The organism is Campylobacter hyointestinalis subsp. lawsonii, assembly GCF_013372165.1.
GTDB classification, from domain to species: Bacteria; Campylobacterota; Campylobacteria; order Campylobacterales; family Campylobacteraceae; genus Campylobacter; species Campylobacter lawsonii.
Map to the genome: position 1 here is coordinate 920,799 of NZ_CP053828.1, position 230,686 is coordinate 1,151,484.

Consider the following 230,686-nt stretch of genomic DNA (forward strand, 5'->3'; position numbering starts at 1 on the left):
TAGATAACTATCGATATTGTGTATATTTTCTTCACGTTTGTTTGCATAGGCGGAAAGCCCGTCGATATTTCCTATGTTATTCGTAGGGAGATTTCCACCATAATAAAGCAAATTTGAGTCAGTGTTTGCGCGTCTAAACGAATATGAATAATTAAAAACGGCATCGTTTATAAAAAAATATTTATAATCGGCGTAAAAATCAAGAGTTTTTATATCCCATCTAGTCCAAGGCTGAGAAAAAATTTGGTTTTTACTAAAATTTGTTCTGCTTTTATTTGTATAAAATGCTGGCATACCGCCCCAACGAACTCCGTTTCTTTGCAAATCTTGATAAAATCCGGCTAAAGAAACCAAAGAGTTATCGCCTACATCGGCATCTATAACGGTATAAATCACGTCATTTTTACGTTTATAATAATCCATAAAAGATCTAGATTTATCATGTGAAAACGAAAGTCTTCCTCTTATGCTGCCATCTTTGTTTAAAGGGGATAAAACATCACCTGAGATACCGTATTTATCATATGATCCTCCGCTTGTTTTTAATACCGCTTTAAAATCTCTACTATCTGCTCTTTTTCTTATAAAATTGATACTAGCCGCAGGATTTCCGGCGCCCGCTAGAAGTCCGTTTGCTCCTTTGACTACTTCAACTCTCTCATATGGTATCAAGCTCATATCGTTTGCTCCAAGTGAAAAACCGCCGAAACTCGGCATAGAATCAAGCAGATAATAATCAACACTAAAACCCCTAATAGTCGGATAAACGCGCTCATCCCATTTGTTAAGAGTAACTCCTGGTATATGACGAAGCAGCTCTTGATAGTCATTTACGTCAAGATCTCTTAGCTTTGCTTCTGTTATGATACTTAAAGACTGCGGTATTTCTCGAACATTCAAATCAAGCCTTGTAGTGCTTTTAACGATCTCTTGAGTATTATAGTTTTTATCGTCATTTCTTATAGGAGCTACTATATCTACAGCCTCTAAAGATACCTGTTTTGTTTCGTTTGCTAAAATTTTAGTATTTTCTTGAAGTACAAATATAGCAACTACTGCCGAAAGCAAAATTCTACTTAACTTCATATCGTCTCCTTAGTTTCATTATTTTCTTATTTTTTTCTTTTTAACCAAAGATAAATACCAGTAATGCTTAGCATAAATGGCGTCAAACCCACTAAAAACCAGATAAATTTAGTCACCTCATTGTAATAACCAAAATGCGCTTTTCTAAATGTAGATAAAAATCGATCGCTTATTTTTGCATTTTCTATATTTTTTATTTCTATCAATTTTCCGCTTTGTTTATCGTAACTTACCTGATTTGAGTATTGATGATGAAGGAAATTTTGATTCTTATTCATTCCGTAAAACGTGATGTTTCTATCGATGTAAAACGGATAACTTATATAATAAGGTATAAATCCGTCAAAATCAATTTTGGACTTTTCAAAAAGCTCATCAATCGATAAATTTTTGTTATAAATTTTTTCATTTATTCTAAAATTTTCATCTATTTGACCAGCTTGTTTAAATAAAAAATTTAATGCCCACCAAGATCCAGTAAGACCGATTATAAATAAAAGCGCAGACGCCCAAACTCCTATAAATTTATGTATATCCGTCATAGCGACTGCTATATTTTTAAATCTTAACTTAAATAAATTTATCCAAAACCGGTTATAAATAACAAATCCGCTAACTCCTATAAAAAACATTATTAAACCCAAAATTCCAACCATTATCCTGCCATTTTGCTCCAAAAGTAAATTGTCGTGAATCTCAAGTATAATATCGCTAAGATAACTATCGTGCGGCTTTAGTTTATCCATAATTTTGCCTGTGTATTGATCAATATATATTGACTTCCATTGTGTATCATTGTGTTCAATGAGATAAACTCTATCTGATTTTGTATTATCTGTATTTATAAGCCAACCTACTATTTCATGGTTGATATAAGTATTATTGATATTTCTAGTCATATCATCAAATTTAACTCTTTGTCCGCCAGGTGTTACGCTCACTACGTTTGGCATTATGAGATTATCAAACTCTGTTTTATATACCAACAAAGATCCGCTAAATCCTATAACGATAAGCGGAATAAAAAATATAATTGCCAGGTATTTATGAATTCTATAAAATATTTTTCTCAAATTTATCCTTAAATATAATGTAATTTAATTTTATATATTAGAAAATATTAAAATTAAGATAACAATGGTGGAATTATATATAACTAAAACTTGTATATTACTTAATAATAATGATTATTAAAATAATCCGTTATAAAATTTATAAAATTAACTGTTTTTATGAGCTATTTCAAGAATTTTAATAATATATTTTATTATTTTTAAATGAAAATGTATCTAGATAAATACTAATTATAGATGCTAAAATTACTTTATAAAACACTAGTATTATAATATTTTATAATAGATCAATCGTATTATTTATAACAAATTTAACACGCCAATCGTGACTAATATCGCGGTACTTAAATTTAATAAATATTTAAAGCTCTCTAAGTTTTGCTATCTCGTCTCTTAAGGCTGCAGCTTTTTCAAATTCCAAATTTTTAGCCGCTTCAAGCATCTGTTTTCTTAGCTCTTTTATGATCTTTGCTCGCTCGCTTGCTGGTATTTTTTCTAGTTTTTTGGCTTTGTTATATAAATTTGATAGATCTTCTTCTTTTAGACTATCTTCTAAATTTCTACTAGCTGAGTGCGGAGTTATGCCGTGCTTTTTGTTGTATTCATTTTGATATTCACGCCTTGCATTAGTTATATCTATGGCTTCTTTCATCGAATTTGTTATTTTATTTGCAAATAATATAACCGTTCCATTCACGTTTCTAGCCGCTCTTCCCATAGTTTGTATGAGACTCGTGCGACTTCTTAAAAAACCCTCTTTATCGGCGTCTAAAACTGCTACTAAAGATACTTCTGGTAGATCTAGTCCTTCACGAAGTAAATTTATGCCAATAAGCATATCAAACTCACCTTTTCTAAGACCTCTTATAAGCTCATTTCTCTCTACTGCGTCGATATCTGAGTGCATATATTTAACCTTGATACCAAGCTCAAGGTAATACCTAGTTAGCTCTTCACTCATCTTTTTAGTTAGAGTAGTTACTAGTACTCGCTCATTTCTTGCTATGACAACTTTAGCTCTATCAAACAAAACTTCTACTTGATTATCGCTACTTATGACTTCTATACGTGGATCAAGAAGTCCAGTAGGTCTAAGTATTTGCTCATAAATATGACCTTTTGCTAGATCCATCTCATACTCGTTTGGTGTAGCTGAAACAAACAAAAAATTTGCTTTTTTAGCGATAAACTCATCAAATTTCAAAGGTCTATTATCAAGTGCTGATGGAAGTCTAAAACCATACTCAACCAAAACTTCTTTTCTACTTCTATCACCTGCGTACATTCCGCGAAATTGTGGCAAACTCACGTGACTTTCATCTACTATAACAAGATAGTCCTTGCCACTTATTTCAAAGTAATCAAACAAAGAGTATGGCGTCTCTCCTGGCTTTTGTCCTGTTAGGTAACGTGCGTAGTTTTCTACGCCTTTGGTGCTTCCGGTGCTTGAGAGCATCTCAAGGTCAAACTCCACTCTTTGCTTAAGCCTTTGATACTCGACTAATCTATTTTCTTTTTCATAAAATGCAAGTCTATCTTCAAGCTCAAGTTCGATATCTTTTATCGCTTGTTTTAGTCTATTTTCTCCGACTACAAACTGGCTTGTCGCATATAGTATAAATTTACTAACGTCTTTTGTGCGTCTATTTTCTAGAGCGTCAAAGTGATACATCGCATCAAGCTCGTCTCCAAAAAACTCAAGCCTTATAGCCTCGTCATTAAAATAAGCCGGATAGATATCTACCACGTCGCCATTTACTCGAAAATCCCCGCGATCAAAGTATGAATTATTTCTTTTATATCCCATATCTACTAGTTTTAAAAGTAGTTCTTTTTGATTTAAGCTCATACCTATGTTTAGCATTAAAACCATACCTTTATACTCAGCAGGATTTCCTAAACCATAGTTTGCAGATACAGAAGCCACTACTATCACATCATCAAATTCAAGCAAATTTGCAGTCGCACTAAGTCTTAAACGCTCAAGTTCATCATTTATAGAGCTATCTTTTTCTATAAAAAGATCTTGACGCGGTATATAGGCTTCAGGCTGGTAATAATCATAGTAGCTTATAAAATACTCAACATGATTTTTAGGAAAAAAGCCTTTAAATTCGCTATAAAGTTGTGCTGCTAAGCTTTTGTTATGTGTCATAATGAGAGTTGGCATATTTAGGCGTTTTATCACGTTTGCCATCGTAAAAGTCTTGCCACTTCCGGTTACTCCTAAGAGAACGTTAAATTTATTTCCGGATCTTATGCTACCAACTATGTTTGTTATGGCTTTTTCTTGATCATCGCTTGGCTTAAATTTACTAGATATTTCAAATTTATCCATATATTCTCTTTTTTATTTTTGCGAAATTATAGCTAAGTTATGCTGATAAATTTAAAACTTAGCTAAATAAAAGTATCTATTTTTAGATAATTCTGAACAAAAGTATGGTAAAATTAGATCATATTTTTAAAAAATAAAGGAATGATTATGTTTGAAAATGAAAAAGTTTTAAATACACTAGCTTCAAAAGTAACAGAGTTGATGCTAAAGTACGAAGAAGCTTGTGAAACAGCTGAAGCCTTAAGAAACGAGCTAGTTAGTGTAAAAGCTCAAAACGAAGCTAAAACAAACCAGATAATGCGTCTTGAAGAAGAGCTAAAAACACAAAATTTAGCTAGCGATGATCTTCTTAAGCAAGTAGAAGCAGTTCTTGGCAGATGAAACAAATCGTCCTAACAATCGCCTCTAAAGACTATACTATAAGTCTAGAAGATGATTTTGCAGATGCCTTTTCTAAAGATATAGAGAAGCTTTTGCAAAACAAATATCAATTTGGCGTAAAAGATCTACTAACGGCATTTGTCCATAAATGCCACGAAAGCTACACTCAAGGCTCTCAAATGGATCAAATTTTAGGTAGTTTAGACAAAACATTAAAATAAGGTCAGATCGTGAAAAAAGCATTTACTATGATAGAGTTGGTCTTTGTGATAATCATACTAGGGGTTTTGGCTAGTCTTGCAGCCCCAAAGCTCATGACTGGCAAAGATGATGCGATAATTGCTAAAATCATAGAGCAGATATCAGCTATAAGAACTGGCATAAAAAACTACAATGATAGCAATAAACTAAACGAAAAAGACTCATATCCAAGTAGTTTAGAAGATGGCAATACTCAGCTTTTTTCGAAAGTTTTATCCGGTGCTGCTCTTAAAGAGTGGAGCAAAATCTCAAACGATACTTACACTATAAATTTAAGTGGCAAAACTGCTACTTTTAAATATAATAGCTTAAATGGTAAATTTACATGTGAAAGCGGTTGCAAAGAGCTATTTGGCGGTAAATTTGAATAAGGAAAAATAACTTTGAAAAAAGCATTTACACTTATTGAGCTTGTTTTTGTTATCGTAATACTTGGTGTGATCGCAAGTATGGTAGCGCCTAAGTTTGTTACTGATAAAAATGAAGCTTATGCCCAGATTGTAAAAAACCAAATAGCACAAGCAAGGGCTGGTTTGACTGCATACGCAAATAAGCAAATTTTAGCTGGTAAAAGCGATATCTACCCAGAATCTCTAGAAAAAAATGGCGATACAAATGGAAAAAATAGAAGCATATTGTTTAACGAAATACTTCCAAATAGCACATTAAAATCAAATTTACAAGGCTGGAGCGATAGTCAAAATGGTTGGTCTACAAATACTAAATTTAAAACTAGATATCTTATATTTATAGGCAGAAATATCATAACTATGGATTATTGCTCTTCTAAATCAGGTGAAGCAAAATGTAAGTCATACCAAGGTCAGCTTATTTGCACATCTGATGAAAATAAATGTAAAATCATAGGCGAAAAATCTTACTAAAAAGGAAAAATATGAAAAAAGCTTTTACGCTTATAGAGTTAGTTTTTGTTATAGTGATACTAGGAGTTTTAGCTAGTCTTGCGGTACCAAAAATAGTTGGAAGTAGCAGTGATGCAGAGATAGTAAAAGCTAAAACACAAATCGCGACTATCAGAACTAAAATTCAGCTTTATGCAAATGAAAAAAAACTTAGCGGAAGCCAAGAGTATCCAAATTTAGAAGAAGAAGGCAAAGAAGGTCTGTTTTCAGCTATATTAGATAACCCTATAAAAGCAAAAACAGATCAAAAATATGGCTGGAGCAAAAATGGTGATAAATACACTTTTTCTACGCCAAACAAAAGTGTTACTTTTACTTATGACAAAGAGAATGGAAAATTTGAATGCAATATTGATGATGATTTGTGTAGGCTTTTAGACAAATAACTTAAATGAATTATTATGAAATCGCCATAAGCGGTTTGGATTTAAAGCCGCTGACATATCAAAGTGATGAGTTTATCGCTCCTTTTACCCAAGTCAAAGTCCGAGTTAAAAATCGTATCCAAAGCGGTTTTGTTTTGCAAAACGTTTGCAAACCTGAGTTTAAAACTCTAGATGTAATTCAAATTTTAAAAACAAAACTCACAGATACGCAAATAAGCTTAGCAAAGTTCATATCGCATTACTATCTCTGCGAGATAGGCGTGAGCTTAGCTCTGTTTGAGCCTATTAGCGAGTATAAAAACAAATATATATCTTTTATAAAAGCTCCAAATTTAAGTAATACTCAAAAAGATGCTTTGAATTTCATCAATGCAAACGATATATCATTGCTTTTTGGAGACACTGGAAGCGGAAAAAGTGAAGTCTATATAACAAGCATTAAAGATGTTTTAAATAGCGGAAAACAAGCTTTACTTTTGATGCCTGAGATCTCGCTCACACCTCAAATGCAAAAACGTTTAGAGGATTACTTTGGAGAATCGGTTGGAGTTTGGCACTCTAAAATTTCGCCTAAAAACAAGCAAATTTTACTTGAGAGATTTTTTAATGGCGAGATAAAACTCATCGCAGGAGCAAGGTCGGCTCTATTTTTGCCATTTTGGAATTTAGGTCTTATCATCGTAGATGAAGAGCATGACGATAGCTATAAAAACGGCTCAAAACCATACTATAATGCTAGAGATCTCAGTGTTTATCTAGGAAAAAAACACGGCATAAAAGTCATTTTAGGAAGCGCTACTCCAAGTATCACGAGCGTATATAAATTTCCATATTTTCGTCTCAAAGGCACATTTTTCTCATCGAAAAAGGAGTTTATTTACGACGTTAATCAAATTTGTATTTCTAATACCATCATAAATGAGTTAAAGCGTACTTTGGAGCTAAAAAAACAAGCAGTCGTGTTTTTGCCTACTCGTGCAAACTTTAAATTTATAGTATGCAAAGAGTGTTTTTCTACTATAAAATGCCCATATTGCAGTGTTTCTATGAGTATGCATAAAAAAGCAAATGCTTTGAAATGTCACTACTGCGGCTTTGTATTGCCTCTGCCAAAAACTTGCCCAAACTGCGGGAATGAAATGCTCGAAGCAAAAAAAATGGGCACTAGCGAGCTAGCAAGTGAGCTAGAAAAGATATTTCCTAGCGCTACTATCGCCAAATTTGATAAAGACGAGATAACTACGCATTCAAAATTAATAAATTTGCTTAAAAAATTTAACGATGGAAAAATAGATATATTAGTCGGTACGCAAATGCTAAGCAAAGGACACGACTATCACAACGTAGAATTAGCCGTTATAATGGGACTTGATGAGCATTTAGAATACTGCGATTTTAGGGCTAGAGAAAAAACTCTGGCTCTAGCTATGCAAGTATCAGGAAGAGCTGGAAGAGCTGGAAATGCTAGGGTAGTTTTGCAAAGTTTGCAAAGTGAATTTTTTAGTGAGTATATAGAGAATTACGACAAATTTATACAAGATGAGTTAGGGTACAGAAATCCACTCTATCCGCCATTTAGTCGTTTGCTTAGGATAATAATACAAGACAAAAATGAAGAAAATGCAGTATGTCTTGAAAAAAATATACTAAATTCAATAAAAAACATAGAAAATTTGGAAATAATAGGACACGGAAAAGCTCTCATCGAGCAGATATCATCTAAATACAGACGTGAGATAATGCTACGCTCTTACTCACACATACCGCTCCTAAAAGCCGGTGAGATAGCTAGGCAGTACTTTGCAAATGTGGATATAGATCCGGTAAATTTCAACTAAATTTACTGATTTATTACCACATTTGGTAGTTTTAGACTTTTTGCAGTTTTACTAAAAACTATAAGATCCTCAACACTTTGAACACTCCAAGGCACCCTTTTTATACACTCTTTAAAGATCTCAGACGCAGCTATAGCGTCATTTAAAGCCCTATGATGAGCATTGTTTATGCCTAAAAGTTCTTTTAGAGTACCAAGTCCGTATTTTTGCGAAGGTATGGTTCTGCGAGCTAGATCTATAGTGCAAATTCGTCTATTTAAAAGCATACCAAAGCCCTGTTTTTCTAGGCTAACGCTTATAAAATCATAGTCAAATTTAACATTATGTGCTACAAATACACTATCTCCTAAAAATAGCTTGAACTTTTCAAGTACGCTAGCAAGACTGGGTGCATCTATAAGATCTGTAGGATAAATCCCCGTAAGCTCACTGATATTTTCTGGAATATCAGGAGCATAAATAAAGCTCTCAAAACGGCCTATTTCTTTACCATCAAGTAATTTTAGCGCCCCTATTTCGATGATCTGACCTGTTTTGATACCACCATTTGTTTCTATATCAACTACACAAAAAATTTGATCCTTAAAGTCTGTATATCTAGTTTTTAGGGTGACTTTTTTGGTTTCAGTTTTTATAAGGTCTAATCCCAAAATACGCCAATCATCAAAGTTTTTTATATCGATGAGCTCTTTGATACTATCTATATCGTTGGCTTTTTGTAAGAAATCATAATGATTTAAGCTACTTTTGCCGAGTAAATTTATAAAATTTTCTAGCTTTTGTTCCAAATTTATAACTTTTTATAATTTTAACGCTTTGATAGCTTCTGCGTAATTGCTTGAGCTAAATACGAAATTTCCAGCTACTACTATATCTACGCCCGCTTCATCAAGTTCGCTAACGTTTAGTCCATTTACGCCTCCATCGACTTCTATAAGACAAGCTGCGTTTTTGGATTCTATGAGTTCTCTTAGTTGTTTTGCTTTATCTAAGACTGATGGGATAAACTTTTGTCCGCCAAAGCCGGGATTTACACTCATCAAAAGCACCATATCTACATCGTTTATTATGTATTCTAAGCTAGAAACAGGGGTGTGTGGATTTAACACTATGGCAGGATTTACGCCATTTTTTCTTATGTGATCACAGAGTCTTAAAGGATGTTTTTCTTCTTCTATATGAAAGCTTATAAATTTAGGTTTAAGTGGCAAAAATAGATCTACGAAAAATGGCACATTTTCTACCATTAAATGAATATCCAAAGGCTTTATAGATGATTTTGCGACTGCATTTACTACAAGCGGCCCTATGGTTAAATTTGGCACAAAATGCCCATCCATAACATCTACATGAACTAAGTCTGCTCCTGCCTCGCAGATAGCCTTTACTTCGTCATCTAGCCTTCCAAAATCTGCCGATAATATACTTGGTGCTACATACATTTTTTACCTTTCAAGCCGTAATTTTACAATTTAATTGCATAAATTCACCTAAAACAATATACCTCTTGAAAGCTTCTTTACAATTTTATGTTATACTAAAAATAAAAAAGGATAAATTTGAAGAGTATATTTTTAGTTTTGACCCTATTAATAGCTAGTTTTTGGTATTGGGGTGTGCATTTTGGAGTGACTATTTTAGCCATATCTTTTCTTATATTTTTCCACGAACTCGGTCATTTTTTAGTTGCTAGATTTTTTGGCGTTAAAGTCAATACTTTTAGCATCGGATTTGGTGAGAAAATCTACACAAAAAGAGTTGGAAATACAGACTACTGCTTAAGTGCTATTCCGCTTGGTGGCTACGTACAGCTTAAAGGACAGGACGATTTAGACCCAAAGCTAAAAAATTATGATAGCGATAGCTACAATGTTTTAAGCCCTATAAAACGTATAGCCATACTTTTTGCAGGTCCGTTTTTTAATCTTTTGTTAGCATTTTTCTTATATATCGCATTAGGATTTATCGGCGTAGATAAGTTGGCTCCTGTCGTAGGAGCTATCCAGCAAGACTCTGCTGCTAAGAGTGCAGGAATTTTAAAAGACGACAAAATAATAAGCATAAATGGCGTATCGATAAAGCAGTGGGATGACATCAAAAAGCAAGTTAAACTTGAACCGATAAATATCATCATCGATAGAAATGGCAAGCGTTTATCTATAAATTTAACGCCTAAAATCGGCGAAAGTATTAGTATGTTTGGAGAAAAAATTCAAACTCCACTCATAGGCATCAGCCCAAGCGGTGAGATAACAAAAGTGTATAACTCTGGTTTAAGCAGTATTTCTTACGCATTTAACGAAACCTTAGAAAGCTCAAAGCTCATTTATAAAGGGCTTGAAAAGCTGATAACTGGTGTAGTTCCTATCAAAGAGATGGGTGGCATAGTCGCTATGGCTGATATCACGACAAAAGCTTCAACTATAAGCATTTCGGTGTTATTTTTGATAGTGGCGTTGATATCTGTAAATTTGGGCGTTTTAAATTTACTTCCACTTCCCGTACTTGATGGCGGACATATAGTTTTTAACCTTTATGAGATGGTGTTTAAAAGACCGGTAAATGAAAAGGTTTTTACAGCATTAAGCTACGGTTCTATGGCGTTTTTATTTGCGTTGATGGCATTTACTATATTAAATGACATATTAAGACTTGCAGGAGTTTATGAATGAGATTAGATGAAATTTTAAACAAAATAGGAAGTACAAAACTTATCGCCGTTTCAAAAAACGTTACTGAAAATGAAGTTTTGGAGCTATATAATCAAGGTCAAATGGACTTTGGGGAAAACAGAGTTCAAGAGCTAAAGCGTAAAAAAGATGTATTGCATAATCTAAATTTAAACTGGCATTTCATAGGTCGTTTACAAGCAAATAAAATCAATCATCTTCTAGCTTTGCACCCTACTTTGTGGCAAAGCTGCGAGAGTTTTTCTATGGCTCTAGCTGTGGATAAAAGGCTTGATTATACTTTGGATTGCTTGCTTCAGATAAACTCAGCTCACGAAGAGAGCAAACAAGGCGTAGATCCAAATGTAGCTATAGACGAATTTTTACGTATCAAACAGAGTTGCAAAAATCTAAATTTAGCAGGAGTGATGAGCATCGGTGCTCATAGTGATGAGATAAAAGAGATACAAAAAAGCTTTGAGAGCACATATAAAATTTATGAGAATTTGCAAAAATATGGAGCAAAGATCTGCTCTATGGGGATGAGCAGTGACTACGAACTAGCTATAAAATGTGGCTCAAATATGATTCGTCTTGGAACGATTTTGTATAAATAAAATTTATAAATAAAAGAGATATCAAGTGTGACATTTTATAAAAATGTATCCATTTTGTTTCTTTGGTTTGTTAAATTTCTCCTACAAAACTTACAAGGAGACAAAATGCAAAGACGAAGTGTGTTAAAACTAGGTAGCTTAGGGCTGATGAGTGGATTTTTTACTAATTCATTGATCGGTGCAAATACTAAAAACTTGATAGGGTTTGAGCAGATCGCCATTAGTACAGATGATGATTTTAAGGTAGCTAAAGGCTATAGTGCAAAGGTTCTTGTAAAATGGAGCGATCCGATCTTTAGCCATGCAAAAAAGTTTGATGAGAGTAAAAATATAGACGATGATTATGTAAAAAATGCGAATTTTGTATTTGGCGATGATGCCGATGGGCAAAAATACTTTGCAATAAATGGCTCAAAAGAAGGACTTTTAGTTACAAATAATGAATACGTCAATCCAGAACTTATGTTTAATCACAATGGTAAAAATATGAGTGCAAATGATATAAAATATCAACAAAATAGCCTTGGCGTAACCATACTAAACATCAAAAGAGACGGCTCAAATTTTTATAAATACAAGATAGATAGCAAATATAATCGCCGTATAAATGCAAATACGCCTATTTTGATAACAGGCGAAGCAAAAGGCGATGACGCTCTTAAAACTGCCACAGATCCAAAAGGAGAGCTTGTTTTTGGCACGTTAAATAATTGCGGATGCGGAAAAACTCCTTGGGGTACTTATCTGACTTGTGAAGAGAATTTCGACGATTTTTTTGGATCAAAAGATAGTAAATTTATGCCTAGCAAAAGCTTTGAAAGATATGGCATAAAAGCAAAAGGCGGTGTATATGGGTGGCACCTTTTTGATGATAGATTTGACATAAAAGCCACTCCAAATGAGGCAAATCGTTTTGGTTGGGTAGTGGAGATAGATCCATTTGATCCAAAAAGTATGCCAAAAAAACGTACTTCGTTAGGACGTTTTAAACATGAAAATTGCGAAGTAGTAGTGGATAAATTTGATAACGTAGTAGCTTATAGTGGCGATGATGAAAACAACGAATTCGTTTATAAATTTGTCGCAAAAAATAAATTTGATAGAACAAATTTAAAAGCAAATTTAGATATTCTTGAGTTTGGTACGCTTTATGTGGCTAAATTTGAAGGCGAGTTTGGAGAGTTTAAAGGTAAATTAAAATGGATAGAGCTAACATTTGGCAAAAATGGACTTACTAAAGAAAACGGCTTCATCTCACAAGCAGATATCTTAATAAGAGCTAGAGAGGCGGCCAGTTTTGTAGGGGCTACTCCTATGGATAGGTGTGAGTGGATAAGCAAGGATCCAAATTCTGAGTTTTTATATTCCACTTTTACAAACAATAAAGTAAGACAAGAAGTAGATGCTGCAAATCCTAGAGCAAAAAACAAATATGGTCAAATTCTAAAATGGGCGCCAAAAAACGGCGATCATGCAAATGGCGACTTTGCGTGGGAAATATTTATTTTGGCTGGAAATCCAAAGATCAAAGATGGACTTTATAAAGGTAGTAATAACATAAATTTAAACAATATGTTTAACTCTCCTGATGGTCTTGCTTTTGATAAAGATGGTCGTTTGTGGATAGCTACTGATGGTAGTTATTCAAACACAGGAGATTACGAAGACATGGGAAATAACCAACTACTTTGCGCTGATCCTTATAGCGGAGAGGTCAAGAGATTTGCCACTGGCCCAAGGGCTTGTGAGCTTACTGGAATAGCATTTAGCGATGATTATAAGACTATGTTTATCAGCGTCCAGCACCCAGGCGAAGAGTTAAAAGGCTCACACTGGCCAGAGGGTGGCTCTCACACTCCAAAATCAGCAGTCGTAATGATAACTAAAGATGATGGCGGTATTATAGGAGCGTAAGTTTAGATAAGTAAAACGCAGTGGCTTTGACTACTTGCGTTTTGCAAATTTAGCCTAAACATTTATAAACTACATTTTATATAGATCATAGCAGTAAGAAACAGATAAATAGCTGATAAAAATTAGACTAAATTTGATATTTTAATTATATAAAGTTTAAAATCAATTGTTTTGATCGTAGAATTTAGCTTAGCAAATAGCTAAGCCTTAGCGAGTTTAAAACTCACCTTTTATAGAAGCGACCCATTTATCAGCTCTTGTTTTCCACTCTGGATCATTTTTGAAGTCTATCGCAGCACCAACAAATTTACCATTTATAAGTGCTAATGAGTGTGTAAATTTATATCCATCTATATCGCTAGCGCCCACAAGTTTGCTCCACGAATCAGTGGTAAAAACTCTACTAAACCATCTATAAATGTATTTGGATGTTTTACTTGACCACCTACTCCTACAAGTGCAACTGTTTTATTTATAAAACTTGCTTCAGCAACTAAATTTAATTTAGCTTTGAAATCTTTTTGAAGCTCACCGTGTCCGTGAGTAGAAGTTGCAAATATAAATTTATCAAATTTATCGAAAAAATCAATGCTTAAATCTTTTACATCGATAACTTCGCTATCAAATTTACTTGCTATATACTCTGCAACTTCTTTTGTATCACCACCATTTGAACCATAAATAACGCCTATTTTTGACATATTCCATCCTTAAAAATAAAATTTAGCGGAATTATATCTAAATGAGACAAAAATTGTGCTTAAATAATATTAAAATATTAAGGAAAAATATCATAGAAGCTCAAAGCCCATTATAGGACTTTGAGTAATTTTATAAGCATTTAGAAGCGTATGCAAGCCCAAGATCATAAGCTTTATTGTTGGCCTCTTTTACTTTATCAGGAACTGAACTAAGCATTTTGGCACGAACTATCTCTGCATCCATTACGCCTGTAAATTTGATAGCCACACCAAGAGCTACTACGCTTTGAGTGATGACATTTCCAACTTCATCTTTAGCTATAGAAATGATAGGAATCTCATATATTTTCCAGCGTTTTTTATCTTCTTCGCTAGGTTTTACTAAATTTGGCTCTACTACTATTATGCCACCTTCTTTTACACCATCTTTAAAGGCATCATAGCTATTTTGTGCAGTAGCTAACATAAACTCTATCTCGCCTTCATTTGCATAAGGATATTTTATCTCTTCATCGCTTAATATGATATCAACTTTTGTTGGACCGCCACGCACTTGTGAGGTATATGTTGAAGCCTTTACACCATATCCCCCTGCTTCTATTTTAGCGGCTGAGAGTATCTCTCCAGCCAAAATAACGCCTTGTCCGCCTACTCCGACAAATCTTAACTCTGCCAAACTCATTTGATCTCCTCAAAGTTGATTTTTGTTTTGTTTTGAGCGGCCTCAATAACTTTTTGATAGGCTTTGCAATACTCTATATGACTTTCATCTTTATGAAGTATGCCAGTTGGGAATTTGCCTTTTTTCTCTTCGTCACTAAGAGCGTCAAATTTAACTTTTGAAACCGTTCTTTGATCGATCCAGTCTATCATCTGTGTAGCTTCACCCATTTTATTTTTTCTACCTAAATTTATATGGCAGTTTGAAAAAATATCAAAAAAGCTATAACCTTCGTGTTTAAATCCCTCCACTAAAAGTTTTTCTAATTTAGAAGGATTTATTATGCTTTCTCGACCTACAAATGTAGCTCCAGCAGCAGTTGCAAGCTTAGCTGCATCGAAGTTTGGATCTATATTTCCCCATTGAGCCGTAACTGTCCAAAAGCCTTGTGGAGTCGTAGGGCTTGTTTGAGAGTTTGTAAGACCATAAATGAAGTTATTTATCAAAATATGATTTATGTCTATATTTCTTCTACACCCATGTATTGTGTGATTTCCGCCGATCGCTAAGCCATCACCATCACCGGTTATAACAATGACATGCTTGTCTGGATTTGCTAATTTAATACCTGTTGCATAAGCTATAGTACGACCGTGAGTTGTATGCACTGTATTACAATTTACATAGCTTGAAAATCTACCAGAACAACCTATACCACTTACTACACAGACATCATCCATATTCCAACCCATGGCATCAATAGCTCTTATAACGCTTTTTAAGATGACACCATCACCGCAACCCCAACACCAAAGTGTAGGCATTTTACTTGTTCTTAGATAATTATCATAATTAAAAGCCATCTTAAAACTCCTTAACTTTACTTATGATTTCGCTTGGACTAAGCGGACGACCATTTGCTTTAAGTAATGTTTTAAAATCATTTCTTAAAGTACATCTTTGTATTTCTCCTAAATATTGACCTAAATTTAGCTCTGTCACCAAAATCTTTTTAAATTTAGAACCTATCTCTTTTAGTTTGGCTTCTGGGCTTGGCCACAAAGTAATAGGTCTAAAAATACCTACTTTTATGCCTTCATTTCTTAGTTTATCAACCGCTTCTTTTGCCGCTAAGCTTACGCTACCGTAGCAGATTATACAAATTTCAGCGTCATCTAGTTTATACTCTTCATAGTTTGATACTTCATCTATATGACCTTTTATTTTATTAAATAGTCTTTTGATATTGTAATCTACTAGTTTTCCATCTTCAGTTGGGAAGCCTGTCTCACCATGATGAAGACCTGTTATGTGATAGCGATAACCTTTAAAAAACGGATTTAAAGTAGCTGGTTCGTCTTCTTTTGCTTCGTAAGGCTTATAATCTTTTGGATCTCCTTTAAACTCACGACGTGGTTCTATCTTCAGATCTGCAACATCTGGAATTACGGCTTTTCCTTGCATATGTCCGATAGTCTCGTCAAGAAGTAAGAAAACCGGAGTACTAAAACGATTTGCAAGGTTAAATGCTCTTACTGTTTCAGTATAAATTTCATCTAAACTACCTGGAGCTACTGCGATAGAACAATAATCACCGTGGCTAGGAGTTTTTGCTTGAAGAATATCTCCTTGAGCAACACGAGTAGGAAGACCTGTAGATGGACCACCACGCATAACATTTACTATAACCAAAGGAATCTCAGCTATAAATCCAAGACCTATCTGCTCTGATTTTAGCGAAATACCAGGGCCAGAACTAGCAGTCATAGCCTTAGCACCACTCATACTAGCACCAAGAGCAACAGAAACACCAGCTATCTCATCTTCCATTTGTATAAATTTACCACCGTTTTTAGGCAATAAAACGCTTAATTCGTGTGCTATCTCACTTGATGGTGTTATAGGGTAACCACCAAAAAAATTGCAACCACAATCCACAGCTGCACGTGATACAAGTGCATTTCCTGTTGTTATTATACTTCTCATTTGCTATCCTTATTTAAGTTTCCTAAAATGATTTGCTTTTACAGCAGCAGCTCTCTCTTTTGCTTCTGGGGTAATTTTCGCAAATTTAAAGCCTTTGTCGGCAACATAGATAGCAAAATCTGGACAATGAAGCTCACAATCCCTACATCCTATACAGGATTCAGGATGACTTACTTCTATCATCATACCTTGAATAGCATGAATATCTTCTTTCATGCTTAAAACCCCTGCTGGGCAGTAGCTAACACAGATATCGCAAGCTTTGCATCTGGTCTCATCTACCCAAACAGCCATACCTACTGGTTGTTCTTTCATATCATTCTCCTATTAATTCTTTGATCTTATTATCAAGGACTTTATAACTATCTAAAAATATCAAGTCTGAAATATCCCAAAATTCTTTAAGGAAATTTAGTCTAAAAACTATGGATATTTTATAGATCCCACCAAGCTTTGTGCTTATGTAAATTTAACTTAAAAAAGTTGATAAAAAAGCATTAGTTAAGAACTAGATTATCTATTTTATAAATTATTAATATTAAACCGGTTATATATTTATATAGCTTATAATTTTAATAATTTTTTCGATACTATCTTTAAAGTTTTCAATCTCTTTTTGTGTTAAATTTAACTCTAAAATCTCTTTGATACCATTATTGTCAAGTTTTACTAAGTGTCCAATAGCCACTTCATATTCACCAAATTTACTAAATACAGAGCAACTAAGAGGTTTTTCATCGCCGTTTTTTATGCTTTCGCACATCTTTAAAACACCTGCGCTAGGTGCGTAAAACGCCGAAGTTCCCATTAATTTTACTATATCTGCACCACCATTTTTAGTTCTTTGTTTTATCTCTTCTATCTCATCTATATCAAAGATATCTTTTATACTTTTATCTTCAAATTTCATAGACGATTCTAAGCATATCATATCATTATTGTGTGTTCCAATGCACTTTGCAAAGCATTTTGCGGACGACGTTCCTAGTTTTGAAGCTATCTCATACTTAAGCCTTGCACTATCTAGTTCTCCTGCCATACCTATGACTTTTAAAGGACTAAATTTACTAGCTTTTAAGGCTACATATACCATTATATCAAGTGGATTTGTTACTACTATTATAATAGAATTTGGCGCCCATTTAGCAATGTTAATTGCACTAGAAGCTACTATTTTGGCGTTTGTGGTTATTAGATCTTCTCTTTTTTGATCTTCTCTTCTAGCAAAACCTGCTGTTATGACAACTATATCATAATCTTTGATCAAAGAGTAGTCGTCACCGCCGACTACATCTATATCAAGATCTAAAGCAGCGACCATTTGAGCTAGATCGATAGCTTTAACAGTCGCAAGTTTTTTATTTATATCTATAAGTGCTACTTTTTTACACACTTGCCTAGAAATAAGCAAACTTGCTGTGCAAGCTCCAACATTTCCAGCACCTATAATTGCAATTTTCAAATCATTTTCCTAAAATTTCATTGAAAAGTTTGCTAGGTCTCATTATATTTGACACTAATTTATCATCAAATTTATAATATCCGCCTATTTCGACTCTTTTACCTTGAGCTTTATTTAGCTCATTTACTATACTTTCTTTATTTTCGCTAAGTTCTTTTGCCATAGCACTAAATTTGTCTTTTAGCTCACTATTTGCTAGCTCATTTGCCCAATAAAGAGTAAGATAAAAATGGCTTCCGCGGTTATCATTTTCACCTATATTTTTACGTGGAGAATTGTCGTTTTTTAAATAACTTTGGATTGCTTTATCAAGAGTATCTGCTAAGATTTTTGCCTCTTTTTTGCCACTGATATTTGCAAGATGTTCTAAGCTTGCTCCAAGAGCTAAAAATTCACCCAAGCTATCCCATCTAAGGTGATTTTCTTCTATAAGTTGCATTGCGATTTTTGGCGCACTTCCGCCAGCTCCAGTCTCAAAAAGCCCACCTCCGTTTAATAAAGGTACAATAGATAGCATTTTCGCACTAGTTCCTAGCTCAAGTATAGGAAATAGATCGGTTAAATAATCCCTTAGCACATTTCCTGTCACGCTTATAGCATCTTTTCCGCTTCTAATGATAGATATACTTCGTTTTATGGCTTTTGTCGGCTCAGCTATACTTATATCTAAATTTGAAAGATCATATTTTTTTAGTTCATCTGTTACGATTTGTATCATATTTGCATCATGGGCACGATTTTCATCTAACCAAAATATAGCAGGCGATTTTGTAGCTTTAGCTCTATTTATTGCTAACTTTATCCAGTCTTTGATCGCTTCATCTTTAGCCTCTATAGCACGAAATATATCTCCTTCTTCTACTTTAAACTCCATATTATCGCCATTATCGCTACTTACTATAAATTTACCATTGCTTTTTGCTATAAAAGTTTTATCGTGGCTTCCATACTCTTCAGCCTTTTTTGCCATAAGCCCAACGTTTGAAACGCTTCCTATGGTTGCTGGATTTAAAGCTCCATTCGCTTTTAAATCTTCGATAGTTGCTTCATATATGGTAGCATAAGTCTTATCAGGAATAACAGCCAAAGTGTCTCTAGCATCACCTTTTTTATCCCACATTTTACCGCTATTTCTTATCATTGCAGGCATAGAAGCGTCGATTATAACGTCGCTTGGAACGTGCAAGTTTGTGATGCCCTTGTCGCTATCTACCATAGCAAGATCTGCTCTAGTGGCGTAAATTTCATCAAATTTAGCTAGAATTTTTGCTTTGCAAGGTAGATTTTCTATTTTTGTAAATAGGTCTTTTAGCCCGTTATTTTGATTTACTCCAGCTTCTTTTAGTTCATTTGCAAACTCTTTAAATATCTCTTTAAAAAATATCTTTACAAAATGTCCGAAAATCACAGGATCGCTGACTTTCATCATAGTAGCTTTTAGATGAACTGAGTAAAGCAAACCGCTGTCTTTAGCATCTTTTATGCTTTCTTCTATAAATTTATCAAGTTTATTAACACTTAAAAATGTAGCACTAATAATGTCCCCACGCCCAGCTTTTATGCCGTCTTTTAATAGCTCTTTTTTGCCATTTGCATCTTCAAATTCTATCTTAAATTTAGTATCTTTGCTAACTATGACCGATTTTTCATTTGAGTAAAAATCACCACCATTCATATATGATACGCGTGTTTTTATATCTTTGCTCCAAGCTCCGTTTTTATGTGGGAATTCTTTTGCATACGCTTTAACAGCCGCAGCACATCTTCTATCTGAATTTCCCTCTCTAAGCACTGGATTTACAGCACTTCCAAGCACTTTTGCATATCTAGCTTTTATGTCCGCTTCTTTGTCATTACTAGGATTTTCAACATAATTTGGAACTGCGTAACCTTTGCTTTGAAGCTCTGCTATAGCAGCATTTAGTTGCGGAAGTGACGCTGAAATATTTGGGAGCTTGATTATATTTGCAGTTTTTTCCTTTGTCATTTCACCTAAAATTTCTAAGAAATTAGGTACTTTTTGCTCTTCTTTTAGATAGTCTGGAAAGTTTGCAAGTATTCTTGCTGCTAAAGAAATATCCATAGTTTCTATATCAATGCCACCACGTGACAAAAACTCTTTTATGACAGGAAACAAAGAGTAAGTCGCGAGTGCTGGCGCCTCGTCTGTGTAAGTGTAGATTATATCTGCCATTTTTTTCCTTTTTTATTAAATTTTCGTAATTTTATCAAATATTTTGTTAATTTTTATATCATTAGCCTATTTATTTTTTATTTTTATAAAAAATTAAGTTATTTTTCTAGACTCATTACTAAATTTTAATCCAAAGCTTCTATGATCTCTTTTGCAGTTTTATAGTTTTTTATCTCACTTATGATCTCATCTCTACCCCATATAACGTGGATATAACGCATATCGGCATTTTTTGCAGCCAAGTAATCTTTCGTGCTGTCTCCGATAAATACACATTCTACACCAAATTTATCTCTTATGATGTTTAGCATAGCAGGATCTGGTTTTGGTGCAATGGCTTTACTTGCTCCTACTATAGTCTCAAAATACCCCAAAATACCACAATGCCCAAGGATATTTTCTATAGTTGCGTGTGGTGCGTTTGTGGCTACTGCAAGTAGATAATCTTTTGATTTTAAAGCTTCTAAAAGCTCCATAGCCTCTTTATAAACTACGGCGTAAAGCTCATAGTTTTTATTAAATTCTTTTTCAAATTTTAATCTCATATCGGTAGTTATCTCATCAAAACCATAAAATTCTCTGATAGAGTTTTTTTGCGGATCATTTATAATAGACATTATAAAATCATCATCTAATTCACGCATATGCATACAAGCTCTCATATAATTTATCGTCTTGCAGATAGCTTTTTTACTATCTATAAGAGTGCCATCCATATCAAAAATTACACATTTAATACTCATCTAAGCCACCTTTTTTATGTTTTTCTTTTTTATAAGTTTTTGATTTTTTTAGCTTTTCTAGATTATTTGCAGCTCTTAATAGCTCATCTTTGTCTGTAGATCTTGAAGTTAGATTTACAAAGTCACAAAGTGATTTAGTATAAGGTTGATCTAAAAATGCCGGTTCTACCTTTAATAAAATTTCAAGATTTTTCTTAATAAGAGCGGTAAATTTATCCATATCAAAATCTTCTCGCTTTAAATTTCTAATAACAAGCTTACTATATTTCTCTAAAGCTCTTAGATAACGCACTCTTTTAAATTTATCATCATTCATTACAGCTTCCAAAAGTTCAAGTTTTATGAAAAATTATATCAAAATTAAACAAATATATTTCTTTAAAATAATATAAAATTATTGTTTTAAAGTTAAAAAATATGTTAATATTTGCCATTTTATCAATATTATTAAGCAATAATTAATTTGAATTTACATAAAATATAGCATTATAATTGTTAATTAAATATTGATTGATAATTAACAATTTATATAAAATATAAAAATCTAAATTATGGATTATGGGAGGATAAAATGTTTGGTAGCAGTGAAATAAAAAAATACCAAAGTGAAGTTGAAGCTTTAAAAAAAGAGCTTGAAGAAAAAAACAGAGAAAATGAGCTTTTAGTCAAAGAAAATCAAAAGCTCAAAGCAAAGATCGACTCAGATATTGACTGTGAGGCAATATCTGCACTTGCGAGCACTATGGTAGGTGGAGCAAAAAACGGTATCAAAAATATACAAGAAGGCATAGAAAAAAATTTAAAATTATCTCATGATACTATAGATAAGACAAGAGATACAATAAATAGTATAGAGATTTTATCAAATTCGACTAATGAGTTATTGACATCTTTAAATGAGATAACAAACTCATCAAATAAATCACGCACAACAGCTGAAAATCTTCACAAAAGTGTAGATGAGATCACAAATGTAATAAATTTAATAAAAGATATTTCAGATCAAACAAATCTTTTAGCGTTAAACGCAGCTATAGAAGCGGCACGTGCTGGCGAACACGGACGTGGGTTTGCCGTCGTTGCAGATGAAGTAAGAAAACTAGCAGAGCGTACTCAAAAAGCAACCGCAGAAGTAGAAATGAATATAAATTTACTTAAACAAAATGCTAGTGATATGTTTTCTCAAAGCGAAGAAGTGGAAAATATCTCAATAAAATCAAATGAACATATTCAAGAATTTATTGGTAAATTTGGTGATTTGGTTAAGAGCTCAAAATTTATAGAGTGTAGCTCAACTATAATATCAACAGATATATTTGTTAGTCTTGCAAAACTAGACCATGTGATATTCAAAATAATTGGATACGGACATGTTCTTACTAAAGATTATGAGTCTATGAGCGATCATCTTAATTGTCGTCTAGGCAAATGGTATGCTGGTGCAGGAAAAGAAGCATTCGGAACTACACCACAATATGCAAAACTAATAGAACCACATAAACATGTTCATGAATCTATAAATAAAGCTATTGATCTATCTAAAAACCACTCTTCTCACGACAAAGTAATTGAGCAGTTTAATAAGGCTGAAGAAGAAAGCTTAAAACTATTTAATATATTTAATGAAATGGTTGAAGCCAAAACTTGCTCTATGGATTAGTATGATTTACCGCTTTTTTGCGGTAAATTTCTTTTAGTTACAAATTTTAGCTTTTTAAATTTTTCTTAGTAAAACTCCACATTCTATATGTTTTGTATGCACAAACTGATCAAAGATAGCAAATTTAGCTATTCTATGAGTTTTACAAAGAGTTTTTAAATTTTCTTTTAAAGTTAGAGGATTACAAGATATATAAATGATATTTTCATATTTTTTCATAAATGCTAGTACGCTTTCATCGCAGCCTGCACGTGGCGGATCTACTAAAATATGACTAAAATCAAACTCGTCTAAACAGATATCTTTAAGACGGATAAACTCTCTTTTCTTAGCAAACGCTTCCATAAGCTCTTCTGCACTCATTCTTAGGAATTTGATATTTTTCGCACTGTTTGATTCGCAGTTTTTTTGAGCACTTAAAATAGAGTTTTTACTTATCTCAGTAGCTAATACTTTTTTAAATTTAAAACTCATCGGGATAGTAAAATTCCCATGTCCGCAGTAAAGCTCTAGTAAATCTTTTGTATTTGAAGAACACTCCAATGCCCAAGAGATCATTTTTTCATTCATAATCGTATTAGGTTGGATAAAAGCTGCATCGCCAAAAGTATAGCTATAGTCCTTACCTTGTATAGACAAAGTCTCATTTAGATAAGGGCTGCCAAAAACAAGCTTTTTACCCCTACTTCTAGCTATCAAATTTACACTTAGTTCAAAATGAAGGTCTTCAAGCTCTTTTTTTATAGCGTAAATGTCTTTATGATAAAGCAAAATAACCAAAATTTCATTTTTTGTAGAGATAAACTCCACCCCAAAAAGCTTCTGTTTTAAAGCCAAAACAGAGCTTATTTTTTTTAGCAAGATAGGCATTAAATTTGATATCTGAGCGCTTACTATCTCACACGCATTTATCTTGACAAATTTCTTATCTGCTCCTCTCATAGAGTAGCTAATGCCATCATTATCGTGATAAATTCCAAACTCCGCCCTACTTCTAAATTTAGACACAGGCGAACTAAAAAACTCAAATTCACCACTATAAAATTCATCAAACAACTCTCTTACAAAACCTTGCTTAAATCTGATCTGCTCATCATAGCTAGTTTCAAAAATACAGCTTCCGCAGTCCTTAATATACACGCAATCAAGCTTCAAATTTTACTCTTTTTCAAAGAAAAAACCTGCCCAACTCTGAGTAGTAGGCATAACTTCAAGAGTATTTATATTTACGTGTTTAGGTAAATTTATGCAGTCTATGACTATTTGCGCGATATCGTTAGCTTCTAGGTATTTAGTAGAGTTATAAACATTGTCGCTTTTTTGCTTATCGCCTTTAAATCTTACTAGGCTAAACTCAGTTTTAGCGATTCCAGGCTTTATCGTCGTTACTCTAATATTTTTACCTTTTAAGTCATTTCTAAGATTTAGACTAAACTGCTCCACGAAGGCTTTCGTAGCACCATAAACATTTCCGCCAGGATATGGCCAACTCCCAGCAACTGAGCCGAGATTAAATATATATCCGCCATTTTTCATTAGTGGCAAAGTCGCTTTTGTAGCATAGATGAGCCCTTTGATATTTGTATCTATCATAGTTTCAAAATCTTCCATTTTTGCATCCATTACGCTCTCTTGCCCTAGAGCAAGACCTGCGTTATTTATAAGAATTTCTATATCCTTAAACTCTTTTGGAAGCTCATCGATTGCTTTAAAAACAGCATTTTTATCTCTGATATCAGCACATATTATGTGCGTATTTCCAAGCTCTTTAGCAAGACTTTCAAGTCTATCTTTACGCCTTGCTAAAAGTATGAGCTTAAAGCCCTCTTTGCTAAGTCCTCTAGCAAGAGCCTCTCCAAATCCAGAGCTTGCTCCTGTTATAAAAGCTGTATTTTTCACTTTATTTCTCCTAAATTTGATTTTAAACCAGCACTACTTAAAAACTCTATTTTTGCACTATTTTTATCTATCAAAGTATAATCAAATACATTACATCTAAGATTAGCTTGCATATCCGCTCCATTTTTTATCAAAAAATTTAATTTCAAGAGTAAAGCTATGCTATAATGCACATAAATTTAAAAAAATTATATGTTTCATAAAAGGATAGTGTCTATTTCTTTACTCTTTTAAATTTTATCACTTTGAGGTATAAAAAGCTGATAGTTTTTATCAAGTATGTAGTGCAATCTACCCATATCTTTTGAAAAAATACTAAAAAATCCACCTTCTAAAACCTTTGTGCTAAAAGATATAAACTGCAACATATCACTTCGTTTTCTCAGCTTTAAGATAGGATTGTGATTGTCTCTTATGATATTTACTTTTTTATTAAAAATCTTTGAAAGACTATCAAAATGCTCCATTAAATTGTCTGTTTTTTGATCAAATTTAGCATCAAAATGATAAAAATCTATGTCGAAATTTAGCTGCGTACAGCAGTCCATAATAACGCTAGATTGATACTCAGCGTCCTCTTCATTTCCTACTACGACACCTCTTTTTACAAAAGGAAATCCGCTTTTACCTATCTTTAAAACTGGGGTTTTAAGTGACCAAAACATTTTTTTATTTTTCTTAAAAAATTCAGTATTTGTGATCACTAAGCCGATATCAAGCTCACTCATAACCTTTTTTGCGATATTGTAATTCGAAGTAAAATAGTCTATATTAACAAATATATTTTTAGATGGTAATTTTTTGATCTCATCAAATACAGGCGATAAAGTCGGATTTATAACGTTTATGAAAAGTTTTTTATTATTCAGTTTAGAATGAAGCAGTAAAGAGTCGTTTATCAGAGCAAATATCGCACTTTCGCTCATATTTTTCATATCTAAAGATAGATAAATATTATTTCCAAATGGACTTGGAAACTGCCCCGGCTCTTTTTTTACGGCTCTAAAAACACTCTCCAAAACTCTTGGCTCTCCGACTATGAGCAAAACATCGTTTGGTAAAATGATCGTATCTGGCGTAGCTATGATGTAGTTTTGATGACGATATATCATAGCTATTTTCCATTTTTTCTTTCTTATATTTCCTATGTGGCGATAAGCGTAGCTGCTTCCATTTGGTACTTTTACTTCCATAATCTCACCGATGCCTAGCCCAATATTATCGGCGATAACAGGAACATCTGGTAAAAAGTCCATAAATCTCGAGCTTAAGATCTTTCTTACATCTATAAGCCTTAAAAGATAATCATTATTTAGCTTATCTTCTAAACCCCAAAAATCCATTATGTCGATCTCTACTTTTTGATTTATCTTTTTTAAATTTTCATATACACTTCTTGCATCAAGCTCTCTTTCCATAATTATCATTATTTTTTCAAATTCCGATTTTATATGAAGTCTAAGCTTAGAAAAGCTCGTCGGATCAAAATTTAAAAAATTGAAATTTTCAAAATTTACCCTATTTTGCGGAAGAGTTTCATCATTATAAGTTATTATCGTATAATTGTGAAGGCTGTTATTTCTACTATTAAAAAGCCTTTCTAAGAAATGATTTGCTAAAATACCATCTGCAATTATTAAGATATTTTTCATAAAATCTCCAAAAATTAAAAAAAGGAATTGTATCATAAATGAATTTTAAAATAGATAAAACAGACGCTAATGCTAGGGCTTGTACCATAAAAACAGCACACTCGACGATCCAAACTCCCATTTTTATGCCTGTTGGAACACTTGGAGCGGTCAAAAGCCTAGATGCCATAGATCTAAAAGAAATTCTAGACACAAAAATAATACTAGCAAATACTTATCATTTATATTTACGCCCGACAAGCAAGGTCGTAAGGGAGTTTGGCGGGTTACATGGTTTTAGTAAATTTGATAGAAGTTTTTTAACCGATAGTGGTGGATTTCAAGCATTTTCACTATCAAAGATCTCAAAACCAGATGAGAATGGAATTAAATTTAAAAGCCATATAGATGGAAGTACGCACTATTTTACACCTAAAAGCGTACTTGATACGCAATATGATTTAAGAAGCGATATTATGATGATACTTGATGATCTTGTAGCACTTCCGGCTAGTTTTGAGAGAGTTGAGCTAAGCATAAAAAGGACGATAAACTGGGCGAAAATAGCCAGTGAATATCACAAATCAAATAAGCAAAAAGGCGTTGGCATAGATCAAAATATCTTTGGAATCATTCAAGGCGGAACTGACTATAATGCACGAAAATTCTGTGCTGAAGCGCTTTGCGAGATGGAGTTTGACGGACTTGCTATAGGAGGACTAAGCGTTGGAGAGAGTAACGAAGAGATGTATGACACGGTTGAAGCAGTGATGCCTTTCATAGACAAAGATCGCCCACGCTACTTAATGGGCGTTGGAACGCCTGAGGATTTAGTAGAAAATGTAGAGCGCGGCGTGGATATGTTTGATTGCGTTATGCCTACAAGAAACGCACGTAATGGCACGCTTTTTACGAGTTTTGGCAAAGTCAATATAAAAGCTGCGGCATTTATCAAAGATGATAATAAGATCGATCCGCAGTGCGACTGCTATACTTGCTCTAACTTTAGTCGCGGATACTTGAATCATCTTTATAAAGCTAGAGAGCTTACGTTTTTTAGACTAGCAAGTCTTCATAACCTGCATTATTATCTAAATTTAGTAAAACAGATGAGAGAAGCGATAATGCAAGGTAAGTTCAAAGAATTTAAAAAAGAATTTTACGCAAAAAGAGGCGTGTTATGATAAATGACGAACATAGAAAAAAGCTAGAAAAAGTATCTAGTAGAAGTGGATATTTTAGCACTGAAAACTACAAACTACTCATCATAAGCACAGATTTTCATAGTCAAAATGCTGGATTTGTATTTTTAGGAGATGAGATATTTGAAAAGGTGCAAGATAAATTTATAAAAACCGATTTTGCTAAATTTAAAAAAGCAGTTGATGATGCCTTAGCGTATTTTAAAACTACACTAGATAAATACGAAGAAGAAGTCATAAACATAGAAAATGTTATATACAAAAATAAATTTGATAGTGGTTTTTTGAGCGTTTATTTTAAGCTAAAAAGAAATTTTTCACTTCTAGCTATACTTCATGAGTATTTTATGGTAGCGTTAAATGACTTCGTAGATGAGTTTAGCGGTTATAAAAAAGAGTTTAAAAATGATACGCAATCGCTAAAAAGAATAGACAAGGTTATAGATGATACATCATCAAGGCTGTCTATTATATTTAGTTATTACAACTCTATGAAAGATCAAAAACATAGCAAAAACTTATATATACTTACTATGGTATCTGCTTTTTTCTTGCCATTAAATTTGATAACCGGATTTTTTGGAATGAATACCGGAGATATGTTTTTAAGTGGAGCAAACGGCACAGTTGTGGTATTTATAGCTATGATATTTTTTATAGTTATATCTATGTTTTGGCTGTTTAAATTTAAAAAATAATCAAATTTATATTTAAATTTAGCCGTTAAACTCACTACTTTCGACTGGAGATGAATAGCTTTTATCCACAAAGCGAGTAAATTCTTTTTGAAATATCATCTCAGCAGTTCCAGTTGGACCATTACGATTTTTACCGACTATTATTTCGGCATTTTCTTCTATCTTGTTTGGAACGAATTTTTTCTCATACGTTTTACCCTCAAGCTTTGCTTTTTGCTCTCTTTCTTTCTCTTCTTGTTCAAGATAAACTTCGTTTCGATATACAAAAAGTATCGTATCTGCGTCTTGTTCTATGGCTCCTGATTCCCTTAGATCGCTAAGCATCGGACGCTTGTTGGCTCTAGCTTCTAAGCTACGATTTAGCTGAGACAAAGCGATAACTGGCAAACTTAGCTCCCTAGCTAAAAGTTTTAACCCACGCGAAATTTCAGCTATTTGTAGATGCCTGTCGCTGTAAGTAGAAGAGTTTGTCATCAAACCGATATAATCGATCACGCAAAGCTTTATCTCAGGATTAGACGCCTTTAGCTTTCTCATTTGTGTTCTTACTTGGTGGATAGTAGCATTTCCGCTATCATATACAAAAAGTTTTTTTCTAGATATCTCATCGCAAGCATCGCTAAGCCTTGAGAGCTCATCATTATCCATATCTGCTGTCATTAAGTTTTGAAGTGGGATAGAAGTCTTAGCGCTAAGCAGTCTTAGCATAAGCTGAGTGGCTGGCATCTCTAGTGAAAAAAATACTACACCTAAATCTTGATTTAAAACTTTTTGAACTAAATTTAAAACAAAAGCCGTCTTTCCCATACCAGGACGAGCCGCGATGATGACAAGATCGCCGTCTTTAAAGCCCTTTGTCATCTCATTTAATCTTTTAAATCCGGTATCTACACCGACTACGTCTTTATCTATAAGTGTTTTTTGCTTTTCTATCTCTTTTATGACGCCCTCTATTATCTCTTTACTCTCTTTGATAACCCCACCATTTGAATTATCTACAAGAGAGTAAATTTCGCCACTTATCTCATCGACTATATCGCGACTTGCTTTGTCTTCATTTACCTTATTTGGTATCTTGTGCGCCACTTTTACTAATGAGCGCTTTATAGACTTTTCTTTTAGTTCTAATGCGTATTTTTTGATATCTAGTATGGAGTTTGTAGTAACTATCTCAGTAAAGATCTTATCATCAAAATTATTTGCAAGGCGTTTTTTGATAAATGCAGGATCGATTGGCTCATCGTGATTTAAACACTCCACCATCGCATTATAAACATCGCCGTGACCTTTTAGATAAAAGTCGCTTGGAGAAATTAGATCATATATCTCGCCGATATTGTCTTCACTAAATAAGATCGCACTTAAGATCGATCTTTCCATATCTAAATCATATAAATTTTGCCCTACTTCATTGATCATTATTTGCTGGCCCTTTGCTTAATCTCATCATCTATCTCGCTTAAAAATCTATCCACTAGCTCATCTTCTTTTAGTTTTGCCACAACTTCGCCATGACGCATAATTAGCCCATTTCCCTTGCCAAAAGCGATCGCTACGTCTGCACCTTTTGCTTCTCCTATCGCATTTACCACACATCCCATTACGCTTACGTTTAAAGGCTCACTTATATGAGCGGTTTTTTCTTCTACTATTTTCACAGCTTTCATAAGATCACTTTGCAATCTACCACAAGTAGGACATGAGATGATATTTAGCCCAGATCTTTGGCGACCACTATCTTGAAGTATGGCACGAGCTACTTTTATCTCTTCTTCAAGTTCTCCTGTTATGCTCACTCTCATCGTATCGCCGATACCCTCAAGCAACAAACCTCCAAGTGCTATGGCTGACTTTATAGTAGCGTGAAAAGTAGTTCCTGCCTCAGTCACTCCAAGATGAAACGGATACTCTACAAGCGGTCTTAAAGTCCTATAAGCCTCCATAGTTTTAGCAACATCACTTGACTTTAGGCTGATAGCTATGTCAGTAAATTCGAACTCTTCAAGAAGTTTTATATTATATAGCGCGCTTTCTATCATACCTTTAACGCTTCTACCATAAGCCTTTTCAAACTGCTCTTCAAGACTACCTGAATTTACTCCTATACGAATAGGAATTTGGTTTTCTTTGCAGGCCTGAACAACAGCTTTTATGCGTTCTTTTCCGCCGATATTGCCAGGATTTATCCTGATAGCATCTACAAATTTAGCCACTTCCAAAGCATAAGTATAGTTAAAGTGTATATCAGCCACGATCGGTAATGGGCTATCTTTTTTAACCTGCTCAAGCCCCTTTATATCATCTTTATTAAACACAGCGCAACGAACTATATCGCACCCAGCAAAATACAGCCGATTTATCTGCTCTAAAGTCGCTTTTACGTCTCTTGTTTTTGAAAACGTCATCGACTGAACGCTGATAGGAGCGTCACCGCCTATCTTTACACTGCCTACTTGAATTTGTCTTGTTTTGTATCTTTGCATATCTTTTTCCATAAATTTAATACGCAAAGTGTAGCTAAATTTGGATAAAAATATGATAAGTTTAAGCTCCTAAAAAATCGTCAATTATTATTTTATTTTCAAGTATTAATTCATCATCTTTTTGTTTTAACAAAATTTCTAAAAATATATCGTTTATCTTATACTCTCCGCGTCCTATTTTTCTTATAAGTCCCATATCTTCTAAAGAGCTATGAATGCTATATAAGCTTTTAGGATTTAAATTTGGACTATAAGCGTTTGCTATCGCGTGCAAAACTTCATAATGAGATTTCTTTTGTTTAGTTTTGGAAATAAGCTCTTCTAGATAAGGCTTATTTGCGATTATGACAGAAGTTAAAACTTCAACGCACAAACTATAATCTATAAATTTAATACTCTCAACAGTAGTTTTATAGTACAAAGTTTGCAATACTTGGATAGAATAATCTGGATGTCCGTTTAGAAATTTCAGCATATCTGATAGTGAGTGATCCAAACTGATATCTTTTTTATCAAACACTTCTTTAGCATAGTCAAACAACTCTTCTATATCTAGCCCATCTAGCTTTATAATCTTAGCAAAATGAAAAAAAGGCGAAATTTTAGAAGAAAATATCTTTGTCATTACACTTTCTATGCTTCCTAAAAAAATATAAGTAACGTTTTGATGATGCTGGACTACTGAGCGAATTTGCTCCAATATAAAATCATCGCTTATACGCAAAATATCTTGAAACTCGTCAAATACAAATTTAATATTTAAATTCTTTTTTTTAGATATTTTTTCCACCACTTCTAAAGAGTGTAAAAAATACTCTCTTTCATCTTTAACGCCATTTTCTAAATGCTTTAAAGTGATCTCACCTATATCATCTATTTTTACTTTTTGTATTGTTTTTAGAAGCTCGGTGATAGACTTTTTAAATTGCTCAAAAAAGCCGTAGATACCGGCAAATCCATAAGCTTTTTCTAAAATTTGATTAGATAATGAAGCTAAGTCCATCGCTCTTCTTAAATCTATATAAATATAATTAAAAGCTTTTTCATGCTCAAAAACTTGTTTTATCAAAGAAGTTTTACCAAATCTCCTAGGAGCTTTAATCATAATATGTTGATTATTTTCCAAATAAGCTTTAAATATCGGTAAATGCTTTTTTCTATCTATAAAATCATCGCCTTTTACAGGGCTTCCTGTTTTAAACATATCGGCTCCTTATCTATTTATTATTTAGATTATTGTAGCTTTTATTTTATTAGATATAGTTTAAGATAGATAATTATATCTAATTATTTTATAGATGCTTGTATTGCTATTTATAAAAATTTTTAAAGTAAAAAAGCTTCCTGATATTAACAGTTTACATTAAATATCTGATTTTGATATATCCGAATAAAAAGTGTAGCAGTCTCTACCTTTTACTTTTGAAAAGTACAGGGCTTTATCGGCATATTCATAAAGATGATCAAAGCCATTTGCACCTAGCACAAGCGCTTCTAAAGCATACGCGCCAAGCAAAGCCTTATCTATACTATTTTGCATTTGCGATATTTGATTTTTCATCAATAAATTTAGTTCTTTATGATTATTTTTGTGAATAATGTAAGAAATGATCGCAGTAAAAAATATCGCCATAATAAGCAAAAAGGCGACTAAATATTTTGATACTTTTATTTTTTCATTGCTTTATACTTTCTGCGCTAGTCTAAAATAAATTTAACTGCGATAAATTCGTTGCATTATATTATATTTTTTAACAAATAAAACATAAGTTTATATCAAAATAACTATCTTTTGCAAAGTTTTTAAAATATTTTGATTTAGGAATTTAGAAAACTTCACGCATCCTCAATACATAAAATTTGATTTATTCCGTCTTGATTTAGCTAGTGTATTTTCATTTTATATTGCATTTTTATCCTTGATTAAGAAGCTCAAAGTGTAGCAAATTTAAAATCAACGTTAAATAAAACAATAAAATTTACACAATTTTTATTATAATTCAAATAATTTTGACAATTTATCAAACTAAAACTAGAATTTATCTGATGTTTTCTTCTATAAATTTAGCTTTAAGATTTCTAAGATTTTGAGATAAAGACACTTTATAAATATGAGGATTCAACAGTCTTTTATATGACTCATCTAAACTAGCAAGCCCTGTTTGCATAGTCGTGCGGCTCTGGATAAGTACACACTTATCACTAAGTCTTGAAGTCACACGCTTACCATTTGAAAAACACTGTTTTAACAATGGTTCTACTTTTGCAGGTTTGCAAGAAAACTGCCTATAATCCATCATTGGATGATAAAATCTATACTGGATATTTGGCTCTATGATCTCAGAGTCTAAAGTCAAAATATCGGCTATAGCCATATCATTTTCATCATATAGTCTATACACATTTTTTACGCCTGGATTTGTCATTTTAAATGGATTATCACTAAATTTCATAGTAGGTTTTATGCAGTTTGTCTCATCGCTTTTTGCACATAATTTATATACTCCAGCAAATGAAGACTCGCTGCCACCAGTAACCATATGGGTACCAATGCCCCAACTATCAATAGGAACATTACTAGCTACGAGAGTACTGATGATCTCTTCTGTGAGTTCGTTTGATACAGATATCTTAGCACCGAAGAATCCAGCTTTGTCTAATTCTCTGCGTACTTCCTTTGCTAGATATGAGATATCCCCAGAATCCAGCCTTACGCCAAAATTATAACCTTTTTTAACAAGCTCTCCACCTACTATGATAGCGTTTTTGATGCCTGATCTTAGAGTGTCATAAGTATCTATCAAAAAAACAGAGTTTTGAGGATAAATCTTTGCATAAGCTCTAAAAGCTTCAAGTTCGCTAGAAAAAGACATAACCCAAGAATGCGCCATGGTTCCCATAGTAGGAATACCATAAATCTTACTAGCCAAAGTATTTGAAGTGCCTGCTGAGCCACCTATATAAGCGGCTCTTGAAGCACTCATAGCCCCGTCAAATCCCTGAGCTCTTCTAAGCCCAAATTCCATTATAGGTGCACCTTTTGCCGCAAGCCAAATTCTAGCTGTTTTAGTAGCTATAAGACTTTGGAAATTTAGCGTGTTTAAGACTATACCTTCTATGATCTGAGCTTCTATGAGATTTGCATGTATTCTAAGCAACGGCTCATCGGGGAAGACAACACTACCCTCATCTACCATATAGATATCGCCGCCAAATTTAAAATCTCTCAAATAGTCTAAAAAATCATCATCAAATATCATCTGAGATCTTAAAAAATCTATATCTTCACTTTTAAATTTAAACTCGCTGATGATGTCAAGTAAAGTGTGGGCTCCGGCAAAAATAGCAAAACCACTATTAAATGGATTTTTTCTAAAAAACATATCAAATACAACTTTGTGATTGATATTTTCTTTATAGTAACCTTGAGCCATTGTAAGTTCGTAAAAATCAGTAAATAAAGCATTGAAGTATTTAAATTTATCCAAAATACGCCTTTTATAAATATTGGTATTTAAATTTGTTCAAGATTGTATATCAAATATTTTTAAAGTATATTTAAATAATGAAATATAGAAGTAAATCCGCCAAAAAGCGGATTTAAATTTAAGACTTAAATATTTTTAAAAACACTCTAGTTTGAAGTTTGGAACTAGGTTGAAATTTAAATATTTATAAATTTCAGCTTCTTTACCAGCGAGTTTTGCAGGAACTATCTTCATATACTCTTCTACACTTGGAAGTCTTCCTAGCATAGCACACACCGCTGCAAGCTCAGCAGAACCTAGATAAACCTTAGCTCCCATACCCATACGATTATCAAAGTTTCTTGTAGAGGTTGAGAATACTATAGCATTATCAGCGACTCTAGCTTGGTTACCCATACATAGTGAGCATCCTGGCACCTCTGTCCTAGCACCGGCTGCACCAAATAGTGAGTATCTACCCTCGGCTCTTAATTGAGCTTCATCCATTTTTGTAGGTGGGACAACCCATAATCTAGTAGGCACTTGACCTTCGCCTTTTAAGACTTCGCTTAAAGCTCTATAATGGCCGATATTTGTCATACAGCTACCTACGAAAACTTCATCTATATTTTTAGGGCGTTTTGGATCAGCTAAAATTTCACTTAAAGTAGCCACATCATCTGGGTCATTTGGACAAGCTAAGATCGGCTCAGTGATCTCATCCATATTGATCTCAATTATAGTGTGGTATTTCGCATTTTTATCAGCTTGTAATAACTCTGGATTTTCTAGCCATTTTTTCATCTTATCACGGCGACGAGCTAAAGTTTTATCACTGCCATATCCCGCTTCTATCATAGCGTCAATTAGAGTTATATTTGATTTTAGATACTCTATTACAGGCTCTTTATTTAGAGCGATAGCACATGCTGCGGCACTTCTTTCAGCACTTGCGTCGCTTAATTCAAATGCTTGTTCTACTTTAAGATCTGGCAAACCTTCAATCTCAAGTACCTTACCGGCAAATACATTTACTTTGCCTTTTTTCTCTACTGTTAAAAGACCTTTTTTGATAGCGTAATATGGGATAGCATTTACTAGATCTCTTAGAGTTATGCCCGGTTGCATCTTACCACTAAATCTTACCAAAACTGACTCCGGCATATTTAATGGCATTGAGCCTAAAACCGCCGCAAAAGCTACTAGACCACTACCTGCTGGGAAACTTATACCGATAGGGAAACGAGTATGAGAGTCGCCGCCTGTTCCTACTGAATCAGGTAAAACCATTCTATTAAGCCATGAGTGGATAACGCCATCACCTGGTTTTAAGCTCACACCACCACGACTAATCATAAAATCTGGTAAAGTTTTATGCATCAAAGCGTCTGTTGGTTTTGGATAAGCTGCTGTGTGGCAGAAGCTTTGTAATACAAAATCAGCCGAAAATCCAAGGCTTGCAAGCTCTTTTATCTCATCTCTTGTCATTGGGCCTGTTGTATCTTGGCTACCTACTGTTAGAGTGATAGGCTCTACATACATACCTGGGCGAACACCATCTAATCCACAAGCACGGCCGACCATTTTTTGTGCTAGAGTGTAACCTGCACTATCATCACTTGCTGGTTGTGCTGGTTTAGTAAAGATATCTTCACTACCTAAATTTAGCTCAGCCCTAGCCTTAGCACATAGGCTTCTAGCTATGATTAGCGGGATTCTACCACCGGCTTTTACTTCATCTTTTAGGGTATTTGGCTCAAGTTTGAAAGTTTTTATAACTTTACCATCTTTTACTATTTCGCCTTTGTATGGGTAAATTTCAATCTCATCACCGGTTTCTAAGCCATCTACATTTACGATAATTGGTAAAGCACCGCTATCTTCAGCTGTATTAAAGAATATTGGAGCGATGATGCTACCTAGGATTACACCACCTGTTTTTTTGTTTGGGATTCCTGGAATTTCACGACCTATATGCCATTGAATTGAGTTAATACCGCTCTTTCTTGAGCTACCTGTTCCAACTACATCACCTACATAGACAACTTCACGACCACTTTTTTTAAGCTCAGCAATTTTTTCTAAGCTACCTGGTTGGCGTTTCATTAACATAGCATTTGCGTGAAGTGGTATATCTGAGCGACTAAATGCCTCACTAGCTGGACTTAGATCATCAGTATTAGTCTCGCCTGGGACTTTAAATACTATAGCCTCGATCTTTTCAGGGATATCATCTCTAGATTTAAACCACTCAGCATTTGCCCAACTTTTGATAACTTCAGCGGCAAATTTATTTCCCTCTTTAGCAAGGTGTGCTACATCATTAAAGTAATCATGAACAAAAATTGTATTTTTTAATACATCAGCTGCAGCTTTTGCTACGCTCTCATCACTACTTCTAAGAGTAGCCACAAGCACTATAACGCTATATCCGCCAAGCATTGGCTCAAGCATTTTTACAGCATCAACTTTGCTAATTAAACTACAATTTAAGCCGTGATTTATAATCTCATTTAAAAACTCAGCTTTAACCTTTGCTGCCTCATCAACGCCTGGATTAACACGATTTGCTAATAAATCAACAAGTTCAGCACTAGCAGATGATTTAAGTAATTCGCATACCTCTTTTGTCTGCTCTTTAGTAAGTGGAAGTGGTGGAATACCAAGTTTTAAACGCTCTTCTTTAGCCTTATTATAATCATCAAAAAAGCCCATAATTTTTCCTTTAATAAAATTTTTATTATAATTCTATCATAATTAACAAAACTAAAAAAGAAAAAATAAACTTAAATTTGATATTTTATAATTGCTTAAAGAAAAGTGTGAATAATCTTCACAAATAAAGGATAAATTTTGGAAACGGCTTACATAAAATCCCCTATCGGAAACTTAAAAATAACAGATGATGACGGAGAAATAATTCGGTTGGATTTTTGTGATGAGTTTATAGATACAAGCATAACAAATGAGAACTTAAAACTATGTGTAGATGAACTAAATTTATATTTTCAAGGAAAACTTAAGACATTTAAGACGAAAATTAAACTAAGTGGAACGGAATTTGAACAAAAAGTTTATAAAGCCTTACTTAAAATTCCATACGGTAAAACTGCAACTTATAAGGATATAGCTATAAATTTAGGTTTGCCAAAAGCAGCCCGCGCCGTGGGAAATGCTAATGGAAAAAATAAAATTCCTATCATAGTGCCTTGTCATAGAGTGGTCTCAGTGACAAATTTAGGAGGATATAGTGGTGGAAATGGACTTGAAACAAAAAAATCTCTACTAAATTTAGAAAAAGCATATTTATAAAATCCAAATAAAAATAATTTTCAAGTTTTGCCCAAATTGCAAGGGCAAAACTATTATAAACTTCAGTTTTTATATCCTAAAATATTTAGCCCAAAGCCTTTTATAGCAACAAACTCTTTACATTCGCTAGAACTAAGTATTTCTATATCTTTAGCACCAAAATGCTTTAGGATCTGAGCTCCTACGCCGTAATTTTTAAATAAATTTGAATTAGAGTCCTCTCCGTCTAAGAAGATCAAAATCCCACCCTCTTTACTAAGTAGTTCAACATGAGAGATAAACTCGCAGTATTTTGCAGAGCTAAGAAGTTCGATATCTGTTCTAATCTTATGAAATTTGACGTTTGTTTTGTCTTTGATATCTCCAAAGACAAAGGCGACATGTTTGTTGTCTAAATGATCAATAATTTCGCATTTTTTAGCCTTAAAACCAGCCACACTTCCATCTGCAAACTCACTTACGTTTATAAGTTTTTCATGATGCAAACGATACTCTATGATATCAGAAACGCTTACCATATTTAAACCAAATTTTTTACAAAAAATCTCTAAATCATCACGTCTTGCCATAGTCCCATCATCATTTACGACTTCACATATAACTGAAACTGGAGCGAGTCCAGCTAATTTACATAGATCTATGCTTCCTTCAGTATGTCCTGTGCGCTCCAAAACACCGCCTTTTTTAGCAATAAGAGGAAAAATATGACCAGGACGCACAAAATCTTCACTTTTGGTATTATAATCAACAAGCATTTTTATCGTCATATCACGCTCATAGGCGCTTACTCCGGTGGCTGCTTGTTTGGCATCTATACTAACTGTAAATGCAGTTTCATGGTAGCTTGTATTTGAGCTTACCATAGGAACTAGCTCAAATTTATCTGCCAACTCTTTAGTCACAGGCGTACATAACACTCCTTTTGCGTGACTTATCATAAAATTTACTTTTTCTATGTCGCTAAAACACGCAGCATAAACTATATCGCCTTCATTTTCTCTATCTTCATCATCAACCATTACAACCATTTTTCCATTTTTTATATCATCTATCGCCTGCAAAACTTTTTCAAAAGCCATAAAATCACCTTTTTTCTTATTTTTGCCAAATTATAAGCCAACATTTAAAATACTAAATAAATAATTTAGATTTTTTATATCTGAATTATTTATTTTACTAATGCGTTAAATTTTTTATGTTACAATCCATTTAAATTTAAAAAATCGGGAGAAAAATCAGTGAGAGTATTATTGATAAAAGACGTAAAAGGTCTAGGAAAAGCCGGTGAGATAAAAGAAGTAAAAGACGGCTACGGAAATAACTTTTTGATAGGTAAGGGTTACGCAAAAGCAGCAACAAGCGCTGTCTTAAAACAATTTGAAGCCGAAAAACGCAAAGAAGCAGAACTAAAAGAGTATGAAATCGCTCAATCAAACAAACTAAAAGATGAACTAAAAAATATTAAAATCACTATAAAATCAAAACTTGGAGCAAATGGAGCGCTATTTGGAAGCGTAACAAAAGATGAGATAGCAAACGCGATTAAATCCCAAAAAGGTTATGATATAGATAAAAAAGCTATCGAATGCGACCATATAAAAGCTACTGGAATTTATGAAGTCTTGGTTAAATTAGGCAACTCTATCACAGCCAAATTTAGTCTAGAAGTGGTAGGCGAGTAATGTTCCACGCTACTACGATTTTAGCTTATAAAGGAAAAAACGGCTCTATTATCGGCGGTGATGGGCAAGTCAGTTTTGGAAATACTGTTTTAAAAGGCAATGCCGTAAAAATCAGAAAATTATACGGAGGAAAAGTTTTAGCAGGATTTGCAGGTAGCACAGCAGATGCTTTTAACTTATTTGATATGTTTGAGAGGATTTTAGAAGGCGCAAAAGGTGATGTTTTAAAAGCTGTTATAGAATTTAGTAAAGAGTGGAGAAAAGATAAAGTTTTACGAAAACTTGAAGCTATGATGCTTGTTTTAAATAGAGAGCATATATTTTTACTAAGTGGCACCGGGGATGTGGTAGAACCTGAAGATGGTAAGATAGCAGCCATAGGAAGTGGTGGCAACTACGCCTTATCAGCAGCTAGAGCTTTAGATAAATTTGCAGATATGAATGAAGAAGAGCTAGTAAAAGAGAGTTTAAAAATAGCTGGAGAAATCTGTATATATACAAATACAAATATAAAAACTTACGCATTATGGGATGAAAAATAGATGAATTTAACACCAAAAGAGATAGTAAAATTTTTAGACGATTATGTAATCGGTCAAGATGACGCAAAAAAAGTCATAGCCATAGCCCTTAGAAATAGGTATCGCCGTCTTAAACTAAACAAAGAAGAGCAAGAAGATATAATACCCAAAAATATACTTATGATAGGATCAACTGGAGTTGGAAAAACCGAGATCGCAAGAAGACTTTCTAAAATGTTTGGTTTGCCTTTTATAAAAGTCGAAGCTAGTAAATATACTGAAGTCGGCTTCGTCGGACGCGATGTTGAATCTATGGTGCGAGATCTTGCTGTAGCAAGTTTAAATTTAGTTAAAAAAGAAGAGCGAGAGAAAAATAGTTCTAAGATAGATGAATATATAGAAAAGAAGATCTTAGAAAAACTTCTTCCGCCACTTCCAAAAGGTGCTAGTGAAGATAAATTAAAAGATTATGAAACTAGCTATGAAAAAATGAAAGAAAAGCTTAAAAAAGGCGAACTAGACCATCTAAATATAGAACTAGACATAGATCAAGCTACTTTTGAGGCAGGTTCAAATATACCACCTGATATGGCAGCTATGCAAGAAAGTTTTATAAAAGTCATAGGTATAGCAAATAAAAAAGTAAAAAAAGAATTTAAAGTAAAAGATGCTAAAGAAGCACTAAAAACAGAAGCTAGTGAAAAAATCTTAGATATGGATAGTATAAAGATTGAAGCATTAAGAAGAGCCGAAAATGAAGGCATCATTTTTATCGATGAGATAGATAAAGTTGCAGTTTCTAGTAACAATTCAAGTCGTCAAGATCCAAGCAAAGAAGGTGTGCAAAGAGATCTACTTCCTATCGTTGAGGGATCGAGCGTGACTACTAAATTTGGTAGTATAAAAACAGATCATATCCTATTTATCGCAGCAGGAGCATTTCATATAAGCAAACCAAGCGATCTCATACCAGAACTTCAAGGAAGATTTCCACTTAGAGTAAATTTAGATAGCCTTGATGAAAATGCACTTGTGCAAATACTTACAAAACCTAAAAATTCACTTCTTAAACAGTATAAAGCACTATTAAAAACTGAAGATGTGGAGCTTGAATTTGATGATGAGAGCATAAAAGAGATAGCAAAAATCACTCAAAATGCAAATGAAAATGTCGAAGACATCGGAGCTAGAAGACTTCATACGGTGATAGAACGCGTGCTTGAAGATATAAGTTTTAAAGCAGACGAATACAAAGGTCAAAAAATAACCATAACAAAAGAGATGGTGCGTGAAAAATTAGATTTTGTATGTAGCGATCAAGATCTAGCAAAGTATATATTATGAAAAGCGGTTTTATAAGCATCATAGGACGTACTAATGCAGGAAAAAGTAGTCTTTTAAACTATCTTTTAAATGAGAAAATTTCACTTGTATCACACAAGCAAAACGCGACTAGAAGAAAGATAAATGGAGTCGTAATGCACAAAGAAAATCAAGCCATTTTTGTTGATACGCCAGGACTTCATGAAAGTGCTAAAACCATGAACAAACTCATGGTTGAAGCTGCTATAAAATCTATAGGAGATTGTGATCTACTGCTTTTTGTGGCAACCATTTTTGATAATCTAAGCGATTACGAAAAGTTTTTAAGCCTAAAAAGAGACGTTCCACATATCATAGCCCTTACAAAGATCGACGAAGCAAACGATAAGCAGATATTTGAAAAGTTAAACGAATATCAAAAATACGCAGATCATTTCAAAGCAGTTATTCCAACAAGCATAAAAAAACAAGCATACAAAAAGATACTTTTAGATGAAATTTGCAAATACCTACCAGAACACGAATACTTTTATGATCCGCAGTATATCACTACGACAAATCAAAAAGATATATTTAGAGACTTTATACTAGAAGCGATCTATGAATGCGTTAGTGATGAAATTCCATATTCTAGTGATGTCAGTATAAAAAAAGTAGTCGAAAAACAGGATATTACCGAAATTTACGCTACTATCATCACAGATAATCGTCATCATAAAAGCATATTGATAGGGAAAAATGGTCAGACGATAAAAAGGATAGGAATAACTGCTAGAAAAACAATAAATACGCTGCTACAAAATAAAGTATTTTTAAGCTTAAATGTAGAGATAGATAAGAACTGGAATAGCGATGAGCAAAGGGTTAGAGAACAATTTTTGTATTGACTTTTTATAAGCTTTTTGTTACAATGCATAAAATATTTAAGAAATAGAGTTAATTTTGAAATCAAAAAAACAATGCATTATATCTATCGATCAATCAAAGCAAAGTATCTACAGCTTTAGCCAAAATATCGGACTAAGTCTAAAAAGCTTATCAAATATTCATAAAAACGACGGATATTTTATATCATACATAAAACATAAAGATCTCATTATATCGCCTATAGATGTCTCTTTAGCAGGATATACTCCAACATCGCCAGAAGAGATAGAAGGTGTAATAACACAAAAAGCATATGAAGAGCTTGGGCTAGATCAAAACTTTGAATATAAGATAAATTATATAAAACAAGAAGACTCTGCTACCATTTATGACACTTTTATAGCAAATACTCAAGCCATATATGAAAATTACAAAGAGATACTTCAAAATATAAAATACATAGATTGCATCACCGCAGCTCCTTTTCTTATGCAAGTTCTTTATAAAAATAATATTTTAAAAAAAGACGGAGTTGATTGTTTTATATACTTGCAAGAAGACGATGCATTTTTGGTAGTGTATAAATACGGAAAATATTTACAATCAAAATCCCTTTCTAGGTACTCTCTTAGTGCTATAAACACAAAACTTTGCGAGTTAAGCGGAAATAAACTAAGCTATGATGATTTTGCAAAGCAGCTAAGAATAAATGGTTTAAATTTAGAAGACGCAGGATATCTAAGTCAAATTTTAGACGATGTGTTTTATTATGTCTCAGACATCATAAGCAGCATACAAAATTTCTCAAATTTATCTATAAACAATATATATATAAGCAGCGATTTAGGAAATATAGATGGTTTAGATAAGTTCGTCCAAGACAGAATTCTCATAAAAACACAGGCTTTTGATTTTAATATAAATTTAAAAAACAGAGAACTTGATCATAGCTATCTTCATACGTTTATGACGCTGTATGCTATGGATTGTATAAAAGGCGATCTACAAAGTATAAACTTTTCAAATTTCTTAAGACCACCTGCTTTTTATAAAAGAAATGGAGGAATATTTTTAAGCATAGTTTGTGCTAGTTTAGTAGCTAGTTTAGCATATCCTTGTTATCAATTTTTATACGGGTATTTCGTAAATATACAAGCAAATTACGAACAAGAGAAGATAAATGATAGAAAATCCCAAATACAAGTCTTACAAGCAAAGCTAGAACAGATAAATTTAGACATACAAGCCACAAAACAAAACATATACTTAAACGATAAAGATCTAAATTTAAAAAAGAATTTATTAAATCAAATTTACGATAAAAAAGTTAATTATCCTATGAAAGGTGTTGCGATATATGATATAGCTGGATACACAAAAGATATGGATATCAAGATAAAAGAGCTATCTATAAAAGATAGAAATATCTCACTATCCATAAATAGCAGCAGCGATAAACAGATAACTCAGTTTATGCAAGATCTAGAACGCTCAAAAATATACAAGATAAGAACTAAAAAAATCTTTCTTTTAAGCAATCCAAATTTAGGCTATGAGAGCAATATTACCGTGGAGATAAAACAGTGAATATAGAAGAACTCATATTAAAACTCGACGGCTATTTTGCAAATAAAAAACCAAGCGAGATCAAGATGGTCTTTATAGCTACATTTTTTATCATATTTTATGTGGCTTATATGTCGTTGTATGATATTTCTGATGAGTACTGCAGACAAAATATCATAAATAAAGAAAATTTAGAAAAATCATACTTGGAACTACCTACCCCAAAATATCTTGACGAAGTGATATCTAAAAAACAAAAAGAGTTAGAAGATAGCTTAGTTCAACTAAAAGCTTTAAAAGCAAATAATAGTTTTTTAAATACAGAATTAAAAAAGCTATCCACGTCTTTTTTTGATATAAATAACCAAAACTCGTTTTTGAATTACATATCAAAACAAGCCGAACAAAATAGTATCAATATCACAAATATCACGAACAATACAAAACCGCTCTTGCAGTTATTTACTATGGATAAGATATATGATTTTAGGATTACTTTTAGCTCAAGCTTTACAAATCTTCTCAAATATATAAATTCTTTAGAAGAACTAAATTTGGTTATAGATATAAATAATATAGACCTAAATGCTTCTAGTTTAAGCATAATAGGAAGTATGGATATCTCTACTTGGGGGATAAAATATCAATGATAAGATATATATTTTTAGCATTAGCGACTATGAGTTTAGGCTTTTGTGAAGATAACAGCTTAGAAAGATATCAAAATATATTAAAAAATTTAACAGAAGCTAAAACAGGTCTTACTCAAAAAGAGATTGAAAATATAACAAATCCTTTTTTCAAATCCGAACAAGCAAATAGCTCTTTGCAAGCGAGTCAAGACAGCAATCAAACAGCACCTAGATATCGTCTTTATGCCATCTTCAACAATAAAGTAAAAATAAACAACTTATGGTATAAACTAAATGATAAAATAGATCAATACGATATATATAAAATCAAAAAAAGTAGTGTTGTGCTAAAAAATCAAGAAGAGCTTTTGGAGCTCAATATCATCAAAGGTAATCAAAATGTTTCTATTACATATAGATAAAAAAATCAAATTTATTTTATTGTTTTTATCTATTTTTATACTTAAGTCAGCACTTGTAGCTCAAAACTGCCAAAATAGAGTTTTTAATATAAAAATAAGCGATTCTGTAACAACAAATGAAATTCTAAATCAACTATCTGATAGTTGCCATTTTAGCATTATTCAAAGCGATGAACACACTAAATCGGTTCTAAATAGCCAAATATCTGGTATAAACATAAAAGATATGACATTAAATGAAATTTTTGACATTTTGGTCGAACAAAGAGACCTTAGCTATGAATTTAATAATAATCTATTAAAAATTTCAGCATTCCAAACAAAAACTTTTAAGATAGACTATATAACCTCAATTAGAACGGGACACGCAATCACAAAAGCTTCTGTAAATGCTTCTCCTGTAAAAGTAGATGGAGACAATGATAAAAACAGCGACAACGGCGAAGTCACTAAACTAGATAATGCTATAACTACTAAAGAAAAATTTGATTTTTGGGAAAATTTAAGCGATGAATTAACAGCTATATTAAGTAACGATATTCAAAGTATTAATGGGCAACAAAAAACAACTTCGCCTGCTATTATAATAAATAAAAATGCAGGATTAGTTACGATAACTGCTTCAAATTCTCAACTAAATCGTGTTGAAAAATATATTAAAGATTTAGAACAAAGGCTAAAAAAACAAGTTATGTTAGATGTTTCAATCATATCAGTAACGTTAGATAACGAATATAAAAAAGGCGTTGATTGGTCTAAATTTGAGCTTGGATTTAATAGCTATTTAGGCAACGGCTCCCAAAAAGACGCCGATGGCAATAAGCTACCATCAAATATTCAATTTGGAACAGGCACAAATGACAATCCAGCTCAAAGCCTTAGAAATATCACAGGCGGATTTGTTCTTGGCGGCGGAGTAAATTTAAGTATAGACGGTGTCTTAAATTTCTTAGAAACAAACGGCAAAGCTAAAGTTGTTTCAAGCCCAAAGATTATGACGATGAATAACCAACAAGCTTTGATCACAGTTGGAAGTAATATTAATTACCGCACGCAAGAAGATACAACAAACAATGGAACTACCACTACTACAAATACAACTTTTACTAATTATTCTGTTTTTATAGGTATGCTACTAAATATCTTACCAGAAGTTAGCGATGATGATAAAATTATGCTAAGAATAAACCCGAGCCTTAGTGAATTTAAATATTCTCAAGATGATACTTATAAAGCAAATGCAGATATTAGAACAATCGCTCCTGATACAAACCAAAAACAACTATCAACAGTAGTTCAAGTAAATAGCGGCGATACTATAGTATTAGGCGGATTGATAGGCGAAGCAAATAGTAAAAATATCAATAAAGTTCCGCTATTAGGAGATCTGCCTATAATTGGAAATTTATTTAAAAGCGATCAAGATATATTTAAAACAACTGAGCTTATTTTTATTATTAAACCAAAAGTAGTCAATATAGATAATCCAAATACAATAAAAAGCTCTTTAAAAGATTTAGGGTTTTCAGAGTCGATTTATGAATAACAGATATACAAAGATAAAAGATATTTTTTTAGAAGACAATGGCGTATTTGACTATATAAATTTAGATAAATCAACTTTAGCTTATCATAAAATTTTAAACGCACTCAAAAAACCGCTAAAACTAATACTATTTTATGGAAAGCCAGGCTCTGGAAAAACCTTTTTGTTAAACAAAATCTATAATGATCTAAGATCAAAGCAAGATGTTATATTTTTTTCTCAACCATTTTTTAATGAAAAAGATTTTATACAAGCTCTTTGTGCTCAAATTTTCAAACAAGAATTTAAAGATGTAAATACTTACGAAAAATTTATAGATACGTATAAAAATAGCATTGATCAAGAAGAAAATATTTTAAAAAAGCAAATCATTCTTTTATTAGATGAGGCTCAGTTATATCCAGATTTTCTCATAGAAAAAATACGCCTTTTAGCGGACACAAGGCATTTTAAGATACTTTTTACAGTGCATAAAACTAAAAGCGAAGACGTACTTGCAAAGGACTATTTTAGAACAAGAATTTGGGAAAGCATAGAACTTTTAAATTTGGTTAATGATGAAGTAGGATTATATATAGAAAAAAAACTGCTATATCACAACGAACATAGCTTTTTTTCTATGTATAAGCCATCTCATATAAAACTCATACATAAATTAACAAATGGAAACCTTAGAACACTAAATAGACTTTTATACAAAATGTATGAGATATATGAACATTATGAAGAAAACAGACCATCTTTTATCAACTCAAAATATCTAAAAACACAGATCGTAGAGATGGCGGCGATCAGCTCGGAGTTATTAGATGCTTGACGCTTACGAAATTCTAGAATTAGAAAGAAAATGGCAAGATTTTAACAATAAAAGAAATAGAAAAAAACAAGCATTGTATTTTTTGATCTTAATATCTATTTTATCTGTCATATTTGTAAGCTATGAAACATTTAAACATTTTGAACAAAACGATATCAAAAAGCAAGAGATAGTAGATTTAAATTTAAAAAAACAAGTTGATGAATTAAAACAAAAAGCTAAGCAAGCCAAGCTAAAATTTGAAGCCGATAAAAACAAAACAGAAGAGCAAGCGACTTTAGCTACAGATGAGCAGATGACTAAAGAAAATCTCACTCCGATGCTTATCGTCCCAAATAAACCAAATATTCAAAATACAAAACAACTAATAAGCCAAGCACCAGAACCGACGCTCATAGAAGAGTTTGATGCTAACCAAGGCGAAGTAAAAGAAGAAAAACAAAATAAGATTTTTATAGAATCAAAAGAAATGAAGCTATCTATAGCGTCTTTAAAAAAGAAATTTGAATCTACAAATGATATTAAATTTGCTATTTCTATAGCGCAGGAGTATTACAGACAACAAGACTATAAAAATGCTATGAAGTGGGCTTTTACGATAAATAATATGGACAAAGATAGGGTTGAGGGCTGGATCATATTTGCCAAATCAAAATACAAAACAGGCAAAAAAGATGATGCTATAAATGTTTTAAATACTATAAACAAAAAGCAACCGTCAAAAAGTATCGACGCGCTGCTTACACAGATAAAAATGGGTACTTTGTAATGAGCGAAAAAGAAGAATTAATATCCGGACCGGAATTTTATCAAAAACCAAAAAAAGATATGATGAATTCCATAGACAAACAAGTTTTACTTTCACTAGTAAAAGATAAAAAACTAGATAGCTCTTTGGCTCTTGAGCTTGAAGGAGAGATCATAGAAAACGGCGTAAAAAATACGCTTGTAAATAACAACTATATAACAAATGAAGATTTTTTACTAGCTTTATTTGATCTGTATAAAAGAGATAGGATAAATCTTAAAGACGTGTCCGAACATTTTATGCTAGATTCAAATTTATTTTTAACAAACTTAGCCAACCATTTTAAATTTACATACTGCGATCTTGAAAATACAAATTTAGATTACAATCTCTCTTCAAAGTTTCCAGTAGCCCAACTCAAAAAAATGGGCGCCCTACCGATAAAAGAAGATGAAATAAACGTATATGTAGCGTTTAAAAACCCATTTGACATAGAAGCTCAAGATAGAGTCAGTTACCTTTTTAACAGAAAATTGCTAAAAATAGTAGTGTGCGACCCGCTACAAATAGATAAATATATGAGTAAAATCGAGTTAAACGAAAGTGTAAATGGGCTGATATTAGAAATAAGAAAAGAGATTGGAAACAATACGACCTCAGATAACGACAGCAGCGGCATTTTAAAGCTTATTGAAACTATACTAAAATCATCTATAGAAGCAAGAGCAAGCGATATCCATATAGAGCCATCAGAAACCCACTGTATCGTAAGAAGTAGGATAGATGGTATGCTAACTGAGAGTTTTATATTTGATAAAGATATATATCCGCCATTAGTAAGCCGTATAAAATTACTTTCAAATATGGATATAGCAGAGCGTAGAAAACCACAAGACGGACGTTTTTCAGCTCAAATTTCAGGACGCGAGTATGATTTTCGTATCTCAACTCTACCTATCTTAAATGGCGAAAGTATAGTTTTAAGGATACTTGATAAATCAAAAGTTATCATCAGCTTAGAAAATTTAGGAATGCACCCGAAAAACTTTGCTAAATTTAAAAACGCTATGCACTCACCTTATGGCATCATACTAGTCACTGGACCAACTGGAAGTGGTAAAACTACGACACTTTATGGAGCTTTGAACGACATAAAAAGTATAGAAAAAAAGATCATAACAGTAGAAGACCCAGTCGAATATCAACTAAATATGATACAACAAGTTCACGTCAATGAAAAAGCCGGTCTAACATTTGCTATGGCTTTGCGTTCGATTTTAAGGCAAGATCCTGATATCATAATGATAGGCGAGATCAGAGATCAAGAAACACTTAGGATAGCTATCCAAGCAGCTCTTACTGGACACTTAGTCTTTTCTACTTTACACACAAACGACGCTATTTCCGCTATAATCCGCATAATAGACATGGGTATAGAAAGCTATCTAGTAAGCGGTGCGCTTATAAGCATAGAAGCCCAAAGACTAGTTAGAAGACTATGCCCAAATTGCAAACAAAAGATAACTCTTCCAAACAATGTTCTTGAAGATATCAAAGAGTATCTGCCACAAAACTATGAATTTTATAAAAGCGTAGGTTGCAAACAGTGCTCTGGAACTGGATTTTTAGGCAGAGAAATGATTAGCGAAATACTACCTATAAGTGATAAAATTCAATCAATGATAGCATCTGGTTCATCAAAAGAAGATATAAAAAAAGTAGCTTTAGAAGAAGGCTTTATAAATATGTTTCATGATGGTATCATAAGAGCTGCAAACGGTATAACAACGATAGAAGAAGTTTATAGAGTAGCTAGAACATGAAAATTTATGAAATAGAACAGATGATAAACTTTAAGCGGACTAAAGTCATCATAAAAGCAGATAGTCTAAATCAAGCTAGGGCTTTAGCAAAAACACAAAACAATAGCCCAATCTTAAAAATCAATGAGATAAACTCTATCCCGCTTGATGAACAACTAGAACAAGTAAAAGAACAACTAAGCAAATTTTTTTTAAATTCAAAAATAAAAATCCCAAATTTAGTTGCCCTAGTAAGACAGATAAGCGTTATGTCAAATGCAGGAATTTCCATACACGACTGCATAAAAGAAGCCGTTTCTAGTACATCTGATAAAAAACTTAGAGGTATATTTGAAAACGTAAGCATGGACTTAAATGCCGGTATGAGTCTAACTGAGTCGCTCAAAAAATACGAATACGAACTCGGACATATATTTATAGCTATGATTAGGCTTGGAGAAGAAGGCGGAAATCTCTCAGAAGCACTCAAAAAGTTAGCTGATATTTTACAAGAAGTATGGGATAATCAAAAGAAATTTAAAAAAGCTATAAGATATCCTATCACCGTCATAGTAGCTATAATAATAGCTTTTGTTTTACTTATGGTCGTAGTAGTGCCGAAATTTAGAGAAATTTTCGAGCAACTAAATGCTACGCTTCCACTGCCTACCATAATCTTACTAAATATAGAATACGTCCTTAGTAATTTTGGGCTATATATGCTTGGCGGAATCATTGTTTTGATTTTTCTTATCAAGAAATTTTATAAATCAAATAGCGAATTTAAATTTCTATCCGATAAATATCTACTAAAAGTTTATCTGATAGGAGATATAATACATCTTGCGACTATGCATAGATTTAACCTTGTATTTTCCGAGCTAGTTAAGGCTGGTATCCCTGTAGTAAATGCTTTAGACGATGCGTGTTTGACTATACAAAACTCATATATAAAAGATAAGATGTCAAACGTAAAAATAAGCGTCCAGCAAGGAAATTCGCTAAATTCAGCATTTAGAGACACAAAACTTTATGAAAGTATGCTTATACAAATGATAAGCGCAGGGGAGAAAAGTGGTAGTTTAGACTCTATGCTAGAAAAAGTTACGGATTATTATAAAGATAAATTTGATAATATCATAGATAATATATCAAGCTACGTAGAGCCGATACTGCTTGTATTTATAGCGTGTGCGGTCATACTTTTAGGACTTGGTATTTTTATGCCTATGTGGGATATGACAAACGCCGTAAAATAAATTTAATTTATCTTATTTATAAATCGGCTAATCAAATTTATACTATTTTTTTAAAATGTCTTATTTTTCTCAAAGAAAAATAAGCAAAACCTATCATAAATATTCTTTTTTCGCTCTACATGTTCAAGAGAAAATTTGATGAAGTCTTTTTGATAAATTTTTATTTAAAAATCATTTTCTTCCATAGTATTTAGGTGATAACAAAAAGTTATAAGACCCATTCAGCAAGAGATTTGATAATATATTTTTTAATTTATCAAATAAAATCAATATCTCTTATATGTTATTTATAGAAGAACTTAGCGCTAAGATAATTTTAGCTGTTTAAAAGCTTTTTAGCAAATTCACTCATTCTTTTGCCATCGCAGCTTGCGCCAAATTCATCTTTAGCTACTTTCATTAGGGCTCCTAGATCTTTTATAGAGGCAAAACCATTTTTTGATATGATGGCTTTAAGCCCCTCTTCTACTTCGTTATCGCTTAATTGTTTTGGAAGATATACGCTTATAATGGCTATTTCTTCGAGTTCTTTTTGAGCGAGATCGTCTCTATTTCCCGCTTTATACTGGGTTGCCGATTCGTTTCTACGCTTTATCTCAGTTTGAAGAATAGAAAAAATTCGCTCATCACTAAGCTCTACTCTTTCATCAACTTCGATTTGTTTAAATGCTGAATTTATCATTCTTAAAGTATCACGACGAAAATTATCTTTATTTTTCATCGCCTCTTTAATGTCGTTTAAAATTTGCTCTTTTACACTCATTTTTACTCCTTTAAATTTAATAATTTAAGCTTAGCACCAACTCCTATGCCTTCTCTAAGCCCATCATCAATGACGATAAAAGGTACTTTAAATTTAGATATCATAGAAGACATTAGCCAAATTCCAGCTATAACAAGCTCTACTCTATCATCTCCAACTAGCAAATCCGGATCTTTTGCGGCGCATAATATCCGCCTCGCATCATAAAAATCATTCATATCTAAAACCATACCATTTATCAGCCTTGCATCGTAATCATCATATTTTAATCCTAGCTTAAGTGCTGCTACACTTGTAGGAACTCCAGAAGTCAAGATGATATTTTCAAATTTAAAACCATCTATAAACTTTACAGCTTCATTAGTTTTTATTTTTGCAAATTTAGCAAATTTATCACTATCTTTTATATCAAAGTCGCATTCTTGCCAAAATCTAACTATGCCAAACTTAAAACTAGCAAAATTATCTCCAAAACTTATCTCAGTACTAGCTCCACCAAGATCTATAAGCAGAGATTTTTCTATATTTACTCCGAGCTTTTTCGCCCTATTTTCCACGCCTAGCCTAGTAAGTTTTGCCTCAAGAAATCCACTTATAATGTTGAAGTTTATACCCAAATCACTAGATATGAATTCAAAAAAGTCTTTGGCATTTTTAGCTAGTCTAAAAGCCTCTGTTGCGACTGCAATATTTAAATTTGAGTCAAAATCAAACCTACTTTTTAGCTGAACCAAAGCATCATAAATCCTTTTCTTAGCTTGATCGCTAAGCCCTTTATCGCTTAAATTTCTAGCAGATCCTACTATTTTTTCATAAGCCTGGACTACTTCAAGCTCATCATTCATCAAACAAGCTCTAAGAGTATTTGAGCCTAGATCGATACAGATCAATTTTTTATCCTTAAGTATTTTTTTATCGCTAGCTCTTTTTGTTGCTCTATAAATTTACCTAGCTCTTTTGATTTTAGCCCATTAGCCTTGCTTATATCTATAACTGGACTAAATTTTTTATCATAAAAACCAAGTTCTTTTGCTAAACTTATCCTTTTTTTAGTATTTAGCCCAAGCCACTGCGATAAACTCATATTTAGAGATATTTTCATCATATCAAATTTAGTACATCTTTTTAAAAATGGCTCGTTAATTAGCCTACGATAAAACTTTCCCAAACTTAAACTTGATAAAATTTGTTTTGGATCAAGCCTATACTCGCCTATGAGATCATACAAAAAAACTCTACTATCTTGCAATAAAGCAAAATGTTTTTCCACTTTTTTACCAAATTTAGCGCTGAGTTTTACTCCAAAAAGTTTTTTGTCTAAGCCTAAGTCCATAAGCAACCCAACTCCATAAGCTTGATGTTCTGCTTTGAAAAATTTCTCAAGCTCCTGGCGTTTTCGCTCTAAACTCAAGTCGCTTATGTCGATACTTTGCATTATTTTTAAACTATTATTATCTGCCCTTAAGGCAAATCTAGCCGCAAACTGCACAGCTCTTAACACTCTAAGGCTATCATCTTTGAAGCTATTTTCATCTACAACTCTTAAAGTGTTACTCTTTAAGTCTTGTTTGCCACCCCAAAAGTCAAGAATTTCGCCGGTAAAAATATTTAGCATTATGGAATTTATCGTAAAGTCACGCCTTTTACTAGCGATCATTTCATCATTACAGTAAAAAACGTCAAAAGCTTTATGCCCTACACCATTTTTACTCTCGATTCTAGGAAGGCTTAGATCAAAGTTTTTAAATTTATATACAAAGTAGCTTTTACCTACACCACTAGCGCCGATATCTTTCATCAAATCATCAAACTTATCGCTAGAAATATCATATATTTCTATATCAAAGTCGCTATTTGGCAAGCCAAGCAACAGATCTCTGACACATCCGCCTACCAAATAAGCACGTTTTGTATGTTTTTTTAGGAATTTTATAAGAGCGCTTAACTCGTTATTTTGAGATAAGTTTAAGGCGATTTTCGACATTTGCAAGCAAAAACTCTAAAAACTTGATAGTAATATCAAGTCTAAGATCTAAATTTGTACTTTCTGTGCTGTTTAATCCATCAAAAAGTACGCTTATACGCTCTTTTAGATTTTGTAAAAATATAATCTCACTGCTGATCTTGCTATCAAAATCCTGCGTGTTTTGGATAGACTGTTTGCTTAAGGTCATCTGCTCTTTTGGCTCGTCTTCAGATATGAAAAAAGGTTCTTTTCGCACTTGCTCTTCAGCTTTAGCTTTTTGCATATCTTCAAGCTTTTGGATTTTTTCTAGTTCGGCAGCGACCTCATCTATTGTGATCTTTGCGATATCTTCAAGTTTCATATTTTTACTAGCCACCTTTTAAATTCTCGTATTTCTTCTTCAGTTTTTAAATTTAAAAAAAACTCAAGCATTTGCGAATTTGCCTGAGTATTTTTACGTCTTAAACCACTAAGTCTTCTTATAGCAGAACTTGCCTCTTTGTTGGTAGGATCGGCTTTTAAGATATTTTTATAAACCTCAAGAGCGTCATCTCTAAGACCTTGATTTTCATAAATAAGTGCTTCAGTTATCGTATTTTTCATATTTTCTTTACATAATCACTAATTATAGAGCCAATCTCGCTTGTAGTGCATATCTCTTTGGCATCAAATTTGGCTATATCTTTTGTTCTGTATCCATCTTTTAACACTGCGCGAACTGCTTTTTCTATGGCATCAGCCGCATCATTTTCATTAAATGCGTATTTTAGCATCATAGCAGCTGAAAGTATCATAGCTATAGGATTTGCGATTCCTTGCCCTGCGATATCAGGAGCACTTCCATGTATAGGCTCATAAATCCCTACTTTTCCACCAAGCGACGCACTAGGAAGCAACCCGATAGAACCACATATCATACTAGCTTCATCGCTAAGTATATCACCAAATAAATTCTCAGTTAAAATAACGTCAAATTGTGCTGGATTTCTCACTAGCTGCATAGCAGCGTTATCCACATACATAAACTCTAAGCTTACTTCAGGATAGTCTTTTGCGACTTTTGTAGTCACTTCTCTCCAAAGTTGAGATGTTTCTAGTACGTTTGCTTTATCTACCATACAAACTTTTTTATCTCTTTTAAGGGCTACTTCAAAAGCGATCTTAGCTATCCTTTGTATTTCACTTGTGCTATATACCATAGTATTATAAGCTCTATCTTCTTCTTTTTTTCTAGGCTCACCAAAATAAAGACCACCAGTAAGCTCACGAACTACTAGTAAATCGACATCTTGTAAAACTTCAGGCTTTAAAGTAGAAGCATTTATAAGCTCGTCAAATATAAGAGCTGGACGTAAATTTGCATAAGCCCCAAGCGATTTTCTTATCTTTAAAAGTCCGCTTTCAGGGCGAAGATTTCTAGGAAGAGAGTCCCATTTTTCACCACCAATAGCCCCAAAAAGCACAGCATCACTTTTTAAAGCAGCATCCAAAGTCTCATCAGGAAGTGGAACGCCAAAAACATCAATGGCAGCTCCACCCATTAAAAAATATTCGTAGTTTAACTCAAACCCAAATTTCGCACTCACGCTATCGAGAACTTTTATCGCTTCGTCTGCTATTTCTGGCCCTATGCCATCACCTTTTATAACACATACATTATATCTTTTCATAGCTCAACCTCTATTAAATTTACATTATAAACTTTTTTTAGCATAGTTTATAAGTCCGCCAGATCTCACAAGCTCTTGCATAAACTCAGGAATCGGTTCAAATTTATACTCTGTTTTTTGAGTTAAATTTTTGATTATTCCTTCGCTAAAGCCTATTTCTAGCTCATCACCTTCATTTATCTCATCTGTTCTTTGACATTCTAGTATCAAAAGTCCTGTATTAAAGCTATTTCTATAAAAAATTCTCGCAAAAGACTTTGCGATTACCACACTGATACCAGCTGCTTTTAGTGCTATTGGAGCGTGCTCACGACTACTTCCGCAGCCAAAGTTCTCTCCAGCTACGATTATATCGCCTTTTGTAACTTTACTATAAAAATCCTTATCTGCATCTTCCATTATATGTTTTGCTAATATTTCTGGATCGCTTGTATTTAAATATCTTGCGGCGATTATTATATCAGTATCAATATTATCTTTAAATTTCCATACTTTTGACATATTTTTCCTTTAAAAATTTGGTCGATTATATCAAATTTAAACTTAAAATCGCTCAATTATCATCATAACTGCTATGATAGCTATCAAGACCGCACTTACTCTTTCTATCAGATAAGCTTTTGTTTTAAGCAGTTTTTTAAACGCGACTCCGCCAAGAGCATAGATATTAAAGTCGATGATCTCTATAAACATCAAGACAAATATCATCATATACAGCCTGATACCAAAGGGCGAAACGCTATCTATAAAGAGCGGAAATAAAGCAGTAAAAAACGCCCACGCCTTTGGATTTGATACTGAGCTCATAAAGCCTTGCCAAAACAGAGCTTTAGAGCTTATATCTTTTGCTTTTTCATCAAGGTTAAATTTGCTTCCAAGAAACATTTTATAGCTCAGATACAAAAGATAAATAGCACATATAATGGTAAAAATTTGAAAAAATATCGGAAATTTAGCCAACACCGCCCCTACTGAAACAGCGCATACAAAAGCGACTATGCCAAGACTTATCGTCGCTCCTGCCATCATAAAAAGCGTTTTTGTATAGCCGACGCTCATACCAAGGCTAAGAGCCAAAGTCATATTTAGCCCAGGAAGTAGCGAGATCGCCCAAAAAGTAGTTATAAAAAGCAACCAGTCCATAATAACACCTAAAAAGATTTAAACGCGTCAAAAAGCATCCAAACTCCAAGTAGTAAAAACATAGTTGCACTGATCTTATTTATAATCTTAAAGTTTGAACTAAAAAACATCTTTACGCTTGAGCCAAAAGTAGCATAGATATTTGTAGCTACAAACTCTATACAAGCTATAACTATGATAAATGCCGCAAAAGTAGAGTTAAAAGGATTATGAATGTCCATAAATTTAGGTAGCAAACTTATCATAAATCCCCATATAAGAGGATCGCCAAAAGAGCTTACAAATCCTTGAAAAACTATAGCTTTTGTGCTTAAATTTCTAACATCTATCTTTATATCACTATCTATTTTAGTAGCCAAAAACATCTTATAAGCTATAAAAAATAGATAAAACGCACCAAAAATCCTAAGAATAGTAAAGAAAAATGGAAATTTAGTTATCAAAAATCCTATCCCAACTCCGCTTAAAAATACCATAGCAGCCAAACAAAAAGTAGATGATAAGATAAATAAAAACGCTCTTTTATAACCTGCGCTAAGCCCGATAGTAAGCGCCATAAGCATATTTAGCCCGGGGCTTAAAGCAGCCAAAAAGAAGCTTGTAATAAATAAAATCCAGTCCATAAAATCACCTTAATTTTTGCGTAGTATTGTATCAAAAACTTATATAAATTCACAACTTTTTAACACTATTTTACAATAATTCCATCAAATTTATAAAAAAGGAAAAAGATGAAAATTTCAAAACCAGTTGGGACAACATCCACGATAGTCACATTTGTAGTAGTAGGGATCACGGGAATTCTTATGTTTTTTGATATAGAATCTAGCGGTATAAAGGTTTTACACGAATATATAGGTATTGCAATGGTGATAGCATGTGTATTGCATATAATGGCAAATTTAACACCGTTTAAAAAGTACTTTGTAGGAAAAAAATTAGCTATAATGAGCGTTTTATTTGTAGCGTCCGTAGTTTTTATAGCCGTTACACCAAATAATCCAAAACCGCCGTTTAAAGAGGTATATCAAAACTTCACAAATCTAAATTTAAGTACTGCAGAGAAAATTTTCGGCACGAATGAAAACTTATTTAATGAATACCTAAATAAAAATGGACTTAAATTTGAAGATATAAGCATAAAAGAATTTGCAACTAAAAATAATATAAAAGAAAACGACTTAGTAAAAGCACTGCTAAGCAAATAAAACAAAGCCACTTATCAAGGGGCTTTATGGCTTAGTGAGTTAAAAAATACTCTCTAATTTTTTTAGGATCATTTGTCTTTGTTAAAGAGAGCATCAAAAGCACTCTAGCTTTTTGTGCATTTAGATTATCGCTTGTCAAAAAGCCGTATTTTACGTCATCTACTTCGCCTTTGTTTGTAGTCTCTCCACTACCTACTCTGCTATCTCTAACGACAACTACACCGCTTTTTACCGCGTTACCTAAAGCTTCAAGCATACTTGGATATGGATTTCCATTTCCCATTCCAGCGTTGATTATGCCTTTTGCTCCATTTTTCACAGCGATATTTACAAAATCAGGATTATCGTTTGAGTGGTTAAATAGTATATCTACTCTAGGTAAAGACTCGATTTTAGTGATATCGAAATCGCTATTTTTTGTATGTTTTCTAGTTGGTTGCATATAAAATTTAGTATTTCCATAAATAACAGTGCCTATTTTACCAGTATTTGGAGAAGCAAAAGCATTTACAGCAGTAGTATTTGTCTTAGCAACTTCTCTAGCGGCGTGAATTTCATCATTCATAACAACCAAAACGCCCTTACCTACTGCTTCTTTATCCATTGCGACATTTACGGCATTATATAGATTTAAAGGACCATCTGCACTTAAAGAGTCTGAGTTTCTCATAGCTCCTACCATAACTATAGGCTTATTGCTTTTAACGACTAAATTTAGAAAATAAGCAGTCTCTTCCATAGTATCTGTTCCGTGAGTGATCACGATACCATCTATATTTTTGCTAGTTAAAAGCTCATTTACGCGTTTTGCTAGTTTTAGCCAAACTTCGTTATTCATCTCTTGAGAGCCGATATTACTTACTTGTTCGCCTTTTATGGTAGCTATCTCATTGATTTTAGGAACTGCGGCTATAAGTTTATCTACACTAACTGTTCCTGAAGAGTATCTGTTACTAAGAGCGCTTGAAGAACTTCCTGCGATAGTTCCGCCTGTGGCAAGTATATAAATAGTAGGTTTTGCAAAAGTAGCATTTAAAGCTAAAAGCATTAGTATAAAAACCTTTTTTTAAGACATGGATTTTTAATACATTAACAATCCAAAATCCAAAGCCTTGATTTTGTAAGTGTAATTATACAATTTAATAAAATTCAAGTCAAATCATATAACGCTGTCATCTTCAAATTCGTAGTAAGTTTTACCTATATTTTTAGTAGTTTTCGCACCTAGTTTTTTTAAATTTTCAAATCTTCCAAGCAGATTTCCTCTGCCTTCACTAAGAGTAGTTTGACACTCTCCAAAAGTTTTATTTAATGTATTTAGCTGATTTTGGATCTTCTCAAAACTATCTGTAAATATACTAAATTTATCATATATTTTTCCAGCTTCAGTGAGAATTCTCATAGCATTCTCATCGCTTTTTAAATTTCTCCAGCATATATAAACGGTTTTTAAAGCCATAAGCAAAGTAAGCGGAGTCGTTATAAAAATGCCTCTTTCATAAGCATACTCATATATTGTGCTGTCTTGATTTAAAGCCGTGTAAAATATAGCATCATTTGGAACAAACATAAATATATATTCATACGTTTTAGTGTCATAGTCTTGATACTCTTTTGAGCTAAGTAACTCAATGTGTTTTTTAACATCATTTGAAAGCGCCTTTGCAAACTGCGTTTTTTTGGCTTCATCGCTTTCGTTAAAATACGCATTATAATTCACCAAAGAGCATTTTGCGTCGATAATTGCTTTTTTACTATCACCAAAATCAACGACTACATCAAGATATTTTTGTGCTCCATTTTTATCTTTATAAGCGACTTGCTTAAAATAATTTTTATTTAGCTCTAGTCCGCTAGCACTAAGCACGCTATCAAGCTGTATCTCACCCCAGTTGCCAAGAACTTTTTTATTGCCATTTAGCGCCTCGGCGAGATTTTTAGCTTGAGTCATTATATTTTTGGTTTCACTTTTGAGATTTTCAAAATTCGTTTTAAATACAGTGCTTGTATTTATGCTCTCTTTTTGGTATTTTTCTATCTCGTTTTTGAGCGGATTTATAAGATTTTCAAGGATCTTTTGTGAGTTTTCGCTAAGCGTTTTACTATTTAAATTTAAAAGATGTTGGCTCATCTCTTTGGTTTTTAGCTCAAAATACTCTCTCGTTTTTAAATCTAGCTCGTCTTGTCTTGCTTTTAATTCTAAATTTATATGAATTTGTTCATCAAATTTAGTTTTTAGTTTTTCTTTTTCTATCTCACTTTGTGTTTTTTGCTCATTTAGGTTTTGAATTTTGTTTTCCAAACTCAGCAGTTTAGCTCTATTTTCATCAAGTTTGATCTGTAAATTTAAAAATCTCTCATTTTGCAATTTAAGTTCAAATTTAAGCTTATTTGTATGAAAGAATTGATATAAAACCAAAACTAAAAGAGCAGAGATAACAGCAGATAAAAGTATATAAATTTCCATATTTTTCCTATATTTTATTTTTAAGAAAATTATATCTTAGATTTTCTTAAAAACTTTGATTTGAGATATCAAAAGTGCTATAATCACAGCATTTACGATACCTTTTGTAAATATACTTTGCATATTGATTTTTGCCATATACGTCAAAAATGGTAAATTTTCTATACAAAACTACAAAAAATCAGCTGGTTGGATTTATGCAAGTTTTAATTAAATTTATTATTTTATATATTTTGTGTATGTAGATGATCCCCAAAAAAGGGGATCAAAGTGGCTTACATCATACCGCCCATGCCACCCATACCGCCCATATCAGGCATTGCTGGCATAGCAGGTTTGTCTTCTTTTATATCACTAACAGTAGCTTCTGTAGTAAGTAGCAAGCTTGCTACGCTAACTGCATTTTGAAGAGCAACCCTTTCAACTTTAACAGGATCGATGATACCTGCTTCAAACATATTTACGTATTCGCCATTAGCCGCGTTAAATCCATAGTTCGCATCACTGCTTGTTTGAACTGCATTTGCTACGACTCCTGCATCAAAGCCCGCATTTGCAGCTATTTGACGAAGTGGAGCAAAAAGCGCACGTTTAACGATCTCAGCACCGATCAGCTCATCGCCTTTTAGATTTAGACTTACTTTGTTTCCAGCTTTTATAAGTGCTGCACCACCACCTACTACAATGCCTTCTTCTACAGCTGCTTTTGTAGCGTTTAGAGCATCATCTACTCTGTCTTTTTTCTCTTTCATCTCAGTTTCAGTAGCAGCACCGACTTTTATAACAGCAACTCCACCGCTTAGTTTAGCTAGTCTTTCTTGAAGTTTTTCTCTATCGTAGTCGCTTGTTGTCTCAGCGATTTGAGCTTTTATTTGATTGATTCTAGCTTCTATAGAGCTCTTATCGCCTGCACCATTTACGATAGTAGTATTGTCTTTGTCTATCACTACTCTATCAGCACTTCCAAGATCTTGCAAACTAGCGCTCTCTAATGTTCTACCTAACTCTTCGCTTATAACTTCGCCACCAGTTAAAATAGCAATATCTTCAAGCATAGCTTTTCTTCTATCGCCAAATCCAGGAGCTTTCACAGCTGAAATATTTAAAACACCTCTTAGTTTATTTACAACAAGTGTTGCAAGAGCCTCACCTTCTATATCTTCAGCTACGATAAGAAGAGGTTTTCCTGTTTTTTGAATTTGCTCTAAAACAGGAAGTAGATCTTTTAAATTTGTAATCTTTTTATCAAATAAAAGTATATATGGACTGCTTAGCTCAACTTGCATTTTCTCTGCATTTGTGATGAAATATGGGCTTAGATAACCACGATCAAATTGCATACCCTCAACAACAACAAGCTCATCATTTATACTTTTTGCTTCTTCTACTGTTATAACGCCGTCTTTACCTACTTTTTCCATAGCTTCAGCTATAAGATCGCCTACTCTAGTGTCGCTATTTGCAGAGATCGTAGCTACTTGAGCTATCTCTTTTTTACCATCTACTTTTTTAGCAGATACTTTTAGCTCATTTATGACAGCTTCTGCAAATTTATCCATACCGCGTTTTACCTCAATAGGATTTGCCCCAGCAGTTATATTTCTAAGTCCTTCTTTAAATATAGCGTGAGCTAAAACAGTAGCAGTAGTAGTGCCATCTCCTGCTTCATCATTTGTTTTACTAGCAACTTCACGAACTAGACTTGCACCCATATTTTCTATAGTATCTTTAAGCTCGATCTCTTTTGCAACACTTACGCCATCTTTTGTAATAGAAGGAGCGCCAAAACTCTTTTGGATAAGTACGTTGCGTCCGCGTGGTCCCATAGTTACTTTAACGGCGTCATTTAGTTTTTTAACACCTTCATAAAGTCTGTTTCTTGCATCATCTGAAAATATAATCTCTTTTGCCATTTTTATCTCCTTATTTTGTTTTACCTAAAACATCTTCTAAATTTAAAACTAAATACTTTTTATCTTCTAAGCTAACTTCACTACCTGCATATTTTGCAAAATACACGATATCGCCAACACCAACATTCTCAGCTTCTTTGCTGACTGCTACTACTTTACCTTTTGAAGGTTTTTCTTTTGAAGCATTGTCTGGTATGATAATACCGCTAGCAGTAGTTTTAACTTCTTCTTCACGCTCTACTAAAATGCGTTTTCCAAGTGGTTCGAAATTCATCTTTATTCCTTTCAGTATTTTTAGATTTTCTTTTTTAAAATTAGCACTCTAACCTTTTGAGTGACGAAAATATATCATAATTTAAGTTAAAAGTCAAGGGTTATAGTGAAAATTATCATAAAATTTTAGTCTATTACACTCAACTTTTGAAAAAAATCTTAAGTTACTATTTCTTAACTTAGATTTAGTATAATTTAGCCTAATTTCTACAAAGATCAGGAGTTTTTATGAAGATAGTCGGCTGGATTTTTGGTGTCACGATCTTATTGTTTTCATGTGTGTATGGCATACTTTTTACAAATTTCGGGAATTCTTTATTAAAGCCTTATGTCCAAAATTTATTACAACAAAAGACAAATACTCATGTAGTTTTAAACAAATTTAAAGTCGGTCTTACCGCCATAGAAATAGGTGCAGATATAAATCAAGAACTAAATTTAAGCATATCTGGAGATTATAATTTATTTAAAAAAGACTTTAATCTAAAATACGTTTTAAGTGCAAATAGGTTGAAAAGTTTTGGGTTGAATGTAAAAGAAGAGATGGAGCTAAAAGGTATTTTAAGCGGAAATTTAAATAATTTTATAGCAAATGGGGCTGGTAATGCATTTGGCTCAAATATCAAATTTAATACAAAAATCATAGATTTTAAACCATCTTTGATCAAACTAGATGCTAAAAATCTAAATGTAGAAGATATCTTAATAAGCATAAACCAAAAACCATATCTAAACGGAAAACTAAATTTAATCGCTGATATTTCTGATACAAATGGCACTAGCTTGGGATTTGCTAAAGTAACATCTTCTAAATTATATACGAACAATGCTTTAGTAAAAGAAGATTTTAATATAACATTAGGCGATAATTTCTATCTAAATTTAAACTCGGATATAAAAGTACTAGACAAAATAGCAACGGCAAAAACGGTTTTAAGCTCACCTATTGCCATAGCTGCGGCATTAAATTCTATTTACGATATAAATAAAAATGAGCTAAATAGCGACTTTAACCTAAACATTCCAAATTTAAACAAACTAGAAAAAATCATAAATCACAAGCTTAGCGGAGAGATAACGCTCAAAGGCGATATAAAAATATCTGCTTCCAAACTTGAGTATTTTGATGCGCTCATAAAAGGTTTTGGGGGAAATATAAACGCAAAATTAAAAGACGATCAAATAACTGCCGAGCTAAAAGATATAAAGCTTGATGAAGTCCTAAAAGTAGCTATGTTACCAAATGTTGCAAATGGATTAATGCAAGGCGCAATAAACATAAAAGATATCAGCTCGCCTAGCCTAATTAGCGGTATAGCAAGCTTAAGAATTTCAAAAGCAAAAATCCAAAAAGACTCTGTAAATAAACTCTTAAATATAGGCATTAACAAAGATATACCTTTTAATAGCGATATCAAAATAAGCGTAGATAAAGGCTTATTAAATCTTGATTCTATTATAACTTCGCAGATTTTAAATTTAAATAAGTTAAATGGAAAATACAATCTGGCTCAAAAAAGTGGAGATTTTGATTTTATACTTGACATAAATGATCTTAGCAAGCTTACAAATCAAAATTTAAAAGGAACAATCTTACTAAATGGTGCTGCAAATATAAGATCAAACGCCTTAAAAATACTAAATTTAAATGGAAATTTACTTGGCGGAAAAATTGATATAGCACTAAATAATCAAAACTTAAAAGCAAATTTAAATAGTATTTCATTGAACGATTTGTTTGTTATAGCAGGACAAAAGCCACTAGCAAATGGTATTTTAAATGCGGATCTAAATTTTGATAGCATAGATATCAAAAACTTAAACGCAAAAGGTATTTTAAATATAAAAAACGGAAGTTTAAACTCAAAAAATATTAGTCAAATTTTAAAGAAAAATATCCCTGAAGACGTCAAATTTGAATTAAACATAAAACCGACTATAACAAATTCTATTGTGTATTTTTCATCTAATCTAAACTCAAATTTGATGGATATAACTAAATTTAACGGCAGCTTTGACATAAACAAGATGCTCTTAGATGCAGTTTATAACGCAAAAATAGATGACTTATCTAAACTAGAGTTTTTAAGCGGCAAAAAATTAATAGGAGCCACAAATTTAGACGGCAAAATAAAATATGATAAAAATCTCTACGCCACGCTAAAATCAAAACTGCTAAATAGTGAGCTAAGCTCTAAACTAGAAGATAATAAGCTAAATTTAAATATGAATAATTTTGATATAAGCGAGCTTTTAGCAATGCTTGATTATGAAAAATTCTATAGTGGAAAAGGAAACTTAAACGCTAACTATGACATAGAATCAGCAAAAGGAAATTTCAAAATAGACATACTAGAAGGAAGCCTTACAAAAAGCGGACTTACAGAAGCTATAAGCGTAGCTTTAGATAGAGATATAACAAAAGAAGTATATAAAAATGGCTATATAAAAGGCGATATAAACAGAGATTTACTAACCTTAAAAGCAGAGATTAGCTCACCAAAATCAGACATAAACATAACAAAAGGAACACTAAATTTGGCTAATTCAAAGATATTTATACCAGTTGATTTAAATATAGAAAAAACAGACCTTAGAGTAGAAGTCTCAGGAACAACGCAAAAACCAAGATATGCGTTTGATTCAAATTATATAAACCTAAAAATAGAAAAAACCTTAAACAAAGTATTTAAAACAGATGAAAACGCAACTAAACAAAACAACGCAAAAGAGCTGATAAAAGGACTAAAAAATCTTTTTTAACTCTTCAAAATGCCCCAAAAACCAAAGCACCGCAAACTGCAAATTTGGTGCTTTAACCTTACTTTCGTCATATATGAATTTGGTGATTTCTTCTCTTTTTATAAATTCTATTTCTATCCTCTCGTCATCGACTCCGCCACCTGCGGTTTTTTTCATACTTTCATCTATAAAAGTACAAAATAGCGTTTGGCGATTTGCACCAAATCCAAGTGCAGTATAACTGCTAGTTATCTTTTTTACCTTACCAACCTCATATCCAGTCTCTTCAAGTATCTCTTCAAGTATGGTCTGTTCAGGACTTAAGCCCTTATCCATGATACCAGCACAAAGCTCGTAAGTCACTCCTAGCTCATCTGAATTTATAGAATGCCTAGTTTGGTAATACCAAAGCGATGGACGAAACTGCTTGACAAGCAAAAATGCGTCGAACTCCTTGTGATACATTATGCAAGAAACACTATCGTGAGCCTCTACGCAGTCCCAGCGTTTGTTTTTCCCATCTTGAGTATATAAAATACTAAATGGTTTTACGAATTTTGATTTTTCAAGAGGAACGATCTCTAAATTTTTTATAATAGTATCCATTTTGCAAGTCCTAAAAAGCTAAAAAATCCAACCGCATCAGTTACTGTAGTCAGTAAAACAGAGCTTCCAACAGCTGGATCTATGCTAAATTTTTTAAGTATCAAGGGTATGAGCGTCCCAAAAAATCCCGCACAAAATAAATTTATAACCATAGAAATAGCTATCACAACACCAAGTAAGCTAACGCCAAACCATATATAAGCTATGATCCCCATCAAAGTAGCAAAAATCAGCCCATTTATAAAAGCTATACTGACTTCTTTAAAGATTACGCGTTTTGCGTCGCTAAAATCTATCTCATGAGTAGCAAGCTTACGAACGGTAACAGCAAGTGCTTGAGTTCCGGTATTTCCACCCATACTAGCAACAATAGGCATAAGTATAGCAAGAGCTACGTAAGCTTCTATAGTCTTATCAAAAAACCCTATGATAGAAGCGCTGATAAGTGCGGTGATTAAATTTATAAAAAGCCACACTGCTCTAGCACGCCCTGCTTTAAAAAGCGTATCTTCTTCTTCTGCTTCATCATTGACACCGGCTAAGTTATATATCTGCTCAGTAGCGCTCTCTTCTAAGAAGTCGTGTATATCATCAGTAGTGATACGTCCTAATAAAACTCCAGCTTTATTTACGACTGCTATGGCACTTAAGTCAAAATCTTTTACCATAGTTGCAACTTCGCTTATATCATCTGTATCTGTTGCGGCGTGAGGTTTGTATTTTTCTACTCCGCCATCTTTTACTATATTTTCTAAATTTAGATCAAAATCATATACTATTAAATCTTCAAGCGGTATAGCGTAGCAAAGAATTCCATTTTTATCTACTACAAAAAGCTGAAATATATTTTCGATTTCTCCTAGTTTTTTCATAACTCTAAAACGAGATATAACCGAACTTAGTTTTTCATCTAATTTAGCTGAGAAAAGCTCAGTTTGCATATATGCACCGGCTTCATTTTCTGCGTAATTTATAAGCTTGCTGATCTCTTTTTGACTATCTAGTTCAAGAGAACGAAAAAGCTCTTTTGCCTTATCTTCGTCTATATCTTCGATATACTGAAGCAAGTCAGTCGCGTCATCACTCTCAAGCTCTTCGATAGCTTTTGCTATTTTATCATTTGGGACATTTTCTATCAAGTCTTTTAGCATGTGATCAGGCATCTCTATAGCCACTTCACCAAGACTTTGAGAATCTAGTTTTTCTAGATAGTTTGCATACTCATTCTCATCATGTCTTTTTAAGACCTTAAGGTGTTCAGCAAGATCAGCAGGACTTAAATCATTTAGTCCGGTGCCATCTTCAAAATGCTTTTCTAACTGTTCTTTTATCTCGTCTAATTCTTTAGTCATTTGATACCTTAAAATGCGATTACGTTTTCAAAATCCTCTTCTTTAGGAGCATTTACGTGACCATTAGAACTAGAAATAAATTCATTATTAAATTTTTCCACCAAAGCATTGAACTCAATCTTTTGTTTGCCACTTAAAATACTTTTTGCTATTTTGACTATAGACTCGGGATTTATAGCTTGATTATTTTTATATAAACCAAAATGCAAATGCGGTCCAGTACTCATTCCAGTATTTCCTACATAGGCTATGAGTTGTCCTTTTTTAACATTTTTACCATTTCTCATACCTGTAGCAAAGCCGTTTAAATGAGCGTATAATGTCATATAATTATCAGTATGACGTATCGTCAAAACCTTACCATATCCGCCTTTGTTTCCGACAAAACTCACTACGCCATCGCCAGCAGCATATATCTTTGTCCCTTTTGGAGCAGCATAATCCATACCTAAATGCGCTCTATATCTTTTCAAGATAGGATGCCACCTTTTTGGGTTAAATCTTGAACTTATCCTAGCATTTAAAACCGGCTTTACTAAGAAGAAATTTTCTAGCTCTTTTCCGGTTTTATCGTAAAATCTATCATCGTATTGATAAACATACTTAGCTTTTCCGCGAATTTCCACCATAGAAGCTTTGATGTTTGGCATACCAAAAACACGCCCAAGTCTTCTTTTTTGAGAATAAATAATAACTAGCCTATCGCCTTTTCTAAGCCCTTTAAAATCGACACTTCCTTTAAACGCATTCATAAATGAACTTGCTAAGGCGACATTTCCAGTGCTAGATATGATATCTTGATACGGAGATCTGTTTATATCTATGCTTAAGACAAGATCTTCTGTGGAGTATATGATAGGCAAAAACTCCAAAACAAATTTTCCCAAATGATCTTTATATATATGTATTTGAAGCTCTTCACTAATAGGAATCAAAACTTGAGTTATGTTATCAAACTCATCTCTTAAGATCTGAAATCTAGTTCCGCTCATTATCTCACTGGCTAGTTCTTGATCTTCTTTTTCTAAGTTATAATATAAAGCTAAAGGAATTTTATTGTTTTCCAAAAACATCAAAAAACTCTCGCCATTTGGCCATATTAGTTCTTCAACGCTTGGTTTTATAGCATATAAATTTATCACGCAAAATAAAAATAAAATAATCTTTCTAAGCATAAACTACCTCTGTAAAAAAAATCTCATTATTTTAACTTAAACTTACTTACATAATACTTTTTGCTATCTCTAAAAATCTCATATTAAGGTAAATCACTTTGCGAAAATTAAAATAAATTTAGATATAATGATGAAAATTTACACACAGGAGAAATGATTGAAAAGAGTTCTTTTTATGGTTTTTATCTTATGCGGCTTTGCTTTTGGAGCTGAATTTAATATGAAAACAACCTATGCTTTAATACTAAATTTACAAGATAATATAGCTGAGATAACAGATAGTCCAGATATTATAGTCGGTAGTAGTGGCGTTGTTATGCATAAATTTAAAGATGGAAGTAAATCCATCATCGCAAGAGCTGTAGTAACACAGAAGCAAAATGGTTTTGCCAAAGTTAGATTTGAGGTTTTTGGATCACTTAAGCAAACTGCACTTCCAGTGCCAAAAATGTTGCCTATCGTCGGCGATGAGATCATATTAAATTATCTATATGACAGATCTCTTATCATAGTTCCAAATAAAGAAATTTATAAAGAAATAACAGAAAATTTCAAAAACATTACTTTTATCCATCCAGATATCGTAGGAGCTTATCTTCACTACGAATACAAACCAAATCCTAGCAGAGAAGATTTCCGCAAAATGTGTGCTAATAGTGCTGCTGGACTTATATTTATAGCACTTGATGGCGAAGCTGTTTTTGCTGATTGTGGTAGTTTTGAAGTGCTAAAAAGATTTAAAAGCGGATCAGTTGATTACTATCAACTTCCATTTTATACAAGGGTACAAGGCATCGATACCGTATTTTGGAAACTAGATAGCGCTAAGATAAACAACTATGATGAATACTATAAAAGATTGCTTAAGGAAAAATAATGGATAGTAAGCATATTAAATTTTTTGAAAAACTTTTAGGCGAAGAAAATGCTAAATTTGATAAAGCACACAAAATAGCCTACTGCTACGATGCTACAAAAAAGCGTTTTGAGCCTGATGGAGTGCTATTTCCAAGATGCGAAAAAGATGTTAGCGATATACTTAAATACTGCAATGAAAATAAAATAGTTATAGTCCCAAGAGGTGCTGGAAGCGGATTTACCGGTGGAGCTTTAGCAGCTAGTGGCGGAGTTGTCTTGTCATTTGAAAAACATATGAATAAAATATTAGAAATAGATATGCAAAATATGGTAGCAGTCGTAGAACCAGGGCTTATAAATATAAAATTACAAAAAGCAGTAGAAGAAGTGGGGCTTTTTTATCCGCCAGATCCTGCTAGTGAAAACTACAGTACTATAGGTGGAAATGTGAGTGAAAATGCAGGCGGTATGCGTGCTGCAAAATACGGTATAACTAAAGATTACGTTATGGCTTTAAGAGCTGTGTTGCCAAATGGAGACATAATAAGAGCAGGAAAACGCACTATAAAAGACGTAGCAGGATATAATATAGCCGGTATTTTAATAGCTAGTGAGGGAAGCTTGGCTGTTATCACGCAGATCACTTTAAAACTCATCGCAAAACCTAAATTTAAAAAAACCGCAATGGGTGTATTTCCTAGTGTAAATGCTGCTATGAACGCTGTTTATAAAACTATGGTAGCAGGAGTAACACCTGTGGCGATGGAGTTTTTAGACAATCTAAGCATAAATGCCGTTGAAAATAAATTTGCCAAAGGTCTGCCAAGAGACGCTGGGGCTATACTTATAAGCGATGTAGATGGATCAAATTTAGATGTTTTAGAAAGCGAGCTAGAGATCATCAAAAACGTATTTGAACAAAACGGCGCAACAGGATTTAAAGTAGCAAAAAACGAAGAAGAATCCGCCGATATATGGTTTGCAAGGCGTAACTGCTCTCAAGCTATAACTTGCTATGGAAGTTTAAAGCTAAATGAAGACATTACAGTTCCTCGCTCAAAGCTACCTGAACTTCTAGAAAAAATCAAAGAAATATCAGCAAAATTTAAAGTAACAACTCCTTGTTTTGGACATACAGGCGATGGAAATGTTCATACAAACGTTATGGTAGATAGAGATGATCCTGACGCAGTAAAAAGAGGACATGAAGCGATAACTGAAATTTTTAAAGTCGCAGTTGAACTTGGCGGAACACTATCTGGAGAGCACGGCATAGGAATCAGCAAAGCGCCATTTATGAGTCTTGCATTTAGTGATGAAGAGATGAATCTTTTTAGAACAATAAAAAAAGCATTTGATCCAAATGGCATCTTAAATCCAAATAAAATGGGACTTTGATGAGTATAAATAGGCAAAAAATTTGGATAAGCCTTAAAAATATATATAAAATCGCTGAGGATAAGCAGCTTATGCACTTTGCTGCTAGCCTTAGTTTTCATACCATTTTATCTTTGATACCAGTTTTGCTTATATCTCTATCTATATTTACGCAACTGCCTAGTTTTAAGGAGTATTATGCAAAGATAAAAGATTTTATATTTTCAAATTTACTTCCGTCAAATCAAGAAAATATAGTTAGTTATATAGATCAATTTTTATCTAACTCAAACAATCTAGGTATTGTAGGTCTTATAGGAGTAATCATAACTAGCATTATGTTTTTTAGCGATTACGAGTTTGTAATATCTAAACTAACAAATACAAAATCACGTGGTTTTTGGCGTTCTCTTAGCACGTATTGGACGCTTATCACACTTATGCCTCTTGGTCTTGGGCTGTCGTTTTGGTTATCAAATTTAATCCAAAATATCCTTAGCCAAAGCAGTTACACGAGCGGTATAAATTTTCTAGGTGTGTTTCCGTATCTGATTATCTGGGCGATCTTTAGCATAACATATCTTATATCCATAAATAAAGATTTAAATCTAAAAAACGTGATCTTTAGTGCATTTTGTTCGTCTTTTATATGGTCGCTCTCAAAATGGATATTTATAGAATACACTTTTTACAACAAAACATATACAAGCATTTACGGCTCATTTTCAATCCTGCTGTTTTTCTTTGTATGGATCTACTTATCTTGGATAATATTTTTATATGGTATAAAATTATGCAATATTTTAGAACAAAATATAAACGACAAAACAACCTTAGCGCTTTAAGCTGACTTAGGATAAAATCTTTGATAAAAAATTATAATAATTACACATTTTTTGATAAATTTTACTTAGATTTTCTTCCGTGCAAAGATGATGCACTCATAAAAGGAATGTGCGGATTTAACGGGATTGTCTTACCTATTTCCTTAGAAAATAGATTCGAATTTTTGGATAAATTTAAGAATTTTGGCTCACAAATATACAAGGCAATATAAAAATTGTAGTTGCCATATTTGCAGCCTTTATGATTATATTATTCTCTAAATTAAGCTAGAAAATCTAGCTTAATTCTACCATTTTTTCGGCTCTTTTTAAAAGCTCTTTTGCACCACGTGCTATAAACTCATCTGCAAAGTTTTTTCCAGCTATGGTATAAGCAAGCTTTGGATAAGTCTTGCTATCTCTTAGAATTTCACTTCCATCTATAAGGCCGAGTATTGCTTCTACTTCTATTTTATCACCTTTTAATTTTGCATTTATTCCGATGGGAGCTTGACATCCACCATTTAATGTATGCACAAAATCTCTTTCTATAGTAGTCTCAACCACGCTTTTTTCATCATTTAAAAACTCTATGGCTTCTAAAATCTCTTTTTTATTCACAGCTTCGATTCCCAAAGCGCCTTGTCCCATAGCTGGGATAGTATTGATAGGGCTAGTAAATTTAACTTCATTATTCAGTTTCAAACGATTGATTCCTGCCATAGCTAGTATGATAGCATCAAACTCGCCATTTTTTAGTTTAGCAATACGCGAATTTACATTTCCTCTAAGAGAGATAATCTCAAGATCACTTCTACTAGCTAAAATTTGCATCTTTCTACGGAGCGAAGTAGTGCCTACTTTAGCATTTTTAGGAAGTTCTTCAAGGCTTCTATACTTCATACTAAGCATTGCATCTCTTACATCTTCTCTGCTACATACACAAGCTAGTTTTAAACCATCTGGAAATGTCGTAGGTACATCTTTTAGGCTATGTACTGCTATATCTGCACTACCTTCAAGCATAGAGTTTTCAAGCTCTTTTGTAAAAAGTCCCTTGCCACCTATCTTTGCAAGTGGAGTATCAAGGATAACATCGCCTTTTGTCTTCATAGTGATTATCTCTACGCTATGACCTTTAGATATAAGCAAATCTCTTATGTGGTAAGTCTGCCAAAGTGCAAGAGCACTATTTCTACTAGCAATTCGTATATTCATTTTAACCTCTTTTTGTCTCATCAATAATTTCGACATCAATCACGTCATCTTTATAGTCTTTGGTGTAATACTCTTTATGAGTAGGCGTTTGCAAATAGCTAATGAGCTTTAATATCAAAGATATACTTATGATAAAAACTGCAAATATATCACTTAAAATTCCAGGCACCATAAGCAAAACTCCACCAACAACAAGCCCCATAGAGCCAAATACATTTTTTAAGTTCAAATTATCAAATTTACTATAAAAATTTGAAAATCCATAGCCAAGCACTAGGAAAAATCCAAAAATACCGCTTAAAAACACCTCGCCAAAAAAGTTCAGTATTCCGTATTTTGAGATATAAAGAACCACACAAACTAGCTCGATAACAAAATACGGAAATAGAGAAATTTTTATCATATTATCTCTTTTAATTTACCTAGTATCTCATTTGAGCTTACTTTTACTTTTTCTAGCCCATCTCTTATTATAAGCTCAACTTCTGAATTTTGCAAACTATTACCAACTACCACGCCAAAAGGTACGCCGATAAGCTCAAAGTCAGCCATTTTTACGCCAAATCTTTCATTTCTATCATCAAGTAAAACTTCAACTCCGCTACTTTCTAGCTCGGATTCTAAATTTAAAGCAAATTCCATCTGCTTAGCATCTTTGGTATTTGAAACTATTATATGCACTATAAAAGGGGCGCACTCTTTTTTCCAAATGCAGCCTTTTTCATCATGACTAGCTTCTACCATAACAGCTACAAGTCTGCTTACGCCTATGCCATAGCAACCCATAAAAAAAGGTTTTGATTTGCCATTTTCATCTAAAAATGTAGCACCCATAGCCTCAGAGTATCTTATGCCAAGTTGAAATATATGCCCTACTTCTATCCCTTTAGTGACAGACAAAATCCCGCCATCAAGCGCTTTATCTCCAGCTCTTACTTCTGCTAGATCCTTAAATCTATCTTTATTAAAATTTATAATATTTACTCCAATAGCGTGATAATCCTTTTCATTTGCACCGCATATCATCTCTTTTTCATTTTCTAATTCGCTATCTATATAAAAATCTATATTTTCATGAAGTCCGACTGGACCACAGTATCCAGGAACTAACCCAGCAGCTATAACTTCTTCTTCACTAGCATCACTTAGCTCAAGAGCAGAGCAAGCATTACAGGCTTTTACTTCTTGAAGTTCGTCATCTCCACGCACGAAAAATACTACTATTTTTTCACTATCTTCATAGATAGCCTTTTTCATCACAGCTTTTATGGTATAAAACGGATCTACTTTAAAAAACTCGGCGACTTTGGCTATGGTAGAACAACCAGGAGTAAAAAATTTCTGCATAGAACTGCTCTGTGGTCTCTCAGCCGCACAAACTCTTTTAGCTCTTTTTGCAGCTTCTACATTTGCTGCATATTTTGAAGTATCGCTTATTAAGATATCGTCTTCGCCATTTTTTGCTAGCACCATAAATTCCTTACTACCACTTCCACCGATAGCTCCACTATCAGCTTCAACAGCTCGGAAATTTAGTCCTAAACGACTAAATATCTTAGTGTAAGTCTTCTCCATAAGATCAAACTCACGCTTTAAATCAGCTTCGTTTGCATGAAAGCTATAACCATCTTTCATTATAAACTCACGACATCTCAAAAGTCCAAATCTAGGTCTCGCCTCATCTCTAAATTTAAGCCCTATTTGGTATAAATGAAGTGGCAATTGCTTGTAGCTAGTGACTTTATCTCTTACTAAATCTACTATGGATTCTTCGTGAGTTGGCGCTAGTAAGAACTCATTATCTTTTCTATCTTTTAAACGCAAAAGCTCTTTTCCAAATTTAAAATATCTCCTACTTTGCTTCCAAAGTTCGCTTGGAACTACAAAGCTCAAAGATAGCTCATTTGCTCCTGCTTTGTCCATTTCATCTCTTATGATATTTTCAACTTTTCTTAAAACTCTCTTTCCAAGAGGCAAAAAGTTATATAATCCGCTTCCTATCTGAGCTACAAATCCAGCTCTTATAAGAAACTGATGGCTAGGCAAAGTGGCATCTTTTGGAGCTTCTTTTGTCGTAGGTATGTATAATTTTGTAAATTTCACTTCAAATCCCCTTCTAAATTCTCATCTTTTTGTATTTTTATGTCAAATAAATATTCTAAATTTGATAAAACATCATCACTATTCTTTTCTTTTAGCCTAACGCTTGGAGTATGTAAAAACGCCTTAAAAACTTGATGAACTAATTTACTAGCCTCATTTCTATCGCAATTTCTTATATAACCTTTTTTTATCGCTTTGTCTATCTCTTTTATGGCTATATCTTTTGCTTTTTGCCTTAAAGCCTTGATAGCCGGAGTGCTGCTTTTAGAAAGTAGCCATTTAAAAAATGCAGTAGTGGATCTGCCTACAATTGCATAAGCTACACTTGCTTGTTCTTCTCTAAGAGCTAAATTTGTCCTTACAATACTCTCTAAGTCATCTACTGCATAAACGTGAATAAATTCGTTTTCGCTGATATCGATATCTCTAGGAACTGCTATATCAAAAAAGTATCTATGAAAATCTTTAGGCTCTAAAATTTCATCAGTTATGATAGCATTTAAAGCCCCAGTCGCACTAAATATCAATCTATATCGATTTATATATTCACCTAGTTTTTCTATACTATCAAAACTAGCAAGATCCCCTAAACTCTCAGCTAAGCTCTTGGCTTTTGTAAGATCTCTATTTAAAATTATAACATTTACTTCCGCATTTATAAGATGCTGAGCAGCTATTCGACTCATCTCTCCAGCACCTATTACTATAGCAGTCATACCGCCGATATTGCCATAAATTTCTTTGGCTTTAGCTACAGCTACGCTTGAGACAGAAACTGGATTTTTACTTATCTGAGTTGAGGCTCTTACTTCAGCTGCACACTTAAATGCAAAATGCACGGCATTTGAGATATTATCACCACAATCTCCGTTATCATAAGCAAATTTAAATGCCTCTTTGAGTTGTCCTGCTATCTGAGTTTCACCTACTACCAAACTATCAAGTGAGCTTGCAACAGAAAAAAGATGGTGAATGGCTCCATCATTTTCATATATGTCAGCTCTTAACTCTAGTGCGTCATAAGGAACTAATGTAATGATAGATATGGAATTTAGTATATGTTTTGTAGCGATACTAGGATTTATAGCATAAGCAAAGATTTCTACTCTATTACAGGTGCTAAGAACCATAGATTCGATTATATTTTCATTTGCCCCAATTAGCCTTAATATCTCTCTTTTTTTTTCTAGATCGCTAAAAGAGAGCTTCTCACGCACCTCGATACTGGTATTTTTATGAGTAAAACTTACACTTACGTAGTTCATTAAAAATCCCTATCTATCATGCTTGTAACTATGTTTTTAAGCTCACTATTATCTATAGCACTAGTAGCTTTATTTCCAAGATCTTTTGCATAATTTATGCTTAAATTTATTATATCAAACTCATTAAATTTATCTTTTATCCAGGCTATATCATTACTATTTAACTCTTTTTTAAAAAGGCTTGTTAGCTTTTCTTTATCATAAGGTAAAAGTTTATCATATAAAAATATATAAGGAAGAGTTGTTTTGCCCTCTTTATAGTCATTCATAGCCGGTTTGCCTAGTTTTAAGCTATCTTGTGTGATATCTAGTATATCATCGACTATTTGGAATGCTAGACCTAAATTTTTACCATAAATAGCATATTTTTTCTCATCAAGACCAGCTAAAACAGCAGCCGACCTAGCACTTGCTTCTATAAGAACAGCTGTTTTTAGATATATCATTTTTAGATATTTTTCTTTATCTGTATTAAATTTATCTTCTAGCAAAGTATCCATCATCTCTCCGATGCTTAGTTTGCAAACAGCTTCAGAGACGATATCTGCTATTTTTGTATCAAATTTAACTATCTCATTAAAACCTTTTGAATATAAAATATCTCCAAGCATTATTGCGTTTTTTGTTCCAAAAAGAGCATTTATGCTCGGACTTCCTCGCCTAACATCACTACTATCTATAACATCATCGTGAAGTAAGCTTGCAAGATGTATGATCTCTATCACAGCACAAAGCTTTAAACTAGCTTCGCTCTCTCCTGCTATCTTTAGTATAAGCTTACTTCTAAGCTTCTTACCTGGGTTTATCTTGCTAAACATATTTAAGGCATGATCAAATCCGAGCGACGTGACAAATTCGTTCATTATACTATCTATTTTATCCATTATTCATCTCCGACATTAGGCTCAAAGCGCACATTTACGCGTTTTGCATCATCATCAATATAAACCATAAATGTTCCAATGCCATTTTTAAAATCCTTAAATTCAAGATACAACATAACCTCACCTTCTATCTCTTTTCTAAGATGCGGTAAAACAATCTGCTTATAAAGCTCAAGTCCGCGTCTTAAACTAAGCACTATCTGACGCGGATATTTTCTAAATTTAGTATGCAAAACCATATTTGTATTATCAAACAAAGTCCATGAAAACTCAAAAATATCCTCTATGCCTTCTCTTCTATCTGTTATAAAAACATACGCCTTTTCATCCTTTTTTAGCTCAAATTTTTTAGCGTGTTCGAAACTAGGCCCAGCAGCATTTAAGCTAAAATTTAAGCTAAAAAAAGAAAGTAGTAAAAGCCATAACACTCTACTCATTTTGGCTTAGAATATCTCCTGTGACACCGATATAAACATCATTTAGACCAAGCTCTACTTTATCTGCGTTTAAAGCTTGATAAGTATGAATATCATCTATATTTATGCCTTTTTGCTCACATAGATCTCTAAGGCAAACAAGCTCTATAAAAAGCTTTTCTATCTCGTTTTCTACCAAATTTCTATTTGCGTTAAAAACTATATCAAAAAATTTACCTTTTGGCTCACCGCCAAATATATCATCATCAAAATTCAAATTTAAATCCTTAAAATAAAATGAAACTTAATTCTATAATAATTTATTTAAAAAACCCATTAAATAAGGGGTTATTTTATAATTTCTCTTTGTCCTTTTGCATTTATAGGGCTTAGAATTCCTGCTTGTTCAAGCTGTTCTATTATACTTGCAGCTCTGTTGTAGCCTATCTTAAGACGGCGTTGCAAGTAGCTTATAGAAGTCTTTTCTTCACTTAAAATGATATTTTTAGCCTCTTCATATAGTTCATCTGTCTCGCCAAGAGCGACTCCTTGCTCACTTGCTTCGACGCTAGAATCTTTTAAAAATTTCTCTTCATAAACAACTGATTGTTGCTCTTTTAGAAAATCGACTATATCTTCTATCTCTTTTTCACTTGCAAATGGAGCGTGCAAACGAACTATTCCAGGGCTTCCAGGAGGGGTAAAAAGCATATCGCCACGCCCTAGCAAACTCTCAGCACCCATTTGATCAAGTATGACTTTGCTATCTATCTTTTGACCTACTCTATAGCTTATGCGACTTGGCAAATTTGCCTTTATAAGCCCCGTTACAACATCTACACTTGGGCGTTGTGTAGCTACTATAAGGTGAATTCCACTAGCCCTTGCCATTTGAGCCAAGCGACCGATATGAAACTCAACTTCTTTTCCACTTGTCATCATAAGGTCTGCTAGCTCATCTATGATAACGACGATAAAAGGCAAGGTCTCACCGCCCTCTTTTTTTACTTTTTCATTGTAAGTTTCGATATTTTTTGTTTTAGTTTGGCTCATTACTCTATAGCGACGCTCCATCTCAGCAACTAAATTTGCCAAAGCCGTAATCGCCTTTTTAGGCTCTGTTATAACAGGCGTAAGAAGATGAGGTATGTCATTGTAAATGCTAAACTCAAGCATCTTTGGATCTATCATAATAAGGCGTAAAGTCTTTGGAGAATTTCTATAAAGAAGACTTAAAAGCATAGCATTGATCCCTACGCTTTTTCCACTTCCAGTAGTTCCTGCGATGAGAAGATGAGGTAGCTTTTTAAGATCTGTAATAAACGGATCGCCGACTATATCTTTACCAAGTGCTATAGTTAGCTCACTTTTTGCATTTTTATAAATTTCACTCTGCAAAATTTCTTTTAAATAAATAGTTTCAATATTTTTATTTGGTATCTCTATGCCAACGACATCTTTTCCAGGGATCGGCGCTTGAATGCGTATGGTTTGAGCTTTTAAAGCCATAGCAAGGTCATCTTGCAAAGTAAGGATTTTGCTTACTTTTATATGAGCTGCTGGCTTAAACTCAAAAGTAGTAACCACAGGTCCAGAATACGTTCTAACAACATCTCCGTCTATCTTAAAACGGCGAAGTTTATCAAGCAGATCAGCGATCTTTTGATCGATCTCAGACTCATTTATGCTTTTTGACCTTTTTGGCGGATCATTTAAAAAATCCAAACTTGGAAGTTTAAAATCCTTTGGCTTTTCTATCTTACCTTTTTCAATCTGATTTAAAAGCTCTTTATTTTCGGCTACTTCGTTTAAAATTTCTACGCCATTTAGAATTAAAGGCTCATCTTTTATCACATTATTTTGCGAAATCTCATCTTCTATTTTATCTTTTTCTATGTTTTGAATTTCTTCTAATGGCTCTTTGGGTTTTATTCGCCATTTTTGCTCTAAATTTGGTTCATCTTTTAAATTTGTATCTTCATTCAAATTTATACTTTCATTCAAATTTGTGTTTTCATTTAAATTTGAGACGCTGTTTTTTGTGCTAAATTTAGATAAATTTGATTCATTTTGCGTATTTGATGACCTTGTTTGTTCTATGAATGCTTTTTTTATAACGATATCAAGCCTATCATCAAAAGCAAGTCCAAATGCAATAAAAAATATCATAAGTATAAAAACTACGCTTCCAACACTTCCTATAACAGATATAAGTGAGTCTATGATGAACGCTCCTACTAAGCCTCCATAACTTTTAGAAAACATAGATAAAAGAAGTAAAATAGAAAAGAAAAGTAGCACGGCACCTACGATATTTCCTACAAATTTTAAATTTAGTTTTTTAAAATTTCTATAGTTTAAAACCGCTGGATATATGAGTAAAAACGGATATATGTAAGAGATAAAGCCAAAAAGTTTATAGTTTAAATTTCCTATAAGATTGCCAACACTTCCTACAAAAGAAGCATTTGGCAATATAGTAGAAACTCCAAAAAATAGCAAAATACAGATGCTTATAATAAGCCAAATTTCACGTAAAATATCAAATCCTTGATTTAAAAGTTAGCTCATGATTATAACTAAATAATTTTTACATATAGTTTAATAAGCTAACTTGGTTTATCTTAGATGTCGCTTGCAACATAGCTTGATATCCTATTAGTCTTTGTTGAAACATAATGTATGTTTCTCCATAATCAGCATCCATAATCTCTGATTTTACCGTAGAAACATTGACTTTGAGAGTGCTTACTCTATCATTTGTGCTAGAAAGTAAATTTGTATATGAACCGATTTGAGTGTGTTGTTTGTTGATATGATCCATAAGATGATCAATCCTTTTTAAAGCACCTTGAATACCAGTAGTTCTAGCATTATTGCCATCATCAGCATTTGCTCTATAGCTTCCACTTCTTACGGCTTTTATCATATCTTCAAGGTCTTTAAATATATCAACATTGCTCTCATCTATAGTAATAGCATTATTTGCATTAAAGCTCAGCATCGACCCAGACGCCATTCCTTCCATAAACTCTCCGCTATTAAAAGTATTTTCAAATACGCTAATTTCTATCGGAGTAACAGAGTTGGATTTATCTTTTATCTCAAGCTGACCTCTGTAGTTTAAACCTACATCTACGCTAGTAGATGAATCTTGCACCGCCTTTACAAAAAAAGCTTCATATTTTTGCTGGTCTGTAGCATTTGGTTGTAAATTTGGAATATTATTTGAAGCTACGACTGAAATTATATCGCTTAGTTGTCTATATGTGATATCCTCAGGTTTAGTTACAACTGCATTTGTGGTTTTTTTAGCATCATCATAAACTCCGTTATAGATTTTAGAAGTATAAACTGCTGGTTGTTGTGCTTTAAAATTATCATCAGCCTTGCTTATGGTTAATTCTGACTCAATAGGTTTATTATTGTTTTTGTCTGGTAGAAATTTAATACTAACTTTATATTTTTCGCCATTTTTTGCAACGATATTCATATCTAAAGTAGAAAGAGTATTTAAACTAGCCCCTGCTACTTCGCTAAGCTTTGTAGCATCGGTCGCATATTCGTTAGTTGATTTTACTATTTGAGATACATTGCCGGTTAATGTATTGCTATCTTTTGCAAATCTTAGTCTATTATAATCACTAGCTAAATTTTTGCTTCCATTATCTTTTGAAAAATCACTTTTTATAAACTCAGTTACATACGCTAAACCATTTTGCACATTATAATCCACCTCTTCTAAGCTAGTAAATTGATCAGGAAAAACCCAGTTTCCATCTCTATCTCTACTACCGGCGTAAGAATATTTTTCTACATCTTTTTCATTAAATGTTTTAAAATCTTGTTGATCTACGCCGTTTGCTAAGTCTGCTGGGTCTATAACTAAATTTGTTCCGGTTATTTTTTGATTATTTACAGTAATTCCATTAGCATCTGCTTTAATGGTATATTTTGTATTTGCATTTTTTGCATCTGTTAAAACAAGCTCTCCGTTTTCAAATTTAGCTTTAAAATTACCCTTATCACCGCCTGTTATGGTTAAATTTGTATTGCCGATCTTATAAGTTTCAGTTGTCCTTTGGCTAGTAAGTCCAACTATATGAAAATCAAGTAGATTGTTTCCTTTTTTTATATCTTTTACTTCTATTTGACCGCTATTGTTTAGCGTGACATCTACTAGTTTATTTTTACCATTTTTATCATTACCCAAAGCATATCCTATCTCATCTAATAAACTCTGAATACTCGCATCAGGCGTAAGAGTAAATTTTTTAGCAAAGCTATTGCCATTAGCATCTTTGCCTTGCATAAAAAATGTTGTATTATAGCCTTTTACGACTTGGTCTTTATCTGGGTCTTTATTAGGGTCTTGCTTTAGTAAGTCCTCAGAGTAATAATTTCGCCCTATCATATCTTTAATCGTATCTGTAGTTTGTAGATATACAGAATCTAATTTTTCGTTAGCTTCTTTTCTTTGATTGTGTAAGCTTACATTTGTCGTTAGAATTTTGTTATAGTCGTTATCTTTACCTAAAAATAGATCATATCCGTTTAGATTATAAGGAACAGTCTGATTTGCACCGACCACGGCTTCTATTGTTTCGCTATTTCCTTTGTAATTTCCTTCTGAATCGACTGGTTTAGTATCAAGCGCTGTTCCAGAAAATAGATACTGCCCATTAATCGAAGTATTTGCAATAGTTTGCAAATGCGTTTTTATGGAGTCTAAATCGTTTGCTATAGCGTTTCTTGATGTTGCATCGTGCATATCGTTTGCTGATTGAATAAGTTTTGTTTTGAAATTTTCAAGTTGTTTTACGAAATCACTTAACGCTTGATCGGAGTTTTTTGAAAATTCAGAGGCTTTTGTAGTGGTTTCTTTGACTTGATCAAGTAAATTTATCTCATACTCAAGTCTTGTTCCATCTACATAAATTCCACTATCATCATAGGAGTTTTGAATTTTTAATCCGCTAGAAAATCTATTGTTTAAATTGTATATATCAGTTTGACTGGCTCTATAGTTTGAAAGCGTGTTGAAGCTTGTTAGTTGATTTGTAATTCTCATTTTATCTCCTAATTTTTATAAATTTATTAAAGCAATTTAAGTTCCACTTGAGTAAATCGGCAGTTTTAAATTTAGATAAATATGATAAAAATATATTAAAAAACAGAGACTAAATTTAGCCATAAATTTAGCCCCAAATTTAGTTTGAGGCTAAAATCCCATAATATTTTTTATGACAAGATATCCCACAGCAGAACCTATCATAGAAACAGGCAAAGTGATGATCCAAGCAAGTCCGATAGGCTTTAGCATACCCCAATTTGCATTGCGATTATAAACCCCAATACCCAAAACCGCACCGATAAGAACGTGAGTAGAGCTGATAGGAAGTCCCATTTTCGTAGCGATAAGTATGACTATACTAGCAGCAAGTTCAGCACTAAAACCAGTAGTAGGAAGTATCTCAGCAAGTTTTGAGCCAACTGTGGTGATAACTTCTTTACCTAAAAACCAAAGCCCAACCACAAGAGCTATACCAAATGTCGCCATAGCAACACCAGGGATAGGAGAGCTTTCATTTATAGAGTTGTTTTTCAAAACATCAAGAATCGCAGCAAATGGACCTACTGCGTTTGCTATATCGTTTGCTCCATGAGAAAATGCAAATGATGATGCTGTAAATATCTGAAACCAACCAAAAATTCTATTTATACTTTTTTGCGGACTATCTTTTTTAATCAAATTTACTATAGCAAAACTAGCTAGATATGCAGCGATACCTATAACAAAAATGATCCATAAAGTCTGGATAGAGCTTAGGTTGAAATTTAGATGTTTTAAACCTTTAAAAAGCATACTTCCAGCTATAATCATAGCTGCCACGCCAGCTACAATAGGTATATGAGCGCGCATAAAAAATGTCGTATCAATGCTCTTTTCACGCTCTTTCATAGATTTTATCTTGTTTCTAAATTCACACTCGCTACCCTCGCACTCTTCTTCATCAGTAATGGCGATCCGCCTAAGCTCTCTTATCTGCTCGGCCTCACTTTTGCTTGATAGATCTTTTATGTATTGATCTTTGTATAGCTTACGCTCTCTTTTTATAGATTTTAATTTGTCTTGTAAAATAGTAGAAGGAATAATAATCTTTGACTTTATATAGCCAAATATAAGATACGAAACAACCCCGCCCATTATAGGAGACACAACCCAACTAAGAGCTATGCGACCAATCTCGCTCCAACTAACCATTTCAAACGCCCTGTCATTACCATAATACACAAAACCCATAGTAAGTCCAGCTCCAACTATACCGCCTACTATAGAATGTGTCGTAGAGACAGGCAAACCTTTTTTTGTAGCTATAAAAAGCCAAGCTCCAGCACTAAACAAAGACGATATCATAACCACCACAAAACTCATAGGATTTATGATCTCATCTGGGAGGGTGACTATGCCACTTCTAATAGTATTTGTAACTTCTGCTCCAGCAAAAACTGCACCGCTTAGTTCAAAAACAGCCGCAATGATAAGAGCTTGTTTGATAGTAAGAGTCTTAGCACCAACGCTAGTTCCAAATGAGTTTGCAACATCGTTTCCACCGATATTAAAAGCCATAAACAGACCAAACACACTTGCTAAAATGAATAGCAATAGATGATTGCTAGGAATATAACTATAACCCCACATAAAAAAAGCAACGACTGAAATTACGAAAAATGTAAGCGCAAAGAGATTATCTCTTGACAAAGAACACCTCCAAAATTATATATTTTGTATTATAACTCTTTGTTCTTAAAATTAGCTACAGTTTTGCAATTTTATAGCAAATTTGATAGCTTCTAAATAGCTTTTATTATCTGCTATGCCTTTATAAGCTATATCAAACGCCGTTCCGTGATCTACGCTAGTGCGAACTATAGGTAGCCCCAAACTCACATTTATAGATCTATCAAAAAATAGTGCTTTTAAAGGAGCTAGTCCGCCATCATGATACATAGCTACTAGTCTATTGCAGCTTTTAAGCGAATTTTTGTTAAATGCTGCGTCTGGAACAAGAGGCCCTTTAAAAATATCTTTTTTAAGTATTAAATTTGCTTTTTGTATTGCTTTTTTTATAGTAATCTCTTCTTTTTTGCCGATAGTTCCATTATCGCTTGCGTGAGGATTAAAACCCAAAACGCCGACATTTTCAAATTTAGTAGAAGAGTATAAATTTAGTAGAAATTTAGTCAGATCTTTTGCAACTATCTTTTTTGAAACTTTACTAAGCGGGATATGATCTGTAAAAAGCGCGACAAATAGCTCATCGCAACCAAGCATCATAATTGCCTTTTTCTTAAAATGCTTGCTCAAAACATCTGTATGACCTACATAAGGAAGATTTGTTTTTTTCCAACTTTCTTTATTTATAGGAAGCGTTACAAGCGCTTTTGCATGGGCGTTTTTTACATAAAGCAGAGCATTTTCAAAGCTAATAAAAGAAAACTTTCCACTTTTCTTACTGACTTTACCCGGTTTTATCTTAAAACTTTTACCGCATTCTACTATCTCAAAATCATCTGGAATATTAAAATTTAAAAGATTTGCAGCATTTTCTAAAAGCTCTTTATTTATAAAATAAACAGGACTACAAATTTTTGAAATCTCTTCATGAGATTTTAGTGCGATCTCGATACCTACTCCGTTTATGTCACCAACACTTATGGCTATTTTTGGTAATTCACTCATTTTAACAAAAACCAACCTTATATTTTACTTAAATTTATAATAATTTGCCTATATAAGCAACTCTTTCATCTCTTCTATAGCTGTTTTTAATCCTACAAAAACACTTCTTGCTATTATGCTTTGACCTATATTTAACTCAAAGATTTCATCTATACTAGCGATAGCTTTTACATTTTGATAGTTTAGTCCGTGTCCTGCGGCAACTTTCAATCCTAAGTTTTTACCTAATTTTGCCGCTTCTTTTATCCTATTTATCTCTTTGTTTAGTATCTGTTTTAATTCATTTTTTGAAAGATCTAAGCCATTTACGCTATATTTTGTATGTCTTAAATTTGAAAAAAGCATTAAAAATGTATTTGAATAAGCTCCAGTATGAAGCTCTATAAACTGAACTCCAAACTCTTTTGAAGCACGGATATCATCTAAATTTGGATCAATAAAAAGCGAAACTTCTATATCATTATCTTGCAATTTTTTGATAACATTAGCCAAATTTGGCGAGTTTAAATTTAGTCCGCCCTCAGTCGTGAGTTCGGCTCTTTTTTCAGGAACCAAAGTAGCCCTACTAGGCTTTAGGGCACAAACTATATCTATAATCTCGCTATTTATCGAACATTCTAAATTTACTGGGATTTTGCTTAAGTTTATGATATTTTTAACATCAGTTTCATTTATATGACGTCTATCTTCTCTAAGATGGATGGTTATTTGATCTGCTCCTGAGCTAACAGCGATAAAAAGAGCCTGCAAAATATCAGGATCATTTACCGCCCTAGCCTCTCTTAAAACTGCTATGTGATCTATATTTACGCCAAGTTTCATACAAATCCTTATTTTAAATTTGGCGTATTATACATAAATACTCTTTAAGCACTTATAAAGCTATCTTGCTCTCTAAAGTATGGTTTTAAGGCTTCATACGCTAGTCCGATCTTTTGAAATTTATCGGTGTAGCTCTTTTGAATTTCTATCGTTTTTTGCAAATGGCGATCAGGATGATACATCTTAGTTAAATTTAAATATTTCGCACGAACTGTTTCAAAATCATCATTAGCATTGCAACCAAGTGTCTCAAAATGCTCTTCAAGCAAGCTTGCAAGCATAGAAAATCTTCTTACGTAATTTTTTGAATTTTGAATTCTAATTCGCTTTTTAAAGCTCTCATACTCGCCCTCGTCAAAGTTAAAATTCACGGCGTATTTGATATGCTCTTTAAATGAAAATAAGCTATCAAAAGTATCAAGCTTTTCAGCTTTATCCACGCTCACACTTAGCAAATTTTCGTTTTTAAAAAACTCGTATTTCATAGTCTCAACGCATTTTATTAGGTATTTGTTGAAAATATCATCGCTTTTACTTAAATCAAAAATTATATGATTTTTATCAAATTTTATATTTATATTGATCAAAATTTGGACTGAATTTGCTTTTTTATAGACAAGTTTTATATTTTTGTGATGAGTAAATAAAAAATCTATTTTATCGTTTGATATTTTTTCGTATATTTTACCTATAAGCTTTAAGAAATATTTGCGTTGCACTAGTTCGTTTTCGTTGTAAAATAAGATAACCTTATCCCTACTTTTTATCGAATTCGTAAAGTTTTCTTTGATCTTATCTGCTAAATTTAAAAAAAGACTATCGTCATCTGTTGTGATGGTTATTGATTCTAGAGTTTGAGTTATGTTCATTAAAAGCCTCACTTACAAATATTTGACTATTAATAAGCAAAGTTTATTCCAAATTCTCCCAAATAAGATCGCCATTTGTATTATTTAAAATTTGATAAGGCTTATACTCATCTTTGTACTCTAAACTCGGACATCCTTTTACGTAAAATCCAAGATATATCCATCTAAGATTATGCTCGCAAGCTAACTTTATCTGAGTAAGCAAAGAAAACTTACCTAGGCTAAGATGAGCAAAATCAGTATCATAATAACAATAAATAGAACTTATCCCGTCATCTACTAGATCTATAAGATCTACGCAGACTAGCTTATTTTCTACAAAATAATCAACTTCATAGCCAAAACTTCCAGCACCTTCTACATATACGTGATAATATCTGTTGAAATTTAACTCATGAAATTCCCAGCCACGTTTTTCGTGCATAAATTTATGATATTTTTCATATAATTTTATATGTTCATTTGATAAATTTGGCTTTGAAATGCGTATTTTTGTATCTAAATTTTTTCTTATGACACGTCTTAAACTTTTTGTAAATTTAAAGTTCAAAGCATCTATGCGTAAGCTTTTGCACTCATTGCAACCATCACAAATAGGCGTAGAAAAATAATTACCAAATCTCCTAAATCCTTCTTTTACCAACTTTGAGTTGTAAGCAAAATCACAACCATCTACGTATTTATACATAGTTCTAGAGCTCTTGCCACTAAGATATGGGCAAGAAGCATCTAAAGTGCAAAAATCAATCTCGTTCAATCTTCTTTATATCCGAATACTTTATAAATTCCATAAATTCATCTTTTAGCCTGCGTTCTTTAGCATCTAGCTTTTCTATCTCATCAGATTCCATAAAGACATCTTTGAACTCGTCTCTATTTAAATTTGGTTTTTTAGGCGGTTTGTTATCTTTTTGCTCCTTAATAAGCTCGTCTTTAATGCCTTTTAAACTATCGAAAAAATCATTCACCAGATCTACTCCTTGCTTCTGTCGGCTTTTACTTTTTGTATTGCCGCTGCTATGGCTGCGATGACTTCTTCTTTATTGTCTTGATGAGCATCGTGAGTGTGTTCTAGGATATCTTGCAAACGCTCTTCAATATAGCTAGTATCAAAAAATCCACGCCTAAAGTGACGGCGTTTTGAGATAGCTAATAAAAATGGTAAAGTCGTAGTAACGCCTTCTATCTTAAACTCATCTAAGGCACGCTCTAGCTTGCTTACTGCTAGATCATAGCTAGTAGCCTTTACCATAAGTTTTGCTATCATAGAGTCATAAAAAGGCGGTATAGTGTAGTCTTGATATATATGGCTATCTACTCTTACTCCTGGACCTAAAGCAGGAAAATATCCGGTTATCTTTCCAGGGCTTGGGGCAAAGTTTTTCCACACATTTTCAGCTGTGATCCTAGCTTCTATCGATACACCTCTTGGTTTTACCTCGCTTTGTTCTATATCTAAAATCTCACCAGATGCTATGCGGATTTGACGACTTATAAGATCAACTCCTGTGATCTCTTCAGTAACTCCGTGTTCTACTTGGATACGCGTATTCATCTCCATAAAATAAAAGTTATTGTAATCATCTAGTAAAAACTCGATAGTTCCGGCATTTGTATAGCCGACTGCCTTAGCTGCAGCCACAGCTGCGACGCCCATTCTCTTTCTTAGATCTTCACTAATGGTCGGACATGGAGCTATCTCGATGACTTTTTGATGGCGACGCTGTATCGAGCAGTCTCTTTCGCATAAATGTATTAAATTTCCGTAATTATCGCCTAGAATTTGAAACTCTATATGGCGAGGTTTTTCGATGAGTTTTTCCATAAAAACCTCATCGTTGTTAAAAAATGCTTTAGCCTCTCTTTTGCAACTTTCATAGTTATTTTCAAGCTCGTCTTCGCTCCAAACCTCACGGATACCGCGACCGCCACCGCCACCACTTGCTTTAAGTATGACTGGATAGCCTATACGACTAGCATAAGTTTTTATCGTTTCTATCGTTTCATTATTTAGCTTTTCAGTACCTGGAACGACTGGAATTCCATTTTTCTTCATCAAAAATCTAGCGATATTTTTATTTCCCATTTTGCGGATAACTTCAGATTTTGGACCTATAAATATGAGACCCGCATCTTCTACTTCTTTTGCAAAATCATAATTTTCACTCAAAAATCCATATCCTGGATGGATAGCGTCCGCGCCACAAGCTTTTGCTACTTCGACTATTCTTTTTGCATCAAGGTAACCTTTTATAGGATCCTTGCCGATCTGATAAGCTTCATCGGCGACTTTTACGTGCAAACACTCACGATCTGGCTCAGTATAAATGGCAACATTTTTTATATGCAGATCTTTACAAGCTCTAACTATACGAACTGCGATTTCGCCACGATTGGCTATAAGAATTTTATGTATCATTGCTAACCTTTTGTAAAATCTTTGCATAATAATAACTAAATTTGATTATTTTTAGCTAAATTTTGGCTTATTTATCTAGTAAAAATGTAACAGTGTTACTTGATGATACGTAAAAATTTAAAACATCACTGAAAATGCAAAATATATTGAAAATAATGTGTATAATGAACTTTAAAAGGCACAATCAGACAACAATATACTTATGATTAAAACTCTACTTTCAACAACATAAAGCAGAGTGTAATTTTTTACAAATTAAAGAAAATTAGTTATTTATATGATTTAAATAAATTTGAATGAGATCCAATACGAACTAAACATAAAGTATTATTTTCTATTTTATATATCAAAACACAATCAGGCTTTAAATGACAATCAAAATAGCCTTTGAAACTACCAGTTAATGAGTGATTTTTATATTTTTTAGGTAATTCTATTTTATTTATAAGATATTCTATGGCTGTAGATAACAAATCAATATCAAAACCTTGCTTAACAAGCTTTTTATAATCCGCTTTAAACGAATTTTCGTAATAAATATCTAACATTAGCTATTTAAATCTTTAATCAAATCATCTACGGAATTAAACTTTTTAGATAAATTTACACCTTTTTCTATATTATTGATAGATTTTAGAGTATCATCATTTAATTCATATTTGCTATTATCAAAAGTAGATAAATATTCTTTTAAGGCTTCTTTTATATAAAAAGATTTACTTCTATTTGTTGATTTAGAAAGCATATCGACAGAATTAAATAAATCATCATCAAGTCTTACTGATATAGTCATTTTAAATCCTTTGTATTTTTTGTAATACAAGTATAATAAATCAAAGCTTAAAGCAAAATTATTACGTCTAAAAAACTCATAACCCAAAGGTCGGAGGTTTAAGTCCTTCTCTCGCAACCAAATAAGAATTAATTTTATCGCACTTAAATTGATTACTAAAAACAAATTTATGGCTTCTATAATTTTTAACTAAAGGAATTCTTAATAATCTTTTATTATCTCCTAAGACTCATTCATATCTATTTAAATTTATTTTAACCATTATTTAGTTGCGTTAGATTGCTTATGCTTTATATATCTAATGGCTAACAATTTTTAACTGCTCTCCCTATTTTTCATACTCTAACTACATAAGATATTATTTGATAAATTTAAAAAACTTAATACTAAGTTGATAAGCATAGTATCAAGTTTTTTAAATTTATCTTGACAAGATTAGCACTCTTTGATATAATGTGCTAAAAATTTAAGGAGATAAAAAATGGCAAAAAAAGAATTTCAAACCGAAGTAAATGACCTACTAAATTTAATGATTCACTCGTTATACTCAAACAAAGAGATCTTTTTAAGAGAGCTTATATCTAATGCTAGTGATGCTTTAGACAAATTAAATTATCTATGCTTAACAGACGAATCCTATAAGAGTTTAAACTATACTCCAAAGATCGAACTTAAAATAGATAAAAATGCAAAAACTATTACCATAAGCGACAATGGTATAGGTATGAATGAAGAAGACCTTGCAAACAATCTAGGAACGATAGCAAGAAGCGGAACCAAAGGTTTTTTAAGCTCTATGAGCGGTGATGCTAAAAAAGACAGCTCACTTATCGGACAGTTTGGAGTCGGATTTTACTCTGCATTTATGGTAGCAAGTAAGATAGAAGTGATAAGCCGCAAAGCACTGAGCGATAAAGCTTATAAATGGAGTAGCGACGCAAAAAGTTATGAAATAGAACCATCTTCAAAAGATACTCAAGGATCTGATATCGTGCTGTATCTAAACGATGATGAATTTAGCGATTCTTTCCGCATAGAAAGCATAATCAAAAAATACTCAAATCATATCCCATATCCTATTTTTATGGATAAAGAAGAGTGGATAGCTCCAAAAGATGGAGAAAAAGAAGGACACTACGAAAACAAATACTCTCAAATAAATAAAGCTTCAGCTCTTTGGAGATTGCCAAAATCAAATTTAAAACCTGAAGATTACAACGACTTTTATAAACAAATAAGCCATGATAGTAGCGATCCACTTATGCACATACATACAAAAGCCGAAGGAAAAATAGAATACACTACCCTATTTTACATTCCAAGCGTTGCACCATTTGATCTATTTAGAGTAGATTATCAAAGCGGTGTAAAACTATATGTAAAAAGAGTGTTTATCACAGATGACGCAAAAGAGTTGCTTCCACCGTATTTGAGATTTGTCCGTGGTATTATGGATGTCGAAGATCTACCATTAAACGTGAGTCGTGAAATTTTACAAGAAAACAAGATATTAGCTAGTGTAAAAGAACAAAGTGTTAAAAAGATACTATCTGAGCTTGAAAAAACATTAAATAATGATAGAGAAAAATATGTCAAATTTTACTCGCTTTTTGGCAAGGTATTAAAAGAAGGACTTTATGGATTTAATTCAAATAAAGATGAGCTTTTAAATTTGTGTTTGTTTAAATCAAGCAGTAGAGATGGGTTAGTAAGCCTAAAAGAGTATAAATCAGCAATGAAAGAAGATCAAAAATCCATATATTACATAAGCGGTCAAAACGAGAAAATGTTAAGAAACTCACCGCTCCTTGAAAACTTTAAAGCAAAAGGTATAGAAGTGCTTATCTGTGACGAAGAGATAGATACTATCGTAATGCCTATGGTATATGAATTTGACAAAACACCTATAAAACCGGTAAATAACTCAGACATTAACGACGAGATAAAAAGCGATGAAAAAATAGATGATACACTATATGCAAAATTACTAGTAAAAATCAAAGAGGCATTAAAAGATGAGATCAAAGATGTAAAAATTTCAAGCCGCTTAAATGACTCAGCAGCTTGTCTTATATTTGACAAAAACGATCCTGATTATGCTATGCAAATGATGTTTAAACAAATGGGAGAAGTTGCCCCAAAAGTAAAACCTATCTTAGAGATAAACCCTAAACACGAACTATTTGCCAAGCTAGAAAACAATGAGCTTATGGTAGATGACATCTCAAATTTACTTCTAAATATGGCAAAAATCAGCGAAGGAATACCAGTAGATAATCCAAGCGAATTTGCCAAAAAACTCACAAATATAATGGTAAAAGCATTGTAAATGCAAAGGAGAGTCTAACTCTCCTTTTATTAAAGTTCGATCTTTGCTAATATTTATCACGCTTATTTTGATTTTACTTTTTTAAATTTTTAATAAATTCTTTTAAAATTATTATAGATATTTTATATTTATATTATACCTTATTTTAATATTTTTATTTATTGTATTATATGCTATGACAAATATTTTTTATTAAAACCAAATTTAATAGAGCTAAACTATACAGACGTTATTAAATTGATGAATAAGTTATAGAGATTTAAACATTACAAACAAGATTATGATATAAAAAAAGAAGATATCATAAATAAAAATTTACTTTATACATTGCTTTTTATCAAACAAACTAATTATGTTGCTTTACCGCGTCTTGCAGATCTGCTATATGCAAAGCGTACTTAGTCAGTGTCATACAGCTCTTTTGGCAACCGTAGCACCATTAAAGAGCTTGAGCGCTACTGATTTCACGCTACTTATAGCTAAAATATCAGTAAAAATATGACTAGCAGATGACGCAGATAAATTTAGAAGATTAAGTCCGAATTTAGATAAATCCGGACTTGTAAATTTAAATTTTCATAGTTCCTGTTTTAGTGTAGCGATCATGCCAACTAAGAGCTTCGCTTAAAATATGAGGCGTATGACCTGCTTTTGGCTCTTTGCAAGCACGATCAAAATAATCTTGCAACATTTGTCTATAGTCTGGATGAGCGATAGCTATCATTTTTTTAGCACGCTCTTTTGGAGATAAACCGCGTAAATCAGCAAAACCATACTCTGTTACGATCACCATAGAATCGTGTTCTGTATGATCTAAGTGGCTCACAAAAGGAACTATAGCAGAAATCGCTCCGCCTTTTGCTATAGATGGCGTTAAAAATATAGAAAGATATCCATTTCTAGCAAAATCCCCACTACCGCCTATGCCGTTCATTATCTGAGTTCCCATTACGTTTGTTGAATTTACATTTCCATAGATATCAGCTTCAAGCATTCCATTCATTGCGATCACGCCAAGCCTACGGATAATCTCTGGACTATTTGAAATTTCTTGAGGGCGTAAAACTATATGTTTTTTATAAAATTCAACATTATCTCTAAAATCCTTGACTCCATCAGGGCTAAGCGACAAAGCAGAAGCAGAAGCAAAATCGACAACTCCATTTTTTATAAGCTCTAGCATTCCATCTTGTATCACTTCAGAATAACAATCAAGCCCACTATACCCAGCTCTTTGAAGTCCAGCTAAAACAGCATTTGCTACGTTTCCGATACCACTTTACAAAGGCAAAAGCTTACCTTTTGGCAAACGTCCAGCAGTCTCTTCTGTTTTTAAGAAATCAACCACGTGATCTCCTATAGCTATAGAGATATCATCAAGTGGCGTAAATTTATTTAGTCTGTCTTCAGTCGAGCTTAAAACAACGCCAACTACCTTAGAAAAATCCACTTTCATATAAGGACTTCCTATTCTATCTCTAGCAGTTTTTAGCGGTATAGGCTCTCTATGTGGAGGAAGTGGTTGTAAATAGACATCGTGAAAACCATCAAGCTCTTGTGGTTGATGAATGTTTAGCTCTAAAATAATTTTGTCTGCATAGTTTAGCCAAGCTTGATTGTTTCCTACTGAAGTAGTAGGAATGAGTTCTCCATTTTCAGTAATTCCAGAAATTTCAATTACAGCAAAATCCATGTTACCAAAATACCCAGCCTCTACTTGCCAAGCCAAACTTGAAAGATGAACATCAAGATATTTTGTCTCTCCTGAATTGATACAAGCTCTCATACTTGGATCTGTATTAAAAGGCGTTCTAAAGCCCACTGCTTTAGCTTTTGCTAACGCTCCATCAAGATCTACGTCTGTGCTGGCGCCAGAATAGATATTTATTTTATATGGTTTTCCAAGCTCGTGTAAATTCTCGGCTTTCTTAGCTATCGCTAAAGGCACATATAGCGGACTTCCAGCGCCGACAAAACCACTAAAGCCAACTGTAGAGCCATCACCTATCAAAGCCGCTGCTTCATCTGCTTTGATTATTTTGCTTAAGAACCTTGCATCCTTGATACGACTAGTGTCTGTAATGGTGTTATCTATCATTTTTATCCTTTAAACTTAAGTGATTTGATTATAACAATTTTGCCGTAATTTTTATCATTAAATTTGTTAGTAATAAAATATTTTAAGTATATTTTTAGATATAGATTATGTGTAAATATGTAACTTATTGTATTTTCCAAAATGTTTCAAAAGATAACTTTATATAAATTTAGCTATAGCGACAAAAAATGATTAAACGATAAATTATTTAAATTTGCATCATCAAAATCGCTTTACCATCTGTGCTTCTTCTAAAAAACAGCTCGGTTTATAGTCTATTTTTCTGATTTTATCATATTTTGCATAGCTAAGATACAGCTCGTCACGCGCCCTTGTAACTGCTACGTAAAATAGCCTTCTTTCTTCTTCTAAGCTCCCGCCCATTCCCATAAGTTTTAAATTTGGAAAACGATTCTGTGCTAGATCTACAACAAAAACTTGTCCAAACTCAAGCCCCTTACTAGCATGCACGGTTAGTAAATTTACGCCTTCGCCTTCGCTCATCTCAGATCTACCAAGCGTCAAAAAGTTATAAAATATATCACAATTACTATGGCGCTTACTCATTTCTAAAAGCACTTTTGCTTTTGCGTAAATTCTATTTACTGCTTCTTTTTTAAGCTCTTCATTGATATTTCCGTTTTTTAAAGTGGCTCTTTTATGTGCTAAATACTCTACTATGATGCCATAAGCTTTTGAGTTTATGGCAGAATTTACTATTCCATAAGAGTTTGTTTCGTTTTGAATTTGCTTTAAAAGCTCATAAAGACTTGATAAAAAGATCGCCCCATTGTTGTTTAAATTTGAATAATTCAGCACCGGATTACTCATAAATAATGGATCAAGTCCAAGACCAGCAAATCTTGCACTATCCATAAATTCGCTAAAATCGTCAAAAAGCCCGAGCTGGTAATTCTTATTTTTTTTCTCATACACTTTCGCGTTTTTATCCGGATTTAAAAGCCCTTTTACGATATCATTATCTCCTAAAACTAAAAGCGCATCAAATATCTCCTTAGCAGCTGCATTTCCCACACCGCGCACGTATTCAAATATATGGATAAACGCCATAATATCTTTTGGATTAACAAAAATTCCTATCAGATCTATAAGCGCTTTTATCTCTTTAGCTTCAAAAAAACTAACGCCGCCCTTTCTTTTACACGCAATGCCTTGCTCTTTTAAAGCGACCTCAAGTCCGTCCGCGCTTGAATTATTGCGAAAAATTATCGCTATATCATCTTTTTTATATATACTATTTGCCACCATCTCAGAGATATTTTCATATTGATGAAATAGCTCTTCATAAACTAAAAGCTTTGGGGCTTTAAAATTCCCCACGCGACTTACAGTAAGCTCTTTTGGATAAAGACGAGGATTATTTGAAATAACCTTATTTGCAAGAGCAAGTATCTTTGAGCTACTTCTATAATTTATATTTAAAGTATGAATTCTAGCATCCTTATAACGCTCACTAAATCCACCTATGATATCGATATTTGCACCATTAAACGCATATATACTCTGGTCAAAATCACCCACGCAAAACAGACTTTTGGTCTTAAAAGCATCTATCAAAGAGCCTTGAAGAGAATTCGTATCTTGGTACTCATCGACTAGGATTTCATCAAATTCTATCCTTGCTCCCTTTCTTAGCTCACCTCGCATTTTGATTAGCAGGTCATTAAAATCGGCGTAGTTGAACTTTGCTTTTTCATTTTCAAACTCACGCAAGATATCTTCATAAATTTCTGCGTACTGTGCCTGATCTTCATAATTTATGCTAAACCAATCAGCAAAGCTTTCGTTATTTACACAAGAGTTGCAAAAAAGCGAGTAAATGTCATAAAGATAAGCTCCGCTATAAGCTTTTACTTCGCCTATTCTATGAAACTCGCGCCTTTCTACTAAGCTTTTTAAAAGCGTTTTGAGCTCACTTGGCTGCTTTAAAATGACGCCTTTATTTAGCTTTTTTAAAAGCAAATTTGATACTGAGTGAAAAGTTCCAGCAGTGACTAAATTTACTATTTTTTTATCAAAAAATCTTCCAAGACGCTCCAACATCTCGCTTGAAGCCTTGTTTGTAAATGTAAGAAGCAGAATTTTTTCTGGTTTTATACCTAAATTTAAAAGATGAGCTATGCGAGCAACGATCGTACTGGTTTTTCCAGTTCCTGCACTAGCTATGACTAAATTTCGTCCCATTGAAGTCGTAGCTGCGCTGTATTGTTCGCGATTTAGTTTTGAAAGTGGCATAAAACTCCTTTAAAAAGCGATAATTCTAGCCTCTTTTTACTAAATTTATAATAATACAAACCAAAAAAACATAAATTCTCAATTTATAAGTGTAATATTCAAATCCTTATAGCCTACGTATATGCCATAATTACTCTAATCTAAATCAAAAAATATATAAATCAAACAGAGCAGACATCGGAGTCATAACGACCCCGAAATATACAAATTTACTTTTTAGGAGCGGTCATATCTTCAGGTTTTACCCACTCATCAAACTGAGCAGCTGTCAAAAGACCTAAATTTATAGCTTCTTCTTTTAAAGTCGTACCGTGCTTATGAGCAGTTTTTGCTATTTTTGCCGCATTTTCATATCCGATATGCGGATTTAGCGCAGTTACTAGCATAAGGCTTTCATGAAGAAGTTTATCTATTTTGGCTTCATTTGCAGTGATTCCTAAAGCGCAATGATCGTTGAAGCTAACCATAGCGTCGCTTAAAAGACGAATACTCTCAAGCAAGTTATGAGTAAGTACAGGTTTAAATACGTTTAGCTCAAAGTTACCTTGAGACGCAGCCATCGCAACGCTTACGTGATTTCCTGCTACTTGGACGGCTACCATGGTTACGGCTTCGCATTGAGTAGGATTTACTTTACCTGGCATGATAGAGCTTCCGGGTTCGTTTTCAGGGATATTTATCTCACCGATACCGCATCTTGGACCGCTTGCTAACCAACGAACGTCATTTGCTATTTTCATTAAATTTGATGCAAGTCCGTTTAATGCACCGCTTAAGAAAACTTCTGCATCATGACTTGTTAAGCCGTGGAACTTGTTTGGATGAGATTTAAACTTAAACTCTGTTTTTGTTAAATCGTTCAAAACTTTGCTCACCATAGGACTAAAATCAGGATGAGAATTTAGACCCGTACCAACAGCAGTTCCGCCTATTGCAAGTTCTTCTAAAAACGGCAAACTAGCTAACACTTGAGCTTTACTAGCTTTTAGCATATGAGCATATCCGCTAAACTCTTGACCTAAGGTTAAAGGAGTAGCGTCTTGTAAGTGAGTTCTACCGATTTTAACGATATTAGCAAATTCTTTGCTCTTTGCTTCAAGTGTAGCCAAAAGCTTATCAATAGCTGGGAAAAGCTGTTTTTGAAGCTCTAAAACAAAAGCGATTCTCATAGCTGTCGGATAAGTATCATTTGAGCTTTGACCTTTATTTACATCATCATTTGGATGAACTAATTTTTTTGTTCTAAAATCCTCACCTAAAAGCTCAGTAGAGCGGTTAGCGATAACTTCGTTTAAATTCATATTTGATTGAGTTCCGCTACCTGTTTGCCATACTACAAGTGGGAAATTTCCATCTAACTTACCACTTAAAATTTCATCGCAAGCCTCGCCGATAGCTTTTGTTTTAGCATCATCTAAGCGACCAAGTTTGTTATTTACGATAGCGCAAGCCTTTTTAAGATAGGCAAAACCCTCTATAACCTCGCTTGGCATTGTGCCTTTGCCAATTTTGAAATTTTCTAAACTTCTCTCAGTTTGAGCTCCCCAATACTTGTCGTTTGGCACCTTAATCTCACCCATTGTGTCTTTTTCAATGCGAAATTCCATAATGCTTCCTTTTAAAAAAATATATTTTTCGATTATATCATTTAAATTTAAAAATAAAAATTTAATTTCTAATTAAAAATTGACAAAAGTAATTTTTAAGAATATGACGCATTTACGTAAGTATGTTATTAGCTAAATTTAGATAAAATCTAGCATTTTTTAAATTTAAAGGTAAATTTATGGCTGATTTTTATAATCCAAAAGAAGTTGAAGAAAAATTCTATAAAATTTGGGAAGAGCGTGGGTATTTTGAGATAGATGCAAACTTAGATATCTTAGAAGAAGATAAGAAATTTTGCATAATGATGCCACCGCCAAACGTCACAGGAGTCCTACATATAGGGCACGCTCTTACATTTACTTTACAAGATATAATGACAAGATACAAAAGAATGGATGGCTTTAAAACTCTTTGGCAGCCTGGACTTGATCACGCAGGAATCGCTACTCAAAATGTGGTTGAAAAACAGCTTTTAGCTAGTGGGGTTACAAAAGAACAGATCGGACGCGAAGAATTCCTTAAAAAAACCTGGGAATGGAAAGAAAAAAGTGGCGGTACGATAGTGCATCAAATGCGACGTCTTGGCATAACACCTGCTTGGAGTAGAGAGCGATTTACTATGGATGCTGGGCTTAAAAATGCTGTAAGAAAAGCTTTTGTAAATTTATACAATAAAGGCTTGATAGTTCGTGCAAACTATATGGTAAATTGGTGTACGCACGATGGCGCCCTTAGCGATATAGAAGTAGAACACAAAGCAAATAAAGGCAAACTTTATCATATAAAATATCCTATAGTTGATAGCGATAAATTTATAATAGTCGCAACTACTAGACCAGAGACGTACTTTGGCGATACCGCCGTCATGGTAAATCCAAACGATGAGAGATACAAAGAGCTTGTAGGTAAATTTGTCACTCTTCCTATCATTAATCGCCGCATACAAATCATAGCCGATGATCACGTAGATATGGACTTTGGAACAGGTATAGTTAAAGTCACTCCGGCTCACGACACGAATGACTATGAAGTCGGTAACAAACACGGCTTAGAGTTCATCACGGTATTTGATGAGAAAGGTATATTAAATGAGCAGTGCGGTGAGTTTGAAGGACTAGAAAGACTTGAAGCAAGAGATAAAGTAGTAGCCAAACTAGAGTCTTTAGGCTTTGTAGAAAAGATAGAAGACTATGAAAATCAAGTCGGATACTGCTATCGCTGCAAAAATGTAGTAGAACCATACATATCAAAACAGTGGTTTGTCAAATCTACTATCGCCGATGAAGCTATCAAAAGCGTAAATAGTGGCGGAGCTGAGTTTTTCCCATCTCATTGGATAAATAGCTTTAATGCGTGGATGAGAGAGCTAAAAGACTGGTGCATAAGCCGTCAGCTATGGTGGGGACATCAAATTCCTGTATTTTACTGCGAATGCGGACATGAGTGGGCAGATGAAAACGAAAAACCACTCAAATGCCCAAAATGTGGCGGAAATAAATTTACTCAAGACAAAGATGTTCTTGATACGTGGTTTAGCTCAGGACTTTGGCCTATCTCAACACTTGGCTGGGGAAATGGTGATGCGCTGAAAAATGAGAAATGGTTTGATGAAGACTTGAGCGAATTTTATCCAAATTCTATGCTTATAACAGGATTTGACATACTATTTTTCTGGGTTGCTAGGATGATGTTTCAGTGTGACAATGCAACTAACAAACTTCCGTTTAAAGACATCTATCTTCACGCTCTTGTCAAAGATAAAGACGGCAAAAAAATGAGTAAAAGCAGTGGAAATGTGATAGATCCACTTACTAAAATAGACGAATACTCAGCCGATATCTTGCGTTTTACTCTTACTTTACTTTGCGTGCAAGGTCGCGACATTAGACTTAGCGAAGAAAAAATGGTATTAGTAAGAAACTTCACAAATAAGCTTTATAACGCTAGTAAATTCCTACTTCTAAACGCGGATAAATTCCCTGATTTTGATGAAAATAGTATAAAAACAGAACTTGGTAGATATATGCTAAGTCGCTTTAAAAGCTGCGTAAATTCACTAAGATCAAATTTAGACATATACAGATTTAATGACGCAGCAAATGACATATATAAATTCCTTTGGGATGAGTTTTGCGACTGGGGTATTGAGCTATCAAAAGTAGATAAAAGTAGTGTGATCGAGCTAGGAATGATATTTAAAGAAAGTATGAAGCTACTAAGCCCGTTTATGCCTTTTATCAGCGAGTATTTATATCACGAATTAAGCGGTACAAACTTAGAAAATTCTAGATCCATAATGGTGATGAAATACCCTAAGATCAGCACTCCAGATAAAAAAATAGTCGAAACTTGGAGCGCAGTCATAGAAGCTATAGTAAGCTTAAGGCGTGCAAAAGCGACTATAGATCAAGGCAATGCAAAAGTACAAAAAGCTTATATTAAATTTAATAATAAAATAGATATAAACGGAGTTACAAATTACATCAAACTACTTGCAAAATGCGAAGAGATAGAGCTAACAGATGAGATAATCCCAAATTCCGCTAGAGATGTGAGCGAGAATCTTGAGAGTTTCGTACCGCTTGATGGCGTAGATACCGCCCCTATCATCGCTAGACTCATTTCGCAAAAATCAAAGCTTGAAAAAGAGATAGCTAAACTTGAAAATATGCTAAATAATGAAAAATTCGTAGCAAACGCTCCAGAAGCCGTCTTGAGCGCTAACCGCGAAGGCCTAGCCACCGCAAAAGCTAAATTTGAAAAAGTCGTAAGCGAACTCAAAGTTTTAGGTAGATAAAAATAGACTTTTATTAAAGATGGATTATGAATTTAGGTCGTATTATTTTAGCAGGTTTATTATTTGTCGTTACTATGTCGGCTAAAGATATAAATGTAGTTATTTTTCTAGCCGATAAAGCTAAATTTGATAGTGCTTTTATAATCACTAGCGGTTTGCAAAAAACACTTGAAAAAGATGAAAAAGCAGATATCGAGCTTGTTTTAGGTGGAAGTTCTGTTGAAATTTTTGCTAGCAGATCCAAAAAAGATCTAGAAATGCAAGAGAAAATCAAATCACTTATAGCTATGCCAAACGTCAGAGTAGTGGCTTGTGATGGAGCAATAAAAAGAAACGGTATCAATGTAGCTTGGCTAAGCGATGGTATAAAAACAGTCAAAGCAGCACCAAAAGAAGTAGTTTTAAGGCAGCTTGATGGATACGCGGTATTGCAACCATAAAAAAGGAACGTCATTGATAGAAATTAAAAATTTAAAAAAATATTATGGCAAAAATCTCATCATAAATAATGTTAGTTGTGAGATAAATAAGGGTGAAATATTCGCTATCGTCGGTCATAGCGGTGCTGGTAAAAGCACGCTTTTGCGCTGTATAAATGGGCTTGAGAGCTATCAAAGTGGCAGCCTTAGGGTCTTTGATAAAGAGATTTCTAAGCTAAATGAGTGTGAGCTAAGAGAGCTTAGAAAAGATATCGGTATGATATTTCAACACTTTGCTTTGATGAGTAGAAAAACGGTTTTTGAAAATATCGCCACACCGCTAAGACTATGGAAATTTGATAATAATTATATAAATAAAAGAGTAAATGAGCTACTTGATCTAATAGGATTAAAAGATAAATCTAGGAGCTATCCAAGTCAGCTAAGTGGCGGCCAAAAGCAAAGAGTTGCTATAGCTAGGGCTTTAGCTTTGAAGCCAAAAATCTTACTTAGCGATGAAGCTACAAGTGCGCTAGATCCAAACACCACAAATCAAATTCTAGCACTCCTAAGAGAAATAAATGAGAAATTAGGCATAACCATAGTTCTAGTAACTCACGAAATGGAAGTCGTAAAAAGCATAGCAAACAGAGCTATACTACTTGAAGATGGCGTCATAACCAACTCAGGAAGCATAATCGATATATTCTTAAAACCAAACAAAAATATGAAAACGTTCCTTGGCGAAGAAGAAATTTTGCCACAAACTGGCATAAATATACGGCTTTTCTTCCCGCCAAAAGTAGCGTTTAATACCATCATTACTAGTATGGCAAGAAGTCTAGATATTGATTTTAACATAGTTTGGGGCAAACTTGAACGCCTAGATAAAAATGTCCTTGGAAACCTCGTGATAAATATAAATGAAAAAGACAAAACCAAAGTCATAGATTACATAGAAAAAACAGGTGTTTTATATGAGATAGCAGGAGAAGAGCAATGATACCAAAACTACTTTACGAAGCGACTTTAGATACTATTTATATGACTTTTATATCTACTTTTTTGGCTTTTATAATAGGGCTTGTTTTAGCTATCATCTTAGTTCTTACCAAACAAAACGGACTTATGCCAAATAGGATTATATATTCTAGTCTTGATCTGATAGTAAATGTTCTTAGAAGTTTTCCATTTATCATACTTATAATCGTGCTTTTTCCGCTTACAAAAATCATAGTAGGCACTAGCATAGGTACAAGCGCAGCTATCGTTCCTCTTACTATCGGCTCAGCGCCTTTTATAGCACGTCTTATAGAAAATGCGATGAATGAAGTAGATTATGGCATCATAGAAGCTGCACTTAGCTTTGGTGCAAGTAAATCTCAAATTATATTTAGAGTTATGCTTATAGAAGCCCTTCCTAGTATAATCAACGCCATAACACTCACGCTTATAGTGATAGTAGGATTTACCGCTATGGCAGGCACTGTAGGTGGTGGTGGGCTAGGAGATGTAGCGATGAGATATGGCTTCCAAAGATTTCGTCCAGACATTATGGCATACACAGTCATTATTTTGATAGTATTAGTTCAAGCTATACAGATGATAGGAAACTTGCTTTATAAGATAACCAAAAAATAAATTTAAGTCAAAAAAACTTTTAAAGTGGTTTTTAACTTATCTTGAGCCTTAAAAAATATAAATGCGATTACCTAATGGGTGCTAAAAAATCTTATTTAAATTTATTTTTAAAACAAGGCTCTTTAAAATCAGCAAACACTAACTTTTCACGCTCACACCAAAATACCAAAAAGCATTTTATATTTAAATTTACCACCAAATATTCACAAAAAAATGCTAAATTTACCAAAATAATTTAACAAAAGGCAAAAAATGAAAAAAATCCTTACCATAGCAGGATCAGACAGCAGTGGCGGAGCTGGAGTGCAAGCTGATATAAAGACCATCACAGCTCACAAAATGTATGCTATGAGCGCAATCACAGCCCTAACAGCGCAAAATACAATGGGCGTAAGCGGCGTGAGTGCTGTAAGTGGCGAGTTTGTTTTTGCGCAGATAAAGGCTGTTTTTGATGATATTGTCCCAGACGCTCTTAAAATCGGCATGCTTTTTAACGCAGAGATCATAGAAGCGGTGCGAAAGGCTCTGCTAGAAAATAACGCAAAAAATGTAGTTTGCGATACAGTTATGATAGCTACAAGTGGGGCAAAACTACTTGAAGATGACGCTATTGCTGCGCTTTGGGGGCTTTTTGAGCTAAGTAGTGTGATTACGCCAAATATTGCTGAGGCTAGTGTTTTGGCTGGATTTGAGGTGCGAGATATCGCTACGCAAAAACAGGCTGCAAAGGCTATATATGAGCGTTGCGGGACTGCTGTGCTAGTAAAAGGTGGTCATTTAAATGCTACTGATATTTTGTGGGACGGGCAGAGCTTTAGCGAGTTTGAAGGCGAGCTAATTGCTACAAAAAACACTCACGGCACTGGCTGCACATTAAGCTCAGCCATCGCTTGTGGTCTAGCAACTGGACTAGAGCTAAAAGAGGCTATAAAACGCGCAAAAAGCTTTATAAACAAAGCACTTAGCTGGAATGAGCAAATCGGTCATGGAAATGGCGCGATAGATCATTATTTCAATATCAAAGAGCTAATATAAAGCTTTAGCTACAAAGTCACAAGCAAGGAACACTATTTACCCACCCCTCCCACTACGCTTTTTTATCTATCTTTTACTAGTCAAATAAGCAAAAAAGCCTATATCAAATTTACTCAAACGGCATAAATAAATTTCGTGTAAATAATTTTTTAAGTTTAAATTAATAGGGGGGGGTATAATTACAAATAATTTTTTAATAAAAAAGGGGAAATATGAAAAAATATATTGCTTTTGCGCTTTGTGCGTCAGTGTTTTGTGGATGTGCTGGCTCTGTCTTAGGTACTTCAAAATCACAGATGGACTTTAACCAAGAATTTGCAAATCCAAACTGCCAAAGCACAGACTTCTTGCAAAAACAAATGGAGCAAGTAAATAAAAATGATGATCCTATTTTTGTAGCCATTAACGCAGGTAGCATTGCTAGGTCTTGCGGGGATTTTAATAAAAGCAATGAGTTTTTTGACCTTGCTGAGAGTAAATACAAAAATGATGTGGATTTAGAAAGCGTAGGCAAAAAAGGAGCAAAGCTTGTAACAAGCTTAGTATTGAGCGATACTTTTAATGACTATGATGGAAATATGTATGAAAGAATAATGGTAAATACTTATAAAGGATTTAACTTTATGAGTCTTGGAGATTATGAAAATGCTAGGGTTGAATTTAATAGAGTAGCACTTCGCCAAGAGGTGGCAAAAGAATACTTCAAACAAGAAATAGCAAAAGAAAAAGAAGAACAAGAAAAAGCTAAAAAAGACCCTAACTACACAAAAGAAGTCCAAGACGGCATCAAAGAAGTAAAAAGCGAATATGAGCACCTTTTTGATGGGTATAATGTAGCAAAGGAATTTACAAACCCTTATGCTAGCTACGCTCAAGCCGTTTTTAGTTTTATGGATAAAGACTATGCAAAGGCCATAGATAAATTTAAAGAAATCTCAGCGATAAATAAAAAAGCAGTGCCTTTTGAGAAAAACTTTAGCAAAGCAGCAAATAGCGTAAAAGGTGGTAAAAACTACATTTTCTTAGCATTTGAAGATGGGTTAGGCTCTAAAAAAGATGAGTTTAAGCTAACAATTCCATTGCCAATAAATGGCAAGATAACAGCTACTTCCTTAGCCTTTCCAAAAATAGTCAAGCGAGATGCTGACCTAAAAACAATTAGTTTAAATGGAGAACAAAGCTTTGAAATAGCAAATTTTGATGATATTTTTGCTACAGAGTTTAAAATAGAACTTCCTGGGATTATACTAAAAAGCGTAATGTCTAGCGTAGTAAAAGGAGTAGCAGCTGGTGCGGTTGCAAATAATACAAGCGGTATTGGTGGTGGCTTAGCTAGTCTAGGGGCTGGAGCCTTGCTATCAGAAATAAATAAAACCGATACTAGAAGTTGGCTAAGTCTGCCAAAAACAGCAAGTATAGCTATGGTAGAAAATACGGGCTCATATATCATCAAAGATAGTAATGGCAACGAAATTTCAAAAGGCAATATAGAAAAAAATAAAAACGCTCTAATCTGGGTTCGCTCTGTAGCTGGTGCTGAGCCTCAGGTAGTGGTAATGGAAAAATAATGAAAAAATTTGCTGTTTTATTATTTGGCTTGTTATTTGTAAGTTGTGCTAATAATCAAGATGTGGTTTTAGAAGACCGCATCTATGATTCTAGCTTAGTAAGCTTTGAGAGTATCGATATGGATATAGTAAGCGACATTAGAAAAAAGTTTAACGCTCTTGGGCTTTTACAAGCTCAAGTTATCTTAAAAAGTAAATTTGATAAAACCATTTTTTATAAAATTGACTGGCTAGATGATAGTGGATTTGTCCTTAGAAACTCCATAGATGAGCACTATCATAGTATCGAGCTTAAAGCCCATAGAGAATTTGTGCTAAATAAAATCGCACAAGACAAAAGAGCAAAAAGTTTTAAAATTTATTTCACTTCAAAAGGATCAAAATGAAAAAATCATTTTTAGTTTTAGCAGCTGCTTTTGCACTGCTTTTGACAGGTTGTAACCAGCAACCAAGCGTAGGAAACACTAGCGCAGGCAGTAGTGGCGATACAAGCACTATGCAACTAAGTGGCGATGACTTTGAGCTAGCAGCTGAGACTATGATAAATAGTTTGCTTAGTGACCCGGCATTTGCCAATGCACCAGCTGGGGTAAGAAAGGTAGTAGCTATCGGTAGAGTTAAAAACGACACCGCTCTTCGCATAGATACAGAGAAGCTAACAGCCAAAATCACAAGGGCGATGAGACAATCTGGCAAATTTGTGCTAACAACAGCAGTAGCAGCTGGTGGGGCGCTTGATAGCATGAGTGAAGATGTAAGAGAGCTAAGAGATAACGATGAGTTTAATCAAAAAACAATCGCTAAGAAAGGCACTATGGTTGCACCTGATTTTTCTCTTTCTGGTAAAATTCGCCAAGATAATATCCAAGTTGGCGGAAAAACTAGAGTTGAGTACTTCTTTTTACTTCGCTTAACTGACTTAAATAGCGGTCTTGCCTACTGGGAAGATGAAAAAGAGATCAAAAAACTAGGCAGCTCAAAAAGCGTGAGCTGGTAGAAATTTGATTTAAAATTTGGGAATTCTAAAATTCTACCTTTGTTTTAAATTTTTCATTTTAGAATTCCTAATATCTGCATTTAAAAACTTAAATTTACTTTCAAATAAAGGACACTAAATGAAAAAAACATTGTTATCACTAGCAGTTTGTGCAACTCTAGCTTTTGGGATGGGGGATAAAACGGCTGAGGTTATAGAGCCTGGCACATTAGAAAAAGAAATAAATAATGCTAAAAAACCAAAAAAAGAAAATATGGAAGATCTTTTGCAAAAAGCGAAAAGAGAAATGGAAAAGAAAGCAAAAAGTCGTGGATTTAAAATAACAGTGTATACTGCTACTGCTTCGGTTGATGCTAGTCCTGATGATAGTCAATATTTTGATTATCTTACTTCGGCATACAATCAAGCTGTTTTGGAACTAAAAGCACAAATGGTTTTAGCAAAAGCTGGAAAAGTAGCTATTAATGAAGCATATAAATATCATAAAAAGACAATACCAGATGACATGCTTCAAAAAGAATTAGAAAAGCAAGTAAATAGTGAGCTAGATGAATTAGAATCAAATTCTAAAATAGAAGATATTTTCGGTTTGGTTACAAAAGTTATCAATAAAGCACTAGGCGAAAAACCAGAAGAAGAAAAGAAAAAATTTGAAGCAGAAGTTTCTCAAAATATTTTTAATAAGGCTTTTACTGAAGGTTTCACAAAAGAAGGCTTTGATAGCATACAAGGGCTAATTCCATATGAAAACTTCATTATAACATCTAGTGAAAATGGAGAGATTGAAATAGGTGTTTTAGCATATACTACTCAAAAATCTTTACAATTAGCTCGTGATTTAGCCGCTGGTAAGCAAAGTGCTAAAATAGAAGATGCAGCTCAATGTAAAAGTGCTGAGGATATAGTAGATGCATTAGAAGATGAGCAATTAACATCTACTTTTGGTTTGAAATTTTTCTATAATGAAAATTGCCGTCCTGCCTTAATCGCTTATGGTATAGATAGCTTTATCAAAGAAGATGGTATGAATGCTGATTATAGAGGAGAAGCCAAAGAAAGAGCAAGGGGCATGGCTGATAAGTTTATTTCAAATTTCTTAAATTCTAATGTAGATGCTTTTATTAAAGACACCAAAGTACAACAAAAAACAGTAGATGCTATGAAAAAAGCAGCTAGGCAAGATGGCAAAACTACAATGGGGGCATCTAAAAAAGAAAAGAAAAATGCCATAATAAAAGAAATGTCAAAAGATTTTGCTAGCTCGTCATCTATGAACTTAATAGGATTGGAAGATGCTAGAATTTGGAATGTAGATTTTGGGGATAGTGAAGTTGTGGGTGTTATAAGGTATTATTCAATGGATAGTATTAATGTAGCTAATGATAGCTTTACTTTAAAAGAGGAAAAGCCTAAAAAGATAAAAACACAAGCTGGTGTTAAACGCACTACAAATATTGAAGTAGATGATTTTTAGAGGTATGAAATGAAAAAAATTTTATTTTTATTTTTTCTTTTATTTTCTCTATCTAATAGTGAAGTCGTAACTCACACTAGCACGAAAACAGCACAAGGAAAAGGCACAGGCACAACATACGAAGAAGCTGTAAATAAAGCATTGATTGAAGCTATTTCAAAAATGAATGGTGCCAAAATGAACTCAAACATTTTTATGGGAACAAACTCAGTTCAACATAATAAAGATAGAGATTTCACAAAAGTTTATAGCGACCAAATTAGCAAACAAACTGGCGGAAAATTTGACACTTACGATGTCATTAGCGAAAGCCAAAGCGGCGGCAGTTATGTCGTAGTAGTTGAGATAAAAAACTCAAAAACTACCAAAAGCTACAAAGCCCCAGGTCTTGATAATAAACAAAGACGCAGTTTAGCGGTATTTAATGCTAGCTACGGAGAGACTAGAGGTCTTGGTGAAGGCTTAAAAAGTCATATAATCTCAAATTTAACTAAATCAAGAAAATTTAATATCCTTGATAGAGATAATGGCGGATATTATGAGATGGAAAAAGCTCTAATTAGTAGCGGTAATGCCGGTGGTGATGAGATCTATAAGCTTAAAAATGTGCTTGGTAGTGATTATCTTATGATTTTTAATATAAAAGCGGCACAAGCTAGAACAAAACAGAGTAATCTAACTGGCAAAAATATAACAAAAGCAGAAGTTGCGGTGGATTATCAAGTGATTTTATTTGCCACTAGAGAGGTTAAATATAGCAATACCTTAGCTATGAGTGTAAGCGTGAAAGATGATCTAAAATCAAATGAAGAAGCCTATAAAAAAATCGCTGATAAAATCACAAGCGATATACTAAACGCTATTTATCCATTAAAAATCGCCAACATAAATGGGCAAGAAGTGGTATTTACACAAAATTTAAGCGTAGGTGAGCGATTTGAGTGCTTTTCTCAAGGCAAAGCACTAAAAGACAGCTACACAAAGCAAAGCACAGGTGATATGAGAGTAGAAACTAGGGCTGGGCAAGTAGAAATTACTAGAGCTGATCCAAAACTAAGCTATGCTAAAATCATAGAAGGTCAAATGAAAGAAGGCTATATTTGCCGCCCACTAGGTGGTGATTCAGGATATAGCGAAGGTCGTGATGCTAATTATCAAGTCAATGATGGTGGTGGCGTCAAACTTGGCTTTTAGTTAAATTTAAATTCTAGAATTTTTTATTTTAGAAAAAATTCTAGAATTCCTAGCTGTTTTTTAGCGATTTTTAAATAAATTTTGCTAAAAAAATAGCTTTTTAAATGATTTTATAGCATCAAAAAGTATGCAATCCTAAATAAATACATAGCAATTAAGACAAAACACCATTTATACTTTATGCTAACATATGCTAAAAATAGGTAGTTATTTTATATTTAAATTTATAAAGTATATATAAAAAATATATTTTATAAATGGCGTATTTTAACTATATATAGCAATAAATTTATAAAAATATATAAATCATATAAAAATACTTGATTTTTATCTATCTTTTTTGTATAATACCGAAATTTTTAAAACAAATCAAATTAAAAAAGGAGATTAAAATGAAAAAAACAGTTGCTATGGCGCTACTTGCGACCAGCTTCATTAGTGCGGCATTTGCCGAAGTTATAAAAGTAGGAGCTACGCCGATCCCTCACGCAGAGATCTTGGAATTTATAAAGCCTGAGTTAAAAAAAGAGGGATACGAGCTTGAGATAAAAGTATTTAATGACTACGTAGTGCCAAATTTAGCCGTAGAAGACGGTGATTTAGATGCAAACTATTTTCAACATATACCATACTTAAATGAGTTTAATGCAAACAAAGGCACACATCTTGTAAAAACAGCTGGGGTGCATCTTGAGCCTATGGGAATTTATAGCAAAAAGATCAAATCGCTAAAAGATCTAAAAGACGGAGCTACCGTAAGCATTCCAAATGACCCTACAAACGAGAGTCGCGCACTTGATGTTTTGGTAAATGCAAAACTTATAGAAGTAGATAATAGTGTAAAACTTAGAACCCCACTTGATATCACAAAAAACTCAAAAAATCTTAAATTTAAAGAGTTAGAAGCAGCAACTCTTCCTAGGACTTTAGATGACGTAGATATCGCCGTGATAAATACAAATTTTGCTATGAATGCAAATTTAAATCCTACAAAAGACGCTCTTGCTTTAGAGAGTAAAGATAGTCCATACGTAAATATAGTAGTCGTAAAAGAAGGAAATCAAAATAGCAAAAAGATCAAAGCACTTGATGCTACATTAAATACTAAGGCAGTGAAAGATTTCATAGCAGATAAATACAAAGGTGCCATAATTCCAGCGTTTTAATCATAAATTTGGGTGCAAATTCACCCAAATCTACACATAAATTTAAGATATTTAAGCTAGATTTACAATTTTTTAAGATATAATCAGCCCAAATTTTTGTTTATAAGGAAAAAAATATGTCAAAAAGATGTGCGATAACAGGAAAAGGCCCGATGATTGGAAACAATGTGAGCCACGCAAATAATAGAACAAAAAGAAGATTTATGCCAAACCTTCGTACTGTTCGCGTTATGTTAGAAGACGGCACAACTAAAAAAATCAGAGTTGCAGCATCTACACTTAGAACAATGAAAAAACAAAGTGCCAACTAGAATATTATGCTAAGAAGAGGAATTTATGTCTTTGCTTCAAAAGATTAAGAAATTCCTCAACTGGAGTGAAACTCCAAAACCACAATACAGCCTAGATGATGAACTTTATCAACAACTAAAATACTTCAGACTTCCACTTATTTTTGTAGTTTCTATGATGCTTTTTGGGGCATTAGGCTATGTTTTTACAACTAATTTTTCACTGATAGATGCAATCTATCAAGCCGGTATGACATTTACAACCGTAGGATTTACCGAAGTCGGACATATAAATACCGCCGGAAGATTATTTACTATAACTTTTATTCTTATGGGATTTGGTCTTTTTACATTTTCTATGGGTCTTGTTATAGAAGTACTAAAAAAAGGTACTTTAATAAAAATTTTAAAGGAAAGAAATATGCTCTACAAAATAGCTAGGCTTAAAAACCACTTTGTAATCTGTTATCACAATAACTATACTATAGAATTAGCTAGACAATTCAGAGAAAATCACATACCATTTGTAGTAGTAGATAACAGAGAAAATTTAGAAGAGTTTGCCGAAACATATAAATATCCATATTATATAGTAGATGAGCCACACACGCAAAATGCACTGCTAAAAACTCATCTCTCAAGTGCTAAGGGACTCATAACCCTAAGTCCAAATATAGCTGATAACATAGCCATGATAGCCACAGTTAGATTGTATGAAAAAGAGCTTGGCAGAGTAAAGCCATATTTTATCATGACAAACTCAGACAATGAAGACGATACCGAAAAACTACAAAAGCTCGGTGCAAACTCAGTAGTAAGCCCGGCAAAACTTGTCGCTCAAAGGCTCTCAGCAGTAAGCGTTCGCCCTGATATGGAAAATATGTTAGATCAATTTTTATATAAAAAAGACTCACCTATAGATATAGAAGAGATAAAAGTTCCAGAACTATCTTGGCTTAGATTTAAACGCCTTAAAGAAACTCACCTTAGAGACATCACAAACGCAGATGTCGTAGGCATCAGAGATCAAAATAATAAATTTACGCCTATGCCAAAAGGCGACACGCTCATAGGAACAGGCTCAAAACTCCTAGTCATAGGAACAGCAGAAAGCATAAGAGCTACTAAAAAACTTATTTTTAGCAAACACAAACCAGAGGAATTTAAATATGTTTAATAATATCCATTTTTATCATTTTTAGTTTTAAAACTTAATATTTAAGCTATATTTCGATTTGACAATAAGGCAGAAGCAACTATTTTTGACACTATACTATCTTTAAATATAATGTTTTTCTAAATTAAATTTAAATGATACATATAAAACAGAACTAAGCACATTTAAAATAGGCATAACACTTTCAAATATCTGTGGTTTTGATATATTAAGTGATCTAAAATCCTTGTATGTATCACTTAGTGGGCAAAAACAAATCCATCTTAAAAAATATCCTTAAAACAATGCTATGTATCATAAAAACAAATACAATACTATAAAGTTATGCTTAATAAACACAGACTAATAAATACTTAATTAAGTTCCAAAATGATACAATAATCGCATTATTTTTTATACTTTCTAAAGGATTAAGTGCGATATGTTTAACCTAATCAGTCTCAAAAATGGGCTTGAAAATGTGAGTGGATTTTATTTTGGCGGCTTAAATGCTGGATTTAAAACAAACGGAGATAATGATCTAGGCTTCATAAGAAGCGATGAGCCGGTGCAAGTTTGTGCTATTTTTACTAGCAATAAATTTAAAGCTGCACCGATAAGACATTTTTTAAGATACGGAAATGATTTTAAAACAAATTTCATACTTTTAAACTCAAAAAACGCAAATGCGATGACAGGAAAAGAAGGGATAGACGATATAGACGATATATTTAAAGAACTTAGCAAAAAACTAAATTTAATAAATCCCATAATGAGCTCAACTGGAGTCATAGGATATCGCCTTAAAAAAGATAAAATAATAGAAGCAGCAAATAAATTTGACTTTAACTCACGTAACTCAGACGCAACCGCTAGAGCGATAATGACAACTGATAGCTTTAAAAAAGAGATGGCTTTTAGGGTAGAACTTGAAGATGGCAAAAGCTTTAATATAGCTTGCATCTGCAAAGGTGCTGGTATGATAAACCCAGCATTTGCGACAATGCTATGCTTTATCTTGACAGATGCAGATATACCAAAATCAGATATGGACGAGCTTCTTAAAGCTAGCGTAGAAGAAAGCTTTAATGCCATAAGCGTAGATGGAGATACTAGCACAAACGATACATTGATGCTTTTAAGCTCACAAAAAAGCGGAGTCTATGACAAAACTGCTTTTAAATTTGCACTTGAAACTATCACAAAAACTATGGCTCTAAATTTAGTAAAAGACGGCGAAGGAAGTACGAAAGTAGTGGCATTTGAAGTAAATGGGGCATTAAATAATGAACAAGCTATGAAAGCAGCCAAAGCTCTTTCAAATTCTCTCTTAGTCAAAACAGCGATTTTTGGCGAAGATCCAAACTGGGGCAGGATCGCATCTACTATAGGAGCTAGCGGAATAGAGTGTGATGATGAAAAGCTATCGATATATTATGATGATGTTTTGGTATTTGACAAAGATCATCCCGAGCTTGATGAAATCTCTGAAGAAAAAGCACATAAAGTTATGACGAAAGATAGCTACAAGATCCGCTGTGAGATTGGACTTGGGAATGGTAAATTTACCGCTTATGGATGTGATCTGGGTCACACATACGTCAAAATCAACGCTGATTACCGATCATAAATGAGTTTTAAGTAACAAATTGGTAAAATAATAAACCACTTATATCAAGGAGAAAATATGTTACACGAATACAGGGATCTTATCACGGAATTAAAAGGTAAAAATGCTAGATTTGATAGTATTTTTGAAAAACACAACGAACTAGATCAAAGAATCAAAGATATAGAAGAAGGCAGAGAACGCGCTGACTCTTTCGAGCTTGAAACTCTTAAAAAAGAGAAATTAAGACTAAAAGACGAAGCATACGCCATACTTATGAAATATAAAAACTCAAAAGCGAATTAATTCTATGGGTTTAAGCCTCTGCTTAAACTCTCGCACTTTTAAATTTAAATATTTTTATATTATTTAGCAATTTTACAGCCCACAAAGTAAGCACTGTCCCTACGACAATAGATACTTTTATATCTTCTGATAAAAATATAAAACTAAGCAAAATAGCACAAAATGGGACTAAAAATACAAATGAGCTAACTTCTGCGGCTCCTAATTTTTCTACGCCTAAAAAATAAATAGCGTTTGCAAAAACAGTCGCTCCAAATGATATTAATATCATATTTATCCAAAATATTTTATCGAACGAACCAATCTCATCAAATTTAACAAATAACGCGGCATCTATAGAAGATGACATTACATAAAGATAAAAAGTAAAAACTATAGGGGATATTTTGGATTTTGCGCTTATAATAGTGAGAATAGCCCAAAGAAATGCAGCTGATATATAGTATAAATTTTGCACGGCTAGTATGCTTTGCATATCAAATTTCCATACATTTAGCATAGTGCCAACTCCCAAAGCTCCTAAAAATAGAGCAAATATATCTTTAGCACCAGCTTTTCTTTTTCTTAAAAATATCAAAATAACAAACGTGATGATCGGTATCATAGTAGTAACCATAGCACCACCTAGCGAAGCCGTACCATATTTCTCACCATAATAAAAGCAAAACATAAAAAAAATCAAGCAAATTCCTGCCAAAATCGATACGACCAAACTTTTAAAATCTATCTTAAACGAATGTCCTAACAAATAAATGATCGGTATCATAGCTATAGCAGAGATTGCAAACCTTATAAAAATCAGATTAAAAGGATCACCGTAATCCACTAAAATTTTCATATTTACCCAAGAGCCACCCCATGCAACCATAGATAAAAAAAGCAAGAAATAAAAGAGATTTTTATTAGCAGTCATATTTTGTCCTTTGTACTATTTAAGATCTAAATTTAAAAAAATCAAGTATAGTCTTTTGTAGCTAAAACTATACTTTAAGATCTAAATTTATCTATATAAATATAGCATTTGTCACTAAATTTATATGTAGATGGTTGTAAATTTAGCAGATCAAACTCACAAATTCAAGCAGATATATTTTTGCTCCGTGTATTCGTCCATACCATATCTGCTTCCCTCGCGTCCAAGACCACTAAACTTTACGCCACCAAAAGGGGCTACTTCGTTGCTGATGAGTCCGGTATTTATACCGACCATTCCATACTCTAGACTTTCAGACACTTTCCATTGTCTTTTAGGATCATTCGTAAAGATATAACTAGCAAGCCCAAAGTCAGTATCGTTTGCCGCTTCTATCACCTCATCATCACTCTTAAATTTAAAAACCGGACAAAGTGGCCCAAACGTCTCTTCACGCGCTACTAACATATCTTTAGTCGCACCGCTTAGCAAAGTCGGTTCAAAAAAGGTTCCTCCAAGAGAGCTTCTCTTACCGCCACTTAAGCACTTAGCTCCTTTTTTTAAAGCGTCATTTATATGCTCTTCTACTTTTTTAAGAGCATTTTCATCGATAAGTGGGCCTTGATTTACCCCATTTTCTAAGCCGTTTCCTAATTTTAAACCTTTTATAGCGATATTTAGTTTAGCACAAAACTCATCGTAAATACCGCTTTGAGCATATATTCTATTTGCACAAACGCAAGTCTGACCGCTATTTCTAAATTTACTAGCTATTACTCCATCTACTGCTCTGTCTAAGTCTGCATCGTCAAATACTATAAATGGAGCATTTCCACCTAGCTCAAGACTAAGTTTTTTGATAGTTTTCGCGCTTTTTTCATAAATTTTTATACCAACTTCAGTTGAGCCGGTGAAACTTATCTTTCTTATGATTTTTGAGTCTGCAAACGCCGTACTTATCATACTAGCGTCCCCGCTAACGATAACAAATAGATCTTTTGGTATGCCTGCAGCGTAAGCCAAACTTGCCAAAGCGTAAGCACTAAGTGGAGTTTGACTAGCTGGTTTTACTATCATAGCGCACCCTACCCCAAGTGCTGGCGCTGCTTTTCTAGTTATCATAGCAGCAGGAAAATTCCAAGGAGTTATCGCAGCACAAACGCCTATGGGCTGTTTTACAACAAGAAGTTTTTCATCTTTTTTAACACTTGTTAAAATATCGCCGTCATTTCTTAAAGTCTGCGCGGCAAACCATTTTATAAAACTAGCCGCGTATGCTATCTCGCCACTAGCTTCATTAAGACTTTTTCCTTGTTCTAAAGTCATAAGCCTAGCTAAATTTGCCCTATTTTGCATGATTAGTTCATACCATTTCATCAGTATATCGCTGCGAAAACTAGCTAAAGCAGAAGACCAGCTTTTAAAAGCTAAATTTGCATTTTTGATGATATCTGCTAGACTTGTTTCATCACTCTTTTTGACATAAGCTAGGATTTCTTTAGTAGCTGGATTTGTAACTTTTATACTATCGTTGATGGCTGTAAAACTAATGTTTTCGTGATTTAAAAGATACTTGACTTGTTCCATTTTATCTCCTTAAATTTAAAAAGATTTTAACAAAACAAGTCTGATACACGCATAAATTTAAAAATCAATTTTTTAAATTTAATTTTTAAATTTCCATATTAAATTTAACTATTTAAACCATTGATAATAATATATTATATAAATATATTTATTTAAATAATACATACAATATATGATTTATAATGCGATAATTAAGGCTTTTATATATAAAATATACTAATTATACAGATATACTTGACATTTATTTATTTTTTTGATAGTATTTCAAAACAAATAAATTTATAAAAAGGAGAAAACGATGCAAAAAGAAAGTATCGCAACACATTTTGGCTACAACACTAAAGACGCTTTTGGGTCTATGGCTGTTCCTATCTACCAAACCACTGCTTATGATTTTGGTAGTGGTGAAACTGCTGCAAATAGATTTGCTTTAAAAGAGTTAGGGCAAATTTACTCTCGCCTTACAAACCCTACTCTAGATGTTTTTGAAGCTAGGATAGCTGCACTTGAAAATGGTAAAGCTGGCATAAGTACTTCAAGCGGACAAGCGGCTATATTTTTTGCTATAGCAAATTTAGCAGGCGCTGGAGACAATATAATAGTTGGTCAAAAGATATATGGCGGTACTGTTACGCTCCTTACTCATACCTTAAAAAGATTTGGCATAGAAGCTAGAATTTTTGACGCAGATACTGCTGATGATCTAGAAAGCTTGATAGATGAAAATACTAAAGCGGTGTATTTTGAAACATTATCAAACCCGCAAATAGCAGTAGCAAACGTAGAAAAGATCGTAAATATAGCAAACAAATACGGCATTGTGACCGTAGCAGATAACACTGTTGCTACTCCTGCACTATTTAACCCTATCACAAAAGGTGTTGATGTAGTTATCCATAGCGCTAGTAAATATATAAGCGGACAAGGTTTGAGCATAGGTGGAGCAATTGTGAGTAGCTTTGGACTAAACGCCAAACTAGCAAAAAATCCTAGATATAGTCATTTTAACACTCCAGATGAGAGCTACCACGGGCTTGTTTATGCTGATCTCATCGATAATTTTGATATATTTACTCTAAGGATCAGACTAAGTTTATTAAGAGATATAGGTGCTACTCTATCGCCTTTTAATGCTTGGCAGCTAATCGCAGGGCTTGAAACACTAAGCTTAAGGGTAAAAGAATGCTCTAAAACAGCACTAAAAGTAGCTAAATTTTTAGAATCTCATCCAAAAGTGAAAAGTGTAAATTATCCAGGTCTTGAAAGCTCACCACTAAATAAATATATCAAAGAAAACTTTACAGACGGTCTTGCTAGTGGATTACTTAGCTTTGATGTCGGAGATAGAGACACTGCAGTAAAGATATTAAATAAAGTAAAATTATTTAGCATAGTAGTAAATATCGGCGATAGTAAATCAATAATAACTCATCCAGCAAGCACTACTCACCAACAACTAAGCGATAAAGAGTTAGAAGATGCCGGTGTAAAAAGCGGACTTATAAGACTTAGTATCGGTTTAGAAAACGCCAAAGACTTAATAGATGACTTGCAAGAGGCAATGCAATGAGCCTACTAAGCACAAAAGGTGTTTATGGGTTGATGTCGATTTATGAGATATCAAAAGGCGATAGACAAAATCCTGTTTCTTTAAAAGACATATCTACAAATATAGAGGTTTCAAAAAACTATCTAGAGCAAGTCTTAAACGCACTAAGAAACAGCGGTTTCGTAGGTAGTATCAAAGGGCTTAAAGGCGGATACTTCCTACTCAAAACGCTAGACGAGATAACGTTTTATGATGTTTTTAAATGTATCGAAAACGATTTTTGCTTGACGCCTGAGTATTCAAAACATGCGACTTATGATCTGCTATTTAGAGAATACGACGACAAGCTTACAGAATTATTTAAAGAGCCACTAAGTAGTTTTAAAAAGTACCAAGCAGAAGCTAAAAAATACTTAAACTATGTAATATAAGGAAAAATTATGAAAATAGCAAACAACGTAAAAGAGTTGATCGGAAATACACCTCTTGTAAAAATAAATAAATTTGGAAACAATGCAACAATACTTGCAAAATGCGAATTTTTAAATCCTAGCCATTCGGTTAAAGATAGAGTAGCTTTTAATATGATAAAGCGTGCTATGGAAGATGGAAAAATAGATAAAAACAGCGTCATCATAGAGCCTACTAGCGGAAATACCGGAGTTGGATTAGCTATGGTTTGCGCAGAGCTCGGTCTTAATATGATACTTACTATGCCAAGCTCAATGAGTGTAGAACGACAAAAACTACTAAAAGCATTTGGAGCTAAGCTAGTTTTAACAGAACCAAAATACGGTATGCAAGGTGCAGTAGATAAAGCATTAGAGCTTGCAAAAGAAAACCCAAATAGTTTTATACCAAGTCAATTTGACAATCCTGCAAACCCTGAAATGCATAAAATAACAACCGCAGTTGAAATTTTAAACGATACTGATGGCAAAGTAGATATTTTCGTAGCTGGTTTTGGAACAGGAGGAACAGTTAGTGGTGTAGGAGAAGTACTAAAAAAGAGAAATCCAAATATAAAGATCATAGCAGTAGAGCCTGAAAAATCGCCTCTTATAACAAAAGGTGAAGCAGGACCTCACGCCATACAAGGCATAGGAGCTAACTTTATACCTAAAAATCTAAACCAAAGTATCATAGACGAGTTTATCACAGTATCAAATGAAGACGCTATGAATACGACAAAAGCACTAGCAAGAACCGAAGGTCTTTTAGTAGGAATTTCAAGCGGTGCAAATGTTTATGCAGCTAAAACTATAGCAGAGAGAAAAGAAAATCAAGGCAAGACTATAGTAACAGTTCTTTGCGATACTGGAGAGAGATATCTTTCTACAACCGTATTTGATGATTAATTTTCTATAATCACAGCAGCGATGGCAAATCCGCCATCGTGCGTGATGCTAAGACTGCTATTTTTTATCCCAAATTTATGTATTACATTAGGCTCAAATTTAAGCTTTGGAGCACCTTTATTATCTTTATAAATTTCCACATCTAAAAAGCCAAACTCAGCACATATACCACAACCAAGAGCTTTTGAGACCGCCTCTTTTGCAGCCCAAAATCCAGCTAAACTAGCATCGTTTTTAGCTATTTGTATCTCGTTTGAAGATAAAAATTTAGATAAAAATTTATCTTCAAATTTACTTTTAGCTTTAGTTATCCTATCGATTTTTATTATATCTATACCGATCATTGAACTATAAAATCGGTGAAATAAACATTTTTGATATAACCATCTCTTAAGGTCTCATTTATCTTTGTTACAAGCTCATCTTTAAGTCGCTCTTTACCTTTTGCTGTGCTTACATCTTCGTAAGTTTTTGATGATAAAGTTCTTATGATAATATCTCTTATGAGAGGTTTTTTCTTGTCTATCTCTGGAGAAAGAGTCTCTTCGCTAAGTTCTAAATTTAAAGCCGTTTTTAGAAATCTAGAACCACTTTCGCTAAGTAAATTTACTAAAAACTGATCCATAGGATACATAGGACCTATGTTAAAAAAGTCATTTGATCTCTGTTTTGGACTTTGAGCAGGACCTTGAGTAGTAGTAGTAGCTTGATGTTGCATTGCAGCTGTATTTTCATCGCTTGATCCAAGCATTAAAAAAACAACTAAAAAACCTATGATTAGTAAAAACACAAGCACACCTATAACTGCTATAAGTAGTACGTTTCCGCCCTTTTTCTTTACTTCTTCTTTTGCTTCTTCTGCCATAAAATTTCCTTGATTTTTTATATATTTTATCCAAATTTAGCTGAATTTAGATTTTATAATCTATAAAATAATGTTTTTTAGCTCACCTATGCCCTCTATAAAGCAGACTACTTCATCACCGCTATTTAAAAACTTCGGTGGCGTAAATCCCATACCAACTCCACTTGGCGTACCCATAGATATGATAGTTCCCGCTTTTAACGTCATACCTTTGCTAAGATCACTTATAACATAAGCCGCATCAAAAATAAGCTTTGAGGTATTTGAGTTTTGTCTTAGCTCACCATTGACAAATGATTTGATATCCAAACTAGAAACGTCCAGCTCATCGCTAGTAACTATCCAAGGACCAAATGGCAAAGATCTATCTAAACTTTTGCCATAATACCACTGCTTATGCTTGTTTTGTATATCTCTAGAGCTTATATCATTTATGATAGACCAGCCAAATACATACTCAAGCGCTTTGTCTTTAGAAACATTCTTAGCATCTTTTGATATGATAAGAGCTAGTTCTGCTTCATAATCCAAAGATTTCGTGATATCGCTATGAGATAAAATAGTATCGCCATCAGCGACTGCTTCATTTACACGTTTTGAAAAATATACCGGATACTCTCTTTTGCCATCAAATTTAATCTTTTTAAAATTATATGACTCAACAGCATGTTCCATAAAATTTATACCTAAACATATCACATCTTGTAAAGGATAAGGTATAACTGCTCTTTTTGTGATATTTTTTAGGTTCAGGCCTCCACTTTTTTGGCTTAACTCTCTTAGCTTGTTTAGCTCATCTTTAGTGCTAGTTACTATAAGATCGTTCATATCTTTTTTATAAATTCCAGCTAAAGAAATATCTAATACGCTACCATCAAAGCCGATCACTCCAACCTTATCAACACCATTTATACTATATGTCAAAAGCTTCATTATAGATCCGAAATAGCCATTTTTAAGCGTTTAAAACCTTGCTTGATCTCTTTTTTGTTGATATTTAAAGGCGGTAAAAATCTCACTGTATTTTTTCCTGATTTGAGAATCAAAACTCTATGTTCTAAAGCTTTGTTAAAGATCTTGTTTAAATTTTGCGGATCTTTTAAAACAAGACCTTGCATAAGCCCAAGCCCTACTCTTTTTTCAAAAATATCTGGAAAAAGATCAACCATATCATCAAGTTTTTTTGTAAATTTGGCGATAGTGATATCTAATTTTCCTGTTTTTTTCATCTTTTCTAGCTCATTTAAGACAGATATTCCAGCACTACTCGCCAAAAAATTTCCACCAAAAGTACTTCCGTGATCACCTGGCTTAAAGATATCTTGCTTGCTTGCACACGCTCCTATGGCTACGCCACCACCAAGACCTTTTGCAAAGGTTATGATATCTGGCTCAACATCATAAAGCTTACTAGTCACAAACTCTCCCGTTCTATAAATTCCGCATTGAACTTCATCGGTGATAAATAAAAGATTTTTTTCTTTTAAAACTTTGGCTAGCTTTTGAATTTCTTCCTTTTTTAAAGGATTTATTCCACCTTCACCTTGTACTAGTTCTACCATAACTGCTATAGTATTTTCACCTATATTTTCGATAATCTCATCTATAGAGTTAAAAAATTTAAAAGCATCTGGATATGGCGCAAAATCATTTGGATGAAATTTTTCTTGTCCTGTAAGCTTTAAAGTCGCAATCGTCCTACCATGAAATGAATTTCCTAACGTGATAATCTCGTATTTTTTGTTTTCAAAACTATTACCATATTTTCTAGCAAGTTTTATAGCGCACTCATTTGCTTCAGCCCCTGAATTTGCAAAAAATAGATAATACGGACTGCCTAACAGTCTTGAGATTTTATCTGCTAACTCTTCTTGAGGTTTTATTTTATATATATTTGAAGTATGTAAAAGAGTATGAGCTTGTTTTGAGATGGTCTTTGCTAATTTTTTATGCGCGTGCCCTAAAGAACAAACTCCTATACCACTTGCAAAATCTATATAATCTTCTCCATTAAAATCCCATAATACAGAGCCTTTACCGCATTTAAAGCCCAAATCTACTCTAGCATAATTTTGCATTAACATAACAACTACTCCTTATAATGAATTTCTGGCAAATGCCAATTTCTATAGTAAGCACAAAGTCTGACAACAACACCAAATACAAATAAAATCATAATCCAGTATATATTTGTAAGTTCAAACAAACTCATAAAATAATATATAAGACCTATACTCATACTGATAGTTCCATAAAGTCCGGTTTTTAAAAACCAAGGAACTTCATTTAGTAGCACATCTCTTAAAATACCGCCCCCAACTCCGTTGCAAAATGCCACAAGTATCACACCAAATATATTTAGTCCATACTCGATAGCTACGATAGACCCTACTATGGAAAAGCTTATCACATCAACTGCGTCAGTCATAATAAATATAAATTTTTTCTCAAGCCCTTGTCTATTTTCATGATGAAATTTAAATAGTATAGCAAAAATCATCACGCCAATGACGATAATAACTGGCATAAAATGAGTAAATGAATACGCCGGACGCCCAACTATAACATCTCTCATAAGTCCGCCACCAAGTGCAGTTAAAAACGCAGCTAAAAAAACGCCAAGCCAATCACAACCTCGCTTTATCCCGAACAAAAAACCGCTCAGTGCAGCCGAAGCTATACCCACGTACTCAGCTAGTAAAAATGCTTCCATTTGCATACTTTTGGTAAATTTTGTAGTATTTTACAATTTAAATTCAAAAAATAAAATAAAAATTTATTTAATCTCAAGCTTTTTTATAATTGTTTTTAAATTTGACGCTAAACTCGGTTTTTTCATTAGCACTTTGACAATAAACTTCAAACCCAAGATCGTCGCAGTAGCGTTTAACTAGGCTAAGTCCTATGCCAAAACCGCCATTTTGAGTATCAAACCTACTAAATTTATCATATATCTTATTCAAATTCTCTTTTTCTATGACATTTCCATGATTTACCACGCTAAGAGTGGAGTTATCTAAGCTCACTACAACATCTGAGTTTTTAAAGGCGTATTTTATAGCATTTGATAAAAGATTATCAAATATCTTTTTAAATTTAGAACTATCGGTATTTATCTTAACGTCTTCAAATTTAGATATTATGGTTATGCCTTTATTTGCGGCACTTAGTTCAAACATCTGGATGCGTTTTTCTAGAATATCTTTTAAATTTAAAGTTTCTATATGATTTGGTTCATTTTTTAAATTTAGCGACAGATCGCTATATAAATGCGACAATGTTTTAGCTGCTATTTTGATATTTTCAAGATATTTTGTAGGATTTTTATCAAACATTTCAGCACTCATCAAGATCACGCTAAGAGGAGTATTTATCTCGTGAGTCGTATCTGTGATAAAATTATTTAGCGTTTTTATCTGATTTAAAAGCGGTAGATACGAGAGTCTTACTATAAAATAAGCTATGATAAATATCGCTAGTAAAACAACTACAAATATCACGCTAGTACGCAAAAATAGAGCGTCTATGCTTTGCTTTGGACTTGAAGTTCTGATGTCTAAGTTTAGCTCCACCATTCTTTTTCTTGAATGAATATCGTCTGAATAATACATATAGCGATCGTCATTATAAAATTTGTTTTTAAATTTTGGTTTATCAAATTGTTTTATTATATACCTATTAGATTTTATATCAAAAAGATTTATCTCATACTCATTTTGTAAATTTAAAATTTTCTCATAGCTACCGTTTGCACGTAGCATAAACTCTATCTCGCTTGCATATGCTCTTATCTGATGAGCTGTTTTTTTGTATATATCGTCTTTTTCGGTCTTATAGTATGAAAGCGTAAAAAATATTAAAAATAGACTACTAGTTATAGTATAAAGTAAAAATATAGGAAGGAAGTATTTTTTATTAAGCATATTCGTATCCGAGTTTAGAGTGACTTATGATCCTATCTTCTCCTATTATCTTCCTTAAATTTCTTACATAAACCCTTAAACTTAGCTCACTAGGTAGCTCGTCATAATCCCAAATTTGAGAGTAAATCTCCTCTCTTGAAAGAATTCTATTTTTATTTTGTAAAAAAAGAGCTAATAGCTTACTCTCTTTTTTAGAGAGCAAAACAGGCTTGTCGTCTTTTAAGAGTCTTTTTTGAAGTATATCAAATTTTAAATGTTCATTTATAACAATGTCTTGTGAATTTTGACAAAAGTTTCTTTTAAGGATATTTTCTACCCTAAGTAAAAGCTCAGCTAGTTCAAATGGTTTTTTTATGTAGTCATCACATCCTACTTTAAAGCCTTTTGTGACGTCATTTATACCATTTAACGAAGTAGTAAAAATGCAAGGAGTTTTTACGCCTGAGTTTCTTAACTCATCAAGCAAGTCAAAGCCGTTTCCGCCTATGATCTTAACATCAAAGATCAAAAGATCAAAATGATTTTCATAGGCAAAACTCAGTGCTTCATCGTAGTTATCACTTAGCGTAATTTCATAGCCAAAGCTCTGCAAATATGAACTCATCATATCTGCAAGCATCGGCTCATCTTCTAAAACTAGGATTTTATTCATATTTATTTAGTATAAGGGCAGTCATCTTGCATGCAGTTGGCATTGCCCTTCATACCGCCATTTCTGCCATGTCCGCCGTTTGAGTTCATTTTTTTGTTGCTCATAAATTTACCACAAACTTTTGGGTTAAAGTATTCGTCTTTTCCTAAAGTTGCCATATTTTTTCTCATTTGCATTTTAAATTCTTTTGCAAAATCATCTTTTTGAGCTGGAGTCATATTTTTTGTTATATCCAACATTTCATTATGGATTTTCATACAAATATCTCTGATTTGAGAATCTTTTACACTAGCTTCTTTCTTTGCAGCAAATACCTTGTTGCTAAATTGCACCGCCGCACTATCAGCACCAAAAGCCAAACTTCCTAAAATAGATACAGATAAAACAGCTGATAAAACTTTGTTTTTCATTTTATATCCTTTATGTTGAAATATAGCAGAATCATAATCTAAATTTGTTGAGCAATTGTTAATTAAATAAATTATCAGTTTTCTCTATAAAACACAGACGGATTTACTTGCACACCATTTACCACAACGCCAAAATGCAAATGTGGCCAACTAACCATACCAGAAGCACCGCTAAGCCCTAAAACATCACCTTTGGCTAATTTTATACCAGGTTTTACAAACATTTTGCTTAGATGAAAATACTGCGTATAAATTCCACCGCCATGATCTATGACTACGCTATATCCGCTATCATATTTAAAGTTTGCTACGCGAACTATACCAGAATTTGAGCTGATGGCTTTTTGCCCTACTTTGGCTCTAAAATCCATACCATTGTGGTAGTGATTAAAGCTTCCGTTCGCCACTCTAATACTTCCAAATTCGCTTGTTACAAAACCATTTAATGGTTTGATAAAATTACTATCAAAATATATATCTCTGCTAAGTGTATTATAAATTTTTTGCATATTTATTTTTTCTTTTTTTATTAGCTCTGCTGTTTTATCATCTATCCTAAATTTATTTATTATAGAGGTTATATCTTCTGTTTTATAATCTTTTTTAGATATGATAAACTCAGTATGCCCCACGGTATCGTTTATAGTATTTTTTATACTCATAACTCCACTAGCATTATAATCTACTGGTATAAAAGCTATCATAAAACCTTTTTTCGTAGGATGTTTTAGCCAAGGAGTAAATTTATCATTTATAGTAAAATTTTTAGCGAAGTTCGCATCTATGGTAATGATCTCAAGCTCACCGTTACTCACACTAGCACAGAACAAATGGGTAATAAATGTAAAAAATAGTATTAGTTTTTTCATCATAGATCCAAAAAAAGATATTTTCTAAATCTATGATATCATAATTTACGTAAATTTAAAGCTATTAAACCGAGTATAAATTCACAAATCTCTTTCTATTTATAGGGCTATACTGATTAAGATGTTCGTAAGCCTCTTCAGCATCACCATCGGTGAAATTTTTTGTATTTTCTATAAGTTCGTAAAGCTCTTCGTCATCTAAATTTTCGAAGTCGCCAAACTCTTCTAAGACCTCTTGTATCATAGCTTCAAGCTCTAATTCATCATAAGTCAAGTAAATCTCCTATACAAATATATAAAAAATAAATTTTGCGAATAATATCAAAACAATCTTAATCCAAGCTTTATGATAACAAATTTCATTTATAAATTTAGATTATCAAAAAAATATGATAAAAATTGTTATGAATTTTCCATATTTTACCCATTTTATCGGTTAAATTTTATATTTTATTAAGGATATTTTCATTACAATTTTTAAATTATCTTGATATCGCTTATTATAATCTGTAAAAAGTAAGTTTTGATAAAGAATTTTTTAAAATATTTTTATATAATATAACAAATAAAAGCTTTATCATATCGATAAAATCAAGTAGGTAGGAAACAAAACAAATGGACTCAAACATAGAGATATTAAAACAAGTGGCTGATTACTGCTCTTTGATCCATAGCACTCCTGGACGTATTAGAGTTAGAGTTTCTCCAAAAATAAAAGAACTACAAAACGAAGTAAATTTGCATAAATTAGATGAAATTATAGAGAAAATAGAAGGCATACATAGCGTAAAATTTAATAAAATGGTAGGCTCTATAACAATTCTTTACGACAATCACAAATTTCCGCAAGAAATTTGGCACGATCTGCTAAATGGGATAAATTTAGAAAGCATCTCTCAAAAAATAAACCAAATCAAAAAGGAATATCATGCAAACAAATTTAAATAAAAATAGTAAAGAAGAGATCTTCTCTTTGGCTTACAATTATGAAAACAAAGGTTTGCTTATATATTCAAATTTTAAAGATGATAATGACATTTTCGCTCAAATTTTAGCTATCAAAAAAAATGGAATCATACTGCTAGAAAGCTTAGCTAGTATCAAAAACTACAAATTGCAAAACTACGATCACCAAATCATAACTCCTTCAAATTTAGATGACAAACTCATCGTTTGCTTAAATTATGAGCTAGAGCTAAACGAATTTTATAAAAACAGCGTAGAGGATCTAGACGATGATGTAAAAGATCTATTTTTCAGACTTTGGGCTACTTCTAATAACGAATATATCCCAGCTTTAAAACAGCAACTTTTTAACAAAAATAGTGAAAATAAAAACAAAAACGAACACAGCACAAATGGCATACAAGAATTTCTTGATAAAGCAAATTTGATTGCATCAGGCAAGGCTAGTAAAGACGATCTACAAAATCTTTTAAAAAATCCAAATTTCTCATTTTTTGGCGGTATTGCAGCTGGCTCTTTAGTAGGTTTGATGATAAGCGAAATGATAAACAAAGGCAAAAAAGATGAATAACACTTCAGATAAAGGATTTAAAATGGCACTTCCATTTATAGCAGGAGCAGTAGCTGGAGGTTTAGCAATACTAGCTTTTAACAATAGAAAAGTTATAAAAGATAAACTTATGTGCGGACTTGAAAAAGGAAAAGATATAGCTATAAAAGCCAAAGACGAAACTATGTCTAAACTCAAAAAGCAACCAGAAAAAGCGCCCGTAAAAGCAAAAAGAGTAGCTAAAAAAACTACAACCAACAAGGCAAAATCTAATGATGCTATCTCAAAATAGTCTATTTTCTAGCTCACGTTTGCCAGGAGATAACTTTTTAAGCGGAGCTCTTATAGGATTTATCAGTAGCGGTGCTTTTTACTATAAAGAGATAAAAGATGCAAAAATAGACCCTAAAAATGGTGTTAAAAAAACTCTCAAATTTAGCCTAGAAAGTGGTATCGTAGCAGGCTTTGGGATATCGGCTTCAAATAATATAGTAAGAGGTGAGTACTCAAAAGCTGCTTTAAATTTAGCTTTGGGCATAACTCTTGTAGGAATTACAAATAAATTTATAAATACAAAGGAAGATCAGTGACAAATCCATATATAAACAACAACCAAAACTCAGCTTCACAAGGGCTAGATAATGCTATAAATAATTTTGCAAAAGACGTTCCTTTTATACCTGAAAACTTTAATACCGCAGGATTTTTAAAAGGCGTTTTGATAGGTGCTGGACTAACTTATATACTTACAAATGAAAACGCACAACAAGCTATGTTTAAAGCTATAATCAAAGCAACAAATTTACTTCAAGCAGGAGCTGAGGAGCTAAAAGAGAGATTTGAAGATGCTAAGGCCGAAATAAATGCAAAAAATTAGCATTGCTAGTAAAATAGGCAATAGAATTAGATTTATATGCGATGACTTAAACGAACTTAGCGACGAAAGAAGATTAGAAGCAGATATTCTTAAATTTGACGAGATCACAAGTGTAAGAGTAAATAAGGCTGCAAAAAGTATCATTGTAACTCATAATTCTAGTTTAAATACACTGCTTAAGCGTTTGCAAAGTATAGAAATAAAGCAGTTAAAAAATAAAAAAGAAGAGCCAAGCAAAGCTGAAATTTATAAATCGATAGCTATTTTGGCACTTAGTGCTTTAAATAATAATGCTAAATTTAATAAATTAGCTTCATTATACGGTTCGATAAATTTACTAAAAGCCGGATCTTATGAGCTATTTAGCGAAGGTCTTACTAGCAAAACGCTTGAGGCTTTAGCAGTCGGTGTTAGCCTTGCAAGAGGAGACTACGGAGCGGCAAATGGTACAAATTTGCTTTTAAATTTAGGCGAATATATAGAAGAAAGCACCGTCCATAAAAGTGACGATCTCATAAAAGAACTAGCAAAACCTAGCATAAAAGAGGCTTGGATAGAGATAAAAAAAGACGGCAAAAACGAGCTAGTTTTGGTAAATACGAATGATATAAAAAAAGGAGATATTGTAGTAGTATCTACTGGCGAGAGCATAGCTATCGACGGATATATCGTAGAAGGAAGTGCAAGTATAAATCAAGTCAGTATGACAGGAGAGGCTGAGCCTATAAAAAAAGAGCGAGGCGATCTTGTTATGAGTGGCACTATAGTCGAAGAAGGACGTATAAAAATATGGGCTGAGCTCATAGGAGAAGAAACAACGACGAATCGTATCAAAAAATACATTCAGTCAAGCCTAAATGAAAAATCAAACATAGGGCTAAAAGCTACAAAACTAGCAAATAAATTAGTCCCGGTCACCTTAGGGCTTGCAGGACTTAGCTATTTGATAAATAAAAATACTATGTCAATGGCTTCGGTGTTACAAGCAGATTATTCGTGTGCTCTTAAGCTAGCCACTCCAGTTGCTTTTAAAACTAGCATTAGTATATGCGGAAGAGATGGAATACTCATAAAAGGTGCAAAAGCTATAGAAGCGCTAAGCGCGGCTGATACTTTTGTATTTGACAAAACAGGAACGCTCACTTATGGAAACTTAAGCGTAAGCGAAATTTATAGCTTCGATGAAAACATAAGCCCAAATGAGCTTTTAAATTTAAGCGCAAGTGCCGAAGAACACTATTTTCATCCAGTAGCAGAAGCCATAGTAAAAGCAGCGCGCCAAAGAGGCTTTCATCATATTCATCATGAAGAGGTTGAATTTATAGTAGCTCATGGCGTAAAGACGACTGTAAAAGGCAAAGAAGTTATCATAGGTAGTCGTCACTTTTTAGAAGATGATGAAATGGTGGATTTTAGAGCGCACAAAGACAGGCTAGACATTTTAGAAAATAGTGGTTTAGCTCTACTTTATATAGCTTATGATAAAAAACTCATAGGAGTTATAGCTTTAAAAGATGAGATAAGAGCTAATGCAAGAGATTGCATCTCAAAACTAAAAGAATACGGCGTAAAAGAGATAATAATGCTAAGCGGAGATATAAAAAGCAAAGCTGAAGAAGTTGCAAAAAATCTAGGTATAGACAGAGTCTTTGCAAACTGTTTGCCTACTGATAAAGCAAAGATTATCGAAAATTTAAGAAATTCGGGTAAAAAAGTAGCTTTCATAGGAGACGGGATAAATGACGCTCCAAGCTTAGTTAAAGCTAATGTCGGCATAAGTATGAGTAAAGGCGCAGATATCGCAAAAGCGAGTGCAGATATAAGTCTTTTAAAAGACGATATATGCTCAGTAGCAAAAGTAAAGCTCATAGCAAACAAAACAATGGATAAGATAAATACAAATTTCAAAGCTACAGTAGGTATAAACTCAGCCATTTTACTAGGGGCTACTCTTGGTAAGCTAAACCCTATCCAAACCGCAGTTTTACATAATGGAACAACCATAGCACTACTTTTAAATTCACTAAATACGAGGAACACTAATGCAAGATAAATTTGATATAATAAGCGGAAAATTATTAGATATAGAGTTTCAAAGAAGCGCTGCTAAGATAGCGATGAGCACTAGTCTAGCAATACTAGCCATAACGGCTTTAAATTTAAAAAATAGACAAGCCGCGAAGTTGCACACGGTATCTGGAGTGGCTTTAATAGGATTTAGCGTCTGGCATGCTAGTCTTTATGGAACGAAATATGCTAAATTTTTAAACGAACGAAGTAGAAAGAAGGCTAAAAAAGATATATGAAAAAACTTTACATTTTGACTTTTGCACTACTTTTTAGTGCATGTACAAATCAAGCTAGCACGGTTAAAAACACTCAGATATTAGAGCAAGAAACTTCAAATTTGCAGACGCAAAATGACGAAGTTAGCTACGATATAGAAGTTGGTTATATGAGTATAGATGAGCAAAATCAAAAAGATATAGTGCTGATGTATAAAGATATATTGTCTGATGTAAATTTAAAAGCGCAAACAAAAGACACACAAGCAAATTTGATAGGAAAAACGAAAATAAGCCAAAAAGTTTTTGAAAAAACAGCTGCGGACATAGCTAGGTACTTAAGAGATATTAGAAAAACAGACGGAAAAATATACGTACAATACGACTTTGATGAAAAAGTACTTTATAGCGGAAAGTTTTAGAATTTATAAGCATTTAACCAAATTTAGACGCTAAGTTCAAGCAAAAATCAACTAAATTTACTGATATGCAAAAGCAAGTTTTACTTAAATTTGCCCATAAGTCTATTGCAGTCTTTAAGCATCAAACTAATCTCTTAAAGCAGTAAGACTTAGTAACCATGCTTTTGCAAATTTTAGTCTGTCTTAGATAAAAAAGATGAGCTTACCTAAAATACGCCATAAGCTAGTCTCTTAAAATGCTTGATCCTGCCTTAATTGCTGATTTCCTTGATATCTGCGATACGTAAAAACGCTTTATAGATCTGAGCGATGAGAGCCTTGCGGTTTGCTTTGATACTCTCATTTTCGTGGTTTATCATCACGCTATCAAAGAATTTATCAATATATGGTTTTAGCCCAAAAAGACTCTCAAGATAATCTTTTGCATTCTCTTCATCTAAATTTAAACTTTTAAATTTAGAGTTTAGTTCTTTTTCGCTTTCATCTTCAAAGAGCACTTCATTTACAGCGCAAATCTCAGCATCTTTTATGATATTTGCAAGTCTTTTAAATGTAGAAAAACTCTCTTTAAAATCATCTTTTTTACAAATTTCGTTTAAAGCTAAAATGTTTAAATTTAGCTTTTTGATGTCGCTCTCACCGCTATTTATACAAGCTTTGACAACTGAAGGATTAGCATCTTGCATAGAGTAAAGTCTATCGTATATAAAGTTTTCAAGCAAGCTTATATCAAATTCTTTATAATTTGATTTTATAGCATTTAAAACGATTTTAACATCAAAATTTATACCTAAATTTAAAACTATCTTGATAAGACCGCTAGCAGCCCTTCTAAGCGCGTAAGGATCCTTTGTGCCACTAGGTATTTTATTTATACTAAAAAGTCCCATAAGCGTGTCTAGCTTATTTGAGAGCGCAACTATACTAGCAAACAGAGTTCTAGGACATCTGCTTCCTTCTCCACTTGGTAAATACTGCTCCCTAAGCGCTTCTATGACAAATGGATTTTCTCTTCTGTAAGCTGCGTAATAAGCACCCATAATGCCTTGTAAATTTGTAAATTCATAAACCATACTAGTAGCTAGATCTGCTTTAGAAAGCATCACAGCGCGATCAAGCTCGTCTTCATAGTCGCCATCAAACTCGATCTTTAATTCTTTATCATAAAATCCGCTTAAAGTCCTTGCGACAAATCGCTCACGAATTTCTTTATCATACATACTTCCAAGTTCGTTTAGATACGATATTTGTTTTAGTTTTTCACTACTAAACTCAGCAGCTAAATCACTCTCCCAAAAGAATTTAGCATCGCTAAGACGAGCTCTTAGTACTTTTTCATTTCCTTTTACTATGAGTGTTTTATCATCGCTTAAAGCGTTGCTTACCACTATAAAATGATTGCTTAACTTTTCATTTTTGTCTATCAGTGGAAAATAACGTTGATTTTCTTTCATCGAAGTGATGATGACTTCAGAAGGAACTTCTAAAAACTCTTTTTCAAAAGTGCCAAGTAGAGCCGTTGGGAACTCTGTTATGGCTACAACTTCGTCTAAAAGTTCAAAGTCAAGCTCTATCTTAAGACCGCTTGAGGCTTCTATCTCTTTAAATTCTCTAAGTATTTTAGCTTTTCTATCCGTGCTTTTAAGCATAATACCAAATTTAGGTAGAAGTTCAAAGTACTCATCTATGGTATTAAATTTAATAGGTTCATATCCGTATCTTCTATGAGGATAAAACGCCTTATCGCTTTTTACTCCCATTAACTCACACTCAACGCTTTCATTATCAAGCATACAGATGAGTGAGCGGATCGGGCGGATAAACTCATATTCGCCACTTCCCCAACGCATAGACTTTCCAAAATTTAAAGAACTTACAAATTTAGAGATCATTTCTGGTAAAAGTTCGCTTGTAAGCTTTCCTTTTTGAACGCTTTTATAGTATAAAACCTCTTTGCCCTTTATATCTTTAAACTCAAGCTTGGCTTCGCTTATCCCACATTTATTAGCAAAACTTTTTGCAGCCGCACTCCAAACTCCATTTTGAAGTGCTACAGCTTTTGGAGCACCTATAAACTCTACTTCTATATCTTTTGAAAACTCAGGGATCTCGCCACTTATCATCAATCTTCTAGGCGTAAATTCAAACTCAAATTTAGACTCAAGCCCATAAACATCCAGCAAATTTTTCCATTTTGGAACTATATTTTTTAACTCTTTTAAAAAAGGAATCGCCGGCAGTTCTTCTACGCCAATCTCTATCAATAATCTCATCTTTCATCTCCATTTTTCATTATAAATACAAATAGCTTTATAGTGCTAAAAACTTATTTATCTTTTTTATTTTCTTCATTTTGCTTTGCTTCTTTTCTTTTAGCTATTATCTCATCTCTAATGCGGTTTTTTTCCATCATCTGACGATTAAATCCTACCACAAAAACAAACACAAACAAAACTATCAAAATCCACATTAAAAAATTCAAAAAATCACTCAACTATAAGCTCCTTTTGCCCGCGGTAGCTCCAAACTAAAACATTTTTAAAGTCATAGATACCATCTTTTAAACTTCTAAATTTACTATAAATTTTAAATTTTTGCGAGTTTATGTACGCATAACCATCTTTTAATTCTAAACTTACAGAGTGCAAGACATCTCCGCTCCTAGCCATACTTAAATCACTAGAGCTAAGCATAAAATCTTTTAGGTTCTCATAGGCTCCTGTTTGAACGCTATTTATATCAAAATTTGTGATTTCGAGATTTCCTTTATACTCTTTTGTTTCAAAAACGCTCATATCGATTTTTGTGCCAAGAGGAAGTTTTTTATCCGTAAAAACATAAATTCCACGTCTATTTTCATCGCTTATAACAAAACCTTTATCATCGCGGTAAATCAAAACACCGATTATCCTTGAAGGTTCGTTGCTAGGTTTATAAATTTCATTTATATTTTTTAATTGTAAATTTTGCATTTTTTGTTCATCTAAGATAACAACATAAATCGGATAATGATCTGAGGCGCTGCTTTTATCATAAACGCTAAAACTATTTTTTTTATATATCAGATCACCGCCACTAAAAAAATCATTACTAAGCATTATATGATCTATAGCGCTCCCTCTTACATGGGACTTTCTTTGCCAAGAATTTAGAAATTCCCACATATTTTTAAACTCACCATTTAACTCATTTAGCAAAAAGCCATATCCAAAATCGCTATTTAGATCGCCTAAGATTACAGCGTGTTTTTCGCCTTTAGCGGCGTTTATTAGCGTATCTGCAGCTATTTTTCTATATCTTAAGCCATTTTTATAAGCTGGTAAATGAGCGGTAAAAAGCTTTATTTTTTCTTTGGCAAACGCTATTTCTATCATTAAAATCGGTCTTGTTTTTACACCATTTACGTTAAATATTTTACTACTTACAATAGGCTTTTTAGACAAAAAACCAAGCCCAAATGGCGAATTTTTATCACTTATGGCAAATTTAAAATACTTATAGCCTGATTTGATAGCTAAGTCTTTTAAAACTCCCTCATTTTCTATCTCTTGAAGTGCGATAACATCGGCATTTATGGATTTTATAACATTACTGATTTGGTTTAGTTTATGAGAATATTTGGCGTTATTCCATTTACCATCTCTAAAATCTTTATATTCGTTACCATTTTGTGTGCCATCAAATAAATTTTCAGTGTTAAAAGTAGCGATTTTAAGCTCAGCGCAAAATGCAAACACGCAGATAAAAAGTATGATCAAAACTCGCAAATCTCATCCCTAAAATCAAATTCATCTATATTTTGGCGAATAGCTTCATAAGTCACTATACCTACACTTGTTGCTAAATTTAGACTTCTACCATCATTTGTCATAGGTATGGTTATGCAGTTTTTTTTATTTAAACGCATAAGATCAAGTGGCAATCCGCTCGTTTCAGAACCAAAAAATATAAAATCTCCTTTTTGAAATTTAGCATTGAAATAAAGCCGGTTTGTCTTTGTCGTAGCAAAAAAAAATCTATCTTTAAATTTAGTATTTATACTTAAAAACTGCTCCAAACTATCCCAAATTTTTGGATCTAATTTAGCCCAATAGTCAAGCCCAGCACGGCGTAAATGTTTATCATCTATCTCAAACCCCAAAGGCTTAATGATATGTAGTTTGCAGCCTGAATTTACACACATTCTTCCGATACTTCCTGTGTTTGTATGGATCTGCGGATTTACTAAAACTATATTAAACATCTAAAAAATCACCGTTTTATTTCCATATACAAAAACGCGCTCGTCAAAAACAAGATCTAAAGCATTGCCAAGCACTACTTTTTCGACATTTCTTCCGGCTCTTTGCATATCTTTCCAAGTCATTTCGTGATTTACCCTTATAACGTCTTGAGTGATGATAGGTCCCTCATCTAAGTCATCAGTCACGAAATGAGCGGTTGCTCCGATGATCTTTACTCCTCGCTCAAAAGCCTGTTTGTATGGATTTGCACCGATAAAAGCAGGTAAAAACGAATGGTGGATATTTATGATTTTCTTAGGAAAATTCGATACAAAAAAAGGACTTAAAATTCGCATATATTTTGCTAAAACCATATAATCAAATTTATACTTTTTAAGCACTTCTAAAACCGCATTTTCATGCTCTTCTCTACTAAGATTCTCAGCGCTTACTAAGTTAAATGGGATGTCAAATTTTTCTACTAAAGGCTTAAGCGTATCGTGATTTGCTACTACGCAAACTATGTTGGCATTTAGCTCACCACTGCTATGTTTGATGAGTAGATCGCCTAAGCAGTGATTTTCTTTTGTAGCTAAAATCGCAATATCTTTTTTTTTGATCTCTTCACAAAAAATACGCGCATCACGCGGTAAAAATGCACTTAAAGTATTTTTAAATTCATCTAAATTTACATCGCCCACCATTCGTGCTCGCATATAAAAACGCTCATTCTCGTGATCGACGAATTCGCTTGTACTTACATAGTTTAGCCCATTTTTAAATACTATCTCGCTAACTCTTAGTATGAGACCTTTTTCGTCATTGCAATCAATCTTTAAAATATAATCCACAACCGCTCCAAAAATTTAAAAAAATTTGGTGGATTATACAGTTTTTTTGCTTAAAAGTTAAACTATAAAAACAGATATCAAGCATAATATTAGTATAACTTCTATACTATATCGCAGATGAAAATGCTAGTTGATGAGAATACCCAATTTGATAGATTTAATCGTGTTAGGCTTGATATTTGTGGATTTGATATTGAGAAATTTATAAAGTCTCAAAGCTAGATGGATTGTTATAATATTAATTTATTATTAAATATTTTTATTAGCTTTACTTTCTAATTTCATTTTTTTTTTTTTTTTTTTGATAAACTGCCTACTTTTGAAATTGAATTTTAAAAGTTGGTAAAATGAAAAATATCATACTTCTTGGTGGTAGCAACTCTGTGATGGTAAATGGGCTACAAAAAAGTCTTAGAGAGTATGCGAATGTGACAAGTTTGGCTTTAGGTAGTTCTACTTCTTTACAAAATTTATATGAATTAAAACGAGAAAAAAATCAAGAAGCCATTAAAAATGCTGATTTGATAGTAACTGAGAGTAATATAAATGAAATATATAATAATGCGGATGAAAAAGAAGCTCTTAGTCTAGAGATAATATTTAAAAATTTACAATATTTATACGCAACTTTATATGAGCTTAAAAAGCCAGTTTGTATATTGATTTTGCCACTTGGAGTTCATCGTTATGTGGCGATAGATAATATGCATAGATTTTTGGCTAATTATTTTGGGTTAAATATTATAGATATGCAAAGTTATTATGAAAAAAGCGAGATAATCCAGTTTGGTAATAAATTTGGCGCTCATCAGCTTGCGATAGTTAATCGATATGTCGGCAAAGAGATTGCTAAAAATATTGATTGTTTTAAAATTTCAAATAAGAATTTAGATATCAATCTACCTGAATTTAAGATATTAACCCCACAAGATATGAAAAGAGTGGGGAATTTTAAGATTTTTAATCCTAAAAATTCAATGTATGATGAGATTGTTTATAGGCTAGAAGGTGATAATCATTTGAGTTTTGAAGGGTATGAAGGGTATCAAATTATTGGGATGCATGGTTGGATTTTAGAAGTTAATGGAGAAATTACAAAGCTTTCATTTGGTACTGCTTTGACAAACTGCGCCGCAATATACATTGGTGATAAAAATGTAGCTATTGTTAAAAAAATTGCTAAAATTAATCATTATTGCGAAGTTCAAGCTGAGCCGATGATTGCTAGTGAATTTGTAGCTATGTTTAATAAAAATTATTTACCAGATACCGAGTTTTACCACGCCGCATTTCAAGACCGCCCAAATTCAATAAATTTACCATACTTCGATCTAATCGCATTTTTCTTATGTAAGCCAAATTTAAAAATGAAATTATTTGATTTAAGCCTTATCCCAAGTGATAGAGATATAGAGATTGATAGGGATATAGACCGCTCTTATCTGATACCAAATATTGTATTTTTCAAAGATTCTATGGAGTTTATAGATGAGTATATCGGGCATTTGTATCCTAATATCACAAAGCATATTGATAGCGTTCTAAGCCCACAAATCATAAATAGGATTAAAGAGCAGTTAGCCACGCCACCGCAACCACCAAAGCCAACCACGCCACAACCAAATGTATCGCAACCCGCTCAACCAGCGACGCCACCACAACCAACCCCACAAGAGCAGATAAGCTCACTCAAAGAAGAGATAAATAAAAAAGATAAGGCTATAAAAGAATTTAGCGATAAATTGAGTTTGCAAGAGGCTAATCTAAAATCAACAAACGAGAGCTTACTCAAAAAAGATCTAGAGATTAAAAATTTAGAAATAACTAGCCAAAATATCAAAAATCATCTAAGCTACAAGCTAGGAAATTCCATTATAAAAGCACACAAAAGCTGGTATAAAGGCGGATATATTAAATTTATATTTGAAGCTATAAAGATCAAAAACGAGCATAAAAATAGAACAAAATAAAGATAAAAAATAAATAAAAATAAAGCATTATGGCTGAGCTATTAAATAAAGCTCAATATTTTAGCTAGTTAAATTTAAATAACGCCATTTATAATATCGCTAAATTTAGTCTAAAATTTAGGTGCTTTCTTAGAGTAATTTAAAGAAAGCTTAAAGTAATTTATATTTGTGGCGGTAGATTTTCAAGACAATCAAACCAAAAACATCAACTAAAGAATTTTTATCCTTGTTACTATCAATCTTATTTTTTTGTTGTCTGATTTTATAGCGATTTCTTCGTTTTTAGTCTCAATTTTTATTTCTTCTTTAAAATCTGCTTTAATTTCTATTTATTGCTTTAACTTATTATCTTTTTTATTTCTCTTACTTTATCAAGACATTCGCTTGTGTCACAACCATCTGTATCATAATGCCAACTAGTAAAAAATGCGCTAGAAGCTAATCTGCCTAAAATTGCAACAGAAAAGATAGTTTTTTATAATAGCCTGTTGTCATTGTAAAGTATATTTTTATAATGTTGGCTATTTGTATATAAAATTTTACTTAAAATAAAACTATTTTTAGCTAAAAAATATGATAATGTCTTTTTTGAAGATTTAAATTTAAAAACTTTTGTAAAGATATCCATATCGCAAAATACACCATTATCTTTGCTAATATGGATAAATTTATTTATATTTTTATTTATAGCATTACTATGTGTAAAAACAATCCAAATTTAAAAAATATGGGTAAAATACACACTTTTTAAAAGGATAAATTTATGCTAGAAAGTATTATAAATTTTTTAGTCGATCTAGTCGCAGACTGGGGATATATAGGTATATTTTTACTTATGGCGCTTGAGAGTAGTTTTTTTCCATTTCCTAGTGAAGTAGTAATGATACCAGCTGGTTATCTAGTTTTTAAAGGCGATATGAATATGTTTTTAGCATTTTTATCAGGAGCTTTTGGAAGCCTTTTTGGAGCACTGTTTAATTATTATCTATGTTACTTTTTTGGACGTCCTTTTATAGAAAAATATGGTAAATTCGTCGGCATAACCGAAGAAAAAATGAGAAAATTTGAAACATTTTTTGAAAAATACGGCGAGATATCGACTTTTAATTGCCGCTTACTTCCTGGAATTCGTCAGTACATCAGCTTGCCTGCTGGACTTGCTAAAATGAATATATTTAGATTTTCACTGCTTACAACTCTAGGAGCTGGAATTTGGGTTGCTATACTTATGGCTATCGGATATATACTTGGAGATCAAAAAGAGCTTATAAAAGAGTATCTGCATATCATAACCATAGCTCTGATATTTGTAGTATTTTTTATAACAGCAGTCTATCTTTATATCAAAAGAAAGGAAAAATAATTTTTTTCTTAATATAAAAAACAAATGCTTTAAATTGTTTAATATTTCAAATTTTCATGCTTTTGTAGCTTTACTTTTATTGTTCGCTAGACCGCCAAGTCATGCGACTTGTCTTTTGTCTAGCTCATCTGCAAGATAAAAAGTCTATTGCGTTAAATTTGTTTGCTATTCCAAATTTTCGCCGAAAACTCATACGAGTTTTCTATTGCGAAAATTTTCTTTTAACCCCAAATTCTTTTAATATCTTAGCTTGTATTTTAAACCACTCTTTAAGTCGCATTACTGGATATCCGGCGTATTGTTCGCCACCAAGTAAGTCTTTCGTCACTCCTGCACGACCTGCGACTTGTGCAAAGTCGCCTATACTAAGATGTCCTGCAGTCGCACTTTGTCCGCCCATGACTACATTGCGACCTAGTTTGCTACTTCCTGCAAGACCTACTTGAGAGACTATAATACAACCAAATCCAAGCTCACAATTATGACCTATTTGAACTAGATTGTCTATTTTTGAGTAGCGTTTTACGATAGTTGGTTCAAAAACTCCACGATCTATAGTTGTGCAAGCTCCGATCTCTACGTCATCTTCTATCTCTACCCAACCATTATGGTATATTTTGATATGCTCTCCAAGCTTTGTATGTGCAAATCCAAAACCATCACTCCCTATAACACAATTCGCATTTAGATGACAACGACTGCCAACCTTTGAGTTATTATAGATGACTACGTTTGGATGGATTATGCTATCATCTCCTATGATAACATTATCGCCGATATATGCTCCGGCCATAACTACAACATTTTTACCTATCTTAGCATTACTTCCTATATAGACATTTGGCATTATCTTTGCGGTGCTATCTATGGTAGGCTCTACTTTTGGATAAAAAAGCGGTTTAGAAAACGGCTTTGAGAGCAAGGCAAAAGCAAGATGAGGATTTTCTACTATTACGGCTCTACTTTTAACTAAATTTGCCAAATCTTTAGTCACTAAAATAGCTCCAGCTCTACTCTCTTTTATAAATTTAGCGTTTTTTGGACTATCGCAGTAGCTTAGCTCATTTTCATTTGCACGTCCGAGCGAATTTAGAGCCAAAATTTCAATATCAGCTCCACTAAATTCTAACCCTAATATCTTATAAATTTCACTTAATTTCATCAAATTTCCATCATCACAGATCCACTTCTAACTATCTGAACCGGATTATATTTTTTCATAACTTTTATAAAGCAGTCTATCCTACTAGCGTTATCGCATGCCATAACTATGATATAGTTTTCATTTGCATTTGCAACGCTTCCATTATATGATTTTAGTATCGCATCAAGTCCGCTAAAGTCCTCAGACAATGAAATTTTTACCAAAACCATCTCTTTTTCGATAAACTCGCCACTATCTATGACTTTATATGTAGGTATGAGCTTATGAAGCTGTTTAACTATCTGTTCAAAAACCCTCTCATCACCGCTAGTTACGATATTTACTCTTGAAAACTCACTTTCTGGGATAGGAGCAACCGTAAGCGAGTCGATGTTGTATCCACGCCCTGAAAATAGCCCGACGATACGGCTCAAAACACCGTGTTCATTTAAAACTATAGCTGATATAACTCTTCTCATCTCTTACTCCAAAATCATATTATAGATCGCAGCACCTGCTGGAACCATCGGTAAAACGTTTTCAAATCTATCTATCTTTACTTCTATAACGCTAACAGTATCGCTTTTTAAAGCTGTTTGCAAGGCTTTTTTAAATTCATCTTTTGTTTCTACGCTAAATCCTATCCCGCCAAAGCCTTCGCAGACTTTTACAAAATCAGGCTGCAACTCAAGATCTGTATTTGAGTAACGTCCGCCGTAAAAAAATGTTTGCCACTGACGAACCATTCCTAAGAAGTTGTTATTTAAAACTATATTTATAACTCTTTTTTTATTAGCGCTCAAAGTCATAAGCTCTTGAACATTCATAAGAAATCCGCCGTCCCCACTTACTGCGATGACTGGCTTATCACTTCCAAATGCTGCGCCCATAGCAGAAGGTAGGCCAAAGCCCATAGTGCCTAATCCACCGCTTGTAAGAAGCTGTCTTGGATGATTAAACGGATAAAACTGCGCAACCCACATTTGGTGCTGTCCGACATCTGTTGCTATGATAGCATCATCGCCTACTATGTTAGCTATATTTTGTACTACCCACTGCGGTTTTAGCACATCATCGCTATCTTTAAAACAAAGCGGATGAAGATTTTCGTAGATTTTTATCTGATCTCTCCACGAAGCGAAATTCGCAGGATCTAGATCTATTTTATTATTTAGTTCTATCATAACATTTTTTAGATCTCCGACTATAGGAAACTCAGCATTTACTATCTTACCGATACTGCTTGGATCTATATCTACGTGTATGACTTTAGCGTTTTTGCCAAATTCACTAAGTTTGCCAGTTACTCTATCATCAAATCTTGCGCCAAAACAGATGATAAGATCAGCTTCGCTAAGAGCCATATTTGCAGCGTAACTTCCGTGCATTCCTACCATACCTAAATTTAGCTCATCATCACTTCTTAAAACTCCAAGAGCCATAAGCGTCTCTACTGCTGGTATCTTTGTTTTTGATATAAATTTTCTTATCTCATCGCTTGAATTACTACTTACAGCCCCACCGCCTATATATACTATAGGTTTTTTTGATTTTGCTATGGCCTCACAAGCTTTTTTGATCTGATTTGGATGACCTTTTGTATTTGGTTTATACGTTTGCATCTTTATCTCATCAGGGTATTTAAACTCGCCTATTGCAGCAGTAACGTCTTTTGGTATATCTATATGCACAGGTCCTGGTCTGCCAGACCTTGCTATATAAAAAGCTTGTTTTAGCACAAGTGGAAGTTCATCTACTGTCTTAACTAAAAAATTATGTTTTACACAAGGACGCGAAATGCCTACCGCATCTATCTCTTGAAAGGCATCTGTACCTATGAGCGGCAATGCGACTTGACCGCTTATGAGCACCAGTGGAATCGAATCAGCATAAGCAGTAGCAAGTCCTGTGACGGCATTTGTAAAACCAGGACCACTTGTAACAAAAGCAACACCCACTTTTCCTGTAGCTCTAGCATATCCATCAGCTGCATGAACTGCTGCTTGTTCGTGACGAGTAAGTATATGAGTAAAATAATTTTGCTTATAAGTCTCATCATATATATTTAAAGCTGCCCCACCAGGATAGCCAAAAACAACACTAACTCCTTCGTGCTTTAATGCTTCACTAATCATCTGTGAACCATTTAATTTTTTCATAATTCCACCTTTGTATAAAAATGCCAAAATTATAACGTTAGTTTAGTTAAGTAAAATTAAAAGAGTATAAAAATATAAGATAAAAAACCAAATTTATAGTAGTAAATGTGTGTTTTTTACACATTTACTAAATAAATTAGGTCATATACAAGAAATTAAAAAGGCCAGATAGCTTCTAAAAGACTTGTTCCCCAAGGTTTTTTAGTAGCACGCGCTATCTCGCCTTCTGTTTTATAGAGAATTTTGGCATCAGCTATGTATTTTGACTCTATCTCATTTTTTTGGCTGATATCATAAGGTCTTATAACTCCACTTATTTGTATGATCTGCTTTTCATTATTTACAAGAAGTTCTTTACTGCCTTCTATAAAATAATTTCCATTATTTAAAACTTTTATGATTCTAGCTGAAATAGTCGTATTAAATGCCTCGTCTCTGCTATTACTACCGCTTCCGCTGTATTGATTTGAGCCACCACCGCTAAATCCAATTCCTGCTATTTTATTGACATCTCTTAAAGGTCCGCTAAGCGGTGAGCCCTCTGGCGTAGTAAATGCTCCGCCGTTTAAAGATATAGTGCTATCTCTTTCAGTAGCTTTATTTGCCTTTGATGTTTGACTTGTAGTTTCTTCTATGACTACAGTTACTATATCATTGACATTCATAGCTTTTCTATCTGAAAATAGCGGATTATCCCCTCTACCAAACAGACTTCCTAGATTGCTTTGTCCAAGTCCGTTCTCTCTTGATGGTAGCTCTTCTACATAAACAGGGGGTTGCATAGATATCTTTGGATCAGTGCCAGTAGCACAACCTGCAAACGCAAACACAGACAAAATTGAAATAAAAATATATTTTGTTTTCATAATATACCTTAAATATAAATATGCTACAATGCTTAAGCAAATTAAGTTCCAAAACTAGGAGAAGAGTATGCTAAGGGCTATTTATGTTTTAAATTCAGACTTTAGAAATGAAGATTTTAAACAAAAATTGTTGGAAAAATTAAGCAGTACGTATAAGAAAATTGTCACATTTCTACCTATCGGAGAAAATAATGTGAAAAATAGTAACACTATTTTTGAAGAAAATCAAGCAAAATTATATTTACTAAATTCAAAACAAAATGAACTAATCAAAAACGTTATAACAGAATTTGACAAAATAGACGCTGATTTCATTATAGTAGTAGGTGGATTTATAGAAACTCTAGACGATAGCTTAGCTAGAAATTTAAATGCGCCATTCCTACTTTCAAAAGATACCAAATTTAAAAAAGGGACGCTAAATTTCACTGTTTTAAATGATATAGAAGAGATATTTAGCACTAGTAGCAACGCTATGACGCCTCTTAGATTTGAAAATCTACTTTATAAAAAAGCTAGGTCAAATTTAAAAACAGTAGTCCTACCTGAAAGTGACGATGAACGCATACTCAAAGCATCTGCTATCTTGCTTGAAAACAAAGCAGTAAATATAGTCCTTTTAGGTGATAAATACCAAATAAACAAAAAAGCTCGTCAATACGGACTAAATTTAGAAGATATAAAGGTCTATGATCCGCAAAATAGTGATCTTAGCGATGAATTTGCCACTACTTTATACGAACTTAGACGCGAAAAAGGAATGACTAAAGAAAAAGCTAGTGAGCTTATGAAAGATAGAACGTATTTTGGAACTATGCTAGTATATAAGGGCATATGCGATGCTATGGTAAGTGGAGCTAGCACTACTACAGCAGAGACTATAAGACCAGCACTTCAATTTATAAAAATGAAACCGGGCATTAGCACAGTTAGTGGTAGTTTTATAATGTGTTTAGATACCAAAATTCAGCTTTTTGCAGACTGCGCCATCACGCCTAATCCTACAGCCGATCAGCTTGCTAGCATAGCTATAAGTACAGCCAAAACGGCACGTGATTTTGGTTTAGAACCTAAAGTCGCTATGCTCAGCTACTCAACAGGCAGTAGCGGAAGCGGGGAAGACGTAAAATTTGTTGAAACTGCTACACAAAAGGCCAAAGCCCTAGCACCAAATTTAGATATCGAAGGCCCTATCCAGTTTGATGCCGCAGTAGATTTAGGCGTGGCTAAAAAGAAACTTCCAAACTCAAAAGTCGCAGGAGTCGCAAATACATTTATATTTCCAAATTTAAATTGTGGAAATATCACGTATAAAGCCGTCCAAAGAAGTGCAAACGCCGTTGCTATCGGACCTATACTTCAAGGACTAAACAAACCAGTAAATGACCTAAGCCGCGGCTGTTTGGTAGAAGATATAGTAAATACCGTCCTAATTAGTGCAATTCAATCTCAAGGAGAAAACATATGAAAATCTTAGTTATAAACTCAGGTAGTAGCTCTATCAAATTTAAACTTTATGATATGCAAAACAAAATAGCTATTTGTAAAGGCTTGATAGAACAGATAGGCTCTAAAAACTCACACGCAAAACTAATAGTCCTAAAAACCGGTGAAAGCTTCGAAAAATTTGGAGAGATTGAAAATCACGGTATCGGCATAGATATAATGAATGAGCTTTTATTTGTCAGTCACACACTAAAAAGCTTAGATGAGATAGACGGCGTAGGACACAGAGTAGTTCAAGGTGCTGATCTCTTTGATGATGCTGTTTTGATAGACGAAAAAGTTATGAAAACAATTGAAGAGTTAATCCCTCTAGCCCCACTTCACAACCCCGCTCATCTTGCCGGTATGAAAGAGACTTTAAAAGTCAGACCAGACATTCCAAACGTAGCAGTTTTTGATACTGTATTTCATCAAACTATGCCAAAAAGCTCATATATGTATCCGCTTCCTTTAGAGTTTTATGAAAAATACAAAATAAGACGTTATGGCGCACACGGAACTAGCCACAACTTTGTAGCAAGGCAAGGTGCAAAGATACTAGGAATTGATTTTGATAAGTTTAGCTGTATTACGCTGCACCTTGGAAGTGGTGCAAGCATAACAGCCATAAAAGACGGAAAATGTATAGATACAAGTATGGGTCTTACGCCTCTTGAGGGACTTATGATGGGGACAAGGTGTGGCAGTATCGACCCTGCTATAGTTCCGTTTCTGATGAAAAATGCAAATTTAAGTGGCGAAGAGATAGATACCATAATGAACAAAAAAAGCGGACTTTTAGCTATAAGTGGCACAAATGATATGCGTGAGATAGAAGCTAAAATGGACGCAGGCGATGAAAATGCCAAACTCGCTTTTGATATGTTTGTATTGCGTATCAAAAAATATATAGGCGCATATATAGCAATTCTTGGCGAGATAAACGCTATCATATTTACAGCAGGTATCGGCGAAAACGATGCTAGGATCAGAGAAGCCGTTTGTAGCGGTTTAGAGATTTTTGGTATCAGAATGGATAAAAATAAAAATAGCGTCTTGTTAGACGAACCTAGAAGAGTTGGGCTACCTGAGACTAAAGTCCGTATCATCATAGTGCCTACTGATGAAGAGCTAGCTATCGCTGAAGATACTGTTCGTATCATCGAAAATTTAAAATAGCAAATAAATTTAAACTTTAGATGAGCTAGACAAAAGACAGGTCGCTTGACTTGGCGGTCTAGCAAACTATAAAAACAGAGTTTTTAACATATCAAATTTAAATTTTATTCTTTTTTTTGCTTGTATTTTAGCTTACAAGTTCGCTATAATTCAAGCAAAAAAGGATAAATATGGCAATTGATTATGCAAAATATTCAAATATGAATGAAAGACAGCTTTTAAATTCTTTACTAAATGCTGAAAAAAAAGAAGCCAAATTAAAAGCTGAATTACAAGAAAAATTAAAAGATAGCAAAGAGCTAATTAAGTTTTTAAAAGCAAAACTAAATGAAAAACTTAATAAAGAAAAAAACTACACGATTGAAACTTCACCTGCACTTAATACAATCAAAAAAAGCTTTGATAATTTACCAAAATTAGAGCAAGAACAGCTAAAAAATGAACTAGAAGCATTATTAAATAATAATGAACCAAAAGGAATTATAAAATGAAAATAATAATTCCTAAAAATGTAGATAAATATTTATCAAAACAATTCAAAGGAGACCCAAAAATATTCATTTAATTAGACTATTTTTAGACACAAAACTAGCTAAATCGGACAATCCTACAAGGCTACCAAATTGTAAAAAACTTCAAGGATATGAAAAACATTATCGTTGAAAAATTAAAGACTATAGGATTATCGGAATTGTAGAAAATGATATTTTAACAATAGAGATTATAAAAATTACCACACGAGAAAACGCCTATTAATAAGTGCGATTTTAAGCATAAATTTTAAAAAATCTGTATAGTTTCAAGTCTTTCACAGCTCAACAACAAAATTACGCCATAACTCATAGCCAATAGAAATTTAAAAATCAAATTTAGCAAATACAATTTATAAATTTGCCGTGCGAAGTAAAAAAACCTAAATTTAGTCCGCTTTAGCCGGACGGATAACTTTAGTGCGTTTCCAAAACAAGCGAATGCGACGGCTTTAGCCGAGGTTTCTATGAAAGTGCTAAACTTTGGTCGCAAAGGTGAGCTAAGCTCACCTGCGAATTAAAAAATAAAAATAAAAATGCCAAACTGGGAAGGGGTTGGGATTTTTAAGGGATAGGGGAAACTGTTTTGGCTTTCAAATTTTAGTTTCCCCTGTCCCTTAAAGAAAAGAATTTTTATTAGTATTATCAAGAGCAATATTATACGTTTTTACTTTTACAAATTTACCATTTTTTCTTAAGAAAATATAAAAAAGTCATTAAATTTTAAAAAAATCACTTTCTTCCTACCCCCCCCCATATCCAAACACTGCATTATGAAACATTCAAAGTATGCAATATTCGTTATCGAAAATAAATTTTAAACAAAAATTGCTTTTTATGCTATTTATATGCTATACTTTCGCCCTATTCAATAAATTTTTAAGGAGAAATTATGAAAGGATTTAAACTTTCTTTGGTGCTGGCTTCAGCGCTTATGACAATGGGGGGGGGTCGAGCCTTTTAGCAGCAGACATTAATCCCAATAAAGCGCGGGTTCTAGGTGATTACTCTCAAGCTTTAAACAACGCTAATGACGCTAGCAGTTATAAAACACAATTTGCAACAGATATAGCAAATTTTAAAAATTCTGCTAAGCAGATACAAGATTTAGCTGATGAATTCACAAAAGCCACAAAAGATTTATCATTCACTGGTGCTGGAGCAAATGTAGCAACCGCTGTAAATGCAGAACAAGGCGTATTGATAAATGACGGCAAAAATGACATTAAAATAAAAGCAGATAAACAAGCTGATGCAAAAGCTCTCGCTGCAAAAGTTGCTAGTGATATTAAAACACTATTTTCTAATATAGCAGCAAAAGATGCTAAAGGCAACTTTGATATAAAAAATGTAGCCGAAAATGCTTCTAAAATTTACGCAACTCTAAATACTGATCTAGCAAATGATTTACTAGCTACAAACGTAGCAGCAGGCAAAGATCAACCAACTGTATATGATCTAATTAATACCATATACAAAGACGCAACTGGTACTGGTGCCACAAAAGCAGCTGCAGATGCAAATCTAAAAGCATTACAAGCACTTCAACCAAAAATAGTAAAAGTTATTGATGATTTCGTAGCTAAAGCAGATGCGTTAAATAAAACTTTTAGAAATGCAGGAGTTGATCTTGGTTTTATTAGTAATGGTTTAGTTGCTGCAAATAGTGCTGTTTTTACACCAGAACATCAAAAAGAATACGCAAAAGAATATGCAGAATATACTAAACAATTAGCTATAGCTAATGCAAAGATTAAAGTATTAGCAGCAGCTAATGTGGCTAAATTAAACGCTGGAACTAATTTAGAAACAGCAAAAGGCACTACGATAACAAACGCCACAATAACTGGTCTTGCAGGTACAGGTATCACTATAGACACTACAAATTATGATGCAGTAACACTACAAAGTTTATTAGCTGATAATACTATAACAGATGCGCAAATACAAGCTTATAACGAACTTATAGCAGCTTTAAACGAAATGAAAAAGCAGCTAAATAGAGTAGCCGTTGGTAGTTCATTTGCAGATGTAGCAAAAAACAGTAAATCAAATGTAGTAAAATCGCTAGATGAAGCTGGTTTGAAAAACTTGGTAGTTAATAATATAAATTTAGTAACTACAGATGTAAACGGAGCTGTTACAGATGCAACTATAGCTCAAGATATCGCAGAGCAGATAGAAAAACCTATCAGAGAAGCAAGCAACTCTCTAAGCAATGTTATAGGCGGTGGTTTTAACGCTCCAGCTGCTGCTTTATCTATGACAAACCAAACAAATACTATGACTAGACTTGCTAAACTTAGCACTCCATATAGCAAAGATCTTGCTTTAGCTAGTGCTATAAAAAATATGGACGGCTTAGAGGTAGCAAGTGGCGACAACTCTGCACTATCAAGTATCATAAAAGAATACACAGATAGATTTAACTATGATAACTCTGTATATGCAAACGTCATAGGAGCTAAAGGATACACAGATAATGGCGATCCAAAACTTTATGGATTTAGCGTAGGATATGATAGAAGTTTTGATAACTTCTTGGTTGGTTCATACTTCACTTATGCAAAATCAAGTCTAGATACAAGCTATTTAGAGAGTGAAGCAGACAACTTTGAGCTTGGAATTTATAGTCGTGCTTACCTTGGCGATAGCGAGGTTGATACTACACTAAGCTTTGGTATAGGTAAAAACGATATAAACAACTATAAGCTTCTAAATGAGTATCTAAGTGGCGATTATGATTCTAAATTTATAAATTTAGCTGCGACTTACGGTTATGTAGTTAAAGCTCAAAATAGCCTATTTATCAAACCATTTATCGGACTAAATTACGCATACAACAAAAACGATAGCTTTACTCTAAGCAATGCTGTAATGGGTCAAGATTTTGACAAAATAGATGGTTCAACTCTTAGTGCAAACTTAGGTGTAGAGCTTAGAAAATACCTAAGTGACGGAAGCTTTATGTTTGTAACTCCTAGCGTTGAGCAAGAACTTAGCGTAAGCAGAGATGACTTGGTGTCTAAATTTAGAGGCGCTAGCACTTCATTTACTACACAAGCAGATGAGACAAAAGATACTTATGCTAAAGTGATAGCAGGTGGCGAGTATGCAGTGACAAAAGACTTCTCTGCTACTGTAAGTGCTGGTTTTAAAACAAACGGAGACGATAGATACGTCAATGGAAGCCTAGGCTTAAAATATAAATTCTAATATACTAGGTATCTTAGAATGCTAATTAAACTGCCATCTTTTGATGGCGGTCATTTCTCTCCTTTTGATCGCAAGAGTTGCAATTCTCTTGTGATCTATACCAACATATAAAAAATTTATCTTGATTATATAAAGCTTGGAGCGTCGTTACTAAAAAGTATAAGATCGCCACTAGTCGTATTTTGGCTCAAAAACTCTTGTATTTTTGACTTATCTTTTAGGATTATTACTTCAGGATTACTCAAAAATTTAGTAAGAGCCTTCTCATTTATGCCACTTGTTATCACGACTACGTCAAAAATTTCATTTATGCTTTTAGATAGCTCTTCATTTAGCTCATCGTCTGCTTCGACGATACCAGGAGTAAGCAAAATCTTTCTACCACTATAACTTTTTACTAGCTCATAGCTTTGTTTCATACCTTTTAAATTTCCGTTAAAACTATCATCGATGATGATTTTTCCACCAGCATCAAGTCTCTCTAGCCTATGCTCTACATTTTTTAAATTTAAAACGCTCATCTTTAAAGTGTCTTGTTTTACGCCAAGTTTTAACGCTAGTAAAACAGAAGCGGCGATATTTTGCGCGTTAAATGCGCCTAAAAGTTTTGAGCTAAACCAAGTATCATTTAGCTTAAATTTAATACCATCTAGATTTGCACTTATATCACTGACTTTATTGTCATAAATACAAGTTTTTTCATCATCTTTTTTTAAAGTCGTGCTATGCAAAAACGCATATTCTAAGTTTTTACTGACAAGTGCTTCAAGCTTTGTGCTACGGATATTTTCTAAGCTTTTAAAATACTCTATATGCATAGCTCCTATCTCTCCTACGATGACAAAATGCGGGTTTAAAAACTGAGCGATATCTTTTATGTCACCTTTAAGCCTAGCTCCTGCTTCGGCTATGTAAATTTGAGTGTTTGGCGTAAGATTTTCATTTATATCTTTTATGATACCTGCTAGAGTATTTACACTGCGAGGGGTTTTTAGGACATTGAAATCTTTTTCAAGCAAAGACGCGCAAAAGTTTTTCATACTAGTTTTACCAAAACTTGCCGTTATCAAAACTATCTTTAGATCAGGCATAGAAGCAAGCTTGTTTTTGGCACTATTTTTAAATTTGATATATAAAAGTTTTTCGTAAAACTCCATAAGTAAAAATGAGATAGCAAGTGAGAAAACTAAAACCAAAATTTGATTTAGCAAAAAATAACTAAAAATCAAAAAAGCAGAGATCAAAAAGCAAAAAAATCGTTTTATCCTACTTGTAAATACAAGTTTTTTATCAAGTTTTCTTTGCCAAAAAAACAGAACAACAAGATATAAACCTGCAAAAATAGGAGTTAAGCTTGACCAAAAAGTGCTAAAAATCGCAAAAACTCCAAATGGTATAATAGCAAAATACAAATGCCAAAGTGGCTTTGTGTAGTGCAATAAGATACGCTCCCACTTATAGCTAAACCACTGCAAAGCAGTTATAAGGTAGTAGCCAAGCCCTAGCGTAAAAAGAAGAGTAGAGGCAAGTAAGTATATATTTTCTAGCATTTTTAATCTCTGTTTTGAATGGTTTTTGTGATAAACTCTGCGTGAAGTAAAAAGAAAAAATGATCTCCACTTAGTGGATAGAATTCGCTATTTTTGATGATTCTTGCTATTTCTTCGCCACTTTTTAAAGGCGTTGCTCTGTCTTCTTTACCCCAAAACAGATAAGCTTTGCCTTTGTAATTTTTAAAAATATTATAGAAATTCTCATCAACAACATTTTTTAGCGTCTCATACATCTCTTTACTCATTCCAGCTACGTCTTTTGACGCAAAAAATTTATAAAATTTACCAAAACCGATAAGCTTTAAAAATTTAAATATTTTGATCTTAAGTCTTACTAAAAATGGCTTCTTTTGAATGATTCCAGCACTGCTAAGAAGTATTAAATTTGGTGGATTTAGCAAAGTCGCTACTTTGCCACCAAAACTATGGCCTAGGATAAACTCAGGCTTAAGATCAAGCTTGTTTAAAAACTCTCGAACGATATTAGCATAATCTTTCGTATATAAAGGATGATTTAGAGGGCTATTTCCAAAGCCGGGAAGATCGATATAAATTTGTTTTAAATTTGTAAAATATGGTAAAAAAGCCTTTTTCATTATCTCTTTATTTGCACCCCAACCGTGAAGTATGAGTATGCAAGGCTCCAAAGTAGGATTAAATATCTCATAGCTAATAGTGTATTTATGACTTTTGATAGTTACTTCTTTACTTGCCATCTTCTTCCTTTTTTACTTTTTTTGTTGTATAAATAGCTTCTAGCAAAACTACGGCTTCATTTAGTCTTTCATACTCATCCATATTTAAAAGCACAGCTTCAAAGCGATTGTTTTTAACTATAAAAGCTCTTTTCATCTCGGCTTTTGAAACTTTTGTAAGGATAGAGCTGAAATTTCTAACGACCTCTGTGGCAGTATATACTTCGTTTTTACTAAATGTAGCCATATTGCGTCCTTATGTAGAATTTTACACAAAATTCTACATAAATTTGGCTTAAAACATTTTAAAGTATCAGTTTAGTTTGCCTTTATTACTTGTTATGGAGTGTATAAATTTATAATCAATCTGTATATTTTTAGGTAATTTTATAGAGTTAGCTAGTTTTTGCACTGAAGTGCTAAAGTCAGCAAATAGATAGTTTGCCATACTTCCTGGGTTTGGATTTATCTCATTTAGATAAATTTCATTTTCATATACAAAAAAATCACACCTTATTAGAGCGCCATCAAAGTTTCCGCCATCATAAATATCCATAAAAGCTTTTTTTATGCCCTCTTTTAACTCTTCGCTGATACTTGCTTCTACTGAAGTGCGACTTGAAAAACTCATATATTTTTGCTCAAAATCAAGAAATTCTTTTTTTGTCGGCTCTTCTATGAGCGAAAACTCAAACTCATCGCCAACCCTAAATCCAGCTAGATTAAACTCTCTAATGCCACTCATAAAAGGCTCCACTAAGATATCACTATCAAACTCAAAAGCCACGTCCAAAGCATACTCAAGCTCACTAAGATTATGCACTATACTTACTCCTATGCTACTTCCAAGACGAGCAGGTTTTAGGATAAATGGTAATTGCATTTTGATTTTATCATCTCTTTTTATCATCTCATAAGGCAGTGTTTTTACACCACATTTTAAAGCTAAAAGTTTAGTAAGCTCTTTGTTAAAACTAAGCACGCTCGCTTCAAGTCGTGGGCCTATAAACTTAAGACCATAAAACTCAAACATACCAGCGATCTTGCCATCTTCTCCATCACTTCCGTGGATTAAATTTATATAACACTCAATATCAAGTTTTTTCATTCCAAAAAATGAATGAGTGGCAAAACCACCTTGTTGTAAATATAGCTTTTTAGAGTTTTTATACTTGCCACTACTAAAGAAATTTGCTCTCATATCTTTTTTATCTATCAGATAAAAATCTCTAAATTTATCTACAAATATAAAGCTAAGATCGGCTTTTAAAACATTTTTAACTGACACAGCTGAAACTATACTTATCTCGTGCTCAAAACTATTTCCACCAAATACTATACCAAATTTCATCAAATTTCCTTAAGCAAGTTTTTTAAGCGCTTCTTTTATAAGTGAAGTCGTGTCGCCACTCACGCATTCGCTAAGCACTTTTGAAATTCTATCTCTTTTAAAACCTAAACTCTCAAGAGCCATAAACGCTTCATTTTGATAACTCTCCATAGAGCTTATCTCGCTAAATTTAGCATCGCTTAGCTGAGCGATGAGAGTTCTAGCAGTCTTTGGCCCGATACCAGGAACTCTTCTTAAAGTCTCAGAATCTCCATTTATTATCGCTCTACTAAAATCATCTGGGCTTAGAGAAGAACATACCGCCATAGCAGTCGCAGCACCTATACCATTTACCTTTAAAAGCATTTCAAAAATGCGTTGCTCACTCTCTTTGATAAAGCCATAAAGTAAATTTGCATCTTCTCTGATGATCTGAGTAATAAAAAGCTCTACATTGTCGCCTTTATTTAAATTTGAGCTTGTAAAAAGCGATATAAAAACGCCATACGTTACGCCACAAGGCAGTTTTAGCCAAATGCTAGTTGGCTCTTTTTTTGTGATTATTCCTTCTATTGCTTTTATCATAGGTCTATCTCGTTTGATTTTTTTATCTCATACACATCTTCATCTGCTACGACTAGATGCTTAAGCATAATGAGCTTTGCTAGTTCGTTCTCTTTTGTGCTATATACGATCTCTTTTTTAGGTTCTATTAGTTTAAATTTGATCTCATTTAGCTCTTTCCATCTATCTTTATTTATGATCTTAGCATCAAAAACCATACTTTGCATCTGTTTTAACTCATCGTGCAAATTATCTAAAGCTGCTTTTTTTCTTTGAAATTCTTTTAGTGCTGTGTTGTACTCTTGGACTAAAGCTTGAAAATCTTTTAGTTTATTGATAAATGATATCGGCGGAGTTTTAGAATCGTTTCTTAGCTCTTCTATCCTCTGTTTTATCAAATTTACAGACTCTTTGTTTGATTCTATAACGCTTCGTTTTTTCTTTAGTTCTCTTGGTGTAGAGGCTATCTCATTTTGAATATTTGAGATCTTTTGCATATATTCGTTAAATTTATCTTCATAATCCAAAATCTTAGCGGCGTCTATTATAAATTTATTATTGCTACCTTTTAGCTCATCTACTTGCACTATAACTGAAGCTGTTATATTTACGTTAGAAAATAGCTTTCCTATATAGACTTCAGATGCTATTATCTCTCCGCCTATAGCCGAATTTATCGTAGCTTTTTTAGCTTTTACATAACCGCCCTCTAGTCTATCGATAGTAGCTTCATCACAAGTAAGCTTTCCTAAATGCACAGAGATAAAAGCGCTTTGTGCTTCGATAGTGGATTTGGCGTGAGTCTGTCCGCCTATACTCACTTCTTTAGCAACTATACGTGCGTTTTTTGCTACATTTCCTTCTACATTTAGCTTAGTAGTTTCTATGCTCATGCCAGTACCTACTGCATCTTTTAAAACATCGCTTTCTTTTATATTGATTTTTACATCTTTATTTAATCCTGCTTCTATAGAACCTGTAGTTTTAAAGCTTACTTCATTGACATCTAGTTCATCTGCGATATCATAAGTATCTTTTTCTTTGCTTACGTATCCGTTTTTTTTCGCAAAATACTTTATGCTATTTTCATCTTCACGCATTTCGATATTATCAGTATAATTTATCTGAACTTGATTTGCTATTTTAGGTTCATTTACCGGTATAAGCTCACCTTTTACATTTCTTCCTGGAACTCCAAATTTAGGTTTTATATACTCGATGATAAGCTCACCTGGGCTAACGCTTTGGATAAATCCGCGGTTTGCATAATCGACTTTATCTTCTTTATTGTCTTTTTTTGCTTTGTTAATGTAATAGTAAATGATAGCATCATCTACACTTTGCAAAGGATCAAGTCCCAAAGCCACCACAAATGTGACGCTTTTATCTATTATGCCTTTTATACGCAAAACAGAAGTTAGTCTTCTTATCTCTTTTAGCATTACAGAATTTCTTATACCTATCAAAACTCCGATTTTTATGAGTCTTTTATAGATTGTGTTTATGAGCTCTGATTCAAATGTAGGTGTGTATTTTACATCTAAGCTCTCTTTTATAGTTGCGACTATCTTTGTCATACTTTTATTTGCACCAAAAGAAATTTTAGGCATCAAAGAAGCACTTCTAGTACTTTTATCAAAATACTCTACATTATAGCTTTGTGATATAACAAGATTTTTGTTTGAAATAAACTCATCGTCGTTAAATATATTTAGAGATTTTTCATCAACATCTTTAAATTCGCTATCAGCGTCGGTTTTGTATTTTGTATATACGGCTAAAATATTAAAGTCTATATTATTTATATCTACGTTTGCTTTATGCGCTATATCTTCTAAATCTTCATAAACATTTTTTGTAGTTATGACTACAGGAGACATAGCACCTTTTACTTCTGCCATTTATATCCTTAATAATCTCAAAGAGTGAGTTAAAATTATAAACAAATATTTCTAAATTTGATATAAAATAAAAAAATGATATAATTCCACACTATAAACTAAAACGGAGTTTCAAATTTGAAACAAAAACTTGTATTAATAGGAGCCTCTACTGGAGGTCCAGGGCATCTAAGAGAGCTTTTTAGGGATATTATCTTACCACAAAATGTTTCTATAGTCATAGCTCAGCATATGAATAAAGCGTTTTTGCCAAGCTTTGTTAAAGAATTTAATAAAGATATAAAATCTGAAGCAACTATGGTCAAAGAAAAAGAGTTACTAAAAAATCAAATTTATATATGTGAAAAAAATAGTATCATACTAGATACAAAACAGCTTATGATAAGTCCAGACAATAGTGGAATTCCAACTATATTTAATCCAAATGTAAATATGCTATTTTCTTCGGCGGTGAGTGCTTGTAAGTTTAGTGATGTTTTTGCTGTACTTTTAACAGGACTTGGCGATGATGGGGCGATAGGACTTGACAAACTATATAAATCAGGAGCAAAATGTATAGCCGAAAACGAAGAAACAGCAATAGTATATGGAATGCCAAAACGCGCCAAAGAGTTAAATCCAAAGCTAGAAACCGCAAATTTACACAATATAAAAATAGAATTAGAGAAATTTATAAATGAATGATTTATCTTTAGAAAATCTAGATAAGATACTAGATGTAGCAAAGAGATTTAGCGGAAACGACCTTGCAAATAAAAAAGGAATTTTAAAACATAGAATCACGAATTTTATGAATTTAAATTCCATAAAAGACGGCGATGAATTGCTGCAAAAAATTTCATACGATAGCTCTCTAAGACAAAAATTTATAAATCTTATAACCGTAAATGAGACATATTTTTACAGAGAGTTAAAACAGCTAAATGCCATAATAGAATACGCAAATTCTCTAGGCGGATATGTAAATATACTCTGCATACCTTGTAGCAGTGGCGATGAAGTTTATTCACTAGCTATACTTACAAAAGCAGTAGGCATAGCAAACAAAGTAAAGATAACAGGACTTGATATAAACTCAGAAGTCATAGAACAAGCTAAAAAAGGAATTTATGGCGAAAGAGCCGTAAAAAATTTGAATAATAAAGAACTTAATACATATTTTACTAAAATAGAAGACAAATTTAAGATAAAAAAAGAGCTTTTAGGTAAAATTGAGTTTAAACAAGCAAATTTATTTGATCCAGAATTTCTAAAGCTTGGGACATTTGATATAGTCAGCTCAAGAAATATGCTTATATATTTTGATGAAGCCCATAGACTAAATGCCATAGAGAGATTTGCTAAGATCTTAAAACCAAATGGAAGACTATATGTAGGAAATGCCGATCTAGTACCACACACTGATACTTATAAAAAAGTTATAAATAGCAGTACTAGCTACTATGAGAAGTTATAGTTTATACTTCTCATATACAAATTTATAGTAAAACGCACCTATCAAAAACACAGATCCCATACTAAAAGTTATAGCCATAAGACTTATGCCTAGCTCATACGCAAAACCGATAGTGAGCGAAACAAAAGCCGAGATAATAAAATACACCATATCTTTATACGCTATAACTCTACCATAAAATTTCTTGTCGCAGCTATTTTGAAGCATAGTAAATGTAAATGACCAAAGACTAGAAGTACAAAATCCAGCTGCGATAAGCCCGATAAGCCCAAGATAGTAATTAAACTGCAAAATAGCCCAAAGCCCGATACCTAAAAACTCACCGATAAATAGCCAAAACAGAGTTTTTGTATTTATAAATTTACTAAGAATTATAGGACCTACTACAAGAGATAAGGCTCTAGTCATATTCATAAATCCTATTACAAGCGATGCACTTAAGATCTCCTTATATGGATACTTTGCCATAAGAGCGATAAGATTATCATAAGCAGTAATCCCTACAAAAGAGTGAAGTAAGATAAGATGCACTATAAGTGGGTTGTTTTTTATGTATTTTAAACCATCTTTCATCATTAAAAAAGCCTTTTGAGTTTTGGTTTTTACGATATTTGGAATATTTAGCTTAGTTAGAAGAAACATACCAAATATATAAAGAGCAAAATCAAACAAAAATGCCTCTTTAACACCAAAATAGTGTATAAAAACTCCGGCTATACCCATTCCAGCAGTATATGAAGCCGCCCAGATGATAGAGTGAATCTCATTTGCTAGTTTGAGATTTTTCTTGCTTAGCAAATTTGGAAGTAAGCTCATTTCTGTTTGAAAATACGTAACTCCTACTCCCATTCGTATAAATATCAAAACAAATAAAAACCATAAAAGACTAAGATCATCTATAAAAACAAGCATTAAAACGCTCACAGTTTCTATAAGCATCAAAAATATCATCATAGGTTTTGGATTAAATTTATCTATAATGATCCCATTTATCGGAGCTAAAAATACATTTGGTATAAAAGCCATCGCAGCTGCTAAAGTAATAGCCCAAACAGGAGCTTTTAGATCTATAAGAAGAGTAAAAATTCCAGTATGCGAAAACCACATACCAAAATAGCATATCATCTGTATAGAAGCCAAAATTCTAAGATTTCTATTGTATTTTAGAAGTGCTAAATACTTTATCATATATTATTTGCTAAGTTTGTAGTTATAATTATCCCTAAATTCACCTTCAACCAAATTTCCTTCAAAATCTAACCTATTTAAATTTTCCCCATCCTTTTTAAAACGCAATGTCTCATCATCGCTAGGAATGACTATAATATCGCCCTCTACGCTATACACACCATTTTTAGTAAAAGTCTCATTTGTATCTTTTACATAAGTTTCACTTAAAACAAAGCTTCCATTATCATCTAAAACTAAAACAGATACTATCTCATCACAATCAGCACAAGGCAAAGATGTCTTAAATGTCTTTGTTTTATTTTGTGGTGATGAACAACCTATAAGCAATGTAAATGCAACTAATGACAACAATGTATTTTTCATACAATTCTCCTTAAAAAATTTAAAGAGTAATTATATCTAAATTTAAGGTAATTAAGCCGTTATTTTGTAAATTAGTGATAAAATCTCGCCAAAAAAACAGAAGGATTATTTTTGAATAGACTTAGCGTAGATGATGCTTTAAATTTACTTCATAATACAGACTTAAACGAGCTTGGAAGACTTGCCTTTGCCAAAAAACAAGAGCTTCACCCACAAAAGATCACGACTTTTATAGTAGATAGAAATATAAACTACACAAATGCATGTTTTATAGATTGTAAATTTTGTGCGTTTTATCGCCATGTAAATGATGATGATGCCTATGTGCTTACCTACGACCAGATAGATAAAAAAATAGAAGAGCTAATCGCTATAGGCGGAACGCAAATTCTATTTCAAGGCGGAGTTCATCCAAAACTTAAGATAGAATGGTACGAAGACCTTGTAGAACATATAGCAAAAAAGTATCCTATGATAGATATCCATGGATTTTCTGCTGTAGAGATAGACTATATAGCAAAAATTTCTAAGATATCCACGCTTGAGGTATTAAAACGTCTAAAAGCTAAAGGGCTTTATAGTATCCCAGGAGCTGGTGCTGAGGTGCTAAGTGATAGAGTAAGAGATATAGTCGCACCTAAAAAATGCAGTAGCCAAAAATGGCTTGATATCCATAAAGAAGCTCACTCTATAGGTATGAAAACTACGGCTACGATGATGTTTGGGACGGTTGAAACTGACACTGAGATAATAGAACACTTGGATAAAATCAGACGTCTTCAAGATGAAACAGGTGGCTTTAGAGCTTTTATACTTTGGAGTTTTCAGTCACAAAACACTAAATTAAAAGAAGAGTATCCAAATATCAAAAAACAATCGCCAAATAGATACTTAAGACTGCTTGCAGTTTCAAGACTATTTTTAGATAATTTTAAAAATATACAAAGTAGCTGGGTGACTCAAGGCAGTTATGTTGGGGCGCTTGCATTAAAATTTGGAGCAAATGATCTAGGTAGCACTATGATGGAAGAAAACGTCGTCAAAGCAGCCGGAGCAAGCTTTAGAATGAGCCAAAATGAGATGATAGAAATCATCAAAGATATAGGCGAAATTCCTGCTAAACGTAACACAAACTATGATATTTTGGAGATGTTTTAGCCCTGATTATGGCCTATTTTATAAATTTAAGTTTATGATATTTTGATTATTTTTGGTTGTCTTACAAAATTTAAATTTATAACATTTTGCTTGGCTATTTACTTTGTATTTATTATATTTTAAAATTACAAAAACTAAATAGCTCAGCCATAATGCTTTATTTTTATTTATTTTTTATCTTTATTTTGTTCTATTTTTATGCTCGTTTTTGATCTTTATAGCTTCAAATATAAATTTAATATATCCGCCTTTATACCAGCTTTTGTGTGCTTTTATAAAAGCATTTCCTAACTTAGATGATTTTTGATGTTTTGGGCTTTTTGGCTAGTTATTTCTAAATTTTTGATCTCTAGGTCTTTTTTGAGTAAGCTCTCGTTTGTTGATTTTAGATTAGCTTCTTGCAAACTCAATTTATCACTAAATTCTTTTATAGCCTTATCTTTTTTATTTATCTCTTCTTTGAGTGAGCTTATCTGCTCTTGTTGGGTTGGTTGTGGTGGCGTGACGGGTTGAGCGGGTTGCGATACCTTTGGTTGTGGCGTGGCTATTAAAACTGGTTGTTTGCTTCTTTGGATTAAATCTTCAAACTGCATTTTTCTAGGGTTAAATGGCTTTATAGCGTGATTTTGGATTCTTCCTTCTAGCTCATCTAAATAGTAATTTATATCTTTTTTATTATCTATCCCATCAAAATCAGCAAAGTGATACTCCCACCATTTTAACCCCAAAAGTCTCTTGATCGTAGCCTCATCAAAGCGGTATTTGAGTATTCTAGCTGGACTTCCACCGACTATAGCATATGGCGGGACATCTTTTGTAACAATGGCATTTTGAGCTACGACGCAGCCTGTGTGAAGTGTAATCCCTGGCTTTAATAGAGCATTTTTCATACATAGACATCATTTTCAAAAATAGTTGGCCCTGGCGTCGGGACTAGCACGCCATGCGGAGTATGCGTATAGGGCTTTTTGATACGCTCTATACTAGCATCTTTAAAAATGTAAAAATTTGGATCATAGATAAAAGATGAAGTTGAGATAGTATCTAAAGGGTACTTTCCTGCTATGAAATTTAACCCAACAGCAATAGAGCAATACATTCCCATTTTGATATCTAGTCTAGGAATAATCGCATTTGAATAGCTAAAACTCCCCCATTTGACAAGCGTTATTACCATTATTTATAGTAGAGTATTCTTCCATAAAACCACTATCTGGGACATTTATCATTTCATCATCTTTGTAGCGACAAATCTTGCCATTTGAATAAGCCATTAATACGCTAAACTCTTCTAAATACTCTCTAACAAATTTATTAACCTTTATTTGCATAATCTCTCCCGCGAAACTTTGGCGGTAGATTATCAAAAAAAATGAAATGAGAAAAATATACTAGTTTATTTATTTAAGATTAGTTTCAATAATCTTAAATCAAATTTGGTAAATTTGATGATTTCCTTTAAACTACGCGAAATAGAAAATAGATCGCTTTGCATTGGCGTGGGATTTAGCATAATATCTTGTATAGTCTTGCAAAAATTTAAAAATGATTAAAAATAAAATTTAAAGCCCACTTAATTAGACTTTAAATTTTATTTAATGTTTTATAAAACTAAGTTTGTGAGACATTAAATATCAAATTTCCCATAGAATTAACTATGGGAAATTTTATGTTATTTAGCACCTTTTGGTGATGAAAATGCACTCAAGTTTGGAGCTTTATCCTTAAATTTTTCTATATTTACTAAGGCCGTATTAGAGCAGTTGCCATTGGCTAGTTTGCTTGTAGGGATATCTATGGTTAAAACGTTTGCCGAGCCATTTTTGCATAGTCCGCTATCAAAGCCATCATACCACGCACCTTCGCAAAGCTTAAGCACACCAGGTGGCACATCATCATTTACTCTAGCACCAGCTAAAATCTCGCCCCTAGCATTAAAAACACGAACTAAATCGCCATCTTTGATGCCCAAATTTTTAGCATCTTTTAAATTTATTGTGATAGCTTCTCTGTCATTTACGCTGTTTTCGCTTCTAATGTGCGTATTGTTTTGTTGTGAGTGAAGGCGATTGTCTGGATGCGGAGTTAGTAGATGAAAATTTGCTTGTTTATTTTTCATACCTAGCCACTCAGCAGGTTCAAACCATTTTGGATGAGCAGCGCAATCATCATAGCCCATCTTTTCTATCGTTTCAGAGTAAATTTCAATCAAACCAGATGGCGTTCCTAAAGCGTTTAAAATAGGGTCTTCTCTAAAATCTGCGTATCTGACATAATTTTCGCTATCTATATTTGATAAAAACTCAGTTGGCTCATTTTTATTCCACCATTCCTCAAAGCTTGGCATTTGCATACCTAAGGCGATGTTTGAATTTACTTGATTTTTAGCTACATCATAAAACTCTTTTAGCCAGTCCATCTCTGTTTTGCCGTTTTCTGTGAAAGCTTCGGCTAATCCATCTGCGTATGCTTTACAAAGATCAGTAAAAATTTCATAATCATCTTTTGCAAGGTATTGTTTTTCCACTACTTGCTTCATAGGGATTATATGCATATTTGAGTAATCTCCACTCATAGTGACATCGTTTCTTTCATACTCAGTTGTCACAGGAAAGACTATATCTGCCATTTTTGCCGTTGGTGTCCAGTAAATCTCATTTACGACTATGGTGCGTGGTTTTCGCCAAGCTTTGATATTTTTATTTGTATCTTGCTGATGAGTTAGCGGTGCTCCACCAGCCCAGTAAATAAAGTCGATATCAGGATATGTTATCTTAGTCCCATTATGGTCTAAAACCTTGCCTGGATTTAATATAGCATCAGCTATCCTAGCTACTGGAAATGCCGTATCTGTCGTTTTGGCTAGCCAAGCTGGAGTGCCATCATCTTCTTTTATAGCGTTTGCAAGTCCTAGGAATTTATCATCTTTTATCACGCCTATGCTAGCTGCATTTATACCGCCTAAAATACCTCCTACGCAAGTTGGTGCCCCACCATTGCTGTAGTGATAGCTAAGCCCAAATCCACCACCTGCAAGTCCGATCTGTCCTATCATACTAGCTAGAGTTACTAAAGCCCAATGAGGCTGCTCGCCGTGATGAGCCCTTTGCATTCCCCAGCCACTCATCAGCATTGTGCGATTTTTGTAAAATTTAATCGCTAAATCTTTTATGATTTTTTCATCAATTGCGCAAATTTTACTGGCCCATTTTGGTGTTTTTGGTGTTTTATCTTTTTTACCTAGCAAATAAGATAAGAATTTATCAAAGCCAACAGTATATGTTTCAAGGAAGTTTTTATCATAATTTTGAGTTTCATAAAGATGATACATCATACCAAGCATCATTGCTACGTCTGTGTTTGGAATAGGTCTGATATGCTGTGCTTTGCTTCCAAAGAATTTAGTTGTTTGAGTTTTGAGTGGGTCTATGATGATAATCTCTTTATTGCTATCTCTTAGTTTTTCAAAGTATTTAAATCCTTGCTCTTCTGTTACGCTCCAAGCAAGTCTTAGAGTAGATATCGGATTCATTCCCCATAAAACAACTACTTTTGAATTTTCTAAAACAACTGGCCACGCGGTTTGTTGCTCATAAACTTCTATAGTTCCAACTACGTGTGGCATTATGATTTGACTAGCTCCTGTTGAGTAGTCACCCAAACTTCCGGTAAATCCGCCACTTAAATTTAAAAATCTATGTAGCAAAATGCGTGGATTATGTAGTTTTCCAGGACTAAACCAGCCATAACTTCCACCAAAGATGCTTTCATTTCCTTTTTTAGCCCTTGTTTTTTTAAGCTCTCTTGCAACTAGTTTTATCGCATCTTCATAAGGAACTTCGACCCACTCATCTTTTCCTCTTAGCTCAGGTTTTGGGCTATCTGGATTTTGTAGATAGCTTTTTCTTACCATTGGTGCTTTTATGCGGACATTTTCTACTAGATCTTTCATAGTGTTTTGAAGAGTGTTTGGTATGTTTGAGGCGCGTAAAAGAGGTTCTGATTTTGCTATTTTTCCATTTTCTACAGTGGCTTTTAAAATTCCCCAGTGAGCTGCTGTAACTACTGTGCCGTTTTTAACCACTTGAGTATTTAAATTCTCAGCAAAAATACTACTTGGAATAAGCGGAGCTAAAGAGAGTGTCGCACCTGCTTTTAAGAAATTTCTTCTGCTATTATCTGTTTTCATTTGGTCTCCTTTATGCTATCTTTTGCATTTTTTTGTAGGTATTGTATGACTAGCCACTCATCTTTTTTATCTATCGGTGTTCTTGAAAGCATAGATTTAAAAAGCGATGGCCATTGATTTGCGCTGTACCTATCTATCTTATGTAGGGCATGACAAACAGAGCAGTTTGTAGTATATAGCTCACTAGCCTTTTTCATCATAGGCTCTAAGTTATTTTCAAATTCACCACTTGTAGTATAAGCATCTACTTTTACTTCATTCCACTGCCCGTTTTTTCCTTCTTTTATGATTTCAAATTTAGGCACTTTAGTCTTAGCAAAGGCTAGAGATAAAATTCTTTGATTGTCGCTATAATAAACAACATTTGGCACGGCTGGATTTTGGTAGCCTCTTAGACTAAATTTAATAAATCCATCCTTTTGTTCTAAAATCTCTACAGAATTAGTAGGAAGAAGTTTTCCTGCTATGATGCTTGAGTTTTTGTCTAGATATACTGGCTTTACAGCGTTGCTATAGACGACTTCGCCAAAAGCATAACCACAAAAAAGCAAACCCATAAATAAGGCTTTTTTCATATTTGCTCCTTTAAAAAATTATAAAATTATATGGTAAAATATTTTTTAGCAATGTCATATTGATGACATTTTTGATTTAAAAGCTAAAAATTTAAGGTAGTTTTATGAAAAGCAAATCAAGCTCTATAAATACAACTAGACTAAACCTTGGTAGGTATGATAACTACTCATTGCTTAGCGATGATGAGCTTAGTAAATTTAAACAAGTTTGCCATCTAAAATCAAATACAATCTACTGCGATAAACTTCAAATTTTACTCATAAAATCAGGCTCTGCGAAGCTTAGCTTTTTTGAAAATGGAAAGGAATTTATACTAAATTTTCTAAGTCAAGGAAATATCGCCTTACTTGATAAAAATATCTCTATGGAGTTTTTAGAAAATAGCGAAGTTTTAGAAATAAGCCTATATAAAGTGCAAAAGCTCTTAAAAAATGAGAAGTTTTCTATGTCGCTATTTAACTCTCTTATAAGGCAAATAGTTCTTCAAAGAAATATCATAAAAGATATTGTTTTTAAAAATATAGATAGGAGACTTTATAGTTTTTTGATCTCTTTAGCAAACGAACAAAATGAGTTTATAAGGGATAAGCAGGTTATAACCTTACCTTTTTCTATCAAAACTCTATCTGAGCTACTTGGCTTTGAGAGACAAAGCGTATCTACTGCTTTTAATAAGCTATTAAAAACTGGTTTTTTATCAAAATGCGGTAAAAATAGATATATGATAAATTTGATTTAGCTTTAAGCTAAATCAAGATTAAAATCTAAGTCCAGCTGTGATGGCTGTATTTATGCTATGCTCATTTTTTGCTATCTCGCTTGAGATAAGGAATTTAATAAATTTATTGCCTTTTTCGATATTTGTATCGATACCAAAATAAACGCTATCTTTATTTAGCTTATAATTATGCGTCCAAGTGCTATTACTAGCATCAACAAAATACTCTTTACTAGCAAAATTATCACTATTTAAACGCCTTGTATAAAACGCAAAGCCATTTAAGGTGGTAAAAGTATTATTTTGGTTGATGAAGCTATAAGCTAGATTTCCACCTAGGCTTAAATTTAAAGTATCTAAATCTATATCATTATAGCCCTTAGCAAGTATGCCGCCACTCTCTTTAAAGCCATCTTGTTTAGAGTATATGTAATTTAAGATAGAAATCGGCGTCCAAACAAGGTTATCACCGATGATAAAATCTTTTGATATACCAAGCTCAGTTGAGACAAAATAGCTCTTATAATCTGCTTGAAGCTTTGTATCTTGTGTTAAAATTTGACGCTCCATATCGTTAAAGGCTAGTCCAAAATCCACTCCGCCTATTAAGCTAACAACTCCAAAATCTTTTAAGCCGTTTAATCCAACAGAGACTATCTGACTTTTTAAGTCTGAAAATTTATAATCTCCATTTTGGTATGAGTAGTTTAAAAATGCCCCTACTCTCACATCATCACTTATCCATTTTCTAGTGTTTAGATCCACAGAGTAGGCATTAGTTTTATACCCATCGCCTTTGAAGTTCGTGTATGAGACCTTGCTTGAGATTTCGCTTTTGCTTAAAGCATCATTATAATCTTGTAAGATATCATAGACCATATTATCAGCCATATCGCTATTTATAAGGGCTAATTGCGAATTTTTAGCTATTGCAGCGACTTTAGCAGCATTACTTAGTGAGCCTCCAGCTAAAAAAGAGATATTATTTAGCATAGAGCGATTTTGGAAATTTAGCGTATCTTTTGTATTTGAAAGAGTATCATTTGGGTTTGTGCTAGATAAAATTTCTTGTTTTTCATCTTGACTTTTTCCACCTAATTCTCCAAAGAATTGTTTATATTTTTGGCTTAAATTCGCTGAACTGCTAATCTGCATCAATGCCTGAGATACTGCCAAGTTTGTAGCTGGTGAGGCGTTTGTAGGCTTATAGGCATCTTCTTTTACTTCTACTATTATAGTGTTGTTGCCAAAATTATTTGTGTTTTCATTGCTTGGTGGATTTATGTTTTCACTGCTTTGATTGCCATTATTTTTATTTTCTAGATTGTTGTTCTCATTATTTGGCTTGTTGTTCTCACTGCTTGGTGGATTTATGTTTTCATTGCTTTGATTGCTAGAATTGTTGGTGTTTTCACTGCTTTGATTGCCATTATTTTTATTTTCTAGATTGTTGTTCTCATTATTTGGCTTGTTGTTCTCACTGCTTGGTGGATTTATGCTTTCATTGCTTTGATTGCTAGAATTGTTGGTGTTTTCACTTGATATTATTGTGTTATTATCTTTTAGCTTAAAATTTAAAGTGCTTGTATCTAGGACTGAGATATTAGTAAATTTATCTAAATTCCCATTCTCACTAAGCTTATTAAAATTAATTGTAATCTCTTGTCCATTGTGAAAAAACTCCCCACTAAGCGGGATATAAACCAAATTTCCGCCCTTGATATCATAGTTTGTAGCGATGATATCTGAGTTGGTGGTATTATTGAAATTTATATGTAGATTGCCGTTTTGATTTTGGGTATATGTGCCATTTACATTTAAAACGCCGATTTGCCCCGCTCCACCAGGCATCACAATACCGCTTTCATTAGTGAGATTTTTGGCTATGGTTCCAGTTCCGCTTATCATACCACGATTTCTAGCAAAAACATCACCATTTATCAGCTTTCCGACGATTCTAGCCTCACCGCCATTGATAGCGTATAAATTTTGTTTAGCGTTAGTTTCGCCTGATATTAGAATTTGACCGCCATTATCAGCATATAGATCTGAATTCTCCGCCGTTACGCTATCAAACTCTAAAATCCCGCCACGAGCTATCGTAGGTCCGTTGTATCTTAAAGTATTTTGGCTAAATTTAAGCGTTCCATTTCCCGTTTTTATAAATCCAGCTTGTAAAGTGGATAAATTCGATTTTACTCTATCATCGCTTTTAAGAGAGTTTGTAGCGTCGTTTAAATGGTATGTATCATCCCATTTTATCTCATCTATGTCATTTGTGAAAGTGCCATTTAGCCCATTTGTATCGATGGTGTAAAATCCATAATACTTTTTAACTCCATTACCGTCGTCAAACTCTTGGATATCATTAGGATTTAGGCGATTTATATTTAGCGCTGCTAAGCCATTTAAGGCTTTTTGAGCGTCTAAAATACCACTACCAATGAAATCTTCTTTACTTAGTTTCATCACTGCTACCGAATTTGCTTTGAGACTGCTACTAGCATCGGCGTTGCTTTTTAGTAAATGTTCTATTATATATTTTGCTATGCTTTCATCATCTTGGCTTGATTTAAATCCAGCTGCTACTAAATCTTTTTTGACTTGTTCGAAGTCTATAGCTTTATCTTTTGTTGGCACTTCTTTATTGATATAAAAAATGCTATAAAACTCAGACAAGCCATTTTTGCCTACATTTTTAGTTACAACCAAATTTGGAGTCTCTATATTTTTATTCGCCGTAGTTAGCAAGATATCGCCGATTTGTGAGCCATTTAAAAATGGAAATTTCTGCTCTACTAAAGTTGCCACCCCGCTTACAAATGGCGCTGCAAAGCTAGTCCCAGAATCTATGATAGTGGTGGTTTGGTCTGTTTTTATATCCTTGCTATAAATATCATAATATATATAGCCATATCTACCATTTGCCGTTACTATGTTTTGAGCTGGTGCCATAATGCCATAAAGAGACGCTCCACCTTTAAAAAAATTGCTATAAGCATAAATTCCTTGCTTTGTGATGAGATCATTTAGGATTACCTTGCTTTTATCGCCTCTGCCTTGGCTCCATTTATCTGCTACTGCTTTCCAGTCTTCTTCCGCAATGGCGCTGATTTTAAACTTTCCGTCATTTTGGATAGTAATTTTATCAGCATTCAAGCCCCCAACAGCCAAAAGCCCACGATAGCTCTCATCATAGCTTGGCAAAATAGAATTCGCTCTAGGTGAGCTAAAACCATCATTTCCTACGCCTACTACATTTAATATCCCTTGCTCTTTAGATAGCTCAGCTAGGGCTTGAGCCCTTTGCAAACTTATATCGCTTTGAGTGAGCTTTTTAAATTCTTCATAACTTATAGTGTTGCTATTTTGATTGCTTATATCTATAAACTCTAGGCCATTGCCCCATTTGCGATTTATAAGAGCAAATCCATCACTAGCGTAGCTATGATTTATTACTTTTACGCCACTATCTATCATCTTTTGGATATCTGCTTTTATATCGCCTGAGTATAGCGGGCTTGGATTTAGATAGGCTAATCCATAGTATTTAGCACCGTTTGCTACTCCTTTTAGCTCATCACCATTACCGACTATAAGCGATGCCACTTGAGTGCCGTGAAGCATAGTAGCTTTATCGTTGCCAGCAAAGCGATCGCTATCAATTTTATTATTGATCGAACCTATTAATTTATCTTTTAAGATAGGATTATTTGTGTTAAATACGCTATCTACAACGCCGACCACCACGCCAGTGCCGTTTATATTTGGATTTTCTTGTCTTGCCTTATCAAGATTGATTAATTTATCAGCAACTTCATTTGCTTGTGTTGATGCATTTGTATTTGATAATAAAACCGTTGCACATACTAATGAGAATGTGATTTTTGAAATTTTATTCATTTACGCCCCCTTCTACATAGCTTAAATCAACTTTGGAAAGCAATTTAAATATTCAAAATTAAATCTGTAAATTTAATAAATTTAAAATTAAATTTCCATTAAATATATTATATATATTTATAAGTATAATCGAAAAAAATAAATATTTTTTGATAAAAATCAAATTTAAAAAATCAAATTTAATAAAAATAAAATGAGAATTTTAAAAGCCCCGCAAATAGCGAGGCTTTTTGTAAAGTGAAAAAGACTATTCTATTTTGCCGCTTTTGATACGTGCATCATAGATATCTTGTAGTTTTCTGATGTCTTGTTGTACTTCGAATACACCATGCCAGTGAGCATAGTCAGGAGCGCCCATTACAGCACCCATTCTCATACGACGACCTTCGTGATGCCATAAGTGGTAGTAAATTCTTTGGAATTCATCTGCCCACTCATCAGCTTTTAGAAGACCTTTTGCTTTCAAGTCATCAAGCATTTTCTTAGCATCTGCGTGATAGCTATTGTATAGTTCAACATGCATATCAGCACTTACAAAGAATGAATCAGTTGATTTAGTTGAGTGACAAGATTTACATACTTGTTTCATCTCAGCTCTAGCAGCCTCAGGTCCTTTTGGATTACCTGCAAGTACATTACCAGCTGTCATTTTACCAGATTTAGCATATTCAAACGCAGCAGTTTCGAAACCGCCTGTTCTTTGTTTGCTATGTGGAGCCCATAGATTCCATTTTAGACGTAAGCTAACATTGTGAGTAGTGTTTAGATCACCTATTCCGCTCATATGACAAGTAGCGCAAGTCGGAGCTCTATAGTCTGGAACATCCCAAGTATCTGGAGCGCTATCCCATTTCCATTTATTGCCCTCAGCATTGAAGATCTTTCCGTGCATTGAGTTATTATAGATCTCGATGTTTGGATGATCAGGTCCAAGGTGGCAAGATGCACAAGCAGTTGGTTTTCTAGCTTCAGTCATATCAAATGTATGGCTTGAGTGGCAAGATTTACAACTACCTACGCTACCATCAGGATAAGCATTGCCTATACCATAGTTAGGCCAACCTTTACCAGGAACTGGATAACCTTCTTTATCTAGTTTGATCTCCATACCGTGGCATTGTATACAACCAGTTGCAGCCGGAGAATCTTTAAGATCTGGATGATCTCTACCCTCATAGTGGTACATTAGATCTATCATACCTTTTTTAGCAAACATTTGAACTCCACCTCTTGCGTGACCACTTTGTTGGAATTCTTCAACTTCTTTAGAGTGGCATTTAGCACAAGTTTTTGGGCTTACTAAAATACTTACGTGATTACCACTATCTTTTGGGTGCTCTTTTTTGATCGCCATAGGGCTATCAGCTGGAACTGCGTGACAATCCAAGCAGCTTACACCAGCGTGAGCATGGCGTGAACTTTTCCAATCATTTACGATACCAGGAGTTTTATCAGCGTGACACTCCACACATTGCTTAGCCAATGGGCTTAAGCTTCTATCAACCTTCATTGTTTTTGTAAGATTGATATTTCCAACGCTATCAGCATAAGCGATAGCGGCAAAACAGGTTAATGCTAAAACTAATTTTTTAAGCATTTTGCTAATCTCCTTACTTTGTAATATTTAAATCACCAAATTTAGCTTTAAGGTGAAAACCAAGATTTTTGTGCCCGACGTGCTCATGACATTCGACACAAGTTTTGTTTATGTTTTTGGCAAAATAATCACGGTGTGGCAAAAACGACTTCATATTTTGTGAAGAAACATTTTTTATGTCACCATGGCAGTGCATACAACCACTATCATACACATATCTCTTAGACTCTTTTCTTCTAGCTTCCCAGTCGTATTTTTCTGGGTTGCCAAAGAGCGTAATGGCACCTTCAACCATACCATTGACAGCCTTTTGATATGTATATTTAACTATATTGTCATGTGGTAAGTGACAAGCAACGCATTCTGCTTTAAATCCAACTTTGTTATTTCCGCCATGAATGTCGTTTTTATACGAGCCAACCATAGGTTCCATAACATGGCAAGATACGCAAAACTTATCTCCACCGGTCACATACATAAACTGTGCTATACCAAGAGCAAATCCAAGCCCAACTAAGCCACCTATAACAAAGATAACTATAGTAAAAAGCTTTGTCTTTCTCAACTCCACTCCCCTCCCTAGAAAATTTCTTTTCTACAATTTAGAACGGTATTCTAACATATTTTTAATAAAATTGAAACAATAAAATAAATAAATTTATAATTATTTATTTATTGATTAAAAATGCTTATAAGCTTTTCATTATCTTTAAAGATAAGATTAAGGTTATCATCAAATTTAATTAAGTTTTGCTGTTTGAATTGTGCAATAATTCTTGAAAAAGTTTCGGGCGTAATATTCAGTATAGACGCTATTTGAACGTGTTTTAGCGTAGAAAATAGCTCATGATTTTCTACTATAAATTTTGCTACTTTTGCATCACTTTTAAGAGTTAGTTCATTTTGTAACACATTGTTCATAATTCTAAGTTTTGAAGCCATAGATTTTAAAAGTTTAAAGCAAATTTTTGGATTTTGTAAAAATTCTGTTTCAAATTTGTGATAATTTATCCTTAGAACCTCAGAATCGCTTAAAAATATACCACTAGCAGGATAAGGTATATTTTCAAAATTTACTAGTTCGGCCACCAAAGAGATCGGAGTAATCGTATGTAGAAATATCTCTTTGCCTTTTGGAGTTGTTTTATAAATTTTTATAGTTCCTTTTAAGAGTACATTGAACCACTTTGCTTCTTCGCCTTCAATAAATAAAAACTCATCTCTTTTATAGTTTTTTAAAACAGAGATATTTTCAAGCTTTTTTATCTCTTCTTCATTTAGATCTGTAAAAAATGGGATTTGCTTTATCAAAATTTATTCCTTTACTCAAACAAGCTTTCTTCGTTTATTTTTTCATTTAGCATAGCACTTAGCTCTTCAAACTCAGCTTTGACAAGAGCGTATCTAAAATCTTTTAAATTCTTTAGCTCTTTTATATCATTAAAAATAAAATCTGCATCAAAACCTACTTTTTGCGTACTTGGGACGCATATCAAAACATCACTAAATTTAGATTTTAAAAAACTAGCTTCTTTTATAAATAACTCATCATCATTTTCTACTATAAAAGCTCTCTCAGTGCTACCAAATGGTTTCATACAAAAAAATCTATCTATAAACAAAGGCTTAAAATGTGGAAAATCATTTATGTTTTTAAATTTAAAATCTATATTTTTACTTATAAAAAAGTGTGTTATTTTAGATAGTTCATCTGCAAAAATATATGGAAACATAATGTTTTGATAGTAGTTTTTAGCAAGCAAGGCATTTGTAAAAAAGATAGAACTTTTATTTATAAAAACAGCCTTTTCATCTTCTAAATACGAAAAGCTAGGAGTTAATTTTTCTAGCACTTGTAAATGGGGGCAAAAAAATATGCTATTTTGCTCAGCTTCTAGAATTTCTAAAAATATATTTTGCAGATTAGAACCGATTAATTTTACTTTTTTTGGTATCGTCAAATGCTTTAATATACAAAACTCAACAGCTTTTACACAGATAAAACTTATCTCTTTACTAGTAGCAAAAAACCGAATCAAACGAAGCAAACATAGGTTTAAGCTATCTACTTTTATATATGCTATTTCGCTTTCTAAAACCTTTAGTTTCGTATCAAAGATAACGGCGTAAGCACCATTTGCAATAGCTTTTGCCACTTCGTTTTTATCGCCGTCAAAAGTTATAAAAGCAAAACCATTTTTAGCCAAATTCGCATCAATGCAAAATCCACTCACCATACTTATCTTTGGGCTATTTTGTAGCTCTCCATCGACAAGGCGAGTTAGATTTTCTATACGCATTATCCTACTAAACTTCCGTTTTTTACAGGTGCTAAAGTACTAAGAAGAGTTAAGCTGCCATCTTCTGCACTAAGTATCATTCCTTCGCTTAAGTGTTTAAATATCTTAGCCGGTTTTAAGTTTGCTAAAACACAAACTTGCTTTCCTATTAGATCTTTTGGTTCGTAAAATTTAGCAATACCGCTTATGATCTGACGAGGATTAGCTTCGCCAAGATCGATTTTAAACTTCAAAAGTTTATCACTACCCTCGATATTATCACACTCTAAGATAGTTCCTACTTTTATCACGCATTTTTTAAAGTCGTCGATTTTTATCTCTTGTTTATTTTCTATAGGCTCTATTTTTTGAAGTGGAGGCGGTGCCATTAGTTCTGATTCTACTTTGGTAAAAAGAGGTTCTGTATCACTTGATTTTAAATTTAAAAGCTCATTTTTTAAAATAATGTCATTATAAGTCTTAGTATTTATCTCAAAACCCAAAGTTTTAGCTATTTTCTCACTACTTTTTGGCATAGCAGGACTTAGTAGCACGGCAACTTTTGCAAGTAAATTTGCTACTAAAGCAACTAAAGCATTTGCCTCATCACTTTTGCCCTCTTTTATCAAATTCCAAGGCTCATACTTTGCCACGCTTGCATTTGCTAAATTTAAAACTTTCCAAAGCTCCTCCAAATAACGATTTGTAGCTATTTCGTTTATAGCTTCTATAGCACCTTCAAGATGAGTTTTGGCAGTCTCTAACTCTGCTAAATAAAACTTAGCCACGTTTTCTCTGTTTATATCATAGTTTGAGTATTTTGAGCTCATTCCGACTATACGACTTAGTAAATTTCCTAGATCATTGCTAAGCTCACTATTTATACGATCCATAAGAGCTTTTTGAGAAAAATCGCCGTCTTGACCAAATGGCACTTCTCTAAGCAAAAAGTATCTAAAAGCCTCAAGCCCATAAGCATCTGCAACCTGTTTAGGATCTACTACGTTTCCTATGCTTTTACTCATCTTTTTGCCATCTCTTGTCCACCAGCCATGAGCAGCCACGCTAGTAGGAAGAGGAAGTTCTAAACTCATCAAAAATGCAGGCCAATACACGGCGTGGAATCTTAAGATATCTTTTCCGACTAAATGTATCGTGTCATTCCAATAATCCATTCTTTTGTTATCAGTAGTATAACCAAGTGCTGAAAGATAGTTTATAAGAGCGTCTAGCCACACATACATCACATGACGCGGTTCATTTAAACTACTAGGAAGCTTCACTCCCCACTCAAAGCTAGTTCTAGTGATAGATAGATCTTTTAAACCGCCTTTTACAAAGCTTATAATTTCATTTTTTTTGCCTTTTGGAAGTATGCAGCTGTCTTTTTCATACCATTTTAAAAGTTTTTCTTGATAGGTAGATAGTTTAAAAAAGTAGCTTTCTTCTTTTACTATACGGGTTTTTTTGCCACAATCAGGGCAAAACTCTTCATCTATAAGATCTTTTGTAGGAAAAAAACTCTCACAACTAACGCAGTAATTGCCTTCATACTCGCCTTTATAGATATCTCCTTTTTCATACATTTTCATAAATGCATTTTGAGCTGTAAGCTTGTGATCTTCATCAGTAGTGCGGATAAATCTATCATAGCTTATATCAAAACTATCCCAAAGCGATTTAAACTTAGCACTCACTTCATCAGCATACTCTTTTGGTGTTTTATTGTGTGCTTTAGCAGCTTCTTCTATCTTTTGACCATGCTCGTCAGTGCCTGTTAAAAAAAACGTATCATATCCTGCTAATCGGTAATACCTAGCCATAGTATCTGCTATAATGGTTGTATATGCGTGACCGATATGCGGTACGTCATTTACATAATAAATAGGTGTAGTTATGTATTTTTTCATTATTTTTTTTCCTTATTATAGTTAAATTTAAAAGTCAAACTCGCCGCCACGACCCTCATTCATCTTTTCATAAGTGGCATTGACATAATTTTTTCTATTTTGACACTCAAAAAATAGCTCACAACTCATACAACTATTTAAAGAATTGCTTTCTTGACATTGTTTAAGTTTTGAAATAGCTATCTCAAATTGTAGCTTTACAAACTCTTTTATCTTATCACAATAAAATACTTTAGGGCAGTTTGAGCAACTTTTTACCGCATCTTTAACATTTTCGTTTCGACACTCTTGCAAATCTTGTTTTTTACTCTCATAAAAATCTTCATCGATATTTTTAAATTCTTTTAATTCAACCATTATAAAACTCTAAAAGTCTGTTTATCTCATATTTTGAACCAAAAAAACAAGGCGTTGTTTGGTGGATTTTTTCTAAGTTTATATCAAAAAGTGAGCTATTTTTTCCATTTGTAGTAGCACCGCCTGCCCTTTCGTATATGAAAGCAAAAGGCAAGACTTCAAAAGTAACTCTAAGCTTTCCATTTGGTGCGTCAGTCGTAGCCGGATAGCTAAAAAGTCCGCCACCTTTAAGCAAAATTTGATGCAGATCACTAACCATAGCACCACTATATCTAAGGCGATATCCCTCATCAAATAGAGCTTTGATGAAGTTTCTATGAGCCACGCTCCAGCCTTTTTGGGTGCCACCTGTTGCGTTTAGTTTGCCTTTTTCTTTTAGGCTTAGATCTTTTATAAATTTAAAACTTCCATCTCTATCCAAACGATAAAGTTTTGGCGTGTCTTCACACACTACCATCTCAAGTCTAGGCCCATAAATACAATAGATTGCCGCTACTAAATTTGATGGTTTTAGCTCATTTTTATATACACCAAAAATACTTCCAACGGCGAAATTTACATCAACTAAGCTACTTCCATCAAGCGGATCATAAGCGATGATAAACTCGCCATCTTTATGGATGTTAAGCGCATCTTCTTTCTCTTCGCTTACTAGTGATCTTACGCTAGAAACTCCCATAAATTCTTGCGTGATTATGTTGTCGCTTTTGACATCAAGTTTTAACTGAGTGTCGCCTGTAGAGTTTGCGTGATCTGTGTAGCCAAGGTCGGAATATTTTAGCTCTTGGCTTATTTTAACTGCTATTTTTTCTATCGTTTTTATGATCTCTTGCATTTTATACCCTTTTTGCATTATTATCTATCCATTTTATGATATTTTCTATATCTTCAAGTCCAAATTTAGGTTTATTTTCGTCGCTAAAATAGTCTAAATTTGTAGCGTAAGCATCGCTAAATGGCTTATATCTCTCATCGATCTCACCCCTAAAAACCGTAATGCGTGGAAGTGGAATAAACTTAAGCCCCTCAACTATGAGATAGTCAAACTCACCAAAATAGCCTACAAGCTTATTTAAGTCATTCTCACACTCTGTTTTGCTAGGCGAGAATTCCTCTGTTTTATTGTCGTGTGCTTCTGAGCCTACACGCTCACTCCCGCCAAAAAGTCCGCTTTGCAAAAGCATAGTAGTGCGTTTTGGGCTTACTACTGCGACGTCTGCGCCAAGTGAGCTAAAAAGATAACTATCTTTTCCCTCAAAATCAAATTTAGCTTTATCGCCTGGGTCGTGCTTTGTGATAGCTACTTTGTAACCTTTGGATATGAGCTTTTTAGCGATTTTAGCGATAAGTGTTGTTTTACCGCTTCCGCTTTTACCAGAAACTGCCACAGCTAAACGTTTTATAAGATATCCTTGTTAAATTTTGTGATGTATTTTAGCTAAACATTTCTTAAAATATAAATTTTGGCTATTATCAAATTTGATTTATACTATTTAAAACTTCTATTACGTTTTTTGCATCATTTTGCGGATTTTCTACAAAATCAAAACGTTTTATAAGGCTACAATTTTTAAATATCAAAGTTTGACGGTGGTAAAATTTTTTACCATTCAGAGTTTGAAATGTTTTTAAATTTAGCTCACTTTCAATCTTAAAATTTGGATCGCTTATTAGCTTAAAATCAAGTCCTAGCGAATTTTTAAATTCATCTATTTCACTCTGGCTTTGTGAGCTAATGGCGATAAGTTCAAAGCCGATATTTTTTATCAAATTTAAATTTTGCTGATAAGCTTTACACTGATTTGAACATCCTGTAAGCCCAGCTAAATTTTTTAGCTCATCAGGTAAAAACTCTCCATTTTTTCCCATTTTTGGATATGTAAAAACTACACAATTTTTTGGCAAATTTATCAATCTAGTCTCCTATTTCTATAGCCCATATAATGCTCTTTTGTTGTTAATTCAAAAAAATTTTCCACAATATCTCCTTTTTTAATACACTACATTTAATCTATCTTTTAAAACGCTTTGTAAATTTAAAAAATCATCTAATTTGATATCGTTATATCCACTTATATAAACAGGCTTATCTGTGGTTGCTTCTAAGCTTTCTAACACATTTTTATCGTAGCTTACAATATAGTAGCTATCATCAAATTTATAAAGTTTATCTTTGCAAATTTCTTCAGACTTTATATCAATCGTTTTTCCACTTTGAAGAGCTAAATTTAAGGCTTTATCCAAAGGGGTTAAATCTTCGTTTAGATAAAAATCTAGAGTGCCATCGCTTTTTTGTATAAGAGCATCTTTATCGGTTAAATCATAGACGCAAAATCCTGTGTCTAAATTTGGTTTTTCAAGTTTATTTCCTGCTCTTTTAACTCTCTCAATCGTAATATCGCTAATTACAGGCTCCTTGCTTCCTAGCTCATTTTTACAAAAGTCAAAGGCGGTTTTGCTCTTTTTCTCATCGATCTTTTCATCAAGCTGAACTAGGATAAATTTGCGATTTCCATTATCTTGTGCGTTTTGTGCCATTACGGCGTGAGCGGTTGTGCCGCTTCCTGCAAAGAAATCAAGGATGATGTCGTGATTATCATTTGTGGCGTGATTTATAATTTCTTGTATAAATTCTACGCTTTTTGGATAAGAAAAGGCTTCAACCATATTTAACTCTTTTAAGCCTTTTGTGGCACTTTGATTCATAAATTTATTATCTACAAATTTCAAACTATCAAAAGTTGTTAAATCGGTCTTTAAATCTTTTAAATAGCGTTTATAGATAAATCCACGTTCATCATCTTTATGCTCTTTTTTAAAGCAAATTCGCCCTTCATCAATGTGCTTTTGTATTGTATTTTGAGAAAATCGCCAAAACATTCCTTCTGGCGGATAATCCACTTTGCCTGTGTATGGATTTGTAACTCCAAAATATCCATTTTGCGGTGTTCCGCTTTTTGCTGATGGGTCGCTACTTACCCACGCACCATTTGGGTCGTTATCAGGATTTTTGTATTTTGATAAATCTTTTTGTCCGCCTAGTAAATTTACATTTTCTTTATTTTTAGCATAACAATATAAAAATTCATGTTGATAGTTTATGCCAGTTTTAGCATCGTTTGTGGTGCTTTTTGTTTTTCGTATAAAATCAGCTACAAAATTCTCTTCCCCAAAAATCTCATCACAAAGTAGCTTTAAATTCGCTTGTTCGTTATCATCAATGCTGATAAATATCACCCCATCATCTTTTAGCAAGTCTCTTGCTAATTTAAGGCGTGGCAACATAAAGCTAAGCCAACCGCTATGGCTTTTGGTGCTTGTTATGCTAGTGAAAAAATCCATAGCTTCACTTGGCACCTCTGTTTTATTGCCAAATTCATCTACTTCTATTTTGATAAGTCCTATTTCTATACAAATTTGCTTATAATCTTTTCTAAAATCATCAGGATAGATAAAATCATCATTTTTGGTATTATAAGGTGGGTCTATGTAGATCATTTTTATCTTTTCATAATATGCTGATTTAAGTAGTTTTAGTGCGTCAAGATTATCGCCTTTTATTATTATATTTTGGGTTGAGTTTGTGTTTTTGCTTTTGGTTTTATTAAATTTAAGTTCTTTATCGCAAGGCGTGGTATAAAGGGCATTTGCTAGACCTTTGCCTGTCCAGTTTAGCTCATAGCCTTTGATATTTTCTTTTACTTTGATATCTAAAAGCATCTTTATAGTGTCAAAATTTACCGCTCCATCGCTATTTATAGTTTGAGGAAATTTGCTTTTTAAGAGTTCATAAAACTCATTTTTTACAGGCTCTTTTATCTTTGCTTCTTTGATTAGGTTTTTATCTATCATTTTGTAGTACCTCTTGTAAAATTTCTATTAATTTTTGTTTGTTTATGCGTGTTTGAAAACTAACTTTAATATCGTTTAAATCACGCTCTAAACTTTCAAAAAATTTCTTAGCGTAATCTATCTTTTTTACTTCATCTGGTGGAATTTGTTCTTTTGTATCATAGCCTTTTGTCTCACAAATAAAAAATATCTTTTTGCCATTTTTGTCTTTTAACAAATAGGCAAAATCAGGCTCATAATCTTTAAAAGGTGTAGGAATGCTAAATTTAGGAAGTTTAGCAAAAACTCTAATTTCAGAGTTTCCCACTTTTTTGATATCTTCAAAGATAACTTCTTCTTCTAATTTTGAGTCCCACACGGCTGTTTCATACAAATACGCACCGCTTGGGACTTTGTCTTTTGTAATGTATCTGCCTAGTTTGTGTGCTTCTATGCTACTTTTAGGCTTACCAAAGCTGTCATATAAGGCATCTTCTATGCTTAAATTTGAAAACTGGTTTTGGCAAAATTCATAAGAGACTGAAGATATAAGGCTAGTGTGCAGGCTATCTTTTATGATATTGTTTAATAGCTCAAATGCTTTTTTGGGATTGTTTTTAATGATATTTTTGTCTAGTTTATTATAAATTTCTACGCAAAAATTTATCGGTAATTTTTGCGCAGTACAAAAATCTTTTAAAAGCTCTAATATTTTTATATTTTTATGAGTTATTTTATCTATTATTTGAGTGTTTTCGGTGATGATTTTATTTTTTTGCGTGTCATATTTTTTAGTCTCTAAGTAGATGAAATTTGGCTCTATTTTTTGATTGTTAAATTTAGTTACTACGGCGTTTATAAGCTCATCGTTTTTTATATTTTTATAGACGATTTTGGATTTTTTATTTATAGTTTGCCAAAGCTCTTTAAACTCTTTTGCTAAATTTGTTTTTATTTTTATCATTTTTTGGTTTAAATTTTTGTTTATGATTTGACTTGTTTTGTTTGGCGAGTCTTTGAAAACTTCTAAGATAGAATCAAATTTATCTTTTAAAAGCTCTTTTAAGCTTTGATTTTCTTTCATATATTCATAAATCGGTGAAATGATATTGTAGCTGTCGTTTTCTTCATCAAATTCTAAAATATTATTATCTTCTAAATGGATAAAAAATCTCATTATTTGATTTGAATTTAACTCAAATACATTAAGAATATTTTTATACAAAACGCTACCATTAAAGCTAAAACTAGAATTTATTATCTCATTTTGTAAGCCTTCTATATAGCTTCGCTCACTTCCGCTTACTACCATATCAAGTGAGTTAATATCGTAAAACAAGCTATCATTGTAATTCATAAAGTTGTGCGTAACTCTCTTGCCACTTGTATTTACACAAAGTCTTAGCCCACGCCCGACTTGTTGGTGGCGACTGATATCGCTTGAGCTACTTGCAAGTTTTGTGAGTGTAAAAATATTTGGATTGTCCCAGCCTTCTTGCAGTGCCCAAACGCTAAATATAAAACGCAAAGGCGTATCAAAGCTAATGAGCTTTTCTTTTTCTTCTAAGATAAGTCTTATATCTCTTGCTTCTTGGCTCTCTTTGTCTGTGTTTTTTTCGCCTTTACTTGGCTTAGCATCACCGCTAAAATAGCCTTGATGAACGCATAAATTGCCCTCATCATCAAAATCACGCATAAGATAAGCTCTATACTCATCGCTTATATTTTGCTTTAAAATCTCTTCTCTTTTTGCTTTATAAAGCTCTTCAAATTTGGTTTTGATAAAAGGTTTTTCGCCTCTAAAATCATCTATGTTTGGGATAAAAAATAGGCTTAAAGCTTTGATATTTTTAGTAAATAAAAGCTCTTCTTTTTCAAAATGTAAATCTATAGATACTTTTAGCAAATTTGCTATCTCATCTTGGTTTAATCTATAAGATGATTTGGTTTCTATTACATTGCCATCGCTTAAATGAGCTCTGTTTTTGGTAACTTTTTGGAGAGTTATGCCACGAAATTTAGAATCAATTAATCCCAAATCATTGCCGTAATGTAAAGTAATTTTTTTGTCTATTCCTGAAACAAAATAAGAAAATATAGCTTTTTTAGCTTTGGTGTTTGCTTCTAATAAAACAAGATCATCATCTATGCTAGTTATTTGACTTACTTTTATCTGTTTTACAAGATAGTTTTTAAACGCTGATACGCTATCAAGGATATAAGCCACGTTTGATAGCTTAAATCCATCTTCGCTTGGAAAGGTTGCACCAAATCTAAAATAAAGCGTATTTAATCTAGAAAAATTCGCATTAAATTTATCGCCCTTTAAAAGATGAGGCTCATCGATAATAGAAATAGGCTTTAAATTTATAATATTTTCAAATATACTTCCATCATTAAATAAATTTTCGCTTCTACGATTTAAAATATTATCCTTTTTATCTATAGCACTATTTGTAAGGATCAAAACTGAAAGCTCATCTTCGTTTTTTATATAGTGATTTACGATAGAAGATATACTTTTTGTATCGCTGTAAATGTAGGTTTTAAGATGTTTTTTATAGATATTATAAAAGTAATCTTGAGTAAGCTTGATATTTTGTTTTACTGATTCTAAGATCGCCTTTCTAGGGACGAAAATAATAAATTTATTTTGTTTATAGGTTTTATTTAATTCAAATATCAAATTTAAATATGTAAATGTCTTACCAGTACCAGTCTCCATAAGGATATCTAAATTTAGTTTATCACTAGTAGTTTTATAAGGTAATGGATAATTTTTATAAAATTTTTTTAGACACTCTTTAAGGTTATCTTGTTCTTTAAAATTAAAATCTTGAAGAATGCCTATAATATTATTTATACACTCTTGCTGAAAATCTTGTCGCTCAAAAATCATCTTAAAACCTTAAAAATATAATAAAATACAAGCTTATTATTTTATAATATTTTTCTTGTGTTTTAATTGAAAATAGATATTTATTTGACTATGAATTTGCTAAAATAGCTAAATTTAGAACTATTTTAATAATGCGAAATTTTGGTATTTTGCTTTAATTATACTGACAAACAAAATTTATTTTAGAAAAATATTCAAAACATTTTTAAATTTAAGTAAAAAATTTATCATTTTTATAAATTTGACCTTAATTTATAGTAAATTTAAATACCGAATTTAGCAAACCAAAGATATAATAAACAAAGTTTTCATCTGTTATTTAAATAACAATAATTTTTTGGCGGAGTTTATGTTAAAACACTTTTTTACAAATAGTTTTGGGATCTTGGTTTCTCGTGTTTTAGGGCTTGTTCGCGACTTGCTGACTGCTTTTGCTCTTGGGGCAAGCGTGTGGAGCGATATATTTTTTGTGGCGTTTAAACTACCAAATTTATTTAGACGACTTTTTGGAGAGGGAGCTTTTACTCAAAGCTTTTTACCAAATTTCGTAAAAATTAGCCATAAAGGGCTTTTTCTAGCTGAAGTGCTTTTAAAATTTATCTCTTTTATGCTTATTTTAAGTCTTGGCGTGATGATTTTCGCACCATTTGTTACAAAACTTTTAGCTTTTGGATTTGATGATAAAACTATAGAACTAGCCGTTCCATTGGTGCGAATAAACTTTTGGTATCTCATCTGTATATTTAGCGTAACTACTTTCGCTTCTGTTTTGCAGTACAAAAATCATTTTAGCACGACTGCTTTTAGTACTGCTCTACTAAATTTAGCGATGATAGTGGCGCTACTTCTAGCCTATAGGCTACCACCAAATATCGCCGTTTATTACCTTAGCTGGGGCGTTGTAGCTGGTGGAATACTTCAAGTTTTAGCTCACTTAATCGCTCTTAAAAGACTAAATTTGATGAAGCTTTTAACGCTTGGCTTGTATAAATTTATCAAAGGAAAAAGAGCTTCTAGCAAAGGATTTTGGATAAATTTTTCTCAAGGCGTTGTAGGAAGTAGCGCAAACCAACTAAGTGATTTTATCTCTACATTTATAGCTAGTTTTTTAGTAGCTGGAAGTATCAGCTATCTTTACTATGCAAACCGAATTTTTCAGCTACCACTCGCACTTTTTGCTATCGCTTTAAGCACTGCAATATTTCCAAAAATTTCAAAACAGATCAAAGCACAAAATATACAAAACGCGAAATTTTTACTGGACAAAAGCTTTCACGTCCTATTTTTCCTACTACTTTTCTCTACTATAGGCGGTGTAATTTTAGCAAATGAGATTATATGGCTGATATTTGAGCGTGGCGAGTTTGATAAGCAAAATACTCTTGAAGCGGCAAAAGTTTTACAGATGTATATGCTAGGACTGCTTCCATATGGGCTTTACAAACTATTTTCGCTTTGGCTTTATGCAAATATGAAACAACGCATAGCAGCAAAAATTTCAGTATATTCGCTAGTTATAAATACAATCTTAAGCCTTATTTTATTTAAGCCTTTTGGAGCTGTGGGACTAGCTCTTGCTGGATCGATATCAGGGGCGTATCTATTTGGCTATGCTATTTTTATTTTTGGTTTTAGAGAGTTTTTAGATATAATCCTAAGCAAAAAAACGGCAATAACTATTTTAAGCGGGGTTATTTTTGCTGGTTTAATCACCTTTATTAAGGAAATTATTTATGCAAATTTATGATAGCGTTTTAAAACAAAAAGTTGAATTTAAACCTATAAGAGAAAATGAAGCAAATATCTACGTATGCGGACCTACTGTGTATGATGATGCTCACTTAGGTCACGCAAAAAGCAGCATAAGCTTTGATCTACTTCGCCGCACTTTAAAAGCTCTTGGATATAAGGTAAAATTTGTAAAAAACTTCACCGACATAGACGATAAAATTCTTAAAAAAATGAGTGAATCTGGTAAGAGCCTAGAAGATATAACAAGCCACTATATAAACAGATATAAAGCCGATATGTCTGCTTTAAACGTTTTAGAACCTAGCATTACTCCAAAAGCGACTACTAGCTTAGATGATATCATACTTTATATAAGCGAACTCGTAAAAAATGGATCTGCGTATAGACTTGATGATGGAATTTACTTTGATACTAGTAAAGATGAAAATTATCTAAGCCTAAGTGGTAGAAAAGATGAGAATTTAGTAGCTAGAGTAGAAAGTAGTGATGAAAAAAGAGATCCTAAAGATTTTGTTCTTTGGAAATTTGATGAAAAATGGTATGAAAGCCCTTTTGGAAAAGGACGACCTGGTTGGCACAGCGAATGTGTAGCAATGATACAAAAACATTTTGTAGGAAACGACGAATTTGAGATAGATATCCACGCAGGAGGCGCAGATCTGCTTTTTCCACATCACGAAAATGAAGCCGCACAGTGTAGATGTGCAAAACATAAAAATCTTGCAAAATACTGGATGCATAATGGTTTTGTGCAAGTAGATAATGAAAAGATGAGTAAAAGCCTAGGAAACTCATTTTTTATAAAAGACGCTCTTGAGCTAGTTCCTGGTGAAGCTCTTAGATTTTATCTTATGAGCAGTCATTATAGAGCAAATTTTAACTACAATATAGAAGATCTAAAATCAAGCAAAAAACGTCTTGATAAAATTTACCGCCTAAAAAAGAGACTTGGCAAAATACCTACTTCAAACGTAGATGATAAGCTTAAAAACGATCTGCTTAAGTTTATGGGAGATGATCTAAATATCTCAGCAAGTCTTGGTATCATCGACGAGATGATAAACTTAGCAAATCAAACTCTAGACAATGAGCCAAAAAACAAAGCTTTTAAGGCAGTTACTGCTGCAAATTTAGAGTTTATAAAAGAGCTTTTAGGAATAGGCTATGCTGATGAGTCCCAGTGGTTTCAATGGGGAGTAGATGATAAGGAAAAAGAACAAATTTTAAGCTTAATCGAGCAAAGAAACAGAGCTAAAAAAGATAAAAACTTTGCTTTAGCAGATGCAATCAGAGCTGAACTTTCAAATTTAAACGTATCTATCATGGATACCGCTAATGGCGTTGTGTGGGAGAAAATATGAGGGGCGTTATAGATATTTTCAAAAGATTTTCGCCATATTTTAAAGATTATATTTCGCAGTTTGGTTTTGTCTTGCTAGGTATGATAATGGCAAGCGTGGGAACTGCAGTTTCAGCATATCTAGTAAAACCGGTACTTGATAAAATATTTGTAGAAAAAAACGAAGACCTGCTTTATCTTCTGCCTTATGCTATCATAGCGATATACTTTGTAAAAAGCCTTGGGACATACTTGCAAGCATACTTTACGGCTTACATCGGACAGGATATGGTAAAAAAGTTTAGACATAAATTGCTAGATAATCTACTATTTTTAGATATGAGCTTTTTTAACAAATTTAGAACAGGTGAGCTTATCAGTAGAAATACAAACGATATAGAACGCATAAGAAGCATAGTTTCTAATATCATACCAGAACTCGCTCGTGAGCTTATAACTATCATAGGACTTTTGGCTGTCGTCATATACCAAAGTCCGCTTTTAGCGCTTTTTGCCTTAGTTATCTTCCCAGCAGCAGTGTATCCACTTTCACTCTTAGCAAAAAAAATGAAGAAGATCTCAAGAATGTCTCAAGAACAAACAAGCGATATCAGTTCTGTTTTAAGTGAAATTTTCTCAAACATAGAGATCATAAAAGCAAATAATGCCGAAAATAGAGAATTAGATAGATTTGACAAACACAACGAAAACTTCTTCAAACTAAATTTAAAAAGCGTAAAAATAAACGAACTAGTAAGTCCTATGATGGAAACTTTGGGTTCTATAGGCATAGCAACAGTTATCATCATAGGCGGAAAACAAGTCATAGATGGCGGTCTTAGCGTAGGAAGTTTCTTCTCGTTTTTGACTGCGCTTTTTATGCTCTACACTCCTATAAAAAGGATTTCTAGTCTTTATAACAAAATGCAAGACGCAGTAGCTGCTAGTGAGAGAACTTTTGAGCTTCTTGACCTTACTCCTAGCATAGTCGGCGGAAGTACTAAATTCCCTCAAGTAGTAAATTCTCTAACCGTGCAAGACGTGCATTTTGCCTACGAAGAGATTAAAGTCTTAAATGGTATAAGCCTAAAGGCAAGCAAAGGACAGATGATAGCCATAGTCGGAGGAAGTGGCGGTGGAAAAACGTCTTTTATAAATTTACTTATGAGATTTTACGACGCAAATAGCGGAAGTATTCTTATAAACGAAAACGACATCTGCGAGTTTGGCTTAAAAGATCTAAGAGATCATATAGGTCTAGTCACTCAAAGAGTTTATATATTTAATGACACTATCGCAGCAAATGTAGCTTATGGTGGCGAATTCGACGAACAAAAAGTCATAAAAGCTTTAAAACTAGCAAATGCTTATAATTTTGTAAGAAATCTTAGTGAAGGAATTTATACAGTACTTGATGAGTTTGGAGCAAATTTAAGTGGCGGACAACGCCAAAGGATAGCGATCGCAAGAGCTTTATATAAAAATCCACAAATTCTCATATTTGATGAAGCCACAAGCGCACTTGATAACGAAAGCGAAAAAGAGATCACTAAAGCCATAGAAGATTTAAGTAAAGATAAAATAATATTTGTTATAGCTCACCGCCTAAGCACGATAAAAAATGCCGATAAAATAGCCGTTTTAGACAATGGAAAGATAGTTGGATTTGGCAATGATGAAGTGTTAGAAAAAGAGTGTGAAATCTATAAAAATCTTAAATCAACAATCCACTAAAATGAAACAGATAATAGTATATAAAGACAAACCAGCTAGTATCAACAATAAAAATGATAACGCTAAAACAGCATATCAAAATAGCAGAAGTAGCAAATCAGCAAGATGCTTTTATCATGGATGGTGATTTGATCGTAGATATACTATGGAAACAAAGCAACCCAGCAGATATAGATAATATCATCAAATACATCCTAGACGCACTAAAAGGCATCTGCTATAATGATGATAAAAGCATTATTAAACTCACAATATCCAAAGAACACTGCGCAAATAATCAACTCACAATCACTAAAAAAGCAAATTTATATCTAAATTTATCAAAAAAATGGTATTTAAAACCATCATAAAACCGCTATTGCGATATATAAATTCAAATTAAGATATGCTAACAGCTCAAATCCCAAAATAGAATCAATCCTAAAAATCTCCCAACCTAAGCTAGTAAATCAAAATAACGACAATCTCACCCAAGATATAATATCAGCCCTAAATAGTTAAAAAAACAAGATAAATATAGTTAAATTTAGCTTAAAAGGACAAAAATTAATACTATATCCACAAATAGCACAAAATCTATCAGCCAAAGAGAGATCAAACACCATAAAATCCATTCAAGAAAGCTTAATTAACACTTTATCAAATAGAGATTATTTAGCAAATTTCCAAATAGCTTTCGGGTCTAATGCCTCTAAAAACGCCAAAAAATAGCCATAAATAAAATTTAAACCGATCTGTACACAGCAATTGAAGTTGGGTTAAATGGATCAGTCCCACAGCTATACTCTAGCATAGCATCTTCGATGATTATATCACCATTTTGATTAGCTTTTTTAAGTGTTGAAGCGAAATTTAAATTCCAGCCATTTTTGATAAAAAAATTGCGATGCTCCTTGCTTACTTCTCCTAAATCTTTTACTTGAAACCCAAATGGCTCAGCGTGAATACACCTTACAAATGGAGCGATACTAACTAATTTTTTTGCCATCTCCACACCGCTACTAGTAAATTCGCCACCAAAATATCTCAAATTCACCCCACCACCATTATAAAATATCTTAAACAAATTTCTACCATATCCACATCCAAGCTCGATTACATTATCATACTCGACAAAGCATCAATAATAAAATCAACAATTATCAGTATAAAATGGAACAAGAATATTTATACCATTTAAAGAGGTTATTTGCACAATATCAGCAAAGTTAAATTTCTCACTAGGAAAATCAGTTTTACACCAATTTAACACACCTTTTTCATCGGCTTTAAGTTGATTTAAACGCTCTTTTTTTCTAATTCGCCAATCACTTGAAGAGCGTTATACCCCCCCCCGCTTATAAATTTACTCATAAACTCAGCCCTTATAGCCCAGGCATTTTCATAAAAATTTTGCCATTTTTTCTCTTGATATGCCATTTTAACACCTTAAATTTATAATTTTGATTATATCTATACGCAGCCTAAAATATCATTAAATTTATTTAAATTATAACTAAAATATGCCACAGATGGCTAAAATCACCCATGGCATAAATAGATTTAGAATAAAATATATTATAAGATAATATCTATATTTTGATTTTCCTAAGTAAATTTAAAATTTTACTCCTTCACTTCTAAATTTCCCATCATACCTAAATCTTCATGTTCTAAAACATGACAATGATACATTCTATGACCTATAAAATCTTGCTTCATTCTTAGTCTTAATTCCTCATTAGGACGCACATTAATAGTATCTCTTAGGGCTCTAAATTCTGCTTTTTTAACCTCACCATTTAATTTTGATGAGATAAGCTCAAATTGTGTGCCATGTATATGAAAAGGATGATCCATATGCGATTTATTAACCACTATCCACTCTTCTGTCACTCCTACTTTAGAATGTAAATCAACAGCATTTAAATCAAAGCTTTTCCCATTGATTAAAAACATAGAAGCAAGCATAATTTTTAATTCTTCTGTATTTGCTCCCATCATCATACTATGTTGCATACTAGCTTCGCTCATTATGACTTCTTTAAAATCTTTTGGTTCTTCTAAAGGCTTAAAGGTTCTTAATGTTTTTGGTAGTTGTAATTTTTCTTTTTTAAAAGAAATATCAGCTAAGAAAAGAGTATTTGGCTCTTCTTTTACCATCATTTTATCTCTATCGTAATAGCCACTTTCAAGCTTGAATTCTCCATCTTTTGGTGCATCTATTAAAACTTCTACGCGTGAAGCAGGAGTTAAGAAAATTTCATCTTTAAAAATCGGTTTTTCTATAAGCCCTCCATCTGTTCCAACAAGTATAAACTTAGCTCCTTGTATGCGTAAATTTAAGTATCTAGCCGCACTTGTATTATAAATGCGTATGCGTTCATTGCTTGCGAGTTTGATTTTAGGTTGATATTGTCCATTAATAAGCACAAACTCACCTTCTCTACCATTAAGCCAATCAATTAAGGTATTATGTGGAATTTGAGCGTTTTCATCAAGACGCAAATCAGTAATCATAAGATCTTTTTCTTTAAGATGACTAAGAGCGTCTTTTTTAGCTTTGACTACAAAACATCCAGCTAAGCCCATAAAAACTTGTTTTGAAGAGATAAAATGCGGATGAGGATGATACCAGTAAGTACCAGCACTGTTTTGTGGTATTATAAAATGATAAATCCTCTCTTGGCCTGCTAAAATAGCATCGTGTGGATTTCCATCTTGATTAGGCGGTACAAGAAGTCCGTGCCAATGTATGGTTGTTGGCTCTTTGAGTGTATTTTTAACTAAAATTTCAACTTTATCCCCTTCGTAAACCTCTATTTTTGGAGCTGGTATTAAGCCATTATAGGTATAAAATTTTGTTTTTTTGCCCTTAATCACTTCGATTTGACTCTCTTTTACCTCTATTGTCGCGCGAAAAACATTTTTTTCCTTGCTTTCATTTTTGAGTAGAGGCAGAGCTTTTAGAGCTTCTCCTTTAGGAAAATATTTTTGATCTAAAAGTTTTAAATCTTTTTTAGCAAATTGGATAAAAGAGGTATCAATTTCTCTATTCATTGGCATTTTAGCATTATCCATATCATGATCCATCATATCATGTCCCATCATATCATGCCCCATCATGTTATGATCCATCATATCCATGTTATGCCCCATATGAGAATTTGCATAAGCCGCGCCCATACTTGCTAAACTTAAGACATTTAATTTTAAGAAATTTCTTCTATTCATTTAAGATCCTTTTTTGATTTTTAATTGCAAGTTGTATTATGATTATTATAAATGAATATTATATAAATTATTTTTAAATTTTTGCTATTAGAAACATTACAAATAGAACAATTAAAGGCTGATTATATAAATTAAAATTCGCATAAGCTAACAAAAATCATATATAAACAATTCTAAGATTGCCTATAAAGCGTTATACTTTACTACTTACTAAATTTACTCATAAGCTCAGCTTAAATTTATAATTTTGATTATAATAACTCAGCCAAAATATCATTAAATTTAATTAAATTATAAGCAAATTTAAGCAAATTTTAGCTAAAATTGCTGACTTTAAAGGAATATAATGGACTATGGCGATATTAAAAAAATTTTATTCAAACTAAACCCTGAAACCGCTCACAAAATAGCCGAATACGGTATGAGAAGCGTTATAAATTTGCCTTTTGTGGCAGATATTTTAGTAGATAAATTTTGTTATGTAGATACAAGATTATCTCAAAATATACTTGGGACGAATTTTCTAAATCCGATAGGACTTGCAGGGGGATTTGATAAAAATTTAACTATGGCAAAACCACTATCTTGCTTTGGATTTGGTTTTTTGGAGTATGGAACACTCACTCCAAAACCTCAAAACGGAAATCCAAAACCGAGACTTTTTAGACTTGTAGAAGAAAAAAGTTTGCAAAATGCAATGGGATTTAATAACGACGGTAGCCAGAAGATAAAAGCTAGAGCGCAAAAACTATATCCGTTTGCCTTGCCATTATTTGCAAATATAGGTAAAAATAAAATTACGCCAAATGATGAAGCGTTAAAAGATTATGAATTTTTAGTTAGAGAATTTAACGGACTTTGCGATGCTTTTGTGTTAAATATTAGTTCGCCAAATACTCCAAACCTGCGCGCTCTTCAAGAAAATAGCTTTATAAAAGAACTTTTTAGCACGTTAAAACCTCTAACAAATTTACCTATAATACTAAAAATAGCTCCTGATATGGAAGCTAAAAAAGCAATAGAACTATGTCAAAACGCACTTAGCTTTGGTGCTGATGCTATTATCATAAACAATACCAGCGTGGATTATACTCTAAGTCAAAATACAAAAAACTTTGGCGGTATAAGCGGAGCTTTGATCGCTCAAAAAAGCAAAGAGTTGTTTAAAGCAGTCGCAGACGAGCTTTTTGGCAAAATAACTCTTATTAGTTGTGGCGGTATAAGCAGCAGTAAAGATGCGTACGAACGTATAAAAATGGGGGCAAATTTAATCCAAATTTATACAAGTTTTATTTTTGAAGGACCTATGATCTGTAAAAAGATTGGCTCAGAACTCAGCGAACTTCTATCAAAAGATGGATTTACAAATATCACTCAAGCAGTCGGCATAAACGTAGGAAAATAGATGTTACCTAAATTTAAAAAAATTACTTTAGAAAATGAGTTTGAGATATATCACACTCCTCTCAACTTGGGTTCAAATGTTATAAGCATAGACCTATTTTATAAAGTCGGTAGTCGCAATGAAACTATGGGAAAAAGCGGTATAGCTCATATGCTAGAACATTTAAATTTTAAATCCACCAAAACTAGAAAAGCTGGGGAATTTGATGAGATAGTAAAGGGCTTTGGTGGCGTAAATAACGCAAGCACAGGATTTGACTATACACATTATTTTATAAAATGTTCAAATGCAAATTTAGATAAAAGTCTTGAACTTTACGCAGATATTATGGAAAATTTGGCTTTAAAAGATGACGAGTTTCAAACAGAACGAGACGTTGTATTAGAAGAAAGAAGATGGAGAACTGATAATAATCCTATCGGGCTTATGTATTTTAGGCTATTTAATAATGCCTTTATATATCATCCATACCACTGGACTCCAATCGGCTTTTTTAGAGATATAGAAAACTGGAACATTGAAGATATAAAAGCGTTTTGGCAGACTTATTATCAACCAAAAAATGCTTTTTTGATGATAACTGGTGATTGCGATGAAAAAACGGCTTTTGAATACGGTATAAAACATTTTTCTAAGATAAAAAACAGAAAAGATATTCCAAATTTTTACTTTAAAGAACCAGAACAAAATGGCGAAAAAAAAGTGATCTTACATAAAGATAGCGATGTAGAGATGCTAGGTCTTGCTTATAAGATACCACCTTTTAATCATAAAGATCAGATAGCACTTGATGCTCTTAGTAATTATTTAAGCAGTGGAAAAAGCTCTATTTTACAAAAAAAACTTATGGACGAACTAAATTTGGTAAATCAAATTTATGCCTATCGTATAGATTGTAAAGACGAGGGATTATTTGTATTTCTAGCAGTTTGCAACCCTGAAATAGACGCTAGTAAAGTTGAGATTGAACTTTTAAATTTGATAGAGCAGACAAAACAAGAGCTAATAGGCGATGATGAGTTATTTAAGATAAAAAACTCACTTAGATCAGAACTTGTATATTCTCTAACTAGTGCAAGCAAACTAGCAAATTTATACGGTAGCTACATAGCAAGAGGCGACATAGAGCCACTTTACGAGCTTGAAAATGCTTCAGAAATTTTAAGTTCGCAAAGTATCAAAGACATCGCAAATAGATATTTCGTAAGCAAAAATTTAACAACAATAATACTCAAGAAAGGTTTAAAATGAGCAAAGCAGCCATTTTTGGAGCTATGACAGCTCTCATAACGCCATTTAAAAATGGAAAATTAGACGAAGTAGGATATGAAAAGCTTATAAAAAGACAGATAAAATACGGCGTAGATGCAGTGGTTCCTGTAGGAACTACAGGAGAAAGTGCGACTCTTACTCATGATGAACACAGAGTTTGCATCGAAATAGCTGTAAATACTTGCAAAAACACAAATGTAAAAGTTCTAGCAGGGGCTGGTAGCAACGCGACTCATGAGGCGATCGGACTTGCTAAGTTTGCACAAGATCACGGAGCTGATGGCGTACTCTCAGTAGCGCCATATTATAACAAACCTACGCAAGAAGGCTTATATCTACACTATAAAGCTATAGCAAATTCAGTTGATATTCCAGTATTGCTATACAATGTTCCTGGTCGCACAGGGTGCGATATACTTCCAGAGACGATCATAAGGCTATTTAACGACTGCGAAAATATTTATGGAGTTAAAGAAGCGAGCGGAAGTATAGATAGATGCGTTGATCTACTAGCTCACGAGCCTAAACTTTATGTTTTAAGCGGTGAAGATGCGATAAACTATCCGATCTTAAGCAATGGTGGAAAAGGCGTCATATCAGTTACTTCAAACCTACTTCCAGATCAAACTGCAGCACTTACTCACTACGCACTTGATAATGAGTTTTTAAAAGCAAAAGAGATAAACGATAAGCTTTATAATATAAATAAAATAATGTTTTGCGAAAGCAATCCTATACCTATAAAAGCCGCTATGTTTATAGCTGGTCTTATAGATACTTTAGAGTATAGACTTCCGCTTTGCAACCCAAGCGCAGCTAATCTAAAAAAGATCGAAGAAATTATGAAAAGTTATGATATAAAAGGATTTTAATGAGTTGTTATAATGACGAGTTTAAAGGTAAAACACTAGTAATAAGCGGTGGAACAAGGGGAATTGGCAGAGCTATAGTTTTGGAATTTGCTAATGCTGGAGCAAATATAGCATTTACGTATAACTCAAATGAAGAGATGGCTAAAAATCAAGCTTTGGAGCTAGAAAGAGATTTTGGGATAAAGGCTAGAGCTTATGCTCTCAATATCTTAGAGCCTGAAACTTATAAGGAGCTATTTTTAGAGATTGATAAGGATTTTGATAGAGTTGATTTTTTTATATCAAACGCCATAATCTCAGGTCGTGCAGTAGCTGGTGGATATACTAAATTTATGAAATTAAAACCTCGCGGTATCAACAATATCTTTACTGCAACAGTAAATGCTTTTGTCTGCGGAACTCAAGAAGCAGCAAAAAGGATGGAAAAAGTCGGCGGCGGAAGCGTTATAAGCCTTAGCTCAACTGGAAATTTAGTCTATATAGAACACTACAGCGGACATGGAACCGCAAAAGCGGCAGTAGAAGCTATGGCAAGATACGCTGCAACAGAGCTAGGAGATAAAAATATCCGTGTAAATGTAGTAAGCGGTGGGCCTATAGAGACAGACGCTTTAAGAGCTTTTACAAACTATGAAGAAGTTAGGGACGCAACAGCTGCCTTAAGCCCACTTGGTCGTATGGGGCAACCAACAGATTTGGCTGGGGCTTGTCTATTTTTATGTAGTTCAAAAGCTAGCTGGGTAACAGGGCATACCTTTATAATCGATGGCGGTACAACATTTAAATGAGTTTAAATCTTCCAAATTTATTGGCATTTATCCGTATATTACTTGCTCCTTTACTTTTTTTTCTGCTTTTAGAGTTAGAAAATAGAACAAATACGGCAGTTATAAGCTGGCTGAACTATTTTTGTGCTCTTATTTTTGTAGTGGCAAGTATTACTGATTTTTTTGATGGATATATCGCTAGAAATTGGAATCAAAAAACAAAATTAGGTGCCATAATAGATCCATTAGCTGATAAAATGCTAACTTTAGCAGCCTTTTTAGGTCTTATGATGATAGACCGTGCAAATGCATGGGCTGTCTATCTTATACTTATCCGTGAGTTTTTTATAACAGGCTTTAGAGTAGTTATGGCTAGCGAAAATATCGACGTGAGTGCATCTATAGCTGGAAAAGTCAAAACGATATTTCAAATGATATCTATAGGATTTTTGATTATGCAATGGTGGGGAGGAAATATACTGCTGTGGGTAGCAGTAGCACTTACTCTTTACTCAGGTTTAGAATACATACTAGCATACATAAAAAATAAAAGAATATAAAAAAACTTTATTATTAAATAAATAGCTTAGAAATATCGATATATCTTACTTATTAAATATATACTGCTTATGCTTGACATATTCAGTCGTTTTGGATATGATTACGAAAAAATTTAAAGGATAGTTATGAAAAAGATATTAGGTTTGATATTTGCACTTTTTATCTTTGCAGGATGCCAAAGCGCAGATACAAAAGATAACAACAAAACAGTTTTAAGAATAGGAACCGAAGGCACATACGCTCCATTTACATACCACGATACAACTGGAAAGCTAGTAGGCTATGACGTAGATGTCATCACTGAAGCTGCGATAAGGGCTGGTTTTAAACCTGAGTTTTTCGAAACAAACTGGGATGCTATATTTTCTGGGCTAAATAGTGGTCGCTTTGATATGATAGCAAATCAGATCAGCGATAACAATCCAAAAAGAGCTGAACTTTATACGCTTAGCATACCTTATATAGTTACTAGTGCGGCTGTGGCTATCAGAAGTGATAATGAAAACATCAAAGAGCTAAAAGATATAAATGGCACTAAAATAGCTCAAGCCATAGGAAGTGCATATTACGATACTGCAGTCGCAAATGGCGCACAAATCGTTTTGGTAGATAACCTAGCTCCGGCGTTAAAAGCAGTAAGTCAAGGAAGAGCAGATGGAACCATGAACGACAAACTTGCTATTTTAAACTACTTAAAAACTACAAATGATAAAAACGTTAAGATTGCTTTTACAATAGGAGATGGAACTAGAAGCGTGTTTTTATTTAAAAAAGAGCTAACAGATGCTAGAGATAAGATAAACTTAGCTCTTGAAAGTATGAAAAAAGATGGCACACTTAAAAAGATCTCCGAGCGATATTTTGGGGTTGATGTAAGTGAATAACCTTTTAGAGACATTTATTCCTATGCTTAAAGGGGCTATTTTTTATACGATCCCTTTGAGTATTATCTCATTTTTTGTCGGTATATCTATCGCAGTAATTGTAGCTATAATCCGTATAAATACCACAAAAAACTTCATTATCCAAATATCACAGATAGTATGTAGATTTTACATATCTATCATTAGGGGCACTCCTCTTTTAGTTCAGCTATTTATCATATTTTATGGTCTTCCAAACATCGGTGTCACGCTAAATCCTTTTATAAGCTCCATTATCGCCTTTAGTTTAAATATCGGAGCTTATGCAAGCGAGACGATCAGAGCTAGTATTTTAGCTGTACCTAAAAGCCAATGGGAAGCTGGCTGGAGCATAGGAATGACTCATTTAAATACATTTATAAGAATCATCTCTCCTCAAGCGTTTAAAATCGCACTTCCAACACTATCAAATACATTTATCGCTCTTGTAAAAGATAGCTCATTAGCCTCAGTCGTACTAGTAACTGAGCTATTTAGAGAGGCTCAAACCATAGCTAGTCAAAATTACAAATTTTTGCTAACATACTCAGAGGCTGCACTTATATACTGGGTAATATGTATATTTTTAAGCTATTTACAAACAAGGCTTGAGATCAAATTCAGCAAACATTTATAGGTGAAATATGCTAAATATAACAAATTTAAACAAATCAATAAAAGAAAACCAAATTTTAAAAAATATAAATTTTCATGTGGATAAAGGAGACGTCCTAGCCATAATAGGTCCAAGCGGAAGTGGCAAAACTACGCTACTGAGATGTTTAAATTTACTAGAAAATCCAGATAGCGGTATTATCAGCTTTTGCGATAAGTCTTTAGAGCTCGATTTTAGCAAGCATATAAGCAGATCAGATACGCTAAAACTACGCAGAAAAATGGGTATGGTATTTCAATCTTTTAATCTTTTTCCGCATAAAACAGCTCTTGAAAATGTAACCGAAGGTCTTATTCAAGTTCAAAAAATGAATAAATTTGAAGCTACAAATTTAGCTTTAGAACTTCTTAAAAAAGTAGGATTAGAAGATAAGACAAACTTATATCCGAGTTCTTTGAGCGGTGGACAGCAGCAGCGAGTAGCCATCATAAGGGCAGTCGCTTTAAAACCAGATATTTTACTACTTGATGAGCCAACTAGCGCACTAGATAAAGAGCTTGTAGGAGAGGTCTTAAATACACTAAAGCTCCTTGCTAAAGAAAAACAAACTATGATATTAGTAACTCACGAGCTTAGTTTTGCAAAAAATGTCGCTAGTAAAATTATGTTTTTAGAAAGTGGAGAGATACTCGCTATAGAAAACCCAGATGATTTTTTCTCAAATCAAAAAAACAGAAGAATTCTCAAATTTATAGGCAATATAGCAAATCAAGATGGATAAAAACGCAAACCGGACTAATATCTACATTTCATTATTATTTGCATTTTACAGATGCTATTTTTAAGTGGTATAGTGAGTATATTTAGTGCATCAACAAAATATTTAAAGCTACCTGTTTTTACAATATATCAGCACTACTTTAAGCCTTTTGATTGCTGTTTTTTTATATAATGAAACGCTTGAAATTACAAGCTAGTAAGTTTTATACTTATTTGGATCAGTTTGGCATTAGCCGGCTTAAATGAAATATGGAGAAAAAGATGAATCAAAGCGACATCATACTTATGCTTATAGCAGCTCTTATCGTAGGAGCAGTTATAAAACAACAACTAGGAAAAGTGACGCAAAAAATAGACAATGAGGAACTAAATCCTGATTTTTCTTATTACGCTGACTTTTGTAATGCTATAGACCAAAAACTATCGTGGCTTAAAGAATTAGTTCAAAATGGCGAAATAAATGATATTTCAGATAAAGACAAGTTACTAGAAAATATCGCAAATTTTAGTAAAGAACTAGTATTTATACAGACTATGAACACAAATAGAAATAAGCAAATTTGGGAAGAAAAACTATTTGGCTTTTTAAGCAAAGTAGATGACTTTGTAAATTTAAATTTAAAAGATGGAAAAACTATAAGCCAAAAGATAAAAGAAGATCTAAAAGCTGAGTTTGACAAGCTAAACTCATAAGCCTTTTTTTGATCTAAGTATCCTTGTATAAGCATCTTTTATACGCTCTTTGCTTATCTTTCCTTTATTTACCGCATTTAGCAAGGCGTCATTTACTATCTTTATAGAATTTGAATTATTTAAAAAATATTCACTAACCAAGACAATATCTACTCCGGCATTTATCGCTTTTATTACTTTTTGTTCTATACTAAGTTCGCCAAGACCTTTCATAAGAAGATCATCGCTTATAACCGCACCTTTAAATTTAAAACGATCTTTTAAGATATCGCTTACTATATGTTTTGACAAAACCGCTGGATTTTTATCATCTAGCTTTGGCACATATACGTGAGCTACCATCACAAAGTCAGCCTCATCTCGCTTTATCAGTTCAAAATACGGTTTTAATTCCTCGACATCATAGTTATCTACGATGGTTTTTTCTTTATGAGTGTCTTTTATAGCATTTCCGTGACCTGGAAAATGCTTTAATACGGTTTTTACGTTTGCCTTATCAAAAGCTTTTATAAACTCACTACTGTATGCTATAACTTCATCTGGATTTTTACTAAACGCTCTATCTTTTTGCCCTATTATAGATGAGTTTGGATTATAGACATCAACTACTGGGGCGAAGTTCATATTTATACCAAGACTTTTTAGCTGATCTGCCATATCCTTATATATAGCGTTTGCTTCTTTTAAATTCATCTTGCTACCGACTTCATAAGCTGATGGGAAATGTTTAAAACCATCTTTATTTATAAATCTACTAATTTCCCCACCCTCTTCATCGATCGCTATAAGAAGCTTGTGCTTTGCTTTTGACGAAGATAGTTTTTTTGTAAGTTTGATAAGTTCGTTTTTGGTGCTGATATTTCTAGAAAGAAGCATAACCCCGCCTATGCGACCAAGACTTGCGTCAAGTACTAGCTGATCAGTCCAGCTATCATTTGCACTTGAGTGGCTAAATCCCACCATAACCATTTGACCGATCATTTTTTTTAGCTCAGCTTCATCTTTTGAAGCACCAAATAATAAGCAAATACTAGCAAATAATAGTATAATTTTCTTCATTTTTTTCTCAACAAATCACGCAACGACTCTTTTACATTTTTACCCTCAAGCATAGCACAAACCTCATTTGCTATCGGGGTATAGATAGAGTTTTGCTTAGAAATTTTAGTTATAGCCATAGCTGTAGGCACACCCTCTGCGACCTCTCCAAGCTCTTTTAGAATTTCATCAAGAGAAACTCCTTTTGCAAGCCCAAGCCCTACTCTGTAGTTTCTTGAAAGTGCGCTTGAAGCAGTCAAAAACAGATCCCCTGCTCCACTAAGCCCTAAAAACGTCTCATTTTTAGCACCAAAATACGAACCAAATCTAGTTATCTCTACAAGCCCACGTGAGATCAAACTCGCTCTTGCATTATTTCCTAGGCTCAAGCCATCGCAGATCCCGCTCGCGATCGCGATAACATTTTTGTACGCTCCACAAATTTCACTACCTATGACATCGCCACTTATATATGTTTTGATAAAATTTGGAAACACACCCGCCCAAGTTTTTGCCAAATTTTCATTATGACTACTGATCACCAAAGCACACGGCAACTTCTGTTTTACCTCACTAGCAAAACTCGGACCGCTCAAAAACGCTAAATTCAAAGGCGATGCAAATTCGCCAAATATCTCATCTATAAATTTACCACTACTAGTTTCTATCCCTTTTGAAGCGATGAGAAACTTCTGATCTCTATTTTTAAAATGTAAGCTTAAAAACTCTCTAATCTTTTGAGTAGCTAACGCAAATACGATATATTCATACTCAAAAGCATCTTCTATGCTAACAAAATTTGAAATATTCCGCTTAGTTCTTGAGCTTATGACACACTCATTGTTCTCATTTAGAGCGTTAAATAGAGCTTCGCCCCATTTTCCAGCTCCTATTATTGCTATTTTCATATTACAACTTTGATTTTAGCAGATCATTTACCTTGCTCGGGTTAAATGCGCCTTTTCCTTCTTTCATAACTTGACCCACAAAAAATCCAAAAAGCTTATCTTTTCCGCTTTTAAACTCAACAACTTTATCGCTATTTGCAGCTAAAACGCTATCAATGATAGCTAAGATCGCTGAGTCATCGCTAACTTGCTTAAGACCAAGTTTTTCTATGACACTACTAATATCTTCATCGTGTTCCATAACATAATCAAGCACGTCTTTTGCAGCCTTTTGACTGATAGTTCCATCTTCTATAAGACTTATTAAATTTGAAAGTTTTTTGCTATTAACAGGGCTTGTTTCTATAGTAACTCCGTTTTTAAGACGTCCTAAAAGCTCCACGCAAAGCCAAGTAACGGCAAGTTTTGGTGAGTTTTTTGCCTCTATGAGATCTTCAAAATATCTAGCCATTTCATAGCTACTTATGATTACTTCAGCATCGCTCTCTTTTATGCCAAGCTCACGGACATATCTGGCTTTTTTCTCATCAGGAAGTTCAGGAAGCACACTAGCTTCTTCCATCATCTCATCAGGTATTATAACAGGAAGTAAGTCAGGATCTGGGAAATAACGATACTCTGCACTATCTTCTTTACTTCTCATTGACTTTGTAACAAGCTTATTTGTATCAAAAAGCCTTGTTTCTTGATAAACTTCTTCGTCGTATTTGCCATCTTCCCAAGCCTCTATTTGACGCTCTACTTCGTATTCTATAGCCTTTTGAATAAATTTAAATGAATTTAGGTTTTTTATCTCTACTCTTGTATAAAGCTTTTCATCGCCTTTTGGGCGTATGCTGACATTTACATCGCAGCGGAATGAGCCCTCTTGCATATTTGCGTCGCTGATATTTAAAAACCTAAGTATGCTATGAAGTTTTTTAAGATACGCCACTGCTTCATCACTACTTCTAAGATCTGGCTCACTTACTATCTCAAGAAGAGGAGTTCCTGCGCGGTTTAGATCTACTAGGCTTTTATTTGCTTCGTGGTTATTTTTACCTGCGTCTTCTTCAAGGTGTGCTCTTGTTACGCCTATTCTTTTTGTTTCGCCACCTACTTTTATGAAAAGTTCGCCTTTTTCAACGATAGGAATGGTAAATTGTGAAATTTGATATGCCTTTGGAAGATCTGGATAAAAATAGTTTTTTCTATCAAATACGCTTTTTTTATTTACAGTCGCATTTATGGCTTTACCAAAGCTAATAGCTTTTTTTACAGCCTCTTTATTAAGCACTGGAAGTGCTCCAGGAAGTGCTAGACAAGTCGGACATACGTGAGTGTTTGCCTCATCGCCAAAGCTAGTGCTACAACCGCAAAATATCTTTGTTTTCGTGTTTAGTTGGCAATGCACCTCTAAACCTATAACAGTTTCGAACATAAAATTACCTTTTTTATTATCTATATTTGTGTGATTTTATCATAAATTTATTGAATTTTTAATTAGCAAAATATCTGATAGATGCAAATCCAGCAGCTTTTGCAAGCTCCACCATTTTTATATGCTCTTTAGTGACTATACCGCCAAGTCCAAATACTTTAATTGACGAATTTAAAACGATTTTTCTTAGAGTTTCTATACCGACTGGTTCGCCTTTGTTAGGAGTAGAAAATATAGGGCTAAAAGTTATAAAATCAGCGCCGAATTTTATAGCGTCTTCTATCTCTTTTTCATTGTGCGTACTGGCGAATTTAATTAAATTTTGTGGAACATTTTTTAAATTTACTATCAAATTTGAGCTAAAATGGATACCGTCGGCGTTTAAATTTAATGCTAGGTTTATATCATTATGTATTATAAATTTAGCTTTAAAATTTGGTTTTAAACTCATAAAAATTTCAGCTTTTTTCGAATAATCGTTACAAATTTTATCTCTAAAAAGTATAAAATCAGCTGTTTTAAGTCTTTTAAATTTAAAAAAACTATCTTTTAAATTTGGATATAGTTTAGGATCTGTTATTGCGTAACTTAACATTTAACTCAAAAATATAAAGAATGGTATAAAAAAGAAGAAGTAAAAAAAGCCCTATGGAAGCTCCGATCAAAAAAGTGATCCACGAAGCTACAAAATAAAACTTAAAACTCACAAAAACAGCACCAAGGACGGTGATCGCCCAAGATGCGCCTATCATAAAATGAAGCAGATATCTAATAAAAGATATCAAACTCTTAGTGTTCTTCACTGACTACAACAGCACCAGCAAGATAAACATAAGTAAGAATCATAAATATAAACGTTTGTAAAAGAGCCATAAATGTAAGCAAAGCAAATGCAGGAAGCGGAGCTACCCATGGAGCAAGGCTTAGAACAACCATCAAAAACAGATCATCACCCTTGATATTTCCAAAAAGACGAAATGACAATGAAACGATACGTGATAAATGAGAAACTATCTCTATAGGAAACATAAGTGGAGCTAGAATTTTATTTGGTCCCATAAAATGAGCGAAATATTTGATAACTCCTTGAGTTCTGATACCCTCAAAATTATAATATAAAAATACGCAGAGCGCCAAACAAAGAGTTAAATTTAGACTTGAGCTAGGTGCTTCAAATCCAGGAATGATACCTATAACATTACTTGTAAGAACGATAAGACCTATCGTAGCAACAAGTGGAAGATATTTTCTAGCAAGCTCATCATTACCCATAACATCACGTCCCATAGATACTATACCCTCAAGATAAGCTTCTAGTAAATTTTGAGTGCCTCTTGGAACTAGTTGCATAGATCTTGTAGCTAATTTTGCGACGATCAAAACAATGATAGCTACTAAAATAAGATGAAAAAGATATGTAAATGCGTGGCTATCTACAATCATATTTGAAAACAAAAAGAGTTCTTTCATTAAACAACCTTGTTTGAAATTTTCTTGCGATTATACTCTTAATTAGATTAAATCTAAGTAAAATTATCTACTTAAATAACAAATCATAAACAAGCTTTAAAATAGTACAAGCAACAACTATCAAAAATATAGTTTTTATAAATTTAACTTCTTTTTTAATAACCATTTTTGAACCAAAATACGCCCCCAAAATTTGCCCAAAACCCATAACTATACCTAGTATCCAAAGTATCTGTCCACCGGCTATAAAAACGCCTAGAGAAACAACATTTGATATAAAGTTTAAGGCCTTTGTATGAGCGACGGCTTTTTTCATATGTATTCCTAGCAAAGCAACCATAGCAAACATCCAAAAAGACCCAGTTCCTGGTCCAAAAAATCCATCGTAAAATCCAAGTATTAAGCCAAAAGCTATATAAAAGACCTTAGGGCTTAGTTTTACAGCTCTATCTTCTTCGCCGATCTTTGGACTCAAAATAGTATAAACAAAAATCAAAACTAAAAACACCGGTATAAGATAACTAAGTATTTTTGCGTCTATGACTAGCACAAAAGCAGTACCTAAAACAGCGCCTATAAAAGTAAAAATTATACCTGCAAAAAGCTCTTTATAATCTATCAACCCTTTTAAACTAAAATTTACAGTAGCAGTAAAACTTCCAAATGTGCTTTGTAGTTTATTTGTAGCAAGTGCAATATGCTCAGGCAGACCCACAGATAAAAGAGCTGGAACAGTGATAAGTCCGCCTCCTCCTGCGATAGCATCAACAAAACCGCTAAAAAATGCTACAAAAAATAGTAATCCATAATGCCAAAGCTCAAATTCCATAATCAGCCTTTTAAATTTAAATTGCCGATTTTACATCAGATAAACCGACATTATAATAAAAATCAAAATTCATAAACTTCTAGGGTTTTTTGATATTTTCGTTCATCTTCGCAAAGTATCAAAAGCAAGTCGTTTTCCATAAATTCAAACGAACCACTTACTTTTATGTATTCATCGTTTCTTTTAGATAAAAGTATCAAAAAATAATCAGGCAACTCAAGCTCACTCAAATTTTTACCGATAATCTTTGAATCTTGACCGATGCAAAACTGTCTTATACCACTATAACGTATAGGAACGCTTGTCATAGCACCTATAAACTTTTTCTTTTCGTCGATAACACCAAAATATTTCGCAACCTTATTTAAAGTAATACCTTGAACAAGAACAGATATGATAGCTATGAAAAATACTGTATTAAATATGATCTGAGCATTTTGAGCCCCGGCAGAGAGAGGATAAGTAGCAAGTATGATAGGAACTACACCACGAAGCCCAACCCAAGATATAAATAGCTTTTCTTTATTTGTATATTTTGAAAACATAGTAGATATAAATACGCTTATAGGTCTAGCAATAAACATTATAACAACAGCCATCATAAAGCTTAAAAACGCTACTTTTGGTAGTTCGCTTGGAAATACCAAAAGCCCTAAAGTAAGGAATATAAATATCTGCATCATCCAAGCAATACCTTCAAAAAATCCAACTAAATTTTTCTTATACAAAAACTCTCTTTTATTTGCAAATATTCCTGCTACATAAACGGCTATATAACCATTTCCGCCTATTTTTTCAGTTAAACCAAACAAAATTGCTACTATAGAAATCAGCAAAACCGGATACAATCCCCAGTATCCAAGCTTTATTTTATTCATCAAACTAGGAATCATAGAGCCAAAAGCATACCCCATAAGCCCTCCAAAGATAAACTCAAGACTAAAATCTTTTATAAGCGTAAATGTATCTGGAAGTGCGGTTGCAGTTACAAGTCCTAAAATAGTCACCGTCAAAAATATAGCCGCTGGATCATTGCTACCACTTTCAAATTCAAGCAAATATGATAGATTATTTTTTAATTTCGTAGTTTTCATTATAGCAAACACAGCAGCAGCGTCAGTAGAGCTAATAATAGCTCCAAAAAGCAAGGATTCTAATATACTAAAGTTCATAATATAATAAGCAAAAATACCAGTAACGACAGCCGAAATAACTACTCCTAAAGTAGAAAGAATGATGCCTGTTTTAAGTACTGGCTTAAGCTCTTTAAATCCGGTATTAAATCCACCCGCAAAGAGTATATAAACAAGAGCTATAGTTCCCACGTCTCCTGCTATTTTAGCATTATTAAACTCAAGTCCAAATATTCCATCGCTTCCAGCTAGCATTCCTATGGCTAGAAACATTAAAAGAACAGGGACGCCGTACTTATCTGAAATTTTACTAAATATAATGCTAAGTAAAAATAGTATTCCAAAAAGCATGAGCGTTTGATCCATAAAATATCCTTTTAAATTTAAATATTATCGTCGTTATTATCTAGTCTGCATTGAAGAGCTTCATGTATCAAGACTCTAGCTACTGCTCTTTCCTCTCTTATCAAGTGAAAATTCTGCCCGAAATTTGAATACAATTTTTTCTCTTCCACACCGGTAAATCTTATGACAGTATTTACATTATATCCTATATTTTTTATTGCATTTGCTATCATTTCTAGTTTTTGCTCATTGCTTACTGTTATGATGACAGCAGCGCAAGTTTGTATAAAGGCTTGTTCTAATGTAATTTTTTGAGTTGCATTTCCGTAAAAGACATTTTCATTGCGACTTCTACCTAACTGAACCAAACTAAGATCGCTTTCTAAAACAAGATACGGAAGACCTTGCTGTTTTAGCCTATTTACCACTTCTTGTCCAAGTCTTCCATAACCACAAACTATAAAATGCTCACTCAAAGGCTCTATTTTTATCTTCTGTGGCTCTGGAGTATCTTCTGTAGTTTCTAACTGATCGGCTATTTTTCCTATATTTTTTAATATAAACGGAGTAATTACCATAGATAAAACAACGACTGCTGTTAAGACCTGAGTTGTCTCTATGTCTAGCATATTGTTTGAATTTAAAAGAGCAAATACAGCTAAAGCAAACTCACCTATCTGACATACGCTAAGAGCAGTTTTTATGGCGACTCTTTTTTTAAATCGCAAAAGTAAAATACCATAAACAGCTATGATCTTTACTATCATCACGTTTAGTAGTAACATTACTACTACAAATAAATTTTTGAGAATTATCCCAAAGTCTATCTGCATTCCAACAGTAATAAAGAAAAATCCAAGAAGAAGATCTCTAAAAGGTATAAGATCGGCTTCTATTTGATGTTTATATTGTGTTTCTGCTATAAGCATACCGGCTATAAAGGCACCCAAAGAATAACTAAAACCAAAATAATGAGCTAAAAAACTAGCTCCGATAACTGTAAATAATATGGTAGTTATAAAGATCTCTTGTGAGTTTGTCTTTACGACAAAATATAAGACCATATTAAAAATATATTTTCCTATAAAATAAAGTAGCACAAGAAGGATTGCAGCACTAGTCAAAGTAGTGATGACAAGATCATCAACAGAGCTAACTTTTGAGCTAAATATATCTATCATAAGCAAAAGAGGAACAACTGCTATATCTTGAAAAAGAAGTATCCCAAGAGCTTTTCTGCCATAAATTTGAGTTATATCGCCATTGTCATTTAGCGTCTTTAAAACTATAGCTGTGGAGCTAAGAGACAACGCAAAACCTATGATTATGGCGGTCTTTTGTCCTATGTCAAACGTATATTGTAAAAATATAGAAAATATAGTTCCTGTGATAAAAACTTGAAGTAGTCCATTTAAAAAAACATCTCTTTTCATAGTCATAAGATGCTTAAAACTAAACTCAAGCCCTATAGTAAACATCAAAAATACTATACCAAACTCAGCAATATGCGTTATCTTAGTATCATATGTAAGTCCAAATATTTTTGCTATAAGAATTCCGGTGATAATATAGCCTATTATGGTAGGCATCTCATAGCGTTTAAATACGACATTTAAAACAACAGCACACGCCGTAGCTACTAAAAATAACTCTAAAAAACTATCCATATCAGCTACTTTTTGTCATTTAAAAATATCAAATCGTAGCTATTTTTTCTTTTCACTAGAGATCTTTTTGTGTCATTTTTACTCATTTGTTCCATACTTAGTTTTAGTTCGTCTATAGTGCTTTCATACTCTTCTATCTGCTCTTTTAGTCTAAGTATGACATCAACTCCAGCTAAATTTACTCCCAAATCCCTAGTAAGCCTAAGGATCATTTTTATCCTATCAAGATCTTTTTCACTATACAATCTCATTTTACCGCCGGTACGAGAAGGCTCTACAAGACCTTCTCTCTCGTACTGCCTTAATGTTTGAGGATGGATACTTAAAACTTTAGCAACAACACTTATCAAATAAACCGGCTCTTCATAACTTTTCATAATCTACCTTTTATAATCTATCTTGCATCATTTTAGCAAGATCTTTATCTAACATATCGACATTTGGAAGGATTACATTTACGCTTAGATACATATCTCCATAAATTCCACTTTTTCTATTTTGTACGCCATATCCTTTAAGTCTTATCTTTTGACCATTTTTTGTATTAGGGGATATTTTTATACTTACGTCTTTTTTAAAGGTAGAAACTTCTATTTTACCGCCAAAAAGCGCAGTTTTTAGAGGAACATCTATGGTTTTATACAAGTCGTCGCCATCTCTTTTATAAGTATCATCTTCGCTAACTTCTAAATTTAAAATAGCATCTCCCCTCTTGCCATTTAGGCTTTTTCCTTTTGAGCGAATTCTTAGCTTTTCACCACTATTTACTCCAGCAGGAATTTTGATCTTTACGCTTTCTCCTGATATATTTATAGTATATTCTCCGCCATTTACAGCAGCACTAAATGGTATAGTGATCTTTGTATTTATATCTAAATTTGGCTCAAATCCACCGCTAAATCCACCAAAACCGCGACTACTAAAACCACCGCTAAATCCACCAAAACTTCCGCCTCCACCAAAAATATTTCTTAAAATATCATTGATATCTGCTCCGCCTTGAGCATTTGCAAAATCATGGAAGCTTTGCCCACCAAACATATTATCGCCATATGTATCATACTGAGTGCGTTTCTCATCATCGCTTAGTATCTCATAAGCTGCGTTTATCTCTTTAAATTTATCTTCTGCACCCGGATCTTTATTGATATCTGGGTGATATTTTCTAGCTAATTTCCTATATGCTTTTTTTATTTCATCACTGCTTGCGTTTTTATCAACTCCGAGTGTTTCATATAAGCTATTACTCATAATATTACCTCACTTATATTTTTTTATACTGATTATAGCATAATACTTTAGTGTATGTCAATCAACTTTTAGCTATTTTGTTATTTACATTTTGAGAAAAAAATATTAAATTTGCATTTAGAGGCAAATATTATAATTGCAAAAAATTCAAATAAGGATATCTATGAAAAAATTAACCATTATTTCTATCATCGCAGCCTCAAGCCTTATGGCGGCAAATATCAGTTTTAACGATGCTAGCCAAAACTACACAAGGCTAAATCCAAGTAGCGATCAAAACAGCGTTTTATCTTATCATAGCTCCATAGTAAAAGCCAAAAAATCAGTAGTAAATATATCTACTTCAAAAACCATAAAAGTAAAGCATAATATAAATAGCTTGATGGACGACCCTTTTTTTCAAGAGTTTTTTGGATTTCGTTTTAACATACCAAAAGAAAAAAGTCAAAAAGCAAGCTCTTTAGGTTCTGGTGTTATCATATCAAGCGATGGATATATAGTTACAAATTATCACGTTGTAGAAGACGCCGATGAGATCATAGTCACGCTATTGGACAGCTCAAAAGAGTATAAGGCCAAGATCATCGGAGTAGATACAAAAACAGACCTTGCCATAATAAAAGTAGATGCAAAGAATTTCCAAGCTATCAGTTTTGCAGATAGCTCAAAACTTCTTGAAGGAGATCTTGTATTTGCTATAGGAAATCCGTTTGGAGTAGGAGGAAGTATAACAAGCGGTATTATTTCTGGACTAAATAAAGATAATATCGGATTAAACCAGTATGAAGACTTTATCCAAACTGATGCTAGTATAAATCCAGGTAATAGCGGAGGAGCTTTAGTAGATAGTAGAGGAGCACTTGTAGGCATAAACTCTGCCATTCTTAGTAGAAGCGGCGGAAACAACGGCATAGGCTTTGCGATCCCATCAAATATGGTAAAAACAATAGCACAAAAATTAATAACCGATGGAAAGATCACGCGTGGATATATAGGAGTTATGATCTCAAATTTAACAGATGATCAAAAAGAATTATATAAAAACAAAGAAGGTGCTCTTATAACAAATGTCGAAAAAGATAAACCAGCAGAATTAGCAGGACTAAAAAGGGGTGATTTAATCATAAAAGTAGATAATCAAGATATAAAAAATGCAAATGATCTTAAAAATCTAATAGGATCACTATCGCCAAATAAAACTATTTCGATAACTTACGAAAGAGCAAACCAAATCTCAACGATAAATTTAAAACTCATAAATATGGAATTAGGAGATATATCTAAAAAAGATACATACTTTGACAACGGCCTAAGCTTACAAAATATTACTGATGAGGTTAGATATAAAAACAAAATTCCAGGCGATATAAAAGGCGTACTTATAACAGATGTTAAAGAAGACTCAAGTGCTTTTGTCGCTGGTTTTGAGCCAGGAGATATCATCGTTCAGATAAATCAAAAGATCATAAATAGCATTGATGATTATATAAAAGAGATAAAATCAAGCAAAAATCAAAATAGTAAGCTTATGATTTGGATCAACAGAAAAGGTGTTTTGATGGGACTAGTATTGAAATAAAATTTTCGCAAAAGAACAAATAGCCTAAATGGCTATTTTTCAGCGAAAATTTGGAATATTAAACAAATTTAACGCAAAAGAACAAATAGCCTAAATGGCTATTTTTCAGCGAAAATTTGGAATATTAAACAAATTTAACGCAAAAGAACAAATAGCCTAAATGGCTATTTTAATAGTAAATTTAAAATACCGCCTGTTATTTTGAGCTATCCATATACTCTTTTTTGCTATAATCATAAAAAACAAAAAAAGGTTTCAAATGATAAATATCTTGATGATAGAAGATGATCTAGAACTAGCCGAGATACTAACAGAGTACTTAGAGCAATTTGATATAAAAATCACGACAAATGACGATCCTTATCTTGGACTTTCTACGTTAAATACAAATAAATTTGATCTTGTCATACTTGATCTTAGCTTACCTGGAATGGACGGACTAGAAGTATGCAAAGAGATAAGAAAAAAACACAATATCCCTATCATCATCTCAAGTGCAAGACACGATCTAAGCGATAAGGTAAATGCTTTTGAGCTAGGAGCAGACGATTATCTACCAAAGCCATATAATCCAGGTGAGTTATTAGCACGTATAAAAAGCCATCTAAGAAGACAAAATATAACGCAAACTGAGCAAAAATCACAAAAAAAAGATCTAGTCTGTGATGATTTTAAACATACTATAACGCTGAAAGATACCCCTTTAAATTTAACAGTCGCTGAGTACGACATACTAAGATACCTCATCAAAAAAGAAGGCGGAGCCATAAGCAGAGAAGAGCTCATCTACAACTGCAACTCTATAAACGAAGAAAGCACAAACAAAAGCATAGATGTCATCATAGGACGCATTAGGACAAAACTAGGAGAAAACCCCAAAGATCCAAAATACATACATGCTATACGCGGTGTCGGATATAAGCTAGTTCAATGAAATTTTCTTCCATATTTTATACGATAACTCTTATATTTATCATTGCAACTACAAGTATATTTTTAGCTTTTCTTTGGCTTATGGACTATGACAAACAAAACTACGCAAGAGAGCTAAACACAAAGTATTCTGTAGTAGCTAGAGCGACTCTTTTACATATGAATGATCTCATAAATAAAGAAGAATACCTACAGCAAACACAAAATTTAAATATGCCTCGCATAGAGGACAAAGACATAAAAGACGCTATCTTAAACGGTTCAACTACAATAGAGGAAATAACCGCAGATATAGGCTCCAGTGCTATTTTGCTATATCAAAAAAGGCATTATTTAAAGATAGTTCATAAAGGCACTACTTTGCTTTTAGAAGATAAAGATTATCAGCCTTATCGGTATGATATTATTAAATTTATATTTGGTTTGGTATTTTTTATACTTCTTATGACGTACGTATTTATCATACGCAAGATAAAACCACTTAGAAAACTAAAAAGACAGATAGATAAATTTGCAACAGGAAATTTAGATATCAAAAACGTTAGTACCGGAAATGATGAAATTTCAGAAGTAGCAGACGCATTTTACAACGCAGTTTGTCAGATAAAATCACTCAACCATTCACGTCAGCTATTTCTTAGAAACATAATGCACGAACTCAAAACTCCCATCACAAAAGGCAGAATCGCAGCCGAAATGATAGAAAAAAACAGAAATCAAGAAAGGCTGATAAACGTTTTTGAAAGATTAGAAAGTCTGATAAATGAATTTGCAGCAGTCGAAAGAGCGACTTCAAAACTAGAAGTAGAAAACGCAAAACCTTGCAAAGTCATAGATATAATTGACGAAGCCATAGATCTAGCGATGATAGAAAAAGAGCTTGTAACCATAAACGTGATCAATGATCTAAATATAAACGCAGACTTTAAGCTTATGAGTGTAGCTTTTAAAAATATGATAGATAATGGTATAAAATACTCAAACGACAAGCATATCATCATCACAATAAATGAAGACTCAGTCAAATTCATCACAAACGCAGACAAATTAGAGCAAAATCTTGAATACTATACAGAGCCATTTACACAAGGAAGCAATGCTAAAAAAAGCTTTGGATTAGGACTTTATATAGTAGATAACATACTAAAATCTCATGGATTTAAACTAGAATATGAGTATAAAAATAGTCTAAATATTTTTAAATTTACAAATTTCAAAAGCTAGCTAGCGTTAAAGGGATCATAAACAAAGCCATACCGACAAACGCTACTAGCAAAGCAAGTTTTTTAAATTTAATAGAAAAGAGCAAAGAGACGTTAAAACATATAAAAAGCCAAGTTGGCACCTCTATTTTAGTCTGTTCATAAGCTAAATTTAAAAAACTAAGCATATATTCATCTAGTAAGCCTCCATATCCAAAAATATGCAAAATTATACTCATAGGATAAAAAACAACAAAAATATATCCTAAAGGTATAACGCTAAGCTGATAAAAACTAGCAGAACTAAAAAAATAATAAACAGGAATATTCATAGCGCTAAATACAAATATCTCCAAATAAAGAGTGTGCAGAGCCATTTTTGTTTTACTTGTAAGATCTTTTTTATCGCCAAAATGATGAATATATAAAAATATAAAAAATACCCCTAAACAAGAAAAATAAAATCCAATAGAAAAAATCAAAGACGGATTAAAACTAAGAGCGATAACTATAGTAAGAAGTAAATTTGTAAAATTAAAAACTTTAAGTCCAAAGCTAAGTAAAATAAAGCAGATACAAGCCATAATAAGCGAACGTAAAAAACTAGGCGTAAAATCAAGCAACCAAAGATAGCCAAACATCAATACCAAAATAGCAAAAGTGATATCGAAATTTGCATTTCTATATGGAAAATGGTTGTTTTGAGCTATTTTATATATAGGTTTTAATATAAAAAACAAAAATCCAAAAAGCAGTCCTAAATGAAATCCGCTAATAGAGACGATATGAGCCACGCCCCAGTTGGTGATATTTCTCCTAAGCTCTTTACTTATAGCAGTTGCAAAAAATAGAGCAGAATAGAGCTCTTTTAGCTTTGGAATTTCGTGCTGATGCGCTATGAAATCTACTAATTTATCTTTTAAATTTGGCTCTTTATCTATAGGTATGATTTTAAAATTTGGAAGATAAAACGTATGCTTTATGTAATTTACAAAATCCAAATTCTTAGTTATAACGCCGATTTTTAGATACTTTTTATCTGCGATATCTATCTTACTACCTTTTAAAGTAGTATAAAAGCTAAACTCTCCAGCGTTTAATCTCAAAACATTATACGTCTTAGCATTTTTACCCTCTTTTGTATAGCTTTGCTCTACTTTAACATTTAAAAATTGATGTGATTTTTGCGTAAATTGCTTGAATTTAAAAAATTCATAGCCAACACTACATAAAAAAACAAAAACACAAAATATAACAAATACTAAAATCTCTGTTTTGCTTTCACTTATCACCACGCTATAGCTTTGTAGTAACCTATCTCGTCGTTTAATAATCTATATTTTTGATTTAGCAGTGAGTTTTGTGCGCTTATAAGTAAATTTTTAGCTTCTAAAAGATCTTTTAACTGAGCTTTTCCAAGTGCGTATTTTGTCTCATAGATACCCACTATCATCACTCTTTGTTCTACTATAGAAAGCAAATTTTCATAGCTTTGTTTGTCGATATCATAGTATAGTTTGTATTTTATGACTTCATTTGTCGCATTTGATAACGTTTTTTCATACGTCAAAACTCGCTTTTCAAACTCGGCTTCAGAGATTTTTACTTGCTTGCTAAGTCTAGCATAGTCTAAAAATGGTAGCTTTATACTTAAATTTCCGCCTATCATATTAAATCCAAAACTATCGCTAAGCTTAGTATCGCTATCGCTTAAACTAGCTCCTATATTTATGCTAGGATACAAATTTTTTTGAGCAACTTTGTATGAGTAAAAACCGGCGTTTAAAGACGATATAGCTTCATTTATATCCGGACGATTTTTCAAAGTGTCAAATTTAATATCAAGACTTATATCTCTTAACTCTACACCACTCAAACTAAGATCATCTAAGCTTATATCGCTTCTAGTTAAATTCTTTAGGACTTCATAGCTTGTTTGCAAATTTTTTTGCTGAGTTAGAAGGCTATTTTGTAGATCTAAAAGATTTTGTTTGCTCTGTCTAACGCTCAAAATTTCCTCTTTACCAAGTTCGTATTTCATGATGACAAGTCTATCTAGCTCATTTAAATTTACTAAATTTTGCTTAAGATTTCTTATAGCATCGTTTATGTAAAGTATATTAAAATACGTATCGGTGATAGAATTTATGATAGTCAGCTTTAAATTTGATAAATTTAGATTACTACTAGCCACATCCCAGCTTAAACTCTCAAAATTGTCAAAGATCTTGCCGTAGATATCTAGCTCATAACTAAGAGAAAAATCGCTCGAAAAACCATTTTTCCAGTCGTCATCTTTGCTTATATCTCTTGATGAGCTTGCTTTTGCATTTGCGCTAGGAGTTGGAAAAAAATCAGCTTTAGCAACACCTGCTTTTAGCATAGCTTGTCTTAAACTAAGAACTGCGATATTTATATCTTCATTATTTTTTAAAGCAGTATCTATCAGCCTATTTAGCACTGTTTGATTAAAATCCAAATACCAAGTTGGGGTATAAAAACTCACTTCTTTGACCTTATAATCTATGTTTTTTGAAGCACAACCGACAAACAAAAGTCCTATAAAAACGTATATTATATTTTTCAAATTTACTCCCTTGATAATGCATCTATTGGATTGAGTCTAGCTGCATTACGAGCTGGCATATAGCCAAATATTATGCCGATAAGGCTAGAAACCCCCAAAGCTATAAATATTGAAGTTGTGCTAAATATCATCTTGAAACTAGCACCAAACATATTAAAAATATATCCTATAAGATAGGCAAGTCCCACGCCTATAGCACCACCTATAGCACAAAGAAGTACCGCTTCTATAAGAAATTGTATCATTATATCTTTACTTTTTGCGCCTATAGCCATTCTGATGCCTATCTCTTTGGTTCTTTCAAAAACACTAACTAGCATGATATTCATAACACCTATTCCGCCGACCATAAGCGATATAAGAGCTATACCAGATATCAGCAAACTCATCGCATCTGTAGTGCTTTTTATGGTTTGCATTATCGTATCTGAATTTCTTGTGTGAAAATCGCTATCTCCACGTTTTACGCTCATCACTTCTTTTATGGTGCTCTCAGCAAGCTGGGCATTTACATTGCTTTTGAGTTTAACTGTTATGGATCTTAGGTTTCTATCGCCTGTTATTTTATTGACAGCCGTGCTATAAGGCATATAAACTGTCAAATTCTCACTACCAAAAGCCCCTTCATCTTTTTTTGCTACACCGATGATTTTAAAAGGTTTTTTATTAAAAAGTATAGTTTTTCCTATAGGATCATTTTGACCAAAAAACGAAGACTTTACATCGGTATCTATGATGATAACCGACTCTGAGTTTTTTATATCATCACTACTAAAATCTCTACCCAAAACGACCTTTACGCCGGTGATTTTTAGATAATTTTCACTTCCAGCTCTTAAATTTGCGTTTGCATTTTGATTTGAATACACAAGTAGGCCTGATTGCGACACAGTTGGCGTAGCGTAATCCACAAACTCAAGTTTGGAAAGTAACTCCGCATCATCAAGCGTAAATTTTTTTATCTTATTTTTATTTGGATCGCCTGGTGCTTTTCCAGGATTTAGCATAATAGTACTAGTGCCGACTTTATTTATCTCGTTTAGAATCTTTTCTTGAGATCCTTTTGCTAATGCAACCACGCAAACAACAGAAGCTATACCAATAATGATACCAAGCATAGTAAGAAAAGATCTAAGTTTATGTGCTTTTATAGCACCAACAGACATACTAAAACTCTCTAAAAACCTATCTAATGAAGCTTTAAACCCTTTTTTTATACCTTCTGAAGCTTTTTTAAATTCATATATATTGTTTTGTTTTTTGCTATCACTTAAAATATTGCCGTCTTTTATCTCTATGATCCTATCAGCCCAAGACGCTATATCTTTATCGTGAGTTACTACTATGATAGTATGTCCGCTCTTATGCAGATCCTTTAAGATCTCCATAACCATTACGCCACTTGCGCTATCAAGAGCTCCAGTTGGCTCATCACAAAGCAAGATATCTCCGCCATTCATAAGAGCTCTTGCTATACTGACTCTTTGTTGCTGTCCGCCACTTAGCTGATTTGGGTATGTATCAAATTTACTCTCTAAGCCAAGTTTTGAAAGAAGCTCTTTTGCAAAATTTAACCTATCTTTTTTACCCATACCAGCATAAACACCAGGAAGTGCGACATTGTTTTTTACATCGTTCGAGCTTAGAAGATTATAACGCTGAAATATAAAACCAAACGTCTTTAGCCTTAAATTTGATAGCGCGTCCCTATCAAATTTACTTATATCTTGACCCTCAAGCAGATATTTTCCGCTACTTGGAGTATCAAGGCACCCAAGTATATTCATAAGAGTGGATTTTCCGCTACCTGATTGACCTATGATAGCTACGAACTCACCCCTCTCAATAGACAAATTTATCCCTTTTAAAACTTCAGTTTCTACACCACCGGTAATAAATTTCTTTTTTATATTTTGGAGTTTTATCATATTCTCATTTTCTTTTTAGATGATTTTATACGTTTTTGTAGCTCGTCTTGACTTATTTGAGAAGTGATAACCTCATCGCCTTCATTCACACCGCTTAAAATTTGTATATCTATACTACTGCTTATACCAGTTTTAACTCTTGCTTTTCTGATATTTTCACCATCTTTTACTATAACATAGCTCCCTTCTTTATCGCTTTTTATAGCAAATGTAGGAAGCAAAAGCGTGTCTTTTATCTCTTTTACGATGATAGTGCTTTGCGTAGTCATTCCGATACGCAAGATCTCTTCTTTATTATCTACTTGAAGTTTAGCGTAATAATACACTGCTGAACTACTGCTAGTAGAGCTACTACTTGAACTAGTGGTATTGTATTTGCCATCACTTAGCGTAGTAAGTCCTGGATCTATAGAGCTTAAAATTCCATTATATTTCGTATTTATATCAGAAAGTATTGAGTACTCGACTCTATCTCCTACTTTTATTTTTGTTACGTCGCCTTCGCTGATCTGCATTTTAATCTCCATTTTAGATAGATCTGCGATATTTACGATAGTCGGCGTAGTTTGATTTACATTTATAGTTTGACCAACTTCTACTGGCACAGAAACTACGACGCCATCAAGAGGGGATCTAATGTCAGTATAATCTAAATTTGTCCTAGCGGTATCTATTTCTATCTGAGTCTGTTTTATCTGAGCTTCTAATTCTTTTAAATTTGCATTTTTTAGGCTTAAATCGCTTCTAGAGTTTTCCAAACTCTCACTAGAAGTCGCATTTGCTTCAAAAAGCTTTAACTCTCTGTTGTATTGGACTTTGGCTATGTCTGAAGAAATTTTGGCTGAGTTTAGTTTTGCTTTTAGTATCTCAAGGGCGGCTAACTGCTGGTCTAAACTATTTTTTTGGCGAATAGAGTCGATTTGAGCGATCCTATCGCCTACTTTTACCCTATCGCCTACTTTTACATACAATTGCTTGATCTGACCACCAACTTGAGCACCAACATCAACTAAATTTGAAGCAAATACTTCTCCAACAGCCTCTATACTTTGAACCAAATCGCCTTTTCTAACTTGAGTAGTTAGGTATTCATCTTGTGGTTTATTAGAGTTATTATAATAAAATATTGCTCCTACGACCACTAAAACAACTACCAAAATTGTCAATTTTTTCATTGAAACTCTCTTAAATTTATTGTATTTTATGTCGCGATTTTACAAATTTTTTGTGAATATAATGTTAAATAAACCATACATAGACGTTAGAATTATAAATTTAACATAAAACATACAAATTTAATTAATAATTTTGCTAAAAAATATTTGAATTTATATTAAAAAATGGTAAAATACATAAAATTTAAATCAAATAAGGAGTATGTTATGAAATTTACAATCAAAAGTCCGATACTTGGATTTGAGAATATAAAGAGCGTGGAGATAACTCAGATAGATGATTTTTTCGTTAAAATGCAAAGCCTAGATAGCGACATTTCATTTACGATGATAAACCCTTACGCATTAATAGAGTATGAATTCGAAATCCCGACATACTACCAAGAATTAATGCAAATAAACGATAAAAGCGAACTTAAAGTTTATAATATACTAGTCATAAGCAGTCCTATAGAAGAATCTAGCGTAAATTTTATAGCACCTATAGTTTGTAATATGACAAATATGACTCTTTCTCAAGTCATTTTAGACCCTGTTAATTATCCAAAATACAGTCAAGCTGAGAAAATAAGCAACTTTATCAAAAAAGGTAAATAGTGGTGTTTTGCCACTTTTTATTATGAAAAAAGCATTTTCAATATTAGAACTTATACTCGCGATAGTCATCATAGCTATCGCGGTTTCTGTCGTGCCCTCCATCATTTTATCAACATCTCAAAGCAACTCTCAAGCGCTTTTACAAGAAGCTGTTTTGGCGACAAAAACCATTTTAACAAATGAAATGTCAAAAGAATTTCAAACCGATACAGAACAGATAACTAGAAACGGCTTAGATAAAATAGAGGATAAACGAAAAATTTATAAAGCAAAATCTAACAAAGAGACATTAAGTGGTAAAATAAAAATAGAAAATGATGCTTCTACAGATAAAAATATACTAAATTTAAATTACGAAATAACAACAAAAAATGTAAAAGATCCAAACTTTGATGACAAAAATACTATAAGCACTACTTTTACGGACGCCGAAGATACATCAAGCGATACAAAAATGATTAAAGTAGAAACGACTTATAAAGATATAAAAGGCGAAGATCAAAAAATAGTTTTAACTGGCTACAGTTTTAATATAGGCGACCAAAAAGCCGGACAAATAATAATCGAGTAATCCATGAAAAAAGCATTTACGTTAATAGAACTAGTCATAGCCATAACTATCACAGCCATACTTGCTTCTATAGGTACTGAAATAATCAGCACCGTATATCAAAACTATATACAAACTAGGAGCATAACAAAACTAGAAGCCCAAACCGAACTAGCCATAACCCAAATTTCAAAAAGACTACAATACCGCATAAAGCAGACTTTAGTCGGCTATGAAAATGGCGAATATAAAGATATGATTGAGTGCGGAGCCGATTGTGGTATAGCGTGGTATATGCAAAGCTACGAATCTAGACGCCTTGGCGAAGCAAATAAAACCGGCTGGAGTGGCGTAATAAACAGAGCAACGATAGCAGGAGATAAAATAAATTTAAGCCTAGGATATAATGATGACAAGGTACAAAATTTAGAAAAAGTAAAAGAAATCATAAAAAGTATAACATCATCAAAAGAAGAAGTATCAAAAGAAAACCCTATAGCACTGATATTTAAACAAAGCGAAGATAAAGCAAAAGAAAATTACTACAAGGGTAATACAAATAAAGTATATAAAGCTTATTTTAGTGGCAATGATATAATAATAGATAAAAAAAATAAAAATAAAGATGATAAGTTAGAAGATCTATACTATCTCTCACACACGATAAATAGAATTTATATTGATAAAAAATATGATCTTATATTAGAAACAAATTTTCTTCCGTGGGACGACAAAAACAAAATATCAAGTACCATAGCAAAAAACGTCACTACGCTAAGATTTACGAATTTTGCCAGCGAAAATGACATTGCAAACAGCAATGGACTTATACTTAAAATTTGCATAAAAGATCCAAATTTAAAAGTCGGCAAAAAAGACAACGACCCGCATCTTGAAGTATGCAAAGTAAAGGCTATAATATGAAACGTGGCTTTAGTCTTATAATGGCTATAGTTTTTATAGTAGTCATCATAACTATAGGTATGCTATCTTTTACACTTTCAAACACAAGCGTAAAACAGACAACAGAGCAGTATCTAAGCGAACAAGCAGAAGCTTTAGCTATGAGCGCTTCTGAGTATGCTATTTACGCTATTCAAAAACATGATTTTTCTCAAAATTATTTAGACAAAATAAATATTAATAGTAAAAATGGAGTTCTCAAAGCAGAAGTATTTATAAAATACATAAATACAAAAAGCAAACCAGAAAACTCTAAGACAGATTTTACAGACAAAGACAATAAAATCAGAGCCGTAATCTTAACAACCGTAGTAAAAAGCGATCCAAATATTATAAAAGATCAAAATATCAGATACGTTCGTATAACCACGCAAAAACCTTGATTTTGTGATATAATTGCCATACAATAATGCAAAGGAGCATACGATGAATACAAGTATTGTAGGAAAACAATTTGAACTTACAGATGCTATCAAAAACTACGTTGATGCAGCATTTGAAACACTTGCAAAATATAATCTAGACATTATTTCTAGCAGAGTTATAATCTCAGCCGATGAAAGACAAGGCAGAAAAGGCTTTGATGTTGATTTCGCTATAAATTTAGCACACAAAGATACGATTGTCATAAGACAAAAAGATAAAGACTTATACGCAGCAGTAGATCTAGCAGTGGATCGTGCTAGTAAGGTACTTCGTCGTCACCACGACAAACTTACGACTCATAAAAACAAAGATGACGAAAAAGCAAATTTAGCAAATTTAAAAGATGATATAGTAGATGGCGTAGATGAGATAGTAAGAACCGAGCTTGAGCTTTACAAGCCTATGGAGATAGAAGAAGCTATAGAAAAACTAAAAAACTCAGATATGCAGTTTTATGTATTTAACGATATAGATGCAAAAATGAGAGTTTTATATAAAAGAAGTGACGGCAAATTTGGCTTGTATTGATACACAAATCCGGGATTTTCCCGGATCATACTGATTTTAAAATCTCTCTCACCACTTTACTTATTAAATTTACTGATCTTATCTCACACTTTTCATTTATGCTATGAGGCGAAAATATATTTGGACCTATAGAACAAGCATCGATCTTATTTCCGCTTTTATTTAGCAAAACGCCACATTCAAGTCCAGCATGGACGGCTTCAAATTTAGCATTTTTATTAAATTTTTGCATACTTTGTAAAACTACTTTTGCAAAATCAGTGATTTTAGGCTTCCAAGCGCTTGTTTGTTCGGCGTATCTAAGCTGAAATTTAGCCAAATTAGCCAAGCTTTGCATTTGAGATTTGATGCTCTCTAGCCCGTCATCGCTCATCGCCCTAGCAAAAAACTCTATTTCTAAAATATCTTCGCCTGTTTTTATGATAGATAAATTTATGCTCTCATTTACGATTTTTAGCTCTTCATCATAGCTTCTGATACCTTGTGAAAATGCATTTATAAAGTCTAGTACTTCGCCGCTTTGCATAACTTTAACTTTTTGTTTTCCAAGGTCTTTAACCTTGCAAATCTCATCGCTCATCAAAGTATGGTCGCTCACAACGATAGCTTTAGCACCAACTGGGATAGAGTTGTTTCTCTCGCCTCCATTAAAGCTTACTAATTCGCAACCATTTTTTAACAAAAACTCATTTAAAACCTTAATCGCATTTGGTATATTTTTGATGATATCTATGCCACTATGTCCGCCAGGAAGTCCGCTTACGCTCACTTCATACAGATTTTTTTCACAAGACGTTCTTTTTAAATTTAAACTTGCAAAGATACTAACACCACTAGCACATCCTATAAAAACGCCATTTTCATCTTCGCTATCTAAATTTAGCATAAATTTACTAGCAAGACTGCCACTAAATCCGTTTGCTCCAAGCAGTCCTACTTCTTCATTATTTGTGATCAAAACTTCTAAATCGCAAAATTCGCTCATAGCATCCATAATGATAGCTACTCCTATGCCATTATCGCTACCCAAACTTGAGTTTTTAGCACTCAAAAATCCGCCCTCGTTTATAAGCTCTATTTTTGGTGCAAGTCCGACGCAAACCATATCATAGTGAGCTTGCAAGCAAACCTTAGGATGACCTTTTATGGCGTGGATATTACCAAATTTATCAATATCTACCTTAAAGCCATTTTTACTTGCAAAATCAGCTAGATAGCCCCTAAGTTCATCAGTTTCATAGCTACAATGAGGAATTTTACAAATTTCCTTAAAATATTCTATGACTTTCAATCTCATATCCTTTACTTTTATATTTTTTTAACAAAAATTATAGCATTTTAATGGTAAGATTAGCGCTATGAAAAAAATAGTTAGCTTTATTATTTTAGTTTTATTGTTACAAGGTTGTCTTTGGGTAAATGAGCGAGGAATTTCAAATAAATACTACAACGACTGCAAAGAGTACTATGACGGGGCTGGAATTTACCATAAAGATTGTGATAAAAACCTTATAGATTGGCCAAAATGAATTTGATAAATGAACGCAACGCGCAGCTGTTTGCTCGTATAAATGCACTCCAAAAAACAAATTCACAAGTAAAATTTAGTGATAAAATAGAGATAAACTTAGATGATTTCTCTAGCGAAATTCTAAACTTAGCATTAGATCTAAAGCCGTGGCGTAAAGGTCCGTTTCAGATAAATGATCTATTTATAGATAGCGAATGGCAGAGTTTTATCAAATTTAATCTCCTAAAACCATATCTAAATTTAAAAGACAAAATAGTCGCCGATGTCGGTTGCAATAACGGATATTATATGTTTAGAATGCTTGATTTTAAGCCTAAAAGCATAACAGGATTTGATCCTAGTGTGCTTTGCTTTTTACAATTTAGCTTTATAAACCATTTTGTAAAATCAAATATAAATTATGAACTTTTAGGTGTGCAAGATCTGCCAAGCTATAAGACTAAATTTGATACCATTTTTTGCTTAGGCGTGATCTATCATAGAAGCGATCCGATAAAAATGCTAAAAGAGCTAAGGGCTAGTCTGAATTTGGGTGGTGAAGTTTTTTTAGATACTATGTTTATCGAGCGAGACGACGAGTTTGTCCTAAGCCCTAAAAATAGGTATTCTAAGATACCAAATATCTATTTTGTTCCTAGTATCAAGGCTTTACAAAACTGGTGCGAGAGAGCTAAATTTAATAATTTTGAAATTTTGGCGATAAAAGATACTGATCTAAACGAACAAAGAAAAACTATGTGGATAGATGGGCAAAGTTTAAATAATTTTTTAGATCCAAACGACCCTAGCCTCACCATAGAAGGCTATCCATCACCAAAACGAGTTTATGTAAGACTAACTTAAAAGGTAAAATATGGCTGAAAACGAAAATATTTACGAAGCAAATAAAGCAGAAGAAGCTCCAACTCCACAGCCGGAAAATCCATTTGGCATATCTGTAAATGTATTTCAAAATACAAATAGTGCATTTTGTGGGACAATTGTAGATATTAAAAAAAATTACGCAAAAACATCTATTGGTTTAACTCCTGATATGAAATACGATAGCGACTTGGCAAATAGCGGATTTTTATTTATCGCTGCTGACTTTGCTGCTCAAGCTGCGGTAAATTTGCCATATCTTGTAACGATAGGATCAAAAGTCAGCTTTTTTGCTCCTGCAAAAATAGGCGATATGATAGAATTTGAAGCAAATGCGTTTTTTGAAGAATCAAAAAAAAGAGAAGTAAAAGTTGTAGGAAAAATCAAAGATATAAAAATCTTTGAAGGAAATTTTCAGATAGTAGTTTTAGAAGATCACATTCTAAAACTACAAAAACAGGCTCTTGAAACGCAAGCCACTAAAAGAGAATCTAAAAGTGATTAAGAAATTTAGACAAATTTTGTCTCTCTTCATCTAAACTAGTAGCAAAACCATGTCCTGGATAAATAGTATAATTTTTTAATTTTATAGCTTTTATAAGACTATTTTTCATATCTTTTGGATTTGAAAAAGGAAAATCGTATCTTCCAATACTCCCTTTAAATATAAAATCCCCACTAAACACAACATCATTAACTTCTATCATCGAACACCCAGGAGTATGCCCTGGAAAATGAAGAAATTTAAACTCTAAATCTGCTAAATTTATCGTTTCATCGTGATCGACTAAGAAATCTGGAGTAAATTTATCTCTTACCACGCCAAATGGATCTGCCTCACACAAAAATGCGTCATCTTTTGGAACGTAGATAGGGATATTAAATTTATTTTTTAACACTAAGTCATCATATATATGATCAAAATGGCAATGCGTATTTAAGATCGCAACTGGATTTTTACAAATTTTTACTACATATTCATAAGCCCCATCGCCTGGATCTATGATAACTTCTTTGCCGTTATTTTCGACTATATAGCAATTTGTCGCCAAATCGCCAAACGCTCTTGAAAGTATTTGCATATTTAATCCTTAATGCTACATAAAAGTTATATTTTATCATTTTTTAGATATAATGCAATCGTTTTTTTGAATATAATATTTTTTTCATAGGTAAATTTAATGATAGATTTTGAATCTTTAGAAAATAAACTTCTAAATTTTCTAACAAACTACTTAGAAACTTCGTATGCAAAGGGCTTTACTATAGGAGTTAGTGGCGGATTAGACTCTGCTGTAGTGGCTACTTTATGCTCAAAAATAGCACCTACTTATGCTATTTTATTGCCTACAAAAAATTCAAACAAAGCGAATATAAACGATGGCATAAATTTATGCAAAACTTTGGGTATAAAATACGAAATCATAGATATCGAGCCTATTATTCAATCTTTTTTGAGTGCGATCAAAGACGCAGATAAGCTCAGAATCGGCAATCTAGCCGCAAGAGTTAGGATGAGTATATTATATGATCATTCGGCAAAATTTAGAACTCTAGTAGTTGGTACTAGCAACAAAAGCGAAAGAATGCTTGGATATGGTACTATTTACGGAGATACAGCTTGTGCGTTAAATCCTATCGGAGAGATATATAAAAGCGATCTATTTTTATTTGCAAAATATCTAGGTATAGATCAAAATATCATAGATAAAGCCCCAAGCGCTGATCTTTGGGAAGGGCAAAAAGACGAAGATGAGTTAGGATATACGTATAAACAATTAGATATTATTTTAAAAGAGATTGAACGCGGTAAAACAAAAAAAGAGCTAGAAGAAAGCTTTGATAAAAATTTAATAAATAACGTTTATGATAGAATAGAAAAAAATAAATTTAAACTAAATTTACCTTTGATAGCAAATATACAGTAGTAGGGATCAAATATGAAAGAAATACCATTTTTTAGACCGTACGCAGACGAACGCGAATACGAGTTAGTAAAAGAAAGCATAGATAAAAATGCAAACTATATGGTTACAAATTTAGAAAATAAAATAAAATCATATTTTGGCGTAAAGCATGCTATTACCACAAACAACGGCACTGCTGCAAATCATCTAGCGCTTTGTGCTATGGATCTTAAACGTGGGGATAAAATCATCTGTTCGGTCAATGCTTTTCCTAGTATAGCACAAGTGATTCGCCACTTTGACGCTGAACCTATATTTGTAGATATAAATGAAGATGATTTCAATATCAATCCAGAACAGTTAAAAAAAGTTTTAATAGAACACAAACATAAGAAGTTAAAAGCCGCATTTATCACTCACGTTGCTGGACAACCTGCTGATATGGACGCTATTTACGCTCTTGCAAAAGAACATAATATAAAAATCATAGACGACGCAAGCCGCGCTATGGGCGCTACATACAACTCAAAACTCCTTGGAACTATGAGTGGATCATATATGTCTTGCTTCCAAGTAAATCCACAAATTCAAAATGCACTCGCATCAACAGGTATAATCCTTACAAATAACGATGAAATGGCAAATCGTGCCAAACTTATAAGAAGTCACGCTATAGTAAATGACAGCTTTGATAAAGACGGAAATTTAGGATATGTTTATGATGTCATAGACGTAGGACAAAAATATGATCTAAATTCTATTTGTGCTGCATTTAGTATGGCGCAGTTCGAGAAGCTAGAAATATTCATCAAAAAAAGAAAAGAGATAGCTGCCATATATACAAAAGAGTTAGAAGGTTGCCCTCACGTCACTACTCCGATATTAAAAAGAGATAGTGTATTTACGCAGTATATTATCAAAATAGACAAGAATAGAGATGGATTTGCTAGAAAGCTTAAAGACGCTGGTATAAACATCGGATTGCATTATATACCTCTTCACCTGCTTAGCTATTATAAAAGCAAATACAATCTTAGAGTAAATGACTTTCCTGTCGCTTTAAAAGTATATCAACAAGTTTTATCTTTACCAATATATGCAGCCCTAGAAGAGAGTGAGATAAAATATATCTGTGACACTATAAAATCAGTGGCAAAGACACGTGTTTAAAAGCATATTTGACTTTTGGATAGATAAGTATTTTTATAGACCAAGGTATTTAGAGATGCTTATCTCTATGCTTTTAAGTCCTTTTACGTTAATTTATACTTTAATAGTATGTATAAAACCAAAACTATCAAAACCGGAAAAATTCGAAGTACCAGTTATAAGCGTAGGAAATTTAGTACTTGGTGGAACTGGCAAAACTCCGCTTGTAAAAGCTATATTTAACGAATTTTCTAATGATTTTAAAACTTTTATAATCTTAAGAGGATATAAAAGAAGCTCAAAAGGTATGCTAAAAGTAGCTCTACAAGGAGAGATATTATCTAGCGTACAAGCAAGCGGCGATGAAGCTATGGAATACGCACTAAGCCTAAAAAATGCAAACGTAATAGTAAGCCAAAACCGCAAAACAGCCATAAATGAAGCTATAAATTTAGGAGCAAAACTCATAATCTTAGATGATGGTTTTGGTAAATTTGATATATTTAAATTTAACATCTTACTAAAGCCAAACCCAGAGCCGATCATCAAACTACCTATCCCAAGCGGAGCTTATCGCTATCCCATTAGCTTTTATAAATACGCCGATTTTATCCCAGATCAAAGCGATATCATTAAAACAATGAATATTTTAAATCGCACTCAAAATATGCTTTTAGTCACAGCCATAGCAAACCCTATGAGACTAAAAAATGTCTTTGGAGAATGTATAGGAATTAGATTTTTCAAAGATCATTATAAATTTAAAAAAGAAGAGTTAGAAAAACTTATAAAAAGCTATAATGCAGATAGCTTATTAGTGACAATGAAAGATTACGTAAAGATAAAAGATTTTGGGCTAAATATCTCACTACTCGAACTTAAGACCGAAATTTCAACTAAATTTAAAAAAGAACTGCTTAATTTTATACAAAATTACAACTAAATTTGATACAATTATTTAAAAAATATTAGGATCAAGATATGCTTAAGAGTTCAAGAACTGCTGAGATCATACTAAGTGCTCTACCATATATACAAAAATTCCGTGATGAAATTTTTGTCATAAAATACGGCGGTGCAGCCCAAATTGATGAAAAGCTCAAAAACGATTTTGCTAGAGATGCTCTCTTACTTTGGCTAGTAGGCATAAAAGTCGTTATAGTGCATGGCGGCGGAAAAAAGATCAACTCATTTTTAGACAAACTAAACATACAAAGTAAATTTATAGACGGATTAAGAGTCACTGATGATGAAACTATGGAAGTCGTAGAGATGACTCTAAGTGGGCTTATAAACAAAGAGATAGTAAATTTACTAAACAAACACGGAGCTCGCTCCATAGGGCTTAGCGGCAAAGATGACAATATGCTAAAAGCCAAAAGCTACTCTGATGGCAAATACGGCTTTGTAGGACAGATCTCTGAGGTAAATCCCAGTGTCATCACAGCAGCATTGCAAAGCGGACTTATACCAGTCATCGCACCTATAGCGATCAGCGATGATTTTAGCGATACTTATAATATAAATGCCGATCTTTGTGCTAGCGCGATCGCAAACGCACTAAAAGCAAAAAAGGTTATATTTCTAAGCGATATAAAAGGCGTTTTAAGTAAAGACGGGGAGCTTATAAGCAATCTAAACGAGTCTAAAATCCAAAATTTAAAAAACGACGGTACTATAAATGGCGGTATGATTCCTAAACTAGATGCTTGTTTAGAATGCGTAAAAAACGGTGTAGGAGCAGCTCATATCATAGACGGAAGAGTACCTCACTCACTTTTGCTTGAGATATTTACAGATGAAGGCATAGGAAGTGTTATAAAATGATCATATTAAGCACTACTAGTAGCGAAAAATCTGCTCAAGTTTTAGCAGAAAAACTACTAGAACAAAGATCTGCAACTTGCGTAAATTTAATAAAGGGTTGCAAAAGTTTTTATGTCTGGCAAGGTCAAAAAGCATACTCAAATGAAACTATGCTTATCATAAAAGGAAAATATAACAAAGTAAAGGACATTTTACTAAAATATCATACTTATGAGCTTCCAGAAATTATCGCTCTAAAACCAAAAAAGATAGAAAAAAATTATAAAAAATGGTTAAAACAAAACTTAAAAGGTAAAAATATGTTTATAGGAACAAGATCAAAAGATGACTTAGTCACACTCTCGCACGCTTTACTAAACCCATCTGCATCGCACGGCGGATTATACGTAAGTCAAAAACTTCCGACTTTAGATAAAGAGTTTTTCAAATGGGCAAAAGATAAAAGTTATACGAAAATAGCTCTTAAGATCATAGAAAAATTCGACTTTGATATACCTATGGATACGTTTAAAAAAGCCCTAAAAAGATATGAAAAATTTGACAAAGAACCAGTGGAAATAAAAAAATTAGACGAGAATTTATATATAAATGAGCTTTGGCATGGGCCAACAAGAGCATTTAAAGATATGGCACTTCAGCCTTTTGGAGCTATTTTAAAAAGCTTAGCAAAACAAAACAACAAAAAATATCTCATAATGTGCGCTACTAGCGGAGATACAGGACCTGCAACACTACAAAGCTTTAGCGAAGCAAAAAATATACAAGTAGTTTGTTTGTATCCAAAAGACGGCACTAGCGAGGTTCAAAGACTGCAAATGGTAAATGCAGACGGCTCAAATTTAAAAGTTATCGGTATAAATGGAAACTTTGATGATGCTCAAAGAGCTTTAAAGACGCTACTTAACGATGATGATTTCAAAGACGAACTTACAAAACTAGATCTAAATTTAAGTGCGGCAAATTCCGTAAATTTCGGTAGAATTTTATTTCAAATCATCTATCATATTTATGTTTGCATATATATAACCAAAAATAAAAAGCCTATAGATATCATCGTGCCAAGCGGAAATTTCGGCAATGCTTTAGGTGCGTATTATGCTAAAAAAATGGGTGCAAATATCGCTAAAATCAAAATCGCATCAAACTCAAATAATATCCTAACCGAGCTTTTTACTAATGGAATTTATGATCTTAGAAATAGGACTTTAATACAAACCATAAGCCCTGCTATGGATATCTTGATAAGCTCAAATGTAGAAAGATTATTGTTTGATAAATTTGGATATAAACGCACAAAAGAGCTTATGGACTCTCTTGTGTCACAAAAATTCTACGAGCTTGATAAAGAAGAACTTGCACTTTTACAAGAAGATTTTGAAGCTGATTTTTGTACAGACCAAGAGTGTGAAAAATTTATAAAAAAAGTAGCTAAAAAAGGCAAACTCATCGATCCGCACACGGCTACTTGCTTTAAACAAGTTAGTAAAAACCGCATAAATGTTATAACTTCAACGGCACAATGGGTTAAATTTACTCCAAGTATGATAAAAGCTATCAAAAATAAAGAGAGCAAAAACGAACTTAAAGATATGAAAAGTTTAAGTAACGAATTTAAAAGCGAAATTCCAAGTTCTATCTTAAAACTTTTTGATAAAAAAGAAATTCACAAAGATATAGTAAATACAGGCGAGATAAAAGAAACTATTTTGGGATGGCTAAAAAAATGATAATTATACCTGCTCGCCTTGCTTCAACTCGTTTTGAGCATAAAATTTTAAGAAAAATCGATGGTGTTCCTATGTTTGTAAAAACTGCGATGAATGCCAAAAATGCAGATAGCGTACTGGTGGCTTGCGATGATGAAAAAGTAGTAAATATCGCAAAAAATTACGGCTTAGACGCTGTTTTAACAAGCGTAAATCACGAAAGTGGAACTGATCGTATAAACGAAGCGTCGGCTAAATTTAAACTAAAAGATGACGAAATTATCATAAATGTTCAAGCTGATGAGCCGTTTTTTGAAGTAGAAAATTTAACCAAATTTAAAAACTTTGCAAAACAAGCCATTGAAAATGGATCATTTATGGCTAGCTGTTTTAAACTAGTCAAAAAAGACGATGCCCAAAATCCAAATTTAGTAAAAGTCGTACTTGATGCTAATGACAACGCTCTATATTTTTCACGCTCACTTTTACCATATCCTAGAAGTGTATGCGACATTTTTAAAGCGCATATAGGAATTTATGCATATAGCGTAGCAAATTTAAAAGAGTTTTGCACTCTTAAAACAAAAGAGTTAGAAAATATAGAAAAACTAGAGCAACTGCGCGCTTTGCAAAGTGGCAAAAAAATCAAAATGATGCAAATACAAACAGAGAGTATCGGGATAGATACAAAAGAAGATCTTGAGGCCGCAGCTCTTAAATTTGGCTTTAAAATAGACTAAAATGACAAATGAAAAATTGCAACTCTTAAGCATAGCTAAATTTACGCAAATTTACTGCTGCGATCACCGCAAAGCTCAGCCAAAAAATAGTTCCAAACTAGATATCGTTTATAAAGGCGTAAATTTATTTATAAAATATAACTTGTATAAAGAGTGTAAGTTTTGTATGCAAACAAAAGACTGCAAAACTGCCAACACGAAGAAAAACCAAAATTTAGAAAATGTCTGCTATGATAAAAATAAGATAGAATATAGTTAAGATTAT

The 230,686-nt window shown here is 33.1% G+C and carries 226 protein-coding genes and 2 pseudogenes (1 of these 228 running past the window's edge); 100 read left to right on the top strand and 128 right to left on the bottom strand.

Going from position 1 to position 230,686, the window contains the following annotated elements; translation table 11 throughout:
- The 3 genes from CHLWT_RS04720 to uvrB all read right to left on the bottom strand — a co-directional run.
- On the bottom strand, window positions 1–1,086 hold the 5' portion of the coding sequence (locus CHLWT_RS04720; RefSeq protein WP_112000107.1) for a TonB-dependent siderophore receptor. It extends 1,053 nt beyond the left edge of the window; 1,086 of the gene's 2,139 nt are visible here — the first part of the coding sequence; its start codon is at window positions 1,084–1,086; its stop codon lies beyond the left edge, outside the window.
- A gap of 26 nt (window positions 1,087–1,112) precedes the next feature.
- Window positions 1,113–2,159 carry a PepSY-associated TM helix domain-containing protein gene (locus CHLWT_RS04725; protein ID WP_112000108.1) on the bottom strand — a complete coding sequence of 349 codons (1,047 nt, stop codon included), beginning with the start codon at window positions 2,157–2,159 and terminating at the stop codon, window positions 1,113–1,115.
- 361 nt (window positions 2,160–2,520) lie between these two features.
- A complete protein-coding gene (uvrB, locus tag CHLWT_RS04730; RefSeq protein WP_112000109.1) occupies window positions 2,521–4,497 on the bottom strand; it encodes an excinuclease ABC subunit UvrB in 1,977 nt (658 codons plus the stop codon).
- A 147-nt stretch (window positions 4,498–4,644) separates the two neighbouring features.
- Here uvrB and CHLWT_RS04735 point away from each other — a divergent pair, with 147 nt between their 5' ends.
- Genes CHLWT_RS04735 through CHLWT_RS04760 form a run of 6 tightly spaced genes read left to right on the top strand, consistent with a single transcriptional unit; the run spans window position 4,645 to window position 8,286 of the window.
- On the top strand, window positions 4,645–4,878 hold the full coding sequence (locus tag CHLWT_RS04735; RefSeq protein ID WP_034961261.1) for a hypothetical protein: 234 nt from the start codon (window positions 4,645–4,647) through the stop codon (window positions 4,876–4,878).
- Complete coding sequence (locus CHLWT_RS04740; RefSeq protein ID WP_111970973.1) at window positions 4,875–5,099, top strand: hypothetical protein; 225 nt, start codon at window positions 4,875–4,877, stop codon at window positions 5,097–5,099. The genes CHLWT_RS04735 and CHLWT_RS04740 overlap by 4 nt, the downstream gene beginning before the upstream one ends.
- Before the next feature lie 9 nt (window positions 5,100–5,108).
- Window positions 5,109–5,510 (top strand): type II secretion system protein, encoded by a 402-nt coding sequence (locus CHLWT_RS09565; protein WP_111985403.1) that lies wholly within the window; start codon window positions 5,109–5,111, stop codon window positions 5,508–5,510.
- Window positions 5,511–5,522: 12 nt separating this feature from the next.
- Window positions 5,523–6,023, top strand: a complete 501-nt coding sequence (locus CHLWT_RS04750) for a type II secretion system protein (protein ID WP_170253209.1) — start codon at window positions 5,523–5,525, stop codon at window positions 6,021–6,023.
- A gap of 11 nt (window positions 6,024–6,034) precedes the next feature.
- Window positions 6,035–6,448 (top strand): type II secretion system protein, encoded by a 414-nt coding sequence (locus tag CHLWT_RS09570; RefSeq protein WP_111948279.1) that lies wholly within the window; start codon window positions 6,035–6,037, stop codon window positions 6,446–6,448.
- Window positions 6,449–6,453: 5 nt separating this feature from the next.
- Complete coding sequence (locus tag CHLWT_RS04760; protein ID WP_112000111.1) at window positions 6,454–8,286, top strand: primosomal protein N'; 1,833 nt, start codon at window positions 6,454–6,456, stop codon at window positions 8,284–8,286.
- 2 nt (window positions 8,287–8,288) lie between these two features.
- On the opposite strand, the gene CHLWT_RS04765 is transcribed toward CHLWT_RS04760, so the two are convergent.
- Window positions 8,289–9,074, bottom strand: a complete 786-nt coding sequence (locus tag CHLWT_RS04765) for a 3'-5' exonuclease (protein WP_112000112.1) — start codon at window positions 9,072–9,074, stop codon at window positions 8,289–8,291.
- A gap of 12 nt (window positions 9,075–9,086) precedes the next feature.
- Window positions 9,087–9,728 (bottom strand): ribulose-phosphate 3-epimerase, encoded by a 642-nt coding sequence (gene rpe / locus CHLWT_RS04770; RefSeq protein ID WP_111968961.1) that lies wholly within the window; start codon window positions 9,726–9,728, stop codon window positions 9,087–9,089.
- A 117-nt stretch (window positions 9,729–9,845) separates the two neighbouring features.
- Here rpe and rseP point away from each other — a divergent pair, with 117 nt between their 5' ends.
- The 3 genes from rseP (at window position 9,846) to CHLWT_RS04785 (ending at window position 13,486) form a co-directional block, all read left to right on the top strand.
- Window positions 9,846–10,958, top strand: a complete 1,113-nt coding sequence (gene rseP, locus CHLWT_RS04775; protein ID WP_112000113.1) for an RIP metalloprotease RseP — start codon at window positions 9,846–9,848, stop codon at window positions 10,956–10,958.
- Window positions 10,955–11,572, top strand: coding sequence for a YggS family pyridoxal phosphate-dependent enzyme (locus CHLWT_RS04780; protein WP_112000114.1), 618 nt, complete (start codon window positions 10,955–10,957; stop codon window positions 11,570–11,572). The genes rseP and CHLWT_RS04780 overlap by 4 nt, the downstream gene beginning before the upstream one ends.
- Window positions 11,573–11,677: 105 nt before the next feature.
- The gene (locus tag CHLWT_RS04785; protein WP_112000115.1) at window positions 11,678–13,486 is read left to right on the top strand and encodes a PhoX family protein; all 1,809 of its coding nucleotides are present in this window, start codon (window positions 11,678–11,680) and stop codon (window positions 13,484–13,486) included.
- A gap of 216 nt (window positions 13,487–13,702) precedes the next feature.
- Here CHLWT_RS04785 and CHLWT_RS09450 read toward each other — a convergent pair whose 3' ends face one another.
- From CHLWT_RS09450 to CHLWT_RS04830, 10 genes are all read right to left on the bottom strand, one after another.
- Window positions 13,703–13,855 carry an NADPH-dependent FMN reductase family protein gene (locus CHLWT_RS09450; RefSeq protein WP_244948763.1) on the bottom strand — a complete coding sequence of 51 codons (153 nt, stop codon included), beginning with the start codon at window positions 13,853–13,855 and terminating at the stop codon, window positions 13,703–13,705.
- On the bottom strand, window positions 13,837–14,187 hold the full coding sequence (locus CHLWT_RS04790) for a flavodoxin domain-containing protein (RefSeq protein ID WP_244948764.1): 351 nt from the start codon (window positions 14,185–14,187) through the stop codon (window positions 13,837–13,839). Before CHLWT_RS04790 ends, CHLWT_RS09450 begins: the two co-directional genes overlap by 19 nt.
- A gap of 130 nt (window positions 14,188–14,317) precedes the next feature.
- Window positions 14,318–14,869: a 2-oxoglutarate:acceptor oxidoreductase subunit OorC gene (locus CHLWT_RS04795; protein WP_111974799.1), complete on the bottom strand. Its 552-nt coding sequence runs from the start codon at window positions 14,867–14,869 to the stop codon at window positions 14,318–14,320.
- Window positions 14,866–15,711, bottom strand: coding sequence for a 2-oxoglutarate ferredoxin oxidoreductase subunit beta (locus tag CHLWT_RS04800; protein WP_059433255.1), 846 nt, complete (start codon window positions 15,709–15,711; stop codon window positions 14,866–14,868). The genes CHLWT_RS04795 and CHLWT_RS04800 overlap by 4 nt, the downstream gene beginning before the upstream one ends.
- A 1-nt stretch (window position 15,712) precedes the next feature.
- A complete protein-coding gene (locus CHLWT_RS04805; protein WP_063998195.1) occupies window positions 15,713–16,834 on the bottom strand; it encodes a 2-oxoglutarate synthase subunit alpha in 1,122 nt (373 codons plus the stop codon).
- Window positions 16,835–16,843: 9 nt separating this feature from the next.
- The gene (locus CHLWT_RS04810; protein WP_059433253.1) at window positions 16,844–17,149 is read right to left on the bottom strand and encodes a 4Fe-4S binding protein; all 306 of its coding nucleotides are present in this window, start codon (window positions 17,147–17,149) and stop codon (window positions 16,844–16,846) included.
- Between the two features lie 232 nt (window positions 17,150–17,381).
- On the bottom strand, window positions 17,382–18,296 hold the full coding sequence (locus CHLWT_RS04815; RefSeq protein WP_112000116.1) for a malate dehydrogenase: 915 nt from the start codon (window positions 18,294–18,296) through the stop codon (window positions 17,382–17,384).
- A 1-nt stretch (window position 18,297) separates the two neighbouring features.
- Entirely contained in the window at window positions 18,298–20,490 is a 2,193-nt protein-coding gene (locus CHLWT_RS04820; protein WP_112000117.1) for an NADP-dependent isocitrate dehydrogenase, read from the bottom strand.
- A 125-nt stretch (window positions 20,491–20,615) separates the two neighbouring features.
- The gene (locus CHLWT_RS04825) at window positions 20,616–21,233 is read right to left on the bottom strand and encodes an HAD family hydrolase (RefSeq protein WP_112000118.1); all 618 of its coding nucleotides are present in this window, start codon (window positions 21,231–21,233) and stop codon (window positions 20,616–20,618) included.
- On the bottom strand, window positions 21,223–21,549 hold the full coding sequence (locus CHLWT_RS04830; RefSeq protein ID WP_112000119.1) for a hypothetical protein: 327 nt from the start codon (window positions 21,547–21,549) through the stop codon (window positions 21,223–21,225). Before CHLWT_RS04830 ends, CHLWT_RS04825 begins: the two co-directional genes overlap by 11 nt.
- 669 nt (window positions 21,550–22,218) lie before the next feature.
- Between CHLWT_RS04830 and CHLWT_RS09715 the strand changes: the two are divergent.
- Together CHLWT_RS09715 and CHLWT_RS09720 are read left to right on the top strand one after the other, a co-directional pair.
- Window positions 22,219–22,401 (top strand): annotated as a pseudogene (locus CHLWT_RS09715) (methyl-accepting chemotaxis protein); the annotation flags it as partial.
- A gap of 6 nt (window positions 22,402–22,407) precedes the next feature.
- The gene (locus CHLWT_RS09720) at window positions 22,408–22,893 is read left to right on the top strand and encodes a CZB domain-containing protein (RefSeq protein ID WP_373924809.1); all 486 of its coding nucleotides are present in this window, start codon (window positions 22,408–22,410) and stop codon (window positions 22,891–22,893) included.
- A gap of 54 nt (window positions 22,894–22,947) precedes the next feature.
- Here the strand turns inward: CHLWT_RS09720 and trmA are convergent, their stop codons facing one another.
- The 3 genes from trmA to CHLWT_RS04850 form a co-directional block, all read right to left on the bottom strand.
- On the bottom strand, window positions 22,948–24,048 hold the full coding sequence (gene trmA / locus CHLWT_RS04840) for a tRNA (uridine(54)-C5)-methyltransferase TrmA (protein ID WP_112000121.1): 1,101 nt from the start codon (window positions 24,046–24,048) through the stop codon (window positions 22,948–22,950).
- Window positions 24,049–24,051: 3 nt separating this feature from the next.
- Entirely contained in the window at window positions 24,052–24,792 is a 741-nt protein-coding gene (locus tag CHLWT_RS04845; RefSeq protein ID WP_112000122.1) for an SDR family NAD(P)-dependent oxidoreductase, read from the bottom strand.
- A gap of 230 nt (window positions 24,793–25,022) precedes the next feature.
- Window positions 25,023–26,444 carry a COG3400 family protein gene (locus tag CHLWT_RS04850; RefSeq protein WP_111968381.1) on the bottom strand — a complete coding sequence of 474 codons (1,422 nt, stop codon included), beginning with the start codon at window positions 26,442–26,444 and terminating at the stop codon, window positions 25,023–25,025.
- A gap of 38 nt (window positions 26,445–26,482) precedes the next feature.
- On the opposite strand from CHLWT_RS04850, the gene tgt reads away from it, so the two are divergent.
- Both tgt and CHLWT_RS04860 read left to right on the top strand, forming a co-directional pair.
- Window positions 26,483–27,607: a tRNA guanosine(34) transglycosylase Tgt gene (gene tgt, locus CHLWT_RS04855; protein ID WP_112000123.1), complete on the top strand. Its 1,125-nt coding sequence runs from the start codon at window positions 26,483–26,485 to the stop codon at window positions 27,605–27,607.
- Window positions 27,604–28,323: a CorA family divalent cation transporter gene (locus tag CHLWT_RS04860; RefSeq protein ID WP_063998205.1), complete on the top strand. Its 720-nt coding sequence runs from the start codon at window positions 27,604–27,606 to the stop codon at window positions 28,321–28,323. The genes tgt and CHLWT_RS04860 overlap by 4 nt, the downstream gene beginning before the upstream one ends.
- Before the next feature lie 18 nt (window positions 28,324–28,341).
- Here the strand turns inward: CHLWT_RS04860 and CHLWT_RS04865 are convergent, their stop codons facing one another.
- The 6 genes from CHLWT_RS04865 to CHLWT_RS04890 all read right to left on the bottom strand — a co-directional run bounded on the left by CHLWT_RS04865 (window position 28,342) and on the right by CHLWT_RS04890 (window position 36,988).
- Window positions 28,342–29,742 (bottom strand): replicative DNA helicase, encoded by a 1,401-nt coding sequence (locus CHLWT_RS04865; RefSeq protein ID WP_112000124.1) that lies wholly within the window; start codon window positions 29,740–29,742, stop codon window positions 28,342–28,344.
- A complete protein-coding gene (gene ispG / locus CHLWT_RS04870) occupies window positions 29,742–30,806 on the bottom strand; it encodes a flavodoxin-dependent (E)-4-hydroxy-3-methylbut-2-enyl-diphosphate synthase (RefSeq protein WP_111968378.1) in 1,065 nt (354 codons plus the stop codon). The genes CHLWT_RS04865 and ispG overlap by 1 nt, the downstream gene beginning before the upstream one ends.
- 61 nt (window positions 30,807–30,867) lie before the next feature.
- Window positions 30,868–32,010, bottom strand: a complete 1,143-nt coding sequence (locus CHLWT_RS04875; protein ID WP_112000125.1) for an AAA family ATPase — start codon at window positions 32,008–32,010, stop codon at window positions 30,868–30,870.
- Window positions 32,011–32,169: 159 nt separating this feature from the next.
- Window positions 32,170–32,439 (bottom strand): hypothetical protein, encoded by a 270-nt coding sequence (locus CHLWT_RS04880; RefSeq protein WP_143211865.1) that lies wholly within the window; start codon window positions 32,437–32,439, stop codon window positions 32,170–32,172.
- A 406-nt stretch (window positions 32,440–32,845) separates the two neighbouring features.
- Entirely contained in the window at window positions 32,846–34,294 is a 1,449-nt protein-coding gene (locus CHLWT_RS04885) for a nicotinate phosphoribosyltransferase (RefSeq protein ID WP_111948296.1), read from the bottom strand.
- Window positions 34,295–34,429: 135 nt separating this feature from the next.
- Window positions 34,430–36,988, bottom strand: coding sequence for a bifunctional aconitate hydratase 2/2-methylisocitrate dehydratase (locus tag CHLWT_RS04890; protein ID WP_112000126.1), 2,559 nt, complete (start codon window positions 36,986–36,988; stop codon window positions 34,430–34,432).
- 138 nt (window positions 36,989–37,126) lie between these two features.
- On the opposite strand from CHLWT_RS04890, the gene CHLWT_RS04895 reads away from it, so the two are divergent.
- Window positions 37,127–37,585 carry a methylated-DNA--[protein]-cysteine S-methyltransferase gene (locus tag CHLWT_RS04895; protein ID WP_063998210.1) on the top strand — a complete coding sequence of 153 codons (459 nt, stop codon included), beginning with the start codon at window positions 37,127–37,129 and terminating at the stop codon, window positions 37,583–37,585.
- A gap of 62 nt (window positions 37,586–37,647) precedes the next feature.
- On the opposite strand, the gene CHLWT_RS04900 is transcribed toward CHLWT_RS04895, so the two are convergent.
- On the bottom strand, window positions 37,648–38,664 hold the full coding sequence (locus tag CHLWT_RS04900; RefSeq protein ID WP_111995525.1) for a bifunctional 3,4-dihydroxy-2-butanone 4-phosphate synthase/GTP cyclohydrolase II: 1,017 nt from the start codon (window positions 38,662–38,664) through the stop codon (window positions 37,648–37,650).
- A gap of 159 nt (window positions 38,665–38,823) precedes the next feature.
- Between CHLWT_RS04900 and rplI the strand changes: the two genes are divergently transcribed.
- From rplI to CHLWT_RS04960, 12 genes are all read left to right on the top strand, one after another.
- Entirely contained in the window at window positions 38,824–39,267 is a 444-nt protein-coding gene (gene rplI / locus CHLWT_RS04905; protein WP_112000127.1) for a 50S ribosomal protein L9, read from the top strand.
- A complete protein-coding gene (hslV, locus tag CHLWT_RS04910; RefSeq protein WP_059425460.1) occupies window positions 39,267–39,809 on the top strand; it encodes an ATP-dependent protease subunit HslV in 543 nt (180 codons plus the stop codon). The genes rplI and hslV overlap by 1 nt, the downstream gene beginning before the upstream one ends.
- Complete coding sequence (gene hslU, locus CHLWT_RS04915; RefSeq protein WP_063998214.1) at window positions 39,810–41,132, top strand: ATP-dependent protease ATPase subunit HslU; 1,323 nt, start codon at window positions 39,810–39,812, stop codon at window positions 41,130–41,132. It abuts the gene before it with no gap.
- Window positions 41,129–41,998 (top strand): GTPase Era, encoded by an 870-nt coding sequence (era, locus tag CHLWT_RS04920; RefSeq protein ID WP_111968374.1) that lies wholly within the window; start codon window positions 41,129–41,131, stop codon window positions 41,996–41,998. Before hslU ends, era begins: the two co-directional genes overlap by 4 nt.
- A gap of 55 nt (window positions 41,999–42,053) precedes the next feature.
- Complete coding sequence (locus CHLWT_RS04925; RefSeq protein WP_112000647.1) at window positions 42,054–43,565, top strand: hypothetical protein; 1,512 nt, start codon at window positions 42,054–42,056, stop codon at window positions 43,563–43,565.
- A complete protein-coding gene (locus CHLWT_RS04930) occupies window positions 43,562–44,194 on the top strand; it encodes a hypothetical protein (protein WP_112000646.1) in 633 nt (210 codons plus the stop codon). Before CHLWT_RS04925 ends, CHLWT_RS04930 begins: the two co-directional genes overlap by 4 nt.
- A complete protein-coding gene (locus CHLWT_RS04935; RefSeq protein ID WP_112000645.1) occupies window positions 44,191–44,598 on the top strand; it encodes a hypothetical protein in 408 nt (135 codons plus the stop codon). The genes CHLWT_RS04930 and CHLWT_RS04935 overlap by 4 nt, the downstream gene beginning before the upstream one ends.
- Window positions 44,576–46,144: a pilus (MSHA type) biogenesis protein MshL gene (gene mshL / locus CHLWT_RS04940; protein ID WP_063998219.1), complete on the top strand. Its 1,569-nt coding sequence runs from the start codon at window positions 44,576–44,578 to the stop codon at window positions 46,142–46,144. The genes CHLWT_RS04935 and mshL overlap by 23 nt, the downstream gene beginning before the upstream one ends.
- Window positions 46,137–46,961, top strand: coding sequence for an ATP-binding protein (locus CHLWT_RS04945; protein WP_112000644.1), 825 nt, complete (start codon window positions 46,137–46,139; stop codon window positions 46,959–46,961). The genes mshL and CHLWT_RS04945 overlap by 8 nt, the downstream gene beginning before the upstream one ends.
- On the top strand, window positions 46,954–47,730 hold the full coding sequence (locus CHLWT_RS04950; protein ID WP_111970946.1) for a CDC27 family protein: 777 nt from the start codon (window positions 46,954–46,956) through the stop codon (window positions 47,728–47,730). The genes CHLWT_RS04945 and CHLWT_RS04950 overlap by 8 nt, the downstream gene beginning before the upstream one ends.
- A 62-nt stretch (window positions 47,731–47,792) precedes the next feature.
- Window positions 47,793–49,532 carry a GspE/PulE family protein gene (locus CHLWT_RS04955; protein ID WP_176320881.1) on the top strand — a complete coding sequence of 580 codons (1,740 nt, stop codon included), beginning with the start codon at window positions 47,793–47,795 and terminating at the stop codon, window positions 49,530–49,532.
- Entirely contained in the window at window positions 49,529–50,770 is a 1,242-nt protein-coding gene (locus tag CHLWT_RS04960; protein ID WP_111985307.1) for a type II secretion system F family protein, read from the top strand. The genes CHLWT_RS04955 and CHLWT_RS04960 overlap by 4 nt, the downstream gene beginning before the upstream one ends.
- A 316-nt stretch (window positions 50,771–51,086) precedes the next feature.
- Here the strand turns inward: CHLWT_RS04960 and CHLWT_RS04965 are convergent, their stop codons facing one another.
- From CHLWT_RS04965 to CHLWT_RS05005, 9 genes and pseudogenes are all read right to left on the bottom strand, one after another.
- Complete coding sequence (locus CHLWT_RS04965; RefSeq protein ID WP_111948167.1) at window positions 51,087–51,533, bottom strand: GatB/YqeY domain-containing protein; 447 nt, start codon at window positions 51,531–51,533, stop codon at window positions 51,087–51,089.
- 2 nt (window positions 51,534–51,535) lie between these two features.
- Entirely contained in the window at window positions 51,536–52,423 is an 888-nt protein-coding gene (locus CHLWT_RS04970) for a Ppx/GppA phosphatase family protein (RefSeq protein WP_112000642.1), read from the bottom strand.
- A complete protein-coding gene (locus tag CHLWT_RS04975) occupies window positions 52,420–53,517 on the bottom strand; it encodes a tRNA nucleotidyltransferase/poly(A) polymerase family protein (RefSeq protein ID WP_170253208.1) in 1,098 nt (365 codons plus the stop codon). Before CHLWT_RS04975 ends, CHLWT_RS04970 begins: the two co-directional genes overlap by 4 nt.
- A pseudogene (locus tag CHLWT_RS09620) lies at window positions 53,483–53,641 on the bottom strand (CiaD-like domain-containing protein); the annotation flags it as partial. The pseudogene CHLWT_RS09620 and the gene CHLWT_RS04975, both read right to left, overlap by 35 nt.
- A gap of 215 nt (window positions 53,642–53,856) precedes the next feature.
- A complete protein-coding gene (locus CHLWT_RS04985) occupies window positions 53,857–54,102 on the bottom strand; it encodes a hypothetical protein (protein ID WP_063998227.1) in 246 nt (81 codons plus the stop codon).
- Entirely contained in the window at window positions 54,099–55,169 is a 1,071-nt protein-coding gene (gene leuB, locus CHLWT_RS04990) for a 3-isopropylmalate dehydrogenase (protein WP_063998228.1), read from the bottom strand. The genes CHLWT_RS04985 and leuB overlap by 4 nt, the downstream gene beginning before the upstream one ends.
- A gap of 24 nt (window positions 55,170–55,193) precedes the next feature.
- Window positions 55,194–55,670 carry a 3-isopropylmalate dehydratase small subunit gene (locus tag CHLWT_RS04995; RefSeq protein ID WP_063998229.1) on the bottom strand — a complete coding sequence of 159 codons (477 nt, stop codon included), beginning with the start codon at window positions 55,668–55,670 and terminating at the stop codon, window positions 55,194–55,196.
- A 42-nt stretch (window positions 55,671–55,712) separates the two neighbouring features.
- Window positions 55,713–56,312, bottom strand: a complete 600-nt coding sequence (locus CHLWT_RS05000; protein WP_111999999.1) for a LysE family translocator — start codon at window positions 56,310–56,312, stop codon at window positions 55,713–55,715.
- An 8-nt stretch (window positions 56,313–56,320) separates the two neighbouring features.
- Window positions 56,321–56,935 carry a LysE family translocator gene (locus tag CHLWT_RS05005; protein WP_112000000.1) on the bottom strand — a complete coding sequence of 205 codons (615 nt, stop codon included), beginning with the start codon at window positions 56,933–56,935 and terminating at the stop codon, window positions 56,321–56,323.
- Window positions 56,936–57,043: 108 nt separating this feature from the next.
- On the opposite strand from CHLWT_RS05005, the gene CHLWT_RS05010 reads away from it, so the two are divergent.
- Entirely contained in the window at window positions 57,044–57,520 is a 477-nt protein-coding gene (locus CHLWT_RS05010) for a DUF4405 domain-containing protein (protein WP_112000001.1), read from the top strand.
- Between the two features lie 31 nt (window positions 57,521–57,551).
- Here the strand turns inward: CHLWT_RS05010 and CHLWT_RS05015 are convergent, their stop codons facing one another.
- From CHLWT_RS05015 to groES, 4 genes are all read right to left on the bottom strand, one after another.
- Window positions 57,552–58,568, bottom strand: coding sequence for a type II asparaginase (locus tag CHLWT_RS05015; protein ID WP_111971492.1), 1,017 nt, complete (start codon window positions 58,566–58,568; stop codon window positions 57,552–57,554).
- A gap of 111 nt (window positions 58,569–58,679) precedes the next feature.
- Window positions 58,680–59,987, bottom strand: coding sequence for a DNA recombination protein RmuC (locus CHLWT_RS05020; protein WP_112000002.1), 1,308 nt, complete (start codon window positions 59,985–59,987; stop codon window positions 58,680–58,682).
- A 275-nt stretch (window positions 59,988–60,262) separates the two neighbouring features.
- A complete protein-coding gene (gene groL / locus CHLWT_RS05025; RefSeq protein ID WP_063998234.1) occupies window positions 60,263–61,900 on the bottom strand; it encodes a chaperonin GroEL in 1,638 nt (545 codons plus the stop codon).
- 10 nt (window positions 61,901–61,910) lie between these two features.
- On the bottom strand, window positions 61,911–62,174 hold the full coding sequence (gene groES, locus CHLWT_RS05030) for a co-chaperone GroES (RefSeq protein WP_111968357.1): 264 nt from the start codon (window positions 62,172–62,174) through the stop codon (window positions 61,911–61,913).
- 227 nt (window positions 62,175–62,401) lie between these two features.
- Between groES and CHLWT_RS05035 the strand changes: the two genes are divergently transcribed.
- Complete coding sequence (locus tag CHLWT_RS05035; RefSeq protein WP_112000003.1) at window positions 62,402–64,936, top strand: hypothetical protein; 2,535 nt, start codon at window positions 62,402–62,404, stop codon at window positions 64,934–64,936.
- Here CHLWT_RS05035 and CHLWT_RS05040 read toward each other — a convergent pair.
- Genes CHLWT_RS05040 through CHLWT_RS05050 form a run of 3 tightly spaced genes read right to left on the bottom strand, consistent with a single transcriptional unit; the run spans window position 64,919 to window position 68,048 of the window.
- Window positions 64,919–65,521, bottom strand: a complete 603-nt coding sequence (locus tag CHLWT_RS05040; protein WP_063998285.1) for an NUDIX domain-containing protein — start codon at window positions 65,519–65,521, stop codon at window positions 64,919–64,921. The genes CHLWT_RS05035 and CHLWT_RS05040 overlap by 18 nt on opposite strands.
- A complete protein-coding gene (gene mgtE, locus CHLWT_RS05045; protein WP_063998286.1) occupies window positions 65,506–66,873 on the bottom strand; it encodes a magnesium transporter in 1,368 nt (455 codons plus the stop codon). Before mgtE ends, CHLWT_RS05040 begins: the two co-directional genes overlap by 16 nt.
- 8 nt (window positions 66,874–66,881) lie before the next feature.
- Complete coding sequence (locus CHLWT_RS05050) at window positions 66,882–68,048, bottom strand: peptidoglycan DD-metalloendopeptidase family protein (protein ID WP_112000004.1); 1,167 nt, start codon at window positions 68,046–68,048, stop codon at window positions 66,882–66,884.
- Between the two features lie 157 nt (window positions 68,049–68,205).
- Here CHLWT_RS05050 and CHLWT_RS05055 point away from each other — a divergent pair, with 157 nt between their 5' ends.
- From CHLWT_RS05055 to CHLWT_RS05065, 3 genes are read left to right on the top strand one after another with little or no spacing between them, the layout of a single operon-like run.
- Window positions 68,206–68,925, top strand: a complete 720-nt coding sequence (locus CHLWT_RS05055; RefSeq protein WP_112000005.1) for a plasminogen-binding N-terminal domain-containing protein — start codon at window positions 68,206–68,208, stop codon at window positions 68,923–68,925.
- On the top strand, window positions 68,925–70,304 hold the full coding sequence (locus CHLWT_RS05060; protein ID WP_111948180.1) for an FAD-linked oxidase C-terminal domain-containing protein: 1,380 nt from the start codon (window positions 68,925–68,927) through the stop codon (window positions 70,302–70,304). Before CHLWT_RS05055 ends, CHLWT_RS05060 begins: the two co-directional genes overlap by 1 nt.
- The gene (locus CHLWT_RS05065) at window positions 70,304–71,128 is read left to right on the top strand and encodes a YihY family inner membrane protein (protein ID WP_112000006.1); all 825 of its coding nucleotides are present in this window, start codon (window positions 70,304–70,306) and stop codon (window positions 71,126–71,128) included. The genes CHLWT_RS05060 and CHLWT_RS05065 overlap by 1 nt, the downstream gene beginning before the upstream one ends.
- A gap of 276 nt (window positions 71,129–71,404) precedes the next feature.
- On the opposite strand, the gene hemC is transcribed toward CHLWT_RS05065, so the two are convergent.
- The 18 genes from hemC to CHLWT_RS05155 form a co-directional block, all read right to left on the bottom strand.
- Window positions 71,405–72,325: a hydroxymethylbilane synthase gene (hemC, locus tag CHLWT_RS05070; protein ID WP_112000008.1), complete on the bottom strand. Its 921-nt coding sequence runs from the start codon at window positions 72,323–72,325 to the stop codon at window positions 71,405–71,407.
- Between the two features lies 1 nt (window position 72,326).
- Window positions 72,327–72,728 (bottom strand): FxsA family protein, encoded by a 402-nt coding sequence (locus CHLWT_RS05075; protein ID WP_112000009.1) that lies wholly within the window; start codon window positions 72,726–72,728, stop codon window positions 72,327–72,329.
- Window positions 72,725–74,428, bottom strand: a complete 1,704-nt coding sequence (locus tag CHLWT_RS05080; protein WP_112000010.1) for a proline--tRNA ligase — start codon at window positions 74,426–74,428, stop codon at window positions 72,725–72,727. The genes CHLWT_RS05075 and CHLWT_RS05080 overlap by 4 nt, the downstream gene beginning before the upstream one ends.
- The gene (gene hemA, locus CHLWT_RS05085) at window positions 74,425–75,693 is read right to left on the bottom strand and encodes a glutamyl-tRNA reductase (RefSeq protein ID WP_111982436.1); all 1,269 of its coding nucleotides are present in this window, start codon (window positions 75,691–75,693) and stop codon (window positions 74,425–74,427) included. The genes CHLWT_RS05080 and hemA overlap by 4 nt, the downstream gene beginning before the upstream one ends.
- On the bottom strand, window positions 75,693–76,577 hold the full coding sequence (locus CHLWT_RS05090; protein WP_112000011.1) for a polyprenyl synthetase family protein: 885 nt from the start codon (window positions 76,575–76,577) through the stop codon (window positions 75,693–75,695). Before CHLWT_RS05090 ends, hemA begins: the two co-directional genes overlap by 1 nt.
- Complete coding sequence (locus CHLWT_RS05095) at window positions 76,577–77,014, bottom strand: hypothetical protein (RefSeq protein ID WP_063998120.1); 438 nt, start codon at window positions 77,012–77,014, stop codon at window positions 76,577–76,579. The genes CHLWT_RS05090 and CHLWT_RS05095 overlap by 1 nt, the downstream gene beginning before the upstream one ends.
- Window positions 77,007–77,270, bottom strand: a complete 264-nt coding sequence (locus CHLWT_RS05100; protein WP_063998119.1) for a DUF2018 family protein — start codon at window positions 77,268–77,270, stop codon at window positions 77,007–77,009. Before CHLWT_RS05100 ends, CHLWT_RS05095 begins: the two co-directional genes overlap by 8 nt.
- Window positions 77,271–77,341: 71 nt before the next feature.
- Window positions 77,342–79,495 carry an FtsK/SpoIIIE family DNA translocase gene (locus CHLWT_RS05105; protein WP_112000012.1) on the bottom strand — a complete coding sequence of 718 codons (2,154 nt, stop codon included), beginning with the start codon at window positions 79,493–79,495 and terminating at the stop codon, window positions 77,342–77,344.
- A gap of 88 nt (window positions 79,496–79,583) precedes the next feature.
- Complete coding sequence (locus tag CHLWT_RS05110) at window positions 79,584–82,064, bottom strand: flagellin N-terminal helical domain-containing protein (RefSeq protein ID WP_112000013.1); 2,481 nt, start codon at window positions 82,062–82,064, stop codon at window positions 79,584–79,586.
- A 150-nt stretch (window positions 82,065–82,214) separates the two neighbouring features.
- Window positions 82,215–83,756 carry an inorganic phosphate transporter gene (locus tag CHLWT_RS05115; RefSeq protein ID WP_063998116.1) on the bottom strand — a complete coding sequence of 514 codons (1,542 nt, stop codon included), beginning with the start codon at window positions 83,754–83,756 and terminating at the stop codon, window positions 82,215–82,217.
- Window positions 83,757–83,807: 51 nt separating this feature from the next.
- Complete coding sequence (pdxA, locus tag CHLWT_RS05120) at window positions 83,808–84,737, bottom strand: 4-hydroxythreonine-4-phosphate dehydrogenase (protein WP_112000014.1); 930 nt, start codon at window positions 84,735–84,737, stop codon at window positions 83,808–83,810.
- A gap of 48 nt (window positions 84,738–84,785) precedes the next feature.
- Window positions 84,786–85,559 (bottom strand): pyridoxine 5'-phosphate synthase, encoded by a 774-nt coding sequence (locus CHLWT_RS05125; RefSeq protein WP_063998114.1) that lies wholly within the window; start codon window positions 85,557–85,559, stop codon window positions 84,786–84,788.
- Window positions 85,560–85,603: 44 nt separating this feature from the next.
- Window positions 85,604–86,428 carry an adenylosuccinate lyase gene (locus tag CHLWT_RS05130; RefSeq protein ID WP_111995470.1) on the bottom strand — a complete coding sequence of 275 codons (825 nt, stop codon included), beginning with the start codon at window positions 86,426–86,428 and terminating at the stop codon, window positions 85,604–85,606.
- Window positions 86,429–86,471: 43 nt separating this feature from the next.
- Entirely contained in the window at window positions 86,472–87,185 is a 714-nt protein-coding gene (locus CHLWT_RS05135) for an arginyltransferase (RefSeq protein ID WP_112000015.1), read from the bottom strand.
- Window positions 87,172–87,396: a hypothetical protein gene (locus tag CHLWT_RS05140; RefSeq protein WP_104123295.1), complete on the bottom strand. Its 225-nt coding sequence runs from the start codon at window positions 87,394–87,396 to the stop codon at window positions 87,172–87,174. Before CHLWT_RS05140 ends, CHLWT_RS05135 begins: the two co-directional genes overlap by 14 nt.
- A gap of 5 nt (window positions 87,397–87,401) precedes the next feature.
- Window positions 87,402–88,847 (bottom strand): acetyl-CoA carboxylase subunit A, encoded by a 1,446-nt coding sequence (locus CHLWT_RS05145; RefSeq protein ID WP_063998110.1) that lies wholly within the window; start codon window positions 88,845–88,847, stop codon window positions 87,402–87,404.
- Window positions 88,848–89,116: 269 nt separating this feature from the next.
- Window positions 89,117–89,395, bottom strand: coding sequence for a type II toxin-antitoxin system YafQ family toxin (locus CHLWT_RS05150; RefSeq protein WP_112000016.1), 279 nt, complete (start codon window positions 89,393–89,395; stop codon window positions 89,117–89,119).
- Window positions 89,395–89,640 carry a ribbon-helix-helix domain-containing protein gene (locus tag CHLWT_RS05155; RefSeq protein ID WP_034961476.1) on the bottom strand — a complete coding sequence of 82 codons (246 nt, stop codon included), beginning with the start codon at window positions 89,638–89,640 and terminating at the stop codon, window positions 89,395–89,397. Before CHLWT_RS05155 ends, CHLWT_RS05150 begins: the two co-directional genes overlap by 1 nt.
- A 481-nt stretch (window positions 89,641–90,121) precedes the next feature.
- On the opposite strand from CHLWT_RS05155, the gene htpG reads away from it, so the two are divergent.
- Window positions 90,122–91,969, top strand: coding sequence for a molecular chaperone HtpG (htpG, locus tag CHLWT_RS05160; RefSeq protein WP_111970764.1), 1,848 nt, complete (start codon window positions 90,122–90,124; stop codon window positions 91,967–91,969).
- 352 nt (window positions 91,970–92,321) lie between these two features.
- A complete protein-coding gene (locus CHLWT_RS05165) occupies window positions 92,322–92,471 on the top strand; it encodes a hypothetical protein (protein ID WP_170253207.1) in 150 nt (49 codons plus the stop codon).
- A 66-nt stretch (window positions 92,472–92,537) separates the two neighbouring features.
- Here the strand turns inward: CHLWT_RS05165 and CHLWT_RS09365 are convergent, their stop codons facing one another.
- The 4 genes from CHLWT_RS09365 to fumC form a co-directional block, all read right to left on the bottom strand.
- Entirely contained in the window at window positions 92,538–93,152 is a 615-nt protein-coding gene (locus CHLWT_RS09365; protein WP_217903979.1) for an acetyl-CoA hydrolase/transferase C-terminal domain-containing protein, read from the bottom strand.
- Between the two features lie 96 nt (window positions 93,153–93,248).
- Entirely contained in the window at window positions 93,249–94,067 is an 819-nt protein-coding gene (locus tag CHLWT_RS09370) for a sugar phosphate isomerase family (RefSeq protein ID WP_217903980.1), read from the bottom strand.
- A 222-nt stretch (window positions 94,068–94,289) separates the two neighbouring features.
- Window positions 94,290–96,323 carry an ATP-dependent helicase gene (locus tag CHLWT_RS05175; protein WP_112000017.1) on the bottom strand — a complete coding sequence of 678 codons (2,034 nt, stop codon included), beginning with the start codon at window positions 96,321–96,323 and terminating at the stop codon, window positions 94,290–94,292.
- A gap of 209 nt (window positions 96,324–96,532) precedes the next feature.
- Entirely contained in the window at window positions 96,533–97,930 is a 1,398-nt protein-coding gene (fumC, locus tag CHLWT_RS05180; protein WP_112000018.1) for a class II fumarate hydratase, read from the bottom strand.
- A 179-nt stretch (window positions 97,931–98,109) separates the two neighbouring features.
- Between fumC and CHLWT_RS05185 the strand changes: the two genes are divergently transcribed.
- From CHLWT_RS05185 to CHLWT_RS05255, 15 genes are all read left to right on the top strand, one after another.
- Window positions 98,110–100,728: a valine--tRNA ligase gene (locus tag CHLWT_RS05185; protein ID WP_112000019.1), complete on the top strand. Its 2,619-nt coding sequence runs from the start codon at window positions 98,110–98,112 to the stop codon at window positions 100,726–100,728.
- A 26-nt stretch (window positions 100,729–100,754) separates the two neighbouring features.
- The gene (locus CHLWT_RS05190) at window positions 100,755–101,168 is read left to right on the top strand and encodes a DsrE family protein (RefSeq protein WP_112000020.1); all 414 of its coding nucleotides are present in this window, start codon (window positions 100,755–100,757) and stop codon (window positions 101,166–101,168) included.
- A 13-nt stretch (window positions 101,169–101,181) separates the two neighbouring features.
- Window positions 101,182–102,150: a methionine ABC transporter ATP-binding protein gene (locus CHLWT_RS05195; RefSeq protein WP_112000021.1), complete on the top strand. Its 969-nt coding sequence runs from the start codon at window positions 101,182–101,184 to the stop codon at window positions 102,148–102,150.
- Window positions 102,147–102,788 (top strand): methionine ABC transporter permease, encoded by a 642-nt coding sequence (locus CHLWT_RS05200; protein ID WP_063998096.1) that lies wholly within the window; start codon window positions 102,147–102,149, stop codon window positions 102,786–102,788. Before CHLWT_RS05195 ends, CHLWT_RS05200 begins: the two co-directional genes overlap by 4 nt.
- Window positions 102,789–103,040: 252 nt before the next feature.
- Entirely contained in the window at window positions 103,041–103,823 is a 783-nt protein-coding gene (gene thiD / locus CHLWT_RS05205; RefSeq protein ID WP_112000022.1) for a bifunctional hydroxymethylpyrimidine kinase/phosphomethylpyrimidine kinase, read from the top strand.
- A gap of 212 nt (window positions 103,824–104,035) precedes the next feature.
- Window positions 104,036–105,391, top strand: coding sequence for a COG3014 family protein (locus tag CHLWT_RS05210; protein WP_112000023.1), 1,356 nt, complete (start codon window positions 104,036–104,038; stop codon window positions 105,389–105,391).
- The gene (locus CHLWT_RS05215; RefSeq protein ID WP_112000024.1) at window positions 105,391–105,777 is read left to right on the top strand and encodes a YcfL family putative periplasmic lipoprotein; all 387 of its coding nucleotides are present in this window, start codon (window positions 105,391–105,393) and stop codon (window positions 105,775–105,777) included. The genes CHLWT_RS05210 and CHLWT_RS05215 overlap by 1 nt, the downstream gene beginning before the upstream one ends.
- Window positions 105,774–106,388: a penicillin-binding protein activator LpoB gene (lpoB, locus tag CHLWT_RS05220; RefSeq protein ID WP_111948209.1), complete on the top strand. Its 615-nt coding sequence runs from the start codon at window positions 105,774–105,776 to the stop codon at window positions 106,386–106,388. Before CHLWT_RS05215 ends, lpoB begins: the two co-directional genes overlap by 4 nt.
- Window positions 106,389–106,506: 118 nt before the next feature.
- Window positions 106,507–107,862 (top strand): DUF6844 domain-containing protein, encoded by a 1,356-nt coding sequence (locus tag CHLWT_RS05225; RefSeq protein ID WP_112000025.1) that lies wholly within the window; start codon window positions 106,507–106,509, stop codon window positions 107,860–107,862.
- Between the two features lie 9 nt (window positions 107,863–107,871).
- Window positions 107,872–109,056, top strand: coding sequence for a CsgG/HfaB family protein (locus CHLWT_RS05230; RefSeq protein ID WP_112000026.1), 1,185 nt, complete (start codon window positions 107,872–107,874; stop codon window positions 109,054–109,056).
- 392 nt (window positions 109,057–109,448) lie between these two features.
- A complete protein-coding gene (locus CHLWT_RS05235) occupies window positions 109,449–110,222 on the top strand; it encodes a MetQ/NlpA family ABC transporter substrate-binding protein (RefSeq protein WP_112000027.1) in 774 nt (257 codons plus the stop codon).
- A gap of 116 nt (window positions 110,223–110,338) precedes the next feature.
- On the top strand, window positions 110,339–110,533 hold the full coding sequence (gene rpmB / locus CHLWT_RS05240) for a 50S ribosomal protein L28 (protein WP_063998089.1): 195 nt from the start codon (window positions 110,339–110,341) through the stop codon (window positions 110,531–110,533).
- 25 nt (window positions 110,534–110,558) lie between these two features.
- Window positions 110,559–111,689 carry a potassium channel family protein gene (locus tag CHLWT_RS05245; protein WP_111948212.1) on the top strand — a complete coding sequence of 377 codons (1,131 nt, stop codon included), beginning with the start codon at window positions 110,559–110,561 and terminating at the stop codon, window positions 111,687–111,689.
- 421 nt (window positions 111,690–112,110) lie between these two features.
- The gene (argJ, locus tag CHLWT_RS05250) at window positions 112,111–113,298 is read left to right on the top strand and encodes a bifunctional glutamate N-acetyltransferase/amino-acid acetyltransferase ArgJ (RefSeq protein ID WP_112000028.1); all 1,188 of its coding nucleotides are present in this window, start codon (window positions 112,111–112,113) and stop codon (window positions 113,296–113,298) included.
- A 57-nt stretch (window positions 113,299–113,355) separates the two neighbouring features.
- Window positions 113,356–113,583: an HP1242/YdcH family protein gene (locus tag CHLWT_RS05255; RefSeq protein WP_034963791.1), complete on the top strand. Its 228-nt coding sequence runs from the start codon at window positions 113,356–113,358 to the stop codon at window positions 113,581–113,583.
- 22 nt (window positions 113,584–113,605) lie between these two features.
- On the opposite strand, the gene CHLWT_RS05260 is transcribed toward CHLWT_RS05255, so the two are convergent.
- Together CHLWT_RS05260 and CHLWT_RS05265 are read right to left on the bottom strand one after the other, a co-directional pair.
- A complete protein-coding gene (locus CHLWT_RS05260) occupies window positions 113,606–114,496 on the bottom strand; it encodes a DMT family transporter (protein WP_112000029.1) in 891 nt (296 codons plus the stop codon).
- A 156-nt stretch (window positions 114,497–114,652) separates the two neighbouring features.
- Entirely contained in the window at window positions 114,653–116,083 is a 1,431-nt protein-coding gene (locus CHLWT_RS05265) for an NAD-dependent succinate-semialdehyde dehydrogenase (RefSeq protein WP_112000030.1), read from the bottom strand.
- 298 nt (window positions 116,084–116,381) lie between these two features.
- On the opposite strand from CHLWT_RS05265, the gene CHLWT_RS05270 reads away from it, so the two are divergent.
- The 3 genes from CHLWT_RS05270 to cysK are packed head-to-tail and all read left to right on the top strand — an operon-like array spanning window position 116,382 to window position 118,990.
- On the top strand, window positions 116,382–117,653 hold the full coding sequence (locus CHLWT_RS05270; RefSeq protein ID WP_111995454.1) for an O-acetylhomoserine aminocarboxypropyltransferase/cysteine synthase family protein: 1,272 nt from the start codon (window positions 116,382–116,384) through the stop codon (window positions 117,651–117,653).
- Entirely contained in the window at window positions 117,650–118,063 is a 414-nt protein-coding gene (locus CHLWT_RS05275) for an RrF2 family transcriptional regulator (RefSeq protein ID WP_082858055.1), read from the top strand. Before CHLWT_RS05270 ends, CHLWT_RS05275 begins: the two co-directional genes overlap by 4 nt.
- 9 nt (window positions 118,064–118,072) lie before the next feature.
- Complete coding sequence (cysK, locus tag CHLWT_RS05280; protein WP_111948217.1) at window positions 118,073–118,990, top strand: cysteine synthase A; 918 nt, start codon at window positions 118,073–118,075, stop codon at window positions 118,988–118,990.
- Here the strand turns inward: cysK and acpS are convergent.
- The 10 genes from acpS to CHLWT_RS05330 all read right to left on the bottom strand — a co-directional run bounded on the left by acpS (window position 118,987) and on the right by CHLWT_RS05330 (window position 125,983).
- Window positions 118,987–119,334 (bottom strand): holo-ACP synthase, encoded by a 348-nt coding sequence (gene acpS / locus CHLWT_RS05285; RefSeq protein WP_063998082.1) that lies wholly within the window; start codon window positions 119,332–119,334, stop codon window positions 118,987–118,989. The two genes, cysK and acpS, sit on opposite strands and share 4 nt — an antisense overlap.
- The gene (gene fliL, locus CHLWT_RS05290) at window positions 119,331–119,855 is read right to left on the bottom strand and encodes a flagellar basal body-associated protein FliL (RefSeq protein WP_112000031.1); all 525 of its coding nucleotides are present in this window, start codon (window positions 119,853–119,855) and stop codon (window positions 119,331–119,333) included. The genes acpS and fliL overlap by 4 nt, the downstream gene beginning before the upstream one ends.
- 60 nt (window positions 119,856–119,915) lie before the next feature.
- The gene (locus CHLWT_RS05295; protein WP_112000032.1) at window positions 119,916–120,788 is read right to left on the bottom strand and encodes a fumarylacetoacetate hydrolase family protein; all 873 of its coding nucleotides are present in this window, start codon (window positions 120,786–120,788) and stop codon (window positions 119,916–119,918) included.
- Window positions 120,788–121,939, bottom strand: coding sequence for an aspartate aminotransferase family protein (locus CHLWT_RS05300; protein ID WP_112000033.1), 1,152 nt, complete (start codon window positions 121,937–121,939; stop codon window positions 120,788–120,790). Before CHLWT_RS05300 ends, CHLWT_RS05295 begins: the two co-directional genes overlap by 1 nt.
- A 5-nt stretch (window positions 121,940–121,944) precedes the next feature.
- Window positions 121,945–122,568, bottom strand: a complete 624-nt coding sequence (locus CHLWT_RS05305) for a trimeric intracellular cation channel family protein (protein WP_111948220.1) — start codon at window positions 122,566–122,568, stop codon at window positions 121,945–121,947.
- 73 nt (window positions 122,569–122,641) lie between these two features.
- The gene (locus CHLWT_RS05310) at window positions 122,642–123,778 is read right to left on the bottom strand and encodes a sensor histidine kinase (RefSeq protein WP_112000034.1); all 1,137 of its coding nucleotides are present in this window, start codon (window positions 123,776–123,778) and stop codon (window positions 122,642–122,644) included.
- The gene (locus tag CHLWT_RS05315; protein WP_063998076.1) at window positions 123,771–124,430 is read right to left on the bottom strand and encodes a response regulator transcription factor; all 660 of its coding nucleotides are present in this window, start codon (window positions 124,428–124,430) and stop codon (window positions 123,771–123,773) included. The genes CHLWT_RS05310 and CHLWT_RS05315 overlap by 8 nt, the downstream gene beginning before the upstream one ends.
- 2 nt (window positions 124,431–124,432) lie before the next feature.
- A complete protein-coding gene (locus CHLWT_RS05320) occupies window positions 124,433–124,840 on the bottom strand; it encodes a hypothetical protein (RefSeq protein ID WP_112000035.1) in 408 nt (135 codons plus the stop codon).
- Window positions 124,841–124,914: 74 nt separating this feature from the next.
- Entirely contained in the window at window positions 124,915–125,709 is a 795-nt protein-coding gene (locus tag CHLWT_RS05325) for a M23 family metallopeptidase (protein WP_170253206.1), read from the bottom strand.
- Window positions 125,710–125,773: 64 nt separating this feature from the next.
- Window positions 125,774–125,983, bottom strand: coding sequence for a hypothetical protein (locus CHLWT_RS05330; RefSeq protein WP_063998072.1), 210 nt, complete (start codon window positions 125,981–125,983; stop codon window positions 125,774–125,776).
- Window positions 125,984–126,324: 341 nt separating this feature from the next.
- Between CHLWT_RS05330 and CHLWT_RS05335 the strand changes: the two genes are divergently transcribed.
- From CHLWT_RS05335 to CHLWT_RS05370, 8 genes are read left to right on the top strand one after another with little or no spacing between them, the layout of a single operon-like run.
- The gene (locus tag CHLWT_RS05335) at window positions 126,325–126,657 is read left to right on the top strand and encodes an HMA2 domain-containing protein (protein WP_112000041.1); all 333 of its coding nucleotides are present in this window, start codon (window positions 126,325–126,327) and stop codon (window positions 126,655–126,657) included.
- A complete protein-coding gene (locus tag CHLWT_RS05340) occupies window positions 126,638–127,246 on the top strand; it encodes a hypothetical protein (protein WP_112000037.1) in 609 nt (202 codons plus the stop codon). Before CHLWT_RS05335 ends, CHLWT_RS05340 begins: the two co-directional genes overlap by 20 nt.
- Window positions 127,239–127,517 carry a hypothetical protein gene (locus tag CHLWT_RS05345; protein WP_112000038.1) on the top strand — a complete coding sequence of 93 codons (279 nt, stop codon included), beginning with the start codon at window positions 127,239–127,241 and terminating at the stop codon, window positions 127,515–127,517. Before CHLWT_RS05340 ends, CHLWT_RS05345 begins: the two co-directional genes overlap by 8 nt.
- On the top strand, window positions 127,498–127,815 hold the full coding sequence (locus tag CHLWT_RS05350) for a hypothetical protein (protein ID WP_170253205.1): 318 nt from the start codon (window positions 127,498–127,500) through the stop codon (window positions 127,813–127,815). The genes CHLWT_RS05345 and CHLWT_RS05350 overlap by 20 nt, the downstream gene beginning before the upstream one ends.
- A complete protein-coding gene (locus tag CHLWT_RS05355) occupies window positions 127,812–128,102 on the top strand; it encodes a YtxH domain-containing protein (protein ID WP_111948227.1) in 291 nt (96 codons plus the stop codon). Before CHLWT_RS05350 ends, CHLWT_RS05355 begins: the two co-directional genes overlap by 4 nt.
- Window positions 128,089–130,155 carry a heavy metal translocating P-type ATPase gene (locus tag CHLWT_RS05360; RefSeq protein ID WP_112000039.1) on the top strand — a complete coding sequence of 689 codons (2,067 nt, stop codon included), beginning with the start codon at window positions 128,089–128,091 and terminating at the stop codon, window positions 130,153–130,155. Before CHLWT_RS05355 ends, CHLWT_RS05360 begins: the two co-directional genes overlap by 14 nt.
- A complete protein-coding gene (locus tag CHLWT_RS05365; protein ID WP_176320863.1) occupies window positions 130,145–130,408 on the top strand; it encodes a hypothetical protein in 264 nt (87 codons plus the stop codon). Before CHLWT_RS05360 ends, CHLWT_RS05365 begins: the two co-directional genes overlap by 11 nt.
- The gene (locus CHLWT_RS05370) at window positions 130,405–130,809 is read left to right on the top strand and encodes a hypothetical protein (protein ID WP_111970791.1); all 405 of its coding nucleotides are present in this window, start codon (window positions 130,405–130,407) and stop codon (window positions 130,807–130,809) included. Before CHLWT_RS05365 ends, CHLWT_RS05370 begins: the two co-directional genes overlap by 4 nt.
- Window positions 130,810–131,060: 251 nt before the next feature.
- Here the strand turns inward: CHLWT_RS05370 and glyS are convergent, their stop codons facing one another.
- From glyS to purU, 5 genes are read right to left on the bottom strand one after another with little or no spacing between them, the layout of a single operon-like run.
- Entirely contained in the window at window positions 131,061–133,082 is a 2,022-nt protein-coding gene (gene glyS / locus CHLWT_RS05375; RefSeq protein ID WP_112000040.1) for a glycine--tRNA ligase subunit beta, read from the bottom strand.
- 53 nt (window positions 133,083–133,135) lie between these two features.
- Window positions 133,136–133,291, bottom strand: coding sequence for a hypothetical protein (locus tag CHLWT_RS05380; protein ID WP_370510340.1), 156 nt, complete (start codon window positions 133,289–133,291; stop codon window positions 133,136–133,138).
- Between the two features lie 4 nt (window positions 133,292–133,295).
- The gene (locus CHLWT_RS05385; protein WP_151062165.1) at window positions 133,296–134,576 is read right to left on the bottom strand and encodes an endonuclease/exonuclease/phosphatase family protein; all 1,281 of its coding nucleotides are present in this window, start codon (window positions 134,574–134,576) and stop codon (window positions 133,296–133,298) included.
- Window positions 134,564–135,052: a tRNA (cytidine(34)-2'-O)-methyltransferase gene (locus CHLWT_RS05390; protein ID WP_063998063.1), complete on the bottom strand. Its 489-nt coding sequence runs from the start codon at window positions 135,050–135,052 to the stop codon at window positions 134,564–134,566. Before CHLWT_RS05390 ends, CHLWT_RS05385 begins: the two co-directional genes overlap by 13 nt.
- The gene (gene purU, locus CHLWT_RS05395) at window positions 135,053–135,883 is read right to left on the bottom strand and encodes a formyltetrahydrofolate deformylase (RefSeq protein ID WP_112000546.1); all 831 of its coding nucleotides are present in this window, start codon (window positions 135,881–135,883) and stop codon (window positions 135,053–135,055) included. It lies immediately after the preceding gene.
- A gap of 347 nt (window positions 135,884–136,230) precedes the next feature.
- Here purU and CHLWT_RS05400 point away from each other — a divergent pair, with 347 nt between their 5' ends.
- Window positions 136,231–137,853 (top strand): DUF8374 domain-containing protein, encoded by a 1,623-nt coding sequence (locus CHLWT_RS05400; protein ID WP_176320864.1) that lies wholly within the window; start codon window positions 136,231–136,233, stop codon window positions 137,851–137,853.
- A gap of 763 nt (window positions 137,854–138,616) precedes the next feature.
- A complete protein-coding gene (locus tag CHLWT_RS05405) occupies window positions 138,617–139,216 on the top strand; it encodes a DedA family protein (protein ID WP_112000545.1) in 600 nt (199 codons plus the stop codon).
- Between the two features lie 202 nt (window positions 139,217–139,418).
- Here the strand turns inward: CHLWT_RS05405 and lpxD are convergent, their stop codons facing one another.
- The 4 genes from lpxD to flgH form a co-directional block, all read right to left on the bottom strand.
- The gene (lpxD, locus tag CHLWT_RS05410; RefSeq protein ID WP_112000544.1) at window positions 139,419–140,378 is read right to left on the bottom strand and encodes a UDP-3-O-(3-hydroxymyristoyl)glucosamine N-acyltransferase; all 960 of its coding nucleotides are present in this window, start codon (window positions 140,376–140,378) and stop codon (window positions 139,419–139,421) included.
- A complete protein-coding gene (gene ilvN, locus CHLWT_RS05415; RefSeq protein WP_034963729.1) occupies window positions 140,378–140,839 on the bottom strand; it encodes an acetolactate synthase small subunit in 462 nt (153 codons plus the stop codon). Before ilvN ends, lpxD begins: the two co-directional genes overlap by 1 nt.
- 3 nt (window positions 140,840–140,842) lie before the next feature.
- On the bottom strand, window positions 140,843–142,519 hold the full coding sequence (locus CHLWT_RS05420; RefSeq protein WP_111949745.1) for an acetolactate synthase large subunit: 1,677 nt from the start codon (window positions 142,517–142,519) through the stop codon (window positions 140,843–140,845).
- 155 nt (window positions 142,520–142,674) lie between these two features.
- Window positions 142,675–143,385 carry a flagellar basal body L-ring protein FlgH gene (flgH, locus tag CHLWT_RS05425; RefSeq protein WP_112000543.1) on the bottom strand — a complete coding sequence of 237 codons (711 nt, stop codon included), beginning with the start codon at window positions 143,383–143,385 and terminating at the stop codon, window positions 142,675–142,677.
- A gap of 67 nt (window positions 143,386–143,452) precedes the next feature.
- On the opposite strand from flgH, the gene pta reads away from it, so the two are divergent.
- From pta to CHLWT_RS05445, 4 genes are all read left to right on the top strand, one after another.
- Window positions 143,453–144,853, top strand: coding sequence for a phosphate acetyltransferase (gene pta / locus CHLWT_RS05430; RefSeq protein WP_112000542.1), 1,401 nt, complete (start codon window positions 143,453–143,455; stop codon window positions 144,851–144,853).
- Window positions 144,850–146,049, top strand: coding sequence for an acetate kinase (locus CHLWT_RS05435; protein ID WP_063998056.1), 1,200 nt, complete (start codon window positions 144,850–144,852; stop codon window positions 146,047–146,049). The genes pta and CHLWT_RS05435 overlap by 4 nt, the downstream gene beginning before the upstream one ends.
- Window positions 146,050–146,219: 170 nt before the next feature.
- Entirely contained in the window at window positions 146,220–146,540 is a 321-nt protein-coding gene (locus CHLWT_RS05440; RefSeq protein ID WP_112000541.1) for a hypothetical protein, read from the top strand.
- A gap of 1,239 nt (window positions 146,541–147,779) precedes the next feature.
- On the top strand, window positions 147,780–149,795 hold the full coding sequence (locus tag CHLWT_RS05445; protein WP_112000540.1) for an autotransporter family protein: 2,016 nt from the start codon (window positions 147,780–147,782) through the stop codon (window positions 149,793–149,795).
- A gap of 125 nt (window positions 149,796–149,920) precedes the next feature.
- On the opposite strand, the gene CHLWT_RS05450 is transcribed toward CHLWT_RS05445, so the two are convergent.
- The 6 genes from CHLWT_RS05450 to CHLWT_RS05475 form a co-directional block, all read right to left on the bottom strand.
- A complete protein-coding gene (locus CHLWT_RS05450; RefSeq protein WP_112000539.1) occupies window positions 149,921–151,345 on the bottom strand; it encodes a Mur ligase family protein in 1,425 nt (474 codons plus the stop codon).
- Window positions 151,346–151,347: 2 nt separating this feature from the next.
- Window positions 151,348–152,064: an EstV family lipase gene (locus CHLWT_RS05455; RefSeq protein WP_112000538.1), complete on the bottom strand. Its 717-nt coding sequence runs from the start codon at window positions 152,062–152,064 to the stop codon at window positions 151,348–151,350.
- Window positions 152,054–152,290, bottom strand: a complete 237-nt coding sequence (locus CHLWT_RS05460) for a type II toxin-antitoxin system Phd/YefM family antitoxin (RefSeq protein WP_034962834.1) — start codon at window positions 152,288–152,290, stop codon at window positions 152,054–152,056. Before CHLWT_RS05460 ends, CHLWT_RS05455 begins: the two co-directional genes overlap by 11 nt.
- A 66-nt stretch (window positions 152,291–152,356) precedes the next feature.
- A complete protein-coding gene (locus tag CHLWT_RS05465) occupies window positions 152,357–153,394 on the bottom strand; it encodes a D-alanine--D-alanine ligase (RefSeq protein ID WP_111949729.1) in 1,038 nt (345 codons plus the stop codon).
- A 9-nt stretch (window positions 153,395–153,403) separates the two neighbouring features.
- Window positions 153,404–153,958: a Holliday junction branch migration protein RuvA gene (ruvA, locus tag CHLWT_RS05470; protein WP_059430975.1), complete on the bottom strand. Its 555-nt coding sequence runs from the start codon at window positions 153,956–153,958 to the stop codon at window positions 153,404–153,406.
- Window positions 153,955–155,838, bottom strand: coding sequence for a flagellar assembly protein A (locus CHLWT_RS05475; protein ID WP_112000537.1), 1,884 nt, complete (start codon window positions 155,836–155,838; stop codon window positions 153,955–153,957). The genes ruvA and CHLWT_RS05475 overlap by 4 nt, the downstream gene beginning before the upstream one ends.
- A 117-nt stretch (window positions 155,839–155,955) precedes the next feature.
- Between CHLWT_RS05475 and CHLWT_RS05480 the strand changes: the two genes are divergently transcribed.
- Together CHLWT_RS05480 and CHLWT_RS05485 are read left to right on the top strand one after the other, a co-directional pair.
- Window positions 155,956–156,522 carry a CheB methylesterase domain-containing protein gene (locus tag CHLWT_RS05480; protein ID WP_111985992.1) on the top strand — a complete coding sequence of 189 codons (567 nt, stop codon included), beginning with the start codon at window positions 155,956–155,958 and terminating at the stop codon, window positions 156,520–156,522.
- Entirely contained in the window at window positions 156,515–157,294 is a 780-nt protein-coding gene (locus CHLWT_RS05485; RefSeq protein WP_111975452.1) for a CheR family methyltransferase, read from the top strand. Before CHLWT_RS05480 ends, CHLWT_RS05485 begins: the two co-directional genes overlap by 8 nt.
- Here the strand turns inward: CHLWT_RS05485 and CHLWT_RS05490 are convergent.
- Together CHLWT_RS05490 and CHLWT_RS05495 are read right to left on the bottom strand one after the other, a co-directional pair.
- Window positions 157,289–158,479, bottom strand: coding sequence for an MFS transporter (locus CHLWT_RS05490; RefSeq protein WP_244948812.1), 1,191 nt, complete (start codon window positions 158,477–158,479; stop codon window positions 157,289–157,291). The genes CHLWT_RS05485 and CHLWT_RS05490 overlap by 6 nt on opposite strands.
- A 6-nt stretch (window positions 158,480–158,485) precedes the next feature.
- Window positions 158,486–158,848, bottom strand: coding sequence for a copper resistance protein NlpE N-terminal domain-containing protein (locus tag CHLWT_RS05495; protein WP_111949719.1), 363 nt, complete (start codon window positions 158,846–158,848; stop codon window positions 158,486–158,488).
- A gap of 111 nt (window positions 158,849–158,959) precedes the next feature.
- Here CHLWT_RS05495 and CHLWT_RS05500 point away from each other — a divergent pair, with 111 nt between their 5' ends.
- On the top strand, window positions 158,960–160,006 hold the full coding sequence (locus tag CHLWT_RS05500; RefSeq protein WP_063998042.1) for a dehypoxanthine futalosine cyclase: 1,047 nt from the start codon (window positions 158,960–158,962) through the stop codon (window positions 160,004–160,006).
- A gap of 287 nt (window positions 160,007–160,293) precedes the next feature.
- Here CHLWT_RS05500 and CHLWT_RS05505 read toward each other — a convergent pair whose 3' ends face one another.
- The 5 genes from CHLWT_RS05505 to CHLWT_RS05525 form a co-directional block, all read right to left on the bottom strand.
- The gene (locus CHLWT_RS05505) at window positions 160,294–160,896 is read right to left on the bottom strand and encodes an LbetaH domain-containing protein (protein WP_176320865.1); all 603 of its coding nucleotides are present in this window, start codon (window positions 160,894–160,896) and stop codon (window positions 160,294–160,296) included.
- Window positions 160,893–161,183, bottom strand: coding sequence for a hypothetical protein (locus CHLWT_RS05510; RefSeq protein ID WP_112000785.1), 291 nt, complete (start codon window positions 161,181–161,183; stop codon window positions 160,893–160,895). Before CHLWT_RS05510 ends, CHLWT_RS05505 begins: the two co-directional genes overlap by 4 nt.
- Window positions 161,149–161,337, bottom strand: a complete 189-nt coding sequence (locus tag CHLWT_RS05515; RefSeq protein ID WP_112000786.1) for a hypothetical protein — start codon at window positions 161,335–161,337, stop codon at window positions 161,149–161,151. The genes CHLWT_RS05510 and CHLWT_RS05515 overlap by 35 nt, the downstream gene beginning before the upstream one ends.
- Window positions 161,338–161,678: 341 nt before the next feature.
- Entirely contained in the window at window positions 161,679–164,195 is a 2,517-nt protein-coding gene (locus tag CHLWT_RS05520; protein ID WP_112000787.1) for a molybdopterin guanine dinucleotide-containing S/N-oxide reductase, read from the bottom strand.
- Complete coding sequence (locus tag CHLWT_RS05525; RefSeq protein WP_112000788.1) at window positions 164,192–164,770, bottom strand: cytochrome C; 579 nt, start codon at window positions 164,768–164,770, stop codon at window positions 164,192–164,194. Before CHLWT_RS05525 ends, CHLWT_RS05520 begins: the two co-directional genes overlap by 4 nt.
- Before the next feature lie 104 nt (window positions 164,771–164,874).
- Between CHLWT_RS05525 and CHLWT_RS05530 the strand changes: the two genes are divergently transcribed.
- Window positions 164,875–165,510 (top strand): Crp/Fnr family transcriptional regulator, encoded by a 636-nt coding sequence (locus CHLWT_RS05530; protein WP_063998039.1) that lies wholly within the window; start codon window positions 164,875–164,877, stop codon window positions 165,508–165,510.
- 18 nt (window positions 165,511–165,528) lie between these two features.
- Here the strand turns inward: CHLWT_RS05530 and CHLWT_RS05535 are convergent, their stop codons facing one another.
- The 12 genes from CHLWT_RS05535 to CHLWT_RS05590 form a co-directional block, all read right to left on the bottom strand.
- Window positions 165,529–169,392: a S8 family serine peptidase gene (locus CHLWT_RS05535; RefSeq protein WP_151062177.1), complete on the bottom strand. Its 3,864-nt coding sequence runs from the start codon at window positions 169,390–169,392 to the stop codon at window positions 165,529–165,531.
- Window positions 169,393–169,639: 247 nt separating this feature from the next.
- Window positions 169,640–170,989 carry a multiheme c-type cytochrome gene (locus CHLWT_RS05540; RefSeq protein ID WP_063998037.1) on the bottom strand — a complete coding sequence of 450 codons (1,350 nt, stop codon included), beginning with the start codon at window positions 170,987–170,989 and terminating at the stop codon, window positions 169,640–169,642.
- A gap of 13 nt (window positions 170,990–171,002) precedes the next feature.
- Window positions 171,003–171,560 (bottom strand): cytochrome c3 family protein, encoded by a 558-nt coding sequence (locus CHLWT_RS05545; RefSeq protein ID WP_235598078.1) that lies wholly within the window; start codon window positions 171,558–171,560, stop codon window positions 171,003–171,005.
- A 101-nt stretch (window positions 171,561–171,661) separates the two neighbouring features.
- On the bottom strand, window positions 171,662–172,300 hold the full coding sequence (locus CHLWT_RS05550) for a Crp/Fnr family transcriptional regulator (protein ID WP_170253228.1): 639 nt from the start codon (window positions 172,298–172,300) through the stop codon (window positions 171,662–171,664).
- An 11-nt stretch (window positions 172,301–172,311) separates the two neighbouring features.
- Window positions 172,312–173,289, bottom strand: a complete 978-nt coding sequence (locus CHLWT_RS05555) for a hypothetical protein (protein WP_063998035.1) — start codon at window positions 173,287–173,289, stop codon at window positions 172,312–172,314.
- Window positions 173,289–175,178 (bottom strand): methionine--tRNA ligase, encoded by a 1,890-nt coding sequence (metG, locus tag CHLWT_RS05560; RefSeq protein ID WP_112000567.1) that lies wholly within the window; start codon window positions 175,176–175,178, stop codon window positions 173,289–173,291. Before metG ends, CHLWT_RS05555 begins: the two co-directional genes overlap by 1 nt.
- A gap of 27 nt (window positions 175,179–175,205) precedes the next feature.
- A complete protein-coding gene (locus CHLWT_RS09465) occupies window positions 175,206–175,535 on the bottom strand; it encodes a hypothetical protein (protein WP_082858051.1) in 330 nt (109 codons plus the stop codon).
- The gene (locus CHLWT_RS05570) at window positions 175,528–176,370 is read right to left on the bottom strand and encodes a class 1 fructose-bisphosphatase (protein ID WP_111970934.1); all 843 of its coding nucleotides are present in this window, start codon (window positions 176,368–176,370) and stop codon (window positions 175,528–175,530) included. The genes CHLWT_RS09465 and CHLWT_RS05570 overlap by 8 nt, the downstream gene beginning before the upstream one ends.
- A 1-nt stretch (window position 176,371) precedes the next feature.
- On the bottom strand, window positions 176,372–176,938 hold the full coding sequence (locus tag CHLWT_RS05575; protein WP_170253229.1) for a molybdopterin-guanine dinucleotide biosynthesis protein B: 567 nt from the start codon (window positions 176,936–176,938) through the stop codon (window positions 176,372–176,374).
- A gap of 70 nt (window positions 176,939–177,008) precedes the next feature.
- The gene (locus tag CHLWT_RS05580; RefSeq protein ID WP_063998031.1) at window positions 177,009–177,449 is read right to left on the bottom strand and encodes a redoxin domain-containing protein; all 441 of its coding nucleotides are present in this window, start codon (window positions 177,447–177,449) and stop codon (window positions 177,009–177,011) included.
- 78 nt (window positions 177,450–177,527) lie between these two features.
- The gene (locus CHLWT_RS05585; protein WP_112000565.1) at window positions 177,528–179,387 is read right to left on the bottom strand and encodes a site-specific DNA-methyltransferase; all 1,860 of its coding nucleotides are present in this window, start codon (window positions 179,385–179,387) and stop codon (window positions 177,528–177,530) included.
- Complete coding sequence (locus tag CHLWT_RS05590; RefSeq protein ID WP_112000564.1) at window positions 179,377–182,265, bottom strand: restriction endonuclease; 2,889 nt, start codon at window positions 182,263–182,265, stop codon at window positions 179,377–179,379. The genes CHLWT_RS05585 and CHLWT_RS05590 overlap by 11 nt, the downstream gene beginning before the upstream one ends.
- A gap of 349 nt (window positions 182,266–182,614) precedes the next feature.
- Between CHLWT_RS05590 and murJ the strand changes: the two genes are divergently transcribed.
- From murJ to CHLWT_RS05610, 4 genes are read left to right on the top strand one after another with little or no spacing between them, the layout of a single operon-like run.
- The gene (gene murJ, locus CHLWT_RS05595) at window positions 182,615–184,012 is read left to right on the top strand and encodes a murein biosynthesis integral membrane protein MurJ (RefSeq protein ID WP_112000563.1); all 1,398 of its coding nucleotides are present in this window, start codon (window positions 182,615–182,617) and stop codon (window positions 184,010–184,012) included.
- Window positions 183,999–185,378, top strand: coding sequence for a cysteine--tRNA ligase (gene cysS / locus CHLWT_RS05600; protein WP_112000562.1), 1,380 nt, complete (start codon window positions 183,999–184,001; stop codon window positions 185,376–185,378). The genes murJ and cysS overlap by 14 nt, the downstream gene beginning before the upstream one ends.
- Window positions 185,375–187,090, top strand: coding sequence for an ABC transporter ATP-binding protein (locus tag CHLWT_RS05605; RefSeq protein WP_112000569.1), 1,716 nt, complete (start codon window positions 185,375–185,377; stop codon window positions 187,088–187,090). Before cysS ends, CHLWT_RS05605 begins: the two co-directional genes overlap by 4 nt.
- A gap of 53 nt (window positions 187,091–187,143) precedes the next feature.
- Window positions 187,144–187,440: a RusA family crossover junction endodeoxyribonuclease gene (locus tag CHLWT_RS05610; protein WP_112000561.1), complete on the top strand. Its 297-nt coding sequence runs from the start codon at window positions 187,144–187,146 to the stop codon at window positions 187,438–187,440.
- Window positions 187,441–187,814: 374 nt separating this feature from the next.
- On the opposite strand, the gene CHLWT_RS05615 is transcribed toward CHLWT_RS05610, so the two are convergent.
- The 3 genes from CHLWT_RS05615 to CHLWT_RS05625 all read right to left on the bottom strand — a co-directional run bounded on the left by CHLWT_RS05615 (window position 187,815) and on the right by CHLWT_RS05625 (window position 190,303).
- Window positions 187,815–188,156 (bottom strand): hypothetical protein, encoded by a 342-nt coding sequence (locus CHLWT_RS05615; protein ID WP_111948387.1) that lies wholly within the window; start codon window positions 188,154–188,156, stop codon window positions 187,815–187,817.
- A gap of 212 nt (window positions 188,157–188,368) precedes the next feature.
- Window positions 188,369–188,509 carry a hypothetical protein gene (locus CHLWT_RS05620; protein ID WP_170253227.1) on the bottom strand — a complete coding sequence of 47 codons (141 nt, stop codon included), beginning with the start codon at window positions 188,507–188,509 and terminating at the stop codon, window positions 188,369–188,371.
- A gap of 186 nt (window positions 188,510–188,695) precedes the next feature.
- Window positions 188,696–190,303 (bottom strand): multicopper oxidase family protein, encoded by a 1,608-nt coding sequence (locus CHLWT_RS05625; protein ID WP_112000560.1) that lies wholly within the window; start codon window positions 190,301–190,303, stop codon window positions 188,696–188,698.
- Window positions 190,304–190,649: 346 nt separating this feature from the next.
- On the opposite strand from CHLWT_RS05625, the gene CHLWT_RS05630 reads away from it, so the two are divergent.
- The 9 genes from CHLWT_RS05630 to CHLWT_RS05670 all read left to right on the top strand — a co-directional run bounded on the left by CHLWT_RS05630 (window position 190,650) and on the right by CHLWT_RS05670 (window position 198,171).
- Window positions 190,650–191,708 carry a quinone-dependent dihydroorotate dehydrogenase gene (locus CHLWT_RS05630; protein WP_151062176.1) on the top strand — a complete coding sequence of 353 codons (1,059 nt, stop codon included), beginning with the start codon at window positions 190,650–190,652 and terminating at the stop codon, window positions 191,706–191,708.
- Window positions 191,709–192,959 carry a M16 family metallopeptidase gene (locus tag CHLWT_RS05635; protein WP_063998025.1) on the top strand — a complete coding sequence of 417 codons (1,251 nt, stop codon included), beginning with the start codon at window positions 191,709–191,711 and terminating at the stop codon, window positions 192,957–192,959. It begins immediately after the preceding gene.
- Window positions 192,956–193,852, top strand: coding sequence for a 4-hydroxy-tetrahydrodipicolinate synthase (gene dapA, locus CHLWT_RS05640; RefSeq protein WP_112000286.1), 897 nt, complete (start codon window positions 192,956–192,958; stop codon window positions 193,850–193,852). The genes CHLWT_RS05635 and dapA overlap by 4 nt, the downstream gene beginning before the upstream one ends.
- Window positions 193,852–194,640, top strand: coding sequence for an enoyl-ACP reductase (locus CHLWT_RS05645; RefSeq protein WP_111970925.1), 789 nt, complete (start codon window positions 193,852–193,854; stop codon window positions 194,638–194,640). Before dapA ends, CHLWT_RS05645 begins: the two co-directional genes overlap by 1 nt.
- On the top strand, window positions 194,637–195,179 hold the full coding sequence (pgsA, locus tag CHLWT_RS05650; RefSeq protein ID WP_112000287.1) for a CDP-diacylglycerol--glycerol-3-phosphate 3-phosphatidyltransferase: 543 nt from the start codon (window positions 194,637–194,639) through the stop codon (window positions 195,177–195,179). The genes CHLWT_RS05645 and pgsA overlap by 4 nt, the downstream gene beginning before the upstream one ends.
- 126 nt (window positions 195,180–195,305) lie before the next feature.
- Window positions 195,306–196,064 (top strand): transporter substrate-binding domain-containing protein, encoded by a 759-nt coding sequence (locus CHLWT_RS05655; protein WP_112000288.1) that lies wholly within the window; start codon window positions 195,306–195,308, stop codon window positions 196,062–196,064.
- Window positions 196,057–196,719 carry an amino acid ABC transporter permease gene (locus CHLWT_RS05660; protein WP_280525904.1) on the top strand — a complete coding sequence of 221 codons (663 nt, stop codon included), beginning with the start codon at window positions 196,057–196,059 and terminating at the stop codon, window positions 196,717–196,719. The genes CHLWT_RS05655 and CHLWT_RS05660 overlap by 8 nt, the downstream gene beginning before the upstream one ends.
- Window positions 196,720–196,726: 7 nt before the next feature.
- Window positions 196,727–197,479: an amino acid ABC transporter ATP-binding protein gene (locus CHLWT_RS05665; protein ID WP_063998020.1), complete on the top strand. Its 753-nt coding sequence runs from the start codon at window positions 196,727–196,729 to the stop codon at window positions 197,477–197,479.
- A gap of 260 nt (window positions 197,480–197,739) precedes the next feature.
- Window positions 197,740–198,171: a hypothetical protein gene (locus tag CHLWT_RS05670; RefSeq protein ID WP_063998019.1), complete on the top strand. Its 432-nt coding sequence runs from the start codon at window positions 197,740–197,742 to the stop codon at window positions 198,169–198,171.
- Here the strand turns inward: CHLWT_RS05670 and CHLWT_RS05675 are convergent.
- The 10 genes from CHLWT_RS05675 to CHLWT_RS05720 form a co-directional block, all read right to left on the bottom strand.
- A complete protein-coding gene (locus tag CHLWT_RS05675; protein WP_112000289.1) occupies window positions 198,166–199,230 on the bottom strand; it encodes a glycoside hydrolase family 3 N-terminal domain-containing protein in 1,065 nt (354 codons plus the stop codon). The two genes, CHLWT_RS05670 and CHLWT_RS05675, sit on opposite strands and share 6 nt — an antisense overlap.
- On the bottom strand, window positions 199,227–200,117 hold the full coding sequence (locus CHLWT_RS05680) for an NAD(P)H-dependent glycerol-3-phosphate dehydrogenase (protein WP_111975292.1): 891 nt from the start codon (window positions 200,115–200,117) through the stop codon (window positions 199,227–199,229). The genes CHLWT_RS05675 and CHLWT_RS05680 overlap by 4 nt, the downstream gene beginning before the upstream one ends.
- A gap of 1 nt (window position 200,118) precedes the next feature.
- Window positions 200,119–201,561, bottom strand: a complete 1,443-nt coding sequence (gene gatB, locus CHLWT_RS05685) for an Asp-tRNA(Asn)/Glu-tRNA(Gln) amidotransferase subunit GatB (protein ID WP_373924811.1) — start codon at window positions 201,559–201,561, stop codon at window positions 200,119–200,121.
- Window positions 201,562–201,595: 34 nt separating this feature from the next.
- Window positions 201,596–202,132, bottom strand: a complete 537-nt coding sequence (locus CHLWT_RS05690) for a thiamine phosphate synthase (protein WP_112000291.1) — start codon at window positions 202,130–202,132, stop codon at window positions 201,596–201,598.
- A 194-nt stretch (window positions 202,133–202,326) separates the two neighbouring features.
- Complete coding sequence (locus tag CHLWT_RS05695; RefSeq protein ID WP_059429102.1) at window positions 202,327–203,007, bottom strand: F0F1 ATP synthase subunit A; 681 nt, start codon at window positions 203,005–203,007, stop codon at window positions 202,327–202,329.
- Window positions 203,008–203,074: 67 nt separating this feature from the next.
- Window positions 203,075–203,836, bottom strand: coding sequence for a TSUP family transporter (locus CHLWT_RS05700; protein ID WP_111970917.1), 762 nt, complete (start codon window positions 203,834–203,836; stop codon window positions 203,075–203,077).
- Window positions 203,837–203,898: 62 nt separating this feature from the next.
- Window positions 203,899–205,335 carry a potassium/proton antiporter gene (locus tag CHLWT_RS05705; protein WP_111969104.1) on the bottom strand — a complete coding sequence of 479 codons (1,437 nt, stop codon included), beginning with the start codon at window positions 205,333–205,335 and terminating at the stop codon, window positions 203,899–203,901.
- A 17-nt stretch (window positions 205,336–205,352) separates the two neighbouring features.
- Window positions 205,353–206,981: a cation:proton antiporter gene (locus tag CHLWT_RS05710; RefSeq protein ID WP_112000292.1), complete on the bottom strand. Its 1,629-nt coding sequence runs from the start codon at window positions 206,979–206,981 to the stop codon at window positions 205,353–205,355.
- 5 nt (window positions 206,982–206,986) lie between these two features.
- The gene (locus CHLWT_RS05715; RefSeq protein ID WP_034962753.1) at window positions 206,987–207,358 is read right to left on the bottom strand and encodes a heat shock protein transcriptional repressor HspR; all 372 of its coding nucleotides are present in this window, start codon (window positions 207,356–207,358) and stop codon (window positions 206,987–206,989) included.
- Between the two features lie 10 nt (window positions 207,359–207,368).
- On the bottom strand, window positions 207,369–208,232 hold the full coding sequence (locus CHLWT_RS05720) for a DnaJ C-terminal domain-containing protein (RefSeq protein WP_112000293.1): 864 nt from the start codon (window positions 208,230–208,232) through the stop codon (window positions 207,369–207,371).
- A 163-nt stretch (window positions 208,233–208,395) separates the two neighbouring features.
- Between CHLWT_RS05720 and CHLWT_RS05725 the strand changes: the two genes are divergently transcribed.
- The 3 genes from CHLWT_RS05725 to CHLWT_RS05735 all read left to right on the top strand — a co-directional run bounded on the left by CHLWT_RS05725 (window position 208,396) and on the right by CHLWT_RS05735 (window position 211,968).
- Entirely contained in the window at window positions 208,396–209,811 is a 1,416-nt protein-coding gene (locus tag CHLWT_RS05725) for a Do family serine endopeptidase (RefSeq protein WP_112000294.1), read from the top strand.
- Between the two features lie 259 nt (window positions 209,812–210,070).
- On the top strand, window positions 210,071–210,745 hold the full coding sequence (locus CHLWT_RS05730; RefSeq protein ID WP_059434976.1) for a response regulator transcription factor: 675 nt from the start codon (window positions 210,071–210,073) through the stop codon (window positions 210,743–210,745).
- Window positions 210,742–211,968 (top strand): ArsS family sensor histidine kinase, encoded by a 1,227-nt coding sequence (locus tag CHLWT_RS05735; protein WP_111969052.1) that lies wholly within the window; start codon window positions 210,742–210,744, stop codon window positions 211,966–211,968. Before CHLWT_RS05730 ends, CHLWT_RS05735 begins: the two co-directional genes overlap by 4 nt.
- Here the strand turns inward: CHLWT_RS05735 and CHLWT_RS05740 are convergent.
- From CHLWT_RS05740 to CHLWT_RS05755, 4 genes are read right to left on the bottom strand one after another with little or no spacing between them, the layout of a single operon-like run.
- On the bottom strand, window positions 211,958–213,241 hold the full coding sequence (locus CHLWT_RS05740; RefSeq protein WP_112000295.1) for a ComEC/Rec2 family competence protein: 1,284 nt from the start codon (window positions 213,239–213,241) through the stop codon (window positions 211,958–211,960). The genes CHLWT_RS05735 and CHLWT_RS05740 overlap by 11 nt on opposite strands.
- A complete protein-coding gene (locus CHLWT_RS05745) occupies window positions 213,235–214,533 on the bottom strand; it encodes a TolC family protein (protein ID WP_112000296.1) in 1,299 nt (432 codons plus the stop codon). The genes CHLWT_RS05740 and CHLWT_RS05745 overlap by 7 nt, the downstream gene beginning before the upstream one ends.
- A 2-nt stretch (window positions 214,534–214,535) precedes the next feature.
- Window positions 214,536–216,461: a MacB family efflux pump subunit gene (locus tag CHLWT_RS05750; protein ID WP_112000297.1), complete on the bottom strand. Its 1,926-nt coding sequence runs from the start codon at window positions 216,459–216,461 to the stop codon at window positions 214,536–214,538.
- Entirely contained in the window at window positions 216,458–217,636 is a 1,179-nt protein-coding gene (locus CHLWT_RS05755) for an efflux RND transporter periplasmic adaptor subunit (protein ID WP_112000298.1), read from the bottom strand. Before CHLWT_RS05755 ends, CHLWT_RS05750 begins: the two co-directional genes overlap by 4 nt.
- 207 nt (window positions 217,637–217,843) lie before the next feature.
- On the opposite strand from CHLWT_RS05755, the gene fliW reads away from it, so the two are divergent.
- Genes fliW through hpf form a run of 5 tightly spaced genes read left to right on the top strand, consistent with a single transcriptional unit; the run spans window position 217,844 to window position 220,700 of the window.
- Window positions 217,844–218,233, top strand: a complete 390-nt coding sequence (gene fliW, locus CHLWT_RS05760; protein ID WP_063998004.1) for a flagellar assembly protein FliW — start codon at window positions 217,844–217,846, stop codon at window positions 218,231–218,233.
- A gap of 7 nt (window positions 218,234–218,240) precedes the next feature.
- Window positions 218,241–218,804, top strand: a complete 564-nt coding sequence (locus CHLWT_RS05765; protein ID WP_143211750.1) for a prepilin-type N-terminal cleavage/methylation domain-containing protein — start codon at window positions 218,241–218,243, stop codon at window positions 218,802–218,804.
- A gap of 3 nt (window positions 218,805–218,807) precedes the next feature.
- Complete coding sequence (locus tag CHLWT_RS05770) at window positions 218,808–219,707, top strand: PulJ/GspJ family protein (RefSeq protein ID WP_112000300.1); 900 nt, start codon at window positions 218,808–218,810, stop codon at window positions 219,705–219,707.
- Entirely contained in the window at window positions 219,704–220,129 is a 426-nt protein-coding gene (locus CHLWT_RS05775; protein WP_112000301.1) for a type II secretion system protein, read from the top strand. Before CHLWT_RS05770 ends, CHLWT_RS05775 begins: the two co-directional genes overlap by 4 nt.
- A gap of 43 nt (window positions 220,130–220,172) precedes the next feature.
- Window positions 220,173–220,700, top strand: coding sequence for a ribosome hibernation-promoting factor, HPF/YfiA family (hpf, locus tag CHLWT_RS05780; protein ID WP_063998000.1), 528 nt, complete (start codon window positions 220,173–220,175; stop codon window positions 220,698–220,700).
- A gap of 25 nt (window positions 220,701–220,725) precedes the next feature.
- Here the strand turns inward: hpf and CHLWT_RS05785 are convergent, their stop codons facing one another.
- The gene (locus tag CHLWT_RS05785) at window positions 220,726–221,991 is read right to left on the bottom strand and encodes a zinc-binding metallopeptidase family protein (protein WP_373924810.1); all 1,266 of its coding nucleotides are present in this window, start codon (window positions 221,989–221,991) and stop codon (window positions 220,726–220,728) included.
- Between the two features lie 67 nt (window positions 221,992–222,058).
- On the opposite strand from CHLWT_RS05785, the gene CHLWT_RS05790 reads away from it, so the two are divergent.
- The 3 genes from CHLWT_RS05790 to CHLWT_RS05800 are packed head-to-tail and all read left to right on the top strand — an operon-like array spanning window position 222,059 to window position 223,597.
- Window positions 222,059–222,229 (top strand): membrane lipoprotein lipid attachment site-containing protein, encoded by a 171-nt coding sequence (locus CHLWT_RS05790; RefSeq protein ID WP_167347780.1) that lies wholly within the window; start codon window positions 222,059–222,061, stop codon window positions 222,227–222,229.
- A complete protein-coding gene (cmoB, locus tag CHLWT_RS05795; RefSeq protein ID WP_112000303.1) occupies window positions 222,226–223,074 on the top strand; it encodes a tRNA 5-methoxyuridine(34)/uridine 5-oxyacetic acid(34) synthase CmoB in 849 nt (282 codons plus the stop codon). The genes CHLWT_RS05790 and cmoB overlap by 4 nt, the downstream gene beginning before the upstream one ends.
- 10 nt (window positions 223,075–223,084) lie before the next feature.
- Window positions 223,085–223,597 carry a hypothetical protein gene (locus tag CHLWT_RS05800; RefSeq protein ID WP_063997997.1) on the top strand — a complete coding sequence of 171 codons (513 nt, stop codon included), beginning with the start codon at window positions 223,085–223,087 and terminating at the stop codon, window positions 223,595–223,597.
- Here CHLWT_RS05800 and CHLWT_RS05805 read toward each other — a convergent pair.
- Complete coding sequence (locus tag CHLWT_RS05805) at window positions 223,584–224,174, bottom strand: MBL fold metallo-hydrolase (protein ID WP_111970903.1); 591 nt, start codon at window positions 224,172–224,174, stop codon at window positions 223,584–223,586. The two genes, CHLWT_RS05800 and CHLWT_RS05805, sit on opposite strands and share 14 nt — an antisense overlap.
- A 102-nt stretch (window positions 224,175–224,276) precedes the next feature.
- Here CHLWT_RS05805 and CHLWT_RS05810 point away from each other — a divergent pair, with 102 nt between their 5' ends.
- The 7 genes from CHLWT_RS05810 to CHLWT_RS05840 are packed head-to-tail and all read left to right on the top strand — an operon-like array spanning window position 224,277 to window position 230,680.
- Window positions 224,277–225,020 carry an NAD+ synthase gene (locus CHLWT_RS05810; RefSeq protein WP_373924812.1) on the top strand — a complete coding sequence of 248 codons (744 nt, stop codon included), beginning with the start codon at window positions 224,277–224,279 and terminating at the stop codon, window positions 225,018–225,020.
- Between the two features lie 12 nt (window positions 225,021–225,032).
- Complete coding sequence (locus CHLWT_RS05815) at window positions 225,033–226,169, top strand: DegT/DnrJ/EryC1/StrS family aminotransferase (protein ID WP_111948447.1); 1,137 nt, start codon at window positions 225,033–225,035, stop codon at window positions 226,167–226,169.
- Window positions 226,162–227,091, top strand: a complete 930-nt coding sequence (locus tag CHLWT_RS05820; RefSeq protein WP_112000305.1) for a tetraacyldisaccharide 4'-kinase — start codon at window positions 226,162–226,164, stop codon at window positions 227,089–227,091. Before CHLWT_RS05815 ends, CHLWT_RS05820 begins: the two co-directional genes overlap by 8 nt.
- A gap of 38 nt (window positions 227,092–227,129) precedes the next feature.
- The gene (argB, locus tag CHLWT_RS05825) at window positions 227,130–227,975 is read left to right on the top strand and encodes an acetylglutamate kinase (protein ID WP_111970900.1); all 846 of its coding nucleotides are present in this window, start codon (window positions 227,130–227,132) and stop codon (window positions 227,973–227,975) included.
- Window positions 227,972–229,702 carry a threonine synthase gene (thrC, locus tag CHLWT_RS05830; protein ID WP_112000306.1) on the top strand — a complete coding sequence of 577 codons (1,731 nt, stop codon included), beginning with the start codon at window positions 227,972–227,974 and terminating at the stop codon, window positions 229,700–229,702. Before argB ends, thrC begins: the two co-directional genes overlap by 4 nt.
- Window positions 229,699–230,421 carry a 3-deoxy-manno-octulosonate cytidylyltransferase gene (kdsB, locus tag CHLWT_RS05835; RefSeq protein WP_112000313.1) on the top strand — a complete coding sequence of 241 codons (723 nt, stop codon included), beginning with the start codon at window positions 229,699–229,701 and terminating at the stop codon, window positions 230,419–230,421. Before thrC ends, kdsB begins: the two co-directional genes overlap by 4 nt.
- Before the next feature lies 1 nt (window position 230,422).
- Window positions 230,423–230,680, top strand: a complete 258-nt coding sequence (locus CHLWT_RS05840; protein WP_112000307.1) for a hypothetical protein — start codon at window positions 230,423–230,425, stop codon at window positions 230,678–230,680.
- Window positions 230,681–230,686 lie beyond the last annotated feature (6 nt).

Excerpts from the sequence above, each read along its gene's own strand:
- uvrB (WP_112000109.1), bottom strand. The coding sequence starts at position 4,497 with ATGGATAAATTTGAAATATCTAGTAAATTTAAGCCAAGCGATGATCAA.
- CHLWT_RS04735 (WP_034961261.1), top strand. The coding sequence starts at position 4,645 with ATGTTTGAAAATGAAAAAGTTTTAAATACACTAGCTTCAAAAGTAACA.
- CHLWT_RS04740 (WP_111970973.1), top strand. The coding sequence starts at position 4,875 with ATGAAACAAATCGTCCTAACAATCGCCTCTAAAGACTATACTATAAGT.
- CHLWT_RS09570 (WP_111948279.1), top strand. The coding sequence starts at position 6,035 with ATGAAAAAAGCTTTTACGCTTATAGAGTTAGTTTTTGTTATAGTGATA.
- CHLWT_RS04760 (WP_112000111.1), top strand. The coding sequence starts at position 6,454 with ATGAATTATTATGAAATCGCCATAAGCGGTTTGGATTTAAAGCCGCTG.
- rpe (WP_111968961.1), bottom strand. The coding sequence starts at position 9,728 with ATGTATGTAGCACCAAGTATATTATCGGCAGATTTTGGAAGGCTAGAT.
- CHLWT_RS04780 (WP_112000114.1), top strand. The coding sequence starts at position 10,955 with ATGAGATTAGATGAAATTTTAAACAAAATAGGAAGTACAAAACTTATC.
- CHLWT_RS04785 (WP_112000115.1), top strand. The coding sequence starts at position 11,678 with ATGCAAAGACGAAGTGTGTTAAAACTAGGTAGCTTAGGGCTGATGAGT.
- CHLWT_RS04790 (WP_244948764.1), bottom strand. The coding sequence starts at position 14,187 with ATGTCAAAAATAGGCGTTATTTATGGTTCAAATGGTGGTGATACAAAA.
- CHLWT_RS04795 (WP_111974799.1), bottom strand. The coding sequence starts at position 14,869 with ATGAGTTTGGCAGAGTTAAGATTTGTCGGAGTAGGCGGACAAGGCGTT.
- CHLWT_RS04800 (WP_059433255.1), bottom strand. The coding sequence starts at position 15,711 with ATGGCTTTTAATTATGATAATTATCTAAGAACAAGTAAAATGCCTACA.
- CHLWT_RS04805 (WP_063998195.1), bottom strand. The coding sequence starts at position 16,834 with ATGAGAAGTATAATAACAACAGGAAATGCACTTGTATCACGTGCAGCT.
- CHLWT_RS04810 (WP_059433253.1), bottom strand. The coding sequence starts at position 17,149 with ATGAAAGAACAACCAGTAGGTATGGCTGTTTGGGTAGATGAGACCAGA.
- CHLWT_RS04820 (WP_112000117.1), bottom strand. The coding sequence starts at position 20,490 with ATGGCAGATATAATCTACACTTACACAGACGAGGCGCCAGCACTCGCG.
- CHLWT_RS04825 (WP_112000118.1), bottom strand. The coding sequence starts at position 21,233 with ATGAGTATTAAATGTGTAATTTTTGATATGGATGGCACTCTTATAGAT.
- CHLWT_RS04830 (WP_112000119.1), bottom strand. The coding sequence starts at position 21,549 with ATGAATGATGATAAATTTAAAAGAGTGCGTTATCTAAGAGCTTTAGAG.
- CHLWT_RS09720 (WP_373924809.1), top strand. The coding sequence starts at position 22,408 with ATGTTTTCTCAAAGCGAAGAAGTGGAAAATATCTCAATAAAATCAAAT.
- CHLWT_RS04850 (WP_111968381.1), bottom strand. The coding sequence starts at position 26,444 with ATGAAAAATATCTTAATAATTGCAGATGGTATTTTAGCAAATCATTTC.
- tgt (WP_112000123.1), top strand. The coding sequence starts at position 26,483 with ATGAATTTTAAAATAGATAAAACAGACGCTAATGCTAGGGCTTGTACC.
- CHLWT_RS04860 (WP_063998205.1), top strand. The coding sequence starts at position 27,604 with ATGATAAATGACGAACATAGAAAAAAGCTAGAAAAAGTATCTAGTAGA.
- CHLWT_RS04865 (WP_112000124.1), bottom strand. The coding sequence starts at position 29,742 with ATGATCAATGAAGTAGGGCAAAATTTATATGATTTAGATATGGAAAGA.
- ispG (WP_111968378.1), bottom strand. The coding sequence starts at position 30,806 with ATGCAAAGATACAAAACAAGACAAATTCAAGTAGGCAGTGTAAAGATA.
- CHLWT_RS04875 (WP_112000125.1), bottom strand. The coding sequence starts at position 32,010 with ATGTTTAAAACAGGAAGCCCTGTAAAAGGCGATGATTTTATAGATAGA.
- CHLWT_RS04880 (WP_143211865.1), bottom strand. The coding sequence starts at position 32,439 with ATGGCGATATTTTTTACTGCGATCATTTCTTACATTATTCACAAAAAT.
- CHLWT_RS04890 (WP_112000126.1), bottom strand. The coding sequence starts at position 36,988 with ATGGGCTTTTTTGATGATTATAATAAGGCTAAAGAAGAGCGTTTAAAA.
- CHLWT_RS04900 (WP_111995525.1), bottom strand. The coding sequence starts at position 38,664 with ATGGCTTTTGAAAAAGTTTTGCAGGCGATAGATGATATAAAAAATGGA.
- hslV (WP_059425460.1), top strand. The coding sequence starts at position 39,267 with ATGTTCCACGCTACTACGATTTTAGCTTATAAAGGAAAAAACGGCTCT.
- hslU (WP_063998214.1), top strand. The coding sequence starts at position 39,810 with ATGAATTTAACACCAAAAGAGATAGTAAAATTTTTAGACGATTATGTA.
- era (WP_111968374.1), top strand. The coding sequence starts at position 41,129 with ATGAAAAGCGGTTTTATAAGCATCATAGGACGTACTAATGCAGGAAAA.
- CHLWT_RS04935 (WP_112000645.1), top strand. The coding sequence starts at position 44,191 with ATGATAAGATATATATTTTTAGCATTAGCGACTATGAGTTTAGGCTTT.
- mshL (WP_063998219.1), top strand. The coding sequence starts at position 44,576 with ATGTTTCTATTACATATAGATAAAAAAATCAAATTTATTTTATTGTTT.
- CHLWT_RS04945 (WP_112000644.1), top strand. The coding sequence starts at position 46,137 with ATGAATAACAGATATACAAAGATAAAAGATATTTTTTTAGAAGACAAT.
- CHLWT_RS04950 (WP_111970946.1), top strand. The coding sequence starts at position 46,954 with ATGCTTGACGCTTACGAAATTCTAGAATTAGAAAGAAAATGGCAAGAT.
- CHLWT_RS04955 (WP_176320881.1), top strand. The coding sequence starts at position 47,793 with ATGAATTCCATAGACAAACAAGTTTTACTTTCACTAGTAAAAGATAAA.
- CHLWT_RS04960 (WP_111985307.1), top strand. The coding sequence starts at position 49,529 with ATGAAAATTTATGAAATAGAACAGATGATAAACTTTAAGCGGACTAAA.
- CHLWT_RS04965 (WP_111948167.1), bottom strand. The coding sequence starts at position 51,533 with ATGAGTGTAAAAGAGCAAATTTTAAACGACATTAAAGAGGCGATGAAA.
- CHLWT_RS04975 (WP_170253208.1), bottom strand. The coding sequence starts at position 53,517 with ATGTCGAAAATCGCCTTAAACTTATCTCAAAATAACGAGTTAAGCGCT.
- CHLWT_RS04985 (WP_063998227.1), bottom strand. The coding sequence starts at position 54,102 with ATGAAAAATACGATAACTGAAGCACTTATTTATGAAAATCAAGGTCTT.
- leuB (WP_063998228.1), bottom strand. The coding sequence starts at position 55,169 with ATGAAAAGATATAATGTATGTGTTATAAAAGGTGATGGCATAGGGCCA.
- CHLWT_RS04995 (WP_063998229.1), bottom strand. The coding sequence starts at position 55,670 with ATGTCAAAAGTATGGAAATTTAAAGATAATATTGATACTGATATAATA.
- CHLWT_RS05000 (WP_111999999.1), bottom strand. The coding sequence starts at position 56,312 with ATGGACTGGTTGCTTTTTATAACTACTTTTTGGGCGATCTCGCTACTT.
- CHLWT_RS05005 (WP_112000000.1), bottom strand. The coding sequence starts at position 56,935 with ATGGACTGGATTTTATTTATTACAAGCTTCTTTTTGGCTGCTTTAAGC.
- CHLWT_RS05010 (WP_112000001.1), top strand. The coding sequence starts at position 57,044 with ATGAAAATTTCAAAACCAGTTGGGACAACATCCACGATAGTCACATTT.
- CHLWT_RS05015 (WP_111971492.1), bottom strand. The coding sequence starts at position 58,568 with ATGCTTTTAGCTTTAAATGCTACTTTTGCAAAACCTACTATTTATATA.
- CHLWT_RS05020 (WP_112000002.1), bottom strand. The coding sequence starts at position 59,987 with ATGGAAATTTATATACTTTTATCTGCTGTTATCTCTGCTCTTTTAGTT.
- groL (WP_063998234.1), bottom strand. The coding sequence starts at position 61,900 with ATGGCAAAAGAGATTATATTTTCAGATGATGCAAGAAACAGACTTTAT.
- groES (WP_111968357.1), bottom strand. The coding sequence starts at position 62,174 with ATGAATTTCGAACCACTTGGAAAACGCATTTTAGTAGAGCGTGAAGAA.
- CHLWT_RS05035 (WP_112000003.1), top strand. The coding sequence starts at position 62,402 with ATGAAGATAGTCGGCTGGATTTTTGGTGTCACGATCTTATTGTTTTCA.
- CHLWT_RS05040 (WP_063998285.1), bottom strand. The coding sequence starts at position 65,521 with ATGGATACTATTATAAAAAATTTAGAGATCGTTCCTCTTGAAAAATCA.
- mgtE (WP_063998286.1), bottom strand. The coding sequence starts at position 66,873 with ATGACTAAAGAATTAGACGAGATAAAAGAACAGTTAGAAAAGCATTTT.
- CHLWT_RS05050 (WP_112000004.1), bottom strand. The coding sequence starts at position 68,048 with ATGCTTAGAAAGATTATTTTATTTTTATTTTGCGTGATAAATTTATAT.
- CHLWT_RS05060 (WP_111948180.1), top strand. The coding sequence starts at position 68,925 with ATGGATAGTAAGCATATTAAATTTTTTGAAAAACTTTTAGGCGAAGAA.
- CHLWT_RS05065 (WP_112000006.1), top strand. The coding sequence starts at position 70,304 with ATGAGTATAAATAGGCAAAAAATTTGGATAAGCCTTAAAAATATATAT.
- hemC (WP_112000008.1), bottom strand. The coding sequence starts at position 72,325 with ATGAATATACGAATTGCTAGTAGAAATAGTGCTCTTGCACTTTGGCAG.
- CHLWT_RS05075 (WP_112000009.1), bottom strand. The coding sequence starts at position 72,728 with ATGATAAAAATTTCTCTATTTCCGTATTTTGTTATCGAGCTAGTTTGT.
- hemA (WP_111982436.1), bottom strand. The coding sequence starts at position 75,693 with ATGAACTACGTAAGTGTAAGTTTTACTCATAAAAATACCAGTATCGAG.
- CHLWT_RS05090 (WP_112000011.1), bottom strand. The coding sequence starts at position 76,577 with ATGGATAAAATAGATAGTATAATGAACGAATTTGTCACGTCGCTCGGA.
- CHLWT_RS05095 (WP_063998120.1), bottom strand. The coding sequence starts at position 77,014 with ATGAGTAGAGTGTTATGGCTTTTACTACTTTCTTTTTTTAGCTTAAAT.
- CHLWT_RS05110 (WP_112000013.1), bottom strand. The coding sequence starts at position 82,064 with ATGAGAATTACAAATCAACTAACAAGCTTCAACACGCTTTCAAACTAT.
- pdxA (WP_112000014.1), bottom strand. The coding sequence starts at position 84,737 with ATGAGTGAATTACCAAAAATAGCCATAAGTGTTGGTGACATAAACGGA.
- CHLWT_RS05125 (WP_063998114.1), bottom strand. The coding sequence starts at position 85,559 with ATGAAACTTGGCGTAAATATAGATCACATAGCAGTTTTAAGAGAGGCT.
- CHLWT_RS05130 (WP_111995470.1), bottom strand. The coding sequence starts at position 86,428 with ATGAACATAACTCAAACTCTAGAATCAATAACCATCACAACAGATGAC.
- CHLWT_RS05145 (WP_063998110.1), bottom strand. The coding sequence starts at position 88,847 with ATGATACATAAAATTCTTATAGCCAATCGTGGCGAAATCGCAGTTCGT.
- CHLWT_RS05150 (WP_112000016.1), bottom strand. The coding sequence starts at position 89,395 with ATGTTAGATATTTATTACGAAAATTCGTTTAAAGCGGATTATAAAAAG.
- CHLWT_RS05155 (WP_034961476.1), bottom strand. The coding sequence starts at position 89,640 with ATGACTATATCAGTAAGACTTGATGATGATTTATTTAATTCTGTCGAT.
- htpG (WP_111970764.1), top strand. The coding sequence starts at position 90,122 with ATGGCAAAAAAAGAATTTCAAACCGAAGTAAATGACCTACTAAATTTA.
- CHLWT_RS05165 (WP_170253207.1), top strand. The coding sequence starts at position 92,322 with ATGTTGCTTTACCGCGTCTTGCAGATCTGCTATATGCAAAGCGTACTT.
- CHLWT_RS09365 (WP_217903979.1), bottom strand. The coding sequence starts at position 93,152 with ATGCTAGAGCTTATAAAAAATGGAGTTGTCGATTTTGCTTCTGCTTCT.
- CHLWT_RS09370 (WP_217903980.1), bottom strand. The coding sequence starts at position 94,067 with ATGATAGATAACACCATTACAGACACTAGTCGTATCAAGGATGCAAGG.
- CHLWT_RS05175 (WP_112000017.1), bottom strand. The coding sequence starts at position 96,323 with ATGCCACTTTCAAAACTAAATCGCGAACAATACAGCGCAGCTACGACT.
- fumC (WP_112000018.1), bottom strand. The coding sequence starts at position 97,930 with ATGGAATTTCGCATTGAAAAAGACACAATGGGTGAGATTAAGGTGCCA.
- CHLWT_RS05185 (WP_112000019.1), top strand. The coding sequence starts at position 98,110 with ATGGCTGATTTTTATAATCCAAAAGAAGTTGAAGAAAAATTCTATAAA.
- CHLWT_RS05190 (WP_112000020.1), top strand. The coding sequence starts at position 100,755 with ATGAATTTAGGTCGTATTATTTTAGCAGGTTTATTATTTGTCGTTACT.
- CHLWT_RS05200 (WP_063998096.1), top strand. The coding sequence starts at position 102,147 with ATGATACCAAAACTACTTTACGAAGCGACTTTAGATACTATTTATATG.
- thiD (WP_112000022.1), top strand. The coding sequence starts at position 103,041 with ATGAAAAAAATCCTTACCATAGCAGGATCAGACAGCAGTGGCGGAGCT.
- CHLWT_RS05210 (WP_112000023.1), top strand. The coding sequence starts at position 104,036 with ATGAAAAAATATATTGCTTTTGCGCTTTGTGCGTCAGTGTTTTGTGGA.
- CHLWT_RS05215 (WP_112000024.1), top strand. The coding sequence starts at position 105,391 with ATGAAAAAATTTGCTGTTTTATTATTTGGCTTGTTATTTGTAAGTTGT.
- lpoB (WP_111948209.1), top strand. The coding sequence starts at position 105,774 with ATGAAAAAATCATTTTTAGTTTTAGCAGCTGCTTTTGCACTGCTTTTG.
- CHLWT_RS05225 (WP_112000025.1), top strand. The coding sequence starts at position 106,507 with ATGAAAAAAACATTGTTATCACTAGCAGTTTGTGCAACTCTAGCTTTT.
- CHLWT_RS05230 (WP_112000026.1), top strand. The coding sequence starts at position 107,872 with ATGAAAAAAATTTTATTTTTATTTTTTCTTTTATTTTCTCTATCTAAT.
- CHLWT_RS05235 (WP_112000027.1), top strand. The coding sequence starts at position 109,449 with ATGAAAAAAACAGTTGCTATGGCGCTACTTGCGACCAGCTTCATTAGT.
- rpmB (WP_063998089.1), top strand. The coding sequence starts at position 110,339 with ATGTCAAAAAGATGTGCGATAACAGGAAAAGGCCCGATGATTGGAAAC.
- CHLWT_RS05245 (WP_111948212.1), top strand. The coding sequence starts at position 110,559 with ATGTCTTTGCTTCAAAAGATTAAGAAATTCCTCAACTGGAGTGAAACT.
- argJ (WP_112000028.1), top strand. The coding sequence starts at position 112,111 with ATGTTTAACCTAATCAGTCTCAAAAATGGGCTTGAAAATGTGAGTGGA.
- CHLWT_RS05255 (WP_034963791.1), top strand. The coding sequence starts at position 113,356 with ATGTTACACGAATACAGGGATCTTATCACGGAATTAAAAGGTAAAAAT.
- CHLWT_RS05260 (WP_112000029.1), bottom strand. The coding sequence starts at position 114,496 with ATGACTGCTAATAAAAATCTCTTTTATTTCTTGCTTTTTTTATCTATG.
- CHLWT_RS05265 (WP_112000030.1), bottom strand. The coding sequence starts at position 116,083 with ATGGAACAAGTCAAGTATCTTTTAAATCACGAAAACATTAGTTTTACA.
- CHLWT_RS05270 (WP_111995454.1), top strand. The coding sequence starts at position 116,382 with ATGCAAAAAGAAAGTATCGCAACACATTTTGGCTACAACACTAAAGAC.
- CHLWT_RS05275 (WP_082858055.1), top strand. The coding sequence starts at position 117,650 with ATGAGCCTACTAAGCACAAAAGGTGTTTATGGGTTGATGTCGATTTAT.
- cysK (WP_111948217.1), top strand. The coding sequence starts at position 118,073 with ATGAAAATAGCAAACAACGTAAAAGAGTTGATCGGAAATACACCTCTT.
- acpS (WP_063998082.1), bottom strand. The coding sequence starts at position 119,334 with ATGATCGGTATAGATATAATAAAAATCGATAGGATAACTAAAGCTAAA.
- fliL (WP_112000031.1), bottom strand. The coding sequence starts at position 119,855 with ATGGCAGAAGAAGCAAAAGAAGAAGTAAAGAAAAAGGGCGGAAACGTA.
- CHLWT_RS05295 (WP_112000032.1), bottom strand. The coding sequence starts at position 120,788 with ATGAAGCTTTTGACATATAGTATAAATGGTGTTGATAAGGTTGGAGTG.
- CHLWT_RS05300 (WP_112000033.1), bottom strand. The coding sequence starts at position 121,939 with ATGTTAATGCAAAATTATGCTAGAGTAGATTTGGGCTTTAAATGCGGT.
- CHLWT_RS05305 (WP_111948220.1), bottom strand. The coding sequence starts at position 122,568 with ATGGAAGCATTTTTACTAGCTGAGTACGTGGGTATAGCTTCGGCTGCA.
- CHLWT_RS05310 (WP_112000034.1), bottom strand. The coding sequence starts at position 123,778 with ATGCTTAATAAAAAATACTTCCTTCCTATATTTTTACTTTATACTATA.
- CHLWT_RS05315 (WP_063998076.1), bottom strand. The coding sequence starts at position 124,430 with ATGAATAAAATCCTAGTTTTAGAAGATGAGCCGATGCTTGCAGATATG.
- CHLWT_RS05320 (WP_112000035.1), bottom strand. The coding sequence starts at position 124,840 with ATGAAAAACAAAGTTTTATCAGCTGTTTTATCTGTATCTATTTTAGGA.
- CHLWT_RS05325 (WP_170253206.1), bottom strand. The coding sequence starts at position 125,709 with ATGAAAAAACTAATACTATTTTTTACATTTATTACCCATTTGTTCTGT.
- CHLWT_RS05335 (WP_112000041.1), top strand. The coding sequence starts at position 126,325 with ATGGACTCAAACATAGAGATATTAAAACAAGTGGCTGATTACTGCTCT.
- CHLWT_RS05340 (WP_112000037.1), top strand. The coding sequence starts at position 126,638 with ATGCAAACAAATTTAAATAAAAATAGTAAAGAAGAGATCTTCTCTTTG.
- CHLWT_RS05345 (WP_112000038.1), top strand. The coding sequence starts at position 127,239 with ATGAATAACACTTCAGATAAAGGATTTAAAATGGCACTTCCATTTATA.
- CHLWT_RS05350 (WP_170253205.1), top strand. The coding sequence starts at position 127,498 with ATGATGCTATCTCAAAATAGTCTATTTTCTAGCTCACGTTTGCCAGGA.
- CHLWT_RS05360 (WP_112000039.1), top strand. The coding sequence starts at position 128,089 with ATGCAAAAAATTAGCATTGCTAGTAAAATAGGCAATAGAATTAGATTT.
- CHLWT_RS05365 (WP_176320863.1), top strand. The coding sequence starts at position 130,145 with ATGCAAGATAAATTTGATATAATAAGCGGAAAATTATTAGATATAGAG.
- CHLWT_RS05370 (WP_111970791.1), top strand. The coding sequence starts at position 130,405 with ATGAAAAAACTTTACATTTTGACTTTTGCACTACTTTTTAGTGCATGT.
- glyS (WP_112000040.1), bottom strand. The coding sequence starts at position 133,082 with ATGAGATTATTGATAGAGATTGGCGTAGAAGAACTGCCGGCGATTCCT.
- CHLWT_RS05390 (WP_063998063.1), bottom strand. The coding sequence starts at position 135,052 with ATGTTTAATATAGTTTTAGTAAATCCGCAGATCCATACAAACACAGGA.
- CHLWT_RS05400 (WP_176320864.1), top strand. The coding sequence starts at position 136,231 with ATGAAAAATATCATACTTCTTGGTGGTAGCAACTCTGTGATGGTAAAT.
- CHLWT_RS05405 (WP_112000545.1), top strand. The coding sequence starts at position 138,617 with ATGCTAGAAAGTATTATAAATTTTTTAGTCGATCTAGTCGCAGACTGG.
- lpxD (WP_112000544.1), bottom strand. The coding sequence starts at position 140,378 with ATGAAATTAAGTGAAATTTATAAGATATTAGGGTTAGAATTTAGTGGA.
- ilvN (WP_034963729.1), bottom strand. The coding sequence starts at position 140,839 with ATGAGAAGAGTTATATCAGCTATAGTTTTAAATGAACACGGTGTTTTG.
- CHLWT_RS05420 (WP_111949745.1), bottom strand. The coding sequence starts at position 142,519 with ATGAAAAAATTAAATGGTTCACAGATGATTAGTGAAGCATTAAAGCAC.
- flgH (WP_112000543.1), bottom strand. The coding sequence starts at position 143,385 with ATGAAAACAAAATATATTTTTATTTCAATTTTGTCTGTGTTTGCGTTT.
- pta (WP_112000542.1), top strand. The coding sequence starts at position 143,453 with ATGCTAAGGGCTATTTATGTTTTAAATTCAGACTTTAGAAATGAAGAT.
- CHLWT_RS05435 (WP_063998056.1), top strand. The coding sequence starts at position 144,850 with ATGAAAATCTTAGTTATAAACTCAGGTAGTAGCTCTATCAAATTTAAA.
- CHLWT_RS05440 (WP_112000541.1), top strand. The coding sequence starts at position 146,220 with ATGGCAATTGATTATGCAAAATATTCAAATATGAATGAAAGACAGCTT.
- CHLWT_RS05450 (WP_112000539.1), bottom strand. The coding sequence starts at position 151,345 with ATGCTAGAAAATATATACTTACTTGCCTCTACTCTTCTTTTTACGCTA.
- CHLWT_RS05455 (WP_112000538.1), bottom strand. The coding sequence starts at position 152,064 with ATGGCAAGTAAAGAAGTAACTATCAAAAGTCATAAATACACTATTAGC.
- CHLWT_RS05460 (WP_034962834.1), bottom strand. The coding sequence starts at position 152,290 with ATGGCTACATTTAGTAAAAACGAAGTATATACTGCCACAGAGGTCGTT.
- CHLWT_RS05465 (WP_111949729.1), bottom strand. The coding sequence starts at position 153,394 with ATGAAATTTGGTATAGTATTTGGTGGAAATAGTTTTGAGCACGAGATA.
- ruvA (WP_059430975.1), bottom strand. The coding sequence starts at position 153,958 with ATGATAAAAGCAATAGAAGGAATAATCACAAAAAAAGAGCCAACTAGC.
- CHLWT_RS05475 (WP_112000537.1), bottom strand. The coding sequence starts at position 155,838 with ATGGCAGAAGTAAAAGGTGCTATGTCTCCTGTAGTCATAACTACAAAA.
- CHLWT_RS05485 (WP_111975452.1), top strand. The coding sequence starts at position 156,515 with ATGAATGATTTATCTTTAGAAAATCTAGATAAGATACTAGATGTAGCA.
- CHLWT_RS05495 (WP_111949719.1), bottom strand. The coding sequence starts at position 158,848 with ATGAAAAATACATTGTTGTCATTAGTTGCATTTACATTGCTTATAGGT.
- CHLWT_RS05505 (WP_176320865.1), bottom strand. The coding sequence starts at position 160,896 with ATGAAAAATGCTCTATTAAAGCCAGGGATTACACTTCACACAGGCTGC.
- CHLWT_RS05510 (WP_112000785.1), bottom strand. The coding sequence starts at position 161,183 with ATGGTAATAACGCTTGTCAAATGGGGGAGTTTTAGCTATTCAAATGCG.
- CHLWT_RS05515 (WP_112000786.1), bottom strand. The coding sequence starts at position 161,337 with ATGCAAATAAAGGTTAATAAATTTGTTAGAGAGTATTTAGAAGAGTTT.
- CHLWT_RS05520 (WP_112000787.1), bottom strand. The coding sequence starts at position 164,195 with ATGAAAACAGATAATAGCAGAAGAAATTTCTTAAAAGCAGGTGCGACA.
- CHLWT_RS05525 (WP_112000788.1), bottom strand. The coding sequence starts at position 164,770 with ATGAAAAAAGCCTTATTTATGGGTTTGCTTTTTTGTGGTTATGCTTTT.
- CHLWT_RS05530 (WP_063998039.1), top strand. The coding sequence starts at position 164,875 with ATGAAAAGCAAATCAAGCTCTATAAATACAACTAGACTAAACCTTGGT.
- CHLWT_RS05535 (WP_151062177.1), bottom strand. The coding sequence starts at position 169,392 with ATGAATAAAATTTCAAAAATCACATTCTCATTAGTATGTGCAACGGTT.
- CHLWT_RS05540 (WP_063998037.1), bottom strand. The coding sequence starts at position 170,989 with ATGCTTAAAAAATTAGTTTTAGCATTAACCTGTTTTGCCGCTATCGCT.
- CHLWT_RS05555 (WP_063998035.1), bottom strand. The coding sequence starts at position 173,289 with ATGCGTATAGAAAATCTAACTCGCCTTGTCGATGGAGAGCTACAAAAT.
- metG (WP_112000567.1), bottom strand. The coding sequence starts at position 175,178 with ATGAAAAAATACATAACTACACCTATTTATTATGTAAATGACGTACCG.
- CHLWT_RS09465 (WP_082858051.1), bottom strand. The coding sequence starts at position 175,535 with ATGGTTGAATTAAAAGAATTTAAAAATATCGATGAAGATTTTTATGAG.
- CHLWT_RS05570 (WP_111970934.1), bottom strand. The coding sequence starts at position 176,370 with ATGCAAGAGATCATAAAAACGATAGAAAAAATAGCAGTTAAAATAAGC.
- CHLWT_RS05585 (WP_112000565.1), bottom strand. The coding sequence starts at position 179,387 with ATGATAGATAAAAACCTAATCAAAGAAGCAAAGATAAAAGAGCCTGTA.
- CHLWT_RS05590 (WP_112000564.1), bottom strand. The coding sequence starts at position 182,265 with ATGATTTTTGAGCGACAAGATTTTCAGCAAGAGTGTATAAATAATATT.
- murJ (WP_112000563.1), top strand. The coding sequence starts at position 182,615 with ATGTTAAAACACTTTTTTACAAATAGTTTTGGGATCTTGGTTTCTCGT.
- cysS (WP_112000562.1), top strand. The coding sequence starts at position 183,999 with ATGCAAATTTATGATAGCGTTTTAAAACAAAAAGTTGAATTTAAACCT.
- CHLWT_RS05605 (WP_112000569.1), top strand. The coding sequence starts at position 185,375 with ATGAGGGGCGTTATAGATATTTTCAAAAGATTTTCGCCATATTTTAAA.
- CHLWT_RS05610 (WP_112000561.1), top strand. The coding sequence starts at position 187,144 with ATGATAACGCTAAAACAGCATATCAAAATAGCAGAAGTAGCAAATCAG.
- CHLWT_RS05620 (WP_170253227.1), bottom strand. The coding sequence starts at position 188,509 with ATGGCATATCAAGAGAAAAAATGGCAAAATTTTTATGAAAATGCCTGG.
- CHLWT_RS05625 (WP_112000560.1), bottom strand. The coding sequence starts at position 190,303 with ATGAATAGAAGAAATTTCTTAAAATTAAATGTCTTAAGTTTAGCAAGT.
- CHLWT_RS05630 (WP_151062176.1), top strand. The coding sequence starts at position 190,650 with ATGGACTATGGCGATATTAAAAAAATTTTATTCAAACTAAACCCTGAA.
- CHLWT_RS05635 (WP_063998025.1), top strand. The coding sequence starts at position 191,709 with ATGTTACCTAAATTTAAAAAAATTACTTTAGAAAATGAGTTTGAGATA.
- dapA (WP_112000286.1), top strand. The coding sequence starts at position 192,956 with ATGAGCAAAGCAGCCATTTTTGGAGCTATGACAGCTCTCATAACGCCA.
- CHLWT_RS05645 (WP_111970925.1), top strand. The coding sequence starts at position 193,852 with ATGAGTTGTTATAATGACGAGTTTAAAGGTAAAACACTAGTAATAAGC.
- pgsA (WP_112000287.1), top strand. The coding sequence starts at position 194,637 with ATGAGTTTAAATCTTCCAAATTTATTGGCATTTATCCGTATATTACTT.
- CHLWT_RS05655 (WP_112000288.1), top strand. The coding sequence starts at position 195,306 with ATGAAAAAGATATTAGGTTTGATATTTGCACTTTTTATCTTTGCAGGA.
- CHLWT_RS05665 (WP_063998020.1), top strand. The coding sequence starts at position 196,727 with ATGCTAAATATAACAAATTTAAACAAATCAATAAAAGAAAACCAAATT.
- CHLWT_RS05670 (WP_063998019.1), top strand. The coding sequence starts at position 197,740 with ATGAATCAAAGCGACATCATACTTATGCTTATAGCAGCTCTTATCGTA.
- CHLWT_RS05675 (WP_112000289.1), bottom strand. The coding sequence starts at position 199,230 with ATGAAGAAAATTATACTATTATTTGCTAGTATTTGCTTATTATTTGGT.
- CHLWT_RS05680 (WP_111975292.1), bottom strand. The coding sequence starts at position 200,117 with ATGAAAATAGCAATAATAGGAGCTGGAAAATGGGGCGAAGCTCTATTT.
- CHLWT_RS05690 (WP_112000291.1), bottom strand. The coding sequence starts at position 202,132 with ATGTTAAGTTACGCAATAACAGATCCTAAACTATATCCAAATTTAAAA.
- CHLWT_RS05695 (WP_059429102.1), bottom strand. The coding sequence starts at position 203,007 with ATGAAAGAACTCTTTTTGTTTTCAAATATGATTGTAGATAGCCACGCA.
- CHLWT_RS05700 (WP_111970917.1), bottom strand. The coding sequence starts at position 203,836 with ATGGAATTTGAGCTTTGGCATTATGGATTACTATTTTTTGTAGCATTT.
- CHLWT_RS05705 (WP_111969104.1), bottom strand. The coding sequence starts at position 205,335 with ATGGATCAAACGCTCATGCTTTTTGGAATACTATTTTTACTTAGCATT.
- CHLWT_RS05710 (WP_112000292.1), bottom strand. The coding sequence starts at position 206,981 with ATGGATAGTTTTTTAGAGTTATTTTTAGTAGCTACGGCGTGTGCTGTT.
- CHLWT_RS05715 (WP_034962753.1), bottom strand. The coding sequence starts at position 207,358 with ATGAAAAGTTATGAAGAGCCGGTTTATTTGATAAGTGTTGTTGCTAAA.
- CHLWT_RS05720 (WP_112000293.1), bottom strand. The coding sequence starts at position 208,232 with ATGAGTAATAGCTTATATGAAACACTCGGAGTTGATAAAAACGCAAGC.
- CHLWT_RS05725 (WP_112000294.1), top strand. The coding sequence starts at position 208,396 with ATGAAAAAATTAACCATTATTTCTATCATCGCAGCCTCAAGCCTTATG.
- CHLWT_RS05730 (WP_059434976.1), top strand. The coding sequence starts at position 210,071 with ATGATAAATATCTTGATGATAGAAGATGATCTAGAACTAGCCGAGATA.
- CHLWT_RS05735 (WP_111969052.1), top strand. The coding sequence starts at position 210,742 with ATGAAATTTTCTTCCATATTTTATACGATAACTCTTATATTTATCATT.
- CHLWT_RS05750 (WP_112000297.1), bottom strand. The coding sequence starts at position 216,461 with ATGATAAAACTCCAAAATATAAAAAAGAAATTTATTACCGGTGGTGTA.
- CHLWT_RS05755 (WP_112000298.1), bottom strand. The coding sequence starts at position 217,636 with ATGAAAAAATTGACAATTTTGGTAGTTGTTTTAGTGGTCGTAGGAGCA.
- fliW (WP_063998004.1), top strand. The coding sequence starts at position 217,844 with ATGAAATTTACAATCAAAAGTCCGATACTTGGATTTGAGAATATAAAG.
- CHLWT_RS05770 (WP_112000300.1), top strand. The coding sequence starts at position 218,808 with ATGAAAAAAGCATTTACGTTAATAGAACTAGTCATAGCCATAACTATC.
- CHLWT_RS05775 (WP_112000301.1), top strand. The coding sequence starts at position 219,704 with ATGAAACGTGGCTTTAGTCTTATAATGGCTATAGTTTTTATAGTAGTC.
- hpf (WP_063998000.1), top strand. The coding sequence starts at position 220,173 with ATGAATACAAGTATTGTAGGAAAACAATTTGAACTTACAGATGCTATC.
- CHLWT_RS05790 (WP_167347780.1), top strand. The coding sequence starts at position 222,059 with ATGAAAAAAATAGTTAGCTTTATTATTTTAGTTTTATTGTTACAAGGT.
- cmoB (WP_112000303.1), top strand. The coding sequence starts at position 222,226 with ATGAATTTGATAAATGAACGCAACGCGCAGCTGTTTGCTCGTATAAAT.
- CHLWT_RS05800 (WP_063997997.1), top strand. The coding sequence starts at position 223,085 with ATGGCTGAAAACGAAAATATTTACGAAGCAAATAAAGCAGAAGAAGCT.
- CHLWT_RS05805 (WP_111970903.1), bottom strand. The coding sequence starts at position 224,174 with ATGCAAATACTTTCAAGAGCGTTTGGCGATTTGGCGACAAATTGCTAT.
- CHLWT_RS05815 (WP_111948447.1), top strand. The coding sequence starts at position 225,033 with ATGAAAGAAATACCATTTTTTAGACCGTACGCAGACGAACGCGAATAC.
- argB (WP_111970900.1), top strand. The coding sequence starts at position 227,130 with ATGCTTAAGAGTTCAAGAACTGCTGAGATCATACTAAGTGCTCTACCA.
- thrC (WP_112000306.1), top strand. The coding sequence starts at position 227,972 with ATGATCATATTAAGCACTACTAGTAGCGAAAAATCTGCTCAAGTTTTA.
- kdsB (WP_112000313.1), top strand. The coding sequence starts at position 229,699 with ATGATAATTATACCTGCTCGCCTTGCTTCAACTCGTTTTGAGCATAAA.
- CHLWT_RS05840 (WP_112000307.1), top strand. The coding sequence starts at position 230,423 with ATGACAAATGAAAAATTGCAACTCTTAAGCATAGCTAAATTTACGCAA.